Consider the following 230,686-nt stretch of genomic DNA (forward strand, 5'->3'; position numbering starts at 1 on the left):
CGTTTGGTGGCGATAGCGGAGGGGTTCCACACGTACCCATCCCGAACACGACCGTTAAGCCCTCCAGCGCCGATGGTACTTGGACCGAAGGGTCCTGGGAGAGTAGGACGCCGCCAAGCACAAGAACCACTACCGATTTTCGGTGGTGGTTTTTTATTTTATGTTTTGCTTTTATTGTATTTTTTACATGATAGAATATACACTGCAGCGACGCTCACGGTCCTCATGACTCGAATTGAGCAGTCGCTGCTTTTACAATGGACTCAGGATTTCATTAAGGCTTACTTATGTTCCAATACTCCTGCTGTTATTAACAGTCTAGGCACTAAGGTGCAATAAATCGACGATCCGCGAACGTCTGGGCATTACGAAGACTAGTCCATATTTCATCTCCGGCAGCTCCAGTATACCAGTAAGCAAATCCCCCAATGCCTGCTTCTGTGCCTAGCATATACTTCAAGCTCAATGATCGGCTTTCTTCCAGCCACAGCTTATGCTTCTGTGTCTTTACCATATAATCGCCCTGATACTGACCCAGAGCTTCATTCCAGTAGAGACGTCCTGTCATTAGTGGCAGGCGAAGTGTCTGCTCATTAAGGGTAATGTCTGTAACGAAGGCAGTAGCTTGTGCAGGGGTTACCGCCCAGTCCCTTGTGTACAAAGGCAGGCCCAGAATGATTTGGTCTGTAGGAACTGATGCAAGCAATCTCTCTAGCCCTTGACGAAGCCAAGGTAGTGATGAGACGGAGCCTGGATCGGCTCGTCCAGCCCAATGCTCATCATATCCCATTAAAATGATGTAGTCCGTACTACTTCCCAGCGCTCTATAATCAAATGCAGCGGTCCATTCACTTCCCTGGTCAGGGGATACACATATGGCGAGGATTGCTCCTCGCTCGTGGAGTTGAGCAGATAGGTTGCGAACAAATGCTGTTAGCTGCTGGCGATCCTCGGCATTCACATTTTCAAAATCCATAACGATCCCGTCTAATCCGTAAGCATCGGCAGCGTCAGTAATCTGCTGAATCAGTGCTGCTACCTGGGAAGGACTATTTAATAGATCATGTGTGAGTGAAGCATCTGAATGATTACCGAGCATAGGCCAGAGCTGCTTATTGTGTTGGCTGGCCCAAGCAACCAAGTTAAGATCAGCGTGATTCGCTAGTTGCCCGTTCTTCTCTGTGTAGAACCAGCGTGGAGATAATGTATTAATATTAGAGTTCATAACAGAGTGCTCATAAGCCTCCGTACTTTGGTTATACTGCCACCCTAGCTGAATAGGACTCGCACTATTACTCACGGAAGTCGAATTGCTTGAGACAGTGGACATGACTCTCTCCAACAGCACTGCTGCTTCTTGACGTGTAAGGACAGCTTGTGGATAAAAATAACCATTGTGACCTGTCATCCATTGACGACTGCTGACGCTACAGACGGCGTCCTGAGCCCATTTACTTATGTTCGTACCATCACGGTAATGAGGACAAATGTTAACGCTGGTAGGCCCAACCGTGGAGGCTGGAAGCAGCCTGTTTAAGATGACAGCGGCTTCTTGCCGACGTATAGGCTGTTGAGGGTAAAAGAAGGATGCACTGGCACCTTGAACAATGCCCAATTGTGCTGCCGCTTGTATTTGTGGATAGTACCAGGCACCTTGCCTAACGTCACGATACATGGGGACCGAAGCATGGACTCCTTGTAGCTGGAGGATCCGATTGATGATTGTCGTCCACTCCGCTCGTGTAACTGGGGCGTATGGTGAGAAGTGCTTGGCGTCGGTACCAGCCAGATAACCTTTTCTGTACATATTAATAATAGATTCTTTGGCATAGCTGGTGGAGATATCGTCAAAGGGCATGGTAATGGTTGCTGCCTCGTTTGAGTTATTAGAGCTGATATATTGTGCCATGACTGGGCTCGATTCCCCAGAAGCCAGAGGCATAAGCAGTAGTGTACTTAACAGAAGCTTGCGGACCAAGCCGTTTCTAGTAATATATGATTTCATGATATTCCCTTCTTAATATATTCTTCGGACCATCGTAACAAAAAAGAATGAAGCAGGCATTGCTCAATTGCTGGAAACCTTTAATAGGTAGGTAGCTTTAGATAAGCAATTACTAATTAGTAATTAGTAGTTAGTAGTTAGTAAGGCAGCGAGGCCCGAGAGAGTTCCCCAAGAACGACCGTAGACAAAAAAATACCCCGTAGTGACGGGGTATTGGTAATTCCAATGTTCTGTTTACAAAAGATTTTTACAAAATATTATATCAGCTGGTTCAGATTTGCTTGGCATAGAAGATACCGATGGTCTGAGGACCACAGTGACTAGATATAATACAGCCTGCTCTGGACATAGCCACCTCACGAGCTCCCGTCTGTTCCTTGAGAATCTGCTGAAGCCGGAGAGCGTCTTCTTCTGCCAGGGCATGTACGACAATGATTAAGTCATTATCCATGCGATCTTTTTGCGATAGCGCATTGTTAAGCATCTGGTCAATGGCCTTCTCACGCTTGCCACGTACCTTGTAGGCCGGTGTCATTTTACCATCAATGACCTTGATGACAGGTCTGATCTTGAGCAGGCTGCCGATCAGGTTCTGCATCCCGGAGCAACGCCCACCCTTGTACAAATATTCAAGCGTATCGATAACGAATTCAGCATCGACTTGTGGACGCACCAGTGTCAGAAGTTGAACAATTTCCTCCATGGTACGTCCTTCTTCGCGGGCTCGCGCTGCTTTCATCACTAGAAGCCCAATACCGCAGCATAGATTCAGGGAGTCAAAAACAGCGATACGTCCCTCTGCAAATTCGCCTGAGGCAATGACAGCATTTTGGTATGTAGATGAGAGCTCTGAGGACAGGCTGATATATAAGATGGACTGGCCCTGCTCTATGTATGGGGTGAAGGCCTCAATGAAATCTGCTGGTGAGGGGGCTGCAGTCTTGGGAAGCTTCCCCTCGGCAGATACTCTCGCAAAGAGTTCGTCTGGGGTAATCTCCACCCCATCCTTTAGTGATTCGTCCCCGAACACCGTGTATAGCGGTACAATACTGATATCATACCGCTCGACCCATTCAAGTGGCAGGTCACTGGTGCTATCCACGAATAGTTTTATAGTCGACATGAATTACAAATTCCTCCTTAACGATGTCGGTCCTTACTAGGAACGACTGGACATAGCTGAATACATCTCCGTGCTGCCAGGTACCTGACTAAGACCAAACGTAATCAGTCCAACCAGCACAATTAAGATCAATACATTCAGAATCGTACCGAGAATGGCGAATATCTTCTTACGCTTTTTCAGGACAAGTCCAACAATACCAAGGATGACTCCGACTACATTTAGAATAATGCACGCAAAAAAGAGTAGCACAAAGCCAAGAATCCCTGTCTGTACAAGACTTTCTTCTGTGATTGTACCATGCTGGAACAGATTGACGATATACATTGAGATTCCGATAAAGGAAGCGACAAACCCTGCAATCGTTAGGATCGCAATAATAAATGAAGCTATGCCAGGTCCGGAATGCTTGATTCGTCCCTGCTTGCTATAATTATCATAGGCAGGGGAGTCCGAGCTAGAATGGTATTGTTGTGATGGCTCAATGGAATGCTGGTCCATAGATTGATCCTCTCCTTCTAAGCTGATACAGCCACATTTTATTGTCTCCAATTATGAACGAAAATGCAAGAGATACACCTATCCTTACACGCTAAAATGCCTGGACGAATCAGCAGCAAGACATTATTTATAGTACAATAGTAGCTACAGCAACAGGTGAATATGCAATAACATTACAATGTGATATGAGGAGATTATACGAGATGCAGCGTAGATGGCTTATGATTGGTGCTTTATTGATGATGCTGGGTGTCGGGTTAGGTGCCTTTGGCGCGCATGCGCTTAAGCCCCTTATAGGAGTAGAAGCATTGTCTACCTATGAGACAGGTGTCAAATATCATCTGATTCATGCAGTTGGCTTGCTTGTTGTAGCTGTGATAATGGGACAGTGGGGTGAGTACGGGCTGTTGAAATGGTCGGCTCGATTGCTATTTGCAGGTATCGTCCTATTCTCAGGTAGCTTGTATCTCCTAAGCATTACTGGTGCTCGTGTATTTGGTCCCATTACCCCATTTGGTGGGGTATGCTTTGTAACGGGCTGGTTCCTGTTGTTCTGGGCGGCTCTGAAAAAACAACAGGGCTAGAAGGACAGCATCGATCAAGTGAGTTGAACCCAAGGAAAACAAATGGAAGCAAAGCTGGAATAGGAAGTTCGGAAGAGGATGCAGAGCATTTAGCTGTAGAGAATTAAGTTGCAGAGAAATAATCGCGGAGTATAAAAAAGCCTTACTGACATATGGGGATTGCGGAGATCCCGTGTGTCAGAAGGCTTTTTTGTTGATACGTAGTAAGGCAAACGCGACAAGGTTCAGATCAGCTTAAGTGCCGATGATTTCATCAATTTCGTTAAGCTTGAAGGAATAGACCTGCTTCTCGTCAACATGGTATACGCTGACCAAGCTCTGTTCCTTGTCCAGATTAAGAATTCGACATGGGATACTACGCTGGCCACCGTATCGGTTCACAACGAGTCGAACCAACGAGTTCTTCTGAATGTATGAGTGGATCATTTCATGCATGAAGGACTGATGACTTTGAGCCGATTGGGCAGGTTCGTCATCGGTATTGTTTTTGATGGTGGCATCGGACTTTTGCGGTTTCTTTTGACCACGAACCAAGGTTGGTGAAGTTGACTTTTTCTCTGAAAGGGACTTTTTCTTAAGGTACAAAGCCGCTTCAATCAGATTACCAAGCTCGATCCCCGAATGAACACGGAAATCAGCGACTTGATTATTAGTGTTGAATATTTCCAGAAGGGACTGAAAAGCGACAGCATTCGACTTACCCTGAACTAACACATCTACATTAAACAAAAAACTTGATTGATCATTACCAGCTTGATCATTAGGTGGTACGTTACTCATAATTCCTCCAGCCCCTGATTCCATTTAAAATCTACTGAATCCCAATATAACACTAATCGTTCAATCAGAACAGACCATTAATATTAAAATTTGTACCAAATTCAGGAGATCGCTTGCCCAATGTCCACACCTTGCTTATCGTGATGCATACACTGGTTCAGATGGCAGATCGAAGGAGGTGTTCAGAGCAGTATGATTCGTATGGAACCAATACAGATAGGTGAACACACGCTCATCGGTGTCGAGGTCAAGCTCCCAAAAACTACACTGCTAACGATCTCTACTTCCCGCGGATATATTATGTGCGGTGCTCTTGATGTTGGGCTGCTAAATGAGCGATTGGCTAACCGACAGATTATTGCGGGCAGAGCCGTTGGAGTGCGCACACTCCAGGAACTACTTGATGCTCCGCTCGAATCTGTTACCTTGGAAGCTGAAAAAATAGGCGTACAAGTAGGAATGAGAGGTTACGAGGCTATTGTAAAAATGGTATGAGTCCACACTCGTCTCAACTTCTCGGCGCAATTGTCATGCAAGCTCATGGACTAGGACGATCATAAAAGCGCGAGCTACACTTCAGGCTGGCTCGCGCTTCTTGCTTGACATATTATTTTACAGCAGGATTGTAATCCCTAATCTTGAAATAGCTTGGCAAGATTCTCCTTGAAAGGAGCTCTGACAATCCCTTTCTCGGTAATAATCGCTGTTACATACTCGTGAGGAGTAATGTCGAAGGCCGGATTATAGACTTTGACTCCCGCAGGGGCTGTATTTTTGCCGAAGCCTGCTGTGACCTCCTCAGCCGACCTCTCCTCAATTGGAATATCTGCTCCAGTAGCTGTGTTAAGATCAATGGTGGAGAGCGGAGAGGCGACATAGAAAGGAATTCCGTGAGCTTTGGCGAGTACCGCAACGCTATAGGTGCCGATTTTGTTGGCCACATCGCCGTTAGCTGCTACACGGTCTGTACCTACGATTACAGCCTGAATCCATCCTTTGGACATAACCATGCCTGCCATATTGTCACATAGAAGCGTAACATCAATACCAGCCTGCTGCAGCTCGAAGGCAGTCAGACGAGCCCCTTGGAGTACTGGGCGTGTCTCATCAGCGAACACCTTAAGGTGTATCCCTTGCTCATGCGCCAGATACATGGGGGCGAGGGCGGTACCATATTTGGCTGTTGCTAGTCCACCCGCATTACAATGCGTAAGTACCCCCATGCCGTCCTCGAATAGTGGCAATGCATGCTCACCAATGCTGCGACATACCTGCTCGTCCTCTTGTTGAATGAGGATGGCTTCTTGCTCTAGCCCATTATTCCAGCTATGAATATCACCACTCACGACCAGTTCGCGTGCACGTTGCTTCATACGGTCGAGTGCCCAGAATAAATTGACTGCGGTAGGTCTGGACGTCGCCAGATAGCTACTGACCGTCTCGACCTGCTGGAGCCAACCAGCTGCATCCGCAGCGTCAGTCTTGCGAGCGCCAAGCACTACTCCGTACGCCGCAGCCATTCCGATGGCTGGAGCGCCTCTGACCTTCATGGCATGGATTCCTTCCCACACCTCCTCAGGTGTGTAGAGGTCCAGCATGACAATGGATTCTGGCAGTAGACGCTGATCCAGCATGGAGAGGTGATTCCCTTTCCATATCAAAGATACAGGTGCCTCAGTAGAAGATGGAGCAGTTAACGGTTCAGTCTGTTGCTTGCTAGGTTGTTCAGTAGGTTCATACGATGTCATAAGGATTCTCCTTTATCAGCAGCAGCAGTCAATACAATATCCTTGAGCTCCTCAATGGATTGTACGCTGCGGCTTCGTTTGACCAAGGCTTTTCCGATGGCGAGAGCCAAGCGCTCGGCTCGTTCTTTGAGTACAGGATCAGCGATAGTATCAATATCAGCTACATGGGACAGGCCCACGATACGACGAATCATTTTACAGCCTGCAAAGCCGAACGAATCCTGCAGCAGTCGGGTGATATAAAAATCTTGATAACCTGGACTTGCAGCTAGTGGGTCCTTCAGAGCTTCGCTGCTCCATAGTTTACGGAATTCTTGTTCAAATTGTTCCCATACGTTCGTGGCGGTCTCCAGTAACCAGCGCTGCTGCTCCAGACGCGCGGAGGTATCCGCAATCCAGCCCATCTGTCCTGCCAGATTCAACAGAAGATTGGATATTACGGCTCCGACATCAAAGCCCATCGGTCCATAATAGGCAAATTCCGGGTCAATGACCTTGGTGGACTTGGCTGTCACGAAGATACTGCCAGTATGCAGATCACCATGAAGCAGTGATTCTGCATGAGTAAGGAACTTCTCTCTTAGGAGGGCAACCTCCAGGTGGAGCTGACCATCCATACGCAGCGCTTCCGCCTCATCTTCAATTGAAGGAGAGTAGCTGTTATTATCCGAAAATCTATAGGGGTCGTCAAAAATCAGATCCTCAGTAATCTTGCACTGATCGGGATTGATAAAGGAACCGACCTTGTTCTTCTTCTCAATTGGTCCTAGTGCAAGATCCGAATTCAGGAATAATGTTCTAGCCATGAACTGACCGATGTGTTCAGCAAACTCCGGGAACCTCTGGCCTTCAATCAAGGCCTTGCGCATAATAGTATATCCGCTCAGGTCCTCCATGATCGTCAAGGCAAGCTCATCATTATAGTTATATACCTCAGGAACGAGTCCCGGACAGAGGCGATGCTGCTCCTGCAGTGCCTGCCGCTCAATGCGTGCCCGGTCGAGCGATAGTGGCCACGACTCACCAACGACCTTCGCATAAGGAAGGGCTTGCTTGACAATAATACTTTTGCCTGAGGAAGCATCTTGTATATGGAACACCAGATTCAGGTTCCCGTCGCCGATCTCCTGGCAATTTAGCTCTGCGGAGCTAGAAAAAAAATCGGGAATGTCACGGACCAGCTCGATGACCTCAGCTGGAGTTAACGGATGATATTGGGACAAGGATGTGCACCTCCAATGGATCTAAAGCCAACTGCTTCACTTGGTTTAGAACAGTATACTCAAAAACATCTTAGATTTGTATCTTTTTTTGAATCGTGCACGTTTTTTGAAGATTACCGCTTCAACGACGTTTCAATTCATAAGAGATTGGGTAAATGACTATTAGACGTCAGGCCGGTGATGAGCAGGTGCCAGCTGGCGTTTGCCTGTGTCATCACTTACCCACACATCAAAGGTGGCAAAGGATATAGCAATATAACTATATTTAAAAAGGAAGGGATACAACATGGCTAAAACTACTGGAAATCAAACTGGTGCAAAGGCACAATCCGTTGAACAACTTCTGAACCGTCAGGTTGCCAATCTGAATGTGCTATATGTCAAGTTGCATAATTATCACTGGTATGTGAAGGGCGCTAATTTCTTCACACTGCATGAAAAATTCGAAGAGCTGTATAACGAAGTAACTCTCAAAATGGACGAGGTAGCAGAGCGCCTGCTGACACTGAAGGGTTCACCGGCTGCTACTATGAAGGAATATTTGGAGCTCAGCTCCATCCATGAGGCGAATGGTAAAGAGGATGCCAACACGATGGTGCAAAATATCATTGAAGACTTTGCGACGCTGTGCGAAGAATTCCAGGAAGGAATTGAGCTTGCGGAGAAATCGGACGATCAGCCTACAGCCGATATGTTCACAGGCTTCAGAGCTGACCTTGAGAAGCATATGTGGATGCTTCGCTCATATCTTGGCTAATCAACTAGCTAGTACAAGTGTATCTTGTTGAGTCCGTGATCAAGCTGAATCGAATCAACTCCGTTGATATGCATGATGGATAGTTGTCCCCTTGCTCCCAATGAAGCTATAATGCGTGTAGACGACAAAGGCTTCTGAAGGAGAGGATACGACTATGCCAGAGACGCCAATCATTGCCGGTTTAAAGGAATGGGCTTCTGCCATTGCAGCATTAGAGAGCGGACGCCAAATCTTGGTTATGCGCAAGGGTGGGATTGTGGAAGAGACTAGACATTTTGAACTAAAAAGTCATGATTTCTTCTTATATCCGACCTATGAACATCAGCGGAGCGAGTTGGTGAAAGAGAATGATCGCCATTTTGTGGAGGAGTCTCTGCAAGGCTGGGATGTAGCTGATAGTCATGTAACGATCCGAACCTATGCCAAGTTGGTAGAGGATATTGAGATTGTGGATCAGCAGATGCTGGACAAGCTGAGGGACTACCATATGTGGACGGATGATTTTGCTGAAGCGCGGCTAAAGTGGAAGAGACAGCAGCCTCTGCATGTGCTTCTGCTCCAAGTCTTCAAGCTGGAACAACCGGTGGAATTGCCTATTTTGCCTGAGTATACAGGCTGTCGTTCTTGGCTGTCCATGGATACACGTCTGGTGACGAGCGAAATGACGCCGGTGCTGGACGCCCGGGAATTCGAGCAAAGAGTCGAGGAGATCAAGCAAGCGCTCAACGCGTGATTAGCGGTGTGATGCACTTAACAAGAGGAGCCAGACATCATCTTGTGATGATGCGTTACTCAGCTTAGAGTGAATGAGAATACCACTTAACAAAAATAGGCTTGACTGGCAATTGCGGTCAAGTCTATTTTCTTATTTTGAGTATTTTTTTATGGAGAAATCCTGAAGTAGCTAAGGCATCCAAGAGAAGGCCTGGTTGCATTTGCAAATACAAAATTATAAAATGACTTGAGAATCAATGAGAATCAGTTTAGAATGATTATAAATAAGTTAGTAACCATGAATTCAGGTGACATGCAGTGACGAAAGTCACAGCCTGTTTTCATTATACATGATTTTCGTTTGATCAACAGCTCTAAATAAATGAAGTCACGGGGCTGTAATTTTGGGAAAATGCATGAAGATCATTTCGCAGATTGTAGAGGTCTTGCAGAATGAGCACCATGCTTACACTACGTACATGGAGGGACATCACTTATATGGCTACAAATTTCGTGATTGAAGGACTTACAGCGACAATCGAAGGCAAGGAAATTCTGAAAGGGATCAACCTGGAAATGAAGGGTGGAGAAATCCATGCAGTCATGGGACCAAACGGTACTGGTAAAAGTACTTTGGCTTCCGCACTGATGGGACATCCGAAGTATGAAGTAACTGGCGGGTCCGTTACTTTGAACGGAGAAGACGTACTGGACATGGAAGTGGACGAGCGCGCCCGTGCAGGTCTTTTCCTGGCCATGCAATATCCGAGTGAAATCTCCGGGGTAACCAACTCTGACTTCCTGCGCAGTGCCATCAACGCACGTATGGAGGAAGGCAAGGAAATCTCCCTCATCAAGTTCATCCGTCAGATGGAAGGCAAAATGAAAGAGCTGGAAATGAATCCAGAGTTCGCTCACCGTTATTTGAACGAGGGCTTCTCCGGTGGTGAGAAGAAGCGTAACGAGATTCTTCAGATGATGCTGTTGGACCCGAAAATTGTCGTTCTCGACGAGATCGATTCCGGACTTGACATCGATGCTCTGAGAATTGTGGCGAATGGTGTCAATGCAATGCGTAGTGAAGATCGTGGCTTCTTGATTATTACGCACTACCAACGTCTCCTGAACTATATCAAGCCTGATTTCGTCCATGTCATGATGCAAGGACGCATTGTGAAATCCGGTGGTCCTGAGCTGGCTGAGCGTCTGGAAGCAGAAGGCTACGAGTGGGTGAAGGAAGAGCTCGGCATTGTGGATGAAACTGTGGGACAAGAGGCTTAAGATACAGAGCTAAAGGGAGGATTACTGAATGACTACACAAACCATACTTCCGGTGGACTCCGAACAGCTGCGTACCTTGTCCGGGCAGAAGAACGAGCCTACCTGGTTGACGGACAGCAGAGTTCAGGCACTGGAGCTGGCGGGTCGCCTGGGGCTTCCGGTATATGAGAAGACCAAGATTGAACGTTGGGAGCTGGGTGCTTACGGACAGCATCAGCCAGTGCAGCAGTTGAGTACGTTGGAAGAAGCACCTGCAGCCATTGCAGAGCTGCTCGGAGAGCAGCAAGAGGGCGGTCTTGTAATTCAACGTAATTCGGGAGCAGTCTTCTCCAAGCTGTCTCCTGAGCTTGCAGCCAAGGGCGTTATCTTCACGGATCTGGAGACAGCAGCACGGGAGCATAGCGATCTGGTTCAGAAATATCTGCATACCGCAGTGAAGGCCGACGAGAGCTCTGTAGCTGCGCTACACGCTGCATTGTGGAATGGGGGCGTATTCTTATACGTGCCGAAAAATGTTGAAATCGAGGAGCCGCTGCAAGCGGTATTCCTGACGGACGACGCTTCAGCAGCTTTCGTACCGCACGTACTTGTTATCGCTGAGAGCAACAGCTCCGTTAACTATGTAGACAACTATGTGTCCAGTGAGCTGTCTGCACCTATTTTCCACAACGGTGTCGTTGAGGTGTTCGCAGAGGCTGGTGCGAAGGTGCGCTATGCGTCTGTTCATCAGTTCGATAAGCTGGCGACAGATATCTCTAACCGCCGTGCGGTGCTCGGCAATGATGCGTCCATCGAATGGATCGTCGGCGAGCTGAATGATGGAAATACAGCAAGCAATACAATGACTATTCTACGTGGCAACGGCTCTACATCCGATGCCAAGATTATCGCAGTAGGCTCTGGCAATCAGAAGCTGAATTACACGACACAGGCACAGCATTTTGGCAAAAGTTCTGCCAGCCAGATGATCACTCGCGCTGTTATGCGTGAGGAGGCTTCATCGATCATTAACGGCATTACCAAAATCGAAAAAGGTGCTACGAAAGCGGACGGTCAACAAACCGAGCGTGTGCTGATGCTAAGCGGCAAAGCTCGTGGCGATGCCAACCCGATCCTGCTCATTGATGAGGATGATGTAACGGCAGGTCACGCAGCATCTGTAGGTCAGGTGAATCAGGAGCAGATCTATTACCTGATGTCCCGTGGTGTGAGCCGTGAGGACGCTGAGCGCCTGATTATCTATGGCTTCCTGGCTCCGGTTGTATCGGAGATTCCGCTGGAGGGCTTGCAGCAGCAATTGCAGCGTCTAGTGGAGAGGAAGCTGGGACAATGATAACTGCACAGATTCGTGAGCATTTTCCTATATTGAATGAGACCATTAATGGTCATAAGCTGGTGTATCTGGACAATGCGGCTACCTCGCAGAAGCCTCGTATCGTCCTGGATACACTCAAGCAATACTATGAGCATGAGAACTCCAATGTGCACCGCGGTGTGCATACTCTCGGTAGCAGGGCGACTGATGCTTATGAGGGAGCACGCGAGAAGGTGGCACGGTTCATTCATGCGCGGCGCAGCCAGGAGATTATATTCACTCGTGGCACGAGCACGGGCTTGAATATGGTCGCTTCCTCTTATGGTAAGGCTAACTGCGGTGAAGGCGATGAGATTGTGATTACTCCGATGGAGCATCACAGCAACCTGATCCCTTGGCAGCAATTGGCCAAATCCACGGGAGCTACACTCAAATATATTCCTCTTCAGCCGGATGGCAGCATTGAGCTTGCAGACGTCGAGAAGACGATTACAGACCGCACGAAGATTGTCTCCATGGCCTATGTCTCCAATGTTATGGGCGTTGTCAATCCAGTGAAGCAAGTAGCTGAGATTGCCCACCGTCATGGTGCAATCATGGTCGTTGATGGTGCACAGAGCACTCCGCATATGAAGATCGATGTGCAAGACCTTGATTGTGACTTCTACACGCTCTCTGGTCATAAAATGTGTGGTCCTACCGGGATCGGTGCGCTATATGGCAAGAAGGAGCTGCTGGAGGCAATGGAGCCTGTCGAGTTCGGTGGCGAGATGATCGACGATGTCGGACTGTATGATTCAAGCTGGAAGGAGCTTCCTTGGAAGTTCGAAGCAGGCACTCCAATCATCGCTGGAGCGGTTGGTCTCGGAGCTGCTATTGATTTCCTGCAGGAGATTGGTATGGATGCGATCGAAGCACATGAGAGCAAGCTCGCCAACTACGCGATGAGCCGCTTGAAGGAGATTGATGGACTTCAGATCTATGGACCTTCGGTCAGAGATGTTGGTCTCGTTACCTTCAATCTGGGAGAGGTTCATCCCCATGATGTAGCTACTGTACTGGACAGCCAAGGAATCGCCATCCGGGCAGGCCATCATTGCTGTCAGCCGCTTATGCGCTGGCTAAATGTTGGATCTACAGCACGCGCGAGCTTTTATCTGTATAATACAGAAGAGGAAGTTGATGCTCTGGTCAGCGCCTTAATCCAGACAAAGGAGTATTTTGGCGATGCAACTTGACGATCTCTACCGCCGTGTCATTATGGATCATTATAAAAATCCCCGCAATCGTGGACGTTTTGAGGAAGATTCAGTTACAGTCGACCTGAACAACCCGACATGTGGAGACCGCATTTCTTTACAGCTCAAGCTGCAGGATGGATTGGTGGAGGATGCCCGCTATACGGGTGAAGGCTGCTCGATCAGTATGTCTTCCGCTTCCATGATGACTGAGGCTGTGAAGGGCAAGACGTTGAATGAAGCTCTCGAACTGGCAGAACGCTTTTCGTCCTTGATGAAAGGCGATGAGGTCGAGTTCGAGGATTACGAAGATATTGAAGCACTGTCCGGCGTGAACAAATTCCCGGCTCGCATCAAGTGCGCTACACTGGCTTGGAATGCGCTACGTAAGGGAATTGATCAGTAGGATCACGAATTAATCATAGAATGAGGAGGGTACAAAGACCATGTCGAAAAAGGCACCCGAGTTAGAAGAGTACAAGTATGGGTTTCGCGACGAGCATAAGGCCATCTTTCAAACTGGTAAAGGTCTGACCCCGGAAATCGTAAAAGAAATCTCCAAGATTAAAAATGAACCGGAATGGATGCTCGAATTCAGACTCAAGGCATTGAAACAATTCGAGAAGATGGACACTCCACAATGGGGTGGGAATCTGGATGAGCTGGATTTCAATGATATCCAGTATTATGTCAGACCATCCGAGAAGCAAGGAAAGACGTGGGAAGAGGTTCCAGCGGAGATCAAGGAGACCTTCGACAAGCTCGGAATTCCTGAAGCGGAGCAAAAGTTCTTGGCTGGTGTATCCGCACAATATGAATCTGAGGTAGTCTACCACAATATGCAGAAGGAGCTTGAGGATCAAGGCGTCATTTTCACCGATACCGATACGGCATTGCGTGAGCACCCAGAGATCTTTAAAGAGTACTTCTCTACTGTAGTTCCGACAGCCGACAACAAGTTCGCTGCGCTGAACAGTGCAGTATGGTCAGGTGGTAGCTTCATCTACGTTCCTAAGGGTGTAAAATGCGAGGTGCCTCTGCAGGCTTACTTCCGTATCAACTCCGAGAACATGGGGCAATTCGAGCGCACGCTCATTATTGCTGACGAGGATAGCTTCGTTCACTATGTAGAAGGCTGTACGGCTCCGATCTACAGCACGAACTCGCTGCATAGTGCGGTGGTTGAGATCATCGCCAAGAAAAATGCACGTGTACGCTACACCACGATTCAGAACTGGGCACCTAACATCTACAATTTGGTGACCAAGCGGGCTGTTGCAGAAGAAAATGCAACTATGGAGTGGGTTGATGGCAACATTGGCTCCAAGCTGACGATGAAGTACCCAGCAGTAGTATTGAAGGGACGCGGAGCTAAAGGAATGGTGTTGTCCATTGCTGTAGCCGGTAAAGGCCAGCATCAGGATGCAGGAGCGAAAATGATTCACCTTGCTCCAGACACCACCTCTACGATCGTATCCAAGTCCATTAGTAAGCATGGTGGTAAAGTAACTTACCGTGGTCTTGCTTCCTTCGGACGTCAGGCTGAGGGCGCGAAATCGAACATCAAGTGTGACACGCTGATTCTGGATAACGAGTCCACTTCCGATACCATTCCATACAATGAGATCTTCAATGATAACATTACACTGGAGCATGAAGCGACGGTATCGAAGGTATCCGAGGACCAGCTCTTCTACCTGATGAGTCGTGGTCTGAGTGAAGCGGAAGCGACACAGATGATCGTTATGGGCTTCATTGAACCGTTCACCAAGGAGCTTCCTATGGAGTATGCGGTAGAGATGAATCGCCTCATCAAGTTCGAGATGGAAGGCTCCATCGGTTAACAATCAATAGCACAGAATAGCACAGTGATTTCTGAAGCTAAATGAGATAGACCAAGAGGGCATGATACCGTAGAATACGGATCATGTCCTTTTTTGGATGAGCTGAATTATGAGGAGATCCATGCAGATATGGAAACATCGTCCGCAGACAAAATAAAGAAGCCCAACTCTAGGATTGGGCTTCGTCGTTATGCGATCATGATTTGTTGAATCAGCCAGCTGCTGCTCATATGATCCTATAAATACACTTCTTCAATAGCCAGCTGTCTTTTCACAGACAAATCCACAAAATCATTCGTATCCAGCTTGACGAGCGGTCGGAAATAATCAATGGGATTGTTGAGTACAATGATACCCGTCTGGCCGGAATTTAGCAGCACTCGCTTGTTGATGAAATTAGGTAGCATATGCCGTATGAAGGCTTGTGTGGCCTCACCATTCAATTCACCGAAGCTCATCTCGTATAGCTCGCGCAGCACACTAAGCAGCTCCTGCTTGTTCTGGTAGACTCTGTGAGAGGTCATGGCACTGTACACGTCAGCAACGGCAACAATTTTGGAATAGGGATGAATCTCGTCCTTCGTCAATCCATATGGATAGCCACTGCCTGATTCTCGCTCATGGTGCTGCAGAGCAATGGTAGCGGATAGTTCATCACCGGTAGAATTTTTGATCAGCTCATAGCCATATTGAGTATGCTTCTTCATCTCGCGGAACTCGTCTTCTGTCAGCTTACCAGGCTTGTTCAGGATTGCCTTGCTGATCATGCATTTTCCGATATCATGTAAGTATCCGGCTTTACCAGTCACATAGGCCTCTTGATCGGAGTGTCCCAGCCACTTCGCCAGATAGTAGGAGAGTACGCCTACTTGCAGGGAGTGGTTGTATGTATACTCATCGCCGCCATCCAGCATGAGCAGCAATGAGACTACATCCTTCTGATTGCCTAGCTCCGATATCAGCGGGGTAAGCATCTCATCCACCTGCTGGTCATTAATTCTGCTAGTGGCTGCTGCTTCCAGGAACAGATTCTCTATGCCTTCCAGAGCATTGTCAAATAACGGAATAAGCGGACGAAGCAGGTCGGGAGAGGCAGGATGGTCTGGTCCAAATTCACCCGCAACTACCGGCTGTCCTGGTTCAATTTCTATGTAATCAATGTGATGCTGAATCAGCTTTGATATATCGTCATGCGCAAGAACGGTCCCTTTGACCATCACAGGTACACCGTTTGCGTTGTAAGTATCGGTCTTTAGGCAATCTCCAGGCTTGGCATCGGTTACATGGACTCTCAAACGGACACAACCCTTTCTTATAGTGGGATTATGTCCAATATATCAAGAAAGAATTAGTGGCACAATTACTATTTTACTATGTTATATTTTTGGTAGGGTCCCAAGGTCCGGTTTGATGACCTTTCCACTCAGATCCATCTTCCCAGATCTCCTTCTTCCAGATGGGTACCTTCTGCTTCAGCCTTTCTATGGCATAACGACTTGCTTCGTAGCAGCTGTCCCGGTGAGGGGTGGACACTGCTATCACGACACTAGCCTCTGCGACATCCACCTTGCCTGTACGATGGGATATGGCACATTTCGCTCCAGGCCAATGCTCGGATATCTCTTGACCGATCTGTGCGAGCACTTTGACTGCCATGGGTGCATAGGCTTCGTACTCTAGATGTACTGTTTTCTGAGTCCCAGTCATTTCGCGTGTAGTGCCAACGAAGACTAGTGTAGCCCCATCATTGGGCGTGATTACTTTATGGCTCACAGCCTCTTGCGATAAAGGAGCAGAGGTGATTACATAATTTCCGCAGCTGCTGGTATACGTAGCTCCGTCATCACGTTCTCCAAGACCGTCCCCACCGGACACAGGTGGAATCAGGGCGATCTCATCATCAGCTGTGAAGGTTAGATCAGAAGTAGCGAATTCCTGATTCACAGCTACGAAGGAGGCTTGGATCTGCGAAGCAGCCTCGGGATATCGAGTCTCAAGCCATTGCTTGAGCTGTCCAACGGTAAGAATGGATTCTTCCAACTGCAAGGTGATGATGGAAGAGCCGAGACGCTCCGCCAGCCCTGCAAAAAGCTTAATCTGAATGTCCATATGATAAAACGCTCCTTAGGTTGAAATTAGCCCCTCCAATATACCATATTGAACCGGAAAATGTTATGCTTAGCTATTAGAGATACGTCATCTATCATTGTATGTAAATGACCATCATATCACCAACTAGGAGGGGCGGCTATGGATGAGATCGGCAGACAGACGCTTACGATTCTGCACACAAATGATATTCACAGCCGGTTCGGCAGCATGCCGTCATTGGCCGCCATGATTGACACAGAGAGAGGCGCCTGCAAGAATGAGCTGCTGTTGCTAGACATCGGGGATCATATGGACCGTATGGCTCCAGAGACAGAAGGAACGATGGGTGGCGCCAATGTGGACGTCATCAATCTGACAGGATATGATGCTATCACCATAGGAAATAACGAGGGGCTTACCTTTACGCCGGAGATGCTCCAGCAGGTATATAGCGGACTGCAATGCCCTGTTGTATGTGGCAATGTGAGAGAGCGTGCGACAGGAGCTATACCGAAATGGATGAAAGAATACCTCATTCTGAATAAGAACGGAATTCGTATTGGTATCCTTGCTGCTACGGCTCCTTATACAACCTTCTATGAGCTGTTGGGATGGGATGTACTGGAGCCGCAAGAATGTCTTAAGGAGCAGGTAGCAAGCATACAATCCGAGGTGGATATCATCATTCTGATGTCGCACCTGGGACTGGCGACAGATCAGGCTCTTGCTGAAGAACTAAAGGGAATAGATTTCATCCTTGGAGGACACTCTCATCATCTTTTAGAGGAACCCCTGTTCATTAAGGATACGGCGCTCTGTGCAGCAGGCAAGCACGGACTGCAGCTTGGCAAGCTCGTAGTATCCAGGGTAAAGAAGGACGAGAGGTTTCAGGTGGACTACGGCGGGTGTATTCCATTAATGGATGAACTACTCGACGAGAATGTGGCGGCAGCCATACATCTTCATCGTGTTCAGGCAGAACACAATATGCAAGAGACGGTAGTCATCATGGAAAGAGAGCTATCGATTCATTACGAGCAGGAGTCCGAATTCGGAAATGTGCTGGCACAGGCAGTACGGAACTTCACGGGTGCACCTGCTTCGTTGGTTAATTCCGGACAGCTGCTAGGTGCACTTCCCTCCGGGATGATCAGTAAGTCCATGCTGCACAGACTCTGTCCTTCGCCGATTAATGTCTGTACCTTGTCACTGACAGGGGCAGAAATTCGGCAGGCACTGGAGGAATCACTGTTGCCCGAATTCTACCTAAGGCGTATCATGGGCTATGGCTTCAGGGGTGAGGTGCTTGGGAACCTGTGTATGGATGGCCTAGAGGCCATGTATGACCCTTCAGCACCAGATTTTCATAAAATTCAACAGCTCTCTATTCAGGGAGAGTCTGTACATGATCGTGAGTTGTATACCATAGCTACACTAGATATGTTCACCTTCAAGATCGGCTATGAAAGCCTGGCACAGGCGAGGAATCTTCAATACCGCTTACCCGAATTCATAAGGGATTTACTCGCTGTGGAGCTTCAGCGCCCGGAGGCACTGGAGGAGTGCAGTCGGAAGCGCTGGAGCTAGATGGCTCTATCAGGAGCCAGAACGAGGCAGCACGACAAGAGTTTGATTAAACATCGGGAGAGGATTGCGCATTGCGGCTGCTATCTGTAAGTCAACTGCAGCCTGGCATGAAGCTGGGCAAGAGAATTTTTAACGAGGATGGCATGGTATTGCTGTCTGAAAATGTGGAGCTGAGCGAACGATTGATCCGTCGACTCCACGAGATTGGCGTGGCCTATGTCTATATTCAGGACCCGCATACGGATGATATCCATATTCCAGAAATGCTCCAGGACAAGACAAGACAGCACGCGCTTAAGGAAATCAAGAAGCAGTTCAGACTCGCCTCTTCCAGCTCTTCAGGGTCCTCGGTGTCATATCTGGGTAAGTCCTTCGGCAGCATCATGAACTCCATTCTCGATGATATTGGAGGTCGGGAGGATGCTATGATCATGCTGATGAATATGGGGACAACAGATCAGGATTTGTATCAGCACTCCTTGACTGTTTGTGTATATACACTGGTACTGGGCATTGCGAATGGCTATACCAAGAGTGAATTGCTGGATCTAGGCATGGGGGCTCTGCTGCATGATATTGGCAAGACCCGTATTCCCCAGCACATTTTGCTGAAGCCTGACCGGCTTACAGATGATGAATACGAGCAGGTAAAGCAGCATACGACGCTGGGTTATCAGATTTTAAAGGATGAACCCAACGTCTCAAGTATATCTGCTCTTTGTGCTTTACAGCACCATGAACGAATCGACGGTAGCGGTTATCCACATGGGCTGGCCCGTCATGAAATCCATGATTATTCCAAATTACTGGCCTTGGTGGATTCGTATGATGCTATGACAGCTAATCGTAGTTACCGAGAGCCATTGCTGCCACATCAGGCTGTGGATGTTCTATATACAGGGGCAGGGACGCTATATGAGCAGCGAATTCTCGAAATGTTCAGGGATTGTGTCGCTATTTACCCGCCTGGATTGACGGTGCGTCTGAGTACAGGGGAAGAGGGAGTAGTAGTTCGTATTCATAAGCGGATTCCTCAGAGACCCATCATTCGTGTCCTGAAAAGTGCTGACGGGCAAGAGCTGAGTACCCCCTATGAACTGGATTTGTCTGTAGTCTTGTCTGTCATGATTACGGATGCAGAGGGACTTAACAGGCCTCATTCACCTCCACAGCTCTAATCGGCTCAGAAATGAAGCTCGATTATCAGTAATAGATGGCAAGAACGAAAAGTATGGAATCGAACAAAATGTATGAAATCGGGATATAAAATGCAATATGCTGAAAGATAAGGTGAATACTAATGACATTGTTACACAATCATGAACCCGTATTACCGGAGATTACACCGACTAACGATCCGTGGGATCCGATTGTCTCGTTGCGGCAGCACGGCCGTCATGTGCTGACAAGCGTAGAGATGACCGTTACGCACCTGTGTAATATGCGCTGTGAGCATTGCGCTGTAGGGGATACACTGGTCATGAAGGAAGAGCCTTTCCTGCCGCTACCGCTCATGCTGGAAAGACTGGATGAGGTTGAGCATCTGCAGACCATCAGTATTACTGGCGGGGAGCCTGCCCTGCTGGAGAAGACGGTGGATGAAGTAATCGTGCCTTTGCTTAAATACGCCAGGGAGCGTGGCATACGCTCGCAGATCAATTCCAATCTGACGCTCGATATCGGCAGATACGAGAAGATGCTGCCATATCTCGATGTCATGCACATCTCCCACAATTATGTGGATGCTGATAATTTTCATGCAGTGGGCTTTGCTAACAGCGGTAGACCTGTACCTTCAGCAGCGGCTGCACGCCTGTATGAGAAGATGATGGAGAATTCCTTGCAGCTTAGTAAGATGGGGATGTTCATTTCTGCGGAATCCATGATTAATTACCGTACACATACGAGATTGCCTGAAATTCATCAGTTGATTCGCGAAATCGGTTGCCGACGTCATGAGGTGCATCCGATGTATGCTTCGAATTTTGCTGCATCCCTTCCCGTGATCTCATTACAGGAGATGCGAGAGGCCATTCATCGTTTGCTGGATGCGCGTGATCCAGAGCTGTGGATGCTGTTCGGGACACTGCCGGTATTTGCCTGCTCAGATCGTGAGGAGGATCAGGAGTTGGTTCGACGACTTCGTACAGAGCCAAAGGTAACCGTTCGGAATGATCCGGATGGTCGTAACCGTGTTAATGTTAATATGTTCACGGGTAGTGTATATGTAACGGATTTTGCGGATATCCCGGCCTTTGGGAATATACAGGAGCAAAAGCTGGATGATATCTTTGAGCAATGGCTGAATGAGCATCCGCTGAACAAAACTGTGAATTGCTATTGTCCAGCTGCCAGTTGCTGTGGGCCAAATTTGCTGGTAGCGGATATGTATTACCGGGGAGTGGATTTCAAGTCCAGGAAAGCCATTAACCTATAGAAAGAAGGAGTTCGTAGTGGGACATGCCGAGTTTCATCTTGGACAATTGTTCGTCAATCTGTTTCTGGTGCTGCTGCTCGTATTTCTGAATGGCGTATTCGTCGCTGCCGAGTTCTCGCTTGTTAAAATGCGACAATCCCGCCTGACACAGCTGCAGGCCGAGGGAAATCGTCTGGCAGGCTATGCCATTCGTGTGAACCAGAGATTGGATGCTTATCTGTCCGCGACGCAACTGGGCATTACGCTCACCTCCCTGGGATTAGGCTGGCTTGGAGAGCCGGCAATATCAGAGCTGCTGGTCGAGCCGCTGCTCTATCAATTCGGTGCTACAGATGAGCGGTTGGTAACAACGATCTCTGTGATGATTGGTTTTTGCATGATTACATTTCTGCATATTGTGTTAGGTGAGTTGGCTCCCAAATCCTTGGCCATTCAGCGTACAGAGGGTGTAGCACTCTTACTCTCTGCTCCATTATTGATCTTTTATAAAATATTCCTGCCTGTCATTTGGGTGCTGAATGCTTCAGCCAATGCGTTACTTAGGATGTTCGGATTTCAGCCCGCAAGTGAAGCTGAGGGAGCACATTCTGAGGAAGAGATTCGTATTCTCATGAACCAGAGTGCCAAGAGTGGTGTCATCGACAAGGATGAGATCAAGCTGATGGATAATCTCTTCGATTTCTCGGATCTGCTAGCAAGAGAAGTGATGCTACCACGGACGGACATGCACTGTCTCTATGCTAATCTGACGCTGGAAGAGAACCTGCATATTATCAAGGAGACACGTCATTCCAGATACCCTGTAGCCTTGGAGGACAAGGATCAGGTGATCGGCTTCGTCCATATTACGGATGTGCTTCTGTCCGAGGGAGAAGCTCCTGTCGATCTGAAGACGGTAGTCAGACCCATTCTGAGTGTGCCAGAATCCATGGAGATCAGCGAGGTCCTGCGTCTCCTGCAGAACAAGCATTCCCAGCTTACGCTCGTTGTAGATGAGTATGGGGGAACCGCTGGAATGTTAACTGCCGAAGCCATTCTGGAGGAAATCGTGGGTGATTTATACGACGAATTCGAGGATGAGCGGCCTGAGGTGGAAAGGAATGGACATGAAATGTCTGTAGACGGACGATTGCTGATAGAGGATGTGAACAAGCTCACAGGTCTGGAACTGGAGGATCGTGAGGTGGACTCTATCGGGGGATGGCTGTTCAAGGAGCTGGCGGGCAGTCCTCAGCAAGGACAGCAGGTCCAGTGGGATGGTGCCGTGTTAGAAGTGGAAGAGGCTACTGCACTGCGCATTTTGCGAGTGCGTATCATTCTGGGGGATTCCGCATCTTCAGAATCGTCCAAGCGACCGTAATGTGACCCAGACACGGATTAATTGAGGATAACGTTATAAGAATGAACTGAATATCACTGTCAACACGGTGCCCCAAATGTAGCTGCAATACCTATTGGACATCAGGCTGGTCACAGCTGCTTCTGTCTTTGGACAGGAGCGGCTTTTTTGATGATCGAATGTATACGTTTTCAGCGGTGCTGAACAATATAATCCTCGCAAGAAAAACTTCCTTTAAACGCGGTCTGCCTCCAAATTTTCCAGTTCAGAATAAGTTGTGTTGTGCATAGATTGGATAACAGAGCCTATGGATTTCATGTCATATTGAATTGTATATCGTATTGATTGTACGGACGTCTTATCTTGAAAGTCGCATGCCAGTATGGAGTGTGATGCTTATAAATTGTATATGTAGCGCATGAGTTGCTCGATCTGGAAGGAAAGCTGAGCGAAGGAGGTAAAGCCGTGAAATTTCCCCAAGAGGGTAGATACTATCCCTTTGTAGGTCCGTGCGATCCCTGTCCGCCGATTCGAGTCAAGTTCTATAGCCTGCCCCCGAATCTGTTCATTACATTTCAGCCGCCTGGGCTGCCGCAATTCAGTCCAGCAGAGGCTTTGAGAAAAGGAACATTATGGCCTGCACTCTATAGTCCTTACGTACCTAATCTGACCACGAAGGGTGGCGGTGTAGGATGAGCAATCAGGAGCCGAATGCGAAGCTACCACAGCCGAATTCTCCAAATCAGCCACTCTATGGGGCCGAAGCGGAGAAGATGTGTGATGACAAATATTATGAGCTGCTGGAGCAGCTGCAGGCCGTAGATTTTGTGCTCGTGGAGCTGAATCTGTACCTCGATACTCATCCTGATGACTATCAGGCGATTGAGCAATATAACAAGCTGACCAAGGAGCGGACACAGCTCGCCCATCAATTCCAGCTGCTATATGGGCCTTTAATGCACTTTGGGCACGCGTTCTCGAAGTATCCGTGGGAGTGGAGCAAATCTCCATGGCCATGGCAGGTATGAAGCGCGATTCGGAGAGGATAGGAGGTCCGTTACATGTGGATTTATGAGAAGAAACTGCAGTACCCAGTACGTGTAAGTAAATGTGACCCGCATATGGCCAAATTACTGCAGGAGCAATATGGTGGAGCAGACGGCGAGCTGGCCGCGGCCCTTCGATATCTTAACCAGCGGTACACTATACCAGATAAGGTCATCGGTCTGCTTAATGATATCGGCACAGAAGAATTCGCTCACTTAGAAATGATCGCCACCATGATCTATAAGCTGACGAAGGATGCCACGACAGAGCAGCTGAAGGCAGCAGGCTTGGATGCACACTATGTGAGCCATGATCGGGCGCTTTTCTATGAGAACGCAGCAGGTGTTCCGTTTACGGCGAGCTATATTCAAGCGAAGGGTGATCCTATAGCCGATTTGTACGAGGATATCGCAGCGGAGGAGAAGGCCAGGGCCACCTATCAATGGCTGATCGATATGACGGATGATGTGGATCTGCAGGATAGCCTGAAGTTCCTGAGGGAGCGCGAAGTGGTGCATTCTCTGCGATTCCGGGAGGCTGTCGAGATTCTTAAGGAGGATCGGGAGCATAAGAAGATCTTTTGAACGACGAAGAGCGGTTCGCCAGGTGCGACCGCTTTTTATTTTGACAATAGCTCCATGTCAGGCTTCAGGGTTATGTACGCCCCAACAGCACTCTAATCATTAGCAAGTATTGATAACATGCACTAAATTTATAAATCTTGTAAAAGGGTCTAGTACAAAAGAAATATTTATGAACTATATCACTCTACCGATATATGATTAGGCTCAATTAATTTCACATTATAACGGGGGGTACCACATTGTTTGCAGCAAGACTATCACAAAAAATAATATTGTTGGTTCTATCGTTAAATCTGATCATCAACCTACCAGTCGGTATTTTGATGTCGCAAGCAGGAGCTACTTCAGCTTCCTTAGCTACGACAGAGAATTATGTCTGGACAGAGAGATATCCGACGACTCTACCTCAAGCGAGGACAGCTCCCTTGATGGCCTATGACCCAAGAAGTGAGAAGATTCTCATGTTCGGAGGTTACGTAGGAGGCTCTGCCATTCGTGTTAATGACACATGGACGTGGGATGGGGAGAACTGGGAGCAGCTCCACCCAACGGTCACGCCGCCTGCAAGAAGTGGTGGTGGTATGGCCTATGACCCCATTTCAAATCGGATTATTATGTATGGCGGAGATGGTCGAACGAATTTTCTCGGAGATACCTGGACCTGGACAGGCACTGACTGGCAGGAGCTGACGCCTTCTGCTAGCCCTGGACTTCGGGGGGTTCCGTATATGGCCACGGATGAAAAAAATGATAACATTGTCTTTTTCGGTGGTCAGTCTCAGACAGGCCCTACCAATGAAACATGGGTGTGGGATGGAGGTAACTGGGTTCAACAAGCACCTTCAACGAGCCCAACTCCCCGTGCTTTCGGGCAAATGGCCTACGATCCGGCCAATCAAAATCTTGTGATGTTCGGTGGAAACTCTAGCGGAGGTTTTCTTAACGATACGTGGACCTGGGACGGCGTAGACTGGACTCAACACATAACCACAAGTGCCCCAAACATACGGATGGCCTATGGTCTTGCCTATGATGGTGCGCATATCATCCTGTTCGGCGGGGAAATACTGGGATCCGGCGGACGAATGAACGATGATACCTGGTTCTGGAGCGGGACAGACTGGAGCCAACAGCCTCTTGTCACCAACAAGCGTGGTCATGTTGCTATGGTGTATGACCCGAAGCATGACCAGCTCTTTTCATTTGGTGGTTATTCAGAAGTAATGGGTTCCATCATCAATGAGACCTGGACGTTACAATCAGCTCCAATCGTAGCAACAGGGAATGTGAACACCCTCACCTCAAGCTATGCGGAGCTCTCAGGTGAAGTAGTCATACAAGGCAAGAACCCTGTGACAGAACGTGGTATTGAGGTGTATGATTCCAACTCTCATGCTATCAGGTATGCAAGCACGGCGGGTGGTGCGGGGAATTACACCATTAGAGCGGCCAACCTTGCACCTGATGCCAACTATAGTTATCGTGCATATGCGATAGATCGCTATGGAATCACATACGCAAGCGAGATGAAGGGCTTCCGCACACCTACCAAGCCTCCTATCACATTGGACAGCTCTAGCTACAACCTGCAGTTGAATGAGACACATCAAACTGTTGTCACAGGTGTATACGAGGAAGACAACTCCTCATATGTCATCACAAGCGGGGTAACGTTCAGCTCATCGGAGCCCCAAATTGCTTCTGTGAACACCGATGGTCTGGTGACTGGACTCGCCGAGGGAACCTCCGTCATTACAGCGGTCTACAACGGAATGTATGCTGCGGCCATTGTCAATGTACTGTATAGTCCACCTGTCGTTACCAATCTGTCCGTAGATAATGCGTCATACAATCTATTAAAGGGTGACACACAGCAAACGGTAACCCAAGCGGTGTATGAAGATGGAAGCCGCAAGGTCGTAAGCGAAGGAGTAACGTATACTTCATCCAACCCGAACGTAGCCACAATTAATGAGCATGGACTAATTACTGCGGTGTCTAAGGGCAGTACGGTAATTACTATTGAATATGCAGGTAAATCCATTGATATTGTCGTGAACGTAAGGACTAGAAGCAGCAACGACGACAACAATTCTGGCAGTGGAGACAACGGTGGTGGCGGAGGCGGAACCAATAACTCTTCTCCAGGTACGACAGATGATCAGTCTTCATCGTCAGATCATGATGCCTCTGAAGTTAAAGATGAAGTAACTGGTGACACGATCGCTTCGACTACGGTGCAAAATGAAAACGGAGAACAGGTGACCGTTGTTCAAGTGGACAGCGACAAAGCAATCTCTGTGCTCGAAAAGACAGGACGGAACAAACTGGTCATCAATTCTGCAAGTGAGAATACGGTTAGGACACAACTGGATGCCAAGCTTACTCAGTGGCTTGAGCAACAAGATGGTTCTATCGAAATCAATGCAGGGCAAGGTAGCACGATTCTGCAAGCGAGACAGCTTCATACGGACAGAATCGCTGATCAATATGGGGGGGCAGCAACGGAGTTGCAAAGCCTTCATTACAGCATCACCGTTTCCGGTGATAACACAGCACAAATGCAGGCCATTGAGCAGGCTGCAGCTGCTCGAAATCTCACCTTGGTAGGAACGGCAATCCATTTTGCTGTGACAGCAGAGTATCAAGGGGTACAAATCACTGTGCCAGATTTTGAGGAATATGCAAAATCGCTTATTTTATTGCCAGCAGGATACGATCCTAATCGTATTACCACAGGTATTGTGTACGATGAATCCCAGGTATCCTTCATGCATGTGCCAACTAAGGTTATACAACTGAATGGTCGATATTATGCACAAATTAACAGCTTGCTCAGCAGCGGGACATATGCGCTGATTTGGAATGAAGAGGGCTTTGCTGATACGGTGAATCATTGGGCGAATGGCGCCATTGTGAACATGGCATCCAGACTTGTCATTGAAGGCACCAGTGCTTCAAGCTTCGAGCCTAATCGTGAGATAACCCGTGCTGAATTTGCGACAATTGCTGTACGTGCATTCGGGCTTCAAGACCAATCGCGGGTAGGCCAGACATTTAGCGATGTGAACCAAAATGCCTGGTATCAGAATTATGTCAATACGGCTTCTGCATATGGACTCCTCACCGGATATGACGATGGCTCCTTCAAGCCTAATCGGAACATTAGCCGCGAGGAAGCGGTCGCAATCCTCATTCGTGCTGTAAAGCTGGCACATGTGGACACAACTGCCAATAGTCTGTCTGAGCTTGAGTCGTACAAGGATGGGGATCTCGTATCTTCTTGGGCTAGTGCCTCCGTAGGGTTCGCTGTACAACAAGGTATTGTGCAGGGGGATCAAGCAGGTATGCTGAATAGTCAATCCCCAGTGAGCCGTGCAGAGACGGCAGCATTGATCGAAAGAATTCTTAAGTTTGCAAGTCTGATCTAGACAACTCTGATCTACATTAGAAATACCATCAGAAATGCCTGAACAATCAAGAAGCCAGTCGTCAGTTCATGACGACTGGTTTTTCATCAACAAGAACAATTATTCTGTTGAAATCATGGACTGAATTGCTTTATCATACGTAACAAGAATTCAACAAGAGTAGCAGGAAGTGAAGAAGAGCAGCAGGAAGTGAACAACAGCAGCAAGAAATTAGTAACAGTTAAGGTTGGATTAACGGAGGGGCAATCGTTCAAAGCATGTAACGAACCGAGGTGAGCAGGGTGAATCGTATGTATAAGACGCTGAGAACGGATATGGAGCTGTTTGCCGCTGCCATGACACAGCTGCGCGTATATATCGTGTCTGTGGATGAGACGTGCCGGACAACCTTTGAGGATTTCGGTGGCACAGTAGAGCGCATTGCACCGGATTCGGTGACCATCGCTGGCAAAGTGTATGAACGGGATCAGTATGAATTCAGGGCTGCTGCCCATGTAGTTGACTAACATTTAACAACGAAAGTTCCATGGCCAGATGGCTTATGATAAGCTAATCAATATAGCCATGTTGGAGGAAGGACGATAAGAACCCAATGACTAAGATATTGACCAAGCCAGAAGCGATGATTTTTGATATGGATGGTACGTTATTTCAGACCGAGACGCTTCTAAGCCCCGTCTACCACAAGCTATTTGCCCAACTACGGGCAGAGGGACTGTTCGAGGGAGATACGCCGCCAGAGGAGCGAATGATGAACAGTCTCGGTATGCTGCTTAGCGACATTTGGATGAAGGTAATGCCGGACGCCAGTGACGAGGCTCGGGCACGAGCCGATATTCTGTTGCTGGAGCTGGAGATGGAGGGCTTGAAGGAGCAAGGAACACATCAGTTGTACCCGCAGGTGAAGGAGACGCTGCAAGCTCTTCATGATCAAGGAGTACGGTTGTTCGTGGCAAGTAACGGCCTGGAGGATTATGTGAAAGGCGTAGCGGCTGCCCATGAAATCATGCCATTGTTCGAAGGGGTCTACAGTGCGGGACAATACAATACGGCCACAAAGGTTGATCTGGTGAAGCTGCTGCTGGATCACCATGGCCTGTCCAACGCCTGGATGGTGGGTGACCGCTCCTCGGATGTGGAGGCAGGCAAGGAGAATGGTCAGACTGTCGTCGGTTGTGCCTATGCTGGCTTCGGAGGCGGTGAGGAGCTGCGTGGCTCAGATGTAATCATTAAGGATTTTACAGAGCTGCTGGCGCTATACTCATCGGCGAAGTAGTTGTAGCTGGCAACAATCGGAACATATGCGATGAATAATATGTGACGATATGAATAATAATTATATAAATATGTATGGAAGAGTCCCTTGTCTAGCGGGGGACTCTTCTTCTTCTTCCAGCAACCGTGGTGGAAGCCAGCTTGTTGCGGTGGATCCACAGTGCATACTCCAGTGGCCGCACGATCGCAAGTCGATAGATATCTTTCTCACCGATCTTCGAGAATACCTCACGAGCAGGCTTGGGATTGACCTCCAGTACATAGATATGACCATGCTTGTTGATAGCCAGATCCAGAGCGAGCTCGCACAATGCACCGTACAAATTCTCCAGGTAGATCGCGATAGCCACACTGAGCTTCTCCGCATTGTGTCTGACTTCACGCCGAATATTCTCATCCGGAATCCATTGCTTCAGTAATTCTTGCATCGGAACGGCATTTCCACCTCCGTGCAAATTGGAGGTTACACTGCGGGGGGGACCGACCCTGCCAGCACCCCCGGTAAATTCCCATTGTCCCTGCCCATTCTTCTGTACGAGCATCCGGTAATCATGCACCCGTCCGTTGCCCAGCATGATCGGTATACCCTCTTGAATGAGGTAGTTGTGCATATTCCAGCTGGAAAGTGCAGATTTGAGCTTTTCAATGGGTATTCTCTTCGGTGGGATGATCCTGCGTTGCAGGTCCCTTCCCTGAACCAGATACAGATTTGTTTTGCCTGGAACGGGTTCGATGCGCAGTACCCCTCTCCCGCCAGTACCGTTGATGGGCTTGAGGTAGAGGAGTGAATTGTGCTTCAGCATCTCGCGTACGTCACTGAATTGATGGAACAGACGTGTCGCGGGTAGATGAGGATAGAACTCAGGTACAGCCGCCAGGGCCTGATGAACGGTCCATTTGTTGCGGAGTGGACGATTCAGAAAGGTCAGATGCCCATATTGTCTACGGAATCGCTTCAACTGCTCGAAGCGGCTGCCTCGCTGTATCCGACACCGATCATAGATCATTTGTGGGAAAGCCCGCCAGGAGCGAGTCCATGCTCCACGAACGGGGTCATAATCCTGAGCAAGCAGCATTTTCTTGGTAGGGTGTAAGTCGGATGGGGTGAATACGAATACCTCCAGTCCCATCCGTCGGCCTTCCGTAATCATGCGCTGATAGACCTGACGGTCCTCAATCTGTTTGTTTTTATTAATGTAGAGCGTCATGATGCCTAGGACAGCTTCAGCCATGGTAATGCCCCTTCCTTGAAGGGAGGGCGTTCAGCTTGATCCAGCTTCCCTTCATACACGATTACGGTCTTACCTCCTGGACGACTAGTAATGCTTGTGGCAGTAAGTCCAGCATGATAGCACATTTTTTTAGCAGCGGTGTGATCATGATCCACGGTACAGACCAGATATTCAAGCCGTGACAGCTGCTCCTGTAACAAGCGTCTTCCTAGTCCACGGCCACGGTATAGCGGTCTGATGACAACCATGCATAGCTCATGACCGAACCCTACAGCCAGACAAAAGCCGGCTATTTGAGGTCCCTGCTCTGTACGCACATAGGCATACAAGAGGGAGGCTCCTTCCTCGTTCAGTTGTTCTGTCGACAAGGTAGCCAGCGGCCGCAGCAGCTCTCTGCTGATCCGCAGCCCCCCGCATCTTCGGGCGAATTGTAAAAGACTTCGTCGTTGTATAATCCAATTGTCTGTCGAGTATTCCTCCATGGTCGCAATGTGCGTCAAGTTGTCACCTCCTAACCGCCTGTTTTGAGCTGATTGGCCAGATATGAGCTGTATTCGAAGATGCGCTCCAACGATTTACGGCGGATGTCCGACTCATCGAATTTCATGGGCTTCGCATTGGCCTCGAAGAACCACAGATTCCCTGACCCATCGACGCCAAGGTCCATGGACATCTCCCCAAGGCTTGCGCCTGCTCCAATCTCGACCTGACGTGCAATCTGTGTGGCAGAACTATAGACGCGCTGCAGCAGCGTGTTGCTCATGTCGGAGCCAAAGAGTCTGGACAACAGTGTCTCTGGATTCTCCACGCTTCCTCCGCGTGGGACATGTGTGGTAATGCTTCGTGCCCCTGCCAGTCGAGCACCGATCCCGGTGACGCTCCATTGACCACGCTCATTCTTCTGGACCAGCACACGTAGATCGAACGGACGCTTGCGATAGAGTGTAAGCTCAATTCCTTGCTGGAAAATATATGGTGTGCTACCTGTCTCCTTACGAATCCTTGCCCAGAGCTTCTGGAGATTTCCTGTCTTGTACGTTGTGTTCTTCCGAGTAGATTGGATCTTCAGCCGATAGGGCAGCGATTGCTCCTTGTTATACTTCAACAGCATGATACCTTTGCCGGCCTTTCCGCTCTCCGGCTTGAGATACAGAAAGGGAAATTCCTGTAGCATCTCCTCCAGACCGCTCGCATTATTCAGCTTTCGGGTGGCAGGTATGAATTTGCGAGTGTTTTTGGAGGATTTAAGCCACTGAAATAGGTTCCACTTGTTGAAGAAGCTGGGGTTATACATGGCAATATCTCTTCGTTTACCTAATTCTCTTAGCTTGCGCCGTACAGAAGGTCTGCTCTCTTGGCTACGATTAGGAATGCGATTATAGACGACATGGGGGAGAGGGAAGCGCCCAGACTCCCACGTCCCCTTACTCTCGTTGAAGGTATACCCGCGGACAGTATCACCGGACAGTACAAGATCCTTGGCTGTTACGATATACACCAGGTTCCCCAAGGATGTTCCTGTCTTCCATATATCCTGAAAGTTATCCAGATTTCCCTTCAATTTTTTGCCGGTGCCTCGAACGGTCAGAATAGCGAAGACTAGCCTCTCCTCCATGCGAATGTTCACGCGTCCTCCCTCCCCTGGAACTTACTCAGGTAAAGGCAATGATCCAGAATGTGGTCAATAGATGCTTTTCCTTCAGAGCGCAGCGAGGGATGGTGGAAGATCGAGCGGCCTGGCTTGGCATTGGCCTCAAACATCCAGACCTGCTCGTTGTGGTCAATGCCCAGGTCAAATCCGATTTCTCCAAGTAGATGCTTATGCTGGGACTCAATTGCCTGTGCAAGGATAACCGCAATCCGCTTCATGTTCTGAAGCACTTCGCCTGAACGAGACCCGAAGCTGCGACTGAGCGCCCGTTCAGGGGTTAGAAGTGAGCCGCCATTTTTGATATGTGTCGTTACACTACCTTTTCCAGCCTTCTTGGCGCCAATGCCGACGACCACCCATTGATTGGACCCGTTTTTGTGCATGTGGAATCGGAAGTCAATCGGACACTCATCCAGCTCGATCAAATGGATTCCCTGCTGAACAACATAGCCTCGCATGGATTGCCCCAGTCTGGCCTGAAGCATTCGCATCAATTTGTCAAAGGAAGAGAAGCGCAGCAGTGCATTACTGCCCCCGCGCCTGTAGCGAAGGTAATATCCCTTCTGCGGCGTATAGGTTAATTTATAGATACCTTTCCCAAGGCTGCCTGCACTAGGCTTGTAGTAAGCCATTTGATGACGCTCCAGAACCTGGGCAATTTGGTCTCGGGTCGGATTCATATAAGATTCTGGTATATATTTGCTGACTGACGGCATATTCTCAAGCAACCTGTAAATATCCGATTTGTTGAAGAAGCTCCAGTTGAAGAACGGAATTTTCTTGCGAATGAATCGCTCCCGCAGCATGTTCGTGGAGGGCGAGAAGTCGAATTTTCGACTGGGCAGCCGATTATAGACGACATCCGGGAGAGGCACCCTTTTGCGCGTGAACTCTCCTTTATCGCTCAGAAAGTATCCATTCACGGTCTCCTTGTTCCAATCAATGTCCCTTGGTGCAAAGGCAAATATATAGGCTCGCTTGTTCCCCTCTCGCAGCAGCTGTCTGATAAAGCCGGTTCGCGAGCCGAAGGGCTGGCTTGTCGACCCGGAGCCATCGGACAGTACACCGATTAGTGGCCCGAGCTGTACGACGCCGTTCTGTGTATTTCGCAGGTAGACAGTACCTGCCTTGGGGATATTAATGGCATTGCGGATGCCATTAGCCAGGTATAGATGCTTGCCGGGCTTCCGAATGGTACGAACAGCAGCCGGAATTCGGCCTCTGCCAAGCCGCAGATGGATCTGTTTGCCACCTGCAAGGTTGAGGCTCTTCATCAGGTTGGTCGAAATATACACAACCTTCTCGGGCTGTCCCGTAAAGTGAACATTACAATGGGTCAAACTCATCTATTTATCCTCCTATCCCGACAGCCTATAGGGCCCGCGTGGCAATGCGGCAGCCGGGTCAGCTGGGCTGTTGACTTGGAAATGAGCTTCTGGTGAATGGCTTGCTGTCATCCTGTCTTGCCGATCGTGCTTCCCTATTAAATAGCGGGCGTATTGCAGGGGGCGATATATGGATTGGCGGGCACTTGTCAGGTCCTCTAATCCGAAAAAGGCTGATCTGCCAGGCCTTGAATTGACCTCCAATAGCCAAATGCGGCGAGAGGTGTCCACGCCAAAATCAATCCCAAGCTCCCCGAGACTGCCGTAGTGCGCTTCAATCAGACTGGGAAGCTTGAGTGCAAGCATCTCTAATCTCTGCACAAGAATCGCCGCCATCTCTTGCCCGAACAGCTCCTCCAGATAAGCAAGAGCTTGATGAGCGCTTCCTCCACCATGCAGATTGGAGGTTAGCCCTTCCGGGTTGTTACCTTCCCGGACCACAAGTCCAGTCAGGGTCCAGATGCCCGCAAGGTTCTTCTGGACCAAGGCACGCACGTCAAACGGCCTGCCCCCCCGCCCCCTCAGGTCAAGGAAGGGCTGCACAATATAGCGCTGCCCGGCAATATATTCGTCTACCCAATCAATTGCTGTATCCAGGTTCTGGAAGCGGAGACGGAATGACTGGTTACGATGGTTGCGGCCAGCTACCGACAGGTATTTCCCGTCCGGGGAGGACACAACGGCTAGCACACCTTTACCGTGAGTACCCGCCTGAGGCTTCAGGAACAGTCTGGGCTGCTGCTGCAGCTTGTCGCGCAGCAGTCTCCCCCCATAGTAAGGAAGCGTAGGGGGTAGCACGGAACGAAGTTGGTAATCGGTGGCAAGTTTCTTATACACATGCCATTTTCCAGGTAATCCTCTAGACCAGTAGCGCAGTGGCCGGGCTGTCTGCTCCGCTAACCGCTGGAGACCAAGGCGGCTGGAAGCACGCCGTTCACTCCCGGACTGCCGATCGTAGATCAGATCGGGTAGCGTTATGCGACTCCTGATCCATCTTTTGCCCCGGTAGATGTAACCGGATATCGAGCCGTGCTGTGGCTCGATGCCATCCGCTGTGAAGATGAGTACAGTTAGTCCATAGCGTCTTCCAGATTGGCAAAGTCGGCGGCAGAATACAGCTTCGGCGATGGGTGGCGATCCCGTTCTTCGGTTCACGATGACTCCCAGTATGCGATGAGGAGCAGCAGCTTCAGCGTGTACGGACATGGATATCAGCCTCCTTGCACCGCTGTCAATGCAATTCAGCCAAATAACAGCAGTAATCAATCATTTTTTTGACCGAAGGGCGAATTTTTTGGTCACCCAGCGGTGTGTTGTCATTCTTGGATGGCTTGGAGTTCACCTCAATTAGCCAGACATGGCCTGAAGTATCCAATGCAAGGTCTATTCCTAATTCGCCAAAATGGGCAGGGATCGACTGCTCCACACCGGATGCAATCGCAAGTGCGGCTGTCTTCAATGCTTGATAGGCGTTGCTCTTGACTGAAGAAGACAAGGAAGTCTTGGTGACGGCCTCCTTAACGGTACTGAGTGAGCCACCTCGTGCCAGATTCGAGACGAAATGACTTCCTCCCGCGATCCGAGCCACAATCGAGGTGACACTCCAGACGCCCTTCTTGTTCTTCTGCACCAGAGCGCGAAAATCAACGGGTCGTTTGCCGTGGTCAATGAGCGGAAGACCTTGCTGGATCTGATAGCGGGTCGTTTTCATTTTTCCCGAGATGCCTGAGAACAGTTTTACGATACTGGGGTAGACCTGCTTCTTCGGCGCACTGGTGGATGTCGTGAGTGTGGTGAAGGTGCCGTCTACATTTTTGGTGATCCGAATGATGCCTTTGCCAAGACTACCTCTTACGGGCTTCAGGAACACGCTGCTGTAGGTAGAGCACATTTTCTTAAAGGTAAGGTAATTATCCAGCAGGTGAGATTCTGGCAGATAGCGTCTTAGCTCTTTGTTGTGCTTCAGGGCGTCAAAGACTTCATTCTTATCCAGAAATTTCTCGTTGAAGACCGTTGAGCCATACCGTAATTTTACTTCTTTCATGAAATACTGTACGCTAGGTTTGTTCTCGAGCTTGCGTGAGGTAAGCCGATTGTTGACTACATCTGCCGTAGGCAGAACCGCTTTTTTCCAGGACCCATCGTAGACCCAGCCGTCAACGTGACCGGGATGGGAATGAATATGATCGGGTGTGAAGAAGTAGACATAAGCGCCCTGTTTAGTGCAAGCACCGGCCAGCTCACGGCAAAAATGGGTGATTGTACCGAATGGTCTGTCCGTCTGATCCGGAAAATCCCGGCTAATCAGGACGCCAATCAGCGGCCCCATGCGAAGGGTTCGACTGGGAGTATGGCAGGAGACGCGCAGGACACTGCTGGAAGTCAGACCTAGCTTGTGTGCAAGGGCATTCCCCATGCGGATGCCATGTATTCCAGGTGCAGATATAGCTGTGATCTCTTGGCGGAATGAGCCGAATACGAGCTGCAGGGGATGCCCGGTCTGAATCTTCCATAGCTTCAGCAGTTGATCACTGATCATAAGAACGTCATCCTGCAGCAGGCCCGATCCGATGACTTGAACCGATACTTTTTTACTGGACATCGTGGATCTCCTTCCAGGCAGCAACTAGAGGTTAAGGCTGTATGGGCTGCGTCAGCACATTGCATGTAGTTCATCATATGAGGACATATATACCTTGGTGATTGACCTAATCCGTTAAATTGAATGGTGCATCAACAATGTTAGGGAGGATGAAGAAAAGAATGAGTATTTATGACAAGGCGCATGATTTGGCAAAAGCTCTCAAGGAGAGCAGTGAGGTAGAAGAGATTACGGCAGCGATGAAGCTGGTCGATGCCGATCCCGAAGCCAAGCGCATGCTGGACGAGTTCAGACAACGCCAGATGGACGTGCAGCAGCGCATGATGAGTGGAGATATGCCGCAGCAAGAAGAGATTGAGAGCATGGAGAAGCTTTTCGAGGTGCTGAGCAGCAATCTTAACGTCCGTCGTCTATTTGATGCGGAGCGCCGTCTGAGCGTCATTATTGAGGATGTCAACAAGATCATTACGGAAAGCCTGCAGCATTTGTACGGTACTTCTCAATAGATTGACTCATATCTTGTCCGACTTCCTCATAGACTAGAAACATAGAGTAGGAAGCGAGTACAGCTTTCCTAAGTCTTAGGTGGGAGGAAGGTTAGGATATGAAGTCTTTTAAGAAGTGGAAGCATGGCTTATATTTACTGATTGCTCTGGCGATGCTCATTATCGCACTGCCGCGAATTCCTTTTGGTGGAGAAATGGGACTGGTAGAGCTATTCGGAGCTGTGTGGGTGTTATTCTCGCTGATGGTGATCGGTGCCAACCTGCATTTTCTGCTGGGTGTGGATGAGGAGAAACGGGCAGCGTTAGAGCGAGTGCGCAAGGCCAAGCTGCAGCAATGGCAGCTGAAATGGGATGAGCAGCAGCAGGATGCTCTTAGAGGCAAGTCCTCTTGAAGGGCTGACGCATAGTCTCATGCACCAAGCTGGTAGGACAAGAGATGTATCTTGTTCTGCTGGCTTGTTTGCTATTGACCGGGGGATACGGGGGATAGGCTAATTGATGAACCTGCGCTGAGCTGAGAAGGTGACATACCTATCTTTGAAATGGTGGTGGATATGATATAATGAGTACAGATTAATACAGATTGCTCGCAGGGGGTGTAACAGTTGTGCAGGGGTTCGACGAAACGGTCACGAAGCATGAACAGCTATTACGACATATAGAACAGCTAAAGGTGGGCACCAAAATATCGGTCCGCAGATTGGCCAAGGAGATGGCTGTTAGTGAAGGGACCGCCTACCGTGCTGTAAAGGAAGCCGAGAATCTCGGCATTGTCATTACGAAGGAACGGATCGGAACGGTTCGGGTAGAAAAGCGGCCACGTGGAGTTTCCGAGCAGCTGACCTTTGCGGATGTGGTGAATATCGTTGAGGGGCATGTACTTGGCGGTAGCGAGGGTCTGGCCCAGCCGCTTCACAAGTATGTCATCGGTGCGATGAAAGTGGATGCCATGGCACGTTATATTGATCCAGGCAGCCTGCTCATCGTTGGTAACCGCGAGAATGCACACTCCTTGGCACTAGAACAGGGAGCTGGTGTGCTCATTACAGGGGGCTTTGGTACAAGCCGTGAAGTGAAGCAGCTGGCCGACAAGCTTAATTTGCCGATTATCTCCTCGCGTCATGATACCTTTACGGTCGCCTCCATGATAAACCGAGCCATATTTGACCGCCTGATCAAGAAGAAAATTATGCTGGTCGAGGATATTGTCTCGCGCAAGGGCAAGCCCCACACACTGAAGATCAACAGCACCGTTGCCGATCTGGAGGCACTGGCTGAAGCAACTGGAGAACAGCGTTTCACAGTAGTGGATGAATGGAACCGTCTCATCGGCATTGTGGGGCGAAAGGATATTCAGCATCTACAAGGCAATCAGTCTATTGAGAAGTGTATTCTTCGTAGCCCGATTACAGCCTTGCTGCAGACCTCTCTGGCCTCGGCTGCGCAGATTATGACCTGGGAGGGCATCCATTTCCTGCCGATCATTGACCGGAATCGCAAGCTGCTTGGGTCCGTGTCCCGCAAGGAGGTGCTGACAGCCCTCCGAGACGCCCAGAAGCAGCCACAGCTAGGAGAGACGTTCGATCATCTGATCTGGAGCGGCCTTGCAGAGGAGCGCGGACCGGAAGGGGAGCTGATGTTCAACGGCTTCATTATTCCGCAGATGGCTACGAATCTCGGTACGATCTCGGAGGGAGTGCTGATCAATATCATGACACAGGCGGGCTGCCGCGTCGCCAAGGACCTGACAGGCAATGATCATGTGCTGGATCAGATCAGCAGCTATTTTATCCGTCCGGTACAGATTGAGGATGCTGTCGTCATTCGCTCTTCAGTGATGGAGGTCAGCAGGCGAACCTGCAGGCTGGAGATTTCTATTTTCCGAGAGGAGCTTATCGTCTGCAAATCGGTGCTGACCCTGCATTCCATTGACCATGGGTGAAGCATGATCAGGCCAGCTCATTTCAGGAATGACAGGGCTTCACGCTTGGATTGGCTCTATGCTCATGTAATGCGTTCATGTCCTAGCTTCGTATATACGGGCGCATCTCCACCCAGATTTGCAGCACGCCTTCTACCGCCAGCATCGTCTTGACCTGAATGGAGTATTCTTTCTCGCGTACGGTATATACTTTGCGGTTGAGCAGAACACGGACCATCTTGCTGTCTGTATCAATCTCGAATATATCCCGTCCGCGCAGCACCTCCAGATCCTCATGCATCTGCCGCAGTATATCCTTGACCTCGATCGCCGAGATTTTATCTGCGCTTGTCTGCTCGGCCCGGACCCTAATCTCCTTAATCACACTATGTCGGTTGCTGTGCTTGCGCAGAGTCTCATTATCCTCCTCCGCCTGGTCCAGCTGAATGCGCAAATCCTGATTATGCATCCAGAGCGCGTTATAGCTGGTATGCCAGATGGCATTGTATATAATGCTTCCCGCGACCATGCCAAGCACGAAAATACCTGAATGTCTCAAGAAGCTCCTCATATGCTAGCTCCGTCCCCCGTTACATACCCATTTGACCAGCTCCGTCCCCATGTGTGCCCCCAGAAAAGCCAAGATCAGATACAGAATCTGCTTGATGGCTGGTGAAAGATTGCCATCCAGCACATTGCTCTCAATGACCCTCATGGGATCAATCGTTCCGCCCACGGCCGCGGCAAGCGCCCAGATTTTGATTTTGCCTGCGATATCCAGCATCGTTTGCGTAGGTGGCTGCAAGGCGATCACGGCCCCGACTCCTCCCAGCATAGCCCCGCCCAGCACAATGCCAAATGCAATGAAGAAATCCAGAATAGCTTTGGTTAAAAATGTACTCATCATGTCCCTCACTTTCTCACTTTTGGCTTGTGGTGATCTTCTGTGCCAGCTTCTATGGTTGCTTATGTCCTGACGATATGGCCTTGTGCCAAGCCTTGATCAGGCACGATAGAGCCTGTACTTTTATTGTATGGGCGCGAGGTGCCAGGTTATGATAAAATAGTTCCAAAGGGAACAGACATTCCTACCGATCTGTTCAACAAGCGCCGAAAGGATGCGAAGCGCATGAGTTCATTTGTTCACCTGCATACGCATAGTGAATATAGTCTGCTGGACGGTGCAGCCCGGATCACGGAGCTGGTCGAGCAGGCTGCTGCATACGGAATGAAGGCTTTAGCGCTGACAGACCATGGGGTTATGTATGGGGCTATACCTTTCTATAAAGCATGTCAGGCACGAGGCATTAAGCCAATCATTGGCTGCGAGGTCTATTTGACTGCAGGCTCGCGCAAGGAGCGTGGCAGCCGCAAGGATCAGCCTATTTATCATTTGATATTGCTCGCACGTAATATGAAGGGCTACCAGAATCTGATGAAGCTGTGCTCCATCGGTCATCTGGAGGGCTTTCATTATAAACCACGTATTGATATGGAAAGCCTGGCGACCTACGGTGAGGGCATCACCTGCCTGAGTGCCTGCTTGGGAGGCGAGGTACCGCAGCATTTGCTACATGGTCGGGAGCGCGAGGCGCGGGCTGCAGCGAAACGCTACAAGGACATCTTCGGAGAGCACTTCTACCTGGAGCTGCAGGATCATGGGCTGCCTGACCAGAAGCGAGTGAATGGACTGCTGGTCGAGCTGTCTCGTGAGCTGGACATTCCACTCGTATTAACGAATGATGTGCACTATCTGACGGGTCCGGATGCTGAGGTTCAGGATGTGCTTATCTGCATTGGCACGGGGAAGACGCTGGAGGATGAGGAGAGATTCCGTATTCCGACAGATCAGCTCTATATGAAGAGTGCTGAGGAGATGGCGCGCTTATTCCCGCATCTGCCAGAAGCGATGGCCAATACGGTGCGTATTGCCGACGAGTGCCAGCTGGAGCTGGAATTCGGTCATTATATATTACCAGCCTATCGTCCGCTGCCAGAAAGCACGTCTCCTGGCGAGTATCTGCGGTCTCTGTGTCTTCAGGGGCTGGAGGAACGTTATGCACAGGATATCCGCTGGCAGGATGAGGAGCAACGCAGACAGCTGGAGGAGCGGCTTGATTATGAGTTGAATACGATCGAGAGCATGGGCTTCAGCGACTATTTCCTGATCGTCTGGGATTTCATCGCTTATGCCCATCAGCAGGGAATTGCAACCGGGCCAGGACGTGGCTCGTCTGCTGGTAGCCTCGTAGCGTATGTACTCAAGATTACGAATGTAGATCCAATGAAATACCAGCTGCTGTTCGAACGCTTCCTGAACCCGGAGCGGATCAGCATGCCGGATATTGATATTGACTTCAGTGACGAGCGGCGGGATGAGGTTATCGACTATGTCGTTGCCAAATATGGCAAGGAGCATGTTGCTCAGATTATCACGTTCGGGACGCTTGCGGCCAGAGCGGCAGTACGTGACGTAGGGCGCGTGCAGAATGTTCCCTATGGCGAGGTAGACAAGGCAGCGAAGCTCATACCGGGCCAGATCGGCATTCATATCCGTAAGGCAATGGAGATCAGCGAAGGGCTGCGGGAGTTATATGAGACGAAGCCGGCTACCCGTGGGATGCTCGATATGGCGATGAAGGTAGAAGGAATGCCAAGGCATGCGTCTACGCACGCCGCAGGTGTCGTGATTTCGCGTTCGCCCCTGACGGATGCTGTGCCATTGCAGGAGGGAGGAGAAGGCGTCCCGCTCACCCAGTATGCCATGGAGAGTCTGGAGTCGATCGGCCTGCTAAAGATGGACTTTCTCGGCTTGCGGACGCTATCCATTATTGAGCGCAGTCTCCGATGGATTGGAGAGGAGTATGGCACGACGCCTGATTTTAATCAGGTCAGTGACGATGATCCGCTAACCTATGAGCTGCTTGGACGAGGTGAGACGACAGGTGTGTTCCAATTAGAGTCTGCAGGGATGCGCAGAGTGCTCAAGGATATGAAGCCAAGCAGCTTCGAGGATATTATCTCGGTGCTCGCATTGTATCGCCCGGGTCCAATGGAGTTCATTCCGAACTACATTCAAGCTAAGCATGGAGCGATAGAGGTTCGATATCCTCACCCTGATCTGGAGCCTGTCTTGAAGGATACTTATGGCATTATCGTGTATCAGGAGCAGATTATGCAGATTGCTTCCCGAATGGCGGGCTTTTCGCTGGGAGAGGCGGACCTGCTGCGTAGGGCTGTATCCAAGAAAAAGCGTGAGGTGCTTGACCGAGAGCGGGGGCATTTCGTGGCAGGAAGCATCAATAAGGGCTATACGGAGGCGGAAGCGGATGTGGTCTATGACATGATCGTTCGCTTTGCTGATTACGGTTTCCCGCGTGCGCATGCCGCTGCCTATGGCGTATTGGCCTTCCAGACAGCCTATCTGAAGGCTCATTACCCGGTTCAGTTCATGGCTTCCATGCTGACGGCCGTGATGGGGAGCCATCGCAAGGTGGCAGAGTATGTCGTGGAATGTCGACGCATGAATATGAAGGTGCTGCCACCAGACGTGAATGAGAGCGGTGTACTGTTCACGCCGGTAATGCAGAATATTCGATTCGGACTTGCAGCCATTAAGAATGTTGGTACGCAGGCTATGGAAAGTATTCTAAGTGAGCGGAAGGAGCGTCCTTTCGACAGCTTGCTAGATTTCTGTCGTCGCGTAGATCTGCGGGTGTGCAACAAGCGGGTGATTGAGTCACTGATCCAGGCAGGGGCCTTCGATTCTCTGCCAGGGCACAGAGCCCAACTACTGACGATGCTTGATGAGACGCTTGAGGCTGCCTTGAAGTGGCGCAAGGAGCGTGAGGATCTGCAAATTCAGCTGTTCGATTTCGATGTCCTGGAGACGCCGAACTGGGAAATCAACTATCCTGACGTACAGCCTTACAGTGCTAGCCAGCAGCTGGAGATGGAGCGTGAGCTACTGGGTCTCTATCTGTCCGGCCATCCACTTGATGACTGGGACGAGGAGCTGGTGGCTGCTGGTATAGACAAGCTCATGCAGCTGTCGGAGGCCACGGATGAGTCAGTGATCGTTACCGCAGGCATGGTTGTATCCATGAAGACGATTACGACGAAGCAGGGGAAAGAAATGGCCTTCATGGAGCTGGAGGATCAGATTGAGCGCTGCGAAGTCGTATTGTTTCCTGAAGTCTGGAAAAGAAGTCGTTCGCATGTGGAAAAAGGAGCGTTGCTCGCCATTCGTGCGAGAGTGCAGCAGCAGGATGAGGGCTTCAAGCTGCTTGCGGATGAGGTAGCTCCGCTGAGTGGAGAGCATCTACAGCGCCTGCTGTCCCGCCGGAGCAGCAGCTCCAGGCGTCCTGCCTCTGGACGTGCGCAGGGCAGTCCGCCTGCTGCTGTCACTGCAGCATCCGTTGCAGTACCCGGACAGAAGGTGTCCTCTGCCGTACTGGATCATGCTTCCCGTACAGATGGACGAAGTGCACAAAATGTCGACAGTCGTCATGAATCTGCATGGGTGAAGTCCTCGGGAGAGTCTGGTCAAAGGGTTACCAAGGCCCATGCCGCAGCCAGCCGTGCTATCGAGGGTGCTATTGGAGCTGGGACAGGCAGGGAGACTAACGACCAGGCAAATCTATCTGATAGAGCAGGAGTGGAGCAAGACAGAAAGAGTGGCTCGGATCAGCGAATCTTTATCAAAATCACCAAGGAGGCTGAAGGGGATGCTGGGCTGCTGAGCATGGTAAAGTCTGCACTGGAGAAGCATGAGGGAGATCTGCAGACGGTTCTTTTCTACGAAGGGAGCCAGCGCTTGCTTGCACTGAGTGATGCCTACCGGACCAAGCCTTCCCCGGAGCTGTTCCAACAACTGGAGAAGCTATTGGGCCAAGGCACAGTCCGTGTGAAGTAAGCTTATGGCAAGAACAATTCAGTAAGCTGTTGCATACACATGAGAACACCGGCTAAAAGTATCTCCGCAGCAACTTGTCCATGGGTGTTCATGGTGCGGAGCAGGGGGGAAGCTCATGTCACAACAGTATGCTGAGGCGCTTCTGAAGCGAAGAGGGGTCAAAATCGAGGACATTGCAGACATCGTCTATCATCTACAGAGCAAATATTATCCTGACCTGACGTTTCAGGAATGTGTGGATAGCGTCAGGTCCGTGCTTGGCAAGCGTGAGGTTCAATATACTTTGTATACAGGAATAGCGTTGGATGAGCTGGCGGAGCGCAAGCTGCTGCCAGAGCCTCTGCAGACCATTATGGAGGCAGATGAGCCGCTGTATGGCGTGGATGAGACGATGGCACTAGGGATTACCAGTGTATATGGTATGATTGGGCTAACGAGCTTCGGCTATGTTGACAAGGACAAAACAGGAATTCTGGAGCGTCTGAACCGAAAGACAGAAGGTATTCATGTTTTTCTGGATGATCTGGTAGCGAGTTTGGCGGCCGCAGCATCCGCCCGAATTGCCCACGGAAATGCACTGGCTCGCAATTATCCACCCCCTACATCTTAAATTTGAAATAGCTCCCGACCAGCTGTCGAAGCTTGTACGGCGGGCATTAGGAATGCTAATTGCCCTCTTGAAGGAAGAGGGCCTTTCTTGCGGGAAAAAAGTAAGGTATGTTATCATGAGTTCATTAATACGGACTCGAGAGACATTTGCCTAGGGGGTTACAAGGGTGTGGACGGTGATCTACATTGCACCAACTGCCAAAATGGCTGATATGATCAAGCTCAAGCTGTCTGATGAAGGTTTTATGGTGAAGACACGGGCCATAAGTGCCTCCAAGCAGCAATTTGAGATCCTCGTCCCTTCTGGAGAAGTGGAAGAAGTTCAGGAAGTGCTGAATGCCATCCTGCATCCTTAGACCTATGCACCCACGCACGAACAACTGGCATGAGGGAGATCAGGCTGACGCCTGTGCTGGCATTTATTTTGGAATTATAGAAATTATACGTGTTCAAACGCTCCAACAAAGTCTATAATCGCAAGACATACGTTCCACGGAGTGGGGACTACTTCCACGCAAGTTCTTCGAAAGACATGTTCCTAATATAGATTTTTTATGATGAAGACTTCCTTCATTGGCAGCTTCTATAGATCCTGGGCTGACAAATTAACGGCTGAAGAGGTGTAGTTGTGTTCAAAGATTTATTCCAGAAAAAAAGAAAATACGCAACGATTCCCGCAGAGCGGTCGCGTGGCGGCGAACAACCTGATACAGGTGATCGTCCCAAGCGTGAGATTCCTGAAGGGCTCATGACCAAGTGTGGAAAGTGCGGAACGATTCAGTATAGTAAGGAGCTGGAGAAGAATCTGAAGGTATGCCCATCTTGCGGGTACCATATGAGACTGAATGCTCTTGAACGGATTAAAATGACGTTTGATGATGAAAGCTTCATAGAATATGATGCTGATATGATCTCGGTCGATCCACTCAGCTTCCCTGGATACAGCTCTAAGCTGGAGCAGCAGACGATGAAATCGGGATTGCGTGATGCTGTTGTGACTGGAGAAGGCTTGATTGGTGGACAACCTGTGGTTGTAGCTGTAATGAGCTTTGACTTTTTCACTGGGAGTATGGGCTCTGTTGTAGGGGAGAAGATTACGCGTGCTATTGAGCAGGCCATATCCAAGAGACTGCCGGTGATTATTTTCTCAACCTCTGGCGGTGCACGAATGCAGGAAAGTATTCTTAGTTTGATGCAGATGGCGAAGACGAGTGCGGCTCTCTCCAGATTGGACGAGCAGGGTGGACTCTATATTTCTGTGGTTACTGATCCTACGACAGGTGGAGTATCCGCAAGCTTTGCTACGCTGGGAGATATTAATATTGCTGAGCCAGGCGCCGTATTTGGCTTTGCCGGTAGAATTGTCATTGAACAGACCATTCGGCAGAAGCTACCGGATGACTTCCAGACGTCAGAGTTCAATCTGCAGCATGGACAGCTGGATATGGTCGTTCACCGCAAGGACCTGCGCGGCACATTAACACAGCTACTTGAACTTCACAGCACGAAAGGGGTGTACTAGATTGGCGGGAGAATTGCCTTATGAGAAGCCTCTTGCGGAGATGCGCCAGAAGATAGAAGAATTGAAGCAATTTGGTCAAGAGAAGGGCATTGATTTCACGGAGGAAATCAAGCGTCTGGAGGAACGGTACGACCAGATGGCAGACGAGATTTACAGTAACATTTCAGCTCCACAAAAAATGCATCTTGCCCGTCTTCATCAGCGTCCGACTTCTTTGGACTTTATAGAGCTTATTTTTACCGATTTCATTGAGCTGCACGGAGACAGACTCTTCGGTGATGATCTGGCGGTGGTAGGGGGAATTGCCCGCCTGAATGGCACTCCCGTGACTGTAATCGGGCAGCAGCGGGGGAAGGACACCAAGGATAACATAGCCCGCTTCTTCGGAAGTCCGCATCCTGAGGGCTTCCGTAAGGCGCTGCGTCTCATGCAGCAGGCTGACAAATTCCGGCGGCCAATCATTACCTTTGTGGATACGAAGGGGGCTTATCCGGGGAATACAGCAGAAGAGAGAGGTCAATCGGAAGCGATCGCTCGCAATTTGCGGGAAATGGCCAAGCTTTCGGTACCTGTTATTTGTGTGGTCATCGGAGAGGGCGGTAGCGGTGGTGCCTTGGCTATGGCTGTCGGCAACCGCGTCCTCATGCTAGAGCATGCCATTTACTCTGCGATCTCTCCGAACGGAGCAGCATCTATTCTGTGGAAGGATGCCTCCAAGGCAGATCAGGCGGCTGAGGCGATGAGAATTACGGCTCAGGATTTGCTGGAAATGGAAGTCATCGAAGATATCATTCCAGAGCCGAAGGGCGGTGCCCACAAGGACTACGAGCTTGCCGCTGAAGCGGTGAAGTCCGCACTGGACCGTCACCTGAAGGAGCTATCCGTTATGGATGCTCATGAGCTCAAGGAAGACCGTTACCAGAAGTTCCGCAAGATTGGAGAATTCGGCTGGTACCAGCAACAGCAGAACGAGACCAGTGGTGAATTACAGCAATAAGCAGACTCCCTTTGCAGTAACAGGTTCAATAGAACCGGTTGCTGTGAAGGGAGTTTTTTTGTCCAAGTCTACCTTTCATCCATCGCTCCGATCAGCAGTGTGTTTTCTCTCATTGACGTGATTTTGAATATATGATAATACTAGAATACAATATGAAAATAATTCCATGTAAAATAATTATATATTTAAATTTATTTATTATTAATTCTTTATTTTGGGCGTTTATTTCGAAGGAGGGAGAGTGAATATGGCTGAGGAACGAATAGTAAGAGCTATTGAGCATCATAGACGTAAATACAGGGATGAGGTCCCCACTCGTCAGTTCGTTGAACGCGAGCTACATATCAAGCAGCAGCTATGGGAAAAGAAGGTCAGGCAACCCGTGGAGACGCTGAGATCATTCATTAAACAACGAGTTAAGAGTATTGAGGTGAATGAGCAGCATATGATCCTGACGCTGCAAGACCAGAGAAGGTACTACGTAGATGATGCGGATTACTATGCGATTACGTACAATCTGCTCCGGGAGGGGAGAGATCACGAACTCTATGAGACGGCGATTCGAGAGCTGGTTCAGCCCGGGGATACAGTGCTTGATCTGGGTGCCAACTATGGATATTACACGATACTGTTCTCCAAAGTGGTAGGCGAGAAAGGACAAGTGCATGCCTTTGAGCCTAATCAACGCACCTTTACAGAGTTAAGCGAGCATCTATCCTTGAATGAGTCAGAGAATGTAAGCGCTTATAATGTGGCCGTCTCGAATCAGAGCAAAGAGGAGACTTTGTTTTTTCTGGATGAGTCGCGTGCTCGTGCCTCTCTAAGAATGCAGAATGAGCATGCAGATCATGTACAGTCGACCCGTAGCGTTGCACTGGATTCCTTCTTCAAGGAGGTTGATCTTAAGCGCCTGACCTGCATGAAGATTGATGTGGAGGGTGCAGAGTTCTTGTGCATTGAGGGAGCACAGCAGACGATCAGACAGCACAGCCCTGTACTTTTGCTGGAGGTATGTGAGGCCCATCTGCTGCAATTTGGAGCTAGTGCACATGCCTTGTTGGAGAAGCTCAGAGACTGGGATTATGTATTTTTTGAAATGGTGCAGGGCTCTATTGTCCAAGTGGAGCCTGAGGTAGTGACCCAGCGGAGCAGCATGTCGGATCTCGTCTGTATCCGGCAAGGTACAGATTGCTGGAAGGAGAAGCTGGCTAGATTCGCAAGACGGGCGTAATAACCTGGATTCATTAGTAGCCTTCACACTTCGGACATTTAACCTGAAGGGTGCTCAATACAATGACGAGGAGAGAGAGCATGGAGCAATGGAAGGATTTCATGGCAGCATTTAAAAGTTGGGAGCATGAGTACCTGTATGCTTTTCCCGGCGTATCTGTAAGGTGTATGACTAACCAGGCAAATGTTAACGTTTACATCGAAGCCTATCTAAATGCCATGCCCAAGCATCCTTCAGCCTATGCCAGTCAGCAGGAGCATTATGTCATCCATCATAGGAATAGTCAGGCATTGCTGGAGCAAGCGCTGGAGCTGGCAGATCAATTGGAGCCAGAACACACACTTCACGTACACAAGAGTGGTAGCAAAGTGAATGTGTATCATGGGCAAGGCATACGGGTGTGCGTATGTACCGATGGCCACTATGTGGTAATCCAGCCAACGGAAGGAGACCTGCTATATGTCTGTACCCGAGAGGAGCCGCTGGTGGGAGGATCTTATCTGCTTCGGGTCATTCGCGAGTTAATTCTCAGACATGCAGAGAATCGGCAGGGAATTGTTATTCATGGTGCGGCTGCAGGCGGGATAGACAATGAAGGGGTACTAATTTGCGGAGATAAGGCTAGTGGCAAGACCTCCTTCTTGCTATATCTGCTCGGGCAGGGCTATGAATTTGTGGCAAATGACCGGGTGATCCTGCATCAGCAGCGCGGAGCCTTTAGCCTTGAATATGTGCCGCTGGCGATACGGGTCGGTCTGGGGAGCGCAGAGAGCTTTCCAGAGCTGGAGGTATGCCTGCAGGACTATAATTTCTCCCGCAAGCAGCCGGCTGAATGGCTGAACAAGGATGAGGATATTTTGCGGAAGATAGGTTCCTCCAAAAAAGCAGAGCTTAGCCCACAGGAGCTATCTAGCCTATTTGGGGTACCGACTTGCTCGGATTTTCAGCTCAAGAAGATCATATTCCCCAAGTTCGAGTATGCACTTCCTTATGCTCGAGCCTTCAGAATGGAGCAACAGGCAGCCCAAGAGGAGCTGTTAAAAGCATGTATGACCCCTCGCGATCCGAACTGGCTGACGCCTTGGCTGGTCAAGCGCGTGAAGCAAGATGCGGAGTTGGAGGCAAATGCTATTCAATTCATCACACAGCTTGTCGAACAGTGTGAGCTTATTCAGGTAGAGTTCGGTCACAATACGCTACGCTCAGCTGAGCACAATGAGCTGTTCGGAAAGAGCAGTGCATTGTGAAGCTCTATATCATTGGCTGCTCAGGCAGCGGGAAGAGCTATATGGCAGCCCGACTCAGCAAGCAGCACCAAATTCCGCATGCAGATCTTGATGATATTTTCTGGGAGGAAAAATATACTGTAGAGCGTGCTGCACAGCAGCGTGACGCCTACCTGTCCAATCTGCTGGGAGGGGAGTCGTGGATTATTGAAGGGGCTTATTTTGAGCCCTGGCTGGAGCCTGTGCTGTCCAAGGCAGACCAGATCATTTTCATACAGGAGCAGAATCTGTGCCTAATTAGCTGGAGAGTGCTGCGAAGATTTGCAGCCCGGCGCTTGGGTCAAGAGCCTCGGACCAGTGAGAATCTGAGAAGTGTCCTGCAGATGATCAGATGGACACGCGGAATTATCAAGCACCGACGATACGAGGAGTTCATTCAGCACGCACAGGATAAGGTTATTGTGCTGAAGGGTACACAGGACATTCAATCTTACTTGCATAATGATGGAGGCAGGATCCATGATCGAGGTCAAAGACTTGAACAAAACATTTAAGATTGCTCGCAGGGACGGAGGGACGATGTCAGCCCTGAAATCCTTCTTCAGCAATCGCTATACGACCGTGTCAGCATTGAACAATATCAGCTTCAATATTGCCGAGGGCGAAATGGTAGGCTATATCGGGCCTAACGGAGCGGGCAAGAGCAGTACGATCAAAATCTTGAGCGGTGTGTTGACGCCTGACAGCGGCACCTGTGTGGTGAATGGACGCACCCCCTGGAAGGAGCGGGTCCGTCATGTGCAGGATATTGGAGTTGTATTTGGACAGCGATCTCAGTTGTGGTGGGACATTCCGGTCATTGACTCGTTCCAATTGCTTCGGGATATCTACAAGGTCCCTGAGAGACAATTCAAGGACAATCTGAACATGCTGACAGACCTCTTGGATATCGAGCATATCATCAGGACACCTGCAAGGCAGCTGTCGTTGGGGCAGCGTATGCGCTGCGAGATCTCCGCTTCGCTGCTACATAGTCCAAGGCTGCTGTTTCTGGATGAGCCGACGATTGGTCTGGATGCCGTCTCCAAGAGAGAGGTGCGCAAGTTCATTTGGGACATTAACCAGGAGAAGAAGACGACCGTCATTCTTACCACGCATGACATGCAGGATATCGAGGCACTGACGAAGCGCATCATCGTAATCGGCAAGGGTGAAATTCTGCTCGACGGCTCCATCAATCAGCTGAAGGAAAGATACAACAAGCAGAAGGTGCTGACGATTGAATATACGGGGCAGGTGCCTACGATGTGCGATGGTCTGCGGCTCATCAAATCCTTGCCGGGGCATATGGATATTGCCGTCGATACCAGTACGATTTCCGCTTCGTCGGCCATTGCTTACTTATCTACTCAGGTACTGATTGAGGATATGACTGTGCTGGGCACTTCCATTGAAGAGATTGTGGTGGACCTGTACAGGGGGTTCGATCTATGAAGGTGTATTTTGCCTTTTTCAAGGTCCATACCGTGAATCTGCTGCAATACAAGCTTAGTGCATATGCGGGAATCATAGCCCAGGTGTGCTGGGCGTTAATGAATATTTTCTTGTACAAATCCTTTTATGACAGCAATAATGTACAGCTCCCCATGAGCTTCTCTGAGGTAGTCACTTATATGTGGCTGCAGCAAGCTTTCTTTACGCTGTTCATTACCTGGTATCTGGATCGGGAGATTCTATCATCCATCTCTAGCGGACAGATAGCATATGAGCTATGCCGTCCCAGTGACTTATACGATATGTGGTTTGTGAAAAACATAGCGAGTCGTGTGGCCAAAGCCTTGTTCCGCTTTATTCCGATTATCCTGCTGGCATTCCTGATGCCGCAGCCCTACCGATTAAGTCTTCCACATGACGGCGGGCAATTTCTGTTATTTTTGATATCCATGCTGCTTGCCTTATTCTTGGTGGTTGCTTTTTGCATGCTGATCTACGTCACAACCTTCTATACCATCTCCTCCACAGGAGTTCGGATGGTCATGTCGTCACTTGTGGAGTTTCTGGCTGGAGCGGTTATCCCACTTCCGTTCTTTCCGGATGCACTGCAGACGGTGATTAACCTACTACCATTCGCATCCATGCAGAATGTACCGTTCCGTATCTTCAGCGGGAACATTCAAGGGACTGATGCCTTGTACAGCATTCTTATTCAGCTATTCTGGCTGATTAGTCTGGTGTTGATCGGTAAGCTGGCCTTGCGGAGAGCGTTGAAAAATGTAGTGGTACAGGGGGGATAGACGATGAAATTATACATGGCATACATGCGGGTGTACTTCTATTCTGTCATGCAGCACAAGATGTCACTCACACTGACGATTATAGGACAATTTTTGACATCGTTTTTTGCCTTTCTCGGCCTGACTTTTTTGTTCGGCCGCTTTAATCAGGTGCTTGATTTTACATATGGTGAGGTGTTGCTCTGCTTTGCGACGGTGCTTATGGCATACTCGTTGGCAGAGTTCTTCGCCAGAGGCTTCGATACGTTCGATAACATGCTGGCTAACGGTCAATTCGACCGAATTATGGTGAGGCCGCGCAATGAGATCTTTCAGATCTTATCCTCGACCTTTGAATTAAGCAGGGTAGGGAGATTTGCCCAAGCGGTCATCATCTATTTGTACGCCATACCTAATAGCGGGGTCGTATGGGGGCTGGATAAGATTGCCGTTCAACTGCTGATGATTGTCTGTGGCACATTATTTTTTGCCACGTTATTTTTGCTGTATGCAGCCATCTGTTTTTTTACAACCCAGGGACTGGAGGTCTTCAATATTCTCACGGATGGGAGCAGGGAATTTGGCCGTTACCCGTTGTCGATCTACGGGAAGAGAATCCTGACCTTCTTTACGTACATTATTCCGTTGGCGTGTATTCAGTATTTCCCCCTATTATACCTGACTGACAAAAGTACCAGTGTACATCATGCGTTGTCACCTTTGTATGCTACCCTGCTGATTGTGCCTGTCTTCTGGTTATGGAGGCTAGGCATCCGACATTATAAGTCCACAGGGTCATAAATAAATACGAAAGTGAGGAGAGCCATATGGAGCTCAGTAAAGAGAATATCAAGCAATTGATCAGTAATGTAATAGAGGTGAATGGAGAGGAGGGGGTGGATACACCGCTTGTCATCGGGGAGGATGTCCCGCTTGATACCCTGGGATTGGACTCCATGAGCTTCATTCGACTGATTCTGGCGATTGAGCAGGCATTCGGGATTGAATTTGCGGATGAAGCTTTGATGATGGAGAACTTCGAGACCGTGAATAAAATTCTTGAGCATGTGGCGAAGGTGACTATGGTCCAGCCATCGCCATGAGAGATGGAGGTGTATGAAGGTTCACGCTCCAATCTAACATCCTGGGCTTCACACTTCATTGCTGCTATGAGTTCGTAATGAGCAAACATTTACGGAGAGGCTGAAAGGACGTGCTGAATGAATGAACACGGATGTTGAGGTATTATCCACTGAGCAGGAGATTGTGCTGCTGCTGGCCAGATTGACCTTCACGAAGGAGGAGGAGACACGGGTTCGCGTTCTGGTAGAGACAGGTCGACTCGATTGGTACTTCATACTGAATGCGTGCGCCAAGAACAAAGTACTGGGACTTGCTTGGGGCAACCTGCTTCGGCTCAGGCTAGAGCACCTGGTGGCCAAGCCCTTGTTACCCGTTATGAAATTTTATCATCTTGGTCTAAGGAAGCGTACGGAGAGCTACATTCTGGAGTCCAGGAAAATCGCTGAGGTGCTGGAGGCCAGCTCGATTCGCTATGCTCTGCTTAAGGGAGCTTATCTGGCCAAGCATATCTATCCGGATTATGGACTACGTAATATGAATGACATGGATATTCTAGTAGACCATGTAGATGTACCGAGGATAACGCTGGCTATGAAGGAGCTGGGCTATTGTCAGGGCGACTATGACAAGCCGACCCGAACGATCAGAGAGGTCAGTCGTACGAAGCAGATTCTGTGGAAGAATAAGATGAATAATATGTACCCCTTCTTGAAAATAGCAGATTCCGATTATATTAATTGCTTCAAGCTCGATTTCTGCTTCAGCCTTGATCTGGATCTGAAGAAGCAGGATGTTCGAGACATGCTGGAGCGGGCAGAGGGCGGCGTACTGCAGCCAGCCGATTTCTTCTTGCACCTATGCTGTCACTTCTATAAGGAAGCGACAAATCTGGCCTGGATTTATAATGTGAACGACCTCACGCTGATTAAGCTATGTGATATCCGCGAGTATATTTTGGCGCGAATGGATGAAGTAAGCTTACGGGAGACGATGACACAAGCGAATAAGCTTGGCTATCGTGAAGCAGTGTACTACACACTGTATTACTTGAAATCGATCTATAACGATGGTTATGAGGAGCGCTGGATGAAGCTGCTTGATGTGCAGGATATGCAGTTCCTTCAGGAATTTGGTCGTCAGGATTATGGGGAGAGCTCCGTGTGGCGAAAGAGCATTCAAGAGCGGATATTCTCCAGCAGCAACAAAGACGAGCTGGATGGCTTTGAGCCGAAGCACAGGCTACTTGAGGAATAGATAGCAATCAATCTGGAGATGCGAAGAGGGATAAGCGATGCTGAGAGTGATACTGGAAGGGATCACAGGCAGCGGGAAGACTACGCTCCTGCACCATATGCTGAGAAGGATGGTTACAGCAGGATATTCCAATATATATACGGCCTCCCAGCTCTATACCTCCTCACTCGTCTGGAGGGAGCAGGGAGCAGAGGTTCAGGATCGGATTTACTCCATTATGGACAATATTGTACGTAGTGTAGAGACGCTGGATCAGCAGTATTCAGAATATGGCGCAACTGATCCTTATCGGTCCTATCAATCTATCCTGGAGACCTTTCATTTGGAGAATTATATCAAGTCGTATTATCAAGATGAAAAGCTGCTCATGGAACTGGATCAGCGTCTTTATCGTGCAGGCTACAAGGTCGTCATGCTGCTGCTGCCCGACTCGGCGATTGAGGAGAGAAGTGTTCACTCCACTCGCTATTATCGGAATTCAGTAAAATGGGATCGCTATCTGGCGGGCCTTGGGCGGAACGATCGAGAGATTGCCACTTATTTTCAACGTCTGCAGGAGGCCTTGAAGCAGGAGTGTAAGCGCACTCATATGGAGGTGCTGACGATCGAGACCCAGGATATGGACTGGGAACGATATGCAGATGAGATTATGGAGTTCTGTGTAGGAACAGTTCGAAGCTGAGGTGATGATAGGTGAAGGTAGATATGCATATGCATACCACTTGCTCGGACGGCAGTCTTACACCAGATGACCTGGTCCAATACGCTGTCGAGCAAGAATTAAGGCTAATAGCAATCACAGATCATCATAGCGTAGAAGGCCTACTAAGCTTGAAGGATTCATATCTTGACAAGCTTCAGATCATACCCGGAATCGAGATCAATACAAGCAATCATCGCGAATTACATATTTTAGGGTACGATTTGGATATAAGCTCAAGTGTCTTGCACCGTTTTCTAAGCAAGCTCAGTCACTCCAGTCTTCGGGCGAATATGAAGCTGCAGGAGTGTCTACGGCAGCAGGGTATCTCGCTCGACGTATCAGGTTATAAGGGGCAGGCGGCTTTCCGTCGGAATCTGGCCTATGCACTCATGGAGCAGGGTCTCTGTTCGTCTCGGGAGGAGGCCAATGTGCTCTATCTCGATTACCGACAGCATCACATTACTCCGCCTTACAAGCCTACGGCGCAGGAGAGCATTCAGATTATTCGCGATGCAGGAGGTATTGCAGTGCTTGCTCACCCGGGACGGCTGGAACGGCATGAGGTCAATATTGTAGAGGTGGTAGAAGAGCTAATCTCCTATGGATTAGAAGGGCTGGAATGCTATCATCCGTCTCACAGCTTCGAGCAGCAGCAGCGCTATGTCGCGTTGGCCAGTGAGAAGGGGCTGTATCGCTCGGGCGGATCTGATTTTCATCACAAGGAGCATACGGATACTGGCATCAAGAGCTCGTCCCAGACCTGGTGGCTGGACAGCAGCAAGATCAATATTCTGGATGCCCTATGACAAGTGGGGAGAACACGCATGACGTATTCTGTGCTGATAGCTGTATATGTCTATATGCTGGTCCGAAATGTCATTTGTAGTCTGTTAGCAGCTAAATGGCTGTCTTACGAAAGACCAGTAAGCGTACAACGTCTGGATGTCCCGGTGTATCTGCTGATTCCGATGATGGACGAGCAGGTGATTGCCCGGGATACTTATTTGCATTTTCGAAGTCTTGTAACTCAGCGATCAGGCTGTGAGGTGCTGTTCATTACAACGGCGAGAGAGCGACAGAGAGAAGATATTCCGCATACGAATGAGGTGTTAAGACAGGCTCAGACCGCCTTTCCCTCGTCTGGAATACACATTCTTCATTATGAGGATGCGAGCGGTGTCATGGCTCATCAATTGAATTTTGCCGTGGAGCAGCTTCGGGCCAAGCATAAGGATGGGGATTTTTGGATTGGTATCTATAATGCGGATTCCAGAATTGATGAGCGCGTTCTGGATGATGTGGAGCATCAGGCTGCGCAGAAGGGACGTGAGTGCTGCTTCCAGCAATACAGCTACTTCCCGCTCCCGATCGGGGCAGCATCCCGCTCCAATGTCAGCAGTGCCGCACAGTGGCAAAATCGCTGGAGCGTCCTGTTCGAGCTGACTCGTGTTCGTTACCAAGTGGCTTTTGTCCGCTTGTGGAGTAGCCTTCCTCGTAGCTTGGGTCCGATAAAAAGAATGCTGGAGATTATGGGCGAAAAGATGAATTATGTCATTGGCCATGGCTTCTATGCACACAATGAGGTGCTTGGGCGAATGGGTGGATTCCCGGAGGAGACCATCAACGAGGATGCTTGTCTGGGATATCGGTTGAATGTACATCGCATCCCTATATACCCGGTCCCGATCCTGGAGCAAGCCGAATTTACGAATCGGATTTCGGTCTATATCCGGCAGCAAAGTGTATGGTTCAATGGGCCGTTTCATGCTTTTAAATATTTCACACAGCTTCTCCATCAAGGCGAACGGACTGTCTGGGAGACACTAAGAGCGGCTGTACTGGCTACTAAACTGTTTCTGATGGCGATCTACTGGTTGTTCTCTCCGTCTGTGCTGCTTCTGGTGCTTCCAATCTGGAGTACGCTTCTCTTCGGCTGGTGGGGCTGCGCGGCTTCCATTTTGTTCATTTTAGCTTATCTACCAGGAGTTCATTATCTCATTGCGCGTCTCATCCAACAGCACACCCGACAACACACTTCAGATCAAGTCGTGCTGCCACGACCATCACTGTACTGCGTATCAGCTTATCTCATTCATTGCTGGGGACCTTGTCTGAATATAGCTCAGCAGCTTCGAGGCCGCAATAACAAGACTGAGAAGTATAAGACGCAGCGCAATGAAATTCAGCATGCTGACGCGCAGTTGTCTGACGGTGGAAGAACTATACAGGAACGGGAGCTGATCTGAAATGGAACGGGTCATTTCGGTGGTTACAGGTGCTGGAGGAACGTTGGGAGGTGCGGTCTGTAAGCATTTGTGCGAGCAGCAGCATGAGGTCATCGGGATCATCCGACCAGGTGGCACAAACCCCTCGGAACACGAGCGGATGAGGCTGTTGGAGGTGGATTTGGAACAGAGCTGTACTCTATCGGACCTGTCCAGAGGTCTGGAGACGATTGCGGATTTCAGTAGGGTGGAGCGCCTGAATGTTATTCATACGGCAGGTGTCTACCGAAAATGCTCGCTACCCTATACCGCGGACGAGCTTCTTACCTGGGAGCGGATGTTTCAGGTTCACTGCATGTCACTGGCGGCTATTGTAAGTACTCTCTTTCCCTACTTTGTGGCTTGCAGACAAGGAAGCATTGTGGCGGTGTCCAGCAATCTTGTCCATCGTGTCAATCGGCACAGTGCACCTTATATTGCAACAAAGGGTGCACTAGAGGCTTTAATCAGACAATGGGCTTATGATCTCGGACCTTATCAGATTCGGTGCAATTGCATCGCTCCGGGTTATTTTCAGAGTGAGCTGAACCCGGATATAGGGTTAGAGCAGGAGGAGCGCATCAAGAGTAACACCCCTCTTGGTAGCATCGCTACGGGAGAACAGATCGAAGCAGCCATCTATGCCTTTGTGACGGACAGCATGAACTGGGTAACGGGACAGACCATAATTGTTGACGGGGGGAATAGCGTTGGGTATTAATGAGCTTTCGGCATTTCCTAAATATATCGAATTTCAGACGCAATCGTTCTGTAATGGACAGTGTGCTCCATGTCCTTATAGCTCCACCGAAAAATGCTTCACACCAGCACGGATGAGTGATGAGGGAATCGACCAGATTCTGACGGAGCTTGCGGCACATAGCCATGAGGTTGTCCGTGCCATTCCATACATGAATAATGAGCCCACATTGGACAGAAGGTTCTTGTCCGTATTGCGCAGGCTTAAAGAGAGCGGAATTTTCGTAGAGGTCTCCTCCAATACGTCTGGTCTCAACGAAGAATTGATCGAAGCGATCCTTCAGGAACGGCTCATTGATGATTTTAGAATCAGTTTCTTCGGAGGAACGGAGGAGCTATACAAGGAGCTGATGCCCGGATTGAATTTTCACAAGACAGTAGACAGAATCAAGCATCTGCTAGAGCGAAATAAGACGAGCGGTCTGCCGATCGACATACAACTGGTAGCCATCCTGTGTCCATGGGTGGATATGGAGGAGAATGTGAGAAGCATTGAGGAACTGTTCCCCGAGGCCAAGCTCCATTTGTTTGGATTCCTCGATCGAGCAGGCAGTGTGGAAGGACATGGGAACGCCAAGAAGCTGGCTCCGATTACAGGTATGGAGCAGAATCCATTGGCAGGCTGCCAGCTGCTAAGACCGTTCGAGCGAATGAACATCTTGGCTAACGGAGATGCGATCATTTGCTCGCAGGATTGGAGACGGGAGGTCGTGCTGGGTAACGTACTGGAGAGTAGCATTGAGGATGTGTGGCACAGCGCGAGAGCCAACGAGATCAGGCAGTATGTCCGTGGGGAGACAGAAGGACTGCCATCGGATTTTATCTGCACGCGCTGCAAAGCTGCTCTTCTGAAGCCAGAGTTCGGGGGAGGCAGTAATTTTACGGGCGATCGATATTTGGATGAATCGGGCAGGAAGGCGATCGTGCCCGGTCAGAAGGCAGGGATATAACGATGGTTCAGATTCCCGCTACATCCAACGATCCATTCGTAGATAATGCAAGCAAGCTGTGTGCTGAACGGGACGTCTCTTTATTAGAGCTACTAGCCTTACAGGTGGAGTCTCACCCGGAGCGCATTGCTGTCCAATTCCAGGGGAACACGATGACCTATCGCGAACTGGATGAGGCCTCCGAGCATATGGCCCATGCTTTGCTGCAATCAGGAGTAAGCCCTGCTGACCTTGTTGGCATATGGACCCGTCGAGGCCCAGAAATGCTCATTGCGATGCTGGGTGTGATGAAGTCGGGTGCAGCCTTCCTCCCGATTGATGCTCAATTGCCGCCTGCCAGGGTTGCGTATATGCTGGATAATGCGCAAGCTCCATTTTTACTGATGGATGAGGGCTTTCCGAATGTAGATGAGCTTCGAGCGGACGCTAACATTCTTCATTATCGGGAAATGGAGCAGTTAGAGGTGAGAGAGACACCGGATGGTCCAAGTTGTTGTCCTTCCGCTCAGGCTCCAGGGGAGCTTGCTTATGTCATGTACACCTCAGGCTCGACGGGTCTGCCCAAAGGGGTCATGATTACGCGACAGGGGCTGCTCAATTTCATATTGGATTTCCGTGCAGCCATAGATTTCGAACATCTTGATACGTTCTTGTGTCTTGCACCGATGTCCTTCGATATCTTCATGGTTGAAACTATACTACCGCTGACAATGGGTAAACGCGTTATCATCGCAGAAGATCGGCATCGCCAGAACCCGTTGTTACTGGGAAGGCTCATTGCAGATGAGCAAATTGATTTCATTCAGATGACCCCCTCGGCTATGTCGATGCTGCTGGGCTTTGAGCGTGTTCAGGAGCATATCCGCCAAGTGAAAATGATCCTGATTGGCGGGGAGCCATTCCCGCTCCCCTTGCTGCGCCAGCTACAGGAGCTGACAGAGGCTACAATCTACAATGTATATGGGCCTACAGAGGGGACGGTGTGGGTAGCTGCTGGCAATCTCACGAATGCGGAGGAGATTCATATCGGAGCGTTCCTTCGTCATACTGGACCCTTGATTCTAGACGAGCACGGTAAGTCGATTGAAGATGGACAGACAGGCGAGCTGTACATTACCGGAGAATGTCTGGCTCGGGGATATATTCGAAATGTTGAGGAGACAGCAGCCCGATTCCTAGTATATGAGCATCAGGGGAAGCAGCTACGGGTGTACAAGACCGGGGATTTAGTGCGCAGGCAAGCGGACGGTAACCTTTGCTTTATCGGAAGGGTAGACCATCAAATCAAGCTCAAAGGACGGCGAATGGAGCCTGAGGAGATTGAGAGGGCGATGCTGTTGCATCCATTGGTTACACATGCTGTTGCAGGTGTGGATGATCAGGCACATACGCCTTTCTTATTCGCTCTCTATACCAGCCAGGAGCTTGTGTCAACAGAGCAATGGAGAGCCTTCCTGAAGGATAAGCTCCCGCATTATATGATACCTCGGTCTTTTCATAGAGCAGATGCATTACCGTTGAACCATAATGGCAAAGTTGATCGAAAACAATTGAAAGGAGCGGGTTACCGTGTATATTGCAGTCATGAAGTCGAAAATACATAAGGCGACTGTGACGGAGGCAAATCTTCATTATGTAGGTAGCATTACTATTGATCAGGCCATCCTGGATGCGACGGAGATTCTCTCGAATGAAAAGGTACAGGTAGTAAATAACACCAATGGTGCCCGCTTGGAGACCTATGTCATTGCTGGTGAGCGAGGCAGTGGAGTCATCTGCTTGAATGGAGCAGCAGCAAGACTGGTGCAGCCCGGAGATGAAGTTATCATTATCTCCTATGCTTATATGGAGCGGCAAGCAGCAAAATCCCACGAACCCATTATTGCTTTTATGGGCCACGGCAATCGTATTGAGCAGCTACAGAACAAGGAAATACATGGAGAGTTCTATCCTGCACAAGGAAGTGAAAAGCGATGAACGACCTCGTACGAATGGGTGTCGTGGGTATTGGCAGCATGGGCATCAAGCATATGAAGTATTTATTTGAGAACAAAATCAAAGGCTGCAGGCTTACAGCTGTCTGTGATCATAATCTTCAGGTGATGCAAGAGCTGAGTGGGCAATACGGGACAGAGATCAAGCTGTATTCCAGCTATAAGGAAATGCTTCAATCGGGGGAGCTAGACGCCGTCCTGGTGGCTACCCCCCATCTGAGCCATCCTGAGATTGCGACCTATGCGATGAAATGTAATTTACATGTGCTGCTAGAGAAACCAGCGGGCATTGATGTGGCAGAGGTAGCTGCCATGAATGCAGAGGCGCAGGCCAGAGGGATTGTATTCTCCATGATGTTCAACCAGCGGACCATCCCGATCTATCAGCAGGCCAGAGAGTTGATTAGGCAAGGGAAGCTAGGCGAGCTGCGAAGAACGAACTGGGTTGTGACGGATTGGTTCCGCACCCAACGCTATTATGACTCGAATAGCTGGAGAGCGACCTGGCGCGGTGAAGGGGGAGGAATCCTGATCAATCAGGCGACACATCAGCTGGATCTGTGGCAATGGATGTGCGGGATGCCTAGCCGTATTCGTGCTTTCATATACTGTGGCAAGCATCGGATGATTGAGGTGGAGGATGAGGCGACTATCTATGCGGAATACGCCAATGGGGCGTCGGGACTATTCATCAGCTCTGTATCGGAATATCCAGGAACCAATAGATTGGAGATTATTGGATCTGAGGGTAAAATTGTAATCGAGAAGGACATTCTCCAATTTACCCAATTAGCGCAAGCAGACGATGTGTTCAATAAGCACGAGCAGGATATGTTCGCCAAGCCGCAGTATGTTGAACAGTCCACCCCGGTGTCCTATCAGAAGTTCGAGAGACATCAACTGATTACACAGAATTTCATTGATGCCATTCAGGAAGGCAAGCCCTTGATTGCGCCAGGGGAAGAGGGACTATGCTCTTTGCGGATTGTGAAGGCAGCCTATCAGTCCGCTTCGGAAGATTCTTGGTGCAATCTATGAGCAGGAAGATACTCCCGATACAGTTCCCGCCCGTTAACAACTGCTATAGCTCTTCAGCTGGACTTACAGCCGTGCTGCAGACCCACGCTTCTGGTCAAGAGATGATGCTTATGAACAGCATTTTTTTATATGTAAAAAGCAACAATGTCCTGAAATACGCTGTAGTGGAGAGAGCAAAGCTGGGAGAGCAGCTGGAGATTATCAGTCAGCAAGCCTTGGAGACGAAGCTTATTGAGCAGATGTCTGCCTGGATTTGTGAAGAGAAGTACATATTCATGTTCTTGGATCATTACTTTCTCCGGGATAGCAGTAGATTTCAGCGTCAGCATTTTCTCCATGATGTCGCCTTAGTCTATGGATATGATGAAGAGCGCGGGGTGTTTGCTGCTGCAGATAATTTTACAAATGGGAAATATGGCTGTCTGGAGCTGTCCTATAGTGAAGTGGAGCAGGCTCGATGCTTGAGTGGAGAGAAGATGTTACAGGAGAAAGTCTTTAATATATTACTGTTTAATATGAGTAAAATGAGAGAATACTATATTGATACGCGGAGAATAAAGCAATTACTTATGGACTATCTGGACTCCAGCTGTAAGCATGTGCTTCAGATGAACGACAGCTTTATCGATGACAACGTGTTCGGCTTTCATTTCCAGCACCAGAATTATGATGTATCGCGCACCGTATACGGGATCGGTATCTACGATTGGTTAGTAGGATATCTGAATCAAGGGGCTTCAGCGGGCATCAAGCTTGACATTCGGCCCTTCCATCAGCTGAGCAATCATAAGGCAGTCCTGATCATGCTAATGAAGCATCTTGCCGCAAAGTATGGGCTGCACTGCGAGCCAGCTTGGCTGGACATACTGGAGCAAATGCGTATCAAATGTCTGGTGAACGAGCAACTGGTCTTAAAATATCAAATCGAGCGTAAAGAAGAGTATATAAGACTAATAAGACATAACCTTGATGGCATTCGAAAGAGTGAAGCACAGGTTATTCAGGAATGTATTGGAAAACTGTAACCTGATTTGATAAAAAAGTGACCGCATGCCTATACAAATGGGTAAAAGTATAGTAGATTTAATTGTTGGAAAAAGATATAAAGACAGACCTTTTTGAAGAAAACGGAGGAAACCCACAATGCGCAAAACAAAGATTGTATGTACGATCGGCCCTTCCAGTGAGTCTTTGGAAAATCTGAAGAAGCTCATCATGGCAGGAATGAACGTAGCCCGTCTGAACTTCTCCCACGGTGATTTCGAGGAGCATGGCAACCGGATCAAAAATATCCGTCAGGCTTGCAAAGAGCTTGGTAAGAATGTTGCTATTCTGCTCGATACAAAGGGACCAGAAATTCGGACTGGAAAGCTTGAAGTTGAACCAATTGAATTGGTTCAGGACGAATATGTGACACTGACCACGGAAGAAATTCTGGGCAACAAAGACCGCATCTCGATCACATATGCCGATCTTCCTTCCGATGTTGAGCCTGGTTCCACGATTCTGATCGACGATGGTCTGATTGGACTCACTGTTGTAGAGGTTGCATCTACTGAGATTAAATGTCTCATTGTGAATGGTGGTACGATCAAGAGCAAGAAAGGTGTTAACGTACCTGGCGTAAACATCTCTCTCCCAGGGATCACCGAGAAAGACGCCAATGATATTCTGTTCGGAATTGAGCAGGGAGTTGACTTCATCGCTGCTTCCTTCGTGCGCAAAGCTAGTGACGTGCTCGAAATCCGTGAACTGCTTCAGAAGCACAATGCAGGACACATTCAGATTATTTCCAAGATTGAGAACCAGCAAGGTGTGGATAACCTGGATGAGATTCTGGAAGCTTCCGATGGCCTGATGGTAGCTCGTGGTGACCTGGGCGTAGAGATCCCTGCGGAAGAAGTACCACTCGTACAAAAACGCATGATCGAAAAGTGTAACGTAGCTGGCAAACCGGTTATTACGGCTACACAAATGCTGGATTCCATGCAACGCAATCCTCGTCCGACAAGAGCCGAGGCAAGTGACGTAGCGAACGCAATATTTGACGGAACAGATGCAATCATGCTCTCCGGTGAGACAGCTGCTGGTAAGTATCCGATTGAATCCGTACTGACCATGGCTCGCATTGCTGAGAAAGCAGAGTCTGCATTGAATTACCGTCAACTGTTCAAGAAGCAAAGAACAGCTCAAGAGATCAGCATCACTGAAGCGATCAGCCAATCGGTAGCGATCTCGGCACTGGATCTGCACGCTAAAGCAATCCTGACTTCCACGGAATCAGGTACGACAGCACGCATGATCTCCAAATACCGCCCAGAAGCTCCAATTGTAGCTGTTACCAACGATGAGAGAACTATGCGTCGTCTGGCTCTTACTTGGGGTGTAGTAGCGGTAGAAGGACACGCTTGCGACACAACGGATGCGCTGTTCAACAATGCGATGGAGGGCGGCCTGAAATCCGGTATCGTGAAGGATGGCGACCTGGTAGTCATTACAGCAGGTGTTCCACTCGGACGCTCCGGATCTACGAACCTGATCAAGATCAGCCAGGTTGCAGCGAACGTATAAGACTGGACGTCGTTAGACGAATGAATCTGGTCCATACATTGCATAATTACTGAATACTTCAGGGAACGCCCCGGCAGTAGAGAAATCTACGCCGGGGCGTTTTTTTGCGTGCGGTAGCTTGCACCCTCGGACTATCTGGCAGTAGAGGCCCTGCTCCTGGTCATCTTTAATGCAAGACAGCATCAAAATCGGATTCATCCAGGATGGGCTACGGTCTCCTGCTCAAGCCTCTGCTTGCTCCACTCGTTGATCAGGGCTGTAAGCTGCTCACCTGCTGGTGTTAACGACTCTGCACGGTTATGCATCCATACCTGATAGCGATACAATGGCGAGCGATTGGTTCCCTGTCCCGTTGATATCGCTTGCCAGTTGATTGCTTGTGGCAGTTGGGATGAAGCGATGCGTGGATAGAAGGAGATCAGGTTAGCGCTCTGCACCATGCCGGCCAGTGCCTGAGTGGAGTTCATTTCTAGTCCAGCGTTGTAGCTCAGCTCCCGATACTCGCACCAGCGCTGCGTGAACTGACCTAGCTGGCTGCTAGCATCCTGAACGATTAATCGGTCCGCCTTCATTTGCTCCTCAATCCATTGTTCTGTAATCGGAGACTTCATAATCCCGCGTTCAGTGATGCTGTGCTCTGTGGTCTGATGCTCTCTACCTTGATCCTCAGTAGCTCTATGTTCTCTATTGTAAGAATCCACTGCAGCCTTCCCAGTGTGATCATTCACAGTTTGTATAATACCAATCTCGTCCTCCAGAATGATGCTTGAACTAAGACCAAGGGAAGCATCGGGTTGCTCGTGTGTGAATCCAATGTCAACCTCTCCGGCAGCCAGCATCGACAGAATGTTCTCTCTTGTCTGGACCATCAGCTTCACAGTTGCTGCGGGGTACCTGCCTGAATAATTCGCAATAAGTGTCGGCAATATAAAATTACCGGGAATATCCTCAGCAGCTATTCGTATTAGAGTTGCATGTTGAGTAGTGTAGTCCTTTAACGCCTGTCTGGCGGATGATTCCAGCGTGGTAATCTGCTTCGCATAGCTGAGCAGCACCTTGCCAGCACCTGTGAGACTTGTCCTGCCGCGGCCGATCTCGAATAAGCGGACTCCAAGCTCCTGCTCCATTTTTTTCATGTGAAAGGACACGGTTGGTTGCTTCAGCTTCAGTGACTGTGCGACCTCCGTTACTTTATGATATTTGTCGATGAGGACAAGTATCTGCAATTTGAGTATATTCATCTATCCTTCTACACCTCATGTGTGAATTGTTCATTTCCTGATAACCCCAAAAATTTAAATGGATGATAGAAAAAAACGAAGTTACATAGATATTTTATATATAAAAGAATAATTTATCTATGATTATTTAATATTATTTTTACAAAACGATGTTTTTAACCTAACATTCGATTTCTACAATGTAGAAGTGCTGATGGGAATAAACAAAAACCGTCACTTATTAAGGGGAGGACAAGTACAATGTTGAAAAAATGGCCGTTCATTCTGATGACTCTAACTATGGTGTTCCTGCTGGCTGCATGCGGATCAGGCACGAACAACGCGAGTCAAGGTGCGGGAGAAACACCAGCAAACAACGCAAGCAGCAGCTCGGAGACACCAGCGCTTAGCGGTAACGTTCTGGCTGTAGGATCCAGTGCACTTCAGCCGCTAGTAGAGCAGGCTGCAGAGAAGTTCATGGCTGTAGAAGAGTATAAAAATATTTCTGTACAAGTTCAAGGCGGCGGTAGTGGTACGGGTCTGACGCAAGTATCCGGCGGACAAGCGGATATTGGTAACTCTGACGTATTTGCTGAAGAAAAGCTGGAAACTGGCGCAGATGAGCTGGTTGACCACCTGGTAGCAGTAGTAGCAATGTCCGCAGTAGCTAACCCACAAGTTGGCGTGGACGGCTTGACTAAGGACCAACTGGTTGGTATCTTCACTGGTAAAATCAAGAACTGGAGCGAAGTTGGTGGAGCGAATCAAGAGATCGTAATCATCAACCGTCCTAGCAGCTCCGGTACACGTGCTACTTTCGAGAAGTACGCTCTGGGCACAAAAACTGAAGATCTTCCAGGCTCCATTCAACAAGATTCTTCCGGTACAGTAAAAAAGCTGGTTGCTGAAACTCCAGGCGCTATTGGTTACCTTGCACTGTCTTACCTGGACAACACAGTAACTGCTCTGAAATATGATGGTGTTGAAGCTACTGTAGAAAAAGTAGAATCCGGTGAATATCCAGTATGGGCTTATGAGCACATGTACACTAAAGGTGAGCCTGCTCCACACGTAAAAGCTTTCCTGGATTACATCCTGTCCGATGAAATTCAAAAATCCGATGTTGTTGATCTTGGCTACATCCCGATGAGCGGTATGAAAGTATCTCGTGATGTAGACGGAAATGTCACCAACAAATAATCCGGCTTTGATCTGGATCGTATAACGAAGAAGAGGCGGAATTGCTCCGCCTCTATTCTTCGGTTATAAGACGGTATACGATGTGATATGAAGGGAAGGCATCCATGGAACAAAATAAACAAGCCCAAGACGTAAGATGGAAAGAAAAACACTTTTGGGAAGAATGGACCGGCCGGTTATTGACGTCGGTTTGTGTCGTTTTTCTGATTGCTGTTATCATCTCTATAGTTTACTTTGTCGCTTCTAAGGGAGTGGCCACCTTCTATGTGAATGGTGTCAGTATTAAAGATTTCTTCTTCGGTTCCAAATGGGCACCGGATGGAGAGCCGAAGCTTTATGGTGCGCTACCGTTTATTACGGGTTCATTTCTAGTCACCATATTGGCGGCCTTGATCGCAAGTCCGCTTAGTCTATGTGCCGCGCTATTCATGACAGAGATTATGCCGAAATTTGGCAAACGTATCTTGCAGCCGGCTATTGAACTGCTCTCCGGAATTCCATCCGTTGTCTACGGATTTATCGGTCTGTCTGTACTTGTTCCGTTGCTGCGTAATATTTTTGGTGGTCAAGGGAACGGGATCTTGGCAGGCTGTCTGGTTCTGTCGATCATGATTTTGCCTACTATTACTAGTATTATGGCTGATGCGTTGGCATCACTGCCTAAAGGATTGCGCGAATCCTCCTATGCCCTGGGTGCAACCCGCTGGCAGACGATTGCACGAGTTGTTGTGCCGACGATGCTGCCTGCATTGCTGACAGGTATAGTTCTTGGTATGGCACGTGCTTTTGGAGAAGCACTCGCTGTGCAGATGGTTATTGGTAATGCACCGCATGTGCCTACATCCCTGCTGGAATCAGCTTCTACCCTGACGAGTGTCATTACCCTCAGTATGGGCAATACGGCTATGAACACGGTGCATAACAATGCTCTGTGGAGTATGGCTTTGGTTCTCCTGCTCATGACCTTTGTCTTCGTACTGCTGGTAAGAATGCTTGAAAGGAGAAACCGAATTTCATGATGAAGGCAAAAACGATAAATAAGGTCGCCACAGTAGTCATTTGTTTTTTTGCTCTACTCATTGTAGCGATTCTGGTAGGACTCATCGGTTATATTCTGTATCGAGGAATCAGTCATATCTCATGGGACTTCCTGACAAGCGCTCCTCAGACACTACGAGCTGGTGGCGGGATCGGACCGCAGCTATTTAACTCGGTATTCTTGCTCATTCTGACCTTGCTGATCACTATCCCATTGGGATGGGGTGCAGGGATTTATATGGCACAATATGCAAGACCAGGCCGGGTGACGGATTTCATCCGCCTTACGGTAGAGGTACTGTCCTCTTTCCCTTCTATTGTAATTGGTCTGTTCGGCTTGCTTCTGATTGTAAATACCTTTAATCTGGGCTTCTCTCTCTTGTCCGGTGCACTGGCGTTAGCGATCTTCAATCTACCATTGATGGTGCGTACGACAGAACAGGCACTGCGGGCTGTACCGAAGGAGCAGAAGGAAGCGGGTCTCGCATTGGGATTGTCCAAGTGGAAGATCATCACCTCCATTCTGATGCCAGCAGCACTGCCAAGTCTTATGACAGGTACAATCCTGTCTGCAGGCAGAATCTTCGGGGAAGCGGCTGCCTTGCTCTTTACAGCAGGTATGACGACACCTCCATTAGATTTCACGGATTGGAATCCACTGAGCCCACGGTCGCCCATTAATCCGCTGCGTCCTGCGGAGACACTTGCCGTTCATATCTGGAAGGTTAACAGTGAGGGTGTAGCACCCGATTCAGCACAGATCGCTGCAGGAGCATCTGCAGTTCTCGTTATTCTCGTGCTGGTGTTCAACCTCTCCGCTCGATTTATCGGTAAAGTAGTCTACAGAAAGCTTACAGCAGCCAAGCGCATGGATTAAAGAAAGGATGACAATACGATGGCACAACCCTTTAGTACTGAAGATTTAAGTATATATTATGGACAATTTGAAGCGGTCAAAAAGGTCAGCCTAGAGTTCCCTGCGCAGACCGTGACGGCGCTAATCGGCCCTTCAGGCTGCGGAAAGTCCACTTTCCTGCGCTCACTTAACCGGATGAACGACGAAATTGCCTCTTCTCATACCAAAGGGCATATCTGGATGGACGGGAAGGATCTGAACGATCCGTCTACCGACGTCATCAAGCTGCGTCAGCAGATCGGAATGGTATGGCAGAAGCCGAATCCGTTCTACAAATCCATCTATAACAACATTGCCTTCGGACCTCGCTACCGTGGCGTCAAGAAGAAGAGCCAGCTGGATGAGATTGTGGAGAGCAGTCTTCGTCGGGCCGCCTTGTGGGATGAGGTTAAGGATCGACTTCATGATTCGGCTCTCGCTCTGTCTGGTGGACAGCAGCAGCGTCTGTGCATCGCGCGGGCACTGTCGGTCAACCCGAGCATTCTACTGCTTGATGAACCTGCATCTGCACTCGATCCTGTCTCGACAGGTAAGATTGAGGAGCTGATTACAGAGCTGAAGAAGGATTTGCGAATTGTAATCGTGACTCATAACATGCAGCAGGCGGCGCGGATTTCTGACTTTACGGCGTATTTTTACATCGGTACACTCGTCGAACGGAACAATACCAAGAACATGTTCACGAATCCCGAAAATGAGCTGACCCAGGAATATATTATGGGTCGATTCGGTTAAATGAGACAGGCCGCCTTTGGTGTGGCCTGTCTGTTATATGAGGTCAGTCAGATGCTTTTCTCTGGCTGGCCTATTTTGTTTTTAAGTTCATAGAATTTATGGCGTTATTCTTATTAGCTATTTTGTTCCTGGCATGCAAATATGGTTTAATGGATACATAGCTATGTAATGAGAGAACAAGCGCAGCTTGACCAAGAACAGGAGAGGGACGACATGACAGAAGAAAGAGAACAGGGGGGACGGTGGTCTTCGGTTGAACTGCGTGTGCATTACGCTGAGACTGATCAGATGGCTGTCGTATATCATGCCAATTATGTAAAATGGTTCGAAACGGGACGAACTGAAATGCTAAGAGAAGCCGGCTTGACCTACCGAATGCTGGAGGAACAGGGTGTGTTGCTTCCAGTGCTTGATTTGGCTGTTCACTATCGCCAGCCGGCACGTTATGATGACCGTATCGTTGTCTATACACGAATCAAGGATATGTCGAAATTACGACTAACCTATCAATATGAAGTAAAGCGTATAATGGATCAGAATGAGCCTTCCTTACCTAGAGAACAAGGCGAGCTGCTTGTCACGGGAGAGACATCTCATGCTTGGCTAAGCCAGGACTGGAAGCCGGTACGATTGGATAAAAGGTTGCCCGAGGTGTATGAGCAATTACTCGCATTATATAAGGAAGGGGAGGAATAAGAGCATGTTAAGACCAATTTGGCTGCTAATGCTATTGATCCCCGCCGCTGAGTTGTATGGATTCATCTGGCTCAGTAATCAGATCGGTGCAGGCAAGACCATTCTGCTGATGCTGTTCACGAGTATCATTGGTGTCGCTATGATGCAGTTCGAGGGACGCAAAGTCATTGCAGATGCCCAGCGCGCTATTAATCGTCAACAAATGCCTGGCAATAAGATGCTGGATGGCTTATGTGTATTTATCGGTGGTACGATGCTGCTAATCCCTGGCTTCATTACGGATATCATTGGATTTACGGTGGTGTTCCCGTTGACCCGACCCATCTATCGAATGCTGCTCTACAAATGGGTGGAGAAGAAAATGAAAAACGGCAACATCACTTTTTTTCGGCGCTTTTAATAAGCAGCCGAATTTTTTTTGATAAAATGAAAAAAAAATTAAAAAAACTACTTACAAAAAATAAGTTTGTATATTATAATAACAAATATACATAATGTACTAATGTGATATTTCGTACACTTGTGAATATGGAAAATGAGACTTACATACGAATCTCAAAGGAGATAGGAAATATGAGCGATTTGAAAACGATAATTGAGACTAGACGGTCAGCCGTTAACTTTGTACCAGATACACCGATATCAGAGGAAGAGCTGCAGCAGATCTTTTCGCTGAATCGCTATGCACCATCCGCTTTTAATTTGCAGCACTCTCATTATATTGTGGCCACCTCGGAGGAGAGCAAGGAGAAGCTCTATCAGGCGTCCAAGCAGTATAAAGTGAAGAATGCTTCGGCTACGATAGTGGTGCTTGGAGATACGAAGGCTTATCTTCATGCAGGTGAAATTAATGCGGGTATGCTGAATCTCGGCATGATCAGTAAGCTGGATTATGATCAGGAGAATGAAGATATAACTCGTGCCTATGAGTCTGGTGGGGAAGCCTTTCAGCGTGATGAAGCTATTCGAAATGCTAGCCTGTCTGCCATGCAGCTAATGCTGATTGCTAAAGATCATGGTTGGGATACATGTCCGATGATCGGCTTTGATCCGGCAAAGGTGCAGGAACTCTTTGAAATTCCTGAGCGTTATGTACCCGTCATGCTGATTACTCTCGGCAAAAGTGTGAAGGACAAAGAGCGTCCGCGCGGATATCGCAAGCCTGTGAATCAATATGTAAATATCAATTCATTCCAATCACCTAATTAATACGATGGTTAGCAGGAGGGAGGCCGGAAGGCAGCTCTCCTGCTTTGTTTGTAAGCAGCTATTTTTCAGCCAAGTCCGTTCGTGTCGGGGAAGACTCATATAGCTGAAAGTTTGCTTAAATCCTCTGTATTAATATAGGTATTTGTGCATTCCGATGATAATCTAAGTGATGAGCTAATGTATTACGTTAGTATACTTATTCGGATGGAAGGTGCGGATCAAGACATGAAAATATGGACAAAAGTAGCTACCGCTTCTCTGGCTCTGACATTGGCTGTGTCGGGAGTAGTGCTAACGCAACCGGCTTATGCGGCACAGGCAACGAAAACCTTACAGGCTGTCTACAACAACATTCAGATCGTCTACAACGGAACTCAAGTAGCGACCGAGGGGGAGCTGGAGCCATTCCTCATCAATGGCACTACATATCTGCCACTGCGTGCCGTGGGTTCTGCCCTGGACAAGAAGGTTACTTGGGATGGCACCAATAAGCGAGTAGTCATTGAGGATACCTCGTTAGCCGTAGATGAGACGACAATTACGGCCCTGAACAGTCAGATCAATACACTCCAGCAGGAGCTGACAGCATCACAGGCTCTTGTGCAGGAGAAGGATGCATCCATTGCCACGCTGAACAGCCAGATTGCCTCGTTACAATCTCAGCTGAATAGCAGTAGTAGCAGTAGCAGTAGCAGCATGACTGTTGCGAAGCTGGAGGATCAGCTGAATGACGATTACGAGGATTATCAATCCACGGACTCCGTTATTGATCTTAGTGGTGATGAGGATGATCTGTATCTGGAGATAACAGTGGATAGAGATGGCTGGAGCGATTTGTCTTCTAGCCAGCAGCGTAGCTATGTGCAGGATATAGTGGACGATATCCTAGATGAATATGAGGATGCGGATATTTCAGGTGAGGTGTATGATTCAACCCGACTGGCAACCATTAATGTAAGCAGCAGTGGGACGGTAAGTTTGGGTAACACGACAGTAAGTCTGTCCGAACTTAGGGATGATCTAAATGATGATTATGGCACTTATAATGATGTGAATTTCAACATCTATCTTTCGGGTGATGAGGATGATGTTACTGTAGAGGTATACGTATATGAGGATGATTGGACAAGTCTGTCCAGCTCACGTCGTAGCTCCTTCGTGGATAATCTGATCGGCGATATCGAGGATGCTTATCCGAATGCATACATCAGTGGATATATTTATGATGAGGATGACTCGTCTACAATTGAACGATTCAATAATTAATTCCATTGTAATAATATGAAAGTTGTAACTAGAGAGGCATCCCCGTCATTCAAGTCTAATACGGTGGATGCCTCTTTTGTTTATTGGAGATTAGTATTCATTGAAGTAGGACTGAATTTGCGCAGGGTCATTCGTCTTGGTCAAGGCAAGCATCAATAGAATACGAGCCTTCTGTGGATTCAGAGAATCTGTTGTCACAAAGTTTTTAGCTAGATCTGCGCTGCGTCCAGATACGGTACCACTTCCTACCCGACTGGAGCGTGCGATAATGACACCCTTCTTGCTCGCATCTGTTGCACCTTCAGAGGAGGCGCTGGACATCGAGCCATTCCCACTGCCAGCTACAACAATTCCTTTGGCACCTGCTGCCACAGCGGCATCATACAAATATCGGCCGTTGTTTTGATATTCATACAAAATATCTACCTGTGGAAGCTCCGTCAGGTTCGAAATATCGAATTCAGTCTGGCTGGTATGCTTACGAGTGGATTCATTATAGAAGTGGATCTTCTCTCCCACAATCGCACCCAGATAGCCCTGCTCGTTGGAACGGAAGGTATCCACAGCTGTTGTATTTGTCTTGCTGATGTAGCGTGCAGCGCCAATCCGATCATTTAACATGATCATTACGCCTTTGTCTTTGGCCTCAGGAGAGCTTGCAAGCCTGACTGCATTATATAGGTTGAATGGACCATCTGCACTAATTGCGGTTGCAGGACGCATGGCGCCTACGACAACAACAGGCTTGTCACTTTTGACGACCAGATTCAGAAAATAGGCAGTCTCCTCTAGCGTGTCTGTACCATGTGTAATGACGATACCGTCCACATCATCTGATTGCAGCAATTCATTAATACGTTTCCCCATGTACAGCAAAATGTCATTGTTGATATTGGGGCTGCCCACATTAGCAATCTGCTCTCCGCTGACATTCGCAAGCTTCTTCATCTCCGGTACAGCTTGTATAAGCGTCTGGATTCCGATCGCCCCCGCCTGATAGCCTGTAGTATCGGTGTTGGAGGCTGCAGAGCCAGCGATGGTCCCTCCCGTGGCTAGGATGACTACATTAGGTAGAGAGGCACGAACCTCGGCCTCCTTGACCTGAGTCACAGCTTCGTTAGCGGCGGCTTCGCTAATCCATGATCCATTTACAGGTAGTAGTGAGCTTCCCAACAGAGCCGCAGTCAATAATGGAGCATATAATACATTTTTCAACTTCATCACGATTTCCCCCTAGTCAATGATGTTCATGAAAGCTTCTTCAGTTCGTATGAAATGAGTGATTGAGATGAATATGTATAACTTCTCCTCCTTTTGTTATATTAAATGACGCTTTGAAAACTTTAATTGCGATTATAAGAGCTTTTGAAATAAAAGGTCAATACTATTGTCATGTTTTATAACATTATATGTTATATAAAATATCAAATCATTAAATTTTAAAGCACATGATCTTAAAAAGGCCATATGGTGTAGATTCGTGTCTAATCTGTAGCAAGCTTAGTCTGATTACAAACTTCATTCGGCCTGCCAATCTATGTGTGCATTGAATTGAATCCATAAAAATCGAGTAAATAAAAATGAGAATATGCGTGGTTTGTAAATGATAAAAGGGTAAGTGAAAAAGCGAGAGAAATGGTTTTAATGTTAAAAAAATACATTTACACAAAATAAATATAAGTCATTACCAGCATAATTCTATGGCATGATAGCCATAATCCTTGGGATTTAAGGGATATTTCTTGATGGTGTGGAGAATGAAAGAGATAAGAATAAAAATGTGTATGTAGAATAGTGCAAATAAAAAGGAGTGTCAGAATACAATATAAATGATAAAAAAACACCTGTTCATTTTATTTTATCGGAGCAATAAAACATTTGAATACGCACGAAGGGACTATTATTGTTCACATAACCGACAAAATCCAGTATAGTAATAAGTGATTCGAATATTGACACGATGCGTTAATAATTTTCCATTACCTTTGTGATTTGTTGAATTTTGAAAATGTTTTCATTGCAAGTCCCTTCAATCTGTTGTGAACAAAGGAGAGATGTACCTATGACTGCGACCAAAGGTCTGGAAGGTATCGTTGCAACGACCTCTTCCATAAGCTCAATCGTAGACGGTGTTCTGACGTACCGCGGTTATGATATCGATGACTTGGCCGTGAATGCTGCTTTCGAAGAAGTTGCTTTTCTGCTGTGGTTCGGTAAGCTGCCGGATGCAGGTGAGCTAGAGCAGCTACGTGCTGAGCTTAGCTCTTATGCAGCCATTCCGGATGAGCTGATTGCCCAAATGAAGCTGTATCCCAAAGAAGCGGGTACTATGGCGGCATTGCGCTCTGCCGTATCTGCTCTTGCTTTGTATGACAATGAAGCGGATGACATGTCACGGGAAGCCAATGAACGGAAGGCTATCAAGCTGCAGGCTCAGCTACCGACCATCGTAGCGACAATTGCCCGTCTACGCCAAGGACTTGACCCTGTACAGCCAAAAGAAGGCGTTTCCATCGCTGAGAACTTCCTTTATATGCTGTCAGGCAAAGAGCCCGATGCGATCGCCATCAAAGCCTTTAACCAAGCGCTGGTGCTCCACGCTGACCATGAGCTGAATGCCTCTACCTTTGCTGCCCGAGTCACAGTGGCTACACTGTCGGATATTTACTCTGGCATCACGTCTGCTATTGGTGCACTCAAGGGGCCACTGCATGGTGGTGCGAACGAGGCCGTGGCGAAAATGCTCGATGAGATTGGCTCGTTGGAGCGGGTAGAATCCTATATTACGGAGAAGCTGAATAATCGTGACAAGATTATGGGCTTCGGCCACCGTGTATACAAGAATGGTGACCCTCGTGCCAAGCATCTTCAGAAGATGTCTCGTGAGCTGGGCGAATTGAACGGAAATACGACGCAATATGATATGTCCGTGCAGATTGAGGATATGATTACGTCCCGTAAAGGTCTGAAGCCGAATGTAGACTTCTATTCAGCTTCTGTGTATACCCAGCTTGGTATTGAGCGTGAGCTGTTCACCCCGATCTTTGCTGTGAGCCGTGTATCTGGCTGGACTGCACATATTCTGGAGCAATTCGAGGATAATCGTCTGATTCGCCCACGTGCTGAATATACAGGACCAACGAATCAAAAATATGTAACACCAGATCAACGCTAAAGCTCCAAAAACGATGGACTATGCTTGGCTGGGCTTTGATGGCTCGAATTGTGATAGAATAGTGGAGATGGCAGCGATGTGCTGTCTATGAATAGAATCACACATCGCTGACCATTCCATGCAAGAGCAGCATTGCTACAAATCAGACTAACACTAACCATTCAAGGAGGAACTAGAACTTATGTTGAAATTGGAAAAGTTTGATCTCCCTACCGAAGGCGATAAAATCACGATTGATAATGGCAAGCTGCAGGTACCAAATAACCCGGTCATTCCTTTCATTGAAGGTGACGGCACAGGCCGCGATATCTGGAAGGCTTCCAAGCGGGTGCTGGATGCTGCTGTGGAGAAGGCTTATAGCGGCTCCAAGAAGATTGCGTGGTACGAAGTATTCGCAGGTGAGAAAGCATTTAATACATACGGGGAGTGGCTTCCGAACGATACGCTGGAAGCGATTCGTGAATATATCGTAGCCATTAAAGGACCACTGACAACTCCAATCGGCGGCGGAATCCGTTCATTGAACGTGGCGCTGCGTCAGGAGCTGGACCTGTATGTGTGCCTGCGTCCTGTACGTTACTTCGACGGCGTACCTTCCCCAGTGAAGCGTCCTGAGCTGGTAGACATGGTCATCTTCCGTGAGAACACTGAAGATATCTATGCAGGTATCGAGTACAAGGAAGGCTCCGAGGAAGTGAAGAAGGTCATCGAATTCCTGCAAAAGGAAATGAACGTGAACAAGATTCGCTTCCCTGAGACTTCTGGAATCGGCATCAAGCCGGTATCCGCTGAGGGCTCCAAGCGTCTGGTTCGTGCTGCAGTAGAGTATGCGATTCAGCATAACCGCAAATCCGTGACACTGGTGCATAAGGGTAACATCATGAAGTTCACTGAGGGTGCCTTCAAAAACTGGGGCTACGAGGTCGCTGAGCAGGAATTCGGAGATCGTGTATTCACTTGGGCACAATACGATATCATCAAGGAAAAAGACGGTGAGGAAGCAGCTAATGCAGCTCAAAAAGCCGCTGAAGAAGCTGGCAAAATCATCGTGAAAGATGCAATCGCGGATATCGCGTTGCAACAAGTTCTGACTCGTCCTGGTGAGTTCGATGTGATTGCGACATTGAATCTGAACGGGGACTACCTGTCTGATGCTCTGGCTGCACAAGTAGGAGGTATCGGAATCGCTCCAGGTGCTAATATTAACTATGTAACAGGACATGCGATCTTCGAAGCAACGCATGGTACAGCGCCGAAATATGCTGACAAAGATGTCGTGAATCCAGGCTCCGTCATTCTGTCTGGCGTCATGCTGCTTGAGCATCTGGGCTGGCAGGAAGCTGCTGACCTGATCTACAAGGGCATGGAGACATCCATTAATAATAAAACAGTTACCTACGACTTTGCTCGTCTGATGGAAGGCGCTACCCAAGTGAAATGCTCTGAGTTTGCTGACCAAATCATTAGCAACATGTAGGAGGACTCATATCGTGACTATTCAACGTAAAAAGATCACCGTGGTTGGAGCCGGGTTCACCGGAGCGACGACTGCCCTGATGCTTGCGCAAAAAGAGCTTGGTGATGTGGTGCTGCTGGATATTCCGCAATTGGAGAATCCCACCAAGGGCAAGGCGTTGGATATGCTCGAGGCCAGTCCGGTACAAGGCTTTGATAGCAACATTATTGGTACCTCTAATTATGAGGATGCTGCTGATTCGGATATCGTAATTATCACGGCAGGCGTAGCTCGCAAGCCCGGCATGAGTAGAGATGATCTGGTAAATACCAATGCCGGAATTGTCAAAGCTGTCTGCGAGAATGTGAAGAAATATTGCCCGAACTCTATCGTCATCCTGTTGAGCAATCCTGTGGATGCCATGACTTATGCAGCGTTCAAGACGCTTGGTTTTCCTAAGAATCGGGTTATCGGTCAATCCGGAGTGCTGGATACCGCAAGGTACTGCACCTTCATCGCCCAGGAGCTGAACGTATCTGTTGAGGATGTCCGAGGCTTCGTGCTTGGTGGGCATGGAGATGATATGGTACCGCTGGTCCGGTACTCCAGTGTCGGTGGTATTCCGATCGACACGTTGATCCCTGCTGAGCGCATTGATGCGATCGTACAGCGTGCTCGTGTTGGCGGCGGTGAGATTGTGAATCTCCTTGGCAATGGCAGTGCCTACTACGCACCAGCAGCTTCGTTGGTGCAGATGGCTGAGGCCATTCTCAAGGATAAGAAGCGAATCTTACCAGTCATTGCCTATCTCGAGGGAGAATACGGGTACCAGGATCTATTCATGGGTGTACCCGCTATTCTTGGCGGCGACGGCATCGAGAATATCTTCGAGCTTGAGCTAACGCCAGACGAGAAGGCTGCGCTTGACCGATCAGCTGAATCGGTTCGGAGTGTCATTGAGATCGTTACAGTGTAGTGAAGAAAGTCTATAGAGTATACCTGCACATGAGAATGTGTCAGGTGTACTCTTTTCTTTTGAAATGGGCGTTGGTATAATTATTTTGATTGCAACTTTCGAGAGAATCATAGAATGTCAATGAATTTTATTACATGAAATGGAGGCCTACACAAATGGTTGTGTACTTGCTGCACATGATCGGCACACTGGCCGTAGGGTTCTATCTCCTTCTGCCACTAGTGGTGAAGTCGATGAAGAAATTGTCTGCACCTGCGCAGGAAGGAAGTATGTCTGTCATCAGCACCCTGAACCGACTTGCCCAGTTCGCGCTAATCGTTCAATTGCTGACAGGTGGCTACATGCTAACCGGTGGCGGTGATCGTTACTCTGTAGCCTGGATGGTAGTTGTCATTCTGCTGCTCCTGATTATGGGAGGATTCAGCGGTATGATGGGCAAGCCCTTGCGTCTTGCGATGGAGGGTGTACGCAGTGGAGCGGATATCTCCGCGTCCCTACGTAAGATTAGTACATTCAGTATCGGAATGGCCGCGGCGCTCTTGGTCATGATATTCTTCATGGTGAATTCTTCAATTATTTAAGGAATTTGCAGACAGTCTGAGCTGGAGAGGTCTTCACAGGATTCATAATTCTGTGGAGGCCTTTTTCGTATGTTTAGGAAGTTTAATCTTGTGCCAAGAGGGTAAAAACATAATGAAAACGAGAGTAGACAGCATCCCTTAAAGACATCCTAATGAATCAGGACCCCAAAAGAATGAATCGAAGGAGTGAGATGATATGTCAACTCAGACGCAAGATCAGAAGCAGACCATGCCCCCACAGCATCAGAACGAACAGCCAGGTATTGAATCCAAAATGAACCCCCAGCCGGAATTCGAGAGAGCTACCTACAAGGCAGCTGGCAAGCTTACAGGCAAAGTAGCTATTATTACTGGGGGGGACAGCGGGATTGGACGTGCCGTGGCCGTCACCTATGCTAAGGAAGGGGCTGACGTTGCTATAGTCTATCTCAGTGAGCATGGAGACGCAGAGGAGACGAAGAGGCAAGTGGAGCAGGAAGGACGTCGATGTGTCTTGATTGCTGGTGATATTGGAGATGAGAGCTTCTGTCAGCAGATCGTGAAGGAGACGATCGAGCAGCTGGGTAAGGTTGATATTCTCGTGAACAATGCAGCCGAGCAGCATCCTCAACAGCGAATAGAGGATATTACGGCTGCACAACTGGAGAAGACCTTCCGCACTAACATATTCAGCATGTTCTATTTGACGAAGGCAGTGATGCCATTACTGAAAAAAGGTAGCACCATCATCAACACGACCTCTGTAACAGCATACCGGGGCAATCCTTCACTTATCGACTATTCTGCAACTAAGGGAGCCATTACCTCCTTCACTCGTTCCTTGTCCATGAATCTTGCTGATAAGGGAATTCGCGTGAATGCAGTGGCACCTGGACCGATCTGGACGCCGCTCATTCCATCTACCTTTGATGCCAAGACGGTCGGCGAATTCGGAGGCACCCAGCCGATGAAGCGGCCAGGGCAGCCAGAAGAGCTGGCTCCAGCTTATGTATATTTGGCTTGTGATGATTCCTCTTATGTAAGTGGTCAGGTTATGCATGTTAACGGCGGCGAGGTTATTAACGGTTAAGGGATTTTATCTTAAGCATTACGAATATGAGCACCAGACACGAAGGACTCTCACTTTTTTTATTAAGTGATGGAGTCCTTCTTTTGTATGATCGCTTGCATTTTCGCTGAACTGTCAATGGGGCTAGAGGAGTTGAGAATGTATGATTTCTGATAAGTGAATGATATTTACATAAACTTAACAAAACTTCTGTAGCTCTTGTGGACAAAATCATTTAGAATACGAAAAGCAACGTCTAATACGAGGGAGAGACTATGAAGATTATGAGACCATTTCGTTTTCAACTTACCGCAATAATGCTGGCCTTGACGGGTATATCTGTACTGGCTGCAGGTATTGTGATGGGACATATCTTCAAAGATTCACATATTCATTCACTTGAGGAAAATATGGCCCGGGAAATAAATTTGCTGCGTAGCACGTTTCCTTTTGAATATGCATCCTCAGATACCAGTGAAGATACCAGCAAGTATTATACAAGCAAGGCCGAGGAATTATCAGGGCTCATTCATTCCCGGATTACTTTCATCGCCAAGGATGGAACCGTCATTGGAGATTCAGAGACTAATGTGAGGCAAATGGATAACCATGCTCTCCGAGATGAGATCCGCCAGGCCAAGGAAACGGGGATTGGCAGCTCCATTCGATATAGTGAGACGCTGGGTGAAAATATGCTGTATGTTGCTGAGCCTGTCATTACGGCAGAAGGTTTTGATGGTTATATTCGTCTATCCATGAGTCTAGCCTCGGTGGAGGAGGGGATGCGGCGGGCATGGACCTTTGTCATTATTGCCCTCGTTGTCCTGTTCTTGGTCGTATCTCTAATCAGCTATCGTGTGGCCAAGGGATTGACTTCGCCGCTTGAGCATATTACCCGCGTCGCGAATCGAATCTCTCATCTTGATTATGATGCGCGGGTGGAGCTGTCACGTAAGGATGAGGTTGGGCAGCTTGCGGATGCCATTAACGGCATGGCAGACAGTCTGCAAAAGCAAATGGAGACTATTCGCGATAATGAAGGCCTGCTGCAGGGGGTCATGACGAATATGACCGGCGGGATCTTGTTGATTGATGAACACGACAACATCGCGCTGGTGAATCGGGAGACAGAACGGATGCTGGGCATTAGTAGCCGCCGTCTGACGGGAAAGCCGTTTCAGGAGCTGCGAAAGCATTATGAGCTAACCAAGCTGGTAGAGGAAGGTATCAACAGCATGGAGATGCTCCGCAGTGAGGTTAGTGTCTATCACCCAAAAGAAAGGTTATTGCTTATGGATGGTGTACCTATGGCTGGCAATGATGGTGTCGAGCGAGGGATGCTGTTCCTGCTGCAGGATGTCACTGCCATTCGCCGACTTGAGAATATGCGAAGCGAATTCGTGGCGAATGTATCGCATGAGCTGAAGACGCCTATTGCGGCGGTCAAGGGCTTCGCTGAGACGCTGCTTAGCGGTGGTGTGAAGGATGAGGAGACGGCACGCTCCTTCTTACAAATTATCTATGACGAGAGTGAGCGACTGAATCGACTGATTGGTGATATTCTTGAGCTGTCTAAAATCGAATCGAAGCGCTCGCCATTGGAATGTTCACCTGTTCATCTGTCTACATTTTTTGAGATGCTATCAGATACGTTAGATAAAGTAGCAGAGAAAAAGCGTATTTCCCTTCATTTGGATGTGCCAGAGGAGCTATTCATTGAGGCTGATGAGGACAAGCTGAAGCAAATTTTCCTGAATCTACTCTCCAACAGCATTAACTACACGCTGGAGGGCGGAAGTGTTCGTCTGAAGGTGACTTCCGTACCGACAGATGACGAGCCTGAGAAAGTGATTGTCGCAGTAAGTGATACGGGAATTGGAATACCGAAGAAGGATGTGCCGCGCATCTTCGAGCGCTTCTACCGTGTGGATAAAGGCCGCTCACGTAATTCCGGTGGGACAGGTCTGGGATTATCCATCGTCAAGCATTTGGTGGAGCTGCATCGCGGTACAGTCACGGTCGAAAGTGAGCTGGGAATAGGTAGTACCTTTAGTGTAGAGCTTCCCGTGATTCAGCATCAGGAATAGGTAGACAGTTGCATAATAACTTTTACACTCCGTTAACAATGCCGTGATAGAATGATGGATGTGCGAATCGTGAGCATGGGATATGGCTTGCAGACGAGGTTGCAGATGAGTTTCATCTAAATGAAGTTCATACTGTGGAATGGAGGATTTCATAATGGCACAACGCCTATTGGTTATCGAGGACGAGCCAACGCTCGCGAGATTGCTTACGTATAATTTGACACAGGAGGGCTATGAGGTAGAGGCAGTAGATCATGGTACAGCTGGCTATGAACAGGCTTCTACGGAGTCCTTCGATCTTATATTGCTGGATCTGATGCTTCCTGGAATGAATGGCTTGGATATTCTGAGTAAGCTGAGAAGCAGAGGCATTACGACCCCGATCATTATTTTGACGGCCAAAAATGGTGAAGCTGAGGTCGTTCAGGGACTGAAGTCGGGAGCAGATGATTATATTACGAAGCCGTTTGGGGTATCCGAGCTGTTGGCCAGAGTGGACGCAGTGCTGCGACGTACCTCAGGTGATGAGGTCTTGACAAGTGAGCAGACCGAGGAGTCCCGCATCGCGCTGGGTGAGCTGGAGATCTATCCTGAGAAGTATGAGGTCATTCTCGGTGGACAGCAAATTCATTTGAGACCGAAGGAATTCGAGGTCTTGCTGTATTTGTCCAAGAAGCCCGGAGTTGTGCTAACGAGAGATGATCTGATGAATGCCGTATGGGGCTTCGACTATATCGGAGGTCAACGGACGGTAGACGTTCACGTAAGCTCTTTGCGCAAGAAACTGGAGCTGGACCCTGAGTCCGTTCATATTGATTCCATTCGTGGAGTTGGATACAAGCTGGTAGTGAATAAGAAGAGAGCATCCCAATCTTTTGTATAAGGGATGTTCTTTTTTTCTTTTTCCAAGGATATCCACCATGCTTTTACATGGTTATAACAGGAAATCGAAATCCATCTAACAATGCATGTTTACAATAGTCCCATAGACCTATATGTGAATGGAATTACATGGGAGGTTGCTAGGGAATGCCAATAGTACTGAATACGCAAACGGATGTAAAGAGAAAGATGATTGGAGACTATGTGACAGGACGGCAAGTCGCCATTATTAATCCTCAAGTAACCTGTAAGGAATTGCTGGATATATTCAGACAACAGCCTGAGATGCCCTGCGTACTGGTGGAGAATCAAGTAGGGGATATCTTGGGCATCATAATGAGAGAATCTTATAATCGTCATCTGGCAGGAAGGTTCGCAGCGGCATTGTTCTACGACAAGCCAGCTGCTGAATTCGTGGATCGGACTGCTCTCATGGTAGAGACCACAGCAGCTGCGGAGGAGATATTGGATCAAGCCTTACAGCGTCCAGATGCGAATTTTTATGATTGCATCATACTGCTGGGGGCTCAGCTACCAAGCGTCTTGACGCTCAGGGATGTCATGCAGGTAGCGCAATTGCTGCAGCAAGAAGCAGATGGGAGTCGGAAGCAGACGGTGCAACGCAGCTACCATCAGGTGCAGCATATCCAAGGTAATGTAGAGCAGGTATCCTGCGAGGCTAGGCAGAGTATGGAGCACAGTCAGGCGATGGAGCAGGCAGCACAGCATGGGATGAAGAAGCTGGCTGAGGTTCAGGAATGCTATAGGGAGGTTATGGAGCAACTGGAGAAGCAGCATACGCAGGCCCTGAGCATGAGCAACCATCTGGAGGTTATTTCGGGGATTGCTAAGGCAGTAAAGGACCTGGCAGGACAAAGTACACTGCTTGCCATTAATGCTTCTATTGAAGCTGCGCATGCTGGAGTATATGGACGCGGGTTCCAGGTTGTGTCGCAGGAGGTCAGGGGACTTGCTGCACAGACACAGGATTGCTCATCTCGCATCACTAAGCTGCTGGACGAGATCGGAGAACTGGTACGAGGACAGACAGATCTGACAAGCGAGGGTCTTCGTCAGGTAGCTAATGGATCGAAATTCGTAGATGAAGGAAATGAAGCCTTGGGGAGTATTATTCAGGCGGTGCAGCGGATGGAGCAGTTGAATCAGGGTATGACACAGGCAGCGGAGCAAGCTCGTCTTACTGCAGGCCAGGTAGCTGGTGAGCTTATGCAGATGAACAGAAGTACTGCGGATGCGAGCAGCTTTGCTGAGGATGAGGGCATACAGCAAGCTCAGCCAGTAGAGGAACAAAGAAACGTCTCGACTGATGATAATAAGGCCAAGAGAACAGCAGTGTCTGCCCAGCCCATTGGGCGAGCTGATGAACGGACTAGTGGACAAGCTAGTAAAGAAGCAGAAGTGAAAGGGCTAGCTGATCTGGAAGAAAAAAAGGATTGTACAACAAGTGAAGATACGAACGAAAATTCCGACAAAAAGCAAAGTGAAGAACGAGAGCTTGCTCTTATTTTACATTGAGTTAACAAATCCACTGTATTTCGTTTACACAAGGCCATTATAATCTTGATGTTATCGGTATTCGAGCTGAATGAGAACGAACTGCATACTGAAGGAGAAGCTCACATATGAATGATCCTGTGATTACGATAGAGAAGTTGAATTTGTATTATGAGAAGTTTCATGCCTTGAAGGACATGTCCCTGGATGTCCCGGATAAGACTGTGACGGCTTTCATCGGGCCATCAGGCTGCGGGAAATCAACATTATTACGTACACTGAACCGTATGAATGATATGATTCCTGGAACACGCATTGAAGGATCGGTCAAGCTCTCCGGCAAGGAGATCTATGCCGAAGACCTTGAAGTAGAGGAGCTGCGCAAGCGGGTAGGAATGGTCTTCCAACAGCCAAATCCTTTTCCCAAGTCGATTTACGACAATGTAGCCTATGGACCGAGACTGCACGGAATCCGTAGCAAGGAAGTGCTAGACGGTCTGGTGGAGCAGAGTCTCAAGCAGGCAGCCTTGTGGGATGAGGTTAAGGATTTCGTGAAGCGTTCGGCGCTAAGTCTCTCTGGTGGACAGCAGCAGCGGCTGTGTATTGCACGTGCACTGGCGGTTCAACCGGATATCCTGCTGATGGATGAGGCGACCTCCGCACTGGACCCGATCTCCACACTGAAGATTGAAGAGCTGGTACAGCAGTTGAAGGACCAATACACAATTATTATGGTTACACATAATATGCATCAGGCAGCCCGGGTATCGGGTCAGACCGTATTTTTCTTGAATGGCGAGATTATTGAGGCTTCCGAGACCGAGTCACTATTCTCGAACCCGCAGGATTCACGCACGGAGGATTACGTGTCCGGCCGCTTTGGCTGAGTAATGGCAGAGAGGGAGGCACGCATAGGATGATACGCAGAAAGGATTTTGACGAAGGCTTGGAGGAGCTACGTACGCTCTTGCTTCAAATGGGTGGGAAAGTATCCGAGGCATTGGATCATGCAATTACAGCCTTGGAAAAGAACGATACTGAGCTTGCACATCAGGTTGTGAACAGTGATGTGCAGATTAATCAGATGGAGGAGCAAGTTCTCGATATGGGCTCACGCCTTATCGTGACACAGCAACCTGTGGCGAAGGATCTTCGCAGAATTATTGTCTCCTTCAAAATATCTAGTGACCTGGAGCGCATGGGCGATCTGGCCCTTGATGTGGCGAAGGTCACACTTCGATTAGATGGTAAGCAAATGCTCAAGCCGCTCGCGGAGATCCAGGAGATGGCTGAGCTTGTGAAGACAATGACGAATGAAGCTATCAGCTCCTACCTGAACGAGAATACGGATCAGGCCTACAAGATGGCACAGCTGGATGACAAGGTGGATGCCTTGTACAGCCGTATGATCAGTGAGCTGTATACGTTCATCGGCGAGAACCCTTCCCAGGTATCAGAAGCTATGCTGATGCTGCTGGTCGGCAGATACATTGAGCGAATTGGTGACCACGCGACGAACATCGGTGAGAGTGCGGTATATCTCGTTACAAGCCAGCGTCCAGATCTGAATCAGTAGTGCACATGAAAAGACTCCTTGTCCCAAGGGGGTCTTTTTCTTATGCTCTTTGTGTGAGCGTTTTTAAACCTGACAAAGAAATCAGCAACGGATAGATGGTAAAGATAATTCAGATGCTATTTGCATGGAACCCTTTTTTCAGGATACTCGCCTGATATGTTAAAATAGGATAAGCATATAATGAATGAATTCAATGAGGTGTATAGCCAATGGACAAACTCATGCTTATTGACGGCAACAGTATTATATACAGAGCTTTTTTTGCAATCCCTGCTTTATCGAATTCCAGTGGGCAGCAGACCAATGCGGTGTACGGATTTACGACAATGCTGCTGCGGGTGCTTGAGGAGCATAAACCTACTCATGTCCTTGTAGCCTTTGATGCTGGCAAGATAACATTCCGCCACGAGGGATATCAGGACTATAAAGGAGGGCGTGAGAAGACGCCGCCGGAGCTGTCGCAGCAATTTCCACTGTTGAAAGAACTGCTCGATGGTCTGGGTATTGCTCAATTCGAGCTGGAAGGCTATGAGGCAGATGATATTATCGGGACGCTCAGCAAGCAGGCTGATGAAGCAGGTCATGCTGTAATTGTCGTGTCTGGCGACAAGGATATGCTTCAGCTGGCTTCGGATCAGGTGAAGATTGGCCTGACACGTAAAGGCGTTACCGAGATTGAGACCTATGGTCCAGCCGAGATTCAGGAGCGCTATGGCTTGACCCCTGCGCAGATCATTGATCTGAAGGGTCTCATGGGCGATGCATCCGACAATATTCCAGGCATTCCTGGTGTGGGCGAGAAGACCGCTCTGAAGCTGCTCCACGAGTATGGTAGCGTCGAAGAGGTGCTGTCACATACCAGTGAGTTAAAGGGGAAAATGAAGGAACGCATCGAGACTCATGCGGAGGATGCGAGACTTAGCAAGCAACTGGCTACGATCTATCGCGAGGTGCCCTTGGATAAGGGCTGGGATGGCATCGTATACAGCGGACTTAAGCAAGACACTGCAGGTCCTGCATTAGCCAAGCTGGAATTCAAATCTCTCCTCGAGCGCCTCCAGCTTTCTGGACAAATCGTTGGTAGTGGCGGTGGGACTTCACAGGCAGAAGCGGATGTAGATGTGGTTATTTTACAAGCTGACACGGTAAAGGAATTGGAAACGGCGCTCGCGCAAGGTGATGGTGGCGTCCTGCATGTGGAGTCCTACGGAGATAACCCGCACCAAGCCAAGCTGATCGGCGTCGTGATCGGAGTACACGGACGACAGTATTATCTGGCGGATGAGCTATTGCAATCAGATGCGGCGATAGGAGTACGGGAGTGGCTGGCGGATGCCGCCAAGCCGAAGCAGGGCTATGATCTGCATCGTACTGATTTGGTGCTTCATTGGTACGGTATTCCGTTCGCGGGTGCTGAATTTGACGTGCAGCTGGCAGGCTATCTGCTGGACCCGACGGATGCGAATCAGACCTTGAGCGGATTGGCAGCCAAGCATAACCTGCCGTCTATTCGACCGGATGAAGATGTATGGGGTAAGGGTGCCAAATACAAGATTCCATCAGAGGACATTCTCGCTGATCATTTGGCTCGCAAGGCTGCCGTAGTGGGAGAGCTTGTCCCTGCTCAGAAGGAGCAGCTTGAGCAGAATGGTATGAAGCAGCTCTTCCACGATATGGAGATGCCGCTGTCTCGTATTCTGGCAGATATGGAGAAGCAGGGAATCGCGGTCAACATGGATGAGCTGAAGCAGCTAGGTCATGAATTCGAGACCCAGATTGAAGCATTGGTGCAGGATATTTACCGGAATGCTGGCGTTGAGTTCAATCTGAATTCACCTAGGCAGCTAGGTGAGGTCCTATTCGACAAGCTCGGCCTTCCGGTCGTCAAGAAGACGAAGACGGGCTATTCCACGGATGCCGAGGTACTGGAGAAGCTGGCCCCATACAATGATGTCGTACAAAATATTCTGAAATACCGTCAATTGGCTAAGCTTCAATCGACCTATGTAGAGGGACTGCTGAAGGAAATTTCCGAGAAGACTGGCAAGGTGCATACCTTCTATCGGCAGACGATTGCGGCTACAGGACGCTTAAGCAGTCAATTCCCGAATTTGCAAAATATTCCGATTCGTATGGAGGAGGGTCGTAAGCTGCGCAAGGTATTCGTACCTTCAGAGCCCGGTTGGTTGATTCTAGCCGCGGACTATTCGCAGATTGAGCTGCGTGTGCTGGCTGATATCTCTGATGATGAGCGCCTGAAGGAAGCCTTTGTGAACAATATGGACATTCATACGAAGACTGCCTCGGATGTATTCGGGGTCAAGCCTGAGGATGTGGATGCGAACATGCGGAGATCGGCCAAAGCTGTCAATTTCGGGATCGTCTATGGCATCAGCGATTACGGATTATCGCAGAATTTGAATATTACCCGTAAAGAGGCTGCGCAGTTCATTGATCAATATTTTGACGTGTTCCAGGGTGTTCGCAAATACATGGATGATATTGTGCAGGATGCCAGACGGGACGGGTATGTCAAGACGCTGCTAGAACGCAGACGTTATCTCCCAGAGATCAATGCCAGCAACTTCAATCTGCGCTCGTTCGCAGAACGAACGGCGATGAACACGCCTATTCAAGGGACCGCAGCAGATATAATCAAGTTGGCCATGGTACGGATGGATCAGGTGCTGAACGAGCGCAAGCTGCGTAGCCGTATGCTGCTGCAGGTACATGATGAGCTTGTATTTGAGGTTCCGCAGGATGAGCTGGAGATTATGAAGGAGCTAGTACCAGAGACGATGGAGAAGGCTTTGAGCTTGTCCGTGCCTCTCAAGGCTGATGTGAGCTATGGAGATAACTGGTATGAGGCGAAATAGCAACCAGGCTGTTTTCGAACCTGTCCGGCTTCCAGTATAATAGAGCTTGAGGTGAAGGAATTATGCCGGAATTACCAGAAGTCGAAACTGTAAAACGAACATTGAATGAACTGGTAGTAGGGAAACAAATCGAACGAGTCTCTGTACATTTGCCGCGCATTATTCAGCGGCCTTCGGACATACAGGCATTTGCCTTCGAGCTTGCCGGGCATACGATTACTGGCGTGGAGCGTCGAGGCAAATTTTTGCGGATTCTACTGGATGGGCTTGTAGTGGTATCCCATCTGCGTATGGAGGGGCGATACGGCCTATATGCTGCGGATGAGGCAGTTGAGAAGCATACGCATGTCATTTTTCATTTTAACGATGGTACAGAGCTTCGATATAAGGATGTGCGACAGTTCGGTACGATGCATCTGTTCAATACCGGTGAGGATCTGATATCCGCACCGCTGCATAAGCTCGGTCTGGAGCCACTAGATGAAGCGTTCACCGTGGAGGCGCTACAAGGGGCAGTCGGAAGACGCTCAACCTCCATCAAGGCCGCGCTGCTCAATCAAGCATATGTCGTTGGTATTGGGAATATTTATGTAGACGAGGCCTTGTTCAGGGCTGGCATTCACCCGTCCAAAGCAGCTAATTCGTTAACTACAGAACAATTAACATTGCTGCATAAGGCCATTGTTGACGTACTGTCGGAATCAGTGGCTGCTGGTGGTTCTTCCGTCAAATCCTATGTGAACGGTCAGGGAGACAGCGGATCGTATCAGCATCAGCTTCAGATCTATGGCCGCAAGCAGCAGCCGTGTGTTGTCTGTCATACACCAGTGGAGAAATCCGTAGTAGCTGGTAGGGGCACGCATTATTGCCCGAAATGTCAGCCGACAGTTTAGTGGAAGTATAGGAGTGTAGAAGTGTAGAAATGATGGAAGTGCACACTGAGCCCATTTTTCTCATATAATGCCTGAGATATATAACCGAGTGCGCTATCGGGTATGTCCGGGCGCATGGCTATGGGGAGGGCTCAGGATGGGTAGTCATTGGATGTCCCTGCTGTTGCTTGCATTTGCATTAAGTCTGGATAGCTTTGGTGTCGGAGTTACATACGGCTTGCGGAAGATGAAGATTCCACTACTGTCAATTGTGATTATCTCCATCTGCTCGGGTATGGTCATCTGGGTATCCATGCAGGTTGGCGTCATCATGCAGAAGATGCTATCTCCAACATTCACGACCTTGCTCGGAGCACTGATTCTGATTGGGATTGGCTGTTGGTCCCTGGTGCAATCTCTGGTTCAAAAGCATGATGATACCTCGTCGATCTCGTTAGTGGAGCAGGCAGAGGCGCATGATGTGAACGAGCGTGCAACGGTAAAATTGAATGCCAAGGATACGTTAGGGACCGCGGTGGAGCAGACTGTTTTTTCGCTGGAGCTTCGCAAATTGGGGCTGGTCATACGCATTTTGCGTAGTCCCTCTGCAGCGGATATGGATGACTCCGGCAGCATCTCGCCACATGAAGCGGTATGGCTGGGGATCGCACTCTCTCTGGATGCTTTTGGTGCAGGGCTTGGAGCAGCTATGCTTGGTTTTGATCCATTGTCTACAGCACTCGCTATCGCACTCTTCAGCGGGATCTTTCTCATCGGAGGAATGAAGGCAGGCTTTCGATTAACGGCCTTTCGCTTCATGCGGACGGTAGCCTCGCTGCCGGCGCTGCTCTTAATTATCATGGGCATATTGCGTCTAATGTAGTACTATGGAGATTCGAGCACTGAGCAGGTTGCATGATTATAAGCGAAGGTATGAATTCGTATCGTGATCCGAGTAAAAGTACAGTTTGAAGATTAGAATGAGGTTGAAGGCGGGTGTAAGCATGATCATCGGATTAACCGGAGGTATTGCAACCGGAAAAAGCACGGTATCCGCTATGCTGGTGTCCAGAGGAGCCTTGCTCGTAGATGCTGATATCATTGCCCGGGAAGTCATGCTTCCGGGGCATCCGGTCCTTGCGGCGGTCCAGGAGCGGTTCGGGCCGGAAGTTATGAATGACGACGGAACCTTGAATCGCAAGGAGCTTGGACGAATTGTATTTGGAGATCAGGCCGAGCTGCAGGCGCTGAATAACATCACACATCCTGCCATTCGGCAGGAGGTCAAGCAGCGGATGATGACATTTGAGCTGCAGCAGCCGGACAAGCTGGTCGTGGTGGATATCCCGCTTTTGTATGAATCCAAGCTGGACAACCTGTTCCAGGAGATTATGGTGGTATATGTTCCGCGTACGCTACAGCTCCAGCGATTGATGGAGCGTGATGGGCTTGCGGCACTGGAGGCGGAGCAGCGACTGGCTTCACAAATGGATATAGAAGAGAAGAAGCGCAAGGCTGACATCGTAATAGATAATAGCAAGGATCTACAGTACACTGAGCAGCAACTGGAGCAGTGGCTTCGCCACAAGAGGCTTTCATGAAGCTTTTTGCTAAAAAAAGAGTCTTGCTCATCTTGCTCGTGTCTTTTGTCGTCTTCGTGTTCCTGAGCTCTAACTGGATGGCGATTTTCTATCCGATCCGCTATAAGGATGAAATTCGGCAGTATGCGCAGACTTATGAGGTAGACCCATTTCTGGTGGCTTCGATCATTCGGGTTGAAACGAATTATAACACCAGTATGGAATCGCATAAGGGAGCGTTAGGATTGATGCAGATCATGCCCGATACCGCGCAATGGATCATGGAGCGAGCCAAGCTACCGAAACAGCCATTGGATAGTGTGAAGCATGAGGCTGGATTGAATATTCAATTAGGTTCGTGGTACCTTCATAACTTGATGGAGCAATTTCCCGATCAGCCCGTTGCCATGATCGCCGCTTATAATGCAGGTCCAGGCAAAGTCGAGAGCTGGCTTAGCGAAGGAATATGGGATGGTCGTGAGGAGACGATACGGCAGATTCCTTATGGAGAGACAAGGCATTATGTGCAGAGGGTAACGCATTATTACCGTCAATATACGAAGATCTATGATCAGTTCTAGAGAATGGATTTCTGGAATGGTGATGTGGTTTAACGGGCTTTATGAGGGCAGTATTGGTCCAAGAAAATGCGATGGATAAATTAAAAAGTGCAGGAAGGCTTACCGCCTGTCCTGCACCTTGCTTGTTATGACTTATTGAAATTGACCGGCCAGTTGTTGCTCGGCGATTGTCACCAGACGCTTGGTGATGTAACCCCCGATCGAACCGTTCTCATAAGATGTCATGTTACCTTGGTAACCATCTTGAGGGATGCTAATCCCAAGCTCTTGAGCAACCTCGTATTTCAGTTGTTCCAGTGCTCCGGACGCTTGTTTAACAACCAGATTGTTAGAGTTCCCTTGTGCCATTGTTGTTCACCTCCTCGCGGTTGGTAATTGTATTATGTGTCGATATTCGAATTTTATTAGTCTAATTAATGAAGAATTTATTGGTAAAAGGAAGTGAGTGATTGTCATGAAATGCCCTTACTGCGCTTACGCAGGAACGAAGGTGCTGGATTCCAGGCCAGCCAATGATAATAAATCCATTCGCAGACGAAGAGAATGTGAGCAGTGCGCCCGTAGATTCACGACATTCGAGATGGTGGAGGAAGCTCCATTAATGGTCGTGAAGAAGGACGGCAGTCGTGAGGAATTCAGCCGTGACAAAATGCTGCGTGGATTGGTTCGGGCCTGCGAGAAGCGTCCTGTATCGGTGGAGCAGCTTGAGCAGATCGTATCCAAGGTAGAGAATGCATTACGCAATACAGCTGCCACGGAGGTCGTGAGTCAGGAGATTGGTGAGCTTGTCATGGAGCACCTGTATCCAGTAGATGAGGTGGCCTATGTGCGCTTTGCGTCGGTATATCGGCAGTTCAAGGACATCAATATGTTCATGAAGGAACTGAAATCCTTGCTGTCCAAGGAAGAGGCCGACGAATAAGCGTCGGCCCATAAATTTTGTGCTAGAAAAGTATTGACATTGCTGTGTGAAAATTATATGATATAGGAGTCGCCGATAATGGTGGAAAGTTAAAAAATACATATGGGGCCTTAGCTCAGCTGGGAGAGCGCATCGCTGGCAGCGATGAGGTCAGGGGTTCGATCCCCCTAGGCTCCATACTTAAAAGCCCGCTAAACACAAGGATTTCTTAGTGTTTAGCGGGCTTTTGCTATGCATGGATTATGATGATTTTATGGCTGTGGTCTATGAGTAAGAGAGGTACTGCTTTTTCGTTATTTAAGAAGTTATAATTACGCACACGCACTAAAAAAAGTAGAGCAAAATTCTCACTCTACCTTCTAGGGTGTGTGCGCAGCCTCCTCATACAGGCCGCCCTAATAAATCGCAATCGGCCCATAGGGACCGTCTATAATTTCAATTTTCGTTTCAAAAATATCGGTTAGAAGCTCTGGGTCCATTACTTCCTTTACTGTTCCAAAAGCGGCAATTTGGCCATGTTTCATGGCACAAATTCGGTCGGAATATTTGGCCGCAAAATTGATATCATGCATAACAGTCAGAATGGTTCGTCCAAACTCATTAGCGGCATGCCTCAAATGCTCCATCATCTGGACAGAACGAGCCACATCCAGGTTGTTCAAAGGCTCATCCAAAAGCACGTACTCCGTCTCCTGACACAACACCATGGCTACATAGGCTCTTTGCCTTTGACCACCAGAAAGCTCATCCAGGTATCGATTTTCGAGATCAGTCAAGTCTAAAAAATCAATATACTTAGAAATAATAGCCTCATCCTCGTTTGTTAACCTTCCCTTAGAATAAGGAAAACGTCCAAATCCAGCAAGCTGTCTAACGGTAAGTCTCGTTACAAAATGATTTTCTTGACGTAAAAGAGTTACGATTTTAGCCAGCTCGCTCGATTTGGATGCAGAAACATCCATATTGGCAACCTTGATTTGGCCTTCGTCCAGATCCAAAAGTCTTCCGATCATCAAAAGTGTAGTGGACTTACCTGCACCGTTGGGCCCAATTAAAGAAGTAAGGCCGGCTTTTGGTATTTTAATATTCAAAGGGCCTATCGCTACCTCATTCGCATATGATTTTTTGACATTTGTAATCTCTATCATAAAGAACCCTTCCTTAAAATCACTATTAAAAATGTTAATCCGCCAACCAATTCGATAATAATGGAAACAACACCTTGCGCATTAAAAATATGATTCATAATGAAGTATGCACCGGTTAAGATTACAAACCCGATAGCAAGAGCCATGGGGAACACATATCTGTGGTCGTAGGTTTGTGCTGCCTGATAACTCAAAGTGGCAACTAAAAATCCGAAGAAGGTAAGTGGCCCAACCAAAGCCGTTGAAACAGCCATCAAAATGGATATCAGAACAAGCGTATAAATCACGCTGATTTGATGCCTAGTTCCCAAGGAAGTCGATACATCCTTACCAAGCGATAATACATTTAACCTCTTGGCATTAGCAAGCAAAAGGATGGCAACAATGATGACGATGGGGATGGCAATCGGGAAATAGGCTGAGTCTGCATTGTTCACTGAAGCAAACATTCTTGCCTGTAAAATATCAAACTCGGACGGTGCAAGAAGTCTTCTCATAAATGAGGATACAGACCTTAACCCGGTTCCAATAATAATACCGACTAACAGTAGAAGCTGTAAATTGCCGTATTTTCCGGAAAGCAGCCAACCATACAGTATCAAACACATCAAGACCATTGCAGCAACTTGATATAAAAAGGAATCAACACCGCTAAAGCCTACAAATACAGCAGCACCAAAGAAAAATATAGTACTTGTATGAATGGTTGAATAAATAGCTTCAAAGCCTAACAGTGACGGAGTGATAATTCTGTTATTTGTAATTGATTGAAAAGCAACCGTTGATAAGCTTTGGCAAATAACAGCCACAAGCATGGCAACAAGGGCTACCACCCTTCTTGTAACAACAGGTATAAAAGAAGGAGAGGTTACCGGAACTGGATTGTTATACACCAGTAGTCCAAACGAAGAAATAACGCCCAAAACTATCAATGTTATCAGCAAGATCCAATAACGTTTTTCTTCTTTCTTGGTACGAAAGGCTCTAGCTGACCTTTTTTGATGAGGACGGCTAGCATCGACTTCAACAGGTAATGGATTGCTACTTACGAATTGGCTCATCTCAGACTCCTTCTTGACCTCCTTTGTCGTAACAAAATAACAATAAATACGACGGCTCCCACTGTTCCAAGAATCATTGATACGGGTACTTCAAAAGGCATAATAATGATTCTAGACAGAATGTCACAGATCATGATGGTACCCATCCCTAATACGCAGACCCACGGCAAATTGCTTCGGAGATCATCACCTCTAAATAAGGAAACGATATTCGGTACAATTAACCCTAAAAAAGGCAGGTTTCCAATCACAGCTGCAACAATACCAACAGCTAGAGAAATCAGAGCAGTGCCAAAAAGAATGATCCTGTTATAGTTTACTCCAAGACTGGTAGCGACATCTTCCCCTAGTCCAGCTAAAGTCAATCGATCAGCAAAAATAAAAATAAGTATTGTAATCAATATAATAATCCATAAGTATTCATATCTTCCAATTTGAACAGGCGAAAAAGAGCCTACAAACCAGCTTTCGATATTTTGAGTCATTTGAAAAACAAGCCCAACGAAAGTTGAAAAGGCAGAAATGACTGCTCCAAGCATCATGCCAATAATAGGCACTACTAAAGACGAACGAAGTTTAACTTTTTTTAGAAACATGAAAAAAATCATCGTTCCTACAAAGGAAAAAATGATTGCACCTGTCATTCTTAGCACTAAAGTTGGGGCTGGAAAGACCAAATAAACAAACATAAGTCCCAGACCAGACCATTCCATGGTCCCTGTTGTTGTCGGCTCCACCAAGCGGTTCTGTGTAATCAACTGCATGACCAGTCCTGCCATGGCCATTGCGGCTCCCGTAAGCATCAATGCCAGGGTTCTTGGGACACGAGTGATGAAGAACATCTCCATTCCATCCGCTTGTCCTCTTATGTCATATACCCCAGTAAGCAGTGATACTATGCCCAAAATAATAGTCGCTGTAATGGCAATTATAAAAGGTAAGGTCCATAGTCTTTTGTGATTATGACGCTGGGGTTGAGAATTCTCAACCCCAGCTGGTTTTGGTATCAAGTTTTTCAGCACTACGTTAGACTCCTTTTTACTGCTTAGCTAAAGCTACTGAAAGGTCGTTAAAAATCTTGATAAAGGTTTCAATGGATTCATTGGTGTAAGTATCGTTTGGAGCATAGAGAATCTGCCCTTTAGTAATAGCCGTTGTGTTTTTAAGAGCAGGTGAGTTATCAATAACGTCTTGAGCAGGAACAGAAGCTTCATCAGAAGAAATAGCTGCGTCACGATCCAGCACAAAAATCCAATCAGGATTGCTTTGGGCAATAGCTTCAACAGAAATATCATCCCCTTGATGATCGGAAGAAGACTTCTCAACTTCTAATGCAGGAGTCCAGCCAAAAATTTCATACAATGGTCCCCATACTCGCCCAGAGTGAGGAGCCGAGAAACCGATATCTCCACCAGAAACAACCACACTCATAATCTTATCTTCACCATTATAAGCGGCTTTAGCTGCTTCAATAGCTTTATCAAAATCAGCATTTAATTGGCTAGCCTCTTCTTGCTTATCGAAAATTTTACCTAAATCGGTTGTTGCATCTTTAAATCCATTTACCAGATTTTGTCCAGGTGTGCCTGCCTCTGCAGAAACATCAAAATCGAGGTCAATAACTGCTGCATTTGGCACTAATTTTTTGATATCTTCATAATAGCTAGCAAATCTTTGACCAACAATGACAAGGTCAGGCTGTATAGAGGCCAGGAGCTCAAGATTTGGCTCGCGGTGATTTCCAATATTTTGTACGGATTCATCGGCTACATAGGGTGAATTCGCAGGCATTACATCCTTCGGCACAGCTGCTAATTTAATGCCCCAATTGGACAAAGTCTCAAAAGTTCTGTTATCCAAAGCAACGACCTTCGCAGGATTGACCGGAACAGTAACCGTTCCATGAGCGTCCGTAATTTCAACCGTTGTAGCAGCAGCAGGAGTAGCACTACCAGCGTCAGTAGCATTCGTATTAGCAGCACCAGAAGTAGCAGGTCCATTACTTGAGCATGCTGACAACAGCAAAGCAAAAGCTGCAAGTAAAATAAACATTGATTTTGAAGCATTAAATTTTCTCATATATATCCCCCTAGTTTAAATAAGATTGACGCACAAGCAGAGCATTGTAATTGATAAATCAAGATCATGTTATATTCTCAGAGCGCATTTTAACGAATGAATATGTACTATTTTTCATAGTAATGCAGAGTGACATGTCAATTACACGATAGTGATTATCAATCTCAATAACTTGTATTATATCAAGTTAGAAGTAATTTTCAACAACTTACTTCCTGTAACTAATGGCGAAATTGCGAATTAATGCCCCACTTTTTCACTTGAATCCATTCGTGAGTGCGCTCTTCTCAAGGTTTATGATATACTCGTTGGGATAAGTTTAAGATTTTTTCTTAGTTTTCATAGAGAGGTTTTGGATATGACGAAAGACAATTTTTGGCTTGAATTACCACGACCATTTTTTATATTGGCGCCTATGGAAGATGTGACGGATGTTGTGTTTCGTCATGTCGTAAGTGAGGCCGGCAGGCCGGATGTATTTTTCACGGAATTTGCGAACACGGAGAGCTACTGTCACCCGGAGGGAAACAAAAGTGTGCGTGGACGTTTGACTTATACAGCAGATGAACAGCCCATCGTAGCTCATATCTGGGGAGACAAGCCGGAATACTTTCGTGAGATGAGCATCGGTATGGCGAAAGAAGGCTTTAAAGGCATCGATATTAATATGGGTTGTCCTGTTGCTAATGTAGCTGAGAATGGGAAGGGAAGCGGTCTGATCTGTCGCCCAGCTATTGCAGCGGAGATCATCCAGGCTGCGAAAGCGGGAGGCCTGCCCGTGAGTGTAAAAACAAGGCTTGGCTTCACGGCTGTAGATGAATGGCGTGACTGGTTAACGCATATTTTGAAGCAAGACATTGTGAATCTTTCCATTCATTTGCGGACAAGAGAGGAAATGAGCAAAGTAGACGCTCATTGGGAACTCATTCCGGAGATTAAGAAGCTTCGTGACGAGGTAGCACCACATACTCTACTGACCATTAATGGGGATATCCCGGACCGTCAGATGGGCTTGAAGCTCGCTGAGCAATATGGAGTGGATGGTATTATGATCGGTCGTGGGATTTTTCAGAATCCGTTTGCCTTTGAGAAGGAGCCGAGGGACCACAGCAGTGAGGAATTACTTGGCCTGCTGCGGTTGCATTTGGATCTCTATGATCAATATTCAGCAGAGGAGCCACGTTCGTACAGCGCGCTTGCCCGCTTTTTCAAAATATATGTACGTGGCTTCCGAGGGGCAAGTGAGCTTAGAAATAGCTTAATGAGCGCCAAATCAACCCTTGAAGTTCGCGCATTACTCGATGATTTTGGAAGCAGGGAGCAAGATGGGGCGTAAAACTAAGCCATAATGGTAAGGCTTTAGTTCATAGAGCATCCTTCGGGGTGCTTTTTTTATCTATGTACAGAACAAGGTTTTCAGGTTCAATACCATCGTAATCTTGGATCATAAAGCGTCAACCAGGGTAATTATAGTCAATCAAGCTTATTGATAGAATATGTGCTCTTAATGAACGATCTTGCATGTCTTTCCTGTAAAATGAGTAATGATTCAGAAGGACCTTTTTTTTCACAAAAAAATTGAACAAAAAGTGTTGAATTCAGAGGAGGTAAAGATAATGCTAAAAATTCTCGCCACTTGGCTGTTATTTATTCTAGTACTATTTCTTATTAGTAAAGGGCTTCGCAGACTTGCTGGCACAGGATCGAGCTTAAGCTCAAGGCGCTATGGCGGATGGTTGACTGGGCTTTTTATTGTTGGCGCTGTGCCACTCGGTTTTTCGCTATACACTGTGATCTTCGATGAACGTCTGGACGCTAACATCGGGTTGGGGCTCGCCATGCTTTTTGCTTGGGCCTACTGTGCACTTTTGTTATGTGCGGCATTGGTGATATGGGGAATGTACACCTACAAAAGGGCTAAAAAGAATTAACCTGGCTGAAATATGACAACTAATAAAGCTCGCTACACACAAGAATTTATTTCGTGTTTGGCGGGCTTTTTCTAAGCTGAAATATTCACGGTCGTGGTCATTTCTACACAATTGTTCTACCGATGATCGCATGAGGCTAAAGCCACTCAGAACGTACCCTTCATCCCATTTTCTTATGAAAAAATTCAATCAAGCCATCTGTTAATTGTCGATGCGAGCTGCTAATATACCGATCGGTACAGTACATGAGCTCCAGATGTCGTATAGGCGTAGGCCCCTTGAATGGTATAGCTACAATGTCCTGACGTTCCGGGAATTGAGCGAGCAAGCCTTGCGGCTGTATAGTAGCGCCTACCCCGGCAGACACTAATTGGAGCAGTGAATTGGCTGAGCTCGTCTCCATGACGGGTGTTAATTCAATCTCTTCCTGAATACAGACGGCATCCACCAACTCACGACCGAGAAAGCCTTTCGGATACATGACCAGTGAATGCTGTTTCAGCTCTTGCAGTGTAATCTCCTTCCTGTCAGCGAGCTCGCTTGCTGCATGAACGAAGAGATGATAGGGCTCCGATCCCAGCGGGACCTGGGTTAATCTTTTATCAGGCTGACCTTGCAAGCCAATCCCGATATCGACTTTATGGTTAAGCACTTCATCTTGTACATATATAGTTGAGAACACCTGTAGCTGGATGTGAGGATATGTCTTCTTGAATTCAACGAACAGCGGGACGAGCATGAAGTCCAAATCCGAGGGCAGCACAGCCAGCCTAACCGTACCGATATCTCCTGACAGCAGATCTTGTATGGCATGCTTGGCGTCCCGTTCTGCTTGCAGCATCTTCAGCCCGTAGTGGTACAGGAGCTTGCCTGCTTCTGTAGCCACCACCTTTTTACCGATCCGATCGAAAAGAGGAGTGCCCAGCTCTGCCTCAAGTATGCGGATTTGCTGGCTTAGTGTAGGCTGTGAGATTCCGAGTCTTTCGGCAGCCTTTGTAAAATGCAGTAGCTCATATACCGCCATAAAATACTGTACATTTCGATTGTCCATCCGAAGGCTCTTTTCTTTAATAGTATTTAACTATCATAATAATATGAATTATAGAATTTATCAATGATTTAAGAGCCCATATACTGAGAATGTCTTATACAGCTAAGAAGAGAGGGCCTATTTTATGAAGAAGTATTTTTTATTGCTAGCTATATTTATTGCAGCCTTGAATCTAAGGCCTCTGATTACATCGGTGGCCCCTTTGCTTGGTACGATACAGAGTGATCTAGATATGAGCGGTCTAACCGCAAGTCTACTCACCACATTGCCTGTCCTATGTATGGGGATATTTGCTCCAGCGGCGACCGTATTGCGTGATCGAATGGGTCTTGAACGCACCATTTTTATGGCCTTAGTCCTCATTACAGGGGCAACAGCATTGCGAGGAATCGTTAGCTCTGTCGTGATACTGGTAGTTAGTGCGTTAGTTGGCGGAATTGGGATCAGCTTGGCCGGGCCGCTATTGTCCGGCTTCATTAAGAAGTATTTTCCTACCAAGCCCGGCATTGTCAGTGTGTATTCTGCTTCCATGACTGTAGGGGCTGCTGTTGCTTCTGCTTTTGCTATCCCGTTATACAATCGTAGTAATCACAGCTTAACGCTGACCTTGTCCTGCTGGGCTATTCTTGGAGTGGTGGCACTAATCGTGTGGGCGGCTTTTCTTGGAAATCGGGCGAATCAGACTAGCTCAAGCTCGATACGATCAAGCTCCAGGCTTCCGATCCGTAATAAAAAAGCAATTCTGTTGACCTTGTTTTTTGGCTTAATGGCCAATATTTTTTATTCGGTAACAGCGTGGATTGCACCGATTGCTCTGAATCTCGGCTACAGCGCGGCTAGTGCAGCTATGCTCCTTACGGTCTTTACGCTGATTCAAGTCCCCGTATCCTTAACGATTCCTTTCCTAGTAGCCAAATCCGGGAAACGTCGTTTGTATCTCGTTCTCTGCAGTGCTTCCGAGCTAATCGGAATCGTTATGCTGCTCTTTCAGCTGCCGATGCTGCCAGCGGCGGTGTTGTTGGGTATTGGAGCAGGCGGATTATTTCCACTGGCACTCATGCTGCCGATTGTCGAGACAGAGACGGCAGGGGAAGCTGGAGCATGGTCTGCGATGTCCCAGTGCGCGGGCTATATTATAGGGGCTATGGGACCACTAGCCATTGGGGCGATTTATGATCGAAGTGGAAGCTTTACGACTGCGCTTATTGTGATGCTGATGGTGATTGTGGTCATGATCGGGGTGCAGGTGGCGATTACTAGCGGGAAGAGTGGCGGTCGGGTTAGGGCTTAAAAAATGAATTGAATAAATTGAGCCATAATGCGAGCTAAGTGAATATACCGAAGAACCCTTATACACAAGGGTTCTTCGGGGTACATAATTAGTGTTAAATTCAATCTATGATGTAAGTGCATAGATAAAGTAATACCTATAAAGTAATACCTATAAAGTAATACCGAAGCTTGTATGTAATCGCTTTAATTTTGCTATAGACAGTGCGTGTGGCCAATGCTATATTGTTTCTGTAAGAAACAATATTATTTCTATGAAACACAAAAAAATGGATTGTCGTCATGGCACAACATACTAAACGTGCTCAAGCTGGAGTATTTCAACTGTTCGGTGCTTGAGCGACACGAAAGGGATGGAGAAGATATGGGCAGCATCGAGACAACCATTAAGACCTTTGATGGGACTCAGCTCTATTTCAGCAAGAATGTGGTTACTGATGCGAAGGCAGCTGTGGTTATTGTTCATGGGCTATGCGAGCATGCCGGGCGCTATGATTATTTGACGGATCAGTTGAACAACCACGATATTAACGTATATCGATTTGACCATCGTGGTCATGCGAGATCGGAAGGGCAGCGTACGTTCTACAGTGATTTTCATCAGCTCATAGAGGATGTGAATGTCATTGTTGAAGCGGCCTTGCAAGAGAGCGGCGATACCCCTCTGTTTGTCATCGGTCACAGTATGGGTGGATTTGCGACCTCATCCTTTGGAACGAAATATCCAGGTAAAGTGAAAGGCATCGTTCTCTCTGGAGCACTTACCCGCTACAATACAAAGGTTGCTGGTGAGCTGCCACTTGATCTTCCTCCAGGCACGTATTTCCCAAATGAGCTTGGCAGCGGCGTATGTAGTGATCCGGAGGTTGTATCCGCATATGCGAATGATCCGTTAGTCGAAAAAAAAATTTCCGTAGATCTATTCAATAGCCTGGGTTATGGAGTGGTCTGGTTAAAGGAGCATGCGAAGCAGTTTGTAGACCCGGTGCTTGTTCTGCATGGTGCAAACGATGGGCTGGTGAGTGAACAGGATTCGCGCGACTTCTACGGAGACATTGCTTCGACCGATAAAACATTGAAAATCTATGCTCACCTTATGCATGAAATATTTAACGAACCGACTCGGGATGAAGTCATTAAAGAAACGATCACATGGATTGAAAAACATATCTGATCTCAGTACACTTGGAAGAGAGAGAATTCTGAAGATGAAAGGGATTACCCATGAAGTTAGATTGGATGGGCAACCATCGGACATTGATCGAGAAAATTATAAAGTACGGGAATGCATATTCTAACACCTATAAGCTGCAGCGAAGCTACGGTACAGACGTCATGTTCTCCGCCTCGCAGATTCAGACTCTGGAATATATTCTGGAAGCAGAGGATAAGGAAGAGAAAATGTCAGAAATGGCAGAACGTCTTGGCGTTAGTCGCAGCACATTCTCCAAGAACGTGAAGATTTTGAAGGAAAAAGGCCTGCTGGAGAAATATCATTTGAGCGGCAATCGCAAAGACATCTATGTGAAGCCTTCTGCGAAAGGACGCGAGGTGTACGCCCAGTACACTGAATTTGTTCGCGAGCTTTGCTTTGATGATATTTTTCGGTATGCGGATACCATTTCGGAGGCTGACAAGGAAAGCTTTACTCGTATTTTGGATTTGTTTGCGAATGTTTTGGTCTGGTATGGGGAGAAAGAACAGGAACCACGCAAGCTCACCAAAATTGATTCAGGTAACGAATAAATTGGCTGCAATCCATGAAGTTGAATGAGTTATCCCAATGCTTGTCTCACTTCCCTGCCAGCATTGGAAAAACCGTACCCAATCAAGTACAATAATTCAGAAGTTATCATATCAGACCAATAGATATAGAGTATGGAGGGAAGCATGCTGAATTGGAAAGCAATCTTCAAGGGTATGGCGATGGGGACAGTAGAGACGGTTCCTGGCGTAAGCAGTAGTACCATTGCGGTACTCATGGGAATTTACGAGAGGTTGATTGAGGCCATTGGCCAATTGACCTCGAAGCGCTGGAAGGAAGGCATAGCCTATTTAATCCCGATAGGGATCGGAATGTTCGGTGGATTCATCATATCTGTCATGGTAATAAAATACCTGCTTGAGCATTATTTTCAGCCTACCCATTTTCTATTTATGGGCCTGGTCATTGGCATCTTGCCTTCATTATGGAGAACTGCCCGGACAGAAAGTAAGGAACCCATGCGGTTGCGGCACTATGTGCTCATATTGCTGTCCCTGTTGGCGGTAGCTGCGACAAGATTTCTGGATGTTGAACGAGATATAATCATGACGAATCTGACTGCCTCGGATTATCTGTTCCTGTTCGTCTCGGGCTGGCTGGCGAGCACAGCGTTAATACTGCCTGGCATTAGTGGGGCGCTGATTCTTACCCTGCTCGGCGTGTACTATACCGCGATCTCGGCCATATCCTCAATGAATCTGCCAGTCATCTTTACGATTGGAGCGGGGATTGTGGCAGGGATTCTCATTACAAGCAGACTTGTTCGATTTTTATTGCAGCGTTATACCCTGCTCATGTATGCTTCCATGCTGGGACTGGTGGCGGGCTCCATTGTGGTGTTGTATCCGGGGTATCCAGTGGGGGCTCTGAATAGCCTGATCTGTGTAATCGCTCTTATCGCTGGTTATTTGATCGCCCTGATTGCAGGGCGCGTGAAGCGCGGAGGAGGCTTGCCTGTTGTAATAGAGCAGTGAGACTCTCTGCTTATCCGATATCGCTTTGCCCTGGTGTAGCTAGGGCAAAGCGATTTTTTTGCTCGATGTTACTACGGATCTGGTCGATGTTACTATTCTGGTTGATAGAGCTAACCTGTAGACTTTGAGCCAGGTATAAATAGCTGCAAGCTGTCCCGCAAGGAGGTGGGAGGGTGGCCAAGCAGCTGTTCCAGATCAGTTGTTGTTGAGGAGGTATCAATCGTACGCAAAAAGTTAAATATCCAATGCTGTAGCTGTGGTTCTTGCTGCACTGCCATTGGCGTGCCGACGAGCTCGGAGAGAGCTGCTGCTAGATCAGAGAAGCTCCATGAGGTAGACGCGGTTAGCTCATAAATTCTGTTGCGATGTTTGTTGGGCTGGGCGAGTACGTTCGCTGTGGCGGCTGCCAGATCGGCTCGAATGACCGTATTAAATGTCCAAGCTTCAGGAGGGCAGACGATCTGCTGCTCTGCTATAACCGTCTGCAGATTAAGGGCCTCTATAATGTCAGTGTAGAGTGCGTTTCTCATAAAAGTGTAGGCTATACCAGAAGCGCGGATGGCATACTCTGTGGCCAAGTGTAAATGAACAGGAGGGCCTGAGCCATGCTCGGGGAAAGCAAAGCTAGTGTAGACCAGATGCGCCACCTTCGTCCTTTTGGCAGCCTCAATGACATGTGCATGCTGGCGAAATCGGATGGTATCATCCGCATGAGAGCTTGAAATGAGTAATAGCTGGGATGCTCCGGCCAGAGCCTGCTCAATCGACTCGGGCTGATCATAATCGCATAAGCGCACCTGGATGCCTGCGGAACGATAAGACTCTCCAGCTTCAAGACGCCGAACACCTGCAATAATACGCTCTGGAGAGATTTGATGAAGCAACTGCTCGATAATCAGATGTCCCAGCTTGCCACTAGCCCCTGTAATCATAATGGACATGAGTGCATCGTCCTTTCCTTTGCATTTAGTTTAACGCTTAACTATCTGGCTGCAAATGTACAATACGTACGGCCTTTAACTACGGCGCTAGTAGCTCCCGTTAAGTGACTTTGGCCATCGTGATCTATTGCCTGCGTCAAGCTCTCTTCAACTTAGCAAGCAACAGCAATAACTGTTCCAGCTCGCCCTCGTTAAGCCCCTGAAGGCCCTCTACGATCCGTTGTCGATTCTCCGGTAAATGCAGCAGAAGCAAGCGCTGTCCCTCCCCTGTAATGGATACTACCCACTTTCTTCCATCTGTAGGGTGCGGGGCACGGTGTATCAGGCCATCCTGCTCCATCGGACTGAGCAGCAAGCTAATATTAGCCTTCGTTACTCCAAGCTTGCGGGCGAGCGTCGTAGGAAGGACGGTGCCACCCTCCTTCATTATTTCTACCAAAATACGTATTCTAGCTCCTGTCAGTCCCTGGGATTGCCAGTATTTCTCCGAGACATCGACAAGTTGGGCTGTCGTCTCGACCAGAGCGAAGAAGACTTGCTGCTGCAGCGGTAAGTCGGTTACAAAATCCTGCAAATCTTTCATACATACACACGCACCATTCTATATCGTTAAGTCCTTAACTATTATAGAATCTAATGGATCATACTTCCTTTGTCAAGTTGAGGAACAGTAATCATTTTGAATGAATGGCTATGAATAGGTGAATTACTTGGGAGAATTTGATGTATTCGTTGGTATCTTCCTGCACGGCTCGGCTGATAGAAAATATTTTATGATTTCGGTAAGAATCTCCTAAAAATCGCTTGCGCAAATACCGAAAATGAATATTAGATAACAGTTCAAAAGTAATATTATATAGGTCTTTGGATGGGTTGTGAGCGGAGGGGTTCATGATAACCAAACAAGGTACAGGGAGATGAAGGAATGGTAAAACGAATCATAAACAAATTTTCTGGCTCAAAAAGTATCGCGAACACACTTGCACTCATTTTATTCTTGAACATTCTTGTTGTGTTCGTCATTCTTGGAACATTCATGTACACGAATACCCGGGCCATGCTTGTGCAGCAACAGGAAGCGATGCTACAGACTAAGACACAATCTGTCATTGCACAGTTCGATGCGTTATTTAAGGAAAAAGGGGCATTGGTGAAGCAGATGTCCACCAATGACATTTTTCGGCAATACATAGAGACGACCGCATCCTCTGCGGAGGTGCATACTTCAACCTATGCAGCACAGACTCAGGCGACTCTGGCGGCAATAGTGAAAGAAGAGCCTTCCTTTGCAGATGCATGGGTCCTTGGTATTCATGACAAGGGCTTCTGGCTGCAAAATGATGGAGCGGCAGCCGATGCTGCATTCAATGTGCAGGATCGGCCCTATTACAAGCCAGCCATGGAAGCGAACGGGTTATATTTCTCGGAGCCTTATGCTGACGTCAACAATGGCACTATGTTGATGGGGATTTTTTATCCGGTGAAGGATGATAATGATCAGGTTATCGGATTTGTCGTTGCAGACATTGCCTTCAAGGATATTCCGGACATCATGCAGAGCTACTCTCTCGGCAGCACGGGATATTCCGTATTGACCACCAAAGATGGAGATATTCTGTACCACCCTGATCAGGAAAAAGTTCTGAAGCAGAAGTTCAATGAGAGTGAGGGAGAACTCGGTGAGATCGGTCAGCAGATGATGGCTGGAGAATCTGGCGTACGGCTGATTAACGATCAGGGTGAGCGCCGATATATTGGCTATGCTACTAGTAAGGATACAGGGTGGTCTGTAGCCTTGACGATAGCCGAGAAAGAAGTGCTAGAGGAACTGGGCTCCTTTACCTGGATTACGATTGGTGGGTTTGCTGGAGCGACGATTCTACTGGTGTTGATCTGCTATGTTGTACTGCGTTCCATTCTGAGAAGCATTCCAAAGCTGCTTGCCAAGATGAAGCAGATTGAGGATGGTGATCTGACCGTTCAATTCGAAGTGAAGTCCAATAATGAATTGGGCCAGATTGCACAGGGAATTCAGAAAATGGTAGAGAAAATCTATGGCATGATCCAGATGGTTGGCAATACCTCTCAGGTGCTGAATCAATCCTCCAACGATCTGCAGGTCATTTCTACCAAGACAGCATCCACAATGAATGATACAGCGGTGGCTATTAACGAGATTGCCAGTGCGACCAATTATCAGTCTGTGGAGTCGGACAATATTTTGACGAAGACGATGGAGCTGTCCCATCAGATTGATGGTATTGCTAATGATGCGACAGCAATGGAGCAAATGGTGAAGACGTCCTCGGAGCAGAGTGAATACGGACTCGACGTCGTAACTCAGCTGTCCCAATGGGCAGAGGAGAATAATAAGTCTACCCAGGCTATCTCGGCACTGATTCATGATATTGATGCGAGTCGCAGCGAGATTGCCAGCTTTGTGGGCACCGTACAACAGATTGCGACTCAGACCAACCTGTTGGCCTTGAATGCCTCGATCGAAGCGGCTCGTGCTGGAGAGCAGGGTAAAGGCTTCGCAGTTGTTGCTGGAGAGGTGCGCAAGCTCGCTGAGCAGACTGCGGCGGCTACGCAGGAAATCTATAAGAAGGTCGGATTTATAGAAGAGAAGACGAAGCTATCTGTACAGCATACGGTGGATGGTCTGAGAATTGCCGAGGAGAATGCCAAATCGGTAGATGCTACGAAGCAGCTATTCTCACATATCAGTGAGGATCTGGAGGAGCTCAAGCTACGGATGAACCAGATCAGCCGTGGTACTCTGAATATTCATCAGCACAAGGATGAGATTCTGCATGCGCTGGAGACGATATCTGCCACGACAGAGGAGAACTCGGCATCCACGCAGGAGGTCAGTGCGAGTACCCAGGAGCAGCTAGAGAGCATCGAGAAGGTAGCAGAGCTATCTGATCAGCTGAACCAGATATCCAAGCAGCTACAGAAGGAACTGAGCCAGTTCAAGGTTGAGTAAGCTGCAATAGAGTAAGTTTGCAATAGAGCAACTGTAATAGAAGCAACTGTATAGAGCAATGCTAGTCCCCTCATAGTAGACAGACTCATGCGAGATATCGCCCTGTTTATGATGAGGGGATTTTTCTATACAATTATCAACATATTTCGACAATATTCGCCTGAGCTTTAATACTCTTGTGATACCTCGATAACAATTTGATGTGACAATGAGTAAGAGAATGCGTTCTGTATAGTCAGAACTCCACTTGTGTGCACGTAAGTACATAAGAGGAGTTTTGCATAGCAGACAGAGATTGAAGGTCAGGGAGGATTATTGTGTTGGGAAAACGATTGCTGTCATGCTGTGTTGTGCTTAGCTTTATTGCGGGGGCTTTGAGTCCTTTGTCAGGCTTTACGGGTGTATCTTATGCGGCAGAGGGTGGTAGCCAAGACGGGCGCGATGCGCAGGGGAAATGGGTAACTGGAGAATATCATATACATACAACACAATCGGATGACGCACAAGGCAAATTGCAAGATGTACTGGATGCTGCATTTGAGCAAAATGGACTCGACTGGGTAGCCTTATCAGAGCATCTTCGTATGTCTGGACGCGATGAGGATGGGAACACCCTCGGATCTCCTATTCCTGTATCGAAGGGGATTGCGCTCTATCAGGCACCGAAGATCAAGGAATTACAGGATGCCGGGAAATATGCGGGCAAGACGATATTCAGTGGCTTCGAGTGGGATATGCCGACTTATGATCATGTGAGCGTAGGGATCATTACGGATGATCCTGGCTCTCCTGCTGCGCTAAAGGCGATCAACCAATTCGAATATCTGTTCTCGAACCGGGATGCAAGTCTGTTCGATCCAGCAGACGTGCTAGCCTGGAATGCGGCTGATCAACGGGCCTACTCGACAGCCAGTGATGCCAGACAAGCATTTCGCTGGCTGGCAGCGAATTATCCTGACAGCTACGCCTTGTTCAACCATCCTTCTCGGAAGAATGGAACGAGCGCCGAGCTGAAGGTGCAGGACATTCGCGACATGAATAATATTGCGCCTCGTGTTGCTTTTGGCTTCGAAGGCATTCCGGGTAACCAGATGGCTCCGGATCGTGGTGAGACTGTTGATATCTACGGGGGAGCCGATGTTCGCATTGCTAAGGTCGGAGGCATGTGGGATGCCCTGCTGGGTGAGGGACGGAAGTTCTGGAACTTCGGGAACTCTGATTTTCATTTCAAGATCAGCAGTGACCGCAGGTATTCCAGCGGCTATTGGCCAGGAGAGTATTCGAAGAATTATACATGGGTAGAGGGCAGTGACATGAAGTCCATTGTCGAGGGCATGCGTTCAGGCAAATCCTTCTCAGCGACGGGTGATCTCATTAACGCTCTTGATTTCAGCATCCAGAGTGCTGAAAGCATGAAGGAAATGGGTGGCGAGCTTGAAGTAGCTGCTGGTGACGAGATGGAGCTGAAGATTCGCTTCAAGAGTCCGAACCAGAACAACAACGGTGATCCTGTGCAGGTAGACCATGTTGACCTGATTGTCGGCAATGTAACAGGACCAGTTGAGCCCGGAACTGCGGCCTACAACAAGGCTACCAACGACACAACCAAGGTCCTGAAGCGCTTCACAAGCGCAGACTGGGTGACGGATGCAGAGGGGTATAACACGATTACCTATCCGGTTGGTCCCGCAAGCGAGAATCAATATTTCCGACTCAGGGGAACGAATCTGGGCACGGACGTTCCTGGAGAGACGAGCAATGGGGAGCCGCTGCTTGACCAGAAGAATACGACGGTGGACAACGAGACACGTTTTACCCAGATCAATGATCGCAATTATTCGGACCTGTGGTTCTATTCGAATCCGATCTTTGTCAATGTGACGTACAGCGATGAGCAGGCCGTACAGGATGCATTACAGGATATCCAGCTTCCAGCGCAGCCTGTAAGCACAGATATTCAGCTACCGCTCATGGGAGACCATGGAGCTAGCATTACTTGGGACAGCTCAGATACTGCGATTGCCGAGGTAACAGGTGGCACGCTACGAATCTCGCCTCCTGCTATTGGTCAGCCGGACGCAGAGGTTACACTGACAGCTACGGCTACCAAGGGAGCTGTGAGTGACACGAGAACGTTCAAGCTTGTCATTCGAGCAATTACAATTGATGATGCGATGCTGCGGTATACCTTTAGCCAGGATACGGTTGCTGGAACCGAAGTAAGTGATACTTCTGGAAATGGTCATGCCGGCGTACTGATCGGCGGAGCCGAAGCGACTACTGATTACGATGGAGCCATAACCCTGGATGGTACGAATGACGCCATTCAACTTCCGAATGGTATATTGAGCAATGTTGAGGCTGCTACCATATCCATTAGTGTGGAGATTGATCCAGCCAATGCCCGTCCATCGTGGTTATATTCCTTTGCCAGCAATCCAACAGTCGTGCAGGGTACCCGCTATCTCGGGATGCTGGAGGATTCGAGTGGGATATATCGCACATCCATTACGCCGAACTGGTATGTTGGAGAACAGACCGTATCCAAGGGAGCTTCCGTCAATAAAGGAGTGCTGAAAAACCTCATATACACCATCTCTGGCAATACAGCAACATTGTATGAGGACGGTGTTCAGGTTGGACAAAACACTGCGATGACGCTGTCGCCGAAGGACATTGAAGCGACCGTAGCTAACTATATAGGCAGACCTCCTTATTCTGGTGACCGTTATTTCAAGGGCAAGGTCTCAGACTTCCGTATCTATAGTCGGGCCCTCAGCTCCAAAGAGGTTGCAGCTATAGCGGCAGAGGAGCTGGAATACAAGGGCTCCATCAGCGGATTTGTTACTGACGGGACTGGGGCCGTGGAAGGGGCGAGCGTCGCCGTAACTATTCGTGGACAGGTCTATTCCACAATGACAGCGGCTGATGGCAGCTACGTACTGGAGGAGATCCCGGCTGGCTCGGGCTACGTGCTGTCTGTATCCAAGGACGGATTCATCACAGCCACTACAGGGCAGGTGCAAGTGAATAACGGGCAGACAACTACGGATATGAATGTGAAGCTAAGTGCTGTACCAGTTCTGCATACAGTATTGTTTGACAGCAACGGTGGGGATACAGAGGCTTCTCCTGCTACAGTGACCGTGACTGCCGGGGAAGCGATGACGGAGCTACCTACGCCGCCTACCCGTCAGGGGTACAGCTTTCTGGGCTGGAATACACAGGCCGATGGAACAGGAAGTGAATGGAACAGTGGTATACCTGTGAATACGAATCTGGTTGTGTATGCACAGTGGCAAGCGGAGCAACCAGAAGTAACTACAGGTACAATTACAGGAATCGTCTCGGATGGCACACAGCTTGTTGAGGGAGCCAGCGTCAGTGTATCTGTCGGCAGCAGCGTATATGGCGTAACGGATAGCGTGTACTCTACAACTACGAATGTGAACGGCAGCTATACCCTGGTGAACATTCCAGCAGGTACAGAATATGCAGTCACAGCGCAAAAAAATGGCTACATCACCAATCAAATTAGTGGTGTGAATGTAGCTGCGAACCAAACTACCAGCAACGCTAATATCATCCTGACGCCGATCGTTACTGCACCAAGCTACTTTAACGTTGTTTTTGACAAAAATGGTGGGACTACAGAAGCAATGCCAGGAGCCATAGCTGTACTCTCCGGTGAGCATATGCCAGCATTGCCGAGCCCACCGACGCGCACGGGATATCGGTTCATGGGCTGGAATACACAGCCGGATGGAAGTGGCACGGCCTTTACGACAGAATCTGTTGTGGATAGCGAGCTGATCGTATATGCACAGTGGCGAGTAGTATCGAGCTCAAGTGATCATCATGATTCCTCCGGATCAGGTGGTGGTGGAAGCAGTACAACTACGACACCTGCCAGTCCGTATGTGAAGCCTGAATTTATTGAAGAAGGTAGCGCAGGGGTACGCGTAGATCTGTCCCGGGGATCAACGTTATTGTCGCAATCGCAGATTACAGTGCTGGTGGAATTGAACAAGAGCCGTGAAGTTGTGCTTAGCGGGCCGAACTATTCCTTTACGTTCCCCGTAGGTAGCATGGCGGTCGTTCAGGGCACCACAGACTTTGACTTTGGACTGCGCTTCAACGCAGGAGCGAATCTCAGCACAATTAACGAATTAGCTGGCCAGCATGGAGCCTTGATCGTTAGCTACAATGGTACTGGGGAGCTGCCTGGGCAGGTAAACATCAGGCTTCTTGTTGGCTCACAATATGCAGGTCAGACGTTGTACTACTATTATCTAAATGAGACAACAGGTGAATTGGAATTCCTACAAAATGCGCCAGTGGACAGCGAAGGCTACGCCACAGTGCAGCAATCGCATTTATCCGAATATGTGTTCACGACGGAGCTGCTGACACCTGACAGTCACATTGGCAAGCTTACAATGACACCTGGCATTGCGTCGTTGTCGGATAAGACGCTTGTACCATATGTTATGGTGAACGGGATACAACGCATTATAAAGCTGAGCGCTATGTCTGGTGGACAGATGCATTTCATTGGAGACAGCTCAGTTCATTACAGCTTCAAGGATAATGCGAAGAGCTTCACGGATACAGCGGGACACTGGGCACGCGAGTCGATAGAGTTCGTAACTGCACGCGAGTTGTTCGGCGGAACGACGGAGCAGACCTTCAGCCCGAATGCGACCATGACACGTGGCATGATCGTTACGGTGCTGGGCCGCCTGGCGGAGGCTGAGACAGAGGGACATGCAGCTCGCTTCAGCGATGTTCAGCCAGATGCTTACTATGCCGGCTATATTGGCTGGGCAGCAGATAATGGAATTGTTAATGGCACGGGGTCTCAGCGTTTTGAACCTGATGCACCTGTGACTCGCGAACAGCTTGCTGTGATCATGGTGAACACATTGAAGCACATGGAGCTGACAACGGACACGAATGAGGCTAATCCATCAACGATAGCCGCATACGCCGACCAAGATCTTGTCAGCAGCTGGGCCACGGAGAGTGTGAATCGTCTCATCTCGATGGGAGTTTTGAGCGGTAAGGCGAATTATCGTCTGGACCCGCAGGGGAACGCGACCCGAGCTGAGCTGGCTGCGATGCTTGAGAGAATGATTGAACATACTGTAGCTGGGCAGTGAACGTATATTCCATAACCCTTAACTTTGTGGAGCATACAAGAAGACCGTATCCAGTTCTGTGAACTAGAACGTCGCACCAATCGCTAAAGATGTTATAACGGGCTTGGCCATGTGAATAGCCGACTCCTCCAGTGTGTGTACTGTGAGGGGGCGGCTATTTATATAGACGTGAAGTGCAGCCGAGAGGGGCGAGTAAGCTGTCCCTCATCTTTTGTCGAGTTTTGTTAAATAAATGCTTGACTTTTATGAACTCCAGGAGTAAGATATAAAAGTCAGCTCCGATAGAGAGCGGAATTGAGGATTGTTAGCTCAGTTGGTAGAGCATCTGACTCTTAATCAGGCGGTCCAGGGTTCGAGTCCCTGACAATCCATCCTATCATGTACCGAGTAAGATGATGATTTACGTTGAGTGAACATCATAACCTCCAGAAATGGCTGTTTCCCAGAATGTTGGGAGACAGCCATTTTGTTATTTTTCTACTTTTCCCCCAATGGGGGATATTTCACGACAGGCCATTTTTCCTTGCGCAGTGCATCCATCAGCTCAGGTGATGCATGGATATTGTCTTGTACAAGCTGCTTGGGAGTTAAGGCCATCCATTGATTCAATGAGACGTCCTCAAAGCGATCGCTGCGAAAAATTTCAAGGAACCACAGCGTGTCTGTTCCGGTGTTCTGTACATAATGCCCCATTGCTACGGGCACGTAGCCAACGTCGCCTGCACGGACGTCGAAGGTCCGCGCTGTACCGTTGCCTCCGAAGACAGTCATGCGTCCTTGCCCTGTCAGGTAATATTGCCATTCATCCGCATTGGGGTGCCAATGTAGCTCCCGCATGGCTCCAGGAAGAATTTCGACTAATGCAGCAGCCACTGTCGTGGAAGCTGGAAAGTTCGTTGAGTCCACAATCCGTACACTGCCTCCGGGTGTGATGATCGGTGTCTGCTCCAAGAGTCGATATGTGAAGGACAGCGGAACGGTCCCGTACGGTGAAGAAATAGCTTCACTACTAATGGGGCCGGGGACTGTATCCTGAAAAATATATACCTGCTCGTCGGGTCTGCCATCAAAGGCCGTTTCCGGTACGCCAAAATTGGCAGACAGGATCTCTGCAGGGGTATGTGCGAACCAATCCGAGATCGACAACGTATTAAGGTCGGAGAATGATCCGTCGTCAAATACGAGCAGGAACTCGCAGCCCTCCTCAAGTCCCTGGATCGAGTGAGGGAGTCCCTTGGGGAAGAACCATAAATCTCCTGGCCCGACATCCGCGATAAAATTACGCCCATTCTGATCGACAGATGTGACTCGTGCAGTTCCCCAGATCATGTAGGCCCACTCTGATTGCTGATGCCAGTGTAACTCCCGTACACCCCCCGGTGTCAGGCTCATGTTCACTCCGGCGAGCGTGGTTGCAATCGGCAAATCTCTGACGGTAATCTCACGGGACCAGCCGCCATGATTCAATTGCATATGAGTATCAGAGAAGGACATGCGCAGATTGGGTAGCAGCCCTGCATCGGTTGCGGGAGGGACGAGCATATCGGGGTTCTGGAGGTCCCTTAATACATCCCGGGGACCAAGGTCCAGACCACCTGCTCCGTCCTTACGAATGGGTTGTGGAACAATCCATTGTTTCTTTTCCACAGGGTTCTTGCTTTTCGATATGTCATCGTTCATGCTACAACGCTCCTTTGAGGTCGGATGCCGCTAACATAAGCTACTGATATATAGGTATGAATTAGCGCCAGTCCGTTATGTTAAAAGGAGTAGTGAGCAATCTTTTCTGCAGTAATACAAAAAACAGGACGGATAAAATTATCGCGTCCTGCTCTGTGGCCCAGTTCCCTCGGATATGGAGAATGAACAGTGGGAAATAAGTATATTATTTCTTAATTTGCTCACCGCTGAAGATCTGAAGATCCATTGGCGCTGCCATGAATTCTGGAGCAATCTTCACGAAAGCTTGAAAGTGCTCGCTGCTGTTATGCACAGCTGTAGCAGCCTCATCCTTCCATAGCTCGACCATGGTGTAACGATACTCCTGGTCCGTGCTCTTGGTCAGCTCGTAGCTAATGTTTCCTTCTTCCAGTCGGGTAGCAGCCACAAGGGGCTTTGCGGCAGCAAGGAATTGTTGTTCCTGTTCAGGTTTGATTTGCATGTGCGCATGAATAATAAGCATAATATCTCCTCTTTTCGATAGAATGAATGTGAAAGAATGCTTGATATAGCTGGTTATTATATGCAAGGCCAAAATACATCAAGGGGATTGATGTATTCAGCCAGTAACCACATTATGCCCAGGTTGTAACAGTCTCAACAGGCAGACGATAGGATGGGTAGCCTTCTTTGGCCGCTTTGCCGACGGTAATCAGCATAACCGGCTGGTAGCGGTCCTTGTCCATACCGAAGGTTTCTGCAATGCGTGCCTTGTCATAGCCGCCAATCGGATTGGTGTCATACCCGTGTGCACGTGCGACCAGCATGAATTGCATGGAGACGAGTCCAGCATCAATCAGGTTCACATCACGCAGATCAGCTGGGGACTGGTTCTCATAATACTCTTTAACTCTTGGAACCAGCGTATCCATCACCTCTGCAGGCATATACCCGCGTTTTACAGCCTCAGCATAAATGTTCTCCAAATACTCTACATTGTTCATATCCACGAAGACAGCAACGACTGCAGCGGAAGTCTCTACCTGCGTCTGATTAAAGCTGGCGAGTGGCAGCATTTTCTCCTTACCTTCTGGGCTGTCAATGACCAGGAAGCGCCAAGGCTGCATGTTGACGGAGGATGGTGCACGCATTGCTTCCTCCAGCATTTCTGTCAGCTCTTCGCGGCTGATTTTGACCTCTGGATCGTAAGCCTTCACCGAACGGCGGCCGTAAGTCACTTCATTAAAATCGTTAGTTGCTTGGAAATTTCCCATGGTTCAACACTCCTTATTAGTTAGATGTCTATTTTTTTAATGTAAAAGAATAAATAAGCTTTCAGCGGCGCTAAACAATTCGAGGATCACAGGAAAAACTTCAGCTAAAGGCGGTCTGTCTGCTGTGAAAGAACAAAGATAGACGTTTTCCTAGTCACCATTGTGACTTCGTGTGCGATTACACGGAGCATGCATACATTTAAATATTATTCTGCATGCGCTGCAGATAATCGGCCAGCTGAGATACTTCCTCTTCAGTAAAATTGTGTAGTAGCTGCCCCAGAAAGACCTCTTTTTCCTTGCGAAAGGCTGCTATCCGCTCTCGACCATGCTCTGATAGCTGCACGAAGGTAACACGCTGATCATCCGGCTTTTTGCTGCGGACAATCATCCCCTCAGCCTCCAGCTGCTTAAGGTGCCGAGTGATGGCTGCACTGTCGATATTAATTAGCTTTTGCAGCATCGACTGGTTAATCTCCTCCACTTGGCAGAGCTCATGCAGGATGTCTAATCTGGACGAACTGATTCCGGTACAACGCTCGAACTTTGGACTCATCTGGTTACCGAGTGTGTTCAGTAGGTATAGGACCTGTTCCTGGTCGTTAACTGGACGTGTCATGTTCCACCTCCTTAGTAGCTTCTATTAGTGCAGAGTATCTTGTGACTGTCAGCTAATAGCCATCCAAGACCTGATACGAGAGACTGCTACGATCAACTGCGAATCTAATATGCTGCAGGAGGATCGTGATGTAAAAGTCAAGGATTCTCTAAATAGGATTTTTCTGATAATATTACAAAATATATTCGTTGTATCATTAATATACATATCCTGACTATAGCCTTGCCTGATGACAAAGTAATCATGGATTGCCGAGCTATATATGACAGGCCTATTCATGTTAGCTACTAGCTTATTCCTGCGCATGTTGTCCATGCTTGAAGAATAGAAGTCAGTGTACGATGTTAAGATTAGGGGTGAACCCATCAATTCAGCTCGCATAGATCATACTCTGGTGAACTATTTGACCCATCAATACTTGACTCATCAATGTTTGATGCCTCAATCAATATATCATGTCTAAATCTGAAATGCAATAGTGCAGTTAACACACAATAGACTAGTAATGGGATGGGCATTAAATTATCAAAACTTTGTAATTTTCTTCACAATATTATCAACGTACTTCTATTATAATAATCTAATTGAATTGAATGGGGCTGATCCATGTCTGGGTTCGCAAAAAACAGAGGGTAGGAAATTTTAATTGGCACCTATCTGTGAAAACGCTATAATTGGTAATAGGTACGACCTGAGGGGGATTTACATGAAAAAAGGAATCATGTTCTACAAAATCTTTTTACCGATTCTCGTGCTCGGTGTAACGCTTGTTATTAGCTTCGGCAGCTATATCTATATTTATACCACCAACTCAGTCATAGAGAGCGTCGCGAACGGTAAACAGAATTACATTACACAGATCAAGAACAATTTGGAGCAGAAAATTCAGACCATTGAATATGCCTTCAACACATATAGCACTACCAGCTCGTTTCGAGATGTCGTCCTGAGTCCAATTACAGAGAAGGATTTCATTGCCTATCGGGATGTTAACACTCAATTGAATTATATTGCTACGATGGGTATGGAGGGAACGGAGTATTCCCTAATCAGTCTGGAGAAGAACTGGAAAGTAGCCAATGGCACGCTAAGTTACCTGTCCGACGAAGATCGTAAAGAGATGTTTGCTTCATATATAGAGAATCAGAATAGCTCTCAATTCTGGGTAAAGACAGATGAAGGAATACAATTCGTAAATACATTACCTGTATTCTCCAAGAAAAAGCAGGCTATCGCACTTTCAGATATTTCTTTGCAAACGTTAAACAACTCCATTCGTTCCGGTGACGAGAACACCAACGTGTACATTCTGAATCGTCAAGGTGTTCTTATGTATGAGACAGCGCCGACGCCGGGGCTATTGTCGGATAGCCAGCTTAAGCAGATTATGGAGTCGGTTGGAACAGAACCTGCTGGAGGGAAGCTCACGCTTGAACAACAACGTGGCGGACCTTTGATGATTATGTATTCCAAATCCTCTTATAATAATTGGACTTATTTGACAGTATTGAATCAGGAGGAGATCGCCAGTGCCCTAAAAGTGACCAAGTTTGGTCTGATTGCTATGGGCGTTCTACTGGTGTTGCTTATGGTGGTGGTAGCTTACATTATTGCAGTCTATTTCACGAAGCCCATCCAACAGATCAAGCGCAGTCTTCCCAAGAACACACAGGATGCAGCCAAAAATGAAATTGACTGGATTCTGAATTCGATCGACAACATCATTACCGAGAAGGAAAGCCTTGAGACACTTATGGAGTCTGAGATGCCGCAGTTAGAGACTCAGCTCATCCTTAATCTATTCCGCAATAGAGTCACTGCAGAGGAGCTTGGGCTCAAGCTGCCACGCCTGGGATATAGAGATATGGAGCACTACAGATTCATGACGGTGCTAGTTCAGCTGGATAATCTCGGAAAACGTGAGCCTACGGATATGGACGTGCTGCTAATAGCCATTAATAAGCTTACGGAGGAAGTGGTTCCTTCCGAGCAGCGCATGCTCCCGATTATCCTGAATTCGAACACGCAGGCTACAATCCTGATGTTCAAGGATCTGAGCGAGCAGGAGATGAATAAGCAGGTGCTGGCTTATGCTAAATCCCTGATCAAGAGTGTTAAGGAATATCTTAATTTGTCTGTCAGCATTGGCATTAGTAAGGTCTATGATCAACTGCTTGAAAGCAAGGAAGCCTGCGAGATGAGTAAGCAAGCGCTCCATCAGCGTCTCAATCTCGGTAAGGAATCCATCATTTTCTATGAAGATATCTCTCAGGTCGTATCTGGACCTGTACTGGTGCAGTATCCTGCAGAGCTGGAGTCACAGCTATTCGATGCAATCCGTCTTGGGGATGAAGATATGGTTAGCCGATATCTGTATCCTTTGCTGGCTGAACTGATGAAGAAGAGCAAGAATTCCATGAATTTTGAAGTTATGCTGGTTCGACTGGTGAACAACCTGATCCAACTGGAGCAGACACTTGGCATTGAGGTGCTCTTGACTCATGACAATCATGCTCTGTACCATAAGCTACTGAGCATTCGCAATCCCGAGGAGATTGAGCGCTTGCTAGTGGACGAGGCGATCTTTCCGATGGTTCGATGCATGAAGGAGAAGACCAACAAGCAGTTCCGCGGGCTCTCGGAGCAGATTGCCGATATTATTCGCACGGAGTATGATCAGGAGCTGTCTCTTGAGATTATTGGCGATCGCCTTCATTACAACCCTAACTACTTGAGTAGTATCTTCAAGAAGGAGTTCGGGACGACTTTTAGTGATTACCTGATGAGCTATCGACTGGAAATGGCCAAGAAATGGCTGACAGAGACTGAGATGACTATTAAGGAAATTGCAGAACGGCTTCAATACCATAATCCTCAGAACTTCATCCGGTCATTCCGCAAGAAGGAGCTCGTGACGCCTGGTGCCTATCGCAAGATCAAGCAAGCTAATTAGTTAATATCAATAGAATATTGAAGGAGCAGAGGCTTCCTGGAATCACATGATTCCGTTGGGAGCTTCTTGTGCCTAAGCTCCTGCACATCCTGCTTTCATGCGTAGTAGAACTCGTAGAGTAGTGTATGTAGTGTAGTGCATGTAGTGTAGTGCATGTAGTCTAGTGTAGTGTAATGAAGTGAAGTGAAGTGTAGTGAAATGTCCAGTGGATCGGGACTCGTGCTAGATCAGTAAGTCCTCCAAAAGAAAAGCAGCAAGTTTCTGATGATGTCGGAAACTTGCTGCTTGGTGTCTTATCCTTTTACTGCACCCAGCAGGGCACCTTTAGTGAAGTGTTTTTGTACGAATGGATAGGCAATGAGCATTGGCACTGTTGCAATCACGATAACGGCCATTTTGATCGTCTGTGCAGGTGGTATGACATCTACCGAGCCTGAATCTGCCTGCATACCACTGGATACGATGACTATCTGGCGCAGCAGGATTTGTATTGGCCATTTAGTTGAGTCATTAATGTAGAGAATCGCATTCATGTAAGTGTTCCAGTAAGTTACACCGTAGAACAGTGAGATCGTTGCAATGGATGGCAGGGCCAGCGGCAGCATGATTCGGAAGAAGACGACGAAGTCATTGGCACCGTCCATCTTGGCAGATTCCTCAAGGCTTTCAGGGAGCGCCTGAAAGAAGTTACGCATAATGATCAAGTTGAAGGCATTAATGGCAACCGGGATGATCAGCGACCAGTAGGAGTCGATTAGACCCATGCTTTTTACTACGAGAAATGTAGGGATCATACCACCGCTGAAGAGCATGGAGAACACGATAATGAAGTTGATAGCCCCACGTCCGACCAGGTACTGTCTGGACAGCGCGTAAGCCATAAATGCAGTTAAGACCATACTTACTAATGTACCTACTAATGTTACGCCAACAGAGACACTTAGGCCCTTGAAGATCGTTGGTGTGGAAAGAATGTACTGATAGGCATCCAACGAGAACGTAGTAGGGAATAGTATGAATTTCTTGGCTACTACCTCCTGGGTTGTTGCGAATGAGCTGGCGATAACGTTTACAAAGGGTAGTAGACAAGCGAGAGCGATAATGACCAGCAAGGAATTGTTCACAACCGTAAATATAAGGTTGCTTGCGGTCTGCTTTTTGAAGGATGCTGATGCCATGCGTTAACCTCCTAGAGTAGAAATCATTTATAAGTTAACTTTACCAAGCATGGGGGATTCCGTATATAATCCGCAGGCGAGATTGTCCGTGCTATGACCGGTATCGAGTGGGGGCCTAACGGGATAATCATTATGTTGTGGGATAATCCTCAAATGATGTGTATATGGGAAAAACGCTGTAACCACAAGGGATCTGCAAGCGCTATCACGAGATGATTATGTACGGAATGCCAATGTTCCAGTATGCTGAGGCATGTAAACGGAACGTTGATGAAGGAGGTTGCCCAGTGAAAGCAAATGTCACAGCTGTGGATGTGAACATTAAAAAGAAACGACGCACCAGCCAGTTCATGGGTATGAAACGAAACGCACTATTGTATCTCATGGTACTTCCCGGATTGATTTATTTCATCATCTTTAAGTACCTGCCGATGGGTGGTCTGATTATCGCATTTCAGGATTATCAGCCATACCTCGGAATCATGGGTAGTCCGTGGGTAGGATTGAAGCACTTTATTCGCCTCTTTACGGAACCAACCTTTTTTATGCTACTAAGTAATACACTGATTTTATTCGCCTTGAACATCGTGATCTTTTTCCCGCTACCTATTATATTGTCTCTGATGCTGAATGAAGTGAGACAGAAGGCATTCAAAAACATAATCCAGACAGTGATTTACATTCCACACTTTATGTCCTGGGTTATTATCGTGTCCATCTCCTATGTATTCTTGACAGTGGATGGCGGGGTTATCAATGAAATGATCGCTGCTCTGGGCGGAGAGAAAATCAGCTTCCTTACCTCTCCGGAATGGCTGCGTACCGTATATATCGGGCAGATCATCTGGAAAGAGCTTGGCTGGTCAACGATCATCTATCTGGCAGCTATTACAGTAGTTGACCCTCAGCTGTATGAAGCAGCAGAGATGGACGGAGCAAGTCGTCTCAGAAAGACATGGCACGTGACACTGCCAGCCATCCGTCCGGTTATTATCACACTGTTGATTCTCAAGATTGGGCATACACTGGATCTGGGCTTCGAGCATATGTATCTGCTCCTGAACTCACTGAACCGTGAGGTTGCCGAAATTTTTGACACCTATATCTATACAGCGGGCTTGCGTAACGGACAATTGAGCTTCAGTACCACCGTCGGTTTGTTCAAAGGCGTGGTAGGTCTGGTTCTGGTTGTGCTGTCCAATAAGCTCGCGAAGAAGATGGGCGAAGACGGAGTCTACTAAGATATTTACTACAGCAGGGGAGGATGTAAAATGATACAATTTGTGGAAACGGTCAATGCGTGGTGTATGAGGATACTTCGCTTGGTCTATCTGAACCTGCTGTGGACTGGCGGTACACTGCTGGGTCTGGTCCTGTTCGGGATCGGGCCGGCAACCATCGCTATGATGAGTGTGCTACGGCAGTGGATTCGCGGGAACGAAGAGGTTCCTGTATTCACTTCCTTCGTGAAGTATTACAAGGAAAGCTTCAAGGAAGGCTCTATACTCGGTCTGATCTATACGGTTGTCGGCTATGTGCTCTATATCGACTTGGCAAATATCAGTTCATGGTATCTGCGTGTCGTCATTTTTGTGGGGATTTTCCTGTATCTGATTTCACTGCTGTATATTTTCCCGCTGGTAAGTCATTATGACTGGAAGGGAATCTGGCTGAAGGTCAGAATGTCATTGATCATCGGATTCTCTAATTTACAGTATACCCTGGTACTTATGGTGGGAATTGCCCTGATTTACTTCCTGATTCTTAATCTATTCCCTGGAATTCTTACTTTTGCCGGAGCGAGCCTGATCGGATATCTGGTCATGTGGATGACGCATCAGGTGTTCAGCAGAATGGAACGAAAAGCTGTGGCGAAAGAGGAAGATATAGCTTTGCAAAAATAATAAAGGGGCTGTAAACAAACATGAAGACAATGGTACAGAAGTGTATGGCATTAATGCTCTGCAGCGGCTTACTATTGACGGCTTGTGCCGGTGGCGCGCAGGAAGGCGCTTCGAGCACGAGTGAAGGGGAAAACGGCAAAACCACGATTACATGGCTTAACATTCTGCACACAGCATCTCCACCTACAGACACGATTGTCGACAAGATTGAAGAGAAGACGAATACGGAAATTCAGTTCTCCTGGATTCCGGATGCCTCCAAGGAGGAACGAATTAATACAGCGCTTGCATCCGACTCGCTAGCTGACATTGTAACGCTAACGATGCTGGATAATTCCTCAGTACGTAATGCACTCAAATCAGGGATGTTCTGGGAGGTTAGACCGTATCTCGATGAATTCCCGAACCTGGCAAAAATCTCAGAGGATACGCGTGATTCTGCATCCATCGCTGGCAAGCTGTACGGGGTTCCATTCCAGAAGTCGCTTGCTCGTAACGGGGTAACGATCCGTAAGGATTGGCTCGACAAGCTGGGTCTGGAAGTGCCGAAGACTACCGATGAATTGATGGCTGTGGCCAAAGCATTTGCAGAGCAAGATCCAGATGGTAACGGTAAAAAGGATACAACGGGATTCGTAGACCGGAATGACCTAATCTATGGTGCCTTCAAGACACTCGGCTCTTACTTCGGAACTCCCAACAACTGGAAAGTTACTGGAGACGGTAAAATGATACCGGAGTTCGATACAGACGAGTATGTGGCTACCATGGATTATATGAGACAATTATATGAGAGCGGTTACATTAACCAAGACTTTGCAGTTACAGCCAAGACGGACCAGCAGCAAAGCTTCGCTCAAGGGAAGGCCGGTATCTATGTAGGTGCCCTGTTCGACAGTAAGAACCTGCTGAATATGGCTAAAGGCATTCAGGATGATATGGAGCTCGTGGTCGTTAACAACATTACTACCACTGGTAATGATGCAGATCGCGCGATCTGGGCAGCTAACAATGGTATTGGGGGCTTGCTGGCATTCCCGAAATCCCAGGTGAAGGACGAAGCTGAGCTGAAGCGCTTGCTGAAGTTCGTCAACGACCTGCTGGATGAAGAAGTCTACGCGTTAATGACGTACGGCATTGAAGGCGTTCACTATACTGTGGATGCTGAGAAAGCCACTACAATCACGAACAATGAGCTGTGGCAGCAAGAGGTACAGCCGCTGTCTGCCAGCCGTCCGAAGGAATTTGGTTACGAGATTCACGATGCAGATCCGTTGAAGAAAAAAGCGGATGAACTGATTCTCGACAATGAGAACTACGCTGTGCTGAACCCGGCCTATTCGCTGGATTCTGATACATTTACAACACAGGGCTCTGAGTTGCAAAAAATCATCACGGATGCAACTTACAAATATATTCTTGGCAAGTCTAGTCTGGAGGAGTTCAAGGCATCTGTAGAAAACTGGAAAAAATCCGGTGGTAATGCCATTATCCAAGAGTATGAGGCTGCCTACAAAGCAATTCAGAACTAGTATTTTTGCATAAATACGACTAGCGACTTTCAAGCTCATGCTTAATCCACAATGAATAGGTCAAGGTACTGTTTTTGATCTATTCATTGTGACCGATAGCGCTACGCTCCGAATGATGCAAAAATGCTGAATGAATCATCACAATACACATGAATTGGAGAATGGAACATGAAAAAGAAGCTTAGTGGTATTACAGCAGCAGTCCTGCTTACCAGCACACTGTTGACAGCTTGTGGAGGTGGCAGCCAAAGCGCAGCCCCTGGTGGAGATTCAAATGCGGCTTACGATCCTAATTCTACGGTGGAATTCACTTGGTTGAACGTACTTCATACAGCTTCCCCACCGACGGATGTCGTGAAGTCGAAGCTTGAGGAATACACCAAATCCAAAATTACATTTAACTGGGTACCTGATGCCTCCAAAGAAGAGCGGATTACAACAGCTCTGGCTTCAGGCCAATTGGCTGATATCGTAACGCTGACCATGATGACGAACTCATCCGTACGTAACTCCCTTAAATCCGGCCTGTTCTGGGACGTAGGTCCTTACCTGGATGAATATGAGAACCTGACGAAGATTCCACAAAATGTACGTGAAGCCGCCTCAATTGATGGCGTGCTGTATGGTGTACCATTCCAGAAGAATCTGGCCCGCGGTGGTCTGGTCATCCGTAAAGATTGGCTGGATAAGCTGGGTCTGGAAGTACCTACAACGCTGGATGAGCTGTATAACGTAGCTAAAGCCTTCACAGAGCAGGACCCTGACGGCAATGGCAAAAACGACACTACCGGGTTCGTAGATCGATCCGACCTTCGTTATAGCAGCTTCAAGACGCTGAGCTCATACTTCGGTACTCCGAACGGTTGGATGGTAGATGACCAAGGTAAATTTACACCTGAGTTCGAGACACCTGAGTATCTGGAGACACTTAAGTATCAAAAAGATCTGTATACTAACGGATACATGAACAAGGACTTTGCTGTTACGGCAAAGACAGACCAGCAGCAGCAATTCGCTCAAGGTCGTGCGGGCATTTACACAGGTATGGTAGACATTGCGAACCTTCGTAACCTGTCCCAAGGCTTGCAGGAAGGTATGGAGCTGGTGCCAGTGAACAAGATCTCCAATGGCGATGGACAGTATCATATCTGGTCTGAAGGCAGTGGCGTAGGCGGCTTGCTGGCATTCCCTAAATCCGAGGTGAAATCCGAGGAAGAGCTGAAACGCCTGCTGAAATTTGTAAACGACCTGATTGATGAAGAAGCATTCATGTATATGACTGGCGGTATTAAGGGAGAGCATTACGAGATTGATGAGAATGGCACTTACAAAATTATAAACCAGGACAAGTGGCAAGCGGATGTACAACCATTCTCCAGCTCCAGACCAAGTGAAGTAACCTATACGCTGAAGGATGCCAACCCAGAGAAGGCGCTGTCCAATGAACTTATTGAGGAGAACGCTAATTACGCTGTCCTGGACCCTACGGTTCCACTGGATTCTCCGACAGCCAATGATAGAGGTACAGAGCTCGAAAAAATCATTACGGATGCTTCCTTCAAATTCATTATGGGTGAGCTGGATGAAGCCGGCTTCAAGGCAGCTGTAGAGAATTGGAAGAACGCTGGTGGTAACCAGATAAAAACCGAATACGAAGAAGCCTATGCCAAGACAAAAACTAAATAAATAAAACACAGCGGGTACAACCGACTGTGACAGGAGGGATCAAGAGTGGAGCAGAAGCAATACTGGGCTGAGAAGACAGCTAAATCATTCATGGAACGCCTGCCGAATATTTATGATGATCGAGGTCACAATCGCAAGTGGTCCTACGATTATGGTGTTGTACTAAAGGGCTTCGAGCTGCTGTGGAAGCAGACGGGAAATGAAGAATACCTGCGTTACATTCAGGATCAGCTGGACTATTTTGTACAAGAGGATGGAAGCATCCGCGGTTATGGTATGGATGAATACAACATTGATCATATCAATAACGGCAAGCTTCTGTTTCTCCTGTACAAGGAGACTGGACATGAGAAGTACAAGAAAGCTGCTGCGCTTCTGCGCGAGCAATTGAAGACTCATCCCCGTACTTCGGAGGGGGCATTCTGGCACAAGAAAATCTATCCTTATCAAATCTGGCTGGATGGCTTATACATGGGAGCACCGTTCTACCTGGAGTATTTGCTGACCTTTGAGAATGCTGAGGGCATGGATGATGTCACCACCCAGTTCATTCTTTGCGAGAAGCATACGAAGGATGCCGAGACAGGCCTCCTGTACCATGCATGGGATGAGAAGCGTGTACAACCTTGGTGTAATCCTGAGACGGGGCTATCTCTGAACTTCTGGGGACGTTCCATGGGCTGGTTCGTGATGGCGCTTGTAGATGTGCTTGCACTGTTGCCGGAGGAACACAAGGATTACAAAGAGCTCGTTCGTATTCTTAATGAGACATTGACTGCGCTCAAGGCTTATCAGGACTCTGCAACAGGTGTCTGGTATCAGGTGGTGAACTTACCAGAGCGAAAAGGGAATTATCTCGAGGCTTCCGCTTCCAGCATGATTGCTTATGCACTGGCTAAGGGAATCCGTCTGGGCGTGCTTGATTCCTCATGGGAAGCGACACTTACGAAAGCATTCAACGGCATTATCACCGAATTCGTGATCGAGACCAAAGAAGGCTGGGTGAACCTGAACAAGAATTGTGCGGTGGCTGGACTTGGCGGAGCGGATCAACGTGATGGTACCTTTGCTTACTATATTAGTGAACCGATTGTAACAAATGACCAGAAGGGCTTTGGAGCATTCCTCCAAGCTTGTGGAGAATATGAATGGCTGCAGCGCCAAGGCTTGAGAACAGGAGTGGAACAAAATGCCAGTGTATAACATTGCAGATTATGGAGTTACCCAAGACGGAGTGGCAACAGCTGCCATTGCAGCTGCGATTGATGCGGCTAGTAAGGCTGGTGGCGGTACAGTAGTCGTGCCTGCCGGTACGTTCAAGACAGGAGCAATCTGGCTCAAGAGCAATATTGAGCTGCATCTAAGCCCGGGAGCTGTGTTGTCCTTCAGTACAGACCCTGAGGATTTTCCAATGGTAGAATCCCGGTGGGAAGGAGTGCGCCGCGAGGTGCATTCTCCCTGCATTTTCGGTAAGGATCTGGAGAACGTCTCTATTACAGGTAGCGGAACGATTGAAGGTAATGGACAGCCTTGGTGGGATACCTTCCGTAACCGCAGAGAGGAATTGAAGGCACCAAGACCGACCATGATCGGTTTTTACAACTGTAAGAAAGTTACGCTTCGGGACATTTCCCTACAGAACTCCCCGAGCTGGACGATTAATCCGATCCTGAGCTACAACGTGACGGTGGATAACGTATCAATTCTCAATCCTGCGGATTCACCAAACACAGATGGTATTAATCCAGAATCCTGTACTAATGTTCGAATCAGTAATTGCAATATCGATGTTGGCGATGACTGTATTGCGATCAAAGCAGGCACAGAGGATACGGCTGAACGGGTACCTTGTGAGAACATCACGATTACGAACTGCACTATGGTGCATGGTCATGGAGCCGTTGTGCTCGGCAGTGAGATGAGCGGCGATATCCGCAATGTAACGATTAGCAATTGTGTCTTCAAGCAGACAGATCGAGGCGTTCGTCTGAAGTCCAGACGTGGACGCGGTGGTACCATCGAGGATATCCGTATTAGCAATATCGTCATGGAGGATGTCATTTGTCCGTTCATCCTGAATCTGTATTATTTCTGCGGACCACGTGGTAAGGACAAATACGTATGGGATAAGAATCCTTATCCGATTACCGATGAGACACCTTGCTTCCGTCGCATTCATTTTGCCGATATTACAGCTCGCAACGTCCATGCTGCCGCTGGTTTCTTGTATGGATTGGCAGAGCGTTATATCTCGGAGATCACCTTCTCCAACATCGATATCTCGATGGCGAAGAATGCAATCCCAGGCAAGCCTGCAATGATGACGGGCATTGAGGATATGAACAACCGGGGCTTCTATCTTGGGAATGTAAGAGATATTCGCTTCCAGCAGGTAACGATTGAAAATCATGAAGGACCTGCCTTCTACATTGAGAACGGTGAGAAGGTAGAGTTATTGAATTGCGAGTCTAGAAATACCGCCAAGCCTGAGCAATTGGTCGAGCAGGTAGAGGTTACAGCAGGAACATAAAAGGGGGTCAGCGCAATGATAGAGGATCAGCTGAGGCTGTTGTTGGGCGATCTGCCCGCGGAGCGTCCGATCCATGCGACCACCCTGAAGGTTGAAGAACATGAGGGATTTCGTCTGGAATCCCTCTTGCTCGACCTTAATGGGCTGGAGCCTGTGCCTGCTTATGTGGCTGTACCGCTGCAGGGTAAAGGGCCATTTCCGCTCGTGGTGTTCAACCACTCCCACGGTGGCAATTACACAAACGGTCGTAAAGAATTTATCAAGAGCAGCGCTTATTTGCAGGAGCCATCCTTTGCCCAGACCCTAACGAGTATGGGCTATGCGGCATGCTGCATTGATATGTGGGGCTTCAATGAGCGTAGTGGTAAGGCTGAAAGTGAAATTGTGAAGGAGATGCTCTGGAAGGGACAGGTCATGTGGGGCATGATGCTATATGACAATCAACGCCTGGTGGATTATATGTCCAGTCGAGAGGATATCGATGCCTCCCGGATCGGAACCATCGGTATGTCCATGGGTGGCTTGATGGCTTGGTGGCTTGCAGCGCTTGATGAGCGGATCAAGGTCACCGTAGATCTGTGTGCTCAAGTGGATGCCGAGACGTTGCTTGCCAAGCGTGGACTGGACCATCATGGCTTTTATTCCTATGTTCCAGGTCTCTTGAAGCATTTCACAACGCTTGATATCCAGAAAAGGATTGTCCCTAGAGCTCGGATGAGTCTCGTCGGTATCCATGACCGTCTCTGTCCTCCGGAGGGAGTACAGCTGCTGGCGGAAGGACTGCATGTAGCTTATCAGGAAGCAGGCTATCCACAGCATTGGCAGCCCATCCACACTGGCGGAGGGCATATGGAGACATTAGAAATGCGAGTAGCCTGGCAGGAGTTTCTTGCCAGACATCTATAAACTACAGAATAGTCTGTTCGCCCAGCTAGCTGCCGCATAAGTCAGCTAATTAGGCAAACATAGATGTTCTCTAGTGGGCACAGTACGGTTCAGACTCATTGAATCTCCAGGTGAACAAGGTTAACTTGTTCACCTGACTGTATTTTAGAAATGCATTTAAGAAATGGCACTCGACAGAATGTGGGTGCATTATAAGCGCATATTTAATCGTCGAAGTTGTTTATATTATTAGGCTTGAACAGATATCTGCCGGGAAAGGAACGACCTCATTATGATCGTAGGTAAGCATGCATTTTGTGATTTTACAACTATTCAGGAAGCTATTGATGCATTGGAGCAGCGTCCCTCAGACCAGTGGGAAAAGCTATACATTATGGCAGGTCTGTATGAAGAGGAAGTGCGCATTTATCGTTCTCACCTACACATCATTGGGCTGGGAGAAGTAGAAATTCGCATGAATCGATACGCTCGTGAGCTTGATGAGACAGGAGCCGAGATCGGTACATTTGCTACAGCTACCCTATTTCTCGGTGGAAGGGATCTGATTATTGAGAATCTGATCATATCCAATACAGCAGGACAAGGCGAAGCGGTTGGGCAAGCCGTTGCAGTAACGGCTCACTCGGATCGCACCATCTTCCGTAACTGCTCGTTGAAGGCCCATCAGGATACGCTGTTCACAGGGCCGCTCCCACCGCGTCCCAAGGAACGCACCGTCTTTGGTGGAATTGAACTGAAGGAGTTCCATCAGCAATATAGACAGCTCTATCAGAACTGCTACATTGAGGGTACTGTTGATTTTATTTTCGGTGGAGCGACAGCTTATTTTGAGCATTGTGAAATCCGCAGCCTGAGGCATGATCGTAATCATGCAGGTTTTGTAACCGCCGCATCGACACCGCAGGGACAGGAGCATGGCTATGTCTTCAATCAGTGCTATCTGACGGGTGAGGCTGATATAACTCCAGTATTTCTAGGCAGGCCTTGGCGTGAGTACGCCAAGACGATATTCGTGGATTGCTTGCTGGATAGCCATATTGACCCGAGAGGCTGGGACAACTGGGATAATCCGGCGAACGAAGAGACTACTGTCTATGGTGAATACGGCAGCAAAGGACCTGGTAGCAATAGTGCCGCCCGTGTCGGCTGGGCGGCCTGTGAAGAGCTGAATGAGAACCAGGCAAGCACCTTCCGTAAGGAAGCTATTTTCGACGAACATTTCTGGAAGCAGAGAGGGGAATAACGGCATGATGGCACGGAGATGGGAACTGGGAATAGGATGGTTCGGCGCCATCGTCGCATTGGTATTCATGGGGGGGTTCTCGGTGGTCATAGGACAGATGTCGCTGGAGACCTTCGAGACGTCACTGTACCCCATGCTGCGTGAAAATAATACGGCGGTTACTTTGGAGGACAGCTATGAGGCCTTGCGGACACTAGGTGCGTGGTTCGGTACGACCGTCACCTTCGTCCTGATTCTGGTTGTCTTCGCAAGCTATAGCCTGGGACGCAAGGGACGGTATGTAATTGCAGCCGTATTGTATGGTCTGGCTGGCTTGTTGATACTGCTCGGCACGCAAATGTTGGGCTTTCCGATAGCTTTCCTCTTCTTCGTATCCGCCATCCTGTGCATCTGGCGTGGCAGACAACAGGCTCAGAACTTATGAAAAGGAGATTGTATACACGATGACACATCTGATCCAAAACCCGATTCTAAGAGGCTTTAACCCAGATCCCAGCATTCTGCGTGTGGAGGATACCTACTATATTGCTGTTTCCAGCTTTGAGTGGCTGCCTGGTGTACGTGTGTACTCCTCGCAGAATCTAGCTGATTGGGAGCATTGCACCGATATTTTGACCGATCAGGTAGACCTGCGTGGCAACGCAAAGAATTGCAGCATCTGGGCGCCTCAGCTAAGCTATAGTGACGGATTGTTCTATCTCCTCTATACCGATGTGAAGAGCACCAAGCGACCGTTCAAGGATGATCATAATTTCCTGATTACAGCTCCGTCGATTACCGGACCATGGTCTGAGCCTATCTACCTGAATAGCAGCGGCTTTGATCCGTCCTTGTACCATGATGAGGATGGCCGCAAGTGGCTGCTGAATGCCTTGTGGGATTACCGAATTACGGAGGGGAACAAGTCGAGTGGTATTGTCATGCAGGAATATGATGCAGATGCTAAGCAATTGGTTGACAAGCCGATAAAGCTGTTCGATTGCACGCCGCTCAAGAAGACAGAAGCCCCGCATATTTACAAGCTGAATGGCTATTATTATCTGATTACTGCTGAGGGTGGAACTGGAATTGGGCATTCCGTAACAGTTGCGCGCTCCAAGGAATTGACAGGTCCGTATGAGGTAGATCCGCTCAATCCGATGCTGACCTCCAGTGACCGACTGGATTGGCCCTTGCAATGCGCCGGTCATGGCAGTCTTGTACAGACACCTGGTGGTGAGTGGTATATGGCGCACTTGTGTACTCGCCCGGTAGAAGGTAAGTATGCTATTTTGGGGCGGGAGACTGCGCTACAGCAGGTATATTGGGATGCTGACGGCTGGCTGCGCCTGACGGCAGGTGGACATACCCCACAGCTTGGAGTTCCTGCACCACAAGGGGTGGAGGTGAAGCCAAGAGAGGATGGACATCGCTTCGAGGACCACTTCGACGGCCCGCAGCTTCATAAGAACTGGAACACTGCCAGAATTCTACCTGATGAGAGCTGGTGCTCCCTCAAGGCACGTCCTGGCTACCTTCGTGTCGTGTCTGGCGAATCTCTGCAAAGTCTGTTCCGTCACCATCTGCTGGCAATTCGTCAGACGGACATGGAATTCCGGGCTGAGACAGCAGTAGATTACAAGCCGGATAGTTACCTGCAGATGGCTGGGTTACTGTTATATCTCAATGATGATAATTATCTTTATGCCTACATTACACATGACGAGCAGCATGGTTGTGTGTTGCGCAAGCTGAAGTGTGAAGCAGATACGTTCTCCCTTGTGCCGGAGATGATTCCGTTGGATGCGGATAGTACAGTTGAACTGGCTGTAGAGGTCCATGACACGGTTGGACAATTCTATTATAAGCTGAGTGAAGAGGAAGGCTGGAAGCCACTGTTCGGAGAGGAGAATATCAGCTTCTTGTCAGGGGGCTTCACAGGAAATTTCGTCGGGATTGCAGTACATGATATGCAGCAATTCAAGGGTAGCTATGCGGACTTCTCGCATTTCAGCTATGTTGGATCGTAGTTGATATATCGTTATCAACTTATTTTCTACTAATGGCAAGGTACCGATTTGGAGGCTGTCCCAGAAAGTCATGAAATGGCTGTTTGGGGCAGCTTTCTTTTATTTGCGTAGGATGTCCTTTAAAAACACAATAAAGAAACCTCTCTTCTAGTGAATTGGAAGTGTGGCCTACCATTTCAAAGGAGAGGTTTCTTTGTACATTCAATTTTGGACCAACCTTACTAGCTGTACTAAAGCAGGCAGATCAGCTATTGATGCATTCAGTCGCTAATATTCATCCCGATCACGAGGATTTAAGGATGAAGGAGTATGATCAGGCTTGGTATGGCCGAATTCCTCCGATAGTTCGTGCAGGGACTTGATTTTACCATGGGGATGAATGGCTTCTTTTTGCTGCTTCCAACGGTTCTCCCGTCGACTCTTGGAACTGCTCATAATCAGCCTCCTTTTTGCTGATAGTATGGAGCACAGCGAAGGCGATTATGCACTTGATACGGAACAGATATAACAAAAGAAAAGCCCGCAAGGAATGCGGACTTTCATGGATGAGTCCTTTATTTAGAACAGGCATATTATTCGTTAATTCAGGCTAACTTTGACGAATACAGGAGGTAAGCATAATTTGTACTAGTTATGACTTAAGATCGCATGATGACTTAATATTGTATGATGACTCAGGGTCACACGTTTTCACATTTATTGAAGAATTATCTCGGCTAACTGGTTCTTCTCCGCGTCCGACAGTAACTTCTCCGCCATAGGGAATAATATCGTCTCTTCCTTCATGAAATGCGACACCAAAATTTGTCGTGCGGCTACGGCATGGGAAGCAATTTTCATTGCAGCCTCAGCAGCGAGAGGAGCATCCAGCTCATCGAGGGTATCCGTGGCCGCCAGGAACAGGGCGAGCTGCTCCTTGGCTTGGTCATGCTCATATTCCATGACGGCAATTGGACCATTTTCACGACCGATATAGGTAGCCATCATAGGAAAGAGGAACCCTTCCTCCACTTCCGAATGACGGTGCAGACGCGCTGAGAAATCTTTAATTTGCACACGAAGGCGCTTTATCGGCTCATGCCAATTCTGTATTTGATCATCCTCCCCGACAAGTGCCGCTGCAGCTGAGAATTCATCCATCTGTGCACTTAGCGGCTGATGCTCCAGCTTCAGCTGCGCCAATGGAGGGCATAGCAGGACGGGCTCTCCGTTCAATAGACTGCTTGGACAAAATTGGCCATTCGGTTGCATAGTATTCACTCCTTAGATTGGTTGGCAAGCTTATTTCGTGTATTTGAAGCCGCGGGTTCTTCCGTCACCGAAATAATTGATGTTATGGACTCTGGAAATGAGTAATCCGCCATCTGCGGTCACATAATCTTCTTCCAGGCAGCGTCCCTTAATTCTGGCGATCAGATTCGTAATCCCACCGAATTCTTCTCTCTCGATAACCTCTGTCAGACTGCACTCAATGGAGATTGGACATTCCTGAATAAGAGGAGCATGAACTACAGTCGATGCAACAGGTGTCAATTGTACAAAGTCGAACTTATGGCAATCATGCCCGGTATGGGCGCCGCAGTAATCCACCTCATCCTGTAAGGATTGGTCAGGCACATTCACTACAAAATCGCGAACTTCCTTAATCTGCTGTACGGCATACCCCTTGCTGTTGAAGCCAAGAACCATCATATCCTTCAGCGTATAGGAGGAGGAGATGGGAGTTACGTTAGGTACACCATTTTGATCATAGAAGCTTACGAGTATTGCAGGAAATCCGTAATACATTTTTTCATAATTGACACGAACCTTGCTCATCATAATTCCTCCAGTACATAATTAATTTATTCAGATTCAATAGTCTGACTGGCGTCTCCACCAGGCGGAATCATGGGATAGACATTCATTTCTTCAGTGATATCGAACTCCATCACCGCAACTCCATGCCTCGATAAGGCCTCATCAATAATTCGCTCTGCTTCTGCATAAGAGCTGGCTCGATAGCCTGACGCACCATAAGATTGAGCCAATTCGATAAAATTGGGTGACGAGATCTTCACGGATGAATAGCGCTTGTCGTGAAATAATTGCTGCCATTGTCTGACCATCCCGAGATATCCATTCTTCAAAATGACGATTTTCAGATTGAGGTCGTAGTCTACTGCCGTTATAAGCTCCTGTACATTCATCTGGATACTGCCATCACCGCTGATACAGACAACCTGCTGCTCCGGACAAGCCATAGCTGCCCCAATCGCTGCAGGTAACCCATAGCCCATAGTACCAAGGCCGCCAGAGGTCAAGAAGGAGCGCGGGCGGGAAAAGGGATAATGGTGTGCCGTCCAGATCTGATGCTGACCCACATCGGTCGCCACAACGGCTCGTCCTTCGGTCTTGGCATGAACGAGCTGAATGACCTCCTGCGGCTGAAGCACTCCTTCGCTTGGCTTAGGAAGGGAGGGGATTCTCTTGGAAAAGGTGTGGGTATGCTCGTTCCATTCCTTCCAGGAACCCGCAAGCTTGCTTTCCAGTAGCCCTCCAAGTACAACATCAACAGAGCTGTGAACAGCCAGGTCTACCTGAACGTTCTTATTTAGCTCCGTCATGTCAATATCGACCTGAATTTTGTAGGAATGAGGTGAGAAGGCCTTGGGATTGCCGGACACCCTGTCGCTGAAGCGTACACCCAGACATAGCAAAACATCCGCCTGCTGAATGGTCTTGTTGGCCGCGACGGTGCCGTGCATGCCGACCATGCCCAAATGTAGAGGATGGTTCGTTGGGAATGCTCCCAGCCCCATCATGGTGGAGGTAACAGGAATGTGTGCTTGCTCAATAAGGGAGATCAGTAGCTCGGAGGCTGCCTCAGACATACATCCTCCTCCGATGAGCAGGGCAGGACGGGAGGCATGGGTCAGCTTGTTGACGATGGTACGGACGTCCTTAGCAGTAATGATGGGATCGGACTTGTAGCCTCTTAACAAGGCAATGGATGAGAGGTCTTCTAATTCATAGTTGCCTGGTGCTTGGGCTTGCATGATATTCTTGGGCAAATCAATTAATACCGGACCCGGGCGTCCTGTAGTGGCAATATGAAAAGCGCTCTGTATAATTCTTGGCAGGTCCTGTACATCCATAACCATGAAATTATGCTTGGTGATGGACATAGTCATGCCGTAGATGTCGACCTCCTGAAAGCTGTCCAGACCAATTAGCTGTGAAGCAACCTGACCTGTCAGAATCACCATGGGCACGGAATCCATATAAGCTGTTGCTATTCCAGTGATTGCATTGGTCGCTCCGGGTCCGCTGGTGACAAGTGCGACACCTGGCTGTCCCGTAACTCGTGCATAACCATCGGCGGCATGTACCGCAGCTTGCTCATGTCGGACCAGCACATGCTGAATGGATGGACTCTCATACAAAGCATCGTATACTGGGAGCACCGCGCCCCCAGGGTATCCGAAGATAGTTGTTATTCCTTGTTCGATTAGTAGCTCAATGAGCAGCTCTGCTCCAGTCACAGTAGCACCCCCTATTATGTATTAGAGTAGCGCAACCAAAAATAAACAAAGTGATTCGAATCACTTCTTGCCAAAAAACAGACAATACTTCGCAAAGATATGGATGGGAGAGAAGAGGGCTGCTGTACACATAACAAGAAAATAATGCTTGCTTTCTTGCTAGAGACAGCGTATAATCTAATTTATCGGGTTTGAGAAAACTTGATCATATGCGGTCGTGGCGGAATTGGCAGACGCGCACGGTTCAGGTCCGTGTGGGCTAACCCCCGTGGAGGTTCGAGTCCTCTCGACCGCATCAACTTAACAATGAACGAGCTCTTGAGTTTCCTTTCGTGGAGATTCAGGAGCTTTTTTCATATTCGGATGCTGCTGATTATTTGAAGTCGCTCGGCGCAAGTGAAGTCATCTCTCGCGAGGATGTCGCCGAAAATAGCAGCAAGCCGCTGTTGATTCTGTAGGCGGTCATATGCTCTCAGCCATTCTGAGCAAAATCATGTATTGAGGTTCCGTTTTTCTGAAGCATTAGAATATGGGATCATTAGTTTAAATGATGGTTCTCCGTCCGCAGTCCAGGCACCATTTGGCGGTTTTAAAGAAAGCGGTTTGGGACTGTTGAGGAAATGGGACATGCAGCTGCATTTCTTGCCTCCAAGGAGGCTGGCTTCATTACAGGACAAACAATTATTATCGACGGAGGACAGAGCTTGCCCGAATCTTCTCTTGGAGATTTTTAGGAGGTTCGAGTCCTCTCGACCGCATTGATCTTAACAATGAACAAGCTCTTGAATTCTCCCATGTGAGATTCAGGAGCTTTTTGCGTATTGGGAACATGCAATGCGGCTTAGAACATGCAATGCGGCACTCATTTCACATTACATTAAGGTTATATCAAATCGGGATTAAGAATGTCTTGTTACACTGCAACGTGAACATAATGAGAGAAAGAGGAGAGATGTTAGATGAGCATGTGGCGAGCGTTGCGTGCCAAGACGGCTGCTGCTTTGGGAATCATATTGCTGGCCAGCACAATGGGAGGGGGGAATGCGCTGCAAGGCGCGTCTGCCGCCTCCTTGGAGCCGGGGCCGCAAGACCCGGAAGAAGTAGGCAGGTTTCTGGATGAGTTTTTTGCCCAACCGGAGATAAAGAATAATATGGCCGGGGCCGTGGTTATTGTAGCCAAAGGCGATGAATTGCTGGCGAAGAAAGGGTACGGTTATGCAGATATCGAGCGGAAGCTGCCGGTAGATCCTGACCGGACGGTATTTCGGATCGCTTCGATCTCGAAGGTCGTGACCGCTACGGCGGTGATGCAACTGGCGGAGCAGGGGAAGATTGATCTGAACGCGGAGCTGTCCGCCTACTTGGGAGGAGTTCGAATCCCGAACAAGACGGATGTTCCGTTGACGATGAGACATTTGCTGATGAACAGCACTGGATTCGAGCACGGGGACACATCCGAGTTAATGACTCAGGATTTGCAGCGGGAAATTCCCTTGAGGACCTTTGTTCAGGAGCATGTGCCTACGGTAATCCGAGAGCCAGGGCGGTACTATCGCTACGACAACTTGGGCTTCACGATTCAGGGGTATGCGGTCGAGCAAGTGTCGGGCGAGCCGTTCGACACATACGTGCGCGATCATATTTTTAAGCCTCTTGGTATGACGAGCAGTGATTTCCGGCTAACCCCGCAGCTGACGGAGCGCTTGGCCGTTCCCTACAACGTGGAAGGCGAGCCCATTGCCGCCTACACAACCGTTCCGACCGTGCTTCCTTCCGGAGGTATGCTGTCTACCGGCTCGGACATGGCCCGCTTCATGATGGCCCATCTGAACGGCGGTAAGCTGGGAGATGCGCGGATTATGCAAGAAGCTACCGCTGCGGAAATGCATAAGCCCCAGCTCGCCATCCATGCGAAGCTGTCGAATATGGCGTATGGCTTCGAGTACGCCAATCAGCAAATTTATAACGGACGCAACGTTGTGGAGAAGGGCGGAGACATAGACGGCTATCACAGTGATATGTGGCTATTGCCCGACGAGAAGGTCGGCGTGTACGTCAACGTGAACAAGGATTTCGACTTCCGTGGCCCTCTGTTCGAAGCCTTTATGGATCATTATTATCCGGAGAAAGGGGCCTCTGAGACGCCGCTTGCGCCTTCGCAACAATCGCTGGCGAAATTTGAGGGCGTCTACGGCGATTTGCGGAACCGGATGTGGACGACCCGTATTCATGCCGAAGATGGACTGCTGATCGCGACTGATCCGCTAGGCAAGCACACACTTCGCGAGATCGAGCCAATGCTGTTCCGTGATGAGAACGGCGTAAAGGCAGCTTTTACGTTAAACGACGATGGTACGGTGCAAGCCTTCTACTACGATCAGAAGTCAGACAGCTGGTCGCTGAGATTACCTGAGCCTCGGCAATATTCGGATATCGATTCGGATGATCCATATGCCTCTTACATCTATCACCTGCGTCAGTTGGAAGTGATCGGCCAAGAGGGCGGAGAGACGCCGTTTCAACCCGACCAGACGATCTCCAGAGGCGAATTAGTCGGTTGGTTCATCCGCTGGACTGGACTTCCTTCATCCGAGCAAACGCCGGTGTTCACCGACATTGCCGACAGCCCCTACAAGAAGGAAATTCAAGCTGCCTACGAATTCGGGATTATCAAAGGATCGGGAGGCGGCAAGTTCAAGCCGCTGGAGCCGATTTCCAGGGAAGCGGCGGCAATGATCGTGTGGAACATGGCGTCCGCCTATCTCTATGCGTCTCCACTAAAAGAAAATCTTGGCGGAACGACCGATCCGTGGGCGACTGAAGGAGTTCAGTTCGTTGTGGCGAAAGGTTTATACGGGCCGGAAATAGCCAAGGCTAGCGACGGTACGGTCGATTACCGATCGAAAGAACCTATGCTGCGGAAGGAAGCTGCCGCGCTACTATCGACGTTTGCGGATAATCTATACTAAAATATATTGCGGGCCCCCTGTTCGTGATTTATGTAGGACAAACGGGAATTTGTTATAGGTAGAGGTGAGGTTTATCAAATCTATTTTGATCATCGACGACGAGAAGGAGATTCGGGAACTGCTCGTGATTTATCTCGAGAATTACGGCTATGCAACTTTCGAAGCCGGGAACGGGAACGAAGCGCTGGCGCTCTTCCGGCGGGAGCGAATCGATCTTGTCCTCGCGGATATTATGATGCCTGAAATGGACGGATTTGAGCTGCTCAGAAAAATGCGGCAAGACTCCCGCGTCCCCTTTCTGTTTATTTCCGCCAAATCCGACGATATGGACAAAATCAACGGACTGCAGCTCGGCGCAGACGATTATGTCGGCAAGCCTTTCAACCCGCTTGAAGTGGTCAGTCGGGTTCAGGCCCTATTCCGACGTACGGAAGCATACGCATTGCTGGAAAATCGGGAACGGGAGTTAATCGAAATCGGCGACATCAGACTGGATTTGAAGAGCTTCAAGCTTTACAAAGGCGGCGTGCATAAGGAAACAACATCCTACGAGTTTAAAATTCTGGCTTTGCTGATGAAGAACGCCGGCCGAGTGTTTACCAAAGCGCAGATCTACGAACAGGTGTGGGGGGAAGAATATATGGGGGATGAAAATTTGGTGATGGTCTATATCAGCAAGATTAGAGACAAGATTGAAGATAACGCAAGGAAGCCCGTTCACCTGATTACGATCCGGGGACTCGGGTACCGATTTGAAAAATGAAGCCTGATTCCTCACGCAAGCGGCAGTTAAAACGCCTGTTTCTGGCGAATTATTTGTCGATTGTCGGACTGGTGCTGGTGGTCATCGTATTGTCGCTGATCATTATGGATGTTCTGATGAACCAGGTTATCGACCGAAGCCCGGACTTTAAGCAGATTGATACATCCGAACTTTACGGACCTGACGGAAGCCTTAATGGAGATTGGCCCGCCAAATATGGCGGATGGCTAGAGCTGGTAGATGGGGAGGGGACCATCGTCGCCGTCAAAGGGGAGAAGCAGGACGAGATCGCCGCATATCGCGACAACCGCCTCTTTGCTCAAATGGACACATTCCGCAATGACGATTCGATTAGCTACCATGCGTATTCGGTTGAGAGGAACGGGGAGCGGTATATCCTGTTGTGGAAAATTCCGCTGCCGTACAACAAATTGTTGCTCGCGGTGATCATCGCCATGATTTTTTTTATCATGCTACTCTTCGTTGTCCTTTATTTCTACACGCGATATTCTGTCCGGCAAATGAACAAACCACTACGGCAGATCGTTGAAGGTATCAAGGAGATGGAGAAGTTTCGCTACGAGAAACGGTTGGATTTTTTGGCAGAGAAGGAATTTGCGGAAATTCGCGACGCGTTTAACGATATGGCCGCGCGGCTGGAGCTCGCTGCTGCGGACAAAGAAGCGGTCGAGCAAAATAAGAGAAACCTGTTGCTGCATTTATCTCACGATCTGAAGACGCCGATGACGACGGTTTTGGGCTATTCCCAGCTTTTGTTGGATAATCCGCAATCGGATGAAAGCAGGAAACGCCAATATATCCAGTACATCCACGATAAATCCGCCTATATGGGCAAGCTGATACAAGACTTGTTTGAATTGGCGAAGCTGGACGACGACCAGTTGAAGTTGAATCTGACAAAAGTGAATTTGACCAAATGGCTTCGGCAAAGGATCGTGGAATTTTATCCGGAAATCGAGCACAAAGGTTTTCGGCTGCAAGCCGATATTCCGGAGACGCCGCTGTATGTCAGGATGGACCCGATGCAGATGGACCGCGTGGTTGCGAATTTGATCGGCAATGCGCTAAAGTATAATTCGTCCGGAACGACGCTTTATGCATCATGCGAGGGAAAGGACGGACATGCCGTGCTCTGGATAGGGGATGACGGTATCGGTTTTCGAGAGCAGGAGAAGGAAGGGCTGTTTGAGGAATTTGTGCGCGGCTCCGCTTTGACCAAGGATGGCACAGGATTGGGGCTGGCCATATGCCGCAAAATTATCGCCCGTCACCAGGGCACGATCGAGCTTGTGACGGATAAGCGTTACCCGGCGCTGTTTCGAATCACCCTGCCTTACGCAGACGTCCGGGATTCATCCTGAGTATGCAGTATATTGCTGGGTAGCCAGTTGTTGCAGCTTTTATAACCAGACACAAAGAAGCTTCCACAACCATTTTGCATGTAGGTTTGGAAGCTTTTTTCTGTTTTTGACTTATGGGACTTCCCCGGTTTCAAGAGTGATTATATCTGTTTTCCGAGGATGAGCGAGAAATATTCTATATTTCTTATTAAAAAGTTTTTATTTTCATGGGCTGTATTTTGGATTTGGCTGTCCATATCTTGTAAGAACGCGGCCATATTTGAGGTGTCTGCACTTTCAAACCGGTTGTCGATATCCGTGTTTTTCAAAACCTTATTCATATTGTCGATTTCAGCGCGATACTCATTTAACCATTGCGGGTTCTGCGCCAGTTTTTGATTAAAATCCATCATAATTCCCGTAAAACCTGCGCCGCTACCGCCATTTAATCTATCCTTGAGGGTCTCGGTTATTTTACGAGCAGATTCTGGATCATATTTCTTCATCAAGTAATCCATATCGACATAATCATCGGGCGCACCGTCAGGTTTGCGATGGAGATACATATAGCTTGCTTGACCGCTCTCCGGATCGACCGTTCTAGTCTTGGCATAGGCTGCGATCATACCCATTGTGCTCAGGAACTTCTCCGCTTCGTCGTCTGTCATGTAATTATCCGCAATATACTTCGCCTGAGACAGCCCACTCTCAAGCAACGTTGCCCTTTCGCTGTCATCCGAGACGGAGCCATCGGGCACAAAGTTGCGGGTAATTAAGAAATTTACGGCTTCTTCCACCTCAGGCGGTTTTCCGTTAAGCACTTGGCTTAAGGAAGAATCAATTTCGGCAGTAAAAAACGGTCTTATTGAAAGATTGTCCTTAACCACGCCCACAGGCAATTCCCGGCCACCTGTCCCGGCGGCAAGCTGCCTGGCTGCCTCGCTTATTTCTACACTATCGTGTTTTGGAAGAGCAAAGCCTGCTTCTAGTTTCAGTTGGTTGTCATCTCGATTTTGAGTGTAGAGTCTTGGGGTCGATGAGATAACATTTCCTTCGATTTTCATGCTATACCCCCTCACAATATTTCCATTAAATATAAATATATCGCGATATAAATAAGTATCGGCATGTTTCCCCATTTCATTAAAATCGCAGGTGTTATTCTCCAGACATGAAGCGATAACCAATTCCCGGCTCGGTTATGATCCATTGCGGTCTGGTGGAGTCCTCCTCCAGCTTCTTGCGCAAATGGCCGATGTAGATACGCAGATAGTGGCTGTCTGATTCATTATGCTGACTCCCCCACACCTGCTGTAGCAGCTGCCGCTGTGTGACGACCTTCCCTGCATGAGTAGCCAGTACCTTGAGCAGCTCATATTCTGTTGGTGTCAGCTTAATTCGTTCATCACGCAGCTTGACGATGCGCTGGGCAAGATCAATGGAAAGTTCTCCTGCTGTCAAAATTGGTTCGTGTGTAGACTTGGCCATATGCCTGAGCGCCACACGGATGCGTGCGACCAGCTCCCCCATCCCGAATGGCTTGGTTACATAATCATCAGCTCCGCTATCCAGCGCAGCAATCTTGTCCTCCTCTCTGTCCTTGGCCGTGAGGACAAGGATAGGCACATTCGACCATTCCCGAATCCCTGCGAGGACATCCATACCGGATCTGTCCGGCAGACCGAGGTCCAGCAGGATAATATCTGGCGAGGTCAATGTCGCCTGTCGCAAGCCATCCTCTCCTGTAGCCGCTTCACTGACTGCATATTGATGGGCCTGCAGTGTGACCTTCAGCAGCTTACGGATCTGTGGTTCATCGTCAATGATTAGAATTCGTGCTCCTTGCTCTTGCGTGGTCATTCTTCTTCTGGCTCCTTTCGCGAGTCTGTACGTAGCTGCATTGTTGGCCGCTCAGGCAGAGTAATCGTAATGGTTGTCCCTTGTGGCTCATGGGGCCCAGCTACAATCGTTCCCTCATGCAATTCAGCGATACCTTTGCTGATGGCCAGCCCCAAGCCTGTGCCTGTAATTGGCATGGCTCGCTCCGAACGGTAGAATTTATCGAAGATTCGTTCATATTCCTCCTGCTGGATTCCGATACCGTGATCCGAGACCATGATAATAACTTGTTCAGCCTCTAATCGCACCGAAACGATAATTTTGCTGTAATCCGGGCTGTACTTTATAGCATTGCTGATGACATTGACCAGCATTTGCTCCAGCAGCACTTCATCACCTAAGACCAGGATGGGGTCGCCCTCGGGTAGCTTGACTACGAGCTCACGATGCTCCTGATCGCCCTTGACCTGGGACAGCATCACACCGATGATATCCTCAATGTCGCACCAGTTCTCTCGTAGACGCAGCATACCACCTTCAAGTCGTGCCATCCCTAGCAAATTCAGCACTAGACGATTCATGCGCAGGGCTCCGTCTCGAATTGTCATTAACAGTTCTGCACGATCCTCCTGAGAGAAGAGTCGCTCATTCTCAATTAGTCCTGTAGCCGAGCCGATAATGGCCGCAAGTGGGGTTCGCAGCTCATGCGATACTGAATTCAGTATGGCTGTGCGCAGGCGCTCTGACTCAGCTGTGATGTGAGCAAGCCTGGCTTCTTCCGCCAGCTTGATTCGCGCAATGGCACTGGAGATCAATCCGCCAAGTCCCTCAAAGAGATGAAAATATTCATTGCTGCTCCCGACAGCTGCTTCTTGTGACATATACAATGCCAGTACACCAAAGGGACCACCTTCTGTTTGTAGAGGTAGCATATAGCCTAACGATGTATCTGAGTCGCGGGGGGACACTGCCGAGGCTTCTCCCGTCACAAATACGTTTTTGGCGAGTGCTGCCTCAGCAGAAATCGACCCGTTGTCTGCTGAGGGAGCCAACGGGTAGACAAGAACGAGCGAACTGCTCGACTCTGCTAGGTACACAACTGTGTCTATCTCAAGGCTACTATGCACGTGCTCAGCAAATTGGGCCAGTAAGCTGGACGTATCGTTCGTCGTGCCCAGTTGCTTGCTAAGGGTATACAGCGCTGCAGTGTGTGCCTCTCTCTGAGCGGATATACGAATTTGCTTATTCAACTTGGCCGCTAGCCCAGCTGTAAGAGCGGCTACTGCAAAATACACTCCGAAGGTAACCAGATAGTGCGCATCCGATACGGAGAAGCTCGCAAGTGGGGGCACGAAAAAGAAGTTAAAGGCCAGCACGCCCAAACAGGCAGCATATATTGCTGCAGACAGGCCCCATATTGCGGCATTGACAAGTACCGGCAGCAAGTAGAGTAATGCAATACTCACCATCTCGACTCCAAGCTGCTGTAAGATAACCGTCATGATTGTCATGCCTAATGTGGTCCCTAGATACGGGCCTGATTTTATCCAAAATCGAAATCGATGCTGTGCAGACAAGTTATCACACCCTGTTCCTTGTTCGATGCATTCTCACTTTAGGTTACTGTAAAAAAGGAGTAAAAGATATCATTCCAGGGTGTAAAAATTTCATAAAAATATGATGAAGTCCTAAAAAATATATGAGCATAAACGAGCATCAGGAGGGCAGAGTACGAGGCTTTCGGGGAGAAGCGATCGTTAGCGTATTAAAGCTGATTATTGTACTGTAGGGTATGCTGTCCCAATAAAGTATGATGGAGTCTTGTGAGTTATATCTATGGGTTATTTTCGTATCCCTATGAAGAATTTGAATTGTATATTTACAGGAAGAATGTCTGCCGACAACTAGCGGTAGACATTTTTTTATTGACGATATCTACCACTATTCTTTATATTGATAATAATTATCATTATCATTTATGGACATCGCGCTAGAGACAGATACAGAAATGATTCTGATATGGATCCGGCCGGGTCTTATTCATGAGTGTATATCAAAGTGTATATCAAGTTCGGGGGGGAGAAGATTGGTCAACCGTTGGAAGAAACAGTGGGCAGCAAGTATCGTTACCGCCTTGCTCGTAGGTAACAGCTTGGGTGCCACAGGAATTGGCTTTGCACAAGAGGCAGGGCAAGAATGGACCGGAATATCGGCGTCAGCTTTATCCGAGTTCGGGACGTCATCTACCAATCAGGCAGGAAGGTATGGCTCGGGGGGGCCGTCCTTTAGAACACAACTGGAGACAGGTACTCTGCCGAATAATGGCACAGCTCTTAAAGCTGTGGGAGAGGTCACTTATGGCACGGATGGCCCAGCAAGTGTGATCAATACGACTTATGAGCCTGGTGGGGAAGTCATCATCATGGTGGAATTGGATGGTGTTCCACTGCTTTCGCGTACATCTGCACAGGCGCTCCGCAGCCGAATTAATTCATTCAGCACCAGTGAAAATAATCTTGAAGTTCAGCATAGAACCATAAAAAACCGCATCCAAAAGCTTGCTGAGGAGGAGTTCGCAGAGCAGGCGGCGGCTGAAGAGGCACAGACGGAGCAGCCCTTGAATCAGCAGGGGTTGATGGGGCAAGCGCTTCGTGAGTCCAAGCTGGCTGTTCCTTATACATCGAGCATGGAGCTTGCAGAAGCGCCTGAAATTGAAGTCCTGTATGACTATTACATGGTTATGAATGCATTCTCCATCAAAGCAGACTACAGTAACCTGGAAGGAATCCAGCAGCTTCCGGGTGTAAAGAATGCCTGGGTTGCTACTACCTATGGACCCATTGAGCCTGTACAGTCCATTGGCACATTGATGGAGAGCAGCTCTGCAATGATTGGTGCCAATACGGCGAACAGTTCAGGATATACAGGGAAAGGTACGACAGTAGCCGTCGTGGACACGGGGCTGGATTGGAAGCATGAGGCCTTCTCCAAGAACATGCCACCAGCACTTACGCTCAAACACACACGCCAGAAGGTAAGTAACGTGCTAGGCAGTACAAGCATGTCCTCTGGCATTTCCGATGTGGATGCTGTGTACGTGAATGACAAGGTGCCCTATGCGTATGATTATGCGGACAAGGACACGAATGTCATTCCATCCGGAGACCCTGATAATGAGCATGGTACACACGTTGCAGGGATCGTAGCAGCTAACGGCGACCACTTGAAGGGTGTAGCGCCAGACGCACAGCTCATGATTATGAAAGTATTTGATGACATGAACGGTTCCACGAATGATGCGAGCATCATTGCCGCACTGGAGGATTCGGTGAAACTGGGTGCTGACGTCATTAATATGAGTCTTGGTGCCAATGCAGGCTTCAGCACAGAAGGGGAGGCCAGCAAGGATGAGATGTACGATCGAATCGGAAAGGCTGGCGTCAATCTGGTTGTGGCAGCAGGTAACAGCTATAGCTCTGCCTACGGCAATCAGTCAGGTCAGAACCTGCCGTTCGCTACGGACCCAGACAACTCTATTGTGGCTTCACCGTCCACATATGCTTCTGCATTGTCTGTAGCCAGCATGGCGAATATGACATTGTCGGATGTTCCATACATTGCGGGCGGGGATCGCAAAATTGTATTCAATGATCAATCCTATGACAGTGATCCCAAAATCCAGGGACTGAATGATACATATGATTATGTTCACGTAGGGTTAGGTAGTACTACGGACATTCAAAATGCTGGTAATCTGAAGGGGAAAATTGCCCTGATCTCACGTGGTGGTGAAATCAGCTTCCAGCAAAAGCTGAACAATGCCTACGCAGCTGGTGCGGTAGCAGTGGTTGTCTATAACAATGTAGCGGGTCAGCTTAAAATGGACATTGGCTCCTATTATATTCCGGCTGTAGCCATCTCACAGAACGATGGAGAATATCTGGCTGGATTGCAGACGAAAAAATTAACACTGAGTGATTCCTTGAAGACAAGCATAACGAATCCAGAAGGCGGTAATATGTCTGCGTTCTCCTCGTGGGGCGTAGCGCCAGACTTGAAGCTGAAGCCTGAGATCACAGCTCCAGGCGAGGGGATCTATTCCACGGTTCTCGGCAATGCCTATAAGAGCATGAGCGGGACTTCCATGGCTTCGCCTCATATTGCAGGTGCCGAAGCTCTGGTGAAGCAATACGTCACGAACACACTGAGCATCACTGATCCGCTGACCCAGGAGAAATTGGTGCATTCCTTACTGATGAGTACAGCTCATCCGGCCAAGGACGCAAGCAGTGGTCAATTCTATTCCCCACGCAAACAGGGCGCTGGTCTGGCAGATGTGACCGGAGCCATTACGACTGGAGCGTACTTGAGCGTAGAGGGGAATGATAGACCGAAGGCCGAGCTGGGGGACGGAAAGAGTGGAAGCTATTCGTTCACCTTCCGTATCCATAGTATCTCTGATGAGGCATTGAGCTACGAGCTGAACACAGCTGCCTTATCCGAGAATGTAATAACCAGCAACGGCAAGTCTCTGCTGGAACAGAAATCTACGGATTATGCTGGCAATGGCATTAATATTCAATATAGTGGAGCAACCAATGGCAAGGTAACGGTACCTGCTCGAGGAAGCGCAACGGTTACAGTTACGATTACACTGTCAGATGCCATGAAAGCACAATTCAACCGTCAGACACCTAACGGAACCTTTGTAGACGGATTTGTCATGCTGGACGCTGATTCCGGTGTGGATCTATCGTTGCCTTTCCTGGCCTTCTACGGAGACTGGGGGCAGCTGCCGATGCTGGATGGAACTGAATATGGTGATGAAGGCTACTCCATGTTTGGGAGCACGGTATACAATGCATTCCCAGAGCAGGGCAATGTGCTGGGACAAAATCATATTGCCATCGCCAAAGGATTGAACTGGGGAGTGATGCCAGAGAAATTTGCAATCTCTCCACAGAGTCTGGGCAACAGCTCTAAAATCCTGGGTACGAACACGGGACTGCTTCGCAATGCGGAGGACATGAGCTTCACAGTCACGGGTAAAGACGGTCATGTGTATAAAGAGACCAATTATTCACATGTACGCAAGTCCTTGTATTTCCCATCCCTTGATCTGGTAAGCTGGGCGGAAGCGCTGCTTGGTACTGCCCCGACCTTCGATGGATTGGATGCAAATAACAGTGAAGTCCCAGAGGGTATGTATACCTACAAGGTAGAAGCTACTGCGGCAGGAACGAATGGGCAAGGTAAGGACACATGGAGCTTTGATTTTGCCTATGACAAGACCGGACCTGTGCTGACGGATTACAGCATTTATGAAGAGGATGGAAATACCTTCCTGGAAATGAATATTACAGACAATCACTATATTAGTGGTCTGCAATTGGCTACCCTAGACGGCGGTGCCCTGAGCGATCTGTATCCCATTCGAGATGCGGATGAGAAGCTGGCGGATGGTACCGCTGTAAATAAGGTCACCATGGATATTAGCAACGTTCGTGATACACTGACGCAGAACGGTCTTTCTACGCATAGAATTAAAGTGGACTTGTTCGACTATGCCCTGAATTACACTAGTGCAAACATCATATTGGACCCTATCGAGCTCACGGATCTCACATTGGACAAGACAGAGCTTGCGCTTGTTGTAGGTACAACAGAGGATCTGCGAGCGATCTTCACACCAGCTGAAGCAGAGCAGCCTGTCATCTGGACCACCTCTGATCCTGCAGTGGCTACGGTGGACACACATGGAGCCGTGACTGCTATTGGACCTGGTACAGCACAGATCACAGCTGAAGCTGGAGGGAAGACGGCGGTGAGTCAGGTGACCGTCACACCAATCGGCAGTGAAGGTATTGTATTGAACAGGAAGACCATGACCTTGGCCATCGGAGCCAGTCAGACTGTGGTCGCATCGACGAATCCGGAGATTGTAACCGAGCCGATTACCTGGACAAGCTCGGATAGCACGGTAGTCAGCGTAGATGCTAGTGGTGTAGTCAAAGCGCTGGCAGCAGGTACGGCTACCATTACAGCTACAGCTTCTGGCAAATCGGCGAGCATCGTCATTACTGTAGAGGACCCGTCACTGGCTGACTACACAATTGTAGATGGCGTGCTGGTAAGCTATCAGGGGGACGGTGGTCACATTGCTATCCCTTCGCAGGTAAGGGAGATCGGCGATTATGTATTTTATTACCGTGATGACATTCTGTCCGTCCGTGTACCCGGAACCGTCAAGAAGATAGGTGCTTATGCGTTCGCAGAGAACTCACACCTAGCTCTGGTTACGCTCGAGGATGGTATCGAGAGCATTGGCGAACGAAGTTTCTATAATTCACTAAAAATCAAGAGCATCGAGGTTCCTGATTCAGTCACGGAGATTGGCGATTACGCGTTTGCAAAACTCGGTTACCTGGTCTCTGCTCATTTAGGAAATGGCATTACCCGGATCAGTGACGGTCTATTTGCAGAAAATGTGAATATGACTACTGTCAATATTCCTAATGGGGTAACAGCTATTGGTGACAGAGCCTTCTATTCAGCGCAAAGCCTGAAAGAAATTCAGCTTCCGTCAGTGCTGCAGACGATTGGCAATGAAGCCTTCCTTTCTGTAGTTAACATGACCTCGCTGGAGCTCCCGGACACGATGGTGTCTATAGGAGATGCTTCTTTTGCAGGTACCAAAATCGCTACACTGGACTTGGGAAGCGGCTTACAGACGATTGGGAAATCGGCCTTTATCGAGACACAGCTTGAGAGCCTGAATATCCCGGATAACGTAACAACGGTTGGAGATATGGCATTTGCTTATATTCCTCGCCTGCGTCATGTTGAGATTAGTAAAGGTGTTACCTCACTAGGCAAGCGGGTATTTGACAGCAATGGAAGCTCCAGTCTGAGCAGTATTGAAGTCGATGCCGAGAATCCAGCTTACTCAAGTATGGATGGAGTACTGTTTGACAAGCAACAGCACACGCTGGTGCGTTACACCGTAGGACATGGTCGAGACAGCTATGCCATACCTGAATCGGTGAGCAAGGTGGATGACTATGCATTCAACTATAGCACGAAGCTGAATTCCATTGATCTTGGGACGTCACTTGCGACAATCGGTGAGTTTGGATTTGCTAATAGCACCAGTATCCGTACGCTTACGATTCCTGATAGCGTGACTGATATTGGACGATCAGCATTCTATCATAATGATGGACTTGAATCCGTTACCGTAGGCAGCGGTGTCACGCACTTGAACCCGTATACTTTTGCTTACAATGCCAACACACGTAATATAGATCTGGGTACAGGTGTCAAAAGCATCGGAGACTATGTATTCCAATACAATAGTAGTCTAGTGGAAATTACGTTCCCAGAGCAAGTAGAGTCATTGGGTGATTTCGTATTATCCAATAATGAGCGATTGTCGGTAATTAACATTGGTAAAGGCGTGACAAAGATCGGCTCGAATCCTTTTGCCAGCTCACGCATGATTACCAGCGTAAATGTGGACCCGGAGAATAAGGCTTATGCCAGTGAGGATGGCGTACTGCTGGACCAAGCACGGACGCTACTGATTCAATATCCGGTTGCCAAGCCGGATGCTGTATACAGCATTCCGTCAACGGTTACCCGGATAAGCAATTATGCGTTCCAAAATGCGAAATTCCTGTCAGAGGTGCAGTTCCCGGAAGGTTTGGAATCCATCGGAACATCGGCCTTTAACGGAGTTAATCAACTAAAAGAGGTTACGTTCCCAAATAGCCTGAAGGATATCGGCGTGTTTGCTTTCTCGGATACTGGTATCGAATCTGTCGTACTGGGTAATCAGATCGAGCTAGTGCAGGATTGGGCGTTTGCCTTCTCCAGCCAATTGAAATCCGTTGCTATCCTAGATAGTAATACGATTATTGGTTCCTTTGCTTTCACAGACTCACCACAATTGACGACGGTTGTATTGGGTGAGGGCGTATCGATTCCTGGGTTTGCAGTATTTGATGCGAATGCGGCTACCATTTACGGATGGAAGGGTTCGATGGCTGAGGAGCATGCGATTAATGAAGGAATTCCATTCAAGGTCTATGATCCGATCACGGTACAGGTGAAGGCCAAACACGAAGATGGAGCTGGAACGATCAGTCTAAGCGCTCAGGCTGAGGGAGGTATTGGAGCCAAATCCTTCTCCTTCCGTGCATGGGATGCACAGACAGAGCAGACAGTGACCTTGGATACCTATGCAGGAGCCACCACCTATGAATGGACCCTTCCTGAGCCTGGCAAGTATACGGTCTATGCCGATGCTAAGGATGAGACAGGTGTCGTTCGATCCGGTGCACGTGAACTGGAGGTCCTGTCATCCGGCCAAGTGATCATTTCGGCTGTGTCAGCGACACTTACACCAGCGGTACGCAGCTATAATATCAGCAAGCCTGCTGATGTGAGCACTGCGATCAACTGGAATGACGCACAGAGTGTAACTTTAGCTGTCTATGGCGTGAATGAGGGACCTAGCATGAGTGTCACGGACGCCGTATACAGTAGAAATGCAATGAAACAAGGTCTTGACTACACGATTGACGGAAATACACTTACCATCAAAGAAGGCTTATTGTCCGCCTTGCATCTGAATGAAGGGGACCAGGTGACTGTCGAGTTGTTCTTTGACTTCGGTGACAAGGCTGTGCTGACCATTGAGGCGATCCGTGATACAGAGGCGCCTCTCATCTCGGCAGACATCAGCCCTAGAACGGCGACCTTCGACAAGAAGGAGGACAAGCAGCAGGATGTTACGATGAATGTGACCTGGAACGACGCTTCCTCGATTACAGATGTCACCGTAAATGGTGAGTCTATCGGAGAAGGCTCCTATCGGGTGGATGGACAAAGCCTGGTTATCAGCCAAGCATATCTTGCTACGCAGCCTGTAGGAGAGCTAGTCTTGCAGGTACAGTTTGACCGAGGCCAAGCAGCTGCTATCGTAATCTCGATTATCGACTCTAGCAACAACGGAGGAGGTAACAATGGTGGTGGTAATAACGGTGGAGGCAATAATGGCGGAGGTAGCTCAGGAGAAGATATCGGCAGCGAAGCCGGGGGGAACCATAGCGGTACAAGCACAAGTGGAGGTGGAGCTACGGCCACAGTCCCAGCAACAGTGCGTGTGCTTGATGCAAGTGGAAATGCGATCACATCGTTCCAGACCCGATTGAATGCGAGCACAGGTCAAGCTACAGTTACGATGGATGCAGATTTCCTTACCAGCGCCTTTGCTGCTACACAAGCGGATGGCAAAGGAATTACAACCGTGAGCATCACGATTGAAGCTGAAGGAGCGAAGTCGTATGAGGTAGTCATGCCAACTAGCTTCCTGACAGCATCGAATGCATCACGAGCGATACACATCAAGACCAATCTGGCTACAGTTACATTGCCAAGCAATATGCTTCAAGAGACACAGGCAGGCGATGCCGAGCAGGTTACATTATTGCTGAGCCCAGCAGATCATAGCCAACTGGATGCAGCTGCACAGGCATGGGTTGGCGATCGTCCGGTAGTCGACATTCGTCTCAGGTTAGGAGATAGAGAACTCGTATGGCAGAACAACCAAGCTACCGTGACGATTGCTATTCCATATTCACCTACAGCAACTGAGCTCGACAATCCAGAATTCATTACCATTCAGTATATTGATGAGGCAGGGCAGGCTACTCCTGTTAGCTCTGGTCGATATAATGCAGCAACTGGAGAAGTACGCTTTACTACGAATCATTTCAGCAAGTATGCTGTTGCTTATGTCGTGCAATCCTTCCAGGATCTGAACCGTCATGTTTGGGCCAAACAACCGATCGAGGTGCTTGCATCCAAAGGAATTATCCAAGGCACAGCAGCAAATCAATTCTCGCCAGCGAAGCAGATTACCCGTGCAGAATATCTGACTTTGCTAGTGAAGACGCTGGACCTGACAGCAAACATCGAGAGTAACTTTACTGATGTGCAACAAGGTAGCTACTACTACGAGGCTGCTGGAATTGCCAAGCAATTGGGTATTGTAGGTGGTACGGGCAACAATGAATTCGGCCCGAATACGCCGATATCCAGACAGGATATGATGGTCATGACGTATAAAGCACTGAGGAAGGCCGATGCTCTAACCGCTAATGCAGCCTTGGTAGAAGCCATTCAGGCCTTCAATGATCGTGCTGAGGTTGCTGGCTATGCCGCCGAGGGTGTAGCAACACTTGTACATGAGGGGTTGATCACGGGGGCTGATGGCAAGATTCAGCCTAAATCGCCAACAACCCGTGCAGAGGCTGCGGTATTCCTGTACAGAATTTATAATTTGAATTAAGAAGAAGAACTTGGTGGCTTAGATTTTACTGAAAATTCAAGTCATTTAGGAAAAAACACCAAAGTAACTAATTAGAAATTGAGCTGCTCCTTGTATATGGCTGGTCGGTATATCCGTCACTATATGCAAGGAGTTTTTTTGCGAGAGCTGAAGATGACTGGTATGTGAGAATATAGACAGATTTTTCTGGTGCCACTGGACCGCGATTCAGAACTAACGGCTAGTGCTAATGATGATTGGCAATGAACTGACAAATCCTGTTGGTACAGCTCCCGGACGAAGCGGACTTGCTTGTGTGTATATGGATATTCTCTCCTAAGAACAAGCCCCTTTTCTAAAGTAATGGGCATGAATCTATACCAGCCTTAGACGGTTGACGTAGGATGGATTATCCATTAGGGAGGTGCTTAGTCCACATGAAATGTCATAACCACAATTCCAAATTGAAATGCAGAAAAAAAATCAAGAAAGTATGCAGAGTTAAGAAACACCGCGGAAAGGTAGTAGTACTGAAGAAAAAAGTAATCAAGCCAATATGCCCTCCGCCGATTGTTGAGGTCACTCCGGTTCCAGGCCCACCAGGGCCACAGGGCCCGATTGGGCCAAAAGGGGCTACCGGAGCACAAGGTGTACCTGGAGTACCAGGGGTACCAGGCGTACCAGGGGTACCAGGGGTACCGGGAGTACCCGGTCCAACAGGTGCTACAGGAGCTCGCGGGGCCACAGGCCCGACAGGTCCGACAGGTCCGCAGGGCGTAGCAGGTCCGCAAGGTCCGCAGGGCGTAACAGGTCTACAAGGGCCACAGGGCGTAACAGGTCCACAAGGTCCGCAGGGCGCAACAGGTCCGCAAGGTCCGCAGGGCGCAACAGGTCCGCAAGGGCCACAGGGCGTAACAGGTGCTACAGGAGCCACGGGAGCAACAGGTGCAACAGGTGCGACAGGTGCAACAGGTGCGACAGGTGCGACAGGTGCGACAGGTGCGACAGGGGCGACGGGAGCAACAGGAGCAACAGGAGCGACAGGAGCTACGGGAGCAACAGGTGCAACAGGTGCGACAGGTGCGACGGGAGCAACAGGAGCAACAGGAGCAACAGGTGCGACAGGTGCGACAGGTGCGACGGGAGCAACAGGAGCGACAGGAGCTACGGGAGCGACAGGAGCAACAGGAGCCACAGGAGCCACAGGAGCTACGGGAGCAACAGGAGCTACGGGAGCAACAGGAGCTACGGGAGCCACAGGAGCTACAGGAGCAACAGGAGGTATTTCTGATTTTGCTTTCTTGTGCAGTACAGCAGAGCAAAACGTAGCAGCCGCCCCAGTGGCAGGTGGGCAAGGTGGCGCGGTGACCTTTACAGACTCGTTGTTAGGCTCGGCTGCCATTACATTTACAGCGCCATCCAGCATCAATATCAATACGACGGGCATTTATAGCATTAGCTGGGAAGTGTTCCCGCAAGAGGGCAACACAGCCTTCGGGTTGTTCTTCGATCCAGCAGGCGCGCCACCAGCTGCTCTGGTACTGTGTAGTAACTATGGCTCAGATGCCGGTAATAACCCGTATCAGGGGCAGGTTGTTACAGCACTTACAGCAGGAGGGGTATTGACCCTGAACCGTATTGACGACACAGGAACGGTCATACTGCTTAACCAAATTGGTGGAGGTACACCAACAGTAAGCGCATCTATCGTTATTCAAAGACTGGCATAGAGACAAACGGCCAACCTGACAATCTGATAATAAAAAGCAAGCCTCGAATGTCCGCTATATTGCGGTACTGTTTCGAGGCTTCTTTTTTACTAACCTAGTGCTGGTACCCTTGACCGATACTTATTTGGTCTGATCAAGGTACTAGGACATGTAAGCTTTTGGAGCATAACAGCGAAATCTATCCTAATCTTAGAACGTTAGAATATGTCACTAATCATTACATTACTCAGTGTCATTCACAATTGAATAGCTCTATAAATCGAGTAGCTGCGCTGGATAAAGGCATGTTCTTCATAATCATGAGACCCACGTGAGAAGGCGGAAGCTGTACCTCCAATTGCACCTCGAACAGTGAGCCTTCCTCCAGCTCCTTAGTGACGAATTCCCGGGTAACATAGGAGATGCCCAAGCCCCGTTTGGCAATTTCAATTAACAGATCCACGCTGCCGACCTCAATTTCGGGGCGAATTCGTTGGCCGAAGCTTTCGAATAATTCCGTAATGGCTACCCGGACACGACTGTTGCGTGAGAACAGAATAATGGGATACTCCAACAGCTTGTCCAGAGTTAGGACCTCGCCCTTCAGAGCTGCATATTTCTCTCCAGCGACAAAGCAATCCTTTAGCTGTAGCGTTTCTTTGACCTCCAGCTGAGGGTCAACGATCGGCATACGCACAACACCAAGATCAATCTTTCCTTCCTTAAGGAAGGATATTACTTCAGGTGTCGTACCGTGGTTCAGATGGAGCTTAATGCCCGGATACTTGTGATGAAAGTTCTCAAGGTAGGGAAGAATGTAATGCTTGAACAACGAATCACTACCACCGATGCGCAGCTCACCGCTTTCCAGCTTTTTGAGTGCCGCCATCTTCTCCTCTGCCAGTGAGATGAAGATTTGGGATTGCTCGATGTAGGAGTACAAGACATTACCTTCCTGAGTCAGTTCTACACCCTTGGCATTTCGGTTGAAGAGGGTCATTCCGAAGCTATTCTCCAACTGCTTGATCGCATGACTTACGCTAGGCTGCGTCAGATACAACGCTTTTGCAGCTTGAGTCAAGCTTCCGGTCTTGGCTGCCCAGTAGAATACTTTGTATAGCTCATAATTATTGTTCATAGACCTGATCTATAGCTCCTCTTAAATTTATCAATTACATGTATGGCTTCTGATCGTATTATAGTGTAGTTATCCAAAAGAAGCCAGAGCTTGCATGGCAACTCTGTTGAAAGGAGTAAGGAAAATGGATCCAACGACATTTATACTGTTTGGCGCGACAGGGGATCTTGCCAAGCGTAAAATATACCCAGCCTTGTACGAGTTGTTCCTACAAGAGAAGCTTCCCCATTCATTTTCCTTAATTGGATTAGGAAGAACCGAGCTCACAGATGAAGTATTTCAACATAACGTAGAGCAGTCGATCCATAATTTTGCAAGAAGCCAAGCAGACGATGCTGCATTGAAGCGATTCTTGCAGGTCTTTCGCTACAATGTATTGAATATAGGAAACGTAGAAGACTACGTGCAGTTGCTTAAGCGTGTGGAGAAGAGAGAGGAAGAGCTTGGGCTAACACCGAACCGCCTGTTCTATCTGTCCGTGGGCCCTGAGTTCTTTGAACCGATTGCGGAGAACATTCAAGCAAGTGGCCTTGGCTCAGCTAACGGATGGAAGCGTCTCGTGATTGAGAAGCCGTTCGGACATGATCTGCCATCTGCTCGCCAATTAAATGAGAAGTTGAGCAGTGCTTTCCGCGAAGATGAGATTTATCGCATTGACCATTATCTCGGCAAGCCTATGGTGCAAAGACTGGAGTCTCTTCATCAGACGAATCCGGTGCTGCAGGCGCTATGGAATAACCATCACATAGCAAATGTGCAAATAACGGCCAATGAAACGGTAGGTGTGGAGACCCGAGCGGGTTACTACGATCATGTGGGTGCGATCCGGGACATGTTCCAGAACCATATGCTGCAACTGCTCATGATGACAGCTATTCAGCTTCCACATAATAGTGGTGCTGATCGTGTGCGTGCCAAGAAGAAGAAGGTGATCGAGGCACTCGTGCCGGTGCAAAAGCATGAGGTAGGGTTAAGTATTATCCGTGGTCAGTACACGGAGGGTGCCATTCAGGGCAAGCCAGTTCCAGACTATCGCTCTGAACCTGGTATTGCACCAGAGTCCATGAATGATACCTTTATCGCAGCTCGTCTGCAGATCGATGATTATTTCTGGCGTGGTGTTCCGTTCTATATTCGTACAGGCAAGCGTCTGAAGGAGAAATCTACGCGCATTGTTATCGAATTCAAGGAGCCACTTAAGCAGACAGGTACAGAGCAGGGAGATATCGCTCCTAATCTGCTGATTGTCGAGATGAGTCCAGATGAGCGGATTACGCTACAGCTGAACACACCAGATCCACAAGGAAATGGCAAGCTGAAGCCGATACACATTGATCTGCATCCGAAGGATGGCGTGCTGCCAGAGGCATATGAAAGTCTGATCTGTGATGCAATGCAAGGGAATCCAACCTTCTTCGCACATTGGGATGAGGTTGAGATGTCCTGGGCTTGGGTACAGCCTGTGCTTGAAGCCTTTGCTGACAACCAGGTTCCACTCTACATGTATCCCGCTGGTTCCTACGGACCGGCTGAAGCCGATGCGCTATTGGCACAGGATGGGTACCACTGGTGGTTCGACGAGAAGGAGACGGACACTCCGGCTTCGGCTGAAGCACCTAAGGAAGTTGTTCTTGAACACTAATAAAATACACCAAATGGAGGTCGTTTACGTATGAAGTTTTTCATTGACACAGCTAATGTGGAAGCTATCAAGACTGCTCATAAAATCGGTGTTTTGTCTGGTGTAACAACAAATCCTTCGCTTGTGGCGAAGGAGGGTGTGAAATTCGAGGATCGCATTGCTGAAATTCTCCAGGCCGTTCCCGATGTGGAATCTGTCTCTGCCGAAGTAACGCCGAACGCGATTACGGCAGAAGAGATGATTGCCGAAGCGAACGAACTGATCAAGATCAATAATAATGATAAAAATATTACGATCAAGCTGCCGATGACATTGGCTGGATTGGAAGCCTGCCGTTACCTCACTCAAAAGGGTGTGAAGACCAACGTAACCTTGATCTTCACTGTGAATCAGGCACTGCTGGCGGCGCGTGCAGGTGCGACTTACGTATCTCCGTTCCTGGGGCGTCTGGACGATATCTCTGAGGATGGGGTACAGCTGGTAGCGAAGGTTGCCGAGCTGTTCCGCGTGCATCAGTTGGATACACAGATCATTGCAGCTTCCGTTCGCCATCCGGACCACGTTACCCGCGTAGCCCTGGCCGGAGCACATATTGCAACCGTACCATTCACAGTCATCGAGCAGATTGCCAAGCATCCGTTGACCGATCAAGGCTTGGAAAAATTCGCAGCAGATTGGGCCAAGACAACTCAATAATCGCAGCAATTCATTGGAGGCAAACAAGACATGAGCAAACAGCAAATTGGTGTAATTGGACTCGCCGTAATGGGTAAGAACCTTGCCCTGAATATTGAGAGCAGAGGCTTCACAGTCTCCGTATATAACCGTTCCCGTGAGAAGACGGATGCCCTCGTGCAGGAAGCCGCAGGCAAACAGCTGCTTCCGACCTACAGCATTGAGGAGTTCGTAGCCTCGCTGGAGGTTCCACGCAAGATTCTGATCATGGTGCAAGCGGGACAAGGAACAGATGCTACGATTGATTCTCTGGTTCCTCATCTGGAGCCAGGCGACATCATCATTGACGGAGGTAACGCTCACTTCCCAGATACACAACGTCGTAGTAAGGATCTGGAAGCGAAGGGCTTCCGCTTCATCGGCGCAGGTGTGTCCGGTGGGGAAGAAGGAGCGCTTAAAGGACCAGCTATTATGCCAGGCGGACAGAAGAGTGCCTATGAACTGGTAGAGCCTATACTGACAGCCATCTCCGCCAAGGTGGGTGAAGATGCGTGCTCCACTTACATTGGACCAGATGGCGCAGGCCATTATGTGAAGATGGTGCATAACGGTATTGAGTATGGAGATATGCAATTGATCGGAGAAGCTTATCATTTGCTCAAGGATGTACTAGGTGTTAGCTCCTCCGAGCTGCATGAAATCTTCAGCGAGTGGAACAAGGGAGAGCTGGACAGCTATCTGATCGAGATTACAGCTGATATCTTCTCCAAGACAGACCCTGACACAGGCAAGCCAATGGTTGATGTGATCCTCGATTCTGCTGGTCAGAAAGGTACGGGTAAATGGACTAGCCAAAGCTCTCTGGATCTGGGCGTCCCACTGTCCATCATTACAGAGTCAGTCTTCTCCCGCTTCATCTCTGCGTTGAAGGAAGAGCGTGTTGCAGCCAGCAAGAAGCTGAGTGGCCCGGCAACGAGCAGCTTTGATGGTGATCGTGAAGAATTCATCGAAGCCGTTCGCAAGGCACTGTATGCCAGCAAGATTGCTTCCTATGCACAAGGTTTTGCTCAGATGAGAGCAGCTTCCGACACGTATGATTGGAATCTGGACTACGGATCTATCGCTATGATCTTCCGTGGTGGATGCATCATTCGTGCTGGCTTCCTGCAGAACATCAAGGACGCGTATGACCGTGAGCCTGGGCTGAAGAACCTGTTCCTTGATCAATACTTCGGCAAGATCGTAGATGATTATCAGGATGCTTGGAGAAAAGTAATTGCGATTGCGGTTACCCGTGGTATTCCGGTTCCTGCCTTTGCTTCGGCACTTGCATACTATGATAGCTATCGAACAGAGCGTCTGCCGGCCAACCTGCTGCAGGCGCAACGCGACTACTTCGGAGCGCATACGTTCCAGCGTGTGGATAAGGAAGGTACGTTCCACCATCAATGGATGTAATTGTTCACCACGGCAATGAAGTAGCCAAGAAGTAGCGATTCAGTTTTGATAGAAATAGCAAAAAGCACTCTGCGTAGTACGTAAATTCAAGGAATTCCTTGATCTTACGACTAAGGGAGTGCTTTTTGCTAATCTTTGATCATCCAGGGAATAGTTCTTATGTAGATAAGCTCGGCCACAAGTTCCACCATGGTCTGGGTCACAATTACAGCTGCAGCGATCGTACCCCATTCTCCTGGTAATGCCAGAGCTAAAGGGAGTACGACCAACGAATTACGCGTGCTGGAGCTGAAGAGCAGCGCTCTTCCTGCACCCGCTTCGAGTCGGAAGCAACGAGCGATGAGACTTGCACAGATAGGCATCAGGACATGAAATAGTATATAGATTGGCAGAATCTGAAGAATGAGATGCAGATCACCCTTCAGCTTGGGAAGCTGTGAAGCAGCTACCATAAACAGTGTTAAGGCCATAAAAGGAACGGGGAGCCATGCACTGATAGCGATGCCTCGCACTCCATTCTGTGACCTTCTAGCCCAAGTTTGAAGGAGCACAGCCAACAGACAGGGAATGACAATCAGGTACACAAAGGCCTCAATAAATGGCCCCAGTTGCATCAGACCTGACATCTGTTCTCCCAGGAAGAGGTACAGATACACTGGAAGTAGTACAATTTGAATGATGAAAAGTACAGGGGTTGCGGTCAAGATGTATACTACATTGCCTCGCCCCATTTGCGTAAACATAATAACATAGTCGATGCACGGAGCGAGTAACACCAGACATATTCCAGTTAACACGGGAACTGATTGAGTGGGAAAGCATTGTAATATGGCCCAGACCACGATCGGTACCAGTACAAAATTGGATAACAGTAGCGCAATCAGGAAACGGGGACTTGCGAATGCTTCTTTACGTTGCAGGAATGGGATCTGGGTAAACATGGAGTAGAGCAGGAGGGCAATGATCGGTGAGATCAGAGATTCCAATATGCTATTTACAGCGGGGTTGGCAAGGCCCAGGCCAACACCCAGCACCAAGGCTCCCGCATATATGGAAATCTGATGCTTTTCAAGCTGTTCTCTAGCTAACACAGTAGTAGTCCTCCCTTCTTCTGGAATCATTATAGCATGTTGACCAAGAAGGAGGGAGGAACGGAGTTAATCACCTATATTCACGTATTTGGACAAAATGAACACGTTTTCATTTTGGAGATCATAGGCTCCCAACCATTCTGGCTCTGCCGGATAGCTGTGACTGTATGACTCCATAGTCCTAACTCAAAGCACTTACTCAACGCTCTGACTCAACGCTCTGACTCAACGCTCTGACTCAACGCTCTGACTCAACGCTCTAACTGTTTGTTGTAACTACCAATATTGATTTGTAAATCTACATTCTGTGCCTTGCATTGCTGGGCTGTACTTTGGAGTTAAGGCAGAGGCTTGGAGAGAGTGTAGTAGCCGCTGTCGGATGCGAGCTGCAGCAGGTTGCGCGCATATGCGCCTGCCCAAGCATATCCATGACGGCGCTCTTCACTGATTTGCAGAATATCGTAATATTTCTGACCGTCCCGATCTGCGAAGAAATGTTTGTTGTCATCTACATTATAAAAGCGATACCATATGACGCTGGAGGGATCATTTACGAAATAATCTGGGCCCCTGCGTACATATTGGGTGCCGTCAACACGCACACTATCGTACCATTTAAGCGCGGCTTGAGCGGCTTGCCGAATTTCTGGTGTCTGCGGTCTGGACATGAGGAAGGCCACGATACCTACGGATTCACCACCTGATTTGGACGGCAATTCATAAGCACGCCCTGCAACCGGAGCAAAAGTAACCGGATCATGCTGTGCGCACCATACCGTCCGTACTCCATTGTTGACAATCTGTGATTTTAGAATGTAATCCACGCCTTTATTCAAGGCCGTATTCAGATTGTTGCGCTGGGTGCTGGTGAGCAGGTTGTTATTGCTAAAGTCTCCCCTGCGGTTAACTATGTCATCAATGAGCACCATTACGCGAACCATGGCATCATCATTGAAGGTCACAGCATCAGAATAGTTGCCACGCTTCGGAAAGACTTGTGGGAATCCACCAGATGAATATTGCATACCGATAATGAAATCCACGGCTTTGCGCATGCTTGTTCTATACGCTTCATTGCCTGTCTGATTGTACATGTAGGCCAAGAAACGGATTTCTGCTACAGTGGCCTTGTTGTCAATTGTTCCAAGCTCGACCCCAGAGGCCACCCAACCTGACTTGGCTTCAGAGCCATTCCACGGCTTTTTGTATTGATCCAGCATATCCTTGTAGAACCCACCATGAGGCATTTGCCAGGTCAAGATATTGTTGGCTAATGTGGTATCGGTGCTCAGATTGCCACTTATAAAATTACTAATATCTCTGTGCTTATTCAACAAACTGTCGGTGTTTATAGAAGCAAGTGAGAGATCTGTGGCCGCAATGGTGGTCTCGCTAGGGGATGTCTGCCCAGCCAAGGAAGCATCAGCCGAGATGACACCAACAGGGAGTGTTCCCAAGATTAATCCAGCCGTAAGGCATGGCAGCATGAACTTTTTGAACGAATGATTCGACATAAAGTACCTCCTGCTACAAGTATTTTGGAAGTCTCAAGCGTGGATGATACTAACGAACAGACATCCATGGAACAATGGTTCCTGGTTCAGTAGTTCCTGGTTCAGTAGTTCAACTAACTTTTATGACTCAATTAAATCAAAGAGTTTAATCAGTTAAAATGTAAGCGATTACAAATGTGACTAAAAAATAAAACGCTCAGTCCCTCCTCTCCATGAGAAAACATTAAATGAATTAAAGTTTTCAATGAATGGAAAAAACAACCACGCCACAACGCTTATAATGTACCTTCTTATGAGCATTTTTGTCAAGTAACTATTTGGATGAATGACAACAAATTAAGAATTTATTACCATAATATATGCGCAAAATTTAAGCTTTGAGGCTGCTTTTTTTACAGATCACCTATGCTTCTGGGAACATATGGTGGATATATGCTGTTTGGTGCTCGTTTGTGACTGTTTTGTGGAATAATATGCTCGATTAAATCTAAAAATAGCTATTTACTTTTGATGTAACCGCTATTATAATCACAAATGAGCACAAAGAATCATAAATGATCATTTTATCGAGAAGCTCTTATTGCAATGTTGATGGGTGTCCTTTACAGAACGAATGGCGATGAAATGGTCGTAAAATGAAGAAGCTATTCGGGTTGTAAATGTATGAAGAACAGGGCGGAAGACACATTCTAAGACTCTAAAGGAATTTAGCAGCCTGCATAGGAGTGCTTTTCGACCGAATCGGGGTGGTCCTAGATGTTGTATGAGGAAGAAAGGAAGCCAAGACTGCTTCAATATATTCAACAAAACCAGCGGGCATCCGTACAGGTGCTAAGCGAGGTGTTTCAGGTCTCTGAGTCTACGATCCGCCGAGATCTGAAGGAGCTTGAAGAAGCTCAGCTTCTTAAGCGAACTCATGGTGGAGCAGTATCCCTGGAGAGTGCGAACATCGAGCCCGCCATCATTGATAAGGAAGACTTATTCCGTGAGGAAAAGGCCGCTATTGCTCGTGAAGCCGCGGAGCTCATTCGACCCGGTGATACTTTGCTGCTCGATGCGGGCACGACTACGCTCCATTTGGCCCGCGAAATTCGCCGGATGTCAGATATCCGTGTGGTGACCAATTCCTTGCTAGTGTTGAATGAGCTTAAGGATTGTCGAGACATTGAGGTATCGCTGACGGGTGGGATGCTTCGCCCGGAGACACAGGCTTTTGTCGGCCCCATCACCGAGGCTGCGCTGGATATGATCCGAGTAGACAAAGCCTTCATTGCTATGAATGGTATTGATGCACGGGCGGGGCTGACGACACCCAATATGGTCGAGGCAGCGGCGAAGCGCAAGATGATGGATATTGCGAATGAGGTCGTGTTATTAGCAGATCATAGTAAGTTTGGCAAAGTGGCCTTCGCCAAGGTAGCTGAGCTAAGTCAGGTGCATCACGGTATTTTCGACAAAGAGGTGCCGGAGAACAGTATTCTTGCCATGCGAAAGCTAGGCATTGTGGTAACCATCGTATGATGCTTTGTGCAAGGTAGGAGATTACAGAGCTTTGAAGGTAGGAGATTATAGAGCTTTTTGGAAAGGAGTCAGCACAGGTGAAGAACAAAGTCCTAACCGTGACCTTGAATCCTGCACTTGACAAGACGGTTACACTGCCGGGGTTTCAGGTCGGCGGACTGAATCGTATTGAGGAGATGCGAGTAGACGCAGGGGGCAAAGGCATAAATGTAGCCAAAGTGCTGAAGAGCTTCAATGAACCTGTTGTGGCTACAGGCTTTGCAGGAGGATATGCAGGTACTCAGCTCCTGGATCGACTTCAGGTCATGAGGATAGAGCAGGCTTTTGTGAAGGTAGAGGGAGAGACTCGCACCAATCTGAAGATCGTGGATTCCGAGAGCAAGGTGACCACGGAAGTGAATGAACGTGGAAACGGTATTACGGTGGAGGAAGCAAGCACCTTCCATACTCAGCTTGAGCGTCTATTAGGAGAGGTTGGGGTGCTTGTACTTGGAGGAAGTCTACAGCCAGGCATGCCTGAGGATACCTATAGACAGATTGGTGAGCTGGCCAAGTCAAAGGGAGTCAAGACGATTCTGGATGCTGACGGCGAAGCCTTCAAGCAGGGGCTACAAGCCATACCGTTCGCTGTCAAGCCGAATATCCACGAGCTGGAGCAGCTGGTAGGCAAGCCGCTTGATTCCGATGATGCTGTTGTTCAAGCCTGCCAAAGTCTACTGGAGCAGGGGATTGAGTGGGTCGTGGTGTCAATGGGTGGTGATGGATCTATTCTGGTAAGTGCTGATGAAGTGATCCGAGCCCGCCCCTTCCCGATTGTGCCTCAGAGTACGGTCGGAGCAGGAGATTCAATGGTAGCTGCCATCTCGGCTTGTCTGCTGCATAATCGCTCATTGCTTACGACAGCCAGATGGGCGACAGCAGCAGGAAGTATTACTGCTTCCAAGCCAGGTACAGAGGTGTGTACCTTGGCAGAAGTGGAGTCCCATCTGGAAGCGGTTGATATTCAAGTAATTCATAATGCGAAAAAAGGGTGAATGAATAATGAAAAAGCTGTTAGCTGTTACGGCCTGTCCAACGGGTATTGCCCATACGTATATGGCTGCTGAATCCATTCAGAAGGCTGCCAATGAGAAAAATGTCCAAATTAAAGTAGAGACACGTGGTGCGGTCGGCGTAGAGAACGGACTTACTCCTGAAGAGATTGCTGAAGCACATGCCATCATTATTGCCGCAGATACCGATGTAGATGAAAGTCGCTTCGAAGGCAAGCCTGTCGTCAAAGTGCCTGTAGCACAAGGGATCAAGATTCCAGGAGAATTGATTGAGCAAGCTCTCGCCAAGGAAGCCACTGCACCTGTAGCCTCCTCGTCTGCTGGTACGGAGAAAAGCTCTGCAGAGACCAAAACATCATCTGGCAACAGCATTTATAAGAACCTTATGAACGGTGTATCCAACATGCTTCCGCTCGTAGTGGCAGGTGGACTTATCATTGCCCTGTCCTTCCTGTGGGGAATTAATCCTCCAGAAGGCAGCCTGGGCGCATCCCTTGGGGCGATTGGTGGCGCGGCCATGGGCCTGATGATCCCAATCCTCGCTGGTTTTATTGCTTTCTCGATTGCAGGTAAATCAGGTCTTGCACCAGGATTAGTTGGTGGCGTGATGGCGGGTTCGCTAGGTGCTGGCTTCCTCGGTGGTATTATTGCCGGTTTCCTGGCAGGCTACGTCGTGAAATTCCTGATCAAGGTAATCAAGCTTCCTAAGTCCTTCGAGGGCTTGAAGCCAATTCTATTGATACCACTGCTGTCCGTACTGATCGTAGGTCTGTTGATGCATTATGTAATCGGTACACCATTGGCTGCGCTCATGGGAGCGTTGACAAGCTGGCTGCAATCCATGGGTTCTGTCAACGCTGTTCTGCTGGGTGCCGTGCTTGGTGCGATGATGGCTATTGATATGGGTGGTCCATTCAACAAGACGGCTTATACGTTCGCTGTAGGTCTGCTGGGGAGTGGTGTATTCGGCCCAATGGCAGCAGTTATGGCAGCTGGTATGACTCCTCCACTGGGCATCTGGCTGGCAACGGTAATGGCACCTAAGAAATTTACGACAGAAGAGCGTGGCGCTGGTAAAGTTGCGGGCTTCCTCGGATTGTCCTTTATCACGGAAGGCGCTATTCCATTCGGTGCGGCTGATCCGCTTCGTATGATTCCAGCATTCATGGTGGGTTCAGGAGTTGCTGGTGCCCTGTCCATGGCCTTCGGTGCTGCACTTCGTGCGCCACATGGCGGGATCTTCGTCATGGCGATTCCGAATGCAATCACAAATGTATTGCTGTATGCACTAGCCATTGTTATCGGTACTGTAGTAACTGCCGTGCTTGTAAATATCCTGAAACGGAATAAAATTACGGTCTAACAGCTCATAATGATCCACAGGAAATGATTTAAAGGAGATGACATACATGAATATACATGATTTGTTGACTGAGGAGACCATCTTTCTGCCACTGGAATCTGGCAGCAAGGAGGACGTAATCCGCCGGATGGTGGAGGGGCTCCAAAAAACTGGCGCAGTAACGGATGCTGAGAGCTACGTACAGGCTGTCCTGACTCGTGAGCAATCCAGCTCCACAGGTATCGGGTTCGGTGTAGCTATTCCACACGGTAAATCCTCTGGAGTAGCCCGTGCAGGTCTGGCCTTCGCAAGAATGGCAGAACCAACGGAATGGGAGTCTTTGGATGATCAGCCTGTATCTATCGTGTTCTTGATCGCAGTTCCGGCAGAAAATGTAGGAAACGAGCATTTGCAGATTCTCGTCGCTCTGTCCCGCAAGCTGATTCATGAAGAATTCCGCAACAGCCTTCTGCAGGCGAAGACTCCTGCTGAGGTGACTGAGGTGCTCAAGAGCATCTAATGCAGCATGGATGAACTGAGCATACGGTAATGGCTACTGTAGCGAACAGTTCAGTAAATTGAGGGTATTATGACCTCCACAAGAATAGAAGGATAAGGTAGTCGTCTTAAGCAAGATTTCGCTTAAGGCGGCTTTTTTTCGTTTGACGGATTGTAATATGAAGTGCGACACCCGCTGGAAATAAAAAAAAAGGGCCCATGGCCGGATTCGTGTAGAATGAAGGTTCCTACACCACGCATTCACACAAGGAGAATCCACCATGAGCTACACACATCTTAGCATAATCGAGCGCAGCAAGCTAGAAATCCTCCACCAGCAGGGGAAAAGTGCCAGAGCCATTGCTAAAGAATTAGGCCGGCATCACGCAACCATCAGCCGCGAATTACACCGAAATCCAGCAGCAGTTCCCTATCAGGCGGAACGCTCCCAGGACAACTATGCCAAGCGTTGTCAGGTGTCTGTTCCACTCGGCAAATGGACACCTGAAGCCTGTACACCGCTATTCGGATGCCTGACCGTACCGCTTTGTCTATGGAGATTGCCTTTGGCGTAGCGGCCTCGCAGTATCCTGCCGAGGTATTTCGAACCGCTACCGCAGACCGGGGCAAGGGGTTTACCTGTTACGCCAGCCTGGACGCCACTCATAATGTACAGGTGTATTTTGCAGATCCGTACTCCTCCTGGCAACGCGGCTTGAATGAGAACGCCAATGGTCTCTTCCGAGAGTTTTTCCCCAAGGGGACGGATTTTGCACAAATCACGGATGAAGCTCTGGAGACCGTCCTCCGCTTAATCAATCACAGACCACGAAAATGCTTGGGGTGGAGAACCGCTCACGAATTCTTTTCTGAGGAACTGTCGCACTTAGCTTGACAATCCGTCGTTTGTATTTATTAATTGAAATGTCTTAAGAAGTTACTTGCAGAAAAGGAGTTGATACTATATATTGTTTATATATAAACTGTTGATGTATAAACTATATCTGAATAATTGGTTTATACATCAACTAATTTTGTTTTATTTCATGGAGGATGATTGCAAATGACAGATACAGCACGAAAACAAGAAATTTTGAAAGCTTATCAATTTAGGCACGCATGTAAATCCTTTGATATCAATAAGACGATTTCTGATGACGATTTTGAGTTCATTCTTGAGACAGGAAGATTATCACCAAGTTCATTCGGACTTGAACCCTGGAAGTTCGTTGTGGTGCAGGATGCCACGCTACGCGAAAAATTAAAGCCTGTGACCCCTGGTGCCCAGGGACAATTGCCTACGGCCAGCCACCTTCTGTTTGTATTAGCTAGAAAAGAAAGCGGGCTCAGTTCCGATTCTCCGCACGTTACGAGAATGATGAAGGACATCCAACGTATGCCAGATGACATTGCACAATTCGTTTCACGTATGTACAACAAATTCACAGAAGTCGAGCTCGGCGGTGACGGGCAACTCATGTATGAATGGGCCTGCAAGCAGAGTTACATCGCCATGGGAAATATGATGACGGCTGCAGCTCAAATCGGTATTGATTCCTGCCCCATTGAAGGTATTGATCGTGAGAAAGTGTGTGAATTATTTGTAGAAGAAGGAATTATTGATGATAATGAATTTGGAGTAGCCTGCCTGGTGGCCTTTGGGTATCGGTTAGAGGAGCCAAAACGTCCAAAAACAAGACAAAGCCTGAATGATATCGTAGTATGGAGATAAATCGTGCAGATGTGTAGTATTTAATTCATGGTACAGAGAGTTGCTTCTTGCCAGCAGCTCTTTTTTTCATGGCTCTAGCGGATGAAATGCCGCGGGTGCATTGCTCAAAGCTGCTCTACTGCCGCTAAATGCTCATGCTTGCTTGTAAAATGAAAGCTAAGGCTGTATAGTGTCTAATACATTGTAAAACGATATAAACGATCTACCATAAGAGAAAGAGGGGATGATTCTTGAAAACAGATTGGTCGCAGGAAGCTGAACTGTTATACCAGATGTACGGTGTTAACAAAGTAATCAATACTACGTTTGATGCATGTATCAGCGTTAGCCAATCTCGATTTGAAATCTTATCCTTGATCTATCAAGAGATTGAAATCAGTCAAGGAGACTTGCAAAAGAAAGTTACGATTGATAAATCGGCGGTTACTAGACACATCAAACAGCTTGAGGAGCAGGGGATCATCTTCAGACGAAAAAAGGATGAGGATAATCGCTTTGTCCTGGTCCGTCTTACGGATTATGGCAGGGAATTGATCGAGAACGCCCAAATTGAGAAAGCGCGTTTTGTACAGGAATTACTCACTGATATCAGTGAAGAAGAGCGTAATGCTTTTAGGAAAGTATTAACAAAGCTACATGCAAATGTTGGAACAATCAAGACAGATAAGCAGCATTTATGAAGGATCTGATTTGGAAAAGGAGGAGCTACTCTTACTGCATCCGCTTTTTTCGAATTTGGTCTTTTTTTGTTGTGCGTCTATTTACTAATACTCTACGGAAGGGACTATTTCATATGCGCATTCAAGGTTTGAATCATTTTTTGTTCTCAGTATCCAGTCTGGAGCGCTCCATTGAGTTCTACCGAAATGTATTTGGTGCCACATTACTCGTGCAGGGGAGGACGACAGCTTATTTCGATCTGTGCGGGATGTGGCTTGCTTTAAATGAAGAAGCCCACATCACACGAGTCCCGGTGAATGAGGCTTATACGCATATTGCCTTTACAATCCTGGAGGAGGACTTCGACGAGGTACATGCAAAATTAATCCAAATGAATGTTCATATACTGCCTGGCCGTCCTCGAGACAAGCAGGACCGTAAGTCGATATATTTCGTAGACCCGGACGGTCACCGCTTTGAATTTCATACAGGCACGCTACAGGATCGGCTGGATTATTATGCGAGAGAGAAGCAGCATATGAGCTTCTACCCTCAAGAATCTGCGCGGGACTGATGTCTGTGCCTTGCTGCCCGTACACCCAGAACAAGTAGGGGTACCACTACTCCCAATATTCCGCAGACAGCTACGGATGTCATCGCAGCATAGGCCTGCCATTGCATTATAAATGCCACTCCACTGCCTAGTGTAGTCCCGCCTAGTAGTCCAAGCGCGCTGATTACATCAATAGAAGCTTTCATAGTAGTTTCACTCCTTTCCTGCATTCACAAAATAGTAGGTCCGGTGGATTGCTATTACCATAAGGTAGACGTTGCCCCAAGTTGTGCGTACAATTAAAGAGTCTAATAGAATAAGGATTGACAAGATCGTGCGCATTGTAAACCTAGGATTGGTAAAATTCCTGACAGGAGGCACTTGCGAATGACAGCTCACACGAATATGAATGAACGGATTGCCACTTGGAATGCCGAAGCAGAGGCTTGCCCATGTGGCAGCAACCATCATCATGTAGATATGTACACCGTGATTAGTGATCATGCGCTCGAGGACATCGCATCTTATTTACAGGACAAAGGGTATGAGCATGTAACGGTGATTGACGATCCGCATACGGCTGCTGCAGCGGGAAATCGGGTACTCGGGCTGCTGCAGCAGGCCGGAATTCAGGCCGAAGAGGTATGTCTACCTCTCAATAGTGCAGGGGATGTTGTTGCTGATGAGCGCTATATGGTGAAGGTGCTACTTGGTATTTCCTCTACGACAGAGGCTGTTCTGGCTGTGGGATCAGGCACTATTCATGATCTGACGCGATTTGCCTGCTCTATGCGTAAGCTTCCTTTCATATCGATCCCGACAGCAGCCTCGGTGGATGGGTTCACTTCGGCTGGCGCCCCACTACTGTTGGATGGGGTGAAGCGGACGATTCAGACTGTGGCACCAGAAGCTATCTTCGCAGATGTCTCCTTGCTGGCATCGGCACCACAGACGATGACGGCTGCAGGCTTTGGCGATATGCTCGGCAAATACACGTCACTTGCGGATTGGAAGGTGTCACGGGACATGGCTCAGGAGCCATACTGCCCCCTTGCTGCGCAGATGACAGAAGAGGCGCTGCTGGCTTGTATAGAGCATGTAGATGAGATTGCTGCAGGAAGCCTGCATGGAATCGACGTGCTGATTCGAGCACTGATCGCCTCGGGAATCTCTATGTTAATCATAGACCATTCTCGACCTGCATCTGGTGGGGAGCATCATATTTCACATCGAATTGAAATGGAGCTGCTGGCACAGGAGCGGCCGCAGGTGCTGCATGGAGCCAAGGTAGGTGTAGCTGCAGCGCTGCTTACGGACTTGTATAAGGAGCTGGCCGTGCAGGAGCCGGAGAGTGCATTTCAGGTCTACACGACCCTTCCTGATTCGCAGCAAATGCGGGACTGGCTGCAGCAAGTGGGGGGCCCCGGGCGCTTCGATGAACTGGATGTAACAGAGGACATGCTGGAGCGAGCTGTGCACACAGCCCATACGCTCCGCGATCGGTATACTGGCTTGAAATATCTGAACGATCATAATCTGATTGATTCCAGTAAGCTCCAAGAGCTTAGCCGCAGCTAGCTAGCGCGAATAACAGAAGTGTTCTTGTGAGTTTTTCGTGAATTTATTCAATAATACATGTAAAAAAACGGCGTTATTACTCACCCAAGCCATTACGCTCGGATGAAGAATAACGCCGTTGTCGTCCCGAGAAGGAGATACGATGGTAGCTGCTATCTTGGCTTACTTACTACATAATCGTTTGTTGCTTACAAGACAGATGGGCGACATCGCTATGGAGCCTTACAGCTGTGCTTCATAGCTCTTACAGATGGAGTAACAGCTGCTATGGCTACAAGCGATTGACAGCAGACACCAGGGCGAGCACCGAGGCCTTTATAATATCCTCGTCCTTGCCTACACCCCAGATCAGCTTGCCCTGAGCCTTGAGCCCAACATAGGCAATAGCATGGGCAGCGGAGTCGCTACCCAGCGAGTGCTCCTCATACACACTCAGTTCGTAGTTCAGCTCGAAGCGGCTTTTCAGAGCATTACTGACAGCATCGAGTGGTCCATTTCCTTTACCCTCGATGGTCACTTCATTACCTTCGTGTGTGACCTTCATGAAGGTGGTAGTGAGCTTGTTCTTTTGCTCAAAATGATACGATTCCAGCTGCAGTGGGCCATTGTCTCGAATGTACTCTGCTTCGAAAATACGCAGTATCTCATCCGGGAGCAGCTCCTTTTGTTCCTTGTCCGAGACGCCTTTAGCCAGGTACCCCATTTCTTCCTTCATTTTATCAGGGAGTCTCAATCCAAAGCTGCGTTCCAGCAGGTGGTTGACACCGCCTTTACCAGACTGGCTGTTGACACGAATGACATCCGTCTCGTACTTGCGGCCAAGGTCTGCTGGATCAATAGGTAGATAAGGAACCGTCCAGGTCGGACAGTCATGCTCTTCACGCCACTTCATGCCCTTGGCAATAGCATCCTGATGGGAGCCTGAGAAGGCCGTGAACACGAGCGATCCGGAATATGGCTGACGCTCATACACTCGCATTTTCGTCAGGCGTTCATAGGTCTCACTGATGCCAACGATATCCGAGAAGTCGAGCCCCGAATCGACACCGTGTGAATAGAGGTTCAGTGCCAAGGTGATCAGATCCACGTTGCCTGTACGTTCTCCATTGCCGAACAAGGTTCCTTCAACCCGCTCTGCTCCAGCGAGAACAGAGAATTCGGCATCGCACACGCCGCCTCCACGGTCGTTGTGAGGATGGACGGACAGAATGACATGCTCACGGTAGGACAGATGATTGTGTATATACTCTACCTGACTAGCGAATATATGAGGCATAGCTGTCTCGACGGTAGTTGGAATGTTGATAATCGCCTTATGATCTGCAGTAGGCTGCCATACATCCAGTACAGCGTTACAGATGTCCAGGGAAAATTCGACCTCACTACCCGGGAAGCTCTCTGGGCTGTATTGGAAGGTGAAACGTCCTGGTGTGCTTGCGGCCAGCTCCTTGACCAGCTTCGCGCCTTCTACGGCGATAGCCTTAATCTCCTCCTGGGATTTGCGGAACACCTGCTCACGCTGAGCTAAGGAGACCGAGTTATACAGATGAACAATAGCGTTTGGAACGCCATGCAGCGCTTCGAACGTCCGGCGGATAATATGCTCCCGGGCTTGTGTCAGTACCTGCACAGTTACATCCTCGGGAATGAGGCCACCTTCAATCAAAGTGCGCAAAAAGCGGAATTCCGTATCAGAGGCTGCCGGGAAAGCAATCTCGATCTCCTTGAAGCCGATGTCGACGAGCATCTGGAACATCTCCACCTTCTCCTCCAGATTCATGGGCTCGATCAATGCTTGGTTGCCGTCGCGCAGATCGACGCTGCACCAGATCGGGGACTTCTCGATATGATCCTTCTGCGTCCAATTCATTGAACGCACGGGTGGCATAAAATAGCCTTTTGCATACTTGGTGTGATCCATCATCGTAATTATCCTCCTCGGTTATTCTTAGTTATTCTTGGGTATAAAGTAACAACAAAAAAGCCTTTCGCCCCGACTGCACATGCAGCCGGAGACGAAAGACTTGAGCTTCCGCGGTACCACTCCTGTTTATGAACAAACGTTCATACCCTCATCAGACACGTGCTCATATCATTGAGCGTGATGTCTGTCCCTTGATAACGGTGGGCACCCGTCAACAACTACTTTTCGGTATAGCCCAATTAAGGGTTCTACCCGAATTTCGCATAGCCGCTCCAAGGCGAGTTCCCCGTATTTCCTCTACCGCCTCGCATCATCCGGCGGCTTTCTGAGAATCAGTCCTACGAGTACTACTCCTTATCCAAGCGTTTAGAGTCGTATATGGATATGGTCTATCATAGCAGGGCTGTCTGACAAAATCCAGTCCAATTAATTATCCGACGGTAAATTATTTTATGGGTATTGTTTCTATTTAGATTTTATTCGAAATAGGTATTGCTATAACTCTCACCATAAGTGATAATGTATTTAGATGAAATTCTAAATAGAAAAAAGAGGCGATGCATTTGGGTTTCCCAGAGACATTCAAAGCCCTATCTGATCCAGTGAGACGGGATATCCTGGTCATGCTCAAGCATGGCAAAATGTCAGCTGGGGAGATTGGGCAGCATTTCGAGATGACGGGTGCGACCATTTCGTACCATCTGTCACAGTTGAAGAAGGCCGGTCTTGTTTTTGAAACGAAATATAAAAATTATATCTACTATGAGATTAATGTGTCGGTCTTTGAAGAAGTCATGCTGTGGTTTTCACAATTTAAGGGGGGGAAACAAGATGAGGATCAAAGGTAGCTCGATGCAGCTTATTACAACAGTGGTATGTGTATTGCCGATTATTTTATCGCTGACGCTCTACCAACAATTACCTCCGCAGATAGCTGTGCATTGGGATGTAGCAGGTAAGCCAGATAATTATATGTCAAAGGCGGTTGTGGCTTTCGTGTTCCCACTCTGCTTGGCTGCTCTTAACATTATCGTCCATATTGTGATTAACAATGATCCTAAAAAGATGAATGTGGCCCCTGTCTTAAGAAAACTCGGCTTATGGATCATTCCTGTCTTGTCGCTCATCCTCATGCCGATCACGCTCTTCAAGGCTCTGGGTGCAGACTTGCCGATCCAGACGATTGCCCCATCCTTTGTTGGCATGTTACTGATTGTAATCGGTAACTATTTACCTAAGAGCAAGCAGAGCTATACGGTGGGAGTTAAGCTTCCATGGACACTGGCAAGCCAGGAGAATTGGAATAGAACACATCGTGCAGCGGGCTACCTCTGGATATTAGGTGGGATTCTTATGATCTTGACGTCGTTTTTGAACGTATTTGTGGAGGTTGCGATCGTTGCAATCATAGTGCTGATTGTGGTTGCTCCAGCCGTATACTCTTTTTCATTGTACAAAAAGGGAGTTTAGACCTTGAATCACGCAGAGCTGAGCACCCCTACTCTTTTTTAGCAGAAAGCTGTACTTCATTCCTTCATTCCTACTATTAAGAAAGCACTGCATACCGTCAATTCGGTTTGCAGTGCTTGTTGGAATGTGTGTCATCATCTTGGTAGTAGTGGATTCGCGCAAAAATGCATCGTCCCTGGATGCCGCAATTATTGGGTCAGCATGGCATCTGCGAACAGAATGGATTTTGGAATCCGAAAAAACTGCTCTGCTTGATCCTGAAAGGTCTGTGAAGGAACGGTCCCCTGATGGAGCCATTTGCGGAATGTGCCAGGATGCACTCCAATCCAGTGGCTAACGTCCGTTACTGATAGATCATGAACCATACACAGGCCAGCAAGAATGCGGTTTTTTACAGGTGATCTTGTTACCGTTCTTTTCATAAAACGTGAAGGCGCGGGCTGACAAATCATTGGTGAGCTCCGCACTACCGATTCATTAAAGAGGATATGGCGGGGATAGCCGAGCAAACGGCAGGCTTTCTCCAGATTGGTATTTCCAGGAATACGGCCTTCATATACCCATGCGCTTACACTGCGAGAGGAGATGGATAGCTCCTCAGCCAGCTGCGACAGCTTGATATCATTCGCCATTAATACGGCAAGAAGGATCCTGTTACGGATCTGACAGCGGGTCGGTTTGCGAAAGCGCTTGACGCGTACGCCTTTTCCCAAATATTTGCGGTTGATCAGAGACCACGCCTGTATAGAGTGTCGTTCTTGTTGTTTAGGCATATACCCTCCGATTTTTTTAATCAAATACTACAATAACACCGGGGGGAGTGCAAGTGTCCTCCAACTTATTTTCATGTAATGCTATAGACATAATCCGTGTGATGAAAAGAGGTCCTAACGACTAATATGAATGATTGAAAATGCAAGCCGGACAACGGTTTTGAGTGGCTTGCTGGGCCAAAGAATTGCTGAATTGTAACCTCAGATTGCGGGAATGTTTTATTTTTGTATCCCAATATTTACACAATCTCTTAAACTATCCTATAAGATATGTTTCGAACGGATTGATAGTTTCGTTTGAGATAAAGAGAGAGTGGATGGTGGATCGAGATGCAGACAGAGCTTCAGTCACAAATTCAAATGGCAATACCCCATGACTTGTACCTCACGAATAAAGGCCACAGAGCAACAAGTATTAGAACCCAAGGGCTGAATGGAATATGGCGCGCAGGGCTGATTCTCCTACTGTGTATGATGAGTCTGCTATGGTCCAGCAGTAGCTATGCTGCTACAGCCTCAGCGTCAGCACTGGTAGTGGGCATAAATGATGAATTATTGCAGGATAAGGAAGCCGAGGCGGTTACATTACAAGGGCGTATGTATGTAGCAGTTGTCCCATTGGCGAAGGCCATGGGGGCCAGTACGGTAGTCCAGAATAACGATTTAACCATATCTTTGGGGGCGTATCATATGACTATGCCCTTGAAGACGGGAGAGACGATCATCCGGAATAATAGAACGTTGATTCCAATTCGAGATGTGGCTTCGGGCTTGGGCTATACCATTACGAACCCTGCTCCTGGTGTGTATCGACTCGTAAATGGAACAGCGACTATGACTGACCAGCAATTCGTTGCGGCTCACGCTGCGGCGATTCAGGAGCGTCAGAAGCTTGTACAGCAGAGTAATTCTAATAAAGGAAGTAAAGGCACCACACCGACGAAGGGGAAGGTTCTGTACCTGACCTTTGATGATGGTCCAACTAAGCATGCCTATGAGCTCCTGTCCATATTAAGCAAATATGATGCCAAGGCGACTTTCTTCATGCTGGGGCCACAGATTCAGCAGCATCCCGATGTTGTTCGCAAGATGATGGACAATGGGCATGGATTGGGCCTGCATGGTATGACACACGTGGAGAAGAAGTTCTATGCTTCGCCAGCCACAGCGCTCAAGGAGATGAAGGATGCGAATGCGATCCTGCTCAAGACAACAGGTGTTCAGACACGTCTGATTCGGACGCCTTATGGTAGCAAACCATATATGAAGGATTCCTATCGTAATGCCATGCACCAGGGGGAATTCCGGATGTGGGATTGGAACGTGGATTCACTGGACTGGAAGTACAAGAAGAATCCAGAGCATATTGTAGCATCGGTGCTCAAGGATGTGGAGAAGATCAGTCGCACAGGGCGTGCGCCAGTAGTTCTGATGCATGACCAGGAGCCTACGATAACGATCTTACCGCAGCTGCTTGCTGAGCTTCAGAAGCGGGGGTATCAGTTCGAGACACTTACAGAGGAGATGACTCCTCTCAATTTCTGGAATGATCACAGATAGAGAACACAATTCGTAGTGGGATCATCATTCGCAATTAGGTCAAAGAGAAATCATTCTTGAGTCATATCACCTGGCGTATACGTGAATCGGCTTCCCCAATCGTAACGGGTATGTTAAAATTTTGGGACAAGCATACTATTCTATTATCGTTAGGAGCCTGTCCATGATTAAACATATCGTATTCTTCAAGCTGAAAGACCGTTCACCGGAAAGTATTGAGCATACGGCATCCGTACTGCGGGGCATGAACGGCAAGATCAAGGAGGTTCTGTCCCTGGAGGTCGGAACAGATGTGATTCGCTCCGAGCGTTCATTCGATATCGCGCTAACCGCCGTCGTAGCATCGCTGGAGGATCTCAAAATCTATAACGATCATCCGGTCCATCAGGAAGTGGTCAAGCATATTAATGAAGTGAAGGATATTTCGCTGGCGGTTGATTACGAAATTTAACTGAGGACATCGGGATGGAGGTACTTGTCGTTGTACTACGTAAATAGGGAACAAATAGAGCTTCGCCTGAGTGCGATTCCCGAGATCATTGAGGGCTTGAAGACGGCTATTCGTGATTGGGATGGGAGCCTGACACTGGGACTAGTGCAGGAACGTTGTCTGCATTTGGCCATTGAATCCGTTACAGATGTGGGAAGCTTCATTATTGATGGCTTCATCATGCGCGATGCTAGCAGCTATGAAGATATTATTGGAATCATACATGAGGAGCAGGTCATTGATTCTGAGATCTTTCCTTCCCTGCATGAGCTCGTCTCGCTTCGTAAGCCGCTTGTACAGGAATACTATCATTGGAAGCGCGCAGAGCTGCATCCGTTGACGCCTCTGTTGGTAGACAACCTGGACAAGTTTGCAACATGCGTACGGCAATATCTGGAACGCGAACTAGGCCCGATGCCGACAGACCGCTAACGTTGGAGGTCGAGCCAATGAATCATATACCCGAAATGCCTACTCGCCGGATGATTATGACACTTCTCAAAACAAGAGGTCCAATGGGCGTTAGCCCACTGGCCTCCGAGCTGGGCATCACGGAGATGGGGGTGCGCCGTCATCTCAAGTCCTTGGAGCAGGACGGATTGATTGAGGTGAGTGTTGTGCGGCAGGCTATGGGCCGACCGCTATATATGTTCGGACTCACATCGCTGGGAGACGAGCAGTTCCCTCGTAATTATGATCATCTGATGTTGGAGCTTCTGGAGGAGCTTGCAGATGAGCAGGGCTCATCTGCAGTGCATGCGTTGTTTGAAGGGCGCAAAAGGAAGCTGCTCAAGCGCTATGCTCCACAGCTCAGCGGGGAATCGCTTCGCTCGCGTGTCCGCGAGCTAGCGGATATTCAGCATGCTGCCGGCTATATGACCAGCTGGGAGCAGGAGGAGGATGGGAGCTACTCCTTCTACGAATATAATTGTCCGATCTCACAGGTAGCCAAGCAATATCGGAGAGCCTGTGAATGTGAGAAGGATATGTTCGAGGAGCTACTTGATGCAGAAGTAGTCCGTACCGATTGTCTGGCGGACGGTGGGCGTTGTTGCTTGTATCGAATTCGTCCGCGGACCGAGGATAGCAGAAAATAAGCTTGGCCTCTGTGTCATGACAAGCCTCCTCCGCTTATAATACAGTACACCAGTTGGGCATTCGCCCGGAACATACAGGGAGTCGGACTAGACGCCACGCAGTAGCCATAATTAGTCTGCTCCCACCCGCGAAGGAGTGGTTGGAATGAACGGAAAGCAACAAGGAATATTGTGGGGAATTCTGGTCGGAGCTGCTGCAGGATCAGCTGCCGCTCTGCTGCTTGCCCCGAAATCCGGCAAAGAGCTGCGTCAGAACTTGTCTGAGACATCCCGTACGGTCACTGAGGCCGGACAGGTGTGGGCAGAGAAGATTGGTGCTTCCGGCTCAGAGATTCTGGATATTGTGAAGGACACGGCTGCATTTGCCGTCCAGGAAGTGCAGGAATGGCGCAGCGGTCAGCCGACGGAGGAAGAGAAGGTTGTATTGTCCTCGCTCGTGGAAGTGTTTGAGGAGCTGCAGCAGCGTGCGAACGAGGAGCGCTTGCAGTCCATTGAGGAAGAGCAGGATACGTTTGAAGAACAGAAGGACACTACAATCTAAGAACACAACTGGACCGACTGTCCTATCCCCGCCAGGATATACGTGCTGGGGTAAGGCGGGCGGTCTTTGTCTGTTGGGGCTCTATATCCGGGGAAGATCTGTATACTTTGCCTAGGAGTAGCAGAGTCAGGACAAGTATTGCTGCACAGATGCATTTCGGGTAATATTTGTGGGTACCTTTTACTGCTCCAATACATAAGGTATGTAGCAACGACCTTTTGTCAATCTGGTCGATATTTGAGAAGAAGGAAGCGGTGTGTAAGTGCAGCAAGCAATCGCAATATTGGACTCCGGTGTAGGAGGACTGACCGTCGTGAAGGAAGTGATGCGTCAGCTACCGCGGGAGAAAATCATTTATTTTGGGGACACCGCGCGCACGCCCTACGGCCCTCGTCCATCTGCAGAGGTGCGGAAATTCACAGGACAGATTGTGGATTTTCTGACCCAGTTCAATCCCAAAGTCATTATTATCGCATGTAATACAGCAACTGCTGCTGCCCTGGATGAAATCAGTGAACGAGTGGATATCCCCGTGATTGGAGTTATTCATCCTGGAGCCAGAGCCGCCATCAGTGCAACGAAGACAGGCCATGTCGGTGTCATTGGTACAGTAGGGACGGTTGGTAGCGGGGCTTACACCGCGGCGCTGAAGCAGCTGTCACCCTACGTGGATGTAGTTAGTCATGCATGTCCGCAGCTGGTGCCATTGGTAGAGCAAGGTGAATTCCGTTCACAGCATACGACGGCTGTAGTAGAGGAATCGCTACAAGGAATGAAGCAGCATCCCATTGATTGTCTCATTCTGGGATGTACACATTATCCTTTCCTGACCGAGACCATTCAGGAGGTCATGGGGCCACGCGTGAAGCTTATTAGCTCTGCGGACGAGACTGCTCGGGAGACCAGTACAATCCTCTATGACAAAGGTAAGCTGGCAACCAGTGGAGAGCTGCCCGTCCATCAGTTTTTTTGCTCAGGCGATCCACAATTATTTCAGAGTATAGCCAAGCAGTGGCTTGGTGATCACTTGCGTAAGACACCTGTCGTGTGGCAGGTGACTCACCTGGATTAGGCAGGTGACCTTCTGAGCATAAAGGTGTTCGATTAGTGTTACAATCAGACTTACACTAGAATGAAACGATTCAATGGGGCATTATCATAGGGAGTTCCTTTATGGGATTCTTATGGTAATGCTTTTTCTTTTACCAGTAAGTGGCGGGAAAATGAATTTCTTGCGAGAAGAGTGTTAAGCAGATTCGTAATTGGTTTACAAGAAAATGAGAAAGCTAAGAAAGCGCCAGCTCTTTTTATTTTATAACTATCTGTTTATGGTCAATCGTTATTGATTGTACGTCGGTTGTCGGGTGAAATTGAAACTTTCTACGGTTTAGTACCGTAGCTTGTTAATAAAGGTCGAAGACTCCGCCAAATTGGTGGGAATCTTACAAGATACATACATGAGCATTGTAGCTTCCAAAAAACTCATGATGACCTGCTCAAAAGTCAGCCCTAGAGAGGAGTAATCATCCGTGGAGTATTACCGTATTAGCGGAACTGAAAGTGTACAGGAACTGCAGAGCACAGCCAAGGGGCTTGGTTCTGCAGAAGCCGAAAAGCGTCTGGAAAGGGACGGCTACAATGAATTAAAGGGGAAGAACAAGGTTCCGATCTGGAGACTTTTCCTTGAGAACTTCAAGGACCCCATGGTGGTTGTACTGCTTATAGCGGCCATTGTCCAAATTGTGTTAGGACATGTTATGGAATCGCTCATTATTTTCCTCGTACTGATCCTGAATGCTGTAATTAGCGTCATTCAGACTCGTAAGGCGGAAAGCTCACTCGCTGCCTTGCAACAGATGTCTGCCCCGGAAGCTAAGGTGCTGCGTGACGGAGTATTACAAACTGTGCCAGCAAGAGAGCTGGTTCGCGGGGATATTGTCATATTAGAGGCTGGTGATTTCGTGCCTGCCGATGGCCGTGTGCTGGAGTCGGAAAGCCTGAAGGTTAACGAGGGCATGCTTACTGGGGAATCGGAAGCTGCTGATAAACACACGGACACCATTGGCTCTGAAGCCCCTCTCGGAGACCGGCGTAATATGGCTTTTAGCGGTTCTTTGGTCGTTTATGGACGAGGAACTATTGTCGTTACTGGAACAGGGTTAACTACTGAAATCGGTAAAATTGCCGAACTTCTTGAAAATGCGGAAGCTAAGCAGACACCGCTACAACGTAAGCTGGATGCGTTTAGCAAGCAATTAGGAATAGCGGTACTGGCGCTATCCATTTTAATTTTTGGTATCCAGGCTGGACGTATTTGGCTATCAGCGGATACGGTAGATACTACCGAAGCCATCCTGAGTGCTGTTATGTTTGCTGTAGCTGTAGCTGTTGCCGCGATTCCAGAAGCGTTGTCCTCCATCGTCACCATCGTCCTGTCAGTAGGTACGAATAAAATGGCGAAGCAGAATGCGATTATCCGCAAGCTTCCAGCAGTTGAATCGCTGGGCTCTGCCAGTATTATTTGTACAGACAAGACAGGCACGCTCACTCAGAATAAAATGACGGTTGTTGACTATTTCTTGCCGCAAGTAGATGACGACCCATTCAAGCAGCATTCCAAAGACTGGCCTGTTGAGGCAAGACGGCTTCTGCACATTGCTGTACTTTGCAACGACTCCAGTATCAATGAGGACGGAAAAGAATTGGGTGATCCGACGGAAGTAGCCCTGATTGCCTTTAGCAATAGCAAGAATAGAGACTATAAGGAAATACGAGATAATTTCCCTCGTGAGGCGGAGCTTCCATTTGATTCGGATCGCAAGATGATGTCTACCCTGCACACGTTTGACGGACAAAAAGCAATGCTTACCAAGGGCGGTCCAGATGTGCTCTTTGATCGCTGTACACACGTTCTGTTAGGGGATCAGGAAGTCCCCTTAACTTCGGAGCTGCAAGAGCGTTTTATCCAGGCGAATGAGGAATTCTCAGCTAGAGCTTTGCGTGTATTAGCGTATGCATACAAAACTGTTCCGAATTCTGTAACGGGGATTGACTTGGAGGATGAACAAAATTTGGTGTTGGTAGGCTTGTCGGCCATGATTGATCCTCCACGTGATGCTGTGTATGGCGCAATAGAGGAATCTAAAAAGGCTGGCATACGGACGATTATGATCACTGGTGACCACAAGACCACTGCACAGGCAATCGGCCGCGATATCGGACTGATGACCGAGCATGAAATTGCCATAACAGGCCAGGAGCTAGATGCGATGTCAGATCAGGAGCTTGACCAGCAGCTGGAGCAGATCGGTGTATACGCGAGGGTCTCTCCAGAGAATAAAATCCGGATTGTCCGTGCATGGCAACGGAAGGGTAAGATAACGGCAATGACTGGTGATGGTGTAAATGATGCTCCTGCCCTCAAGCAGGCGGATATCGGGGTTGCTATGGGAAGTGGAACTGCTGTGGCGAAGGACGCAGCTGCGATGATTTTGACCGATGATAATTTTGTATCCATCGTCAATGCGGTATCCGTAGGTAGAACAGTATTCGACAATATCAAGAAAGCTATTGCTTACTTGTTCTCAGGCAACCTTGGAGCCATTATTGCCATCCTCTTTGCTCTGGTGCTCGGTTGGGTGAATCCTTTTACAGCCATTCAGCTCCTGTTCATCAACCTGGCTAATGATTCGTTGCCCGCCATTGCACTAGGTATGGAGAAGCCTGAACCGGATGTGATGAAGAGACAACCTAGAGACCTTAAAGAAGGCATATTTGCTGGGGGTATGATGCAGTCGATCATTATCCGTGGCCTGCTAATCGGGATAGCCGTCATTGTATCGCTATATATCGGGATTCAGCATTCCCCAGATCTAGGCGTAGCCATGGCTTTTACTACATTGATCTTGTCCCGCACACTTCAGACTTTTGCTGCTCGTTCAAACAGCTTGACGGTGTTTGAAGTCGGATTATTCAGCAACAAATATGTCATTGGAGCGGTACTCGTCTGCTTCGCCTTTTACGGTGTTACAGTTCTACCAGGAGTCAGAGATATATTCTCGATTCCAGCTACATTCGGCATGACAGAATGGTTGACTGCCGCTGGTCTAGCACTCGGCGCGGTAATCTTGATGGAATTAGCCAAAATAGTCCGTAGAATGGTTACTCGACAAGACGCAGATACTCTTATGACAAAATCGACTTAAATGTAACGCGATGAGCTAATGCTTGAAATGAAATCTTGCGTATATGCAAAAATACACTTTGAGATGTATTGAAGTCAGAAGTTAGTCTTTTCTGATCATCGAAAAGCTACCGAGGCAGCGATCAGCTACTATGGTAGCTTTTTTCGTGTTCGGCTTGCAATCACTCCGGTGTGTGCAATCGGTTGTGTACAAAAGGGCATAACTGACACAGCTTTTAGTACACTTATAATATCCATGTAATATCCGTGGAACGCGATGCTGGTCTATTCGGGTAACTAACTAATCTATCTTTGAGCTTGCGTAACAATGCTGTTGCGCAGGCAGTAATGGGGAGGCGATATGGTGTCTTTAACCGGGTATGGTCTTCAGGAAATGACACAGGATATCCAGCGCTGGGAGACGCTCTATGGCGAGCTGGGAATCAGCACGGGCAGCATTGGAACGAGCGTGATGGACCAGCCGATTCCTTACCTTCAGATTGGGCAGGGACCACGCAAGTTACTCGTACAGGCAGCGATGCATGCGAATGAGTGGATTACGGCTCCTTGCCTGATGGACTTTATGTATCGCTATGCGCAGGCGCTTCATGAAGGAAAGACCTTCGAAGGGCACTCTGCGGAAGAATGGCTGGCGAAGACGTGTATTTGTGCGGTTCCCATGGTAAACCCGGATGGAGTGGAGCTGGTACTGGAGCGATTAGCCCCTAATCAGCCATTTTATAGCGAAGTGGTAATACTGAACAATGGTCTGACGGACTTTAGCGGCTGGAAAGCCAATATTCGGGGTGTGGATCTGAACGACCAATTTCCTGCTTATTGGGAAGAAGAGGCTATGAGGCGTGATGTAGATGGGCCAGGGCCGCGCGATTATGGTGGGCCTGCACCGTTATCTGAGCCAGAAGCTCGTGCTCTGGTGGACTGGACTGCAGGTCTAAATCCTGATATGACAATTGCACTGCATACACAAGGCAAGGAGATTTACTGGAATTACAGGGATATGGAGCCGTCATATAGCGAATCCTGGGCGAGGAATCTGGGGGAAGCCATCGGTTATCCGCCGATCAAGCTAAGCGGGAGCGACGCTGGCTACAAGGATTGGTTCATCGCGGCATATGGGCGTCCTGGCTTCACGATCGAGCTTGGCAAAGGGGTTAACCCACTTCCGCTAGAGGATCTGACAGGATTAAAGCAAGATACTCACCACATACTAAGCGAAGCCATGAATTTGCTCATTTGCTCTTAAAAAGCAGGCGGGGCAGACTCTCGATCAGCAGGAGCGGCGAGCAACAACTGATATAACGACATAAATGGGTCAATCGCTGTGGCAAAATTTCAATTGGTACAACGATGAAATGATGCGATGCAACCACAGAGGCGGCTATTCGTATAATACTGCATGCGTTGCTTTCACGCATGAACATGTCGTTATGCTGCCTTTTTTGACTTAATTTCATAGAAAATGGGTGAATGTATGAAGGTAAAAAAAGTACCGCCTCTTCGTCGCTGGAGTCATCTCATGCATCGTCTGCCCAAGCTTCTCCGCTCTTCGAGAGTTCCATGGAGAGAAAAGCTGCTGTTTCTTATCCCAATAGCCCTGTACTGGATATTGCCTGATGTGCTGATTCCGATTCCTTTCATGCCACTGGATGATATTGCAATTAGTGTGCTGTTATTGACCTGGTTTGTGAAGCGTGTGGAGCGGAAATATCCTGATTTATTGGTCTAGGAAGCAGCGCTGTGTATTGCGTAATGGCACTATATTCTTTACAATAGGAATATTGACTATACGCCAATGAATTTTGTTTATATAGGAGATGAGAGCCATGAATTGCAAGATTACACGCAATGCTGCGAAGGTGCTTCAACGCGAGCTGGACAAACCGGAGAACAGCGGTCAGAAGCTGCGAGTTATCATTACTCATGCACACGGGGATCACGCCCATTACGGTCTGGATTTGGACACGCCGGGTGAGAACGATACTGTAGTAACTACGGATAAAGGGATCGATGTGATTCTGGAGACTGGACAGGACTTGCTGGACGGTGTCAAGATTGACTATTTGTATTTTCCTGAAGAGGGCTTCGTAATTACGAATGCTTCCAAGGGCAACCACGGCGATCATTAATCGCTAATGGAAGGGAACAATTATGGCTAACGATATACGCGTATGTGATAAGTGCCAATTTGTCCGGATGAAATCTATCCTGCCCAAGCTGCAAAAAATGGCGCCAGATGCCGAGATTAAGGTTGGATGCAAATCCTATTGCGGACCATGCGGCAAGCGGGCTTTCGTCTATGTGAATGGTCGATATGTCAGCGCGCCGACAGAGGATGAGGTGCTGGCCAAAGCTGCCGCGTTCATCAAGCAGCCTTCAATCAATTCTTAAGCCTTGTGCGCTGAAATGGCATGAGACTCTGCATAAGAAGGGCTTCACTGACTCATATTAATGAATGGCATTCATTAAGCTGATGAAGGAGGCTGTTCATGGCACAGTACGATTCCGGACTGCAGTCCCACAGTGTGGAGGCTCAGACGCAAAACTCTGTTGACAGGCTGCATAATGCGGTATCCCAAGCGATGTCGCACCCGATGGAGCAATTGATCGAGCAGGCCGAGCGCTCCAAGGACCATGCTGAGCATGCAATCCAGCAGGCGAAGGAAAGTCTTGGGGAGGAAGCTGTTGAGGTGGCTGCAGACATGCTGGCTATTGAAGAGAAGCGTCTGGATGCGGTTAAGCAGGTGCACCGTCGTCAGTAGCTTCAGACATTTTATTTACAAAGAAACCGTTACTTCGCATTTGGAGATTGTATCCCATCTGCGATGCAACGGTTTTTTTATTTTAGGACGGCAAGCGTCCATATCTGTATGTGAATAATTAGTTTGTTGTATCGGCTTCTGTTGGCTTCGTCGACTTCGGGTTGACTAAGTTCTCTTTATTCTCCCATAGCTGCAACAGGTTGTAAGTAATCACTTCATCTGATATCTGAAGCCGCTTTTTAGCTTCCTGAAATCCTGGTCCACATGCCTGTACATCAGTTGGTGTCCGCGTCGCAAGATCATAACAGGTTCCATTCTCGAAAGCCTGATCAGCCGATGGGATGTAATATACTTTACCGTCTGTGAAGGCGCCAGAGCGGAGCACGACCATCCGTTCAGCATCTCCGAACAAATTATTCCCCATGAAATGATAAGGCTCTGGGGAGATGCCTAACAAATGCAGAATAGAAGGCGTCAGATCAAGCTGTCCAGCTGGCTGGGAGTCTACTCCCTGCAATGAACCTCCAGGAACGTGCACAAGGAGGGGAACCTGATTCATAATTTGCTGCATATCCAGTGCATTCAGTGAACGGCCTGTGAACTGTTCATACAGCTTCTGCTCTGTAATGGAGTTGTCATGATCACCATAGAACATCAGAATGGTATTATCCCACAAGCCGTCCTGCTTCATTTGCTCAACCAGCTCGCCTAGGGCAGCATCGACATAATGCACGGATTGTAGATAATCTCCAAGCATCGTGCCCTGAAGTTCACCGACATCTAATACGTTCTCTTTCGCAGTCAGAGTATAAGGGTGGTGACTGGACAAGGTAATCATGAACGCATAGAACGGGCTCTTTACGTCCGTCGTCAATGCTTCAAGAGACTGTCTGAACATGGACTTGTCACCGAGTGACCATCCGAGCGGCTCGTCAATGACAAAATCCTTCTTACTGTAGAAACGATCATAATGCATCGCTTTATACATGGAATAACGATTCCAGAAGCTGCTGTCATAAGCATGAAACACATTAGGACTATAGCCTTCATTTTTCAAAATTGAGGGCAGCATGTCGAATGTATTCGCTGGATATCGGATAAACACTGATCCGGTAGGCAACGGATGCAGAGAGCTATGTGCACTGAAATCAGCATCAGAGGTACGACCCTGACCCGTCTGGTGATAGAAATTGCTGAAATACATGCTTTCTTCCATCAGCTTGTTGAAGTTGGGTGTGATCTCCTCGCCGCCAACCTGTTGACCGATGAAGAAATTCATAAATGCTTCGCCCTGAATGACCATCACGTTGCTGCCTTTGAATTTTCCACGCAGGTCATTGTCCGTATTGAGAAGCTGCTGATGCTGATCGAACCAGGCTTTGGCCTCCTCGGTCCGTTCGTTCCCCAGCACCGGCTTCGGCCCGATATGCTCCTTCCCGAAGCGGTAAAGATCATAACCATGGAATCCTACTAGCCCTGTAACATTGTACAAAGCCAGCGACCACCAGTTGCCGACAAAGATGCCTTTGGCCCAGGTAGATGTGTAGATGTTAATGGGCACGAAGGTCAGAGTCCATCCAAGGGCAAAGGCAACTACTCCGCTGACCAGGCGTTGGACCCATACCCAACGGGAACGAGGGCTCCTCGGAGTCGAGAGGCGCATGCTGTACGCGGCCCTGCGTCTGCGAGCAAGCTTCACCATCATCCAGAGCAGGAAGATCATCCAGTCCATAAAGAAGAAAATATCCTTCCAGTACAGCAGCGAAGCAATGCTGTCTCCCAAGGAATCGACCTGTCCAGCCTGTAATAGTACCGGAATCGTAATGAAGTCTCCAAAATAGCGGTAATACACCATATCCGAATAGATGATTGCTGTCATAATTACATGAAGTATCAGCAAAGCGGCTTGTCTCGCACGACCTGGTAGCCACAAGGTCCAGAAGGAGGCGAGCAGCAGGGAACCGATTGCGATCAGATAATCGACCGGATTCATATCAATATTTTGGGCATCGAGCTGATGATGTAACAGTGTCAGCTTATATAGCATGAGTCCGATGAATAGCCATAACCCGGAGCCAGCCCGAAGCCACGCATACTTGTTCTCGCCCAGGCTGCTTAATGTGCGAGTCTTGCGTCTTAACAATGGATTTCCCCCTTTATAGCCTTACATATCTCTATACCATCACGAAATTCTATCATGCAAGCTCTAAGTATCGGCTGTACTGGCGCTTGGCTCATAGAGCATGTCTATACTCACATCTGATTGGTCAAGGCACGAAGTAGCAGCAATGCACTGTACTCTCTATTCTATATAGCTCTGCAATACTTACAGAGTGCAGTCTATCGCCTGCCACATGTAGCTTCATGTAAATGGAATATTAACGTAATGTTAATGCGGGTAAGGCCTTTATTTATTATAGCCTCCAGTTGTAGCTTTTCAACCGTTTGCTGTATATTCATTTAATGATGAAAAAAGGAACGTTTGTTGGTCGTAACCAACTCAAAAAACCTCCATAGCTATGGAGGTTCTGGAATCCATATGAGGTTAGTTACAGGACTGCCCCGACTAAAGGATACAAGGGCAAGCTGCAACAGCTGTAGGGATAATAGCTCTCTCTTGCCTTAGTACTCAAGTGCCTCGATTGAGCTTAAATTACGATTGGATTGCTCTAAAAGCTCTGTAAATGTCTCTGACACGTAATATATAAAATCCGGATCATGCTCGTACATAATTATCTGCCCATACGTTCCCTGTGCACTCGGATCAAAATCGAGCATCAGACACACGGAGCCTCCACCAAGCATGCCAAACGTAATCCATGACTTTTGAAATAAATAAGGCTTGATTCGAGAATCCAGGTTGCTAATTTCCTCAGCGGTGTAGTATTGGTCTAATGTACTCTCTACAACCATCGCTTGCTCCTTCAGTATCCTTTCCAGGGACAGTAAGTAAAAGGGTGAAGCTTCTCTGCCCTTCTCGTGATCTGGATATACGATATGAAAGCCATACCCACTACCATTCTTGCGTTTATAAAAGGTACGGAAATCGTTCGGCAAACGAACACCAAGCTCTTGCTCAAAGGCATCCAACTGCTCGTCTGTTACTCCTCCAAGCTGGCGGTACGAGTCGAACAATTCTTTATTCTCCTCATCCTGCACTTTGTCCTGCAGCAAATTCTCCAGTTCATCCATTAATGTATATACTCGTTGTTCTGGCATCTGTTCTGTGCTCATCTGCTCGTATCCTCCCACATTGTTAGTCATAACTAATTGTTGTAGGTCTCAATTTGTAGGTCTCACATGGTAGGTGTCACACCGTGCAGGCCTCACAGAAATTATACGTAAGCTCATATTTCGATGCAAATAGGCGAGCCGACCTAATCGTATGCGGTTAGGTCGGCCCGAAGGAAGCTTATGAGCTGAAATTTTTGAAGACAACGCTTGTGGTGTCGTCTGTGTATTCTATTGCCCTACTACTCCTGTGGAGACTTGCGGCGTGGGGGTAGCGGTCCGAGATACTGATAATATTGGCACTCGATGCGACCATTGAACAGCTTGCGACGCTTGTCTGCCTTGCGTCCCCAGTAGTGCTCGAATTGCTTGGTCGGGCTGATGGTGAAGAATGACCATGTCGGTACGGCAGCAGCCGTAAGTCCAAGGCCACGGATCAGCTTCTCGACCTCCGGAGCGTCACTCAGACGCTCACCATAAGGTGGGTTGGTGATCATACAGCCGTACTCTCCTTCAAGACGGATCTTGGAGGCAGGAAGAATATCCAGTCTGATCTCTCCAGCCAATCCGGCACTCTTCACAGCAGCCTCGGCTACCTTGATCGCTGCTGGATCATTGTCACTACCTGCGATGTGGAATTCTACATCGTCGCGCACAAGGTCCATAGCCTCCTCGCGAGCCTGCTCCCAGCGTTCGCTGCCAATGACAGGCCAGCGCTCGGAGTTGAAGGTGCGACGCATGCCCGGAGCAAGATTCCACGCCTGCATGGCAGCTTCAATCAGGAGTGTGCCTGAGCCACAGCATGGATCATAGAACGGTCTGTCTGGTGTCCAGCGGCTGAGCTGAATGAGCGCCGAAGCGAGTGTCTCCTTGAGTGGAGCCTCCGTGACCAGCTTGCGGTAGCCGCGCTTATGCAGACCAGGACCCGTCGTATCCAGCGTCAGAAGGGCTTGATCCTTAAGCATAATGACTTCGATGACGTAACGTGGACCGTCTTCAGGGAACCACTCTGTATGGTACGTTTCCTTGAGCTTCTCGACGATCGCTTTCTTCACAATACCCTGACAGGCAGGTACACTGCTAAGCTGGGATTTGTGAGAGCGTCCTTCTACAGGGAATTCTCCATCCTGAGGAATCCAGTCCTGCCAAGGTAAGGCTTTAGTTCCTTCAAAGAGCTCATCGAAGGTAGTAGCCGGGAACTCTCCCATTTTGACCAAAATTCGATCTGAGGTACGGAGCCACAGGTTGCAGCGACAAATATCAATAAAATCTCCGCTAAAGATAACTCGTCCATTCTCGACAATCTGATCATGGTAGCCCAATTCCTTGAGCTCTCTGGCTACAATAGCCTCCAAGCCCATGGGCGCTGTAGCGATTAATTGCAGTTGGGACATTGCTTGTATTCACTCCATCTCGATCCTGCGGAGTCTGGCACCTTTGACCAGAGTTTAGGGCCGCTGCAAGCGGGGAGCCCTGTCGACCATTGTTAAGCTTGCTGCTGTTCTCGTACGAAATGGAAAAACTGATGAACAGCAAGCTTAAAGATGGACACTTCGTTTCTCTAGGACTTCCTCGTTTTCCGCTAACCACTACGCTCTCCGAATTATTTTACCTGAAATCAGATTCGGTCAAGGTATTCGGTCCGCCAAGGATCGCGTAATATTCGATCTTTACAGTATAGGCGATTGTGCTGGCCGACACAATTATCTTATGATAAAGTATGGAACTGGCCTAGTCCGAGCTGAGCTTGTGGGGCTATGGCTGTATTGTAGCTAAGGAGAGATGATTATGAACTGGTCCCCGGACGAATATGTAGACCAATTATATAAGGAAGACGAGGCACTGCTGCGGATTAAGGAGGCCATCAAGGAGAAAGGAATGCCTGAGGTGTCAGTGGCTTATGCCTATGGTCGGTTACTGACCTTCCTGGTACAGCTGGCTCAGTCCAAGCAGGTATTGGAGATCGGAGCGTTAGGTGGCTATAGCGGATTGTGCATGGCAAGAGGCCTTGGCGAGGACGGGCGAATTACGTCATTGGAGCTGAAGCAGGAATATGCTGATCTGGCAGCCAAGCACATGGCGGAGAATGGCTATGGAGGACAGGTAGAGTACCGGATCGGCCCAGCGGTGGAATCCTTGGAGCAGTTGCAGGCTGAGGGCAGAAAATTTGATTTCTTTTTCATTGATGCGGACAAAGAGAATTATCCTGTGTACTTGGAATATGCAATTTCCCTTGCTAACTCTGGGGCTATCATTGCAGGGGACAATTGTTTTCTGCGCGGCAGAACGCTTAATTCGGACAAAAATGGACCTTCCGTACAGGCGGTGCGTCGTTTCAATGAGATGATCGCAAGCGATGAGCGATTGACAGGATTGTTACTGCCTGCTTACGACGGGCTGGCTCTCGCTCGGGTCAAGTAAAAAAGTCTGCTCTATGTAGGTAGGCGGAGATAGGTTCGTGTCTTCTCAAAACCAAAAGAACAAGAAAAAGAAAGTAAAAGCATAAAACGCCAACAAGCAGCGATTCTGTTATTGGAGAATCGCTGCTTGTTGGCGTTTGTGGTCATTTGTTGCTGTCTTTGCCCCACACTCACGTGTAATGGAAAGAATTGATTCACGGTATATTATGGCTCCCCCGCTTGAACAGTGGAGAGGACAGAATGGTTGTGGAGAAGCGATTGGAACAACGATCTGTTCGCGGAACGTTCACCCAAGCTCCCAACGTATATTCTACATAAATAAACAAGAGCTGGCCCAGGTAGCCATTTCATGGCATTTCAATAACTGCTTATCTAAATTCATGCTCCGTGTGCTTGTAGAGCTTCAGGCGCACCCAGACCATGTTCACCAGCAGCATGCAGCCTGACATAATGAACAAGCCCTCAATACCAATGAAGCCCGACAACACCCCACCAATAACAGCGCCCAGCATGTTCCCCAGCGCCAGAGCACTGGTATTGAAGCCGAAGGCTCGGCTCTCCATTCCTTCTGGTGTGTAAGAGCGGATTAGCGCATTGACGCTGGGCAGAAGTCCACCCATAAATACCCCCATCATGAATCGGACGGCTGCAAGCTGGGTGACTGATTGTACGAAGGCTTGGGGAATAAGCATCATAGCTGTACCCGCCAGTGCTACCAGCAGCACGCGATGTGCCCCGACCCTGTCGCTTACCCGACCGAGAATCGGTGAAGAGATCATGTTGGACAAGCCGGTTACTGCAGTCACGAATCCAGCCACGAGCGCGATGCCCTCAACGGTTCCGTACAAATTCTGTACATATAGCGGTAGCAAGGTCACGGTACTGATCATGGCGAACTGCAGCAGGAAGGTAACGGTGAACAGAGCCGGAAGCTGTGGTGTATGGCTCAATTCCTTCAGGCCTTCCAGGACAGAGGTCTGCGGCATCTTGGCTGCCTCTGAGCGGCTGAAATTCTCTTTTACCAGAAATAACGCCAACAAGCTCGCCGCGAAAATCAGGCCACCTGTAATGTAGAAGATGGGTCTGAACCCGACCAGATCCGCCATGAATCCACCGAGCAGCGGTCCCAGAATCGTCCCTGCCATCTGTCCCGACTGCATGATCCCCATGGAAAAGCCCATCCGTTCTTTGGGAGTCGTGCTGGAGATCAGAGAGATTGAGGCTGGGTTGAATCCCGAAATTGTACCATTCAGGAGTCTCAGTGCAAGGAGCTGCCAGGGATGAGTGACAAGGCCCATACACCCGATAACGATGGCCATGCCAAAGCCTGAGCGCAGCAGCATGATTTTTCGTCCATAGCGGTCAGCCAGCTTGCCCCACAAGGGCTGGAAGATGAACGAGGTCAGAAAGTTAGCGGCAAAAATAAAGCCTGCCCATAGGCCGATCGCATGCTCATCTACAACATTCAAATCCCTCGCAAGATATAAAGATAAAAACGGGGTAATCATAGTCATACCCGCATTAACCAAAAATTGACCAAACCAGAGCACGATCAGGTTGATCTTCCATCTTGGCAAGACGAACACATCCTTTCACCAACAGAAGCCCTGATTCCTATATATCCAACTGCTGCAGATAGAAACGGATCGGGGGTCTTTAAAAGGTGATAAACCCAAAAAAGCCGTCCCACTAGTATAACACACTTCATGCAAACTTTATCCAACTGTCACGGGTTTGTCATCGTTAACGGCTGTATCGAGGTTGTTCCGGCTTGCTAAAAAGGGCATAATAATATAAGAGTTTTGCGCAAAGGATTGCGAAAGTCGCAATTCGACGGTCGGGTATTTACTTGAATTGGGGGCTTACATTAATGACATACAACGATACATTCATTCGCGCCTGCTATAGGGAGCAGGTGGATCATATTCCTGTCTGGTACATGAGGCAGGCCGGGAGATACGACCCGGAATATCGTAAGATCAAAGAGAAATATTCCTTACTTGAAATATGCAAACAGCCTGAATTAGCCGCAGAAGTCACTCTAATGCCAGTACGCAAGCTAGGAGTGGACGCTGCTATTTTGTATTCGGATATTATGAATCCGGTTGCTTCGCTCGGTATTGATTTTGATATCGTAAAAAATATAGGACCAGTCATCGAGAATCCGATCCGTTGTGCAGCAGATATCGACCGCTTGCGTCCCATTGATGTGGATGCGGACCTGAGTCACATTATGGAGACCATCCGCATTCTGGATCGTGAGCTGAAGGTACCGCTGATCACTTTTGCCGGAGCGCCATTCACGATTGCAAGCTATCTGATCGAAGGCAGACCGTCCAAGGGGTATATTCGTACAAAGGAAATGATGTATGGAGAGCCAGGCATGTGGTTCCGCCTCATGGATAAGCTGGGCGATATGGTTATTACGTATCTACGTGCGCACATAGCTAATGGTGGTAAGGCCTTCCAGCTATTCGACAGCTGGGTTGGTGCGCTCGCGCCCAAGGATTTCGAATATTACGTATTGCCAACGATTCGGCGGATTTTTGACGAATTAGCGGACTTGCACGTGCCCAAGATCTATTTTCCAGGCGTGAGCTCGGGAGAGCTGTTACCGTTGCTTTCAGGGCTTAAGGCTGATGTTATTGGCCTTGACTGGCGCGTATCCATTACCGAAGGAAGACATCGACTTGGGGGCAAATTTAGTGTACAAGGCAATCTGGACCCGTACGTGCTCACAGCTCCGATGAAGGTGATTCAGGAGCGGGCTAAGGTGATTATGGACGAGGGGATGCAGAGTCCTGGCTACATTTTCAATCTGGGACATGGGTTATTCCCTGAAGCGTCACTCGATAAGCTGCGTGAGCTGACAGCTTACATTCATGAATATTCAGCAGCGGCTATTAGCAAAGGTGTAGGAGTAACGCGTTAATTTATATACGCACAATTAAATGAACCGGAGGTACCACACTGATGAAAACGAAGATAGGTGTACTTGTTATGTCATATGGCACGCCGGAGAGTCTGGAGCAAGTCGAGGCCTATTACACACATATCCGTCGTGGGCGTGCTCCATCAGCAGAGCAGCTGCAGGAGCTAACAGATCGTTACAAGGCTATTGTGGGCGGAGTATTCCCGTTGCGTGAGAATACAGATCGTCAGGTCAAAAATTTACAGGAAGCACTGGGACGCAACAATCCAGATCCGAACATTGAGTTCGTATGCTATCAGGGCTTGAAGCATGCTGCACCGTTTATTGAAGATGGTGTTGAGGCGATGGCACGCGATGGTATTCAGCGGGGGATCGGAGTGGTCCTGGCACCTCACTATTCCGTCATGAGCGTTGGCAGTTATATTAAGAGGGCAGAAGAGAAGGCACAGGAGCTGGGTATCCAGATGGATTTTGTGGAGAGCTACCATCTGCATCCATTGCTGATCAAGGCATTGACGAACCGTGTGACAGCCAAGCTGGATTTGTTCGAGGAAGCAGGCGCAGACCGAGCTTCTGTGCGAGTGTTGTTCAGTGCCCATAGTCTTCCTGAGCGAATTCTGGAGATGGGAGATCCTTATGTGGATCAACTGATGGAGACCTCCAAGGCTATAGCGGAGCAGGCTGGAGTGGGGTCCTGGCAGTTCACATGGCAGAGTGCAGGCAGGACGGCAGAGCCATGGCTCGGACCAGACATTCTGGATACTTTGCATGTGCTGCATGAGGAACAGGTGGGGTACGTATTGTCGGCGCCGATCGGCTTCGTATCCGACCATCTGGAGGTATTGTATGATCTGGACATCGAAGCTCAGGCCGTAGCACGCGAGTTGGATATGAGATTACAACGGACTGACTCGCTTAACAGTGATCCCCTGTATATGGAGACGTTGAGTGATGTCGTTATAAGCCGATGGAAAAAGGGATGAAGAGGACATGGGATTAACACCACGCAGAATCGTCATTATCGGAGGCGGACTCACCGGCCTTAGCGCTGCCTTTTATAGTCGTAAGCTATTTAAGGAAGCCGGCTACGAGCCGCAGATTACCGTGCTGGAGAAGGCCCCTGTCCTTGGCGGAAAGATTGAGACTTTACACAAGGATGGCTTTGTCATTGAGAAGGGACCTGATTCATTTCTGGCCCGTAAGACGGCCATGATAGATTTGGCGAAGGAGCTAGAACTGGATCATGAGCTGGTTACGACCAACCCGGAGGCCAAGAAGACGTATATCGTGCAGAATGGGCGACTTCATCCTATGCCACCAGGCTTGGTGCTTGGGATTCCGACGGAGCTGAAGCCGTTTCTCCAGAGCGGTCTTGTATCGGGAGCGGGCAAGCTTAGGGCGCTGATGGATTTTGTCATTCCGCCGCGGCGAAGCACAGAGGACGAGCCGCTGGGCGAGCTGATCGAGCGACGGCTGGGCAGAGAGGTGCTGGAAAACATTACGGAGCCGCTGCTTGCTGGCATATATGCGGCTGAGATGCATCAGCTTAGTCTGCATGCCACTTTTCCACAATTCGGTGATGTCGAACGCGAGTATGGGAGCCTGATCCGCGGTATGATGACCGGAAGAAAGCCGCAGGAGACGCACACAGGCACACGGAAGAGCATGTTCATGACCTTTAGACAAGGATTACAAAGCCTGGTACATGCCTTGATTCATGAGCTGCAATCATGCGAACTACTCACCGGTACGGGCGCTGTTGCCATACACAAGACCGCTGCGGGCGCAAGCATGGCTTCACGATACACCGTACAACTGGATAATGGGACATTGCTGGAGGCAGATGAAATCTTCGTAACGGTTCCTACATTCGCAGCGGCTCCCCTGCTAAGCCCCCACGTGGATACCAAGGAGCTTGCAGCGATGAACTACGCTTCAGTGGCCAATGTGATTATGGCCTTCGAGCGAGCAGACATCGAGAATGTGTTCGACGGCTCTGGCTTCCTCGTGCCGCGCAAGGAGGGCAGAGACATCACGGCTTGTACCTGGACCTCAGCCAAATGGCTGCACACCAGTCCAGAGGACAAGGTACTACTGCGCTGCTATGTTGGCCGAGCAGGTGCCGAGCAGAGCGTTGGTCTGCCAGATCAGGAGCTGATTGCACGGGTGCGTAAGGACATACGCGATCTGATGGGTGTAACTGCTGAGCCGCTATTCACCGAGATTACCCGGCTCCCCAACTCCATGCCTCAGTATCCGGTAGGTCACACAGCTAATGTGGCAACGCTACGCAAGGAGCTTGGTGACGTGCTGCCAGGAGTATACGTCGCTGGAGCGGGATATGATGCAATTGGATTGCCAGACTGCATTCGTCAAGCGAAGGAATATGCTGGCATAGCAGTGGAGCGGGCAGGCTTGTCCTCCGTTGCTGCAAGGTAATGCCAAAGGCTGCTAGTGGATGATCACTGTTACCGCAGTCTCGAAGTTCAAGACCCAAAGACCTATTATAGTTGAACCCTCCGCGGACAGCGGGGGGTTCTCTTTGTAAACAGCGCTGTTATATAATAAAATGAGTACCCGAGCGGAAATAGAGTTAAGCTGGATTGTCTGTGACGACTATGCGGCTTCTATGACATGATAAAGGAGAGAATGATGCCCCTCTCAAGAAGCGAGAAGTATAATAAGCAAAAGAAACGTCGCAAGCACAAAACCAGAATCATGATGATGGTGAACCTGACTCTGCTGCTCATGATTGGAGCAGTGGTGGGCGTCTACCTCTGGACTGAACATACGGGAGCTTGGCCGAACAATCATCAAGCTACAGCATCGAATCCGGAAATGGCGGACAACAGCCGTGCTGTAGATGAACATAACGGTGAGCAGGAACGATTCGATGGTGCTGTGGACAGTGATACTTCTGTCGCGGAACAGTTCGGAACAGAGGGAGAAGAGACGACACAGCAAGCAGGTGATGCGGATGAATCTACTGATGACAACCCGACAGACGACAGCGGCGTAGCAGCAAACACACCTGAACGTTCAGAAGCCGACGAACCGAGACAGATGGATGAGGCCGCTGGTGGTAGCTCCACAACAATAGAGGACATGGCACAGCAGGAGACTATTGCTCCTGTAGAAGGTGGGGATACTTCCACAGGGAGTGGTTCAGTTGATCGAGTGCTCATGCACTTTGTGGGCGATATTCAATTTGCCGGCAAGGTCGAAGAGCGTCTGGAGAGCAAGGGCTTTGATTTTCCGTATCAATATCTTGGGGATCTATTTCGGACGGACGACCTAACGGTTGGTAATCTGGAAACCCCGGTCACGACTCGTGGCCAGAAGGCCGAAGACAAGACCTATGTCTATAAATCCTCGCCGAAGGCACTTTCTGCTCTTGCGGCAGCTGGCATGGACGCTGTGAATTTGGCCAACAATCACATTTTGGATCAGGGAGTAGAAGGGCTGCTGGATACGATGAGCTACCTGCAGCAATACGGCATTGGATATATGGGTGCAGGCAAGCAAGCGGAGCGCGCTTACGCACCAATCTACTATGAGAGAAACGGGATCAGAATCGCTCTGCTTGGCTTTAGCCGTGTTATTCCCAAAGTCAGCTGGTATGCTGGTAATGGGCCTGGTGTTGCAGGGGCCTATGACTCCACCCTGGCATTGAAAGCAATCCGAGAAGCGCGCAAGCAAGCAGATCTGGTCATTGTAACTGCTCATTGGGGTAAGGAGAAGACAAGGACGCTTGAGGCGCATCAAAGCAAGCTTGCACATGAATTCATTGATGCTGGAGCCGATCTCGTCATGGGCGGACATCCACATGTATTACAGGGACTAGAGCAGTATAAAGGGAAATGGATTGCTTATAGCACGGGTAACTTTATTTTCTCCAAAGCTCTGGACCCGTTAACGCTGCAGACTGCCATCTTTCAAGCCTCGTGCACCAAGCAGGGGGATTGCCAGCTGCAGCTTATCCCTTATCGTACTGAATTGGGTCAGCCTGTACCTATGGGAGCCGAGGAGGCAAGCCAGCTATATCGGGAATTGACCGCGGTATCCATCGGCGGGGCCCGAATCGAAGCAGATGGACGTGTGACGACGCAATAAAAGGCTACATGATGCAATGTGTAAATGATGCAATTCGTCCATGATACAAAACAAGGGAGAACAATCATCCTTTTGCCCAAGGAGGCTGTGTGATGAGGAACGGTTGTGCAGCTCACCGAGGCTGCTCAAATGCTGCTCCGGAGAATACGATGGCTGCTTTCCAGTTGGCCTTGGACTGCTCTGCTGTGAGCTGGATTGAGCTAGATGTACAATTATCCCGTGACGGTGTACCGATGGTCATTCATGATTTCAAGGTGGATCGAACGACGAACGGAACAGGGCTTGTGAGGGATATGACGTCCGCAGAGCTGGCACGATTGGATGCAGGGGCCTGGAAATCATCGAAGTACGCTGGAGAGCATGTCCCACAGCTTAGTGAGGTGCTGGATTTGTGCCAGGGCTCCGTGTCGCTTAATATTGAGCTTAAGACGTCGGGCAATATGTACCCAGGTCTGGAGAAGGCAGTGCTGCGAGAGATAATGGCGCGTAGGATGGAGAGGGATGTGGTGCTCACCTCATTTGACCGGCAGGCGCTTCGTCAGGTCAAGGCACTTGATTCTGAGATACGAACCGGACTGATCATTGACGCCGCCCCCAACGATCTCGCGGAACAGTTGGATAAGCTGGAGTGCACGTTTCTATCGCTCGGTTATCCCCATGTGAACAAGCAATTGCTCCGCAAGATGGCGGAGAGGGAAATTATCGTCATGGCCTGGACGGTCGATCAGTTACGACTTATGAGGCGCCTTGCTGCTATGGATTCGGAATTGCTGATCTGCACGAATCGCCCTGAGCTGTGGCCAGCGACCATCTCCAAGCGCAATTGGCTGCCGTTCCTGTAATCCCTCTTGCCACGAAGGCATTCGTAGGCACCATATAGTCAAGCGTTACTGTTGACTGACAAGTAAAAGTCATATCGATCGTATGGGATTGTAACGGGCTATATTTTGGCTGTAGCACACTTAATCATGCCCTACATAAGTTCATACTCCGTACTATTTAAGCTCCTGATTAAGATATATAAGCTCCTGAGCTGATTTGTTACAAATTCTAATCGTAGTAATTTCAATCTATACAGACAAAGGTGGCTGACGAGAATGATGAAGGAAATCCGCAATGTGTATTGTGTAGGACGTAATTATAAATTACATGCTGAGGAACTGGGTAATGCTGTCCCCGAGCAACCAATGATTTTCATGAAGCCGTCGCATGCGGTTGTACCTATGAATGGAGATGCACTGAGTCTTCCCTTGGACCGCGGAGAGCTTCACTATGAGGCAGAGCTTGTATTGCAACTGGGAAGTCACTACGAACCAGGGATGTCACTTGCGGAGAGTATTAGCGGCTTTGCCTTTGGCATTGATTTTACGCTGCGTGACGTACAGTCGGTCATCAAGCAGAAGGGCCACCCATGGACGGCTGCCAAAGGCTTCAGAAATTCTGCGCCAATTACACCGTTTCTTCCGTTTCCAGGCATGGAGGCTCTGCTTCAGCATGATTTCACGCTGTTGAAGAATGGACAGGTGGTACAGCGCGGTAACCTATCGAATCTGATCTTCTCCTTGCAGGTTGTAGCGGATTATATTGCTGAGCATTACGGTCTGGGAGCGGGAGATATCATCTTTACCGGGACTCCTGAAGGGGTGGGACCAACGGTTCGCGGAGATATATTGGAGCTTCAGTGGGGAAATGAATCACAAGGATCGTGCAAAATCGGCTAGTGTTGATGTGAATGTCTGCTGTAGTAAATAGTTATAAGGAATGGGCGCAATGCTTGAAGCGCGCTTGAAGTCATATTATGGTGCGGGAGGCTAATGTGGACTGGATCATTGGAGCAGCAGCTGCGCTGCTGGTGAGCGGAGCTGCATACCGGAGACGCTCGCTGACGTTGTCCGGCTGTGCAGCAGCTGTAATCATGGGTACTGTATATTATGGAGCAGGCAATCTGTTCTGGTTCGGTACATTGCTGTTATTCTTCATCACGTCTACAGCTCTATCCAAGTATAAGCAGGGACGGAAGGCTGAATTAGAGAAGTCTTATGCCAAGACCGGGAACCGTGATGCGGGGCAGGTGCTGGCGAACGGTGGTATCGGAATGCTGCTATGCATCTTGAACTTCGTATGGCCGCATCCCGTGTGGGCCTTATTCTTCATTGGGGTTATGGCCACGGTAACGTCAGATACCTGGGCGACCGAGATCGGTAGCCTGAGCCGGAAGCCACCACGATTCATTCTGAACGGCAAAGTAATGCAGCCAGGTACTTCTGGAGGCGTCTCATGGCTTGGTACCGGGGCAGCGCTAGCAGGTGGAATGACCATTGGCGTTGGAGCCTGGCTGTTCCAGCTAGTGGAGGGAGCTACCCTGCTTGGTTGGTGGGAATGGCTGCTGATCGGAGGCGTTGCTGGTATAGGGGGTGCATTCACAGATTCGTATCTCGGGGCTACGGTGCAGCTCATGCATCGCTGCAAGGTATGTGGCCGCGAGGTTGAGGTAGAGATGCACTGTGGTCAAGAGACTCTTGCCGTTCGCGGCTGGGGCTGGATGAGCAATGATGCTGTGAATCTGATCAGCTCTATTGTCGGTGGTGCGCTGGCATTGCTGGCACTGACTCTATGAATGTAGAACAGAGCACCCGATCGGGCAACAAGACAGAAAGGGGGAAGGGGCTATATGAGCGCCCTGCATGGAGATAAGCAGGAGGCGATCCTGGACGCGGCTTATGATATTTTCGGTACCAAGGGCTTCTACGAAACGAAGATTTCGGAGATTGCAGAGCAGGCAGGAATTGCCAAAGGTACCGTCTATCTGTATTTCGAAAGTAAGGAGCAGCTGTTCAAGGCCGTAACACGTCGTGATTGTGAGCAGTTCCTGGAGCGGCTCAGTCATTCCGTTCAAGGGTGTGCCTTCGAGGAACAGATCCATAGAATGGCCAGCCTTCATTTGCGGTATCATTATGAGCGGAGGCATCATTCGAAGCTGTTCTTCATGCTACCCAACAATGATCCAGAATTGATGGAATATATGCGAGGCTTCATTCAACGGTATACAGATTTTGTGACCCAGGTGCTGGAGCAAGCCGGGGTGAGTAATGGATCCTTGCATGCCAAAGCCTTGATCGGTATGCTGGAGCGGCTTAAGATGGATTTCATGTTCAACCAGGAATATGAGGAGGCAGAGCTGCTAACTACTGTTGAGCTTGCCGCGAATCTGTTTTTGGGGGGCTGCCGGGCAATGCCTATCAGATAGTACCTTCACAGGTGTGGGCGTATGTAGCGAATGTAGCATCAAGCATACGCACATCACAATCTAGGGCACTACAACTACAATCAATACTTTATTCAAACCATGTAGTGACAGCTATGGAGGAATATCGGTTCAATTAAATGACAGTAAAAGAAGGTCAGTTCAAAGAAAGTGTAGGGCAAAGCCATGAACATATTAACGGTAGAACAATTATCCAAAAGCTATGGGGTCAAGACACTCTTCCACGAAGTATCCTTCGGCATGGATGACAAGGATAAGATCGGGGTAGTCGGTGTCAACGGTACGGGCAAATCAACATTCCTTCGCACAATTGCAGGGATTGAGACACCGGACAGTGGACAAATTGCGGTCAATAACGATGTGCGGATTCAATACCTCGCGCAGAATCCAGAATTTGATGAGCAAGCTACAGTACTGCAGCACATCTTTGGTGGAGGCCTGCCGGAGATGAAGGTGGTACGTGAATATACAGAAGTTATGGAGCAGTTGGAGCTACAGCCAGGTAACGAATCGTTGCAGAAGAGGCTGCTTGAGGTCAACCAGCGGATGGATGCGTTGCAAGCCTGGACGTTAGAAAGTGAAGCGAAGGCAGTGCTGACAAGGCTCGGCATCACGCAATTCGACGCGCTCATGGGTAGTCTGTCAGGTGGGCAGCGTAAGCGGGTAGCACTGGCTGCTGCCCTGATTCAGCCCTGCGAGCTGCTGATTCTGGATGAGCCGACGAACCATATCGACAACGACTCTGTCGAATGGCTGGAGCAATATTTGCAGAAGCGACGTGGCGCGTTGCTGATGATCACGCATGATCGCTATTTTCTCGATCGTGTCGCTACAGTCATGCTGGAGCTGGATCGCGGTAATCTGTATCGTTATGAGGCGAATTACACTCGTTTTCTGGAGCTAAAGGCTGAGCGTGAGGAACGAGAGGCAGCCTCGGAGCAGAAGCGTCAGAATCTGTTTCGCAATGAGCTGGCCTGGATACGGCGCGGAGCCAAGGCTCGAACGACTAAGCAGAAAGCTCGCATTGAACGCTTTGAGAAGCTGAAGGAGCAACAGCCAGAGCAACGTGGCGGAGCTATGGATGTCTCGGTTGCATCTTCTCGTCTCGGCAAGAAAATCATGGAGCTGGAGCAACTGAACAAATCCGTGGAAGGTCGTGTATTGATCAGTAATCTGGACTACACCGCGGTTCCCGGTGACAGAATTGGGATTGTCGGACCGAATGGAAGTGGCAAGTCGACGCTCTTGAATATGATCGCTGGCAGGCTGGAGCCAGATCAGGGACAAGTTGTGCTCGGCAGCACGGTGAAGCTGGGGTACTACACTCAGGAGCACCAGGATATGGACATGAATCAGCGTGTTATTGAATACATCAAAGAGGGCGCTGAGATTATACGAACAGAAGATGGCAGTACAATCACGGCTGCACAAATGCTGGAACGATTCCTTTTCCCGCCTGGGATGCAGTGGACGATTATTGGAAGACTGTCCGGCGGAGAGAAGCGGCGTCTATATCTACTGCGTGTGCTGATGGAGTCTCCTAACGTACTGCTGCTGGATGAGCCGACGAATGATCTGGATATTCAGACACTTGGCGTGCTTGAGGATTATCTGGATGACTTCCCTGGTGTGGTTATTACTGTATCCCATGATCGTTATTTCTTGGATCGTACTGTAGATAAAATCATGGCCTTCGAGGGGAACGGAAAGGTACGGACCCATGTAGGCAACTATACGGAATATGCGGAGTGGATGACTCGGCATGCTGCTGAGACGGCGTCAGCGAGCGCTGCAGCCGAGAAGAAGACGGCTACGGAGAAGCAGGAGCAGGCTCCCAAAAAGGAAAAGCTGAAATTCAGCTACAAGGAGCAGCGTGAATATGAGCAGATTGACGAGCTGGTAGCGCAGGCTGAAGAGCATCTGGTGCAGATCGCAGCAGAGATGGAGAAGGCGTTCAGCGACTCGTTGCGGCTACAGGAGCTAATGCAGCAGCAGGCACAGGGTGAAGCTGAGCTGGAGCGTCTGATGGAGCGCTGGACCTATCTGAATGAGCTGGCTGAACGAATCGAAGAGAACAAATAGTATCAATTGGACCGCAGTCGCCTTATTTGGTGGATTGCGGTTTTTTTGATTTTCACGTCAGAAATGAACCTTTTTCCAGTTCAGTTAGTTTAAGAGGTAACAGGTTGGAGAGGAGGAAGGAAGCATTGACACAAAAGGAGCTTTTTGAGAGCTACAACAAGCAGGTCTACCGAACATGCTACTACATGGTACATAACGAGGCAGATGCTGAGGATCTCTGTCAGGAAGTATTCATCTCGATCTTTCGCAGCGACTGGGAGCGTGTGGAGCATCTGCGGGCGTGGATTATGCGTATTGCCGTGAATCGTTGTCTGACTCACCTGAAGACAAGGCGCAGACGAGAAGCCAAGGACATGCTTGTACAGAGCCAATACCGCTCTACGGATCAGGAAGGAAAAGCATTAGACCTGCTCGTAGAGGAACGGGAGGCTGCGGAAGAGCTGGCCACGGATATGATGCAGCTGCCACCAAAGATTCGTGCCGCCATATCACTAAGATACATGCATGATTTCAGTATAGCTGATATCGCCGAGATTCTGAGCATACCAGTGGGTACGGCAAAGTCAAGAGTGCATAAGGGACTAAAGCTTATGAAACTAATCATGTCAAAGCGGGATTATGTTATCCACCGTTCGAATAAAGGAGGATGTCATGAAGCATATCGAGAACCGACTGAAGCAGCAATTAAACCATGAAGACGGGCTGAGTTATCCTGATTTTAACAAAATGTGGTCCAATATTGAGACAATCTCCGATGCTGATACACAAGTCAATGCTCCCATAGAAGCAACCGACACGGCCATGATGAAGGCAAACGGTGCAGCAACTTCCAAGAAGATGAGACAGCATTCTGGATGGAAATATGGATGGGAAATAACCAACTTCAGACTGCGGGAATGGCGCCGGGCTGCAGCACTTGCTTCTCTCAGTGTTATCATCATCGCAGCCCCAGTATATGCGGCACTTCAGATGGATTGGACTCATTTGTTGAATCACAGGAGTGGTATCCAGGCGGCTTTAGCACAAAACCTGGGGCAGACGATTGAGCAATCGGTGACGAAGGACGGGGTCACGCTAACGATTCATTCAGCCATAGTGGACGAGAATCGTACGGTCCTCTTATATAGTCTGGATACAGGGAGGTATGGGCAGACTGAGTGGAAGTTCACAGACAAGGTATTGGTGGATGAGAAAGGTCAACGAATTGAGGGTTTGAACAGTACGCAGAAGTGGGATGAAGAAACCCGCAGGTACATCGGGTATTTCGAGTCTGACTGGACGCCAAAATCCGGGCAAGCCAATATTAAACTTCAGGCTGAGCAAATACAATTCTTCTCACTTCAATCTAAGGGAATTCCACTTGATATTAAAAAATCAGGTGAGCAGCAGTTTGCGATTGAGCAGGATGGAATCAACAAGGTGGTTGCTCAAGTATTTCCAGAGGGTGAGGACAGCCTGCTGTTGACTACAAGCATATTTTCTCCACAGTCCCAGTCGGAGTTCAAGGATTGGGCTTTTCCAGAAGTGAGCGCGTATCGGAATAGCGAGGCCCCTGTTCCCTACTATAATGGGACCTTTGGTACCCCCGGTGATCAGGGAGAGTACATGTCACAGAAAACTTACAAGCTAGCTGATGTGCAGGGAGAAGGTACTAGCTTCCAATTGGACTATCTCCGGCGGGAGGCGACCATTGATCAACAATGGACCTTACCGCTTCATCTGAACAAGCAGCAAATGGAAGCGGGTACTCTGCGTAGCGATCTTGATCTGTTGGTCCCGGATACTGAGGATCAGCTAGTGCTGAAGGAACTGGTCATTACCCCTACTCAAATTCGTGTGATGGCAGAGCATGAGGAGCGATATTTTCAATCCTCGTTTGTCAAATATGAGTTGGAGGTGGATGGTCATATACTGAATTCAAGCAACTGGTATTCCGAGCAAGGGGATTACAAAAGTAAGCTGTATGCGGAGAGACCGCTGGATTTGGAGATTACAGAGTCGTCCACGATCAAGCTGATTGGGCGGCATCATATTGAGAGACATGATGGAGGTGAGTATCCTCCAATTCTACTTAAAAATATTAGCAGCGAACGCCAATCTTTCATGCAAGACATTGGTGGCTATCCTGTGAAATGGACGTATTATCGCGAAGATGGTAATCTTTTTGTAGAGACCGAAAGTGCTGATCCCTTGTTCGGCGGCGTAAACCAGACCCACATCGGCAAAGGGAAGGATCGTATCATAGGCAAGCCGCTCACGGTCAATTTCTCAGGGGATGGAAATAACAAGTCTATTGATGTATATAAGGATTATGGTTCAGATAGCGCAGAAATCTACATGTTCTACTACACTACTGAACGCCCGGATGAGCAATTCAGCATCCAGCTTCGTCTGTAGTGTCTGTAGGCTTGATTACAGGAAGGATGATGGCATCTGAGCACGCAGGTACAGCGCTGCGCATGGGTCAACGCAGACCCCTTGTATATCGCCTATCATGATGAGGAATGGGGTATACCGAAGTACGGAGATCAAGAGCTGTTTGAGCTACTTATACTGGAGGGTATGCAAGCGGGACTAAGCTGGTATACCGTTCTGAAGAAGCGTGAAGCCTTCCGTGAAGCCTTTGACCACTTCAATCCAGAGCGGATTGCGGCCTATGATGAGGAGAAGATCGAAGAGCTGATGAGCAACCCTGGCATCATTCGCAATCGACTCAAGATCCAGTCGACGATTACGAATGCACGAATTTATCTGGACGTCATGGAGGAAGGCAGCTTCTCTGAGCTGCTATGGAGCTTTACGGAGGGTGTTCCCTTGGTGAATCATTGGCGTGATGTAACCGAGGTGCCAGCTGTCACTCCTCAATCGGATCAGATGAGCAGGATGCTACGCAAGCGAGGCATGAAATTCGTCGGCTCGACCATTTGCTACGCATTTATGCAGGCTTCAGGCATGGTGGATGATCATACGATGGACTGTTTTTGCAGAAAGCAATAAGGTTTATGGCAGAAGGAGAGCTCCAACCTGCTTCCAGAGTACTTTTATGAATCCCCTAAATTTCGAACGGTGTTGGTGTAAATGCTGCTTCGCCAAGAAACCCTAATCTTATCTATAAGATTAGGGTTTCTTTTCTGTTGACAAAAGGTCCGCTCCTGCCTATTCTTAATGAATGAATATGAGAATCATTATCACGAAAAAGAAGAGGGGATCTACATCCATGTTCGCACATCATCGTAAATCTGTTGCCTTTACCATGGCGACAATCCTACTACTGTTATTTGTAATTGTAGGATGTAGCAATACAGGGAGCAGTAATGATGCTTCAACAGCTATTTCAAATAAGACCGCTACCACCAAATCAATTACGATGTCATGGCCTCGTGATATCGGTACGATGAATCCCCACACATATAATCCTTCACAGCTGTTTGCTCAGTCGATGCTCTATGAGCCACTCGTAAGCTACCAGAAGGATGGTAAGCTGGAGCCGGCCTTGGCTGAATCATGGACCATATCAGATGACGGCAAGGTATATACATTCAAGCTTCGTTCTGGTGTGAAATTTTCAGATGGCACTGACTTTAATGCCGAGATCGTCAAGAAGAATTTTGATGCGGTGATGGCACACAAGCAGACTCATAGCTGGCTGGGCATTGTAGACGTGCTTGACAAGACAGAGGTAGTGGACGATCTTACCTTCCGTATGACACTGACACAGCCATATTATCCCGTTCTGCAGGATCTATCTGTAGTTCGTCCGTTCCGTTTTTTGGGTGAAGCCGGATTCCCTGATCATGGGGATACTTCTGAAGGTATCAAGGAGCCTGTGGGAACAGGACCATGGATGCTGGCAGAGTACAAGCAGGATGAGTATGCAGTCTTCAAGCGCAACCCGAACTACTGGGGTACCGCACCCAACATCGACCAGGTTACTGTCAAAATCATTCCTGATGCAGAGACCCGTGTGGCTGCCTTTGAGAAAGGTGAGCTTGATCTAATTTATGGTGAAGGTGTCATTAGTCTGGATGCGTTCAAGCAACTGCGTGATAATAATGAATACACGACACAACTGTCAGATCCGGTAGGTACTCGTAGTCTGCTGCTGAACTCCTCCAATCCGAAGCTGTCCGATGTGAGGGTACGCACGGCGCTTCATCAAGGCTTTAATAAGCAAGCTATGGTGGAGGGTATAACCTCCGGTCTGGAGGAGCCAGCTGATTCCGTCTTGTCCAAGAACTACCCGTATACGAATATTGATCTTCAACCGATCGCATATGATGCCCAGAAGTCCAAAGCTCTGCTGGATGAAGCGGGCTGGATGCTGCCTGCTGGTGGTACCGTTCGAGAGAAGGATGGTCAGAAGCTGGAATTCGAGATGATCTTCGATAAAACGGACCCGATTCAGAAGGCGATGGCTGAGACGATTCAGGCTGAGTGGAGTGAATTGGGCGTCAAGGTGAATCTGACAGGTCTTGAGCTGACCGTGCAGATCAAGCGTCTGAAGGCGAATGATTTCGATCTGTATTTCTGGTACAACTACGGTGCACCGTATGATCCGCATTCCTTCGTAAACGTCGTGGCAAGCCCTGGATTTGGTATCTCAGAGACGCTTAGTGCCATTCCGATGAAAAAGGAGCTTGACGAACAGATTCGCGCGGTCCTGTCATCAACGGACGAGAAGCAGCGTCAGGAGCTGTACACATCAATCCTGAGCACATTGCAGGAGCAATCGGCGATTGTACCGATTTCCTATATCAAGAAAACAGCGGTATACCAGAAGCATATCAGTCAGTTTGTATTCCCGGCTAACCGCGATGAGAATCCTTTTGCAGGAATAGAATTGGGCACTCCGTGAATGATCGGTACAGCTGCGTAGTGTAACCCATGGGAGGAAAAATGGTGGTCAGCTATATCGGTAAACGAATAATGGCGATCGTTCCAATTGTTTTTATTGCTACACTTGTTACTTTCGCGCTTATTCACATTTCCCCGGTTGATCCGGCAGAAGCCTACCTGACAGCAGCTCATATCTATCCAACACCTGAGCTACTGGAGCAGAAAAGGCATGAATTCGGGCTGGATCAGCCCTTACTGACCCAGTACATGAATACGATTCAGAAAATGGCCAGGCTGGATTTTGGCACATCCTATCTCACGAACCAGCCAGTATGGAAGGAAGTGAGCGCTAGGCTTCCGGCAACAGTAGAGCTGGCTTTATGGAGCATGCTGTTGTCTGCCCTGGTTAGCATTCCGCTGGGAATTCTGGCTGCTGTATACAAGAATAGCTGGATTGACATGGTGAGCAGACTTATCTCTTATTTTGGAGCATCGATTCCACAGTTCTGGCTGGGCTATCTGCTCATCTTCTTCTTCTCGGTCAAGCTGGACCTGCTGCCTGTTGAGGGTCGGGGAAGCTGGGAGAACCTGGTGCTGCCGACAGTGACTCTTTCACTGGTGCTAATCGCTGTGTATACGCGCCTGCTGCGTACCAGCGTGCTGGAGCAGCTACAGGAGACGTATGTGCAGTATGCCAGAACACGTGGGTTACGCGAACGGACGATTGTCCTGAAGCATGTACTGAGAATTGCCATATCGCCGCTTATTACCGGTATGGGTATGAATATGGGTAAGCTGCTCACAGGTACAATCATCGTGGAGCAGGTCTTCTCATGGCCGGGCTTCGGACGTTACTTTGTGGAAGCGATCTTCAATCGGGATATTCCGGTCATTCAATGCTATGTCTTCTTGGCGGCTTGCCTGTTCATCGTGTGTAATCTACTCGTTGATCTGGTTCAGCTCTATATGGACCCGCGGATTTCAGCGAAAGGACGGGCTGAGCAGTGATAAGTAAATGGCGTAAATGGTTCAAGGGTGAGAGAGCCATCCTAATCTGTACGGTGGTAGTGCTCTTCTTCTTCGCGGTTACCTTGCTGGCTCCGTGGATTGCTCCGCATGATCCGGTCAAGGTGAATCTGCTGCAAAAGTTGCATGGTCCATCGGCGGAGCACTGGTTAGGAACAGATCATCTGGGGCGTGATAACCTGTCCAGACTGATCTATGGAGCCAGGGTATCCATTGGATTTGCGACAGTGATATTCCTGTCTTCCTTAGTCATTGGTGTGGTAGTAGGCTCTGTTGCAGGCTATCTGGGAGGCTGGGTGGACAGCCTTCTTATGCGCCTTTGTGAAGGGATTATGGCCTTTCCGAATCTGGTGCTGGTATTAGGGATTGTAGGTATCTTCGGACCAGGTCTGATGCAGGTGCTGCTTGCGCTCATGCTGGTGCAGTGGGTGTATTATGCGCGGATATGCCGGAATATGGTAGTCAGCCTGAAGGAACGGAACTTTATTGCGGCTGCACGGATTAGTGGCTCGTCTTCCTGGCGCATCATTCGCAAGCATATTATTCCTAACGTGCAGCGCCCTATTGTAGTGATGGGGACTCTGGAGATGGGCTGGGCGATTATGGATATTTCTGCATTGTCATTTCTGGGTCTGGGCATCCAGCCGCCGAACGCGGAATGGGGAGCCATGATCCATGAAGGGACGAGCTATATTCGCAGCCATCCCGAGTTGATGATCTATCCGGGCTTGCTGATCCTCGTGGTAGTCATTACATTCAACGTGCTGGGAGAAGCGCTATCCGAGCGATATGGTATTGCCAAACGGTAATGCCATCTCATCAGCAGAGATAGACGGAGTGGAAGGACGGTGAGACAAGCGTGATTAGTCCAAAGGAGAACGATAGGGTAATGGATCAAACGAGGCGCCCAGAGCAGGACAAGACGGCTACCGCTGCTTCCAATGTGCTTGAAGTACGTGACTTGGAGGTGCAGCTCCACAATGTAGATAATCCTATGACCCTGCTGCAATCTATACAACTGGATATCGGAAAAGGTCGAGTGTTCGGCCTGGTGGGGGAAAGCGGCAGTGGCAAGTCGATTACCTGTAACGCTATTTTGCAGCTGCTCAATCCCCAGAGAATGAATGTAACCGGGAGCATTCGGCTAAATGGGCGGGAGCTAAGCTCGTTACCAAGCGAAGAGATGCGGCGTATCCGGGGCAAGGAGATCGGATGCATTATCCAAAACCCGATGAATGCCTTTACACCTGTATACACCATCGGCTCTCAATTCATGGAGACGCTGCGCACACATGCTGGAATCTCCAAAGGACAAGCCAAGGAGCAGGCCATTGCAGCCCTTGCAGACATGAATCTGCCTGAGCCTGCCAAGCTGATGCGCATGTACCCGTTTCAACTAAGTGGGGGCATGCTGCAGCGTGTCATGATTGCGGTATCGATGTGTCTGCGGCCTGCTCTGGTCATTGCCGATGAACCGACCACGGCGCTGGATGTGGTGAATCAGCTTCGGGTGCTCCAGGCGCTGAATCGACTACGTACAGAGTATGGCACTTCGATTCTGCTGATCTCCCACGACTTGGGCGTCATTTCACAGATGGCAGATGAGGTAGCGGTCATGCAAAGGGGGCGCATCGTGGAGCAAGCTGGTGTTCATGAGTTATTTGACCAGCCACAGCATGAGTATACACGCATGTTGCTTCATGCTCGGCCTCAGATGGCTTGGTGAGCGGGGAGCACATGGTAGTGAGCTCTTACTCACTCCAAGCATAAGAGAGGATGATGAATCGTGCTTCAGGTACATGTACTAACCCATAGCTATGGCAGACGCAGCTGGTTGGACCGTGCTGGGCGACGGGCTCCAGTGCTATCGGATATATCGTTTACAATTGAAAAAGGCTGCTGCATGGGGTTACTGGGCACGAGCGGGGCAGGCAAGAGCACATTGGGCAAAATCATCCTCGGTCTGGAGAAGCCGAGCAAGGGCCAGGTGCTGTTCGAAGGCCAGGATATTTATCAGTCCAACAGGCAGGTGTTGAGGGCCTTAAGACGTGATCTGCAGGTGGTATTCCAGGATTGCTATTCTGCCGTAAATCCGCTCATGACTGCCGCTCAGATTATTGGAGAACCTCTGGACAACTATGAGCGCTTGTCACCACAGGAGAGAGAGCGACGAATTGGTCAATTGCTGGAGCAGGTGGGACTTCGCGTAGAGGACGGAAGCAAGCGACCGAATCAGTTCAGTGGTGGACAGCTGCAACGGGTTAACATTGCGAGGGCGATTGCCCTTAAGCCCAAGTTGATCGTGCTGGATGAATCGGTCAGCAGTCTGGACATGGTCCATCAGACACAAATATTATCATTATTGGCTGAGCTACGTGCGACTTATGGTCTGTCCTATCTGTTCATTACTCATGACATACGGGCTGCTATGGGAATCTGTGATCGGATTGCTGTACTGGATCAAGGGAGGCTCGTCTATCAAGGTGATGACAAGGATGCTATTCTACAGTCCAAGCACCCAGCGATCCAACGGCTAGTGTCTTCGGTTCTACCGGAGCACCCATCCAAGCGTATTTCCTTTGCCTAATGGAGTGTTGATCGTGTACATGCTGGATATTTGAATCGGGTTATAAGATGAATCGGATTATAAAATGAGAAGACTGTTTCTGGCCGAGTGGCTTTGAGACAGTCTTCTATTGTTAGGGCGGAGCTACTGACTTAGTTCATCCAATCGCTCTATATCTGCCGCTTGCCTCTCTTGCGAGCAGCTCTATCTATAGTGGGGGAGGCTGAGCATACAAAAAAACAAGCTGACAGGGAAGTGCAGACGTCAGCTTGTGGTATTAGGACAAGCACTCAAATGAACTCGGGTGATCATTCTGATTCTGTTTAATAATATCGACAGGCTCCACGCTTGTATTGCTCAATACTCATATTTGATCTGGCCGAGGTACTAGTACCCTGACCGAAACTGATTTCAGGTTTGAATGGTCTGGAGGGATCGTGGTTAGCGGAAAGCGGGGAAGCCCTAGAGAAACGGAGTGGCCGCCTTTAAGCTTGCTGTTCATCCGCTTTTCCAATTCGTTCAAAAGAACAGCAAGCTTAACAGTGGTCGACAGGGTTCCCGCTTGCAGCGACTTTTCACTCACATTTAATAGGGTCAAGGTATTACGTTATTGCCGAATATAAGCGGCCAGTAAGCGAGTTGTATTGATTACCGCTTGCTTGTGCGTGCGTTCCATGGAGTGGGAAGCATGTACGCCTGGTCCAATTAATGCTGCTCGAATGTTGTGTCCGGCCTTAAGAGCTGCCGATGCATCAGAGCTGTAACGTGGGTAAATATCAACAGCATGTGGAATAGCGAGCTGTTGCGCTAGGTTGATCAGTCGGCTTGTCATCTCATAATCATAAGGCCCCGAGGAGTCCTTGGCACAGATGGATACATCCGTCTCTTTGCAGCTAAGGTCATCTCCAATAGCTCCCATATCAACGGCGATCATCTCTGCGATGTCTCCTGGGATGGATGCGGCTCCGTGTCCTACTTCCTCATAGTTGGAGATGAGCAGCTTCACGGTATAGCGGGGCTTCCATTGTTCACGCTGAGCGGATTCCAGTAAGCCGAGCAGTGCGGCTACACTGGCCTTGTCATCCAGATGACGGGATTTGACATACCCAGACGGTGTGACAACTGGGCGAGCGTCGAAGGAAATGAAATCCCCAACACCGATCCCTAGTGCAAGCACATCCTCTTTGGTGTTCACCAACTCGTCGATACGAACCTCCATGTTGCTTTCCTTCCGCTCAAAGGTACGTGCTTCAGAGTAGACATGCACAGAAGGCTGGGTTGATAGAATTGTGCCTGTATATACCTGCCCGCTCCGTGTATGAATCTGGCAGTATTCATTCTCAATGCTGTTCATTGAGAAGCCGCCCACAGAGGTAATGCGCAGCGTGCCATAAGCCGATATGGAGCGTACCATAGCGCCAAGTGTATCCACATGCGCACTGAGAGCGATAGTGCGACTGGAATCCTCTCCTGGGAGGGTGAGGATGGCACCGCCCTTGGCATTCCACTCCACAGGTACCCCGAGCTTATCAGCCTCCTCGGCAATCCATTTCATGGCCTGCATCGTATAGCCGCTGGGACTAGGGATGCTCAGCAGCTTTTGCAGACGATCCACGACATATTCTTCATTTGGTTGGATATTCAACTTAATTTCCTCCTAGCTTGTTCGCACGCTCCGACTCTGTGGTCGAAGTCTCTGTCTCTAGTTGTTTATTATTGGGTTCAGCAGACAGTGGCTCGTAGCTTACCAGGCTCTCTGCGAATTCATCCCGTTGTGCTTTGAGAGCTTGAACTTCGTTTCTCAGTATCTTGATCTCCCGCTGCTGACGATATTGACGGAAGATCCCGAAGGAACCGACAATTAGTCCGCCTAGCAGGGTGCAGCCCAAAATGAGGAGGATCAGAGGAATGCTGACAACACTGAACAATAGATTAACCTGCACGGAATTCACGTTGATAACAGCAAAGACGGCTGTAATGAGTGCGATGAGCAGTGCTGCGATCAAGGACCATTGTAGTTTCATGTATGCACCTCCAGATGTGTTTGCCCTCATGAAAATCCCTTGTCCCGGGAGGACAAGGGATGAATTGATGACGTAGGTTATAGCTTAGGTGAGCTTTTCCATTTCTTCAATCAGGCTTTCGAATACACTCATAGCTTCCCGAATTGGTTTTGGCGAAGACATGTCTACGCCAGCCTTCTTGAGAATATTGATGGAGAAGTCACTTCCGCCACTCTTCAGGAAGCCAAGATAACGATCCACAGCGGGTTGGCCTTCCTCCAAAATTTGCTTGGAGAAGCTGGTGGCTGCCGAGAAGCCTGTAGCGTACTTATACACATAGAAGCTGTTATAGAAATGGGGGATGCGTGCCCATTCCATGGCAATGTCCTTATCGACAGTCATGCCATCGCCGTGATATTTCATGTTCAGCTCATAATAGATGTCCGACAACGCCTGTGGTGTCAGGGATTCACCCTGCTCAGCGCGCTCATGAATGATCTTCTCGAATTCGGCGAACATCGTCTGACGGAAGACCGTTGTACGGAACTGATCTGCATAGTAGGTTAGCAGATACATCTTCTGCTTCGGATCTGTCGCGTGCTTTAGTAGGTAATCCATCAGCAACGCCTCGTTCGTAGTAGAAGCTACCTCCGCGAGGAAGATGGTGTATTGTGCATCCCGATAAGGAAGTGCCTCATCTGAGAAATAGGAATGCAGCGCATGGCCCATTTCATGAGCAAGGGTGAACATACTGTTCAGATTGTCCTTGTGGTTCAACAGCACATAAGGATGTGTGCCATAGGCTCCCCAGCTGTATGCGCCGGTGCGTTTGTTCTCATTTTCGTAGACATCGATCCAGCGGTCGCTGTAGCCCTTCTTCAGTACATCCAGATATTCCTTGCCTAGCGGCTTCAATCCCTCTACCGTCATAGCTTTGGCTTCATCGAATGTAATGTCCCATTTGTATTCCTTCACAAGAGGAGCGAACAGGTCATACATATGAAGCTCATCTACTCCGAGCAGCTTCTTGCGCAGCTTCATGTAACGATGCAGCAAGGGCAGACTTTCGTGGATCGTATCTACCAGATTGGTGTAGACTTCCTTCGGAATGTTGTCACCATAGAGCGACATCTCCAGCACGGAAGGGTACTTGCGTACACGGGAATAGAAGATGTTCTTGTTCACGTTGGCGCTTAGCGAAGCGGCAATGGTGTTCTTGTTGCGAGCGTACGTATCATATACCGCTTTAAAGGCCCGTTCACGAACCTCACGGTTCGGGTTCTCCAGATATTGAATATAGCTTCCATGGGTCAATTCGACCTCGTTGCCATGCTCATCCTTGATGTTCGGGAACTTCAGATCGGCATTGTTCAGCATGCTGAAGATATTTTGCGGAGCCTGAGACAATGTACCGACCTGAGCGAGCAACGCTTCCTCGCTTTTGCTCAGTATATGAGCCTTCTCGCGCTTCATTTCCTGAAGGGTGAACCGATATGGAGCCAGCGTAGGATCAGCAATGTACTGATCAAGCTTCTCCTCTGGCTGGGCCAGAATTTCTGGTGTAACAAAGGACAAAGCCTCGCTAACTTCTACATTGAGCTTTTTGGCCTTTTGAGAGAGGGCCTGATATGTAGCTTCTGCAGTATCTTCATCATGATGAAGATGTGCATAGACGTAGACACGTTCCAGCTTGAAGGAGATGTCATCCTCCAGCTTGAAGCAATCCCGAATGACTTCGGCGTTGTCCAGCTTGCCCTGGAATTCCGAAGCTTTCTGCGCCAATTTCTTGATGTCCTGGAATTCCTGATCCCAGGCAGCTTGATCCGCGAAGAGGTCTTGCAGGTTCCAGGCATTCTCCGGTGATACTTCTGAACGCTTGATTGTTTTACTCATAGTGGACCTCCTTACCAAATTAAAAGATGACAGATCCGCCGCATCAACAGATACGGAGGATGTGAGCAGGCTTGCCGCCAGTAGTGCAATCAGAGCTTTGGGAGCATTCATTCAGGGACGGCCTCCTTGACCTAAGACTTAATCAGTCCTAGTATGGTCCGCCTCCTGAACAAATATATAAACTTTTCAGCCTAGGCTGTAACCCCCGTACATCAAACCGTATACAATAAGGAAAAAGGCAAAGGCAATCATGATGACAGAGGCAAGTGCCATCCATTTCTTCAGAGGAGCAGGAAGGCTGTCGCGCTTAAGAATCAACACAATTCCCAGAGTGAACGCCAGTATTATAAAAATAACCGAGCTGCTAGTATCCATGAAGCCCTATACCTGCTTGAAAGCGTTCATAATGCGCTCCCATTCTTCCTCATTACCCTGATAGGTTTCCTTGTCAAATCGCTGCTTAGCCCACTGCATCATCGCAGGACGACTCATGAAGGTATGGGCTTCCTCGCCCCAATCGTCCGAGATTTCCCTGAGCACAATATAACGACCCTGTACTTCCACTGTCATCATATTCCATTTGTCTTTTTTGTATATTTCATGTTTTTTCATCATTGGCAATTTCTCCATATGCTGTTTTGGTTCATAATACCGCAGACTGTAACGAAAAACAAATGAATTGAACACTAAAAGACTAATTGCATTGTTGAAATTCATGGAGTATAATATGGATATTCGCCATAGATGGCGATATTTTTAGGAGGTTGTTCACTTGAAAGGTACAGTTAAATGGTTCAACGCAGAAAAAGGCTACGGCTTCATTTCCACTGAAGGTGGCGAAGACGTATTCGTACACTTCTCCGCAATCCAAGGAGATGGCTTCAAGACTTTGGAAGAAGGTCAAGAAGTTGAGTTCGAAATCACTGAAGGTAACCGTGGTCCTCAAGCAGCTAACGTAACCAAATTGTAAGAATACTTCCGTGTATACGGATCTCTTATAAAAGGATTTGGCTGAATATGTGTATGAAAGCGCAGTTTCCCAATTGGGAGCTGTGCTTTTTTTGCGAAAATACAACCTACCTGCAAAGGAGCTGGTCGTCTTGTCCCTAGAAGCTAAAGGTAGCCCCGTGCTAACAGAGGGGCCTATCGCCAAAACACTTTTCTTTTTTTCACTCCCCATGCTCCTCGGAAATGTGCTTCAATCTCTCAACGGCACAATTAATTCCATCTGGGTGGGTAAATTTCTCGGAGAAGCAGCCCTGACAGCCGCCTCAAACGGGAATCTGATTATGTTTTTCCTCCTCAGCTCTATTTTTGGTGTCACCATGGCTGCAACGATTCTGATTGGTCAAAGCGTTGGAGCTCAGGATGCTGCAGGAGCGAAGCGAATCGTAGGTACGAGCACCGTTTTCTTCTTCGGCTTGTCTTTCATCGTGGGGCTTGCTGGTCTTCTTCTCTCTCCCACTATACTGGTTGCTTTGAACACTCCTGCTGAATCGCTAGAAATGGCAATCATCTACACACGAATTGTATTTATCGGAATTCCCTTCATGTTCGGCTATAACTACATCATGACTGTACTTCGCGGCTCGGGAGATTCAAAGACGCCATTTTATTTCTTGCTGCTCAGCGTAGCGTTGGATATTGCCTTGAATCCGTTACTGATCTTTGGATTTGGTCCGATCCCAGCCATGCACATTGCCGGTTCGGCACTTGCGATGGTCATTGCTCAATGTGTAAGTCTGGTATGTATTATCATCTATTTGTATAAAAAGAAGTACTTCCTGCGTATTACGGGCTCCGAGCTCTATCTGCTGAAGCCAGACTTCAGCATTATTTGGGTGCTTATACGCAAAGGGGTTCCCATGGGTCTGCAGATGATCGTGGTGACTTCAAGCGCAATCGCCCTCATGAATCTGGTCAATGGCTTTGGCGTGGAGGCGGCAGCGGCCTATACTGCTGCTAATAACCTGTCCAGCTATGTGCAGATGCCAGCGCTGGCTCTAGGGGCGGCAGTATCCTCGTTCGCAGCCCAGAATATCGGTGCAGGCAAGTGGGATCGAGTACGCCGGATGGCCTGGATTGGTATTTTATTTAATCTGCTGATGACAGGTGGTCTGGTGGCGTTAATCTACATTTTCAACAGACAAGCGCTGTTGATGTTTCTTCCATCCACAGGTGAGGCTGTAGACCTCGGCATAAGAATTAATGCCATTACACTGTGGAGCTTTGTTCTGTTCGGTATGATGAATGTATATACTGGCGTTGTGCGGGCCACTGGAGCAGTCATGATTCCGTTATTGATTACAGCCGTCTCGTTATGGGGCATTCGTATACCGCTGGCTTATTGGTTCATTGACGATTATGGATTGGATGCCGTCTGGTGGAGCTTCCCGGTTGCTTTCGTCATTTCACTAGCGGCTATTATCATCTATTATCGTTTGGGAAGCTGGAAGAACACGGGTGGAATGCTGCAGAAAATTGCTGAATAGAAATGAAAGCAGGACAAAAGTCTTGAAAAAAGTGAGATAGTTTATTTGTGCAAATAGGTCGCTCATATTATAATAAGAATGGTTTGGATAGGTATAATTTACGTAGACAAGTATGTGGAGGCCGTGATTTGAGTGATATTGAGCTAAGACAAATTCAAGCACCACGCGGACCGCTTGGTCTCATGAACCGGATGTACAGATATATTCTGCCGGAGACGAAGCGCGCGCTGGAGCATTGGCGTCAGTCAGCTAGTCAAATACCGGATCTTGAATTGAGAAGACAGGCGCTGGACAGTATTTCCGGTAAAGCGTTCCATTGCTATGGAGGTGCTGCTTATGCGGCAGCAAATCTGTCTGAGCACAGGACGCTGATTTCCTTAATTGTAGCGTATCAGACGATTAGTGATTATCTGGATAACTTGTGTGACCGAAGCACTTCTATGGACCCGGCAGATTTTAGGCTGCTTCATCAATCCATGCTGGATGCTGTAGATCCTGCAGCTACTCCCGTGAATTATTATGCCCTGCGTGAAGAGCAGGAAGACGGTGGATATTTGCGCAGTCTGGTACAGACTTGTCAAGCCTGCATCCGGACGTTGCCCGCATATGATGCTGCGAAGCCGTATGTTCAGGATTTGGCCAAGCTATACACGGATTTGCAGGTATACAAGCACATTCGCCCTGAACTCAGGGAGGAGGCACTCCTGACATGGTGGGAGGAGCATAAGCATCGTACACCAGAGCTGGCTTGGAATGAATTTGCTGCTGCCACAGGCTCTACCTTGGGAGTATTTATGCTGTTCCTGGCTGCAAGTGATAGTAGCTTGACTGGGCGGGTCGCTGCCTCAATACATGATTCGTACTTTCCCCACGTCTGCGGTCTGCATATATTGCTGGATTATCTAATTGATCAGAATGAAGACCGGATTGGCGGAGATCTGAACTTCTGCAACTATTATGAAGATACAGAAACGATGCTTGACCGGATTACATATATTGTGAATCGCGCGCGGGCGGATGTAACAACCGTCCCTGCAAGCTCCTTTCACCGGATGATCATCGAGGGATTGCTGGCATTATATTTATCTGACCCGAAAGTGAGCGAACAGCAGGATGTACGCCTTGCGTCACAAAGGCTGATGAAAAAAAGCCCGCTGATGCGCATCTTTTTTCTGGTGAATAGTCGTTGGATAAGAAAAAGGCATTTATGAGAGAATCCATTTTTAGTGAGTTGTGAAATTGACTTATGAGAATTATTAGGAGGAAATAATCATGACAGCAGTTAAGAAAATCGCAGTATTGACAAGTGGTGGAGACTCACAGGGGATGAACGCAGCTGTTCGTGCAGTCGTTCGCAGCGGTTTGTATTTCGGCCTTGAGGTGTACGGAATTCAGAGAGGCTACCACGGCCTGTTAAACAATGATATTTTTCCTATGGATTTGCGTAGTGTAGGGGACATTATCCAGCGCGGCGGAACTATCCTGCAATCAGCAAGATGCTTGGAGTTCAGAACACTTGAGGGTCAGCAAAAGGGTGCTCAGATCTTGCGTGATCACGGCATCGACGGATTGGTAGTCATCGGTGGAGACGGATCTTATCAAGGAGCGAACAAGCTCAGCCAACAAGGCATCAATACGATGGGTCTTCCGGGCACAATTGATAATGATATTTCCTTCACAGACTACACAATTGGCTTTGATACCGCGGTAAGCATCGTTGTGGATGCTGTGAACAAGCTTCGTGACACGATGTCCTCCCACGAGCGTTCCTCCATTGTAGAGGTTATGGGTCGTCATTGCGGGGATATTGCCCTTCATGCAGGTCTTGCTTCCGGTGCGGAGACCATTCTCGTTCCTGAGGTGGAATTCGACATGAATGATGTAGCCGAGCGCATGAGACAGAACTTTGCACACGGCAAGCGTCACAGTATTATTGTCGTAGCTGAAGGCGTAGGCAAGGGTGAAGATGTAGCTGCCGAGATTATGAAACGTTGTCCATCCTACGAGCCACGTGTTACGGTACTGGGTCACATTCAACGTGGCGGTACGCCAACTGCCTTTGACCGCAACCTTGCTAGCCGTCTTGGAGATTTCGCGGTGCGTCAGTTGATCGAAGGACAATCGGACAAGGCTTGTGGAATTATCAAGGGCGAACTGGTTGCGACAGATATTGATAAGGTTGTTAACACGAAGAAGGAATTCAACATGGACATGTACGAGCTGGCATTGCGTCTGTCCCAGTAATTTCCGAAATAATGCTTGGCTTGATACCCTAGGAGCACCTTCGAGATCTTACCCGTAATGAACGATCTATAAATGAAAAGCTCCCCTTGCAATCAACAGATCAACTTAGGATCTGCTGCTGCGAGGGGAGCTTTTTTTATCGTCAACTGATATTTAATCCGCCTGATTGGCTACCATGTCCATACGTTCGTATCTACGCTGAACGAGCATAAGACGAAGGAGCAAAGTGACTGCTCCAACAGCGAGTCCAGTAATCAAGCCCAGCCAGTAACCGAATGCACCAAGGCTGGTTAAGGTGGCGAATAGATATCCAGATGGAAGACCAATGACCCAGAAGGAAAGGAAGGTAAGGAAGAAGGCTGGCTTCACATCCTTAAATCCACGCAAAGCTCCCTGGGTTGGGGTAGCGATGGCATCCGAGAGCTGGAAGAAGATTGCGTATACTAGGAAATGCTGTATAAGTGCGATAACCTCCGTATCTCTGGAATACAGTCCGGCAACCTGTTCACTCCACAAGAGAAGGATTACAGCTGAAGCAATTGAGAAGGCGGCAGCCGAGCCAATACCAATCCTTCCATAGCTCTTCGCATCCTGGATTCGTCCGGCCCCGGCCTCGAAGCCGACAAGGATCGTCAATGCCATACATATGCTCAGTGGAACCATGTACAAGGTGGAAGCGAAGTTCAGTGCTGCCTGATGGGCTGCAATAGTAATCGTGCTAAAGTCACTCATTAAGAGCGTAACAGCCGCGAATACGGCGGTCTCAAAGAATATGGCAAAGCCCATAGGCATTCCGATGGACAGGAGCTCCTTCCATGCAGAGAACGAGAAGCCCTGCCAGCTCCGGAAAATACCGTATTCCGCGAAGCTACGATGACGATGTACGAGAATGAAGGACAGCAGGAAGCAGATCCAATAGGTGAAGGCTGTTGCTACCCCCGAGCCGATCCCGCCTAGCTGCGGGAACCCGAGCTTACCATAGATCAGAAGGTAGTTCAGTACAATATTGATCGGCAGGGAAGCTAGCGTGATCATCATCGTTATGCGTGTCTGTCCCAGAGCATCCATGAAGCTGCGTAGAACCGTATACCCGAAGAAAGGCACAATCCCGAAGGCGAGCGCGACCAAGTAATAGATAGCTACATAAGCAACGCGTTCCTCCAGGTCCATGGCTTGAATGATGGGCTCAAGTCCAAGGATACCCAGCAGCAATACAGCGATGGCGATTATGATGGAAAGCCACAACGCCTGGATGACATAGAAGGACACTCGATCCTTTCGCTGCTTGCCGATTAGCTGGGCGACGACTGGAGTTACAGCAAGAAGAATTCCACTTAGTCCTGTCTGAACAGGATTCCAGAGACTGACACCAACAGCGACACCCGCCAGATCAGCAGGAGAGAAGCGTCCAGACATATTGGTGTCAAAGAAGGTCATGAGCGAGAGTGAGATTTGGGTGACTAGAATAGGAGTTAAAATGTAAAGGAACTGCTTCCATTTTTGCATTGTAGTGTACGTACGTTCCATGTGCGAACCTCTTTTTCAATAATTTACTTTATGTAGTGTTTGTGATTGCTTGGATTTAAATGTAGTGTCAGCATATGCCCGACAAAAAAGCCCCGCAAGGGAGCTTTCTTGTGTAGAGCATGTATGAAATCAAAATATATGCGGAATAATTGCAAATTAATAATTGACGCCTTCTGTATAACGATTGGATGCGTTCCACAATAAATATTCATCAACGTTCATGTCCTTCATGGCACGAATCTGTTCCTCAACTTCCTTCTTCCCGTACTTGGTATAATGTCCCGACCCCAGCCAGCTAGCTGTGAAATCCTGAATCCAGGGACGTATGATCGGCTTCAGATCACCAGTAGGATCAAGCTTCTTGTGCGTATCCTCCATAGAACCCTTGATTACCTGATATGGCTTCTTGTCTGGGTCCTTGGCTCCGTACCAGCCTGTGGAGTAATGGCTTGGATATACCATTGGGGAGATGACATCGACATTCTCGGATATCTTGGTGAAATCCTGTCCTATGCCCTCAGCCGCTGGAACTGCTGCTGCATATCCGAAGATATCTACAGAGACTCTGACGCCCATAGGTGCAAGCTGCTGCCGGGCATACTGCACGAATTCAGCTACAGCATCTACACGGGACTGATCCTCGACCTTGGTATACTTGAGCTTGTCTGCCCGCTTCTCGAAGCCTTCAGGGAAGCGTACATAGTCAAACTGAATTTCTTTGAAGCCAAGCTTGGCAGCTTCCTTCGCGATCTCGATATTGTAATCCCATACTTCCTTATTATACGGATTCACGAAGCTGTCCCCACCGCCGTTCTTCCAAATGGATCCGTCCGGGTTAAGGAAGGACAGCTCAGGGTTCTTCTTGGCGAGGATCGTATCCTTGAACACCACGACCCGGGCAATCGGGTAGACATCATGCTTCTTCAAGCGTTCCATCAGCTTGGGCATATCTTTAATGAAGGGCTGGGGTTTACCCATGGCTGTCAGCTTGGGATTAGTGGTCGGATAAGTTATGTAGCCAGCGTCATCCTTAATATCAATAACCATGGCATTCAGCTCTGTAGAATCCAGCAGGTTCAGCAGCTTCGCCATACGTTCGCCTCCGGCGCTGTATGCTGTTACGTAGATGCCCTTGATCGGTGGGGTTCCTGGCTGCGGATCTACTTTGGCTGGTGGATTAGATGCATCCACAGGAGCATCCGTGCCCTGACTTTGAATGACAGCCCTGTTCATCGTAGTCTGCAAGGTGGATTTCAATGAAGTATCCGTGCTCCCACCGCTGTCCGTACTGCCCATGCTCATTGCGAGGGCTAAAATGGCCAAAAAGATATTCATATATTTGTCTCTCCCTTTGTGCGGTCTGTGACCTGAGGCCTGATCTCTGAACTGTATTATACTAAAGCCGCCCGCTTCAAAATCAACATGTTTGTAACCACTGCAGCTAACCAGTCCAGTGCGAGAATCACATCAACAGATCGTAAAAGGTCTATTAACCGAGCTGCGGAAGCTGCAAACATGATGGACATAAATAATGCCGCTACCGTCCAAGAGCTGATCCTGGCTGGTAGCGGCATATTGGGCATCAGAGGCCATTAATGCAGAAAGCTGGGGTTCTGATGCTCACAAATGCTGTACTGAATAATTTCAAGCGCATCTTGGGCTTCCAGAATTCCAATACCGTCTCTTAGCACAATTCTGGAGTTGAGCTCATTCTGTTTCAAAAACGGCAGCATTTCAGGAAACCATTTCAACACGATGTCAGACAGTTTTACCGTTTCCATTTCCACAAAAATCACCCTTTCCTGTTCTGGCTCGGAATCATTCATATGAATCATTCAGGCGAATCGGAAAAGCCAAGACACTGTGAAAAAGCGGGTAAAGCTGGTCTTCGGGAGGAGCGCGCACCCTTAGTGTACCACAAAATAAATTACCCGTGCAGCGGACATATGAATTATCTTCTGTTAAATGCGCCCATGACCCCAACGGTCTCCACAATATTGACAAAAGCAGCTGGATCGCTTTCCTTAATGATGCGCTTCAGCTCTGCCAGTTCATAGCGGGTTGTTACCGTCATCAGCATATCCTTTTCCTTATGGGAGAAGGCACCTTCAATCTTGATCTTGCTAACCCCGCGTGGGAGCAGCAGCAAGCGTGCGAGGACTTCCTCTGTACGCTCTGTAATGATGAACAGCGTAATCTTGGTATGGCTCACGTGGATAACATCCACGACTTTGCCCGTGACGTAGATGGAAATCATGGACATTAGGGCTATGTTCCAGTCTGCATTGAGATAGCCTGCTGCTAGAATGACGAGACCATTCATGGCTACGAGGACAGTTCCCACTGGGAAATCACGATAACGCGTCACGATGGAGCCGAGAATATCGAACCCGCCAGAGGAGCCGCCCGCTCTGAAGGAGATCCCTACACCAATACCTACCAGCACGCCTCCGACTACAGAGGCCAGCAGTGTTTCGGTTACCAGTGATTTTTGTGGAATAAGCGTAAGCAGCCAGGTCGTGGCCACAACGGACAGCATGCTTTGTCCAATGAATCGCTTGCCGAGCAAGAACCACCCGGCTATGAGAATTGGAATGTTCAGGACAAAGTACATGATACTGATATCAAATTTGGAGAAATATCCAATCAGCATGGATACGCCGGATACGCCGCCACTTAATAATTGATGGGGGATTAGAAATAAATTAAAGCCACTTGCAATGGCAGCAGCTCCTAAAATAACAGTTAAACTATTCCAAAACATCCTTACCAACTGATTTTCACCTCATTATGAAATTTGCGAAAGCTTCCTTGCTGGTGTTTTTCATTTGTTGTGTGCTATAATACTGCGTGGATATTCTTGAGTAGAAGCGGGTTTAACTTTAACATCTCAAATTTAAAATGGTTACTTGAGCTTTTCAAGCGTAGTTTTTGATTCATCCGATCAAGTCATCCCATCCCTGGCTAGCAACTGTTGGCAACCATCCGGAGGATGAACATCTTGATATCTGACGCTGATTGTGGGGAAACTATACAATATTACGCTACTTAAGAATACAGACAAGACCGTGGATTGTCCACCATATCCGCGATAAACGAAGGAGTTTGAATACATTTGACAACATTTGCAGAGTTTAATCTAGAACCGAAGGTAATCCAGGCGATTACTGAGCTGGGATTTGAAGAGGCTACCCCGATTCAGTCCAAATCTATTCCAATTGCATTGTCTGGAAGCGACATGATTGGCCAAGCACAGACAGGTACAGGAAAGACTGCTGCCTTCGGCATTCCGCTGATCAGCAAAATTTCCAAGACGGACGAGAAGATCCGTGCTCTGATCATGGCTCCGACACGCGAGCTTGCTATTCAGGTAGCAGAAGAAATTGAGAAATTGTCCCGCTTCAAGGGATTGCGCACATTGCCGATCTACGGTGGACAGGACATTGTTCGCCAAATCCGCGCTTTGAAAAGAAAGCCTCAGATCATTATCGGTACCCCAGGCCGTCTTCTCGATCACATTAACCGCAAGACTATCAAGCTGGATGACGTAAACACCGTCGTATTGGATGAAGCGGATGAAATGCTGGACATGGGCTTCATGGAAGACATCCAATCCATTCTTAAGCAAGTGCCAGAAGACCGTCAGACGATGCTTTTCTCGGCTACCATGCCTCCTAACATTCAAAAGCTGGCACAGCAGTTCCTTAAAAATCCAGAGCATGTCTCTGTAATTCCTAAGCAAGTAAGTGCTCCATTGATTGATCAAGCTTACATCGAAGTTCCTGAGCGTCAAAAATTCGAAGCGCTGAGCCGACTGCTGGACATGGAATCACCTGAACTGGCTATCGTATTCGGACGTACGAAGCGTCGTGTTGACGAATTGGCTGAAGCTCTCCAAAAGCGTGGATATTCTGCGGACGGACTTCATGGTGATCTTTCCCAAAATCAACGTGATACCGTAATGCGTAAATTCCGTGACGGCAGCATTGATGTACTGGTAGCTACAGACGTAGCGGCACGTGGTCTCGACGTATCCGGCGTGACACACGTTGTGAACTTTGACCTGCCACAAGATCCTGAGAGCTATGTGCACCGTATTGGTCGTACAGGCCGTGCTGGTAAAGAAGGAGCAGCTTGGTCCTTCGTAACACCACGTGAAATTGACCATCTGCACTTCATTGAGCGTGTAACAAGACACCGTATTCCACGTAAGCCACTGCCTACTTTGGCTGAAGCGATCGAGGGCAAACAGCGCATCACAGCAGAGCGTCTGCTGGAAGTAGTAGAAGCAGGCGAACTGAATGAATACAAAGGTCTGGCGATCCAAATGCTGGAGCAATATGATTCTGTACAATTGCTCTCCGCAGCGATCAAGTTGCTTACAGGTGAGAAGAGAGATGCAAATATTGAGCTGACTCCAGAAGATCCAATTCGTGCAAAGCGTCGCAAGTTCGATGTTCGTTCTGGCGGTCGCAAGCCGTCCAACTTCGGTAGCGGACGTGGCGGATACAACAGCCGTGATGGACGTAGTGGTGGTAGCGGCGGCAACGGTGGCAACCGTGGTGGCTACAATCGCGATAATCGTAGTAGTAGCGGCGGTAGTGGCGGAAGCTACAACCGTGATAACCGCGGGGACCGCAGACCGCGTCCGAGCAGCAGCTCTGACACGCGCCGTGCCCCAAGACGTGAAGATTCTTCTTTTGAATAATAGCCACCTGCATATGTAGGGATTCAGCAGCCGAAGTGAGCAAAATCACTTCGGCTGTTGTTATCCTGTCAGTGAATTTTCTTTCGTGTCTCGATTGTGAAGATTATAACGATGAACTGGCGTAATAGGGTCATAGTAGGTTATGATGAGGGAGAAGGTTTAGGCTTGAAGCGGATATAAAATAAACGCAAGAGCATCACGAGACAAGGGGGAGACAATTTGGAATTCAGAGGAGCCATGGGTGGTATTTACCGCCTGACAGAGTGGATAACGCGTTTTGCTGCTACAAATTTATTGTGGGCGCTTTGTTCGTCGCCTTTTATTTTCTTCGTTATACTAAAGCTGATTGCGATGAGCAATCAATGGGCGGACAACTCCCTCGTTATGAATTATGCCATGGCTATTGTGGCACCGCTTACTTTATTCCCGGCCACTGCAGCAATGTTCACAGTAGTGAGAAAATGGGTTATGGGAGACAGTGATGTTCCCGTCTTCAAGACATTTTTTAGAGGCTACAGAGATAATTACAAGCAGAGTCTGGTTGGCGGTCTCTTTTATACAATGCTGATCGTCATCATGTATGTAGACTACACTATATATATGACTCAGCTCAAGAATCTGCAGCTGCTGGGCATTATCATGCTGATTCTGCTCATTATTCTCTTTGTATCCTTGTTCAACTTCTTCTCGATGGTTGCCCACTATCACATGACGATTGGACAGATTCTGAAGAATTGCATTTTGCTGACGCTAATTAGACCATTCCGTGTGTTCTCTACACTGATTGGCTGTGCAGTCCTTATTTATATCGGTATTCATTACCCCGTGCTCTATGTATTCTTCATTCCGTGTCTTATGGCCTGGTTAGCCTTCTTTAACTTCTATGGCACCTTCATGAAGATGCAGAGTCAAGCGGAGAAGCTGCAGCAGGATAAGGAAGGACAAGAGAAGACCGACTCGGAACCCGAGGAGAAGTAATGAATTGCTTATAATTAAGCTAATACTTTGTGCTGGATCACAATATAACAATTTAGCAGGCTCCCTTCGTGGAGTCTTTTTAAATTCTACACATTGGAAATTATGATTCTAGGTGCAATGGAGTTCATTTCTCTGTTCATGTGTTGGCTGCTGTTGCGCTAGCTTTTTTGACCGCTTACGGCAAGCTTGGTAGAATAGGTTAAGGTCTTCCTGACAGATGTTATTACTTCACTATAGATTGGGTGAGCTTGAAATGGTAAACAGCAACAAGCTATTGGATGTCTGGTCATCCTTGTCCTATATCCACTCCAATATTAATGATAAACTGGAACATGCCCTTCAGCATCATTATGGATTATCACTTAAAGAATTCTATGTTCTTTATTTCATTTCTGGCTCTGAAGATAAAAAAATGAGATTGCAGCACATTCAGGAGATGGTGGATTTGAGCCAAAGTGCTGTGTCGAGGCTCGTAGCGAGAATGGAAGCCGAAAATTGCAGGGCACTGCAGCGACATGTATGTGAGGATGACCGGAGGGGAGTCTATACTCAGATCACCGAGATTGGTGAGAAGAAGCTGGAGGGGGCGACAAGGGTCTTTCACGAGGTGCTGTCAGCCGAACTGGACAAGGATAGTGTGAAGTCAGAGTTGCAATCTCTTACACAAAAACTGTGATCAGGGAGATACAGCTTGGACGCAAGGTAGGGCGCTTCATCTGCTTGGGAGAAGGGCCTGTTTTTGCGTTTCTTGACGGGCACAACATTACCTACATTTCATGTATACTTAACCAAGTTAAATTGCATCCTATGAGTTATTGACAAATGCACTCAAAGTGCTAATATTATATGCATGCACATGCATTAATGCTATAAAATGAATTATTATAGATGGAGAGGAGCTTTTTCCGTGAAAGATTTGTTTACCCCATATAGCTTTAAGGCACTGAAGCTCAAGAATCGCATTGTAATGCCGCCTATGTGTCAGTATTCTGTAGAGCAAAAGGATGGCATTGCGACAGACTGGCACTATTTGCATTATGTTAGTCGAGCTATCGGTGGAACAGGCTTGATCATCATTGAGATGACAGATGTAGAGCCGGACGGACGTATTACGGACTATGACTTGGGATTGTGGTCTGATGAGCAGATCCCCGCTCTGAAAAGAATTGTGGATGCCTGCCACAGCTATGGCGCCAAGGTCGGTATTCAAATAGCTCATGCGGGACGCAAGGCTGAGGATGCTAAGGTGCCAGTCGCTCCTTCTGCCATCGCGTTCGATGAGAAATCTACACAACCTCGGGAGCTTACAACCTCAGAGGTCAAAGGTATGGTAGAGAAGTTCAGAGCTGCGGCAGCGCGTGCTGTACGGGCGGGATTTGATACGATTCAGATTCATGGCGCACATGGATACCTGATCCACCAATTCCACTCACCACTTACGAATAGACGAGAGGATGAGTATGGCCAGGACCTCACTCGATTTGGCCGCGAGGTCATTCAAGCCGTAAAGGCTGAAATGCCAGAGGATATGCCGCTGAGTATGCGGATTTCTGCCCAGGAATACGTTGATGGCGGATACGGATTAGAAGAAAGCACTGCTTTTGCCCAGGAGTATCAGCAAGCAGGCGTAGATATATTCGATGTCTCGGCTGGAGGCGAAGGACCGATCTCTGCATCTGGAAGACCAGGTACTCACGCAGCATATCAGGTGCCATTGGCTCGGGCCATCAGCCGTGCGCTGAATGTTCCGACAATTGCTGTAGGAAGATTGGATGATCCGATTCTGGCGAACGCCGTGATTGGCAACGAGGATGCAGAATTGGTGGCTGTAGGAAGAGGCATGCTAAGAAATCCACATTGGGCTCTTGAAGCTGCGGTAGCTTTGGGGAAAGAAACAGAAGTTCCAAAACAATATCTCAGGGGATTCTGATATGTCCCATCCGTCAAAATGTAAAGGTGAATAAACATTACTCGACATTCTTTACTTTTGCAGTATAAAAGCCTATAATAAGTTTAACATCCTGCTGTGTACGTCACGGTCATTCGTTGTTTTGAACCAATGACATTGTCTAGGGAGATTTATACGATCAGCGGCTGACATGCCCTGTCAATTCTGACATGGGGACTTCAAATGCGTGATCTGCGATCACCCACCTGCTGAAGCAGGTTCAGAAGACACTATGGTCGGACGGCATCGGCGGGTTACATAAGTAATTCATAACGCCTCTGTTTGTTTGACAAACAGGGGTGTTTTTTGTATGCAACAATGATACACTATGAACTAGGAATATATCAGTCACCTATTCATACAACAGTCACTATACAACATTTAAGCGTTTGCAACAAAACGCAGCTAACGGGTGACGGGGTGATTGTGAAGGAGGAAGTGTGTTGTCGTTAAAAAGGACTCTTGTGGGGATCATTCGCAGTCACGAAAGCACTGGTGATCGTGTTAAAGACCCTTTGCTGAAGACACGGTATTACAATCTGCCAAGGGACAAGGCCTGGGAGGAAATCTCCTCGACGTTGAAGAAAATTCCGGGATACAAGGTGCTTCATGAGGTAGCTTCGGTAGGTGAGATTACCCTTGAGAAGCGTACGCCATTCGGAAGACAAATTGATATCACCGTATCCATCGTATCGGTGTCTCCTGTCAAGAGTGCAGTGGACATCTATTCAGCCTCTCGCGGATCATTAGGCGATCTGGGGGGGAACTATC

The 230,686-nt window shown here is 48.4% G+C and carries 203 protein-coding genes, 3 tRNA genes, 1 rRNA gene, 1 other RNA gene, 3 pseudogenes and 1 other annotated feature (1 of these 212 cut by a window edge); of the genes and pseudogenes, 154 read left to right on the plus strand and 57 right to left on the minus strand.

Annotated elements, in window-relative coordinates:
- Positions 1–2: 2 nt before the first annotated feature.
- Positions 3–119, plus strand: a 5S ribosomal RNA gene (gene rrf / locus K331_RS0122475).
- A gap of 206 nt (positions 120–325) precedes the next feature.
- Here the strand turns inward: rrf and K331_RS0122480 are convergent.
- The 3 genes from K331_RS0122480 to K331_RS30270 all read right to left on the minus strand — a co-directional run bounded on the left by K331_RS0122480 (position 326) and on the right by K331_RS30270 (position 3,629).
- Positions 326–2,005: an S-layer homology domain-containing protein gene (locus K331_RS0122480; protein WP_036635631.1), complete on the minus strand. Its 1,680-nt coding sequence runs from the start codon at positions 2,003–2,005 to the stop codon at positions 326–328.
- Between the two features lie 271 nt (positions 2,006–2,276).
- Complete coding sequence (locus K331_RS0122485) at positions 2,277–3,128, minus strand: DegV family protein (RefSeq protein WP_028592004.1); 852 nt, start codon at positions 3,126–3,128, stop codon at positions 2,277–2,279.
- A 36-nt stretch (positions 3,129–3,164) separates the two neighbouring features.
- Positions 3,165–3,629 carry a hypothetical protein gene (locus K331_RS30270; protein WP_051289981.1) on the minus strand — a complete coding sequence of 155 codons (465 nt, stop codon included), beginning with the start codon at positions 3,627–3,629 and terminating at the stop codon, positions 3,165–3,167.
- Between the two features lie 203 nt (positions 3,630–3,832).
- On the opposite strand from K331_RS30270, the gene K331_RS0122495 reads away from it, so the two are divergent.
- Positions 3,833–4,213, plus strand: coding sequence for a DUF423 domain-containing protein (locus K331_RS0122495; RefSeq protein ID WP_028592005.1), 381 nt, complete (start codon positions 3,833–3,835; stop codon positions 4,211–4,213).
- A 234-nt stretch (positions 4,214–4,447) separates the two neighbouring features.
- Here the strand turns inward: K331_RS0122495 and K331_RS0122500 are convergent, their stop codons facing one another.
- Positions 4,448–4,993, minus strand: a complete 546-nt coding sequence (locus tag K331_RS0122500; RefSeq protein WP_028592006.1) for a hypothetical protein — start codon at positions 4,991–4,993, stop codon at positions 4,448–4,450.
- A 192-nt stretch (positions 4,994–5,185) separates the two neighbouring features.
- On the opposite strand from K331_RS0122500, the gene K331_RS0122505 reads away from it, so the two are divergent.
- Positions 5,186–5,488, plus strand: a complete 303-nt coding sequence (locus K331_RS0122505; RefSeq protein WP_028592007.1) for a YunC family protein — start codon at positions 5,186–5,188, stop codon at positions 5,486–5,488.
- A gap of 137 nt (positions 5,489–5,625) precedes the next feature.
- On the opposite strand, the gene mtnA is transcribed toward K331_RS0122505, so the two are convergent.
- Positions 5,626–6,741: an S-methyl-5-thioribose-1-phosphate isomerase gene (gene mtnA / locus K331_RS0122510; RefSeq protein ID WP_028592008.1), complete on the minus strand. Its 1,116-nt coding sequence runs from the start codon at positions 6,739–6,741 to the stop codon at positions 5,626–5,628.
- Positions 6,738–7,964 (minus strand): S-methyl-5-thioribose kinase, encoded by a 1,227-nt coding sequence (gene mtnK / locus K331_RS0122515; RefSeq protein ID WP_028592009.1) that lies wholly within the window; start codon positions 7,962–7,964, stop codon positions 6,738–6,740. The genes mtnA and mtnK overlap by 4 nt, the downstream gene beginning before the upstream one ends.
- Before the next feature lie 286 nt (positions 7,965–8,250).
- On the opposite strand from mtnK, the gene K331_RS0122520 reads away from it, so the two are divergent.
- The 7 genes from K331_RS0122520 (at position 8,251) to sufB (ending at position 15,113) form a co-directional block, all read left to right on the plus strand.
- Positions 8,251–8,721, plus strand: coding sequence for a Dps family protein (locus tag K331_RS0122520; protein WP_028592010.1), 471 nt, complete (start codon positions 8,251–8,253; stop codon positions 8,719–8,721).
- 154 nt (positions 8,722–8,875) lie between these two features.
- Positions 8,876–9,454, plus strand: a complete 579-nt coding sequence (locus K331_RS0122525) for a DUF1802 family protein (RefSeq protein WP_028592011.1) — start codon at positions 8,876–8,878, stop codon at positions 9,452–9,454.
- Positions 9,455–9,933: 479 nt separating this feature from the next.
- Entirely contained in the window at positions 9,934–10,716 is a 783-nt protein-coding gene (gene sufC / locus K331_RS0122530; protein ID WP_018886108.1) for a Fe-S cluster assembly ATPase SufC, read from the plus strand.
- 28 nt (positions 10,717–10,744) lie between these two features.
- Entirely contained in the window at positions 10,745–12,049 is a 1,305-nt protein-coding gene (gene sufD / locus K331_RS0122535; protein WP_028592012.1) for a Fe-S cluster assembly protein SufD, read from the plus strand.
- Positions 12,046–13,269: a cysteine desulfurase gene (locus K331_RS0122540; RefSeq protein ID WP_028592013.1), complete on the plus strand. Its 1,224-nt coding sequence runs from the start codon at positions 12,046–12,048 to the stop codon at positions 13,267–13,269. The genes sufD and K331_RS0122540 overlap by 4 nt, the downstream gene beginning before the upstream one ends.
- The gene (gene sufU / locus K331_RS0122545) at positions 13,259–13,675 is read left to right on the plus strand and encodes a Fe-S cluster assembly sulfur transfer protein SufU (protein WP_018886105.1); all 417 of its coding nucleotides are present in this window, start codon (positions 13,259–13,261) and stop codon (positions 13,673–13,675) included. Before K331_RS0122540 ends, sufU begins: the two co-directional genes overlap by 11 nt.
- Before the next feature lie 40 nt (positions 13,676–13,715).
- Positions 13,716–15,113: a Fe-S cluster assembly protein SufB gene (gene sufB / locus K331_RS0122550; protein ID WP_028592014.1), complete on the plus strand. Its 1,398-nt coding sequence runs from the start codon at positions 13,716–13,718 to the stop codon at positions 15,111–15,113.
- A gap of 236 nt (positions 15,114–15,349) precedes the next feature.
- On the opposite strand, the gene K331_RS0122555 is transcribed toward sufB, so the two are convergent.
- Complete coding sequence (locus K331_RS0122555; protein ID WP_028592015.1) at positions 15,350–16,408, minus strand: HD-GYP domain-containing protein; 1,059 nt, start codon at positions 16,406–16,408, stop codon at positions 15,350–15,352.
- Between the two features lie 76 nt (positions 16,409–16,484).
- Positions 16,485–17,222: a molybdopterin converting factor subunit 1 gene (moaD, locus tag K331_RS0122560; protein WP_028592016.1), complete on the minus strand. Its 738-nt coding sequence runs from the start codon at positions 17,220–17,222 to the stop codon at positions 16,485–16,487.
- Between the two features lie 141 nt (positions 17,223–17,363).
- Between moaD and K331_RS0122565 the strand changes: the two genes are divergently transcribed.
- The 10 genes from K331_RS0122565 (at position 17,364) to K331_RS0122610 (ending at position 28,905) form a co-directional block, all read left to right on the plus strand.
- Complete coding sequence (locus K331_RS0122565; RefSeq protein WP_028592017.1) at positions 17,364–18,791, plus strand: bifunctional metallophosphatase/5'-nucleotidase; 1,428 nt, start codon at positions 17,364–17,366, stop codon at positions 18,789–18,791.
- 71 nt (positions 18,792–18,862) lie between these two features.
- Positions 18,863–19,969: an HD-GYP domain-containing protein gene (locus tag K331_RS0122570; protein ID WP_028592018.1), complete on the plus strand. Its 1,107-nt coding sequence runs from the start codon at positions 18,863–18,865 to the stop codon at positions 19,967–19,969.
- Positions 19,970–20,091: 122 nt separating this feature from the next.
- Positions 20,092–21,228 carry a radical SAM/CxCxxxxC motif protein YfkAB gene (gene yfkAB / locus K331_RS0122575; RefSeq protein WP_028592019.1) on the plus strand — a complete coding sequence of 379 codons (1,137 nt, stop codon included), beginning with the start codon at positions 20,092–20,094 and terminating at the stop codon, positions 21,226–21,228.
- A gap of 16 nt (positions 21,229–21,244) precedes the next feature.
- Complete coding sequence (locus tag K331_RS0122580; RefSeq protein ID WP_028592020.1) at positions 21,245–22,588, plus strand: hemolysin family protein; 1,344 nt, start codon at positions 21,245–21,247, stop codon at positions 22,586–22,588.
- A gap of 444 nt (positions 22,589–23,032) precedes the next feature.
- Complete coding sequence (locus K331_RS0122585; protein ID WP_018886095.1) at positions 23,033–23,263, plus strand: spore coat associated protein CotJA; 231 nt, start codon at positions 23,033–23,035, stop codon at positions 23,261–23,263.
- Positions 23,260–23,595 carry a spore coat protein CotJB gene (locus K331_RS0122590; protein ID WP_025678202.1) on the plus strand — a complete coding sequence of 112 codons (336 nt, stop codon included), beginning with the start codon at positions 23,260–23,262 and terminating at the stop codon, positions 23,593–23,595. The genes K331_RS0122585 and K331_RS0122590 overlap by 4 nt, the downstream gene beginning before the upstream one ends.
- 33 nt (positions 23,596–23,628) lie before the next feature.
- Positions 23,629–24,198, plus strand: a complete 570-nt coding sequence (locus K331_RS0122595; RefSeq protein ID WP_018886093.1) for a manganese catalase family protein — start codon at positions 23,629–23,631, stop codon at positions 24,196–24,198.
- 239 nt (positions 24,199–24,437) lie between these two features.
- Positions 24,438–27,629 carry an S-layer homology domain-containing protein gene (locus K331_RS0122600; protein ID WP_028592022.1) on the plus strand — a complete coding sequence of 1,064 codons (3,192 nt, stop codon included), beginning with the start codon at positions 24,438–24,440 and terminating at the stop codon, positions 27,627–27,629.
- A 290-nt stretch (positions 27,630–27,919) separates the two neighbouring features.
- On the plus strand, positions 27,920–28,135 hold the full coding sequence (locus K331_RS0122605) for a hypothetical protein (RefSeq protein WP_018886091.1): 216 nt from the start codon (positions 27,920–27,922) through the stop codon (positions 28,133–28,135).
- An 86-nt stretch (positions 28,136–28,221) separates the two neighbouring features.
- Entirely contained in the window at positions 28,222–28,905 is a 684-nt protein-coding gene (locus K331_RS0122610; protein WP_036635636.1) for an HAD family hydrolase, read from the plus strand.
- Between the two features lie 91 nt (positions 28,906–28,996).
- Here K331_RS0122610 and K331_RS0122615 read toward each other — a convergent pair whose 3' ends face one another.
- The 6 genes from K331_RS0122615 to K331_RS0122640 are packed head-to-tail and all read right to left on the minus strand — an operon-like array spanning position 28,997 to position 35,774.
- On the minus strand, positions 28,997–30,136 hold the full coding sequence (locus K331_RS0122615; RefSeq protein WP_028592024.1) for a YheC/YheD family endospore coat-associated protein: 1,140 nt from the start codon (positions 30,134–30,136) through the stop codon (positions 28,997–28,999).
- A complete protein-coding gene (locus K331_RS0122620; RefSeq protein WP_028592025.1) occupies positions 30,118–30,636 on the minus strand; it encodes a GNAT family N-acetyltransferase in 519 nt (172 codons plus the stop codon). Before K331_RS0122620 ends, K331_RS0122615 begins: the two co-directional genes overlap by 19 nt.
- Before the next feature lie 11 nt (positions 30,637–30,647).
- On the minus strand, positions 30,648–31,763 hold the full coding sequence (locus K331_RS0122625) for a YheC/YheD family endospore coat-associated protein (protein WP_028592026.1): 1,116 nt from the start codon (positions 31,761–31,763) through the stop codon (positions 30,648–30,650).
- Positions 31,760–33,133, minus strand: coding sequence for a YheC/YheD family endospore coat-associated protein (locus K331_RS0122630; RefSeq protein ID WP_028592027.1), 1,374 nt, complete (start codon positions 33,131–33,133; stop codon positions 31,760–31,762). The genes K331_RS0122625 and K331_RS0122630 overlap by 4 nt, the downstream gene beginning before the upstream one ends.
- 12 nt (positions 33,134–33,145) lie before the next feature.
- Positions 33,146–34,378 carry a YheC/YheD family endospore coat-associated protein gene (locus K331_RS30275; RefSeq protein ID WP_084165545.1) on the minus strand — a complete coding sequence of 411 codons (1,233 nt, stop codon included), beginning with the start codon at positions 34,376–34,378 and terminating at the stop codon, positions 33,146–33,148.
- A gap of 25 nt (positions 34,379–34,403) precedes the next feature.
- On the minus strand, positions 34,404–35,774 hold the full coding sequence (locus K331_RS0122640) for a YheC/YheD family endospore coat-associated protein (RefSeq protein WP_028592028.1): 1,371 nt from the start codon (positions 35,772–35,774) through the stop codon (positions 34,404–34,406).
- A gap of 161 nt (positions 35,775–35,935) precedes the next feature.
- Between K331_RS0122640 and K331_RS0122645 the strand changes: the two genes are divergently transcribed.
- From K331_RS0122645 to K331_RS0122655, 3 genes are all read left to right on the plus strand, one after another.
- Positions 35,936–36,280 (plus strand): YlbF family regulator, encoded by a 345-nt coding sequence (locus tag K331_RS0122645; protein WP_028592029.1) that lies wholly within the window; start codon positions 35,936–35,938, stop codon positions 36,278–36,280.
- A 98-nt stretch (positions 36,281–36,378) separates the two neighbouring features.
- Positions 36,379–36,672, plus strand: a complete 294-nt coding sequence (locus K331_RS0122650; RefSeq protein ID WP_028592030.1) for a hypothetical protein — start codon at positions 36,379–36,381, stop codon at positions 36,670–36,672.
- A 215-nt stretch (positions 36,673–36,887) separates the two neighbouring features.
- Positions 36,888–38,222 (plus strand): DRTGG domain-containing protein, encoded by a 1,335-nt coding sequence (locus K331_RS0122655; RefSeq protein WP_018886081.1) that lies wholly within the window; start codon positions 36,888–36,890, stop codon positions 38,220–38,222.
- An 82-nt stretch (positions 38,223–38,304) separates the two neighbouring features.
- Here K331_RS0122655 and K331_RS0122660 read toward each other — a convergent pair whose 3' ends face one another.
- Positions 38,305–38,772: a hypothetical protein gene (locus K331_RS0122660; RefSeq protein ID WP_028592031.1), complete on the minus strand. Its 468-nt coding sequence runs from the start codon at positions 38,770–38,772 to the stop codon at positions 38,305–38,307.
- 3 nt (positions 38,773–38,775) lie between these two features.
- The gene (locus K331_RS0122665) at positions 38,776–39,105 is read right to left on the minus strand and encodes a YtrH family sporulation protein (protein WP_028592032.1); all 330 of its coding nucleotides are present in this window, start codon (positions 39,103–39,105) and stop codon (positions 38,776–38,778) included.
- Between the two features lie 225 nt (positions 39,106–39,330).
- Between K331_RS0122665 and K331_RS0122670 the strand changes: the two genes are divergently transcribed.
- The 23 genes from K331_RS0122670 to pyk all read left to right on the plus strand — a co-directional run bounded on the left by K331_RS0122670 (position 39,331) and on the right by pyk (position 63,590).
- Entirely contained in the window at positions 39,331–43,116 is a 3,786-nt protein-coding gene (locus K331_RS0122670; protein WP_028592033.1) for a DNA polymerase III subunit alpha, read from the plus strand.
- A 115-nt stretch (positions 43,117–43,231) separates the two neighbouring features.
- Positions 43,232–43,726, plus strand: a complete 495-nt coding sequence (locus K331_RS0122675) for a phosphatidylglycerophosphatase A family protein (protein ID WP_028592034.1) — start codon at positions 43,232–43,234, stop codon at positions 43,724–43,726.
- Between the two features lie 166 nt (positions 43,727–43,892).
- Positions 43,893–44,081 carry a hypothetical protein gene (locus tag K331_RS0122680; protein ID WP_018886076.1) on the plus strand — a complete coding sequence of 63 codons (189 nt, stop codon included), beginning with the start codon at positions 43,893–43,895 and terminating at the stop codon, positions 44,079–44,081.
- A gap of 272 nt (positions 44,082–44,353) precedes the next feature.
- Complete coding sequence (gene accD, locus K331_RS0122685; protein WP_028592035.1) at positions 44,354–45,247, plus strand: acetyl-CoA carboxylase, carboxyltransferase subunit beta; 894 nt, start codon at positions 44,354–44,356, stop codon at positions 45,245–45,247.
- 1 nt (position 45,248) lies between these two features.
- Positions 45,249–46,244: an acetyl-CoA carboxylase carboxyltransferase subunit alpha gene (locus tag K331_RS0122690; protein WP_028592036.1), complete on the plus strand. Its 996-nt coding sequence runs from the start codon at positions 45,249–45,251 to the stop codon at positions 46,242–46,244.
- A gap of 247 nt (positions 46,245–46,491) precedes the next feature.
- Entirely contained in the window at positions 46,492–47,475 is a 984-nt protein-coding gene (locus K331_RS0122695) for an FkbM family methyltransferase (RefSeq protein WP_028592037.1), read from the plus strand.
- Between the two features lie 80 nt (positions 47,476–47,555).
- Positions 47,556–48,722, plus strand: a complete 1,167-nt coding sequence (locus tag K331_RS0122700; RefSeq protein WP_028592038.1) for a hypothetical protein — start codon at positions 47,556–47,558, stop codon at positions 48,720–48,722.
- Complete coding sequence (locus K331_RS0122705; protein WP_025681364.1) at positions 48,719–49,255, plus strand: P-loop NTPase family protein; 537 nt, start codon at positions 48,719–48,721, stop codon at positions 49,253–49,255. The genes K331_RS0122700 and K331_RS0122705 overlap by 4 nt, the downstream gene beginning before the upstream one ends.
- Entirely contained in the window at positions 49,221–50,195 is a 975-nt protein-coding gene (locus K331_RS0122710; protein WP_018886070.1) for an ABC transporter ATP-binding protein, read from the plus strand. The genes K331_RS0122705 and K331_RS0122710 overlap by 35 nt, the downstream gene beginning before the upstream one ends.
- Positions 50,192–50,995, plus strand: coding sequence for an ABC transporter permease (locus K331_RS0122715; protein ID WP_028592039.1), 804 nt, complete (start codon positions 50,192–50,194; stop codon positions 50,993–50,995). Before K331_RS0122710 ends, K331_RS0122715 begins: the two co-directional genes overlap by 4 nt.
- 3 nt (positions 50,996–50,998) lie before the next feature.
- Positions 50,999–51,775: an ABC transporter permease gene (locus K331_RS0122720; RefSeq protein WP_028592040.1), complete on the plus strand. Its 777-nt coding sequence runs from the start codon at positions 50,999–51,001 to the stop codon at positions 51,773–51,775.
- Positions 51,776–51,801: 26 nt separating this feature from the next.
- On the plus strand, positions 51,802–52,077 hold the full coding sequence (locus K331_RS0122725; RefSeq protein WP_028592041.1) for an acyl carrier protein: 276 nt from the start codon (positions 51,802–51,804) through the stop codon (positions 52,075–52,077).
- Positions 52,078–52,198: 121 nt separating this feature from the next.
- Entirely contained in the window at positions 52,199–53,311 is a 1,113-nt protein-coding gene (locus K331_RS0122730) for a nucleotidyltransferase domain-containing protein (RefSeq protein ID WP_028592042.1), read from the plus strand.
- Positions 53,312–53,348: 37 nt separating this feature from the next.
- Positions 53,349–53,993, plus strand: coding sequence for an ATP-binding protein (locus tag K331_RS0122735; RefSeq protein WP_028592043.1), 645 nt, complete (start codon positions 53,349–53,351; stop codon positions 53,991–53,993).
- A 23-nt stretch (positions 53,994–54,016) separates the two neighbouring features.
- Positions 54,017–54,820 (plus strand): PHP domain-containing protein, encoded by an 804-nt coding sequence (locus tag K331_RS0122740; protein WP_028592044.1) that lies wholly within the window; start codon positions 54,017–54,019, stop codon positions 54,818–54,820.
- Positions 54,821–54,838: 18 nt separating this feature from the next.
- Complete coding sequence (locus tag K331_RS0122745; RefSeq protein ID WP_028592045.1) at positions 54,839–56,260, plus strand: glycosyltransferase; 1,422 nt, start codon at positions 54,839–54,841, stop codon at positions 56,258–56,260.
- 1 nt (position 56,261) lies between these two features.
- Complete coding sequence (locus K331_RS0122750) at positions 56,262–56,999, plus strand: SDR family oxidoreductase (RefSeq protein ID WP_028592046.1); 738 nt, start codon at positions 56,262–56,264, stop codon at positions 56,997–56,999.
- Positions 56,989–57,987 (plus strand): radical SAM/SPASM domain-containing protein, encoded by a 999-nt coding sequence (locus K331_RS0122755; RefSeq protein ID WP_028592047.1) that lies wholly within the window; start codon positions 56,989–56,991, stop codon positions 57,985–57,987. The genes K331_RS0122750 and K331_RS0122755 overlap by 11 nt, the downstream gene beginning before the upstream one ends.
- Before the next feature lie 2 nt (positions 57,988–57,989).
- Positions 57,990–59,591, plus strand: coding sequence for an amino acid adenylation domain-containing protein (locus K331_RS0122760; protein WP_028592048.1), 1,602 nt, complete (start codon positions 57,990–57,992; stop codon positions 59,589–59,591).
- The gene (panD, locus tag K331_RS0122765) at positions 59,557–59,964 is read left to right on the plus strand and encodes an aspartate 1-decarboxylase (RefSeq protein WP_028592049.1); all 408 of its coding nucleotides are present in this window, start codon (positions 59,557–59,559) and stop codon (positions 59,962–59,964) included. Before K331_RS0122760 ends, panD begins: the two co-directional genes overlap by 35 nt.
- Positions 59,961–61,019 (plus strand): Gfo/Idh/MocA family protein, encoded by a 1,059-nt coding sequence (locus K331_RS0122770; RefSeq protein ID WP_028592050.1) that lies wholly within the window; start codon positions 59,961–59,963, stop codon positions 61,017–61,019. Before panD ends, K331_RS0122770 begins: the two co-directional genes overlap by 4 nt.
- Positions 61,016–62,044, plus strand: a complete 1,029-nt coding sequence (locus tag K331_RS0122775) for a hypothetical protein (RefSeq protein ID WP_156897701.1) — start codon at positions 61,016–61,018, stop codon at positions 62,042–62,044. Before K331_RS0122770 ends, K331_RS0122775 begins: the two co-directional genes overlap by 4 nt.
- A gap of 118 nt (positions 62,045–62,162) precedes the next feature.
- Positions 62,163–63,590: a pyruvate kinase gene (pyk, locus tag K331_RS0122780; protein ID WP_028592052.1), complete on the plus strand. Its 1,428-nt coding sequence runs from the start codon at positions 62,163–62,165 to the stop codon at positions 63,588–63,590.
- Between the two features lie 194 nt (positions 63,591–63,784).
- Here the strand turns inward: pyk and K331_RS31155 are convergent, their stop codons facing one another.
- A complete protein-coding gene (locus K331_RS31155; RefSeq protein ID WP_028592054.1) occupies positions 63,785–64,831 on the minus strand; it encodes a LysR family transcriptional regulator in 1,047 nt (348 codons plus the stop codon).
- A 240-nt stretch (positions 64,832–65,071) separates the two neighbouring features.
- Here K331_RS31155 and K331_RS0122795 point away from each other — a divergent pair, with 240 nt between their 5' ends.
- The 8 genes from K331_RS0122795 to K331_RS0122830 all read left to right on the plus strand — a co-directional run bounded on the left by K331_RS0122795 (position 65,072) and on the right by K331_RS0122830 (position 71,870).
- Entirely contained in the window at positions 65,072–66,010 is a 939-nt protein-coding gene (locus tag K331_RS0122795) for a phosphate ABC transporter substrate-binding protein PstS family protein (protein ID WP_018886054.1), read from the plus strand.
- A gap of 104 nt (positions 66,011–66,114) precedes the next feature.
- Positions 66,115–67,029, plus strand: coding sequence for a phosphate ABC transporter permease subunit PstC (gene pstC, locus K331_RS0122800; protein ID WP_028592055.1), 915 nt, complete (start codon positions 66,115–66,117; stop codon positions 67,027–67,029).
- Positions 67,029–67,925 (plus strand): phosphate ABC transporter permease PstA, encoded by an 897-nt coding sequence (gene pstA / locus K331_RS0122805; protein WP_028592056.1) that lies wholly within the window; start codon positions 67,029–67,031, stop codon positions 67,923–67,925. The genes pstC and pstA overlap by 1 nt, the downstream gene beginning before the upstream one ends.
- A gap of 18 nt (positions 67,926–67,943) precedes the next feature.
- Complete coding sequence (gene pstB, locus K331_RS0122810) at positions 67,944–68,699, plus strand: phosphate ABC transporter ATP-binding protein PstB (protein ID WP_028592057.1); 756 nt, start codon at positions 67,944–67,946, stop codon at positions 68,697–68,699.
- A gap of 213 nt (positions 68,700–68,912) precedes the next feature.
- Positions 68,913–69,395: an acyl-CoA thioesterase gene (locus tag K331_RS0122815; RefSeq protein ID WP_018886046.1), complete on the plus strand. Its 483-nt coding sequence runs from the start codon at positions 68,913–68,915 to the stop codon at positions 69,393–69,395.
- Between the two features lie 4 nt (positions 69,396–69,399).
- On the plus strand, positions 69,400–69,795 hold the full coding sequence (locus K331_RS0122820; protein WP_018886045.1) for an FxsA family protein: 396 nt from the start codon (positions 69,400–69,402) through the stop codon (positions 69,793–69,795).
- Between the two features lie 173 nt (positions 69,796–69,968).
- Positions 69,969–70,604 carry a nitroreductase family protein gene (locus tag K331_RS0122825; RefSeq protein ID WP_018886044.1) on the plus strand — a complete coding sequence of 212 codons (636 nt, stop codon included), beginning with the start codon at positions 69,969–69,971 and terminating at the stop codon, positions 70,602–70,604.
- 225 nt (positions 70,605–70,829) lie between these two features.
- Positions 70,830–71,870 (plus strand): stalk domain-containing protein, encoded by a 1,041-nt coding sequence (locus K331_RS0122830; RefSeq protein ID WP_226383673.1) that lies wholly within the window; start codon positions 70,830–70,832, stop codon positions 71,868–71,870.
- 90 nt (positions 71,871–71,960) lie between these two features.
- On the opposite strand, the gene K331_RS0122835 is transcribed toward K331_RS0122830, so the two are convergent.
- The gene (locus K331_RS0122835) at positions 71,961–73,091 is read right to left on the minus strand and encodes a type II asparaginase (RefSeq protein ID WP_028592059.1); all 1,131 of its coding nucleotides are present in this window, start codon (positions 73,089–73,091) and stop codon (positions 71,961–71,963) included.
- An 841-nt stretch (positions 73,092–73,932) separates the two neighbouring features.
- On the opposite strand from K331_RS0122835, the gene citZ reads away from it, so the two are divergent.
- The 15 genes from citZ (at position 73,933) to K331_RS0122910 (ending at position 91,075) form a co-directional block, all read left to right on the plus strand.
- Entirely contained in the window at positions 73,933–75,045 is a 1,113-nt protein-coding gene (citZ, locus tag K331_RS0122840; RefSeq protein WP_018886041.1) for a citrate synthase, read from the plus strand.
- A gap of 181 nt (positions 75,046–75,226) precedes the next feature.
- On the plus strand, positions 75,227–76,522 hold the full coding sequence (gene icd / locus K331_RS0122845) for an NADP-dependent isocitrate dehydrogenase (RefSeq protein WP_028592060.1): 1,296 nt from the start codon (positions 75,227–75,229) through the stop codon (positions 76,520–76,522).
- A 13-nt stretch (positions 76,523–76,535) separates the two neighbouring features.
- Entirely contained in the window at positions 76,536–77,477 is a 942-nt protein-coding gene (gene mdh, locus K331_RS0122850) for a malate dehydrogenase (RefSeq protein ID WP_028592061.1), read from the plus strand.
- A gap of 155 nt (positions 77,478–77,632) precedes the next feature.
- Positions 77,633–78,058 (plus strand): hypothetical protein, encoded by a 426-nt coding sequence (locus K331_RS0122855; protein WP_028592062.1) that lies wholly within the window; start codon positions 77,633–77,635, stop codon positions 78,056–78,058.
- A gap of 196 nt (positions 78,059–78,254) precedes the next feature.
- Complete coding sequence (locus K331_RS0122860; RefSeq protein ID WP_028592063.1) at positions 78,255–79,127, plus strand: SDR family oxidoreductase; 873 nt, start codon at positions 78,255–78,257, stop codon at positions 79,125–79,127.
- 263 nt (positions 79,128–79,390) lie between these two features.
- Entirely contained in the window at positions 79,391–81,193 is a 1,803-nt protein-coding gene (pnpS, locus tag K331_RS0122865; protein ID WP_028592064.1) for a two-component system histidine kinase PnpS, read from the plus strand.
- A 154-nt stretch (positions 81,194–81,347) separates the two neighbouring features.
- On the plus strand, positions 81,348–82,076 hold the full coding sequence (locus tag K331_RS0122870) for a response regulator transcription factor (protein WP_018886035.1): 729 nt from the start codon (positions 81,348–81,350) through the stop codon (positions 82,074–82,076).
- A gap of 146 nt (positions 82,077–82,222) precedes the next feature.
- Complete coding sequence (locus tag K331_RS30285; RefSeq protein ID WP_051289982.1) at positions 82,223–83,611, plus strand: methyl-accepting chemotaxis protein; 1,389 nt, start codon at positions 82,223–82,225, stop codon at positions 83,609–83,611.
- A gap of 107 nt (positions 83,612–83,718) precedes the next feature.
- Complete coding sequence (gene pstB, locus K331_RS0122880; protein WP_018886033.1) at positions 83,719–84,477, plus strand: phosphate ABC transporter ATP-binding protein PstB; 759 nt, start codon at positions 83,719–83,721, stop codon at positions 84,475–84,477.
- A gap of 29 nt (positions 84,478–84,506) precedes the next feature.
- Positions 84,507–85,166 carry a phosphate signaling complex protein PhoU gene (phoU, locus tag K331_RS0122885; RefSeq protein ID WP_028592065.1) on the plus strand — a complete coding sequence of 220 codons (660 nt, stop codon included), beginning with the start codon at positions 84,507–84,509 and terminating at the stop codon, positions 85,164–85,166.
- Between the two features lie 209 nt (positions 85,167–85,375).
- A complete protein-coding gene (polA, locus tag K331_RS0122890) occupies positions 85,376–88,042 on the plus strand; it encodes a DNA polymerase I (protein ID WP_028592066.1) in 2,667 nt (888 codons plus the stop codon).
- Positions 88,043–88,104: 62 nt separating this feature from the next.
- Positions 88,105–88,935, plus strand: coding sequence for a DNA-formamidopyrimidine glycosylase (gene mutM / locus K331_RS0122895; protein ID WP_028592067.1), 831 nt, complete (start codon positions 88,105–88,107; stop codon positions 88,933–88,935).
- A gap of 136 nt (positions 88,936–89,071) precedes the next feature.
- Positions 89,072–89,797, plus strand: a complete 726-nt coding sequence (locus K331_RS0122900; protein ID WP_028592068.1) for an MntP/YtaF family protein — start codon at positions 89,072–89,074, stop codon at positions 89,795–89,797.
- Between the two features lie 121 nt (positions 89,798–89,918).
- On the plus strand, positions 89,919–90,515 hold the full coding sequence (gene coaE / locus K331_RS0122905; RefSeq protein WP_028592069.1) for a dephospho-CoA kinase: 597 nt from the start codon (positions 89,919–89,921) through the stop codon (positions 90,513–90,515).
- Positions 90,512–91,075 (plus strand): lytic transglycosylase domain-containing protein, encoded by a 564-nt coding sequence (locus tag K331_RS0122910; protein WP_028592070.1) that lies wholly within the window; start codon positions 90,512–90,514, stop codon positions 91,073–91,075. Before coaE ends, K331_RS0122910 begins: the two co-directional genes overlap by 4 nt.
- A gap of 132 nt (positions 91,076–91,207) precedes the next feature.
- Here K331_RS0122910 and K331_RS0122915 read toward each other — a convergent pair whose 3' ends face one another.
- Positions 91,208–91,423, minus strand: a complete 216-nt coding sequence (locus K331_RS0122915) for an alpha/beta-type small acid-soluble spore protein (protein ID WP_018886025.1) — start codon at positions 91,421–91,423, stop codon at positions 91,208–91,210.
- Positions 91,424–91,529: 106 nt separating this feature from the next.
- Between K331_RS0122915 and nrdR the strand changes: the two genes are divergently transcribed.
- Together nrdR and K331_RS0122925 are read left to right on the plus strand one after the other, a co-directional pair.
- The gene (gene nrdR / locus K331_RS0122920; RefSeq protein WP_018886024.1) at positions 91,530–91,997 is read left to right on the plus strand and encodes a transcriptional regulator NrdR; all 468 of its coding nucleotides are present in this window, start codon (positions 91,530–91,532) and stop codon (positions 91,995–91,997) included.
- Positions 91,998–92,101: 104 nt separating this feature from the next.
- Positions 92,102–92,174, plus strand: a tRNA-Ala gene (locus tag K331_RS0122925).
- 218 nt (positions 92,175–92,392) lie between these two features.
- Here the strand turns inward: K331_RS0122925 and K331_RS0122930 are convergent.
- From K331_RS0122930 to K331_RS0122945, 4 genes are read right to left on the minus strand one after another with little or no spacing between them, the layout of a single operon-like run.
- Positions 92,393–93,145 carry an iron ABC transporter ATP-binding protein gene (locus K331_RS0122930; protein ID WP_028592071.1) on the minus strand — a complete coding sequence of 251 codons (753 nt, stop codon included), beginning with the start codon at positions 93,143–93,145 and terminating at the stop codon, positions 92,393–92,395.
- Entirely contained in the window at positions 93,142–94,206 is a 1,065-nt protein-coding gene (locus K331_RS0122935; RefSeq protein WP_028592072.1) for an iron chelate uptake ABC transporter family permease subunit, read from the minus strand. The genes K331_RS0122930 and K331_RS0122935 overlap by 4 nt, the downstream gene beginning before the upstream one ends.
- The gene (locus K331_RS0122940; RefSeq protein ID WP_404821520.1) at positions 94,203–95,216 is read right to left on the minus strand and encodes an ABC transporter permease; all 1,014 of its coding nucleotides are present in this window, start codon (positions 95,214–95,216) and stop codon (positions 94,203–94,205) included. Before K331_RS0122940 ends, K331_RS0122935 begins: the two co-directional genes overlap by 4 nt.
- A 28-nt stretch (positions 95,217–95,244) precedes the next feature.
- Positions 95,245–96,285: a siderophore ABC transporter substrate-binding protein gene (locus tag K331_RS0122945; protein ID WP_028592074.1), complete on the minus strand. Its 1,041-nt coding sequence runs from the start codon at positions 96,283–96,285 to the stop codon at positions 95,245–95,247.
- 358 nt (positions 96,286–96,643) lie between these two features.
- Between K331_RS0122945 and K331_RS0122950 the strand changes: the two genes are divergently transcribed.
- A complete protein-coding gene (locus K331_RS0122950; RefSeq protein ID WP_028592075.1) occupies positions 96,644–97,621 on the plus strand; it encodes a tRNA dihydrouridine synthase in 978 nt (325 codons plus the stop codon).
- 280 nt (positions 97,622–97,901) lie between these two features.
- Positions 97,902–98,216 (plus strand): hypothetical protein, encoded by a 315-nt coding sequence (locus tag K331_RS0122955; RefSeq protein ID WP_028592076.1) that lies wholly within the window; start codon positions 97,902–97,904, stop codon positions 98,214–98,216.
- A gap of 160 nt (positions 98,217–98,376) precedes the next feature.
- Here K331_RS0122955 and K331_RS0122960 read toward each other — a convergent pair whose 3' ends face one another.
- The gene (locus K331_RS0122960; protein ID WP_028592077.1) at positions 98,377–99,267 is read right to left on the minus strand and encodes a LysR family transcriptional regulator; all 891 of its coding nucleotides are present in this window, start codon (positions 99,265–99,267) and stop codon (positions 98,377–98,379) included.
- 124 nt (positions 99,268–99,391) lie between these two features.
- On the opposite strand from K331_RS0122960, the gene K331_RS0122965 reads away from it, so the two are divergent.
- The 4 genes from K331_RS0122965 to K331_RS0122980 all read left to right on the plus strand — a co-directional run bounded on the left by K331_RS0122965 (position 99,392) and on the right by K331_RS0122980 (position 103,296).
- Positions 99,392–100,558, plus strand: a complete 1,167-nt coding sequence (locus K331_RS0122965) for an MFS transporter (RefSeq protein ID WP_028592078.1) — start codon at positions 99,392–99,394, stop codon at positions 100,556–100,558.
- Between the two features lie 363 nt (positions 100,559–100,921).
- Positions 100,922–101,731 (plus strand): alpha/beta hydrolase, encoded by an 810-nt coding sequence (locus tag K331_RS0122970; RefSeq protein WP_028592079.1) that lies wholly within the window; start codon positions 100,922–100,924, stop codon positions 101,729–101,731.
- A 50-nt stretch (positions 101,732–101,781) separates the two neighbouring features.
- Positions 101,782–102,303: a MarR family winged helix-turn-helix transcriptional regulator gene (locus K331_RS0122975; protein ID WP_028592080.1), complete on the plus strand. Its 522-nt coding sequence runs from the start codon at positions 101,782–101,784 to the stop codon at positions 102,301–102,303.
- Between the two features lie 144 nt (positions 102,304–102,447).
- Positions 102,448–103,296, plus strand: coding sequence for a DUF368 domain-containing protein (locus K331_RS0122980; protein ID WP_028592081.1), 849 nt, complete (start codon positions 102,448–102,450; stop codon positions 103,294–103,296).
- Positions 103,297–103,406: 110 nt separating this feature from the next.
- Here the strand turns inward: K331_RS0122980 and K331_RS0122985 are convergent, their stop codons facing one another.
- Together K331_RS0122985 and K331_RS0122990 are read right to left on the minus strand one after the other, a co-directional pair.
- Positions 103,407–104,237 (minus strand): NmrA family NAD(P)-binding protein, encoded by an 831-nt coding sequence (locus K331_RS0122985; protein ID WP_028592082.1) that lies wholly within the window; start codon positions 104,235–104,237, stop codon positions 103,407–103,409.
- 136 nt (positions 104,238–104,373) lie between these two features.
- Complete coding sequence (locus tag K331_RS0122990; protein WP_028592083.1) at positions 104,374–104,820, minus strand: MarR family winged helix-turn-helix transcriptional regulator; 447 nt, start codon at positions 104,818–104,820, stop codon at positions 104,374–104,376.
- Between the two features lie 342 nt (positions 104,821–105,162).
- On the opposite strand from K331_RS0122990, the gene K331_RS0122995 reads away from it, so the two are divergent.
- From K331_RS0122995 to K331_RS0123005, 3 genes are all read left to right on the plus strand, one after another.
- A complete protein-coding gene (locus K331_RS0122995; RefSeq protein WP_028592084.1) occupies positions 105,163–107,226 on the plus strand; it encodes a methyl-accepting chemotaxis protein in 2,064 nt (687 codons plus the stop codon).
- 317 nt (positions 107,227–107,543) lie between these two features.
- On the plus strand, positions 107,544–112,388 hold the full coding sequence (locus tag K331_RS31680) for an S-layer homology domain-containing protein (RefSeq protein WP_084165547.1): 4,845 nt from the start codon (positions 107,544–107,546) through the stop codon (positions 112,386–112,388).
- A gap of 298 nt (positions 112,389–112,686) precedes the next feature.
- A tRNA-Lys gene (locus tag K331_RS0123005) sits at positions 112,687–112,759 on the plus strand.
- A 106-nt stretch (positions 112,760–112,865) separates the two neighbouring features.
- Here the strand turns inward: K331_RS0123005 and K331_RS0123010 are convergent.
- From K331_RS0123010 to K331_RS0123025, 4 genes are all read right to left on the minus strand, one after another.
- Positions 112,866–114,068 carry an oxalate decarboxylase family bicupin gene (locus K331_RS0123010; RefSeq protein WP_051289983.1) on the minus strand — a complete coding sequence of 401 codons (1,203 nt, stop codon included), beginning with the start codon at positions 114,066–114,068 and terminating at the stop codon, positions 112,866–112,868.
- A gap of 205 nt (positions 114,069–114,273) precedes the next feature.
- Positions 114,274–114,570 carry a putative quinol monooxygenase gene (locus K331_RS0123015; protein ID WP_028592086.1) on the minus strand — a complete coding sequence of 99 codons (297 nt, stop codon included), beginning with the start codon at positions 114,568–114,570 and terminating at the stop codon, positions 114,274–114,276.
- Positions 114,571–114,682: 112 nt separating this feature from the next.
- Complete coding sequence (locus tag K331_RS0123020; protein WP_028592087.1) at positions 114,683–115,321, minus strand: nitroreductase family protein; 639 nt, start codon at positions 115,319–115,321, stop codon at positions 114,683–114,685.
- Positions 115,322–115,520: 199 nt separating this feature from the next.
- Positions 115,521–115,940, minus strand: a complete 420-nt coding sequence (locus tag K331_RS0123025; RefSeq protein ID WP_028592088.1) for a MarR family winged helix-turn-helix transcriptional regulator — start codon at positions 115,938–115,940, stop codon at positions 115,521–115,523.
- A 706-nt stretch (positions 115,941–116,646) separates the two neighbouring features.
- On the opposite strand from K331_RS0123025, the gene K331_RS0123030 reads away from it, so the two are divergent.
- Positions 116,647–118,893: an AraC family transcriptional regulator gene (locus K331_RS0123030; RefSeq protein WP_028592089.1), complete on the plus strand. Its 2,247-nt coding sequence runs from the start codon at positions 116,647–116,649 to the stop codon at positions 118,891–118,893.
- Between the two features lie 293 nt (positions 118,894–119,186).
- On the opposite strand, the gene K331_RS0123035 is transcribed toward K331_RS0123030, so the two are convergent.
- The gene (locus K331_RS0123035; RefSeq protein WP_025680618.1) at positions 119,187–120,071 is read right to left on the minus strand and encodes a carbohydrate ABC transporter permease; all 885 of its coding nucleotides are present in this window, start codon (positions 120,069–120,071) and stop codon (positions 119,187–119,189) included.
- A 350-nt stretch (positions 120,072–120,421) separates the two neighbouring features.
- Between K331_RS0123035 and K331_RS0123040 the strand changes: the two genes are divergently transcribed.
- The 10 genes from K331_RS0123040 (at position 120,422) to K331_RS0123085 (ending at position 131,881) form a co-directional block, all read left to right on the plus strand.
- Positions 120,422–121,312 carry an ABC transporter permease gene (locus K331_RS0123040; protein WP_226383687.1) on the plus strand — a complete coding sequence of 297 codons (891 nt, stop codon included), beginning with the start codon at positions 120,422–120,424 and terminating at the stop codon, positions 121,310–121,312.
- A 30-nt stretch (positions 121,313–121,342) separates the two neighbouring features.
- A complete protein-coding gene (locus tag K331_RS0123045) occupies positions 121,343–121,975 on the plus strand; it encodes a YesL family protein (protein ID WP_018886001.1) in 633 nt (210 codons plus the stop codon).
- A gap of 20 nt (positions 121,976–121,995) precedes the next feature.
- The gene (locus K331_RS0123050; protein ID WP_028592091.1) at positions 121,996–123,507 is read left to right on the plus strand and encodes an extracellular solute-binding protein; all 1,512 of its coding nucleotides are present in this window, start codon (positions 121,996–121,998) and stop codon (positions 123,505–123,507) included.
- Between the two features lie 168 nt (positions 123,508–123,675).
- Entirely contained in the window at positions 123,676–125,193 is a 1,518-nt protein-coding gene (locus tag K331_RS0123055) for an extracellular solute-binding protein (protein WP_028592092.1), read from the plus strand.
- A 45-nt stretch (positions 125,194–125,238) separates the two neighbouring features.
- Positions 125,239–126,396, plus strand: coding sequence for a glycoside hydrolase family 88/105 protein (locus K331_RS30295; protein ID WP_036635648.1), 1,158 nt, complete (start codon positions 125,239–125,241; stop codon positions 126,394–126,396).
- The gene (locus K331_RS0123065; RefSeq protein ID WP_028592093.1) at positions 126,383–127,723 is read left to right on the plus strand and encodes a glycoside hydrolase family 28 protein; all 1,341 of its coding nucleotides are present in this window, start codon (positions 126,383–126,385) and stop codon (positions 127,721–127,723) included. The genes K331_RS30295 and K331_RS0123065 overlap by 14 nt, the downstream gene beginning before the upstream one ends.
- Before the next feature lie 15 nt (positions 127,724–127,738).
- On the plus strand, positions 127,739–128,629 hold the full coding sequence (locus tag K331_RS0123070) for a dienelactone hydrolase family protein (RefSeq protein WP_028592094.1): 891 nt from the start codon (positions 127,739–127,741) through the stop codon (positions 128,627–128,629).
- A gap of 271 nt (positions 128,630–128,900) precedes the next feature.
- Complete coding sequence (locus K331_RS0123075) at positions 128,901–129,872, plus strand: pectinesterase family protein (protein WP_028592095.1); 972 nt, start codon at positions 128,901–128,903, stop codon at positions 129,870–129,872.
- A 4-nt stretch (positions 129,873–129,876) separates the two neighbouring features.
- Positions 129,877–130,296, plus strand: coding sequence for a hypothetical protein (locus tag K331_RS0123080; RefSeq protein ID WP_028592096.1), 420 nt, complete (start codon positions 129,877–129,879; stop codon positions 130,294–130,296).
- A 19-nt stretch (positions 130,297–130,315) separates the two neighbouring features.
- Positions 130,316–131,881: a glycoside hydrolase family 43 protein gene (locus K331_RS0123085; RefSeq protein ID WP_028592097.1), complete on the plus strand. Its 1,566-nt coding sequence runs from the start codon at positions 130,316–130,318 to the stop codon at positions 131,879–131,881.
- A gap of 267 nt (positions 131,882–132,148) precedes the next feature.
- Here the strand turns inward: K331_RS0123085 and K331_RS33150 are convergent, their stop codons facing one another.
- The 4 genes from K331_RS33150 to ilvB all read right to left on the minus strand — a co-directional run bounded on the left by K331_RS33150 (position 132,149) and on the right by ilvB (position 135,405).
- Positions 132,149–132,316, minus strand: a complete 168-nt coding sequence (locus K331_RS33150) for a DUF6254 family protein (protein ID WP_018885992.1) — start codon at positions 132,314–132,316, stop codon at positions 132,149–132,151.
- Positions 132,317–132,577: 261 nt separating this feature from the next.
- A complete protein-coding gene (locus K331_RS0123095) occupies positions 132,578–133,132 on the minus strand; it encodes a hemerythrin domain-containing protein (protein WP_051289984.1) in 555 nt (184 codons plus the stop codon).
- A gap of 30 nt (positions 133,133–133,162) precedes the next feature.
- The gene (locus tag K331_RS0123100) at positions 133,163–133,702 is read right to left on the minus strand and encodes a flavin reductase family protein (RefSeq protein ID WP_226383674.1); all 540 of its coding nucleotides are present in this window, start codon (positions 133,700–133,702) and stop codon (positions 133,163–133,165) included.
- A 23-nt stretch (positions 133,703–133,725) separates the two neighbouring features.
- Positions 133,726–135,405 (minus strand): biosynthetic-type acetolactate synthase large subunit, encoded by a 1,680-nt coding sequence (gene ilvB, locus K331_RS30300; protein WP_051289985.1) that lies wholly within the window; start codon positions 135,403–135,405, stop codon positions 133,726–133,728.
- Positions 135,406–135,616: 211 nt separating this feature from the next.
- On the opposite strand from ilvB, the gene K331_RS0123110 reads away from it, so the two are divergent.
- The 7 genes and pseudogenes from K331_RS0123110 (at position 135,617) to K331_RS0123135 (ending at position 140,519) form a co-directional block, all read left to right on the plus strand.
- Positions 135,617–135,700, plus strand: a tRNA-Leu gene (locus tag K331_RS0123110).
- A 37-nt stretch (positions 135,701–135,737) separates the two neighbouring features.
- On the plus strand, positions 135,738–135,863 hold the full coding sequence (locus tag K331_RS33005; RefSeq protein WP_264177770.1) for a hypothetical protein: 126 nt from the start codon (positions 135,738–135,740) through the stop codon (positions 135,861–135,863).
- A gap of 55 nt (positions 135,864–135,918) precedes the next feature.
- Positions 135,919–136,014: pseudogene (locus K331_RS32025) on the plus strand (aldehyde dehydrogenase family protein); the annotation flags it as partial.
- Positions 136,002–136,139 (plus strand): annotated as a pseudogene (locus K331_RS31685) (SDR family oxidoreductase); the annotation flags it as partial. The pseudogenes K331_RS32025 and K331_RS31685, both read left to right, overlap by 13 nt.
- Positions 136,140–136,364: 225 nt before the next feature.
- Positions 136,365–138,374 (plus strand): serine hydrolase, encoded by a 2,010-nt coding sequence (locus K331_RS0123125; protein WP_028592100.1) that lies wholly within the window; start codon positions 136,365–136,367, stop codon positions 138,372–138,374.
- Between the two features lie 73 nt (positions 138,375–138,447).
- On the plus strand, positions 138,448–139,137 hold the full coding sequence (locus tag K331_RS0123130) for a response regulator transcription factor (RefSeq protein ID WP_028592101.1): 690 nt from the start codon (positions 138,448–138,450) through the stop codon (positions 139,135–139,137).
- Positions 139,134–140,519, plus strand: coding sequence for a HAMP domain-containing sensor histidine kinase (locus K331_RS0123135; protein ID WP_028592102.1), 1,386 nt, complete (start codon positions 139,134–139,136; stop codon positions 140,517–140,519). The genes K331_RS0123130 and K331_RS0123135 overlap by 4 nt, the downstream gene beginning before the upstream one ends.
- Before the next feature lie 140 nt (positions 140,520–140,659).
- Here K331_RS0123135 and K331_RS0123140 read toward each other — a convergent pair whose 3' ends face one another.
- The 3 genes from K331_RS0123140 to K331_RS30305 form a co-directional block, all read right to left on the minus strand.
- Entirely contained in the window at positions 140,660–141,562 is a 903-nt protein-coding gene (locus K331_RS0123140) for a hypothetical protein (protein WP_028592103.1), read from the minus strand.
- A gap of 94 nt (positions 141,563–141,656) precedes the next feature.
- Positions 141,657–142,358 carry a response regulator gene (locus tag K331_RS0123145; protein ID WP_028592104.1) on the minus strand — a complete coding sequence of 234 codons (702 nt, stop codon included), beginning with the start codon at positions 142,356–142,358 and terminating at the stop codon, positions 141,657–141,659.
- Positions 142,355–143,848, minus strand: a complete 1,494-nt coding sequence (locus K331_RS30305; protein ID WP_051289986.1) for an ATP-binding protein — start codon at positions 143,846–143,848, stop codon at positions 142,355–142,357. Before K331_RS30305 ends, K331_RS0123145 begins: the two co-directional genes overlap by 4 nt.
- Before the next feature lie 575 nt (positions 143,849–144,423).
- On the opposite strand from K331_RS30305, the gene K331_RS0123155 reads away from it, so the two are divergent.
- Both K331_RS0123155 and K331_RS33070 read left to right on the plus strand, forming a co-directional pair.
- The gene (locus K331_RS0123155; RefSeq protein WP_028592105.1) at positions 144,424–152,691 is read left to right on the plus strand and encodes a leucine-rich repeat protein; all 8,268 of its coding nucleotides are present in this window, start codon (positions 144,424–144,426) and stop codon (positions 152,689–152,691) included.
- A 416-nt stretch (positions 152,692–153,107) separates the two neighbouring features.
- Positions 153,108–154,400 (plus strand): collagen-like protein, encoded by a 1,293-nt coding sequence (locus tag K331_RS33070; RefSeq protein ID WP_028592106.1) that lies wholly within the window; start codon positions 153,108–153,110, stop codon positions 154,398–154,400.
- 232 nt (positions 154,401–154,632) lie between these two features.
- On the opposite strand, the gene K331_RS0123165 is transcribed toward K331_RS33070, so the two are convergent.
- On the minus strand, positions 154,633–155,517 hold the full coding sequence (locus K331_RS0123165; RefSeq protein WP_028592107.1) for a LysR family transcriptional regulator: 885 nt from the start codon (positions 155,515–155,517) through the stop codon (positions 154,633–154,635).
- Positions 155,518–155,641: 124 nt separating this feature from the next.
- On the opposite strand from K331_RS0123165, the gene zwf reads away from it, so the two are divergent.
- From zwf to gndA, 3 genes are read left to right on the plus strand one after another with little or no spacing between them, the layout of a single operon-like run.
- On the plus strand, positions 155,642–157,159 hold the full coding sequence (zwf, locus tag K331_RS0123170) for a glucose-6-phosphate dehydrogenase (RefSeq protein ID WP_028592108.1): 1,518 nt from the start codon (positions 155,642–155,644) through the stop codon (positions 157,157–157,159).
- 30 nt (positions 157,160–157,189) lie between these two features.
- Positions 157,190–157,855 carry a fructose-6-phosphate aldolase gene (gene fsa / locus K331_RS0123175; RefSeq protein ID WP_018885980.1) on the plus strand — a complete coding sequence of 222 codons (666 nt, stop codon included), beginning with the start codon at positions 157,190–157,192 and terminating at the stop codon, positions 157,853–157,855.
- Positions 157,856–157,885: 30 nt separating this feature from the next.
- Positions 157,886–159,292, plus strand: a complete 1,407-nt coding sequence (gene gndA, locus K331_RS0123180) for an NADP-dependent phosphogluconate dehydrogenase (protein WP_028592109.1) — start codon at positions 157,886–157,888, stop codon at positions 159,290–159,292.
- Between the two features lie 128 nt (positions 159,293–159,420).
- Here gndA and K331_RS0123185 read toward each other — a convergent pair whose 3' ends face one another.
- A complete protein-coding gene (locus tag K331_RS0123185; protein WP_028592110.1) occupies positions 159,421–160,383 on the minus strand; it encodes an arsenic resistance protein in 963 nt (320 codons plus the stop codon).
- A 338-nt stretch (positions 160,384–160,721) separates the two neighbouring features.
- Positions 160,722–161,897, minus strand: coding sequence for a pectate lyase (pelA, locus tag K331_RS0123190; protein WP_028592111.1), 1,176 nt, complete (start codon positions 161,895–161,897; stop codon positions 160,722–160,724).
- Between the two features lie 756 nt (positions 161,898–162,653).
- Here pelA and K331_RS0123195 point away from each other — a divergent pair.
- The 8 genes and pseudogenes from K331_RS0123195 (at position 162,654) to fosB (ending at position 169,276) form a co-directional block, all read left to right on the plus strand.
- Positions 162,654–163,418 carry a DeoR/GlpR family DNA-binding transcription regulator gene (locus tag K331_RS0123195; protein ID WP_036635658.1) on the plus strand — a complete coding sequence of 255 codons (765 nt, stop codon included), beginning with the start codon at positions 162,654–162,656 and terminating at the stop codon, positions 163,416–163,418.
- Between the two features lie 77 nt (positions 163,419–163,495).
- Complete coding sequence (pfkB, locus tag K331_RS0123200) at positions 163,496–164,452, plus strand: 1-phosphofructokinase (protein WP_028592113.1); 957 nt, start codon at positions 163,496–163,498, stop codon at positions 164,450–164,452.
- A gap of 7 nt (positions 164,453–164,459) precedes the next feature.
- On the plus strand, positions 164,460–165,833 hold the full coding sequence (locus K331_RS0123205) for a PTS fructose transporter subunit IIC (RefSeq protein ID WP_028592114.1): 1,374 nt from the start codon (positions 164,460–164,462) through the stop codon (positions 165,831–165,833).
- A gap of 46 nt (positions 165,834–165,879) precedes the next feature.
- Positions 165,880–166,332 (plus strand): PTS sugar transporter subunit IIA, encoded by a 453-nt coding sequence (locus K331_RS0123210; RefSeq protein ID WP_025679341.1) that lies wholly within the window; start codon positions 165,880–165,882, stop codon positions 166,330–166,332.
- A 259-nt stretch (positions 166,333–166,591) separates the two neighbouring features.
- A pseudogene (locus tag K331_RS33155) lies at positions 166,592–167,205 on the plus strand (IS30 family transposase).
- 168 nt (positions 167,206–167,373) lie between these two features.
- A complete protein-coding gene (locus K331_RS0123220) occupies positions 167,374–168,042 on the plus strand; it encodes an NAD(P)H-dependent oxidoreductase (protein WP_028592115.1) in 669 nt (222 codons plus the stop codon).
- Positions 168,043–168,314: 272 nt separating this feature from the next.
- Positions 168,315–168,722: a MarR family winged helix-turn-helix transcriptional regulator gene (locus K331_RS0123225; protein ID WP_404821521.1), complete on the plus strand. Its 408-nt coding sequence runs from the start codon at positions 168,315–168,317 to the stop codon at positions 168,720–168,722.
- A 113-nt stretch (positions 168,723–168,835) separates the two neighbouring features.
- Entirely contained in the window at positions 168,836–169,276 is a 441-nt protein-coding gene (fosB, locus tag K331_RS0123230) for a metallothiol transferase FosB (RefSeq protein ID WP_028592117.1), read from the plus strand.
- Here the strand turns inward: fosB and K331_RS30315 are convergent.
- Complete coding sequence (locus K331_RS30315) at positions 169,255–169,461, minus strand: hypothetical protein (RefSeq protein ID WP_036635661.1); 207 nt, start codon at positions 169,459–169,461, stop codon at positions 169,255–169,257. The genes fosB and K331_RS30315 overlap by 22 nt on opposite strands.
- 181 nt (positions 169,462–169,642) lie before the next feature.
- Between K331_RS30315 and K331_RS0123240 the strand changes: the two genes are divergently transcribed.
- Complete coding sequence (locus K331_RS0123240) at positions 169,643–170,833, plus strand: sn-glycerol-1-phosphate dehydrogenase (RefSeq protein ID WP_051289987.1); 1,191 nt, start codon at positions 169,643–169,645, stop codon at positions 170,831–170,833.
- A gap of 271 nt (positions 170,834–171,104) precedes the next feature.
- Here the strand turns inward: K331_RS0123240 and K331_RS0123245 are convergent, their stop codons facing one another.
- A complete protein-coding gene (locus K331_RS0123245) occupies positions 171,105–172,757 on the minus strand; it encodes a 2-isopropylmalate synthase (protein WP_028592119.1) in 1,653 nt (550 codons plus the stop codon).
- 84 nt (positions 172,758–172,841) lie between these two features.
- Positions 172,842–173,127 (minus strand) — a binding site (T-box leader).
- A gap of 193 nt (positions 173,128–173,320) precedes the next feature.
- Here K331_RS0123245 and K331_RS0123250 point away from each other — a divergent pair.
- Together K331_RS0123250 and K331_RS0123255 are read left to right on the plus strand one after the other, a co-directional pair.
- Positions 173,321–173,605, plus strand: coding sequence for an autorepressor SdpR family transcription factor (locus tag K331_RS0123250; RefSeq protein WP_025679336.1), 285 nt, complete (start codon positions 173,321–173,323; stop codon positions 173,603–173,605).
- Positions 173,589–174,227 (plus strand): SdpI family protein, encoded by a 639-nt coding sequence (locus K331_RS0123255; protein ID WP_028592120.1) that lies wholly within the window; start codon positions 173,589–173,591, stop codon positions 174,225–174,227. The genes K331_RS0123250 and K331_RS0123255 overlap by 17 nt, the downstream gene beginning before the upstream one ends.
- Positions 174,228–174,415: 188 nt before the next feature.
- Here K331_RS0123255 and K331_RS0123260 read toward each other — a convergent pair whose 3' ends face one another.
- The gene (locus K331_RS0123260) at positions 174,416–175,000 is read right to left on the minus strand and encodes a helix-turn-helix domain-containing protein (protein WP_028592121.1); all 585 of its coding nucleotides are present in this window, start codon (positions 174,998–175,000) and stop codon (positions 174,416–174,418) included.
- A gap of 330 nt (positions 175,001–175,330) precedes the next feature.
- Between K331_RS0123260 and K331_RS0123265 the strand changes: the two genes are divergently transcribed.
- The 12 genes from K331_RS0123265 (at position 175,331) to K331_RS0123320 (ending at position 185,651) form a co-directional block, all read left to right on the plus strand.
- Positions 175,331–176,560 carry a polysaccharide deacetylase gene (locus K331_RS0123265; RefSeq protein WP_051289988.1) on the plus strand — a complete coding sequence of 410 codons (1,230 nt, stop codon included), beginning with the start codon at positions 175,331–175,333 and terminating at the stop codon, positions 176,558–176,560.
- Positions 176,561–176,723: 163 nt separating this feature from the next.
- Positions 176,724–177,011 carry a Dabb family protein gene (locus tag K331_RS0123270; protein WP_018885961.1) on the plus strand — a complete coding sequence of 96 codons (288 nt, stop codon included), beginning with the start codon at positions 176,724–176,726 and terminating at the stop codon, positions 177,009–177,011.
- A gap of 30 nt (positions 177,012–177,041) precedes the next feature.
- On the plus strand, positions 177,042–177,482 hold the full coding sequence (locus K331_RS0123275) for a DUF86 domain-containing protein (RefSeq protein ID WP_028592123.1): 441 nt from the start codon (positions 177,042–177,044) through the stop codon (positions 177,480–177,482).
- A gap of 17 nt (positions 177,483–177,499) precedes the next feature.
- Positions 177,500–178,147 carry a helix-turn-helix transcriptional regulator gene (locus tag K331_RS0123280; protein WP_028592124.1) on the plus strand — a complete coding sequence of 216 codons (648 nt, stop codon included), beginning with the start codon at positions 177,500–177,502 and terminating at the stop codon, positions 178,145–178,147.
- 145 nt (positions 178,148–178,292) lie between these two features.
- Positions 178,293–178,688: a YtxH domain-containing protein gene (locus K331_RS30320; protein ID WP_051289989.1), complete on the plus strand. Its 396-nt coding sequence runs from the start codon at positions 178,293–178,295 to the stop codon at positions 178,686–178,688.
- A 262-nt stretch (positions 178,689–178,950) separates the two neighbouring features.
- The gene (gene racE, locus K331_RS0123290) at positions 178,951–179,760 is read left to right on the plus strand and encodes a glutamate racemase (RefSeq protein ID WP_028592125.1); all 810 of its coding nucleotides are present in this window, start codon (positions 178,951–178,953) and stop codon (positions 179,758–179,760) included.
- A 457-nt stretch (positions 179,761–180,217) separates the two neighbouring features.
- A complete protein-coding gene (locus K331_RS0123295; protein ID WP_028592126.1) occupies positions 180,218–182,893 on the plus strand; it encodes a cation-translocating P-type ATPase in 2,676 nt (891 codons plus the stop codon).
- A gap of 339 nt (positions 182,894–183,232) precedes the next feature.
- The gene (locus K331_RS30325; RefSeq protein WP_036635666.1) at positions 183,233–184,135 is read left to right on the plus strand and encodes a M14 family metallopeptidase; all 903 of its coding nucleotides are present in this window, start codon (positions 183,233–183,235) and stop codon (positions 184,133–184,135) included.
- Positions 184,136–184,363: 228 nt separating this feature from the next.
- Entirely contained in the window at positions 184,364–184,618 is a 255-nt protein-coding gene (locus tag K331_RS0123305) for a hypothetical protein (protein WP_028592127.1), read from the plus strand.
- A gap of 97 nt (positions 184,619–184,715) precedes the next feature.
- Entirely contained in the window at positions 184,716–185,018 is a 303-nt protein-coding gene (locus tag K331_RS0123310) for a heme biosynthesis protein HemY (RefSeq protein WP_018885953.1), read from the plus strand.
- Between the two features lie 22 nt (positions 185,019–185,040).
- Complete coding sequence (locus tag K331_RS0123315; RefSeq protein WP_025679326.1) at positions 185,041–185,280, plus strand: DUF1450 domain-containing protein; 240 nt, start codon at positions 185,041–185,043, stop codon at positions 185,278–185,280.
- Between the two features lie 98 nt (positions 185,281–185,378).
- A complete protein-coding gene (locus K331_RS0123320) occupies positions 185,379–185,651 on the plus strand; it encodes a hypothetical protein (RefSeq protein WP_028592128.1) in 273 nt (90 codons plus the stop codon).
- Positions 185,652–185,769: 118 nt separating this feature from the next.
- Here the strand turns inward: K331_RS0123320 and K331_RS0123325 are convergent, their stop codons facing one another.
- The 3 genes from K331_RS0123325 to K331_RS0123335 form a co-directional block, all read right to left on the minus strand.
- A complete protein-coding gene (locus K331_RS0123325; RefSeq protein ID WP_226383689.1) occupies positions 185,770–187,761 on the minus strand; it encodes an LTA synthase family protein in 1,992 nt (663 codons plus the stop codon).
- A gap of 512 nt (positions 187,762–188,273) precedes the next feature.
- A complete protein-coding gene (locus K331_RS0123330; protein WP_084165548.1) occupies positions 188,274–188,885 on the minus strand; it encodes an SMI1/KNR4 family protein in 612 nt (203 codons plus the stop codon).
- 239 nt (positions 188,886–189,124) lie between these two features.
- Complete coding sequence (locus K331_RS0123335) at positions 189,125–190,276, minus strand: THUMP domain-containing class I SAM-dependent RNA methyltransferase (RefSeq protein ID WP_028592131.1); 1,152 nt, start codon at positions 190,274–190,276, stop codon at positions 189,125–189,127.
- Positions 190,277–190,670: 394 nt separating this feature from the next.
- On the opposite strand from K331_RS0123335, the gene K331_RS0123340 reads away from it, so the two are divergent.
- Positions 190,671–191,303 carry an O-methyltransferase gene (locus K331_RS0123340; protein ID WP_028592132.1) on the plus strand — a complete coding sequence of 211 codons (633 nt, stop codon included), beginning with the start codon at positions 190,671–190,673 and terminating at the stop codon, positions 191,301–191,303.
- A 367-nt stretch (positions 191,304–191,670) separates the two neighbouring features.
- Here K331_RS0123340 and K331_RS0123345 read toward each other — a convergent pair whose 3' ends face one another.
- Positions 191,671–192,879 carry an MFS transporter gene (locus K331_RS0123345; RefSeq protein ID WP_028592133.1) on the minus strand — a complete coding sequence of 403 codons (1,209 nt, stop codon included), beginning with the start codon at positions 192,877–192,879 and terminating at the stop codon, positions 191,671–191,673.
- Positions 192,880–193,172: 293 nt separating this feature from the next.
- Here K331_RS0123345 and hemE point away from each other — a divergent pair, with 293 nt between their 5' ends.
- The 17 genes from hemE to nikE all read left to right on the plus strand — a co-directional run bounded on the left by hemE (position 193,173) and on the right by nikE (position 212,143).
- The gene (gene hemE, locus K331_RS0123350) at positions 193,173–194,234 is read left to right on the plus strand and encodes a uroporphyrinogen decarboxylase (RefSeq protein WP_028592134.1); all 1,062 of its coding nucleotides are present in this window, start codon (positions 193,173–193,175) and stop codon (positions 194,232–194,234) included.
- Between the two features lie 41 nt (positions 194,235–194,275).
- Positions 194,276–195,217: a ferrochelatase gene (gene hemH, locus K331_RS0123355; protein WP_028592135.1), complete on the plus strand. Its 942-nt coding sequence runs from the start codon at positions 194,276–194,278 to the stop codon at positions 195,215–195,217.
- A 7-nt stretch (positions 195,218–195,224) separates the two neighbouring features.
- Positions 195,225–196,673, plus strand: coding sequence for a protoporphyrinogen oxidase (hemG, locus tag K331_RS0123360; protein ID WP_028592136.1), 1,449 nt, complete (start codon positions 195,225–195,227; stop codon positions 196,671–196,673).
- 213 nt (positions 196,674–196,886) lie between these two features.
- Entirely contained in the window at positions 196,887–198,347 is a 1,461-nt protein-coding gene (locus K331_RS0123365) for a CapA family protein (RefSeq protein ID WP_051289990.1), read from the plus strand.
- 92 nt (positions 198,348–198,439) lie between these two features.
- Entirely contained in the window at positions 198,440–199,189 is a 750-nt protein-coding gene (locus K331_RS30330) for a glycerophosphodiester phosphodiesterase (RefSeq protein WP_036635669.1), read from the plus strand.
- A gap of 255 nt (positions 199,190–199,444) precedes the next feature.
- The gene (locus K331_RS0123375; RefSeq protein ID WP_028592138.1) at positions 199,445–200,068 is read left to right on the plus strand and encodes a fumarylacetoacetate hydrolase family protein; all 624 of its coding nucleotides are present in this window, start codon (positions 199,445–199,447) and stop codon (positions 200,066–200,068) included.
- Positions 200,069–200,163: 95 nt separating this feature from the next.
- Positions 200,164–200,964 carry a DUF92 domain-containing protein gene (locus K331_RS0123380; RefSeq protein ID WP_018885939.1) on the plus strand — a complete coding sequence of 267 codons (801 nt, stop codon included), beginning with the start codon at positions 200,164–200,166 and terminating at the stop codon, positions 200,962–200,964.
- Positions 200,965–201,018: 54 nt separating this feature from the next.
- Positions 201,019–201,594, plus strand: a complete 576-nt coding sequence (locus K331_RS0123385) for a TetR/AcrR family transcriptional regulator (RefSeq protein WP_028592139.1) — start codon at positions 201,019–201,021, stop codon at positions 201,592–201,594.
- Positions 201,595–201,777: 183 nt separating this feature from the next.
- Positions 201,778–203,694 (plus strand): ABC-F family ATP-binding cassette domain-containing protein, encoded by a 1,917-nt coding sequence (locus K331_RS0123390; protein ID WP_028592140.1) that lies wholly within the window; start codon positions 201,778–201,780, stop codon positions 203,692–203,694.
- Between the two features lie 125 nt (positions 203,695–203,819).
- Positions 203,820–204,389 carry an RNA polymerase sigma factor gene (locus K331_RS0123395; RefSeq protein WP_028592141.1) on the plus strand — a complete coding sequence of 190 codons (570 nt, stop codon included), beginning with the start codon at positions 203,820–203,822 and terminating at the stop codon, positions 204,387–204,389.
- Positions 204,346–206,091: a DUF4179 domain-containing protein gene (locus K331_RS0123400; RefSeq protein ID WP_028592142.1), complete on the plus strand. Its 1,746-nt coding sequence runs from the start codon at positions 204,346–204,348 to the stop codon at positions 206,089–206,091. The genes K331_RS0123395 and K331_RS0123400 overlap by 44 nt, the downstream gene beginning before the upstream one ends.
- Before the next feature lie 36 nt (positions 206,092–206,127).
- The gene (locus tag K331_RS0123405) at positions 206,128–206,691 is read left to right on the plus strand and encodes a DNA-3-methyladenine glycosylase I (protein ID WP_028592143.1); all 564 of its coding nucleotides are present in this window, start codon (positions 206,128–206,130) and stop codon (positions 206,689–206,691) included.
- Positions 206,692–206,911: 220 nt separating this feature from the next.
- The gene (gene nikA, locus K331_RS0123410; protein ID WP_028592144.1) at positions 206,912–208,549 is read left to right on the plus strand and encodes a nickel ABC transporter substrate-binding protein; all 1,638 of its coding nucleotides are present in this window, start codon (positions 206,912–206,914) and stop codon (positions 208,547–208,549) included.
- A 44-nt stretch (positions 208,550–208,593) separates the two neighbouring features.
- On the plus strand, positions 208,594–209,538 hold the full coding sequence (nikB, locus tag K331_RS0123415) for a nickel ABC transporter permease subunit NikB (protein WP_028592145.1): 945 nt from the start codon (positions 208,594–208,596) through the stop codon (positions 209,536–209,538).
- Positions 209,535–210,365, plus strand: coding sequence for a nickel ABC transporter permease subunit NikC (gene nikC, locus K331_RS0123420; RefSeq protein ID WP_028592146.1), 831 nt, complete (start codon positions 209,535–209,537; stop codon positions 210,363–210,365). The genes nikB and nikC overlap by 4 nt, the downstream gene beginning before the upstream one ends.
- 80 nt (positions 210,366–210,445) lie before the next feature.
- Positions 210,446–211,282: a nickel import ATP-binding protein NikD gene (gene nikD / locus K331_RS0123425; RefSeq protein ID WP_051289991.1), complete on the plus strand. Its 837-nt coding sequence runs from the start codon at positions 210,446–210,448 to the stop codon at positions 211,280–211,282.
- A gap of 60 nt (positions 211,283–211,342) precedes the next feature.
- Positions 211,343–212,143, plus strand: a complete 801-nt coding sequence (nikE, locus tag K331_RS0123430) for a nickel import ATP-binding protein NikE (protein WP_028592148.1) — start codon at positions 211,343–211,345, stop codon at positions 212,141–212,143.
- A gap of 586 nt (positions 212,144–212,729) precedes the next feature.
- On the opposite strand, the gene K331_RS0123435 is transcribed toward nikE, so the two are convergent.
- The 5 genes from K331_RS0123435 to K331_RS0123455 all read right to left on the minus strand — a co-directional run bounded on the left by K331_RS0123435 (position 212,730) and on the right by K331_RS0123455 (position 216,633).
- Entirely contained in the window at positions 212,730–213,767 is a 1,038-nt protein-coding gene (locus K331_RS0123435) for a M42 family metallopeptidase (protein ID WP_028592149.1), read from the minus strand.
- A gap of 1 nt (position 213,768) precedes the next feature.
- Positions 213,769–214,146 (minus strand): LapA family protein, encoded by a 378-nt coding sequence (locus tag K331_RS30335; protein ID WP_028592150.1) that lies wholly within the window; start codon positions 214,144–214,146, stop codon positions 213,769–213,771.
- An 84-nt stretch (positions 214,147–214,230) separates the two neighbouring features.
- Positions 214,231–216,018, minus strand: a complete 1,788-nt coding sequence (gene pepF, locus K331_RS0123445; protein WP_028592151.1) for an oligoendopeptidase F — start codon at positions 216,016–216,018, stop codon at positions 214,231–214,233.
- Between the two features lie 186 nt (positions 216,019–216,204).
- Positions 216,205–216,393, minus strand: coding sequence for a hypothetical protein (locus K331_RS0123450; protein WP_018885925.1), 189 nt, complete (start codon positions 216,391–216,393; stop codon positions 216,205–216,207).
- 6 nt (positions 216,394–216,399) lie between these two features.
- Positions 216,400–216,633, minus strand: coding sequence for a hypothetical protein (locus K331_RS0123455; RefSeq protein WP_028592152.1), 234 nt, complete (start codon positions 216,631–216,633; stop codon positions 216,400–216,402).
- Positions 216,634–216,790: 157 nt separating this feature from the next.
- Here K331_RS0123455 and K331_RS0123460 point away from each other — a divergent pair, with 157 nt between their 5' ends.
- The 4 genes from K331_RS0123460 (at position 216,791) to pfkA (ending at position 220,754) form a co-directional block, all read left to right on the plus strand.
- Positions 216,791–216,988, plus strand: coding sequence for a cold shock domain-containing protein (locus K331_RS0123460; RefSeq protein ID WP_018885923.1), 198 nt, complete (start codon positions 216,791–216,793; stop codon positions 216,986–216,988).
- A gap of 130 nt (positions 216,989–217,118) precedes the next feature.
- Positions 217,119–218,510 (plus strand): MATE family efflux transporter, encoded by a 1,392-nt coding sequence (locus K331_RS30340; RefSeq protein ID WP_036635674.1) that lies wholly within the window; start codon positions 217,119–217,121, stop codon positions 218,508–218,510.
- Between the two features lie 182 nt (positions 218,511–218,692).
- Positions 218,693–219,721 (plus strand): tetraprenyl-beta-curcumene synthase family protein, encoded by a 1,029-nt coding sequence (locus K331_RS0123470; protein WP_404821522.1) that lies wholly within the window; start codon positions 218,693–218,695, stop codon positions 219,719–219,721.
- 61 nt (positions 219,722–219,782) lie between these two features.
- Complete coding sequence (gene pfkA, locus K331_RS0123475; RefSeq protein ID WP_018885920.1) at positions 219,783–220,754, plus strand: 6-phosphofructokinase; 972 nt, start codon at positions 219,783–219,785, stop codon at positions 220,752–220,754.
- Between the two features lie 153 nt (positions 220,755–220,907).
- Here the strand turns inward: pfkA and K331_RS0123480 are convergent, their stop codons facing one another.
- From K331_RS0123480 to K331_RS0123500, 4 genes are all read right to left on the minus strand, one after another.
- Positions 220,908–222,281: an MATE family efflux transporter gene (locus tag K331_RS0123480; RefSeq protein WP_028592154.1), complete on the minus strand. Its 1,374-nt coding sequence runs from the start codon at positions 222,279–222,281 to the stop codon at positions 220,908–220,910.
- A 156-nt stretch (positions 222,282–222,437) separates the two neighbouring features.
- Positions 222,438–223,577: a putative glycoside hydrolase gene (locus K331_RS0123485; RefSeq protein ID WP_404821523.1), complete on the minus strand. Its 1,140-nt coding sequence runs from the start codon at positions 223,575–223,577 to the stop codon at positions 222,438–222,440.
- 296 nt (positions 223,578–223,873) lie between these two features.
- Positions 223,874–224,107 carry a hypothetical protein gene (locus tag K331_RS0123495; RefSeq protein ID WP_208115186.1) on the minus strand — a complete coding sequence of 78 codons (234 nt, stop codon included), beginning with the start codon at positions 224,105–224,107 and terminating at the stop codon, positions 223,874–223,876.
- Positions 224,108–224,232: 125 nt separating this feature from the next.
- Positions 224,233–225,045 carry a YitT family protein gene (locus tag K331_RS0123500; protein WP_156897717.1) on the minus strand — a complete coding sequence of 271 codons (813 nt, stop codon included), beginning with the start codon at positions 225,043–225,045 and terminating at the stop codon, positions 224,233–224,235.
- A 351-nt stretch (positions 225,046–225,396) separates the two neighbouring features.
- Between K331_RS0123500 and K331_RS0123505 the strand changes: the two genes are divergently transcribed.
- The 6 genes from K331_RS0123505 to K331_RS0123525 form a co-directional block, all read left to right on the plus strand.
- Positions 225,397–226,989, plus strand: a complete 1,593-nt coding sequence (locus K331_RS0123505; RefSeq protein ID WP_028592158.1) for a DEAD/DEAH box helicase — start codon at positions 225,397–225,399, stop codon at positions 226,987–226,989.
- Positions 226,990–227,208: 219 nt separating this feature from the next.
- Positions 227,209–227,967, plus strand: coding sequence for a YesL family protein (locus K331_RS0123510; RefSeq protein WP_028592159.1), 759 nt, complete (start codon positions 227,209–227,211; stop codon positions 227,965–227,967).
- 253 nt (positions 227,968–228,220) lie between these two features.
- Positions 228,221–228,643, plus strand: coding sequence for a MarR family winged helix-turn-helix transcriptional regulator (locus tag K331_RS0123515; protein ID WP_028592160.1), 423 nt, complete (start codon positions 228,221–228,223; stop codon positions 228,641–228,643).
- A 231-nt stretch (positions 228,644–228,874) separates the two neighbouring features.
- Positions 228,875–229,897, plus strand: a complete 1,023-nt coding sequence (locus K331_RS0123520; protein ID WP_028592161.1) for an NADH:flavin oxidoreductase/NADH oxidase — start codon at positions 228,875–228,877, stop codon at positions 229,895–229,897.
- A gap of 85 nt (positions 229,898–229,982) precedes the next feature.
- A non-coding RNA gene (ssrS, locus tag K331_RS31690) (6S RNA) lies at positions 229,983–230,175 on the plus strand.
- 183 nt (positions 230,176–230,358) lie between these two features.
- On the plus strand, positions 230,359–230,686 hold the 5' portion of the coding sequence (locus tag K331_RS0123525) for a DUF1499 domain-containing protein (RefSeq protein WP_025681441.1). The gene runs 65 nt beyond the window's last position; 328 of the gene's 393 nt are visible here — the first part of the coding sequence; its start codon is at positions 230,359–230,361; its stop codon lies off the right edge, out of view.

It is taken from the genome of Paenibacillus massiliensis subsp. panacisoli DSM 21345, from assembly GCF_000426545.1.
Taxonomy (GTDB): domain Bacteria; phylum Bacillota; class Bacilli; order Paenibacillales; family Paenibacillaceae; genus Paenibacillus; species Paenibacillus panacisoli.

Coding starts and splice junctions, on each gene's coding strand:
- K331_RS0123270 (WP_018885961.1), top strand. CDS start 176,724: ATGATTAAACATATCGTATTCTTCAAGCTGAAAGACCGTTCACCGGAA.
- fsa (WP_018885980.1), top strand. CDS start 157,190: ATGAAGTTTTTCATTGACACAGCTAATGTGGAAGCTATCAAGACTGCT.
- K331_RS0122900 (WP_028592068.1), top strand. CDS start 89,072: ATGGGTAGTCATTGGATGTCCCTGCTGTTGCTTGCATTTGCATTAAGT.
- K331_RS0123025 (WP_028592088.1), bottom strand. CDS start 115,940: ATGACACGTCCAGTTAACGACCAGGAACAGGTCCTATACCTACTGAAC.
- pfkA (WP_018885920.1), top strand. CDS start 219,783: ATGACAGCAGTTAAGAAAATCGCAGTATTGACAAGTGGTGGAGACTCA.
- K331_RS0123020 (WP_028592087.1), bottom strand. CDS start 115,321: ATGGGAAATTTCCAAGCAACTAACGATTTTAATGAAGTGACTTACGGC.
- K331_RS0123050 (WP_028592091.1), top strand. CDS start 121,996: ATGAAGACAATGGTACAGAAGTGTATGGCATTAATGCTCTGCAGCGGC.
- K331_RS0122505 (WP_028592007.1), top strand. CDS start 5,186: ATGATTCGTATGGAACCAATACAGATAGGTGAACACACGCTCATCGGT.
- K331_RS0122565 (WP_028592017.1), top strand. CDS start 17,364: ATGGATGAGATCGGCAGACAGACGCTTACGATTCTGCACACAAATGAT.
- K331_RS0122715 (WP_028592039.1), top strand. CDS start 50,192: ATGAAGGTGTATTTTGCCTTTTTCAAGGTCCATACCGTGAATCTGCTG.
- K331_RS0123245 (WP_028592119.1), bottom strand. CDS start 172,757: ATGATGGATCACACCAAGTATGCAAAAGGCTATTTTATGCCACCCGTG.
- K331_RS0123080 (WP_028592096.1), top strand. CDS start 129,877: ATGATGGCACGGAGATGGGAACTGGGAATAGGATGGTTCGGCGCCATC.
- coaE (WP_028592069.1), top strand. CDS start 89,919: ATGATCATCGGATTAACCGGAGGTATTGCAACCGGAAAAAGCACGGTA.
- K331_RS0123135 (WP_028592102.1), top strand. CDS start 139,134: ATGAAGCCTGATTCCTCACGCAAGCGGCAGTTAAAACGCCTGTTTCTG.
- K331_RS0122480 (WP_036635631.1), bottom strand. CDS start 2,005: ATGAAATCATATATTACTAGAAACGGCTTGGTCCGCAAGCTTCTGTTA.
- K331_RS0123100 (WP_226383674.1), bottom strand. CDS start 133,702: ATGATGAGCAAGGTTCGTGTCAATTATGAAAAAATGTATTACGGATTT.
- K331_RS0123500 (WP_156897717.1), bottom strand. CDS start 225,045: ATGTTTTGGAATAGTTTAACTGTTATTTTAGGAGCTGCTGCCATTGCA.
- K331_RS0122730 (WP_028592042.1), top strand. CDS start 52,199: ATGAACACGGATGTTGAGGTATTATCCACTGAGCAGGAGATTGTGCTG.
- K331_RS0123400 (WP_028592142.1), top strand. CDS start 204,346: ATGAAGCATATCGAGAACCGACTGAAGCAGCAATTAAACCATGAAGAC.
- K331_RS0123315 (WP_025679326.1), top strand. CDS start 185,041: ATGGCTAACGATATACGCGTATGTGATAAGTGCCAATTTGTCCGGATG.
- K331_RS0123040 (WP_226383687.1), top strand. CDS start 120,422: ATGGGTATGAAACGAAACGCACTATTGTATCTCATGGTACTTCCCGGA.
- K331_RS0123240 (WP_051289987.1), top strand. CDS start 169,643: ATGACAGCTCACACGAATATGAATGAACGGATTGCCACTTGGAATGCC.
- citZ (WP_018886041.1), top strand. CDS start 73,933: ATGACTGCGACCAAAGGTCTGGAAGGTATCGTTGCAACGACCTCTTCC.
- K331_RS30335 (WP_028592150.1), bottom strand. CDS start 214,146: ATGAAACTACAATGGTCCTTGATCGCAGCACTGCTCATCGCACTCATT.
- K331_RS0123140 (WP_028592103.1), bottom strand. CDS start 141,562: ATGAAAATCGAAGGAAATGTTATCTCATCGACCCCAAGACTCTACACT.
- K331_RS0122820 (WP_018886045.1), top strand. CDS start 69,400: ATGTTAAGACCAATTTGGCTGCTAATGCTATTGATCCCCGCCGCTGAG.
- K331_RS0123015 (WP_028592086.1), bottom strand. CDS start 114,570: ATGCTTATTATTCATGCGCACATGCAAATCAAACCTGAACAGGAACAA.
- fosB (WP_028592117.1), top strand. CDS start 168,836: ATGCGCATTCAAGGTTTGAATCATTTTTTGTTCTCAGTATCCAGTCTG.
- K331_RS0123055 (WP_028592092.1), top strand. CDS start 123,676: ATGAAAAAGAAGCTTAGTGGTATTACAGCAGCAGTCCTGCTTACCAGC.
- K331_RS0122610 (WP_036635636.1), top strand. CDS start 28,222: ATGACTAAGATATTGACCAAGCCAGAAGCGATGATTTTTGATATGGAT.
- K331_RS0123220 (WP_028592115.1), top strand. CDS start 167,374: ATGACAGATACAGCACGAAAACAAGAAATTTTGAAAGCTTATCAATTT.
- phoU (WP_028592065.1), top strand. CDS start 84,507: ATGATACGCAGAAAGGATTTTGACGAAGGCTTGGAGGAGCTACGTACG.
- pstC (WP_028592055.1), top strand. CDS start 66,115: ATGGAACAAAATAAACAAGCCCAAGACGTAAGATGGAAAGAAAAACAC.
- K331_RS0122630 (WP_028592027.1), bottom strand. CDS start 33,133: ATGAGTTTGACCCATTGTAATGTTCACTTTACGGGACAGCCCGAGAAG.
- K331_RS0122915 (WP_018886025.1), bottom strand. CDS start 91,423: ATGGCACAAGGGAACTCTAACAATCTGGTTGTTAAACAAGCGTCCGGA.
- K331_RS30270 (WP_051289981.1), bottom strand. CDS start 3,629: ATGGACCAGCATTCCATTGAGCCATCACAACAATACCATTCTAGCTCG.
- K331_RS0123205 (WP_028592114.1), top strand. CDS start 164,460: ATGAAAAAGCTGTTAGCTGTTACGGCCTGTCCAACGGGTATTGCCCAT.
- K331_RS0123070 (WP_028592094.1), top strand. CDS start 127,739: ATGATAGAGGATCAGCTGAGGCTGTTGTTGGGCGATCTGCCCGCGGAG.
- K331_RS0122590 (WP_025678202.1), top strand. CDS start 23,260: ATGAGCAATCAGGAGCCGAATGCGAAGCTACCACAGCCGAATTCTCCA.
- K331_RS0123045 (WP_018886001.1), top strand. CDS start 121,343: ATGATACAATTTGTGGAAACGGTCAATGCGTGGTGTATGAGGATACTT.
- K331_RS0122995 (WP_028592084.1), top strand. CDS start 105,163: ATGGTAAAACGAATCATAAACAAATTTTCTGGCTCAAAAAGTATCGCG.
- K331_RS0122970 (WP_028592079.1), top strand. CDS start 100,922: ATGGGCAGCATCGAGACAACCATTAAGACCTTTGATGGGACTCAGCTC.
- hemG (WP_028592136.1), top strand. CDS start 195,225: ATGGGATTAACACCACGCAGAATCGTCATTATCGGAGGCGGACTCACC.
- K331_RS0122605 (WP_018886091.1), top strand. CDS start 27,920: ATGTATAAGACGCTGAGAACGGATATGGAGCTGTTTGCCGCTGCCATG.
- hemE (WP_028592134.1), top strand. CDS start 193,173: ATGACATACAACGATACATTCATTCGCGCCTGCTATAGGGAGCAGGTG.
- K331_RS0123095 (WP_051289984.1), bottom strand. CDS start 133,132: ATGCAACCGAATGGCCAATTTTGTCCAAGCAGTCTATTGAACGGAGAG.
- pnpS (WP_028592064.1), top strand. CDS start 79,391: ATGAGACCATTTCGTTTTCAACTTACCGCAATAATGCTGGCCTTGACG.
- K331_RS0122650 (WP_028592030.1), top strand. CDS start 36,379: ATGAAGTCTTTTAAGAAGTGGAAGCATGGCTTATATTTACTGATTGCT.
- K331_RS0122760 (WP_028592048.1), top strand. CDS start 57,990: ATGGTTCAGATTCCCGCTACATCCAACGATCCATTCGTAGATAATGCA.
- K331_RS0123365 (WP_051289990.1), top strand. CDS start 196,887: ATGCCCCTCTCAAGAAGCGAGAAGTATAATAAGCAAAAGAAACGTCGC.
- K331_RS0122725 (WP_028592041.1), top strand. CDS start 51,802: ATGGAGCTCAGTAAAGAGAATATCAAGCAATTGATCAGTAATGTAATA.
- K331_RS0122910 (WP_028592070.1), top strand. CDS start 90,512: ATGAAGCTTTTTGCTAAAAAAAGAGTCTTGCTCATCTTGCTCGTGTCT.
- K331_RS0122640 (WP_028592028.1), bottom strand. CDS start 35,774: ATGTCCAGTAAAAAAGTATCGGTTCAAGTCATCGGATCGGGCCTGCTG.
- K331_RS0122500 (WP_028592006.1), bottom strand. CDS start 4,993: ATGAGTAACGTACCACCTAATGATCAAGCTGGTAATGATCAATCAAGT.
- K331_RS0122710 (WP_018886070.1), top strand. CDS start 49,221: ATGATCGAGGTCAAAGACTTGAACAAAACATTTAAGATTGCTCGCAGG.
- K331_RS0122525 (WP_028592011.1), top strand. CDS start 8,876: ATGCCAGAGACGCCAATCATTGCCGGTTTAAAGGAATGGGCTTCTGCC.
- K331_RS0122740 (WP_028592044.1), top strand. CDS start 54,017: ATGCATATGCATACCACTTGCTCGGACGGCAGTCTTACACCAGATGAC.
- K331_RS0122695 (WP_028592037.1), top strand. CDS start 46,492: ATGGCTGAGGAACGAATAGTAAGAGCTATTGAGCATCATAGACGTAAA.
- sufB (WP_028592014.1), top strand. CDS start 13,716: ATGTCGAAAAAGGCACCCGAGTTAGAAGAGTACAAGTATGGGTTTCGC.
- yfkAB (WP_028592019.1), top strand. CDS start 20,092: ATGACATTGTTACACAATCATGAACCCGTATTACCGGAGATTACACCG.
- K331_RS0123330 (WP_084165548.1), bottom strand. CDS start 188,885: ATGAGCACAGAACAGATGCCAGAACAACGAGTATATACATTAATGGAT.
- nikD (WP_051289991.1), top strand. CDS start 210,446: ATGGATCAAACGAGGCGCCCAGAGCAGGACAAGACGGCTACCGCTGCT.
- K331_RS0123265 (WP_051289988.1), top strand. CDS start 175,331: ATGCAGACAGAGCTTCAGTCACAAATTCAAATGGCAATACCCCATGAC.
- K331_RS0123450 (WP_018885925.1), bottom strand. CDS start 216,393: ATGGATACTAGCAGCTCGGTTATTTTTATAATACTGGCGTTCACTCTG.
- K331_RS0123010 (WP_051289983.1), bottom strand. CDS start 114,068: ATGAACGATGACATATCGAAAAGCAAGAACCCTGTGGAAAAGAAACAA.
- K331_RS0123495 (WP_208115186.1), bottom strand. CDS start 224,107: ATGAATGATTCCGAGCCAGAACAGGAAAGGGTGATTTTTGTGGAAATG.
- K331_RS30275 (WP_084165545.1), bottom strand. CDS start 34,378: ATGTCCGTACACGCTGAAGCTGCTGCTCCTCATCGCATACTGGGAGTC.
- K331_RS0123480 (WP_028592154.1), bottom strand. CDS start 222,281: ATGGAACGTACGTACACTACAATGCAAAAATGGAAGCAGTTCCTTTAC.
- K331_RS0122860 (WP_028592063.1), top strand. CDS start 78,255: ATGTCAACTCAGACGCAAGATCAGAAGCAGACCATGCCCCCACAGCAT.
- K331_RS0122675 (WP_028592034.1), top strand. CDS start 43,232: ATGTCACAACAGTATGCTGAGGCGCTTCTGAAGCGAAGAGGGGTCAAA.
- K331_RS0122935 (WP_028592072.1), bottom strand. CDS start 94,206: ATGAGCCAATTCGTAAGTAGCAATCCATTACCTGTTGAAGTCGATGCT.
- K331_RS30305 (WP_051289986.1), bottom strand. CDS start 143,848: ATGACAATCATGACGGTTATCTTACAGCAGCTTGGAGTCGAGATGGTG.
- K331_RS31155 (WP_028592054.1), bottom strand. CDS start 64,831: ATGAATATACTCAAATTGCAGATACTTGTCCTCATCGACAAATATCAT.
- K331_RS0122485 (WP_028592004.1), bottom strand. CDS start 3,128: ATGTCGACTATAAAACTATTCGTGGATAGCACCAGTGACCTGCCACTT.
- K331_RS30325 (WP_036635666.1), top strand. CDS start 183,233: ATGGTGTCTTTAACCGGGTATGGTCTTCAGGAAATGACACAGGATATC.
- K331_RS0123390 (WP_028592140.1), top strand. CDS start 201,778: ATGAACATATTAACGGTAGAACAATTATCCAAAAGCTATGGGGTCAAG.
- K331_RS0123375 (WP_028592138.1), top strand. CDS start 199,445: ATGATGAAGGAAATCCGCAATGTGTATTGTGTAGGACGTAATTATAAA.
- K331_RS0122615 (WP_028592024.1), bottom strand. CDS start 30,136: ATGGCTGAAGCTGTCCTAGGCATCATGACGCTCTACATTAATAAAAAC.
- K331_RS0122700 (WP_028592038.1), top strand. CDS start 47,556: ATGGAGCAATGGAAGGATTTCATGGCAGCATTTAAAAGTTGGGAGCAT.
- K331_RS0123485 (WP_404821523.1), bottom strand. CDS start 223,577: ATGGGCAGTACGGACAGCGGTGGGAGCACGGATACTTCATTGAAATCC.
- K331_RS0123455 (WP_028592152.1), bottom strand. CDS start 216,633: ATGATGAAAAAACATGAAATATACAAAAAAGACAAATGGAATATGATG.
- K331_RS30315 (WP_036635661.1), bottom strand. CDS start 169,461: ATGAAAGCTTCTATTGATGTAATCAGCGCGCTTGGACTACTAGGCGGG.
- K331_RS0123385 (WP_028592139.1), top strand. CDS start 201,019: ATGAGCGCCCTGCATGGAGATAAGCAGGAGGCGATCCTGGACGCGGCT.
- K331_RS0122540 (WP_028592013.1), top strand. CDS start 12,046: ATGATAACTGCACAGATTCGTGAGCATTTTCCTATATTGAATGAGACC.
- K331_RS0123195 (WP_036635658.1), top strand. CDS start 162,654: ATGTTGTATGAGGAAGAAAGGAAGCCAAGACTGCTTCAATATATTCAA.
- K331_RS0123260 (WP_028592121.1), bottom strand. CDS start 175,000: ATGCCTAAACAACAAGAACGACACTCTATACAGGCGTGGTCTCTGATC.
- K331_RS0123035 (WP_025680618.1), bottom strand. CDS start 120,071: ATGGCATCAGCATCCTTCAAAAAGCAGACCGCAAGCAACCTTATATTT.
- K331_RS33150 (WP_018885992.1), bottom strand. CDS start 132,316: ATGAGCAGTTCCAAGAGTCGACGGGAGAACCGTTGGAAGCAGCAAAAA.
- K331_RS0123470 (WP_404821522.1), top strand. CDS start 218,693: ATGAACCGGATGTACAGATATATTCTGCCGGAGACGAAGCGCGCGCTG.
- K331_RS0123075 (WP_028592095.1), top strand. CDS start 128,901: ATGATCGTAGGTAAGCATGCATTTTGTGATTTTACAACTATTCAGGAA.
- K331_RS0122855 (WP_028592062.1), top strand. CDS start 77,633: ATGGTTGTGTACTTGCTGCACATGATCGGCACACTGGCCGTAGGGTTC.
- K331_RS0122595 (WP_018886093.1), top strand. CDS start 23,629: ATGTGGATTTATGAGAAGAAACTGCAGTACCCAGTACGTGTAAGTAAA.
- K331_RS0122495 (WP_028592005.1), top strand. CDS start 3,833: ATGCAGCGTAGATGGCTTATGATTGGTGCTTTATTGATGATGCTGGGT.
- icd (WP_028592060.1), top strand. CDS start 75,227: ATGTTGAAATTGGAAAAGTTTGATCTCCCTACCGAAGGCGATAAAATC.
- mtnA (WP_028592008.1), bottom strand. CDS start 6,741: ATGACATCGTATGAACCTACTGAACAACCTAGCAAGCAACAGACTGAA.
- K331_RS0122960 (WP_028592077.1), bottom strand. CDS start 99,267: ATGGACAATCGAAATGTACAGTATTTTATGGCGGTATATGAGCTACTG.
- K331_RS0123065 (WP_028592093.1), top strand. CDS start 126,383: ATGCCAGTGTATAACATTGCAGATTATGGAGTTACCCAAGACGGAGTG.
- K331_RS0123085 (WP_028592097.1), top strand. CDS start 130,316: ATGACACATCTGATCCAAAACCCGATTCTAAGAGGCTTTAACCCAGAT.
- nrdR (WP_018886024.1), top strand. CDS start 91,530: ATGAAATGCCCTTACTGCGCTTACGCAGGAACGAAGGTGCTGGATTCC.
- K331_RS0122930 (WP_028592071.1), bottom strand. CDS start 93,145: ATGATAGAGATTACAAATGTCAAAAAATCATATGCGAATGAGGTAGCG.
- polA (WP_028592066.1), top strand. CDS start 85,376: ATGGACAAACTCATGCTTATTGACGGCAACAGTATTATATACAGAGCT.
- K331_RS0122735 (WP_028592043.1), top strand. CDS start 53,349: ATGCTGAGAGTGATACTGGAAGGGATCACAGGCAGCGGGAAGACTACG.
- pepF (WP_028592151.1), bottom strand. CDS start 216,018: ATGAGTAAAACAATCAAGCGTTCAGAAGTATCACCGGAGAATGCCTGG.
- K331_RS0122955 (WP_028592076.1), top strand. CDS start 97,902: ATGCTAAAAATTCTCGCCACTTGGCTGTTATTTATTCTAGTACTATTT.
- sufC (WP_018886108.1), top strand. CDS start 9,934: ATGGCTACAAATTTCGTGATTGAAGGACTTACAGCGACAATCGAAGGC.
- K331_RS0123340 (WP_028592132.1), top strand. CDS start 190,671: ATGAACTGGTCCCCGGACGAATATGTAGACCAATTATATAAGGAAGAC.
- K331_RS0123145 (WP_028592104.1), bottom strand. CDS start 142,358: ATGACCACGCAAGAGCAAGGAGCACGAATTCTAATCATTGACGATGAA.
- K331_RS0122795 (WP_018886054.1), top strand. CDS start 65,072: ATGTTGAAAAAATGGCCGTTCATTCTGATGACTCTAACTATGGTGTTC.
- K331_RS0122975 (WP_028592080.1), top strand. CDS start 101,782: ATGAAGTTAGATTGGATGGGCAACCATCGGACATTGATCGAGAAAATT.
- K331_RS30285 (WP_051289982.1), top strand. CDS start 82,223: ATGCCAATAGTACTGAATACGCAAACGGATGTAAAGAGAAAGATGATT.
- K331_RS0122750 (WP_028592046.1), top strand. CDS start 56,262: ATGGAACGGGTCATTTCGGTGGTTACAGGTGCTGGAGGAACGTTGGGA.
- K331_RS0123335 (WP_028592131.1), bottom strand. CDS start 190,276: ATGTCCCAACTGCAATTAATCGCTACAGCGCCCATGGGCTTGGAGGCT.
- sufD (WP_028592012.1), top strand. CDS start 10,745: ATGACTACACAAACCATACTTCCGGTGGACTCCGAACAGCTGCGTACC.
- K331_RS0123225 (WP_404821521.1), top strand. CDS start 168,315: ATGTACGGTGTTAACAAAGTAATCAATACTACGTTTGATGCATGTATC.
- K331_RS0122830 (WP_226383673.1), top strand. CDS start 70,830: ATGAAAATATGGACAAAAGTAGCTACCGCTTCTCTGGCTCTGACATTG.
- K331_RS0122520 (WP_028592010.1), top strand. CDS start 8,251: ATGGCTAAAACTACTGGAAATCAAACTGGTGCAAAGGCACAATCCGTT.
- K331_RS0122770 (WP_028592050.1), top strand. CDS start 59,961: ATGAACGACCTCGTACGAATGGGTGTCGTGGGTATTGGCAGCATGGGC.
- K331_RS33070 (WP_028592106.1), top strand. CDS start 153,108: ATGAAATGTCATAACCACAATTCCAAATTGAAATGCAGAAAAAAAATC.
- pstB (WP_018886033.1), top strand. CDS start 83,719: ATGAATGATCCTGTGATTACGATAGAGAAGTTGAATTTGTATTATGAG.
- K331_RS0123515 (WP_028592160.1), top strand. CDS start 228,221: ATGGTAAACAGCAACAAGCTATTGGATGTCTGGTCATCCTTGTCCTAT.
- hemH (WP_028592135.1), top strand. CDS start 194,276: ATGAAAACGAAGATAGGTGTACTTGTTATGTCATATGGCACGCCGGAG.
- moaD (WP_028592016.1), bottom strand. CDS start 17,222: ATGGACATTCAGATTAAGCTTTTTGCAGGGCTGGCGGAGCGTCTCGGC.
- K331_RS0123255 (WP_028592120.1), top strand. CDS start 173,589: ATGAGGATCAAAGGTAGCTCGATGCAGCTTATTACAACAGTGGTATGT.
- K331_RS0123280 (WP_028592124.1), top strand. CDS start 177,500: ATGAATCATATACCCGAAATGCCTACTCGCCGGATGATTATGACACTT.
- K331_RS0122950 (WP_028592075.1), top strand. CDS start 96,644: ATGACGAAAGACAATTTTTGGCTTGAATTACCACGACCATTTTTTATA.
- K331_RS0122720 (WP_028592040.1), top strand. CDS start 50,999: ATGAAATTATACATGGCATACATGCGGGTGTACTTCTATTCTGTCATG.
- pelA (WP_028592111.1), bottom strand. CDS start 161,897: ATGTCGAATCATTCGTTCAAAAAGTTCATGCTGCCATGCCTTACGGCT.
- pstA (WP_028592056.1), top strand. CDS start 67,029: ATGAAGGCAAAAACGATAAATAAGGTCGCCACAGTAGTCATTTGTTTT.
- K331_RS0123165 (WP_028592107.1), bottom strand. CDS start 155,517: ATGAACAATAATTATGAGCTATACAAAGTATTCTACTGGGCAGCCAAG.
- K331_RS0122670 (WP_028592033.1), top strand. CDS start 39,331: ATGAGTTCATTTGTTCACCTGCATACGCATAGTGAATATAGTCTGCTG.
- K331_RS0123310 (WP_018885953.1), top strand. CDS start 184,716: ATGAATTGCAAGATTACACGCAATGCTGCGAAGGTGCTTCAACGCGAG.
- K331_RS0123210 (WP_025679341.1), top strand. CDS start 165,880: ATGAATATACATGATTTGTTGACTGAGGAGACCATCTTTCTGCCACTG.
- K331_RS0122985 (WP_028592082.1), bottom strand. CDS start 104,237: ATGTCCATTATGATTACAGGGGCTAGTGGCAAGCTGGGACATCTGATT.
- pyk (WP_028592052.1), top strand. CDS start 62,163: ATGCGCAAAACAAAGATTGTATGTACGATCGGCCCTTCCAGTGAGTCT.
- K331_RS0122775 (WP_156897701.1), top strand. CDS start 61,016: ATGAGCAGGAAGATACTCCCGATACAGTTCCCGCCCGTTAACAACTGC.
- sufU (WP_018886105.1), top strand. CDS start 13,259: ATGCAACTTGACGATCTCTACCGCCGTGTCATTATGGATCATTATAAA.
- K331_RS0122835 (WP_028592059.1), bottom strand. CDS start 73,091: ATGAAGTTGAAAAATGTATTATATGCTCCATTATTGACTGCGGCTCTG.
- K331_RS0122945 (WP_028592074.1), bottom strand. CDS start 96,285: ATGAGAAAATTTAATGCTTCAAAATCAATGTTTATTTTACTTGCAGCT.
- K331_RS0122645 (WP_028592029.1), top strand. CDS start 35,936: ATGAGTATTTATGACAAGGCGCATGATTTGGCAAAAGCTCTCAAGGAG.
- mutM (WP_028592067.1), top strand. CDS start 88,105: ATGCCGGAATTACCAGAAGTCGAAACTGTAAAACGAACATTGAATGAA.
- K331_RS0123030 (WP_028592089.1), top strand. CDS start 116,647: ATGAAAAAAGGAATCATGTTCTACAAAATCTTTTTACCGATTCTCGTG.
- K331_RS0122815 (WP_018886046.1), top strand. CDS start 68,913: ATGACAGAAGAAAGAGAACAGGGGGGACGGTGGTCTTCGGTTGAACTG.
- K331_RS0122990 (WP_028592083.1), bottom strand. CDS start 104,820: ATGAAAGATTTGCAGGATTTTGTAACCGACTTACCGCTGCAGCAGCAA.
- K331_RS0122825 (WP_018886044.1), top strand. CDS start 69,969: ATGAGCGATTTGAAAACGATAATTGAGACTAGACGGTCAGCCGTTAAC.
- pstB (WP_028592057.1), top strand. CDS start 67,944: ATGGCACAACCCTTTAGTACTGAAGATTTAAGTATATATTATGGACAA.
- zwf (WP_028592108.1), top strand. CDS start 155,642: ATGGATCCAACGACATTTATACTGTTTGGCGCGACAGGGGATCTTGCC.
- K331_RS0123305 (WP_028592127.1), top strand. CDS start 184,364: ATGAAGGTAAAAAAAGTACCGCCTCTTCGTCGCTGGAGTCATCTCATG.
- K331_RS0122965 (WP_028592078.1), top strand. CDS start 99,392: ATGAAGAAGTATTTTTTATTGCTAGCTATATTTATTGCAGCCTTGAAT.
- K331_RS0122665 (WP_028592032.1), bottom strand. CDS start 39,105: ATGAGTACATTTTTAACCAAAGCTATTCTGGATTTCTTCATTGCATTT.
- K331_RS0122980 (WP_028592081.1), top strand. CDS start 102,448: ATGCTGAATTGGAAAGCAATCTTCAAGGGTATGGCGATGGGGACAGTA.
- K331_RS0122870 (WP_018886035.1), top strand. CDS start 81,348: ATGGCACAACGCCTATTGGTTATCGAGGACGAGCCAACGCTCGCGAGA.
- K331_RS30320 (WP_051289989.1), top strand. CDS start 178,293: ATGAACGGAAAGCAACAAGGAATATTGTGGGGAATTCTGGTCGGAGCT.
- K331_RS30330 (WP_036635669.1), top strand. CDS start 198,440: ATGAGGAACGGTTGTGCAGCTCACCGAGGCTGCTCAAATGCTGCTCCG.
- nikA (WP_028592144.1), top strand. CDS start 206,912: ATGTTCGCACATCATCGTAAATCTGTTGCCTTTACCATGGCGACAATC.
- K331_RS0122745 (WP_028592045.1), top strand. CDS start 54,839: ATGACGTATTCTGTGCTGATAGCTGTATATGTCTATATGCTGGTCCGA.
- gndA (WP_028592109.1), top strand. CDS start 157,886: ATGAGCAAACAGCAAATTGGTGTAATTGGACTCGCCGTAATGGGTAAG.
- K331_RS0122660 (WP_028592031.1), bottom strand. CDS start 38,772: ATGAGGAGCTTCTTGAGACATTCAGGTATTTTCGTGCTTGGCATGGTC.
- K331_RS0123320 (WP_028592128.1), top strand. CDS start 185,379: ATGGCACAGTACGATTCCGGACTGCAGTCCCACAGTGTGGAGGCTCAG.
- K331_RS0123125 (WP_028592100.1), top strand. CDS start 136,365: ATGAGCATGTGGCGAGCGTTGCGTGCCAAGACGGCTGCTGCTTTGGGA.